Annotated in this window: 229 protein-coding genes, 7 tRNA genes and 6 pseudogenes (2 of these 242 only partly in view); 138 read left to right on the forward strand and 104 right to left on the reverse strand. The window is 49.0% G+C overall.

Annotation, left to right across the window (positions count from 1 at the left end; genetic code table 11):
- From lipA to rplI, 5 genes are all read left to right on the forward strand, one after another.
- Nucleotides 1-119, forward strand: partial view of a lipoyl synthase gene (lipA, locus tag EL143_RS08080; RefSeq protein ID WP_085415923.1) — the 3' end only. It extends 856 nt beyond the left edge of the window; 119 of the gene's 975 nt are visible here — the last part of the coding sequence; its start codon lies beyond the left edge, outside the window; it ends in the stop codon at nt 117-119.
- 180 nt (nt 120-299) lie between these two features.
- A complete protein-coding gene (rpsF, locus tag EL143_RS08085; RefSeq protein WP_085415922.1) occupies nt 300-686 on the forward strand; it encodes a 30S ribosomal protein S6 in 387 nt (128 codons plus the stop codon).
- A 2-nt stretch (nt 687-688) separates the two neighbouring features.
- Nucleotides 689-985, forward strand: a complete 297-nt coding sequence (gene priB, locus EL143_RS08090) for a primosomal replication protein N (protein WP_085415921.1) — start codon at nt 689-691, stop codon at nt 983-985.
- A 6-nt stretch (nt 986-991) separates the two neighbouring features.
- The gene (gene rpsR, locus EL143_RS08095) at nt 992-1,222 is read left to right on the forward strand and encodes a 30S ribosomal protein S18 (protein ID WP_009116841.1); all 231 of its coding nucleotides are present in this window, start codon (nt 992-994) and stop codon (nt 1,220-1,222) included.
- 17 nt (nt 1,223-1,239) lie between these two features.
- Nucleotides 1,240-1,692, forward strand: coding sequence for a 50S ribosomal protein L9 (gene rplI / locus EL143_RS08100; RefSeq protein WP_085415920.1), 453 nt, complete (start codon nt 1,240-1,242; stop codon nt 1,690-1,692).
- 502 nt (nt 1,693-2,194) lie between these two features.
- On the opposite strand, the gene EL143_RS08105 is transcribed toward rplI, so the two are convergent.
- From EL143_RS08105 to EL143_RS08120, 4 genes are all read right to left on the reverse strand, one after another.
- Nucleotides 2,195-3,073 carry a cupin-like domain-containing protein gene (locus EL143_RS08105; RefSeq protein WP_085415919.1) on the reverse strand — a complete coding sequence of 293 codons (879 nt, stop codon included), beginning with the start codon at nt 3,071-3,073 and terminating at the stop codon, nt 2,195-2,197.
- Nucleotides 3,074-3,218: 145 nt separating this feature from the next.
- Nucleotides 3,219-3,725 (reverse strand): RICIN domain-containing protein, encoded by a 507-nt coding sequence (locus EL143_RS08110; protein ID WP_085415918.1) that lies wholly within the window; start codon nt 3,723-3,725, stop codon nt 3,219-3,221.
- A 163-nt stretch (nt 3,726-3,888) separates the two neighbouring features.
- A complete protein-coding gene (locus EL143_RS08115; protein ID WP_085415917.1) occupies nt 3,889-5,343 on the reverse strand; it encodes a S41 family peptidase in 1,455 nt (484 codons plus the stop codon).
- A gap of 116 nt (nt 5,344-5,459) precedes the next feature.
- Nucleotides 5,460-6,716, reverse strand: a complete 1,257-nt coding sequence (locus EL143_RS08120; RefSeq protein WP_085415916.1) for a murein hydrolase activator EnvC family protein — start codon at nt 6,714-6,716, stop codon at nt 5,460-5,462.
- Between the two features lie 138 nt (nt 6,717-6,854).
- Here EL143_RS08120 and EL143_RS08125 point away from each other — a divergent pair, with 138 nt between their 5' ends.
- The 4 genes from EL143_RS08125 to argB all read left to right on the forward strand — a co-directional run bounded on the left by EL143_RS08125 (nt 6,855) and on the right by argB (nt 9,395).
- The gene (locus EL143_RS08125) at nt 6,855-7,403 is read left to right on the forward strand and encodes a YqgE/AlgH family protein (RefSeq protein ID WP_085416001.1); all 549 of its coding nucleotides are present in this window, start codon (nt 6,855-6,857) and stop codon (nt 7,401-7,403) included.
- A 1-nt stretch (nt 7,404) separates the two neighbouring features.
- Nucleotides 7,405-7,878 (forward strand): Holliday junction resolvase RuvX, encoded by a 474-nt coding sequence (gene ruvX / locus EL143_RS08130; protein ID WP_085416000.1) that lies wholly within the window; start codon nt 7,405-7,407, stop codon nt 7,876-7,878.
- Between the two features lie 89 nt (nt 7,879-7,967).
- Nucleotides 7,968-8,381: a YidB family protein gene (locus tag EL143_RS08135; RefSeq protein ID WP_085415915.1), complete on the forward strand. Its 414-nt coding sequence runs from the start codon at nt 7,968-7,970 to the stop codon at nt 8,379-8,381.
- Nucleotides 8,382-8,504: 123 nt separating this feature from the next.
- Nucleotides 8,505-9,395 carry an acetylglutamate kinase gene (gene argB, locus EL143_RS08140; protein WP_085415914.1) on the forward strand — a complete coding sequence of 297 codons (891 nt, stop codon included), beginning with the start codon at nt 8,505-8,507 and terminating at the stop codon, nt 9,393-9,395.
- Between the two features lie 84 nt (nt 9,396-9,479).
- Here the strand turns inward: argB and EL143_RS08145 are convergent, their stop codons facing one another.
- On the reverse strand, nt 9,480-10,619 hold the full coding sequence (locus tag EL143_RS08145) for a PilT/PilU family type 4a pilus ATPase (RefSeq protein WP_085415913.1): 1,140 nt from the start codon (nt 10,617-10,619) through the stop codon (nt 9,480-9,482).
- A 317-nt stretch (nt 10,620-10,936) separates the two neighbouring features.
- Here EL143_RS08145 and EL143_RS08150 point away from each other — a divergent pair, with 317 nt between their 5' ends.
- The 5 genes from EL143_RS08150 (at nt 10,937) to EL143_RS08170 (ending at nt 15,160) form a co-directional block, all read left to right on the forward strand.
- Nucleotides 10,937-11,638 carry a 5'-methylthioadenosine/adenosylhomocysteine nucleosidase gene (locus EL143_RS08150; RefSeq protein ID WP_085415912.1) on the forward strand — a complete coding sequence of 234 codons (702 nt, stop codon included), beginning with the start codon at nt 10,937-10,939 and terminating at the stop codon, nt 11,636-11,638.
- Between the two features lie 18 nt (nt 11,639-11,656).
- Complete coding sequence (locus EL143_RS08155) at nt 11,657-12,034, forward strand: hypothetical protein (RefSeq protein WP_085415911.1); 378 nt, start codon at nt 11,657-11,659, stop codon at nt 12,032-12,034.
- A gap of 296 nt (nt 12,035-12,330) precedes the next feature.
- Nucleotides 12,331-13,158 carry a sulfate ABC transporter permease subunit CysT gene (gene cysT / locus EL143_RS08160; protein WP_085415999.1) on the forward strand — a complete coding sequence of 276 codons (828 nt, stop codon included), beginning with the start codon at nt 12,331-12,333 and terminating at the stop codon, nt 13,156-13,158.
- A 22-nt stretch (nt 13,159-13,180) separates the two neighbouring features.
- A complete protein-coding gene (cysW, locus tag EL143_RS08165) occupies nt 13,181-14,032 on the forward strand; it encodes a sulfate ABC transporter permease subunit CysW (RefSeq protein WP_085415910.1) in 852 nt (283 codons plus the stop codon).
- Between the two features lie 45 nt (nt 14,033-14,077).
- Nucleotides 14,078-15,160: a sulfate/molybdate ABC transporter ATP-binding protein gene (locus EL143_RS08170; protein WP_085415909.1), complete on the forward strand. Its 1,083-nt coding sequence runs from the start codon at nt 14,078-14,080 to the stop codon at nt 15,158-15,160.
- Between the two features lie 92 nt (nt 15,161-15,252).
- Here EL143_RS08170 and EL143_RS08175 read toward each other — a convergent pair whose 3' ends face one another.
- A complete protein-coding gene (locus tag EL143_RS08175; RefSeq protein WP_085415908.1) occupies nt 15,253-16,290 on the reverse strand; it encodes a sulfate ABC transporter substrate-binding protein in 1,038 nt (345 codons plus the stop codon).
- Nucleotides 16,291-16,484: 194 nt separating this feature from the next.
- Here EL143_RS08175 and EL143_RS08180 point away from each other — a divergent pair, with 194 nt between their 5' ends.
- Nucleotides 16,485-18,098 carry a YdgA family protein gene (locus EL143_RS08180; protein WP_085415907.1) on the forward strand — a complete coding sequence of 538 codons (1,614 nt, stop codon included), beginning with the start codon at nt 16,485-16,487 and terminating at the stop codon, nt 18,096-18,098.
- Between the two features lie 206 nt (nt 18,099-18,304).
- Here EL143_RS08180 and EL143_RS08185 read toward each other — a convergent pair whose 3' ends face one another.
- Both EL143_RS08185 and EL143_RS08190 read right to left on the reverse strand, forming a co-directional pair.
- Nucleotides 18,305-19,864: a glycosyltransferase family 2 protein gene (locus EL143_RS08185; RefSeq protein WP_085415905.1), complete on the reverse strand. Its 1,560-nt coding sequence runs from the start codon at nt 19,862-19,864 to the stop codon at nt 18,305-18,307.
- 81 nt (nt 19,865-19,945) lie between these two features.
- On the reverse strand, nt 19,946-20,899 hold the full coding sequence (locus EL143_RS08190; protein ID WP_085415904.1) for a nucleoside hydrolase: 954 nt from the start codon (nt 20,897-20,899) through the stop codon (nt 19,946-19,948).
- Nucleotides 20,900-21,003: 104 nt separating this feature from the next.
- On the opposite strand from EL143_RS08190, the gene EL143_RS08195 reads away from it, so the two are divergent.
- Nucleotides 21,004-21,975 carry a tRNA dihydrouridine synthase gene (locus EL143_RS08195; protein ID WP_085415903.1) on the forward strand — a complete coding sequence of 324 codons (972 nt, stop codon included), beginning with the start codon at nt 21,004-21,006 and terminating at the stop codon, nt 21,973-21,975.
- A gap of 52 nt (nt 21,976-22,027) precedes the next feature.
- The gene (locus EL143_RS12500) at nt 22,028-24,442 is read left to right on the forward strand and encodes a family 20 glycosylhydrolase (RefSeq protein WP_197719587.1); all 2,415 of its coding nucleotides are present in this window, start codon (nt 22,028-22,030) and stop codon (nt 24,440-24,442) included.
- A 421-nt stretch (nt 24,443-24,863) separates the two neighbouring features.
- Here the strand turns inward: EL143_RS12500 and EL143_RS08205 are convergent.
- The 6 genes from EL143_RS08205 to EL143_RS08230 form a co-directional block, all read right to left on the reverse strand.
- Nucleotides 24,864-24,957: transfer RNA gene (locus EL143_RS08205), tRNA-Ser, on the reverse strand.
- Nucleotides 24,958-25,096: 139 nt separating this feature from the next.
- A complete protein-coding gene (gene icd / locus EL143_RS08210; RefSeq protein WP_085415902.1) occupies nt 25,097-26,335 on the reverse strand; it encodes an NADP-dependent isocitrate dehydrogenase in 1,239 nt (412 codons plus the stop codon).
- Between the two features lie 208 nt (nt 26,336-26,543).
- The gene (gene purE, locus EL143_RS08215) at nt 26,544-27,029 is read right to left on the reverse strand and encodes a 5-(carboxyamino)imidazole ribonucleotide mutase (RefSeq protein WP_085415900.1); all 486 of its coding nucleotides are present in this window, start codon (nt 27,027-27,029) and stop codon (nt 26,544-26,546) included.
- A gap of 66 nt (nt 27,030-27,095) precedes the next feature.
- Nucleotides 27,096-27,782, reverse strand: coding sequence for a tetratricopeptide repeat protein (locus EL143_RS08220; protein WP_232001263.1), 687 nt, complete (start codon nt 27,780-27,782; stop codon nt 27,096-27,098).
- Nucleotides 27,783-27,902: 120 nt separating this feature from the next.
- Nucleotides 27,903-28,571: a class I SAM-dependent methyltransferase gene (locus EL143_RS08225; protein WP_085415899.1), complete on the reverse strand. Its 669-nt coding sequence runs from the start codon at nt 28,569-28,571 to the stop codon at nt 27,903-27,905.
- A 6-nt stretch (nt 28,572-28,577) separates the two neighbouring features.
- Nucleotides 28,578-28,763 carry a DUF3460 family protein gene (locus EL143_RS08230; RefSeq protein ID WP_085415897.1) on the reverse strand — a complete coding sequence of 62 codons (186 nt, stop codon included), beginning with the start codon at nt 28,761-28,763 and terminating at the stop codon, nt 28,578-28,580.
- 285 nt (nt 28,764-29,048) lie between these two features.
- Here EL143_RS08230 and pcnB point away from each other — a divergent pair, with 285 nt between their 5' ends.
- The 3 genes from pcnB (at nt 29,049) to EL143_RS08245 (ending at nt 31,611) form a co-directional block, all read left to right on the forward strand.
- Nucleotides 29,049-30,401, forward strand: a complete 1,353-nt coding sequence (gene pcnB, locus EL143_RS08235) for a polynucleotide adenylyltransferase PcnB (protein ID WP_085415895.1) — start codon at nt 29,049-29,051, stop codon at nt 30,399-30,401.
- A 73-nt stretch (nt 30,402-30,474) separates the two neighbouring features.
- Nucleotides 30,475-30,963, forward strand: a complete 489-nt coding sequence (folK, locus tag EL143_RS08240; protein WP_085415894.1) for a 2-amino-4-hydroxy-6-hydroxymethyldihydropteridine diphosphokinase — start codon at nt 30,475-30,477, stop codon at nt 30,961-30,963.
- A gap of 3 nt (nt 30,964-30,966) precedes the next feature.
- Nucleotides 30,967-31,611: a deoxynucleoside kinase gene (locus EL143_RS08245; RefSeq protein ID WP_009116777.1), complete on the forward strand. Its 645-nt coding sequence runs from the start codon at nt 30,967-30,969 to the stop codon at nt 31,609-31,611.
- A gap of 47 nt (nt 31,612-31,658) precedes the next feature.
- Here EL143_RS08245 and dut read toward each other — a convergent pair whose 3' ends face one another.
- On the reverse strand, nt 31,659-32,111 hold the full coding sequence (gene dut, locus EL143_RS08250; protein ID WP_085415893.1) for a dUTP diphosphatase: 453 nt from the start codon (nt 32,109-32,111) through the stop codon (nt 31,659-31,661).
- 292 nt (nt 32,112-32,403) lie between these two features.
- On the opposite strand from dut, the gene rho reads away from it, so the two are divergent.
- From rho to EL143_RS08270, 4 genes are all read left to right on the forward strand, one after another.
- Nucleotides 32,404-33,663 carry a transcription termination factor Rho gene (gene rho, locus EL143_RS08255; RefSeq protein WP_085415892.1) on the forward strand — a complete coding sequence of 420 codons (1,260 nt, stop codon included), beginning with the start codon at nt 32,404-32,406 and terminating at the stop codon, nt 33,661-33,663.
- Nucleotides 33,664-33,807: 144 nt separating this feature from the next.
- Nucleotides 33,808-35,148: a deoxyguanosinetriphosphate triphosphohydrolase gene (locus EL143_RS08260; RefSeq protein WP_085415996.1), complete on the forward strand. Its 1,341-nt coding sequence runs from the start codon at nt 33,808-33,810 to the stop codon at nt 35,146-35,148.
- Nucleotides 35,149-35,318: 170 nt separating this feature from the next.
- Nucleotides 35,319-35,395 (forward strand) — tRNA-Arg (locus EL143_RS08265).
- A gap of 13 nt (nt 35,396-35,408) precedes the next feature.
- Nucleotides 35,409-35,483 (forward strand) — tRNA-Glu (locus tag EL143_RS08270).
- Between the two features lie 399 nt (nt 35,484-35,882).
- Here EL143_RS08270 and EL143_RS08275 read toward each other — a convergent pair.
- Genes EL143_RS08275 through EL143_RS08285 form a run of 3 tightly spaced genes read right to left on the reverse strand, consistent with a single transcriptional unit; the run spans nt 35,883 to nt 37,032 of the window.
- Nucleotides 35,883-36,353, reverse strand: a complete 471-nt coding sequence (locus EL143_RS08275) for an IS3 family transposase (protein WP_232001265.1) — start codon at nt 36,351-36,353, stop codon at nt 35,883-35,885.
- Complete coding sequence (locus EL143_RS08280) at nt 36,350-36,682, reverse strand: IS3 family transposase (protein ID WP_085417594.1); 333 nt, start codon at nt 36,680-36,682, stop codon at nt 36,350-36,352. Before EL143_RS08280 ends, EL143_RS08275 begins: the two co-directional genes overlap by 4 nt.
- Nucleotides 36,679-37,032: a helix-turn-helix domain-containing protein gene (locus EL143_RS08285; RefSeq protein WP_085417595.1), complete on the reverse strand. Its 354-nt coding sequence runs from the start codon at nt 37,030-37,032 to the stop codon at nt 36,679-36,681. The genes EL143_RS08280 and EL143_RS08285 overlap by 4 nt, the downstream gene beginning before the upstream one ends.
- Before the next feature lie 55 nt (nt 37,033-37,087).
- On the opposite strand from EL143_RS08285, the pseudogene EL143_RS08290 reads away from it, so the two are divergent.
- Nucleotides 37,088-37,366 (forward strand): annotated as a pseudogene (locus tag EL143_RS08290) (IS30 family transposase); the annotation flags it as partial.
- 63 nt (nt 37,367-37,429) lie between these two features.
- Here the strand turns inward: EL143_RS08290 and metF are convergent.
- Complete coding sequence (metF, locus tag EL143_RS08295) at nt 37,430-38,263, reverse strand: methylenetetrahydrofolate reductase [NAD(P)H] (protein WP_085417314.1); 834 nt, start codon at nt 38,261-38,263, stop codon at nt 37,430-37,432.
- Nucleotides 38,264-38,491: 228 nt separating this feature from the next.
- Nucleotides 38,492-39,751 carry a glutamyl-tRNA reductase gene (gene hemA / locus EL143_RS08300; RefSeq protein WP_085417313.1) on the reverse strand — a complete coding sequence of 420 codons (1,260 nt, stop codon included), beginning with the start codon at nt 39,749-39,751 and terminating at the stop codon, nt 38,492-38,494.
- 284 nt (nt 39,752-40,035) lie between these two features.
- Between hemA and EL143_RS08305 the strand changes: the two genes are divergently transcribed.
- From EL143_RS08305 to EL143_RS08360, 12 genes are all read left to right on the forward strand, one after another.
- Nucleotides 40,036-40,488: a hypothetical protein gene (locus tag EL143_RS08305; protein ID WP_085417312.1), complete on the forward strand. Its 453-nt coding sequence runs from the start codon at nt 40,036-40,038 to the stop codon at nt 40,486-40,488.
- A 26-nt stretch (nt 40,489-40,514) separates the two neighbouring features.
- Nucleotides 40,515-41,147 (forward strand): pyridoxamine 5'-phosphate oxidase, encoded by a 633-nt coding sequence (gene pdxH / locus EL143_RS08310; RefSeq protein ID WP_085417311.1) that lies wholly within the window; start codon nt 40,515-40,517, stop codon nt 41,145-41,147.
- Nucleotides 41,148-41,305: 158 nt separating this feature from the next.
- Nucleotides 41,306-42,055: a DNA repair protein RecO gene (recO, locus tag EL143_RS08315; protein WP_085417317.1), complete on the forward strand. Its 750-nt coding sequence runs from the start codon at nt 41,306-41,308 to the stop codon at nt 42,053-42,055.
- A 74-nt stretch (nt 42,056-42,129) separates the two neighbouring features.
- Nucleotides 42,130-42,861, forward strand: coding sequence for a pyridoxine 5'-phosphate synthase (gene pdxJ, locus EL143_RS08320; protein WP_085417310.1), 732 nt, complete (start codon nt 42,130-42,132; stop codon nt 42,859-42,861).
- A 39-nt stretch (nt 42,862-42,900) separates the two neighbouring features.
- Nucleotides 42,901-43,278: a holo-ACP synthase gene (acpS, locus tag EL143_RS08325; RefSeq protein ID WP_085417309.1), complete on the forward strand. Its 378-nt coding sequence runs from the start codon at nt 42,901-42,903 to the stop codon at nt 43,276-43,278.
- Between the two features lie 20 nt (nt 43,279-43,298).
- A complete protein-coding gene (locus EL143_RS08330; protein ID WP_269471228.1) occupies nt 43,299-44,120 on the forward strand; it encodes an NUDIX domain-containing protein in 822 nt (273 codons plus the stop codon).
- 8 nt (nt 44,121-44,128) lie between these two features.
- Nucleotides 44,129-44,560 (forward strand): hypothetical protein, encoded by a 432-nt coding sequence (locus EL143_RS08335; RefSeq protein ID WP_085417308.1) that lies wholly within the window; start codon nt 44,129-44,131, stop codon nt 44,558-44,560.
- Nucleotides 44,561-44,658: 98 nt separating this feature from the next.
- Nucleotides 44,659-44,949, forward strand: coding sequence for an accessory factor UbiK family protein (locus EL143_RS08340; protein WP_085417307.1), 291 nt, complete (start codon nt 44,659-44,661; stop codon nt 44,947-44,949).
- A gap of 7 nt (nt 44,950-44,956) precedes the next feature.
- A complete protein-coding gene (locus tag EL143_RS08345) occupies nt 44,957-46,453 on the forward strand; it encodes a YifB family Mg chelatase-like AAA ATPase (RefSeq protein WP_085417306.1) in 1,497 nt (498 codons plus the stop codon).
- Nucleotides 46,454-46,592: 139 nt separating this feature from the next.
- Nucleotides 46,593-47,570, forward strand: coding sequence for an SPOR domain-containing protein (locus EL143_RS08350; protein WP_085417305.1), 978 nt, complete (start codon nt 46,593-46,595; stop codon nt 47,568-47,570).
- Nucleotides 47,571-47,587: 17 nt separating this feature from the next.
- A complete protein-coding gene (locus EL143_RS08355) occupies nt 47,588-48,286 on the forward strand; it encodes a thiol:disulfide interchange protein DsbA/DsbL (RefSeq protein WP_085417304.1) in 699 nt (232 codons plus the stop codon).
- 261 nt (nt 48,287-48,547) lie between these two features.
- A complete protein-coding gene (locus EL143_RS08360; protein WP_085417303.1) occupies nt 48,548-49,375 on the forward strand; it encodes an undecaprenyl-diphosphate phosphatase in 828 nt (275 codons plus the stop codon).
- 80 nt (nt 49,376-49,455) lie between these two features.
- Here the strand turns inward: EL143_RS08360 and EL143_RS08365 are convergent, their stop codons facing one another.
- The 4 genes from EL143_RS08365 to lgt all read right to left on the reverse strand — a co-directional run bounded on the left by EL143_RS08365 (nt 49,456) and on the right by lgt (nt 55,126).
- Nucleotides 49,456-51,201, reverse strand: coding sequence for a potassium/proton antiporter (locus EL143_RS08365; protein ID WP_085417302.1), 1,746 nt, complete (start codon nt 51,199-51,201; stop codon nt 49,456-49,458).
- 60 nt (nt 51,202-51,261) lie between these two features.
- On the reverse strand, nt 51,262-53,310 hold the full coding sequence (locus EL143_RS08370; protein ID WP_085417301.1) for a site-specific recombinase: 2,049 nt from the start codon (nt 53,308-53,310) through the stop codon (nt 51,262-51,264).
- A 138-nt stretch (nt 53,311-53,448) separates the two neighbouring features.
- Complete coding sequence (rlmB, locus tag EL143_RS08375; protein ID WP_085417300.1) at nt 53,449-54,201, reverse strand: 23S rRNA (guanosine(2251)-2'-O)-methyltransferase RlmB; 753 nt, start codon at nt 54,199-54,201, stop codon at nt 53,449-53,451.
- A 70-nt stretch (nt 54,202-54,271) separates the two neighbouring features.
- The gene (lgt, locus tag EL143_RS08380; RefSeq protein ID WP_085417299.1) at nt 54,272-55,126 is read right to left on the reverse strand and encodes a prolipoprotein diacylglyceryl transferase; all 855 of its coding nucleotides are present in this window, start codon (nt 55,124-55,126) and stop codon (nt 54,272-54,274) included.
- A gap of 195 nt (nt 55,127-55,321) precedes the next feature.
- On the opposite strand from lgt, the gene ilvD reads away from it, so the two are divergent.
- A complete protein-coding gene (gene ilvD, locus EL143_RS08385) occupies nt 55,322-57,181 on the forward strand; it encodes a dihydroxy-acid dehydratase (protein ID WP_085417298.1) in 1,860 nt (619 codons plus the stop codon).
- Between the two features lie 61 nt (nt 57,182-57,242).
- Nucleotides 57,243-57,653, forward strand: coding sequence for a hypothetical protein (locus tag EL143_RS08390; RefSeq protein WP_085417297.1), 411 nt, complete (start codon nt 57,243-57,245; stop codon nt 57,651-57,653).
- A 137-nt stretch (nt 57,654-57,790) separates the two neighbouring features.
- On the opposite strand, the gene EL143_RS08395 is transcribed toward EL143_RS08390, so the two are convergent.
- From EL143_RS08395 to EL143_RS08410, 4 genes are all read right to left on the reverse strand, one after another.
- Nucleotides 57,791-60,232 (reverse strand): M10 family metallopeptidase C-terminal domain-containing protein, encoded by a 2,442-nt coding sequence (locus EL143_RS08395; protein ID WP_085417296.1) that lies wholly within the window; start codon nt 60,230-60,232, stop codon nt 57,791-57,793.
- A gap of 207 nt (nt 60,233-60,439) precedes the next feature.
- Nucleotides 60,440-60,676, reverse strand: coding sequence for a hypothetical protein (locus EL143_RS08400; protein WP_085417295.1), 237 nt, complete (start codon nt 60,674-60,676; stop codon nt 60,440-60,442).
- 84 nt (nt 60,677-60,760) lie between these two features.
- Nucleotides 60,761-61,795 (reverse strand): phosphoribosylformylglycinamidine cyclo-ligase, encoded by a 1,035-nt coding sequence (purM, locus tag EL143_RS08405; RefSeq protein ID WP_085417294.1) that lies wholly within the window; start codon nt 61,793-61,795, stop codon nt 60,761-60,763.
- 118 nt (nt 61,796-61,913) lie between these two features.
- On the reverse strand, nt 61,914-62,798 hold the full coding sequence (locus tag EL143_RS08410; RefSeq protein WP_085417293.1) for an NAD(P)H-hydrate dehydratase: 885 nt from the start codon (nt 62,796-62,798) through the stop codon (nt 61,914-61,916).
- A gap of 99 nt (nt 62,799-62,897) precedes the next feature.
- Between EL143_RS08410 and EL143_RS08415 the strand changes: the two genes are divergently transcribed.
- On the forward strand, nt 62,898-63,554 hold the full coding sequence (locus EL143_RS08415) for a cytochrome b/b6 domain-containing protein (RefSeq protein ID WP_085417292.1): 657 nt from the start codon (nt 62,898-62,900) through the stop codon (nt 63,552-63,554).
- Nucleotides 63,555-63,617: 63 nt separating this feature from the next.
- Here EL143_RS08415 and EL143_RS08420 read toward each other — a convergent pair whose 3' ends face one another.
- The 5 genes from EL143_RS08420 to nadE all read right to left on the reverse strand — a co-directional run bounded on the left by EL143_RS08420 (nt 63,618) and on the right by nadE (nt 67,925).
- Nucleotides 63,618-64,109 carry a GNAT family N-acetyltransferase gene (locus EL143_RS08420; RefSeq protein ID WP_085417291.1) on the reverse strand — a complete coding sequence of 164 codons (492 nt, stop codon included), beginning with the start codon at nt 64,107-64,109 and terminating at the stop codon, nt 63,618-63,620.
- Nucleotides 64,110-64,251: 142 nt separating this feature from the next.
- Nucleotides 64,252-65,409 (reverse strand): 5-(carboxyamino)imidazole ribonucleotide synthase, encoded by a 1,158-nt coding sequence (locus EL143_RS08425; protein WP_085417290.1) that lies wholly within the window; start codon nt 65,407-65,409, stop codon nt 64,252-64,254.
- An 81-nt stretch (nt 65,410-65,490) separates the two neighbouring features.
- Nucleotides 65,491-65,787 (reverse strand): class I ribonucleotide reductase maintenance protein YfaE, encoded by a 297-nt coding sequence (yfaE, locus tag EL143_RS08430; protein WP_085417289.1) that lies wholly within the window; start codon nt 65,785-65,787, stop codon nt 65,491-65,493.
- A gap of 78 nt (nt 65,788-65,865) precedes the next feature.
- Nucleotides 65,866-66,999, reverse strand: coding sequence for a class Ia ribonucleoside-diphosphate reductase subunit beta (nrdB, locus tag EL143_RS08435; RefSeq protein WP_085417315.1), 1,134 nt, complete (start codon nt 66,997-66,999; stop codon nt 65,866-65,868).
- A gap of 134 nt (nt 67,000-67,133) precedes the next feature.
- Entirely contained in the window at nt 67,134-67,925 is a 792-nt protein-coding gene (gene nadE / locus EL143_RS08440; protein ID WP_085417288.1) for an NAD(+) synthase, read from the reverse strand.
- Nucleotides 67,926-68,065: 140 nt separating this feature from the next.
- On the opposite strand from nadE, the gene EL143_RS08445 reads away from it, so the two are divergent.
- The 3 genes from EL143_RS08445 to EL143_RS08455 all read left to right on the forward strand — a co-directional run bounded on the left by EL143_RS08445 (nt 68,066) and on the right by EL143_RS08455 (nt 70,148).
- Entirely contained in the window at nt 68,066-68,485 is a 420-nt protein-coding gene (locus tag EL143_RS08445; RefSeq protein ID WP_085417287.1) for a gamma-butyrobetaine hydroxylase-like domain-containing protein, read from the forward strand.
- 24 nt (nt 68,486-68,509) lie between these two features.
- Complete coding sequence (gene ubiE / locus EL143_RS08450) at nt 68,510-69,247, forward strand: bifunctional demethylmenaquinone methyltransferase/2-methoxy-6-polyprenyl-1,4-benzoquinol methylase UbiE (protein ID WP_085417286.1); 738 nt, start codon at nt 68,510-68,512, stop codon at nt 69,245-69,247.
- 85 nt (nt 69,248-69,332) lie between these two features.
- Entirely contained in the window at nt 69,333-70,148 is an 816-nt protein-coding gene (locus EL143_RS08455; protein ID WP_085417285.1) for a basic amino acid ABC transporter substrate-binding protein, read from the forward strand.
- A 183-nt stretch (nt 70,149-70,331) separates the two neighbouring features.
- On the opposite strand, the gene EL143_RS08460 is transcribed toward EL143_RS08455, so the two are convergent.
- Nucleotides 70,332-70,835: an SgcJ/EcaC family oxidoreductase gene (locus EL143_RS08460; protein ID WP_085417284.1), complete on the reverse strand. Its 504-nt coding sequence runs from the start codon at nt 70,833-70,835 to the stop codon at nt 70,332-70,334.
- A gap of 337 nt (nt 70,836-71,172) precedes the next feature.
- On the opposite strand from EL143_RS08460, the gene ung reads away from it, so the two are divergent.
- Both ung and EL143_RS08470 read left to right on the forward strand, forming a co-directional pair.
- A complete protein-coding gene (gene ung / locus EL143_RS08465; RefSeq protein WP_085417031.1) occupies nt 71,173-71,832 on the forward strand; it encodes a uracil-DNA glycosylase in 660 nt (219 codons plus the stop codon).
- Between the two features lie 89 nt (nt 71,833-71,921).
- On the forward strand, nt 71,922-73,610 hold the full coding sequence (locus EL143_RS08470; protein WP_085417032.1) for a glutamine--tRNA ligase/YqeY domain fusion protein: 1,689 nt from the start codon (nt 71,922-71,924) through the stop codon (nt 73,608-73,610).
- Nucleotides 73,611-73,673: 63 nt separating this feature from the next.
- Here the strand turns inward: EL143_RS08470 and trmA are convergent, their stop codons facing one another.
- Nucleotides 73,674-74,762: a tRNA (uridine(54)-C5)-methyltransferase TrmA gene (gene trmA, locus EL143_RS08475; RefSeq protein WP_085417033.1), complete on the reverse strand. Its 1,089-nt coding sequence runs from the start codon at nt 74,760-74,762 to the stop codon at nt 73,674-73,676.
- A 190-nt stretch (nt 74,763-74,952) separates the two neighbouring features.
- On the opposite strand from trmA, the gene EL143_RS08480 reads away from it, so the two are divergent.
- From EL143_RS08480 to EL143_RS08495, 4 genes are all read left to right on the forward strand, one after another.
- Nucleotides 74,953-77,160, forward strand: coding sequence for a TonB-dependent hemoglobin/transferrin/lactoferrin family receptor (locus EL143_RS08480; protein ID WP_126326706.1), 2,208 nt, complete (start codon nt 74,953-74,955; stop codon nt 77,158-77,160).
- 78 nt (nt 77,161-77,238) lie between these two features.
- Nucleotides 77,239-77,895, forward strand: coding sequence for a class I SAM-dependent methyltransferase (locus tag EL143_RS08485; protein ID WP_085417035.1), 657 nt, complete (start codon nt 77,239-77,241; stop codon nt 77,893-77,895).
- Nucleotides 77,896-77,975: 80 nt separating this feature from the next.
- A complete protein-coding gene (locus tag EL143_RS08490; RefSeq protein WP_085417036.1) occupies nt 77,976-79,013 on the forward strand; it encodes a ChuX/HutX family heme-like substrate-binding protein in 1,038 nt (345 codons plus the stop codon).
- A 208-nt stretch (nt 79,014-79,221) separates the two neighbouring features.
- The gene (locus tag EL143_RS08495; RefSeq protein WP_085417037.1) at nt 79,222-80,013 is read left to right on the forward strand and encodes a heme/hemin ABC transporter substrate-binding protein; all 792 of its coding nucleotides are present in this window, start codon (nt 79,222-79,224) and stop codon (nt 80,011-80,013) included.
- Between the two features lie 72 nt (nt 80,014-80,085).
- Here EL143_RS08495 and EL143_RS08500 read toward each other — a convergent pair whose 3' ends face one another.
- Complete coding sequence (locus tag EL143_RS08500) at nt 80,086-80,748, reverse strand: RBBP9/YdeN family alpha/beta hydrolase (protein WP_085417038.1); 663 nt, start codon at nt 80,746-80,748, stop codon at nt 80,086-80,088.
- A gap of 79 nt (nt 80,749-80,827) precedes the next feature.
- Here EL143_RS08500 and EL143_RS08505 point away from each other — a divergent pair, with 79 nt between their 5' ends.
- The 3 genes from EL143_RS08505 to EL143_RS08515 are packed head-to-tail and all read left to right on the forward strand — an operon-like array spanning nt 80,828 to nt 82,908.
- Nucleotides 80,828-81,163, forward strand: a complete 336-nt coding sequence (locus tag EL143_RS08505) for a MerR family DNA-binding transcriptional regulator (RefSeq protein ID WP_085417039.1) — start codon at nt 80,828-80,830, stop codon at nt 81,161-81,163.
- Nucleotides 81,164-81,213: 50 nt separating this feature from the next.
- A complete protein-coding gene (locus EL143_RS08510) occupies nt 81,214-82,155 on the forward strand; it encodes a FecCD family ABC transporter permease (RefSeq protein WP_085417040.1) in 942 nt (313 codons plus the stop codon).
- 3 nt (nt 82,156-82,158) lie between these two features.
- Nucleotides 82,159-82,908, forward strand: coding sequence for an ABC transporter ATP-binding protein (locus EL143_RS08515; protein WP_085417041.1), 750 nt, complete (start codon nt 82,159-82,161; stop codon nt 82,906-82,908).
- Between the two features lie 77 nt (nt 82,909-82,985).
- Here EL143_RS08515 and leuB read toward each other — a convergent pair whose 3' ends face one another.
- From leuB to leuC, 4 genes are all read right to left on the reverse strand, one after another.
- Nucleotides 82,986-84,056 (reverse strand): 3-isopropylmalate dehydrogenase, encoded by a 1,071-nt coding sequence (gene leuB, locus EL143_RS08520; RefSeq protein WP_085417042.1) that lies wholly within the window; start codon nt 84,054-84,056, stop codon nt 82,986-82,988.
- Between the two features lie 249 nt (nt 84,057-84,305).
- Nucleotides 84,306-84,947 (reverse strand): 3-isopropylmalate dehydratase small subunit, encoded by a 642-nt coding sequence (leuD, locus tag EL143_RS08525; protein WP_085417044.1) that lies wholly within the window; start codon nt 84,945-84,947, stop codon nt 84,306-84,308.
- A gap of 59 nt (nt 84,948-85,006) precedes the next feature.
- Nucleotides 85,007-85,141, reverse strand: coding sequence for an entericidin A/B family lipoprotein (locus EL143_RS08530; protein WP_085417045.1), 135 nt, complete (start codon nt 85,139-85,141; stop codon nt 85,007-85,009).
- Nucleotides 85,142-85,292: 151 nt separating this feature from the next.
- Complete coding sequence (leuC, locus tag EL143_RS08535) at nt 85,293-86,699, reverse strand: 3-isopropylmalate dehydratase large subunit (protein ID WP_085417046.1); 1,407 nt, start codon at nt 86,697-86,699, stop codon at nt 85,293-85,295.
- 252 nt (nt 86,700-86,951) lie between these two features.
- On the opposite strand from leuC, the gene gshA reads away from it, so the two are divergent.
- The 4 genes from gshA to EL143_RS08555 all read left to right on the forward strand — a co-directional run bounded on the left by gshA (nt 86,952) and on the right by EL143_RS08555 (nt 90,708).
- A complete protein-coding gene (gene gshA / locus EL143_RS08540) occupies nt 86,952-88,298 on the forward strand; it encodes a glutamate--cysteine ligase (protein ID WP_085417068.1) in 1,347 nt (448 codons plus the stop codon).
- Nucleotides 88,299-88,389: 91 nt separating this feature from the next.
- Nucleotides 88,390-89,232 carry a bifunctional hydroxymethylpyrimidine kinase/phosphomethylpyrimidine kinase gene (gene thiD, locus EL143_RS08545; RefSeq protein WP_169709825.1) on the forward strand — a complete coding sequence of 281 codons (843 nt, stop codon included), beginning with the start codon at nt 88,390-88,392 and terminating at the stop codon, nt 89,230-89,232.
- A gap of 131 nt (nt 89,233-89,363) precedes the next feature.
- Entirely contained in the window at nt 89,364-90,140 is a 777-nt protein-coding gene (locus EL143_RS08550; protein ID WP_085417047.1) for a TrmH family RNA methyltransferase, read from the forward strand.
- Nucleotides 90,141-90,198: 58 nt separating this feature from the next.
- The gene (locus EL143_RS08555; RefSeq protein ID WP_085417048.1) at nt 90,199-90,708 is read left to right on the forward strand and encodes an O-acetyl-ADP-ribose deacetylase; all 510 of its coding nucleotides are present in this window, start codon (nt 90,199-90,201) and stop codon (nt 90,706-90,708) included.
- Between the two features lie 50 nt (nt 90,709-90,758).
- On the opposite strand, the gene EL143_RS08560 is transcribed toward EL143_RS08555, so the two are convergent.
- From EL143_RS08560 to EL143_RS08580, 5 genes are all read right to left on the reverse strand, one after another.
- Entirely contained in the window at nt 90,759-91,703 is a 945-nt protein-coding gene (locus EL143_RS08560; protein WP_085417049.1) for a peptidoglycan DD-metalloendopeptidase family protein, read from the reverse strand.
- A 284-nt stretch (nt 91,704-91,987) separates the two neighbouring features.
- Complete coding sequence (gene aroA / locus EL143_RS08565; RefSeq protein ID WP_085417050.1) at nt 91,988-93,277, reverse strand: 3-phosphoshikimate 1-carboxyvinyltransferase; 1,290 nt, start codon at nt 93,275-93,277, stop codon at nt 91,988-91,990.
- Between the two features lie 200 nt (nt 93,278-93,477).
- Nucleotides 93,478-94,041 (reverse strand): peptidylprolyl isomerase, encoded by a 564-nt coding sequence (locus EL143_RS08570; RefSeq protein ID WP_169709826.1) that lies wholly within the window; start codon nt 94,039-94,041, stop codon nt 93,478-93,480.
- A gap of 139 nt (nt 94,042-94,180) precedes the next feature.
- Complete coding sequence (locus EL143_RS08575; RefSeq protein ID WP_085417070.1) at nt 94,181-95,152, reverse strand: class 1 fructose-bisphosphatase; 972 nt, start codon at nt 95,150-95,152, stop codon at nt 94,181-94,183.
- 113 nt (nt 95,153-95,265) lie between these two features.
- Nucleotides 95,266-95,517 (reverse strand): NF038104 family lipoprotein, encoded by a 252-nt coding sequence (locus EL143_RS08580; RefSeq protein ID WP_085417052.1) that lies wholly within the window; start codon nt 95,515-95,517, stop codon nt 95,266-95,268.
- A gap of 123 nt (nt 95,518-95,640) precedes the next feature.
- On the opposite strand from EL143_RS08580, the gene uvrB reads away from it, so the two are divergent.
- Nucleotides 95,641-97,695: an excinuclease ABC subunit UvrB gene (uvrB, locus tag EL143_RS08585; RefSeq protein WP_126326828.1), complete on the forward strand. Its 2,055-nt coding sequence runs from the start codon at nt 95,641-95,643 to the stop codon at nt 97,693-97,695.
- 100 nt (nt 97,696-97,795) lie between these two features.
- On the opposite strand, the gene EL143_RS08590 is transcribed toward uvrB, so the two are convergent.
- A complete protein-coding gene (locus tag EL143_RS08590; protein ID WP_085417053.1) occupies nt 97,796-98,236 on the reverse strand; it encodes a hypothetical protein in 441 nt (146 codons plus the stop codon).
- Nucleotides 98,237-99,107: 871 nt separating this feature from the next.
- On the opposite strand from EL143_RS08590, the gene EL143_RS08595 reads away from it, so the two are divergent.
- The 10 genes from EL143_RS08595 to EL143_RS08640 all read left to right on the forward strand — a co-directional run bounded on the left by EL143_RS08595 (nt 99,108) and on the right by EL143_RS08640 (nt 107,243).
- On the forward strand, nt 99,108-99,599 hold the full coding sequence (locus tag EL143_RS08595; RefSeq protein ID WP_085417054.1) for an REP-associated tyrosine transposase: 492 nt from the start codon (nt 99,108-99,110) through the stop codon (nt 99,597-99,599).
- 365 nt (nt 99,600-99,964) lie between these two features.
- Nucleotides 99,965-100,222 carry a hypothetical protein gene (locus EL143_RS08600; RefSeq protein ID WP_126326708.1) on the forward strand — a complete coding sequence of 86 codons (258 nt, stop codon included), beginning with the start codon at nt 99,965-99,967 and terminating at the stop codon, nt 100,220-100,222.
- 147 nt (nt 100,223-100,369) lie between these two features.
- On the forward strand, nt 100,370-101,320 hold the full coding sequence (locus EL143_RS08605; protein ID WP_085417055.1) for a cation diffusion facilitator family transporter: 951 nt from the start codon (nt 100,370-100,372) through the stop codon (nt 101,318-101,320).
- Nucleotides 101,321-101,380: 60 nt separating this feature from the next.
- Nucleotides 101,381-102,031 carry an HAD family hydrolase gene (locus tag EL143_RS08610; RefSeq protein WP_085417056.1) on the forward strand — a complete coding sequence of 217 codons (651 nt, stop codon included), beginning with the start codon at nt 101,381-101,383 and terminating at the stop codon, nt 102,029-102,031.
- Between the two features lie 18 nt (nt 102,032-102,049).
- A complete protein-coding gene (gene recR, locus EL143_RS08615; RefSeq protein ID WP_085417057.1) occupies nt 102,050-102,655 on the forward strand; it encodes a recombination mediator RecR in 606 nt (201 codons plus the stop codon).
- Nucleotides 102,656-102,714: 59 nt separating this feature from the next.
- The gene (locus EL143_RS08620; protein WP_085417058.1) at nt 102,715-103,785 is read left to right on the forward strand and encodes an AI-2E family transporter; all 1,071 of its coding nucleotides are present in this window, start codon (nt 102,715-102,717) and stop codon (nt 103,783-103,785) included.
- A 145-nt stretch (nt 103,786-103,930) separates the two neighbouring features.
- A complete protein-coding gene (locus EL143_RS08625; RefSeq protein WP_085417059.1) occupies nt 103,931-104,437 on the forward strand; it encodes a hemerythrin domain-containing protein in 507 nt (168 codons plus the stop codon).
- A gap of 131 nt (nt 104,438-104,568) precedes the next feature.
- A complete protein-coding gene (locus EL143_RS08630; RefSeq protein ID WP_085417060.1) occupies nt 104,569-104,895 on the forward strand; it encodes a YegP family protein in 327 nt (108 codons plus the stop codon).
- Between the two features lie 80 nt (nt 104,896-104,975).
- Nucleotides 104,976-105,290, forward strand: a complete 315-nt coding sequence (locus EL143_RS08635) for a hypothetical protein (protein WP_085417061.1) — start codon at nt 104,976-104,978, stop codon at nt 105,288-105,290.
- 285 nt (nt 105,291-105,575) lie between these two features.
- Complete coding sequence (locus EL143_RS08640; RefSeq protein ID WP_085417062.1) at nt 105,576-107,243, forward strand: FMN-binding glutamate synthase family protein; 1,668 nt, start codon at nt 105,576-105,578, stop codon at nt 107,241-107,243.
- Between the two features lie 231 nt (nt 107,244-107,474).
- On the opposite strand, the gene EL143_RS08645 is transcribed toward EL143_RS08640, so the two are convergent.
- From EL143_RS08645 to mutL, 6 genes are all read right to left on the reverse strand, one after another.
- The gene (locus EL143_RS08645) at nt 107,475-107,984 is read right to left on the reverse strand and encodes an RDD family protein (protein ID WP_085417072.1); all 510 of its coding nucleotides are present in this window, start codon (nt 107,982-107,984) and stop codon (nt 107,475-107,477) included.
- Between the two features lie 8 nt (nt 107,985-107,992).
- Nucleotides 107,993-108,943 (reverse strand): tRNA (adenosine(37)-N6)-dimethylallyltransferase MiaA, encoded by a 951-nt coding sequence (gene miaA / locus EL143_RS08650; RefSeq protein WP_085417063.1) that lies wholly within the window; start codon nt 108,941-108,943, stop codon nt 107,993-107,995.
- 13 nt (nt 108,944-108,956) lie between these two features.
- A complete protein-coding gene (locus tag EL143_RS08655; protein ID WP_085417064.1) occupies nt 108,957-109,280 on the reverse strand; it encodes a hypothetical protein in 324 nt (107 codons plus the stop codon).
- A 37-nt stretch (nt 109,281-109,317) separates the two neighbouring features.
- Nucleotides 109,318-109,656 (reverse strand): hypothetical protein, encoded by a 339-nt coding sequence (locus EL143_RS08660; RefSeq protein WP_085417065.1) that lies wholly within the window; start codon nt 109,654-109,656, stop codon nt 109,318-109,320.
- A 19-nt stretch (nt 109,657-109,675) separates the two neighbouring features.
- Nucleotides 109,676-110,128 carry a hypothetical protein gene (locus tag EL143_RS08665; protein WP_085417066.1) on the reverse strand — a complete coding sequence of 151 codons (453 nt, stop codon included), beginning with the start codon at nt 110,126-110,128 and terminating at the stop codon, nt 109,676-109,678.
- Between the two features lie 79 nt (nt 110,129-110,207).
- Nucleotides 110,208-112,112 (reverse strand): DNA mismatch repair endonuclease MutL, encoded by a 1,905-nt coding sequence (mutL, locus tag EL143_RS08670; RefSeq protein ID WP_085417067.1) that lies wholly within the window; start codon nt 112,110-112,112, stop codon nt 110,208-110,210.
- 100 nt (nt 112,113-112,212) lie between these two features.
- Here mutL and EL143_RS08675 point away from each other — a divergent pair, with 100 nt between their 5' ends.
- Nucleotides 112,213-112,506, forward strand: coding sequence for a hypothetical protein (locus tag EL143_RS08675; protein ID WP_085417073.1), 294 nt, complete (start codon nt 112,213-112,215; stop codon nt 112,504-112,506).
- Nucleotides 112,507-112,559: 53 nt separating this feature from the next.
- On the opposite strand, the gene EL143_RS08680 is transcribed toward EL143_RS08675, so the two are convergent.
- The 3 genes from EL143_RS08680 to EL143_RS08690 form a co-directional block, all read right to left on the reverse strand.
- Complete coding sequence (locus tag EL143_RS08680) at nt 112,560-113,366, reverse strand: integrase core domain-containing protein (RefSeq protein WP_126326518.1); 807 nt, start codon at nt 113,364-113,366, stop codon at nt 112,560-112,562.
- 171 nt (nt 113,367-113,537) lie between these two features.
- Entirely contained in the window at nt 113,538-115,928 is a 2,391-nt protein-coding gene (gene mobH, locus EL143_RS08685; protein WP_085415779.1) for a MobH family relaxase, read from the reverse strand.
- The gene (locus EL143_RS08690) at nt 115,928-116,347 is read right to left on the reverse strand and encodes a hypothetical protein (RefSeq protein ID WP_085415780.1); all 420 of its coding nucleotides are present in this window, start codon (nt 116,345-116,347) and stop codon (nt 115,928-115,930) included. Before EL143_RS08690 ends, mobH begins: the two co-directional genes overlap by 1 nt.
- A gap of 662 nt (nt 116,348-117,009) precedes the next feature.
- On the opposite strand from EL143_RS08690, the pseudogene EL143_RS08695 reads away from it, so the two are divergent.
- From EL143_RS08695 to EL143_RS08755, 13 genes and pseudogenes are all read left to right on the forward strand, one after another.
- Nucleotides 117,010-118,288, forward strand: a pseudogene (locus tag EL143_RS08695) (GspE/PulE family protein).
- Nucleotides 118,289-118,301: 13 nt separating this feature from the next.
- The gene (locus EL143_RS08700) at nt 118,302-118,967 is read left to right on the forward strand and encodes a thioredoxin domain-containing protein (protein WP_158087813.1); all 666 of its coding nucleotides are present in this window, start codon (nt 118,302-118,304) and stop codon (nt 118,965-118,967) included.
- 363 nt (nt 118,968-119,330) lie between these two features.
- A complete protein-coding gene (locus tag EL143_RS08705; protein ID WP_085415784.1) occupies nt 119,331-119,852 on the forward strand; it encodes an OmpA family protein in 522 nt (173 codons plus the stop codon).
- 1 nt (nt 119,853) lies between these two features.
- Nucleotides 119,854-120,159, forward strand: coding sequence for a type IV conjugative transfer system protein TraL (locus EL143_RS08710; RefSeq protein ID WP_158087814.1), 306 nt, complete (start codon nt 119,854-119,856; stop codon nt 120,157-120,159).
- Entirely contained in the window at nt 120,159-121,034 is an 876-nt protein-coding gene (locus EL143_RS08715; protein WP_085415786.1) for a TraE/TraK family type IV conjugative transfer system protein, read from the forward strand. The genes EL143_RS08710 and EL143_RS08715 overlap by 1 nt, the downstream gene beginning before the upstream one ends.
- A 10-nt stretch (nt 121,035-121,044) precedes the next feature.
- Nucleotides 121,045-121,977 (forward strand): TraK domain-containing protein, encoded by a 933-nt coding sequence (locus EL143_RS08720; RefSeq protein ID WP_158087815.1) that lies wholly within the window; start codon nt 121,045-121,047, stop codon nt 121,975-121,977.
- Nucleotides 121,978-121,979: 2 nt separating this feature from the next.
- Nucleotides 121,980-123,203, forward strand: coding sequence for a TraB/VirB10 family protein (locus EL143_RS08725; protein WP_085415788.1), 1,224 nt, complete (start codon nt 121,980-121,982; stop codon nt 123,201-123,203).
- The gene (locus EL143_RS08730) at nt 123,200-123,835 is read left to right on the forward strand and encodes a TraV family lipoprotein (RefSeq protein ID WP_085415789.1); all 636 of its coding nucleotides are present in this window, start codon (nt 123,200-123,202) and stop codon (nt 123,833-123,835) included. The genes EL143_RS08725 and EL143_RS08730 overlap by 4 nt, the downstream gene beginning before the upstream one ends.
- A gap of 19 nt (nt 123,836-123,854) precedes the next feature.
- Nucleotides 123,855-124,211, forward strand: a complete 357-nt coding sequence (locus EL143_RS08735) for a hypothetical protein (protein ID WP_085415790.1) — start codon at nt 123,855-123,857, stop codon at nt 124,209-124,211.
- A gap of 8 nt (nt 124,212-124,219) precedes the next feature.
- Nucleotides 124,220-124,666: a toprim domain-containing protein gene (locus EL143_RS08740; RefSeq protein ID WP_126326712.1), complete on the forward strand. Its 447-nt coding sequence runs from the start codon at nt 124,220-124,222 to the stop codon at nt 124,664-124,666.
- Nucleotides 124,667-124,821: 155 nt separating this feature from the next.
- Nucleotides 124,822-125,235, forward strand: a complete 414-nt coding sequence (locus EL143_RS08745; protein WP_085415791.1) for a hypothetical protein — start codon at nt 124,822-124,824, stop codon at nt 125,233-125,235.
- A 9-nt stretch (nt 125,236-125,244) separates the two neighbouring features.
- Nucleotides 125,245-125,823 carry a DUF882 domain-containing protein gene (locus tag EL143_RS08750; RefSeq protein ID WP_232001267.1) on the forward strand — a complete coding sequence of 193 codons (579 nt, stop codon included), beginning with the start codon at nt 125,245-125,247 and terminating at the stop codon, nt 125,821-125,823.
- A 29-nt stretch (nt 125,824-125,852) separates the two neighbouring features.
- On the forward strand, nt 125,853-126,497 hold the full coding sequence (locus EL143_RS08755; RefSeq protein WP_085415792.1) for a DUF6012 family protein: 645 nt from the start codon (nt 125,853-125,855) through the stop codon (nt 126,495-126,497).
- A gap of 23 nt (nt 126,498-126,520) precedes the next feature.
- On the opposite strand, the gene EL143_RS08760 is transcribed toward EL143_RS08755, so the two are convergent.
- Both EL143_RS08760 and EL143_RS08765 read right to left on the reverse strand, forming a co-directional pair.
- Nucleotides 126,521-126,997, reverse strand: a complete 477-nt coding sequence (locus tag EL143_RS08760; protein ID WP_085415883.1) for a GNAT family N-acetyltransferase — start codon at nt 126,995-126,997, stop codon at nt 126,521-126,523.
- Between the two features lie 5 nt (nt 126,998-127,002).
- A complete protein-coding gene (locus EL143_RS08765; protein ID WP_197719588.1) occupies nt 127,003-127,269 on the reverse strand; it encodes a type II toxin-antitoxin system TacA family antitoxin in 267 nt (88 codons plus the stop codon).
- Between the two features lie 240 nt (nt 127,270-127,509).
- Between EL143_RS08765 and EL143_RS08770 the strand changes: the two genes are divergently transcribed.
- From EL143_RS08770 to EL143_RS08785, 4 genes are all read left to right on the forward strand, one after another.
- Nucleotides 127,510-128,220, forward strand: coding sequence for a recombinase family protein (locus EL143_RS08770; protein WP_085415793.1), 711 nt, complete (start codon nt 127,510-127,512; stop codon nt 128,218-128,220).
- 135 nt (nt 128,221-128,355) lie between these two features.
- Complete coding sequence (locus EL143_RS08775; protein ID WP_085415794.1) at nt 128,356-129,792, forward strand: ParB/Srx family N-terminal domain-containing protein; 1,437 nt, start codon at nt 128,356-128,358, stop codon at nt 129,790-129,792.
- A gap of 81 nt (nt 129,793-129,873) precedes the next feature.
- Complete coding sequence (locus tag EL143_RS08780) at nt 129,874-130,737, forward strand: DNA adenine methylase (protein ID WP_085415795.1); 864 nt, start codon at nt 129,874-129,876, stop codon at nt 130,735-130,737.
- A gap of 84 nt (nt 130,738-130,821) precedes the next feature.
- Entirely contained in the window at nt 130,822-131,283 is a 462-nt protein-coding gene (locus EL143_RS08785; protein WP_085415796.1) for a virulence factor, read from the forward strand.
- Between the two features lie 55 nt (nt 131,284-131,338).
- Here the strand turns inward: EL143_RS08785 and EL143_RS08790 are convergent, their stop codons facing one another.
- Nucleotides 131,339-132,370 (reverse strand): hypothetical protein, encoded by a 1,032-nt coding sequence (locus EL143_RS08790; RefSeq protein ID WP_085415797.1) that lies wholly within the window; start codon nt 132,368-132,370, stop codon nt 131,339-131,341.
- Between the two features lie 312 nt (nt 132,371-132,682).
- Between EL143_RS08790 and EL143_RS08795 the strand changes: the two genes are divergently transcribed.
- The 24 genes from EL143_RS08795 to EL143_RS08910 all read left to right on the forward strand — a co-directional run bounded on the left by EL143_RS08795 (nt 132,683) and on the right by EL143_RS08910 (nt 151,069).
- A complete protein-coding gene (locus EL143_RS08795) occupies nt 132,683-133,414 on the forward strand; it encodes a DUF3577 domain-containing protein (RefSeq protein WP_158087816.1) in 732 nt (243 codons plus the stop codon).
- A 1,017-nt stretch (nt 133,415-134,431) separates the two neighbouring features.
- Entirely contained in the window at nt 134,432-134,812 is a 381-nt protein-coding gene (locus EL143_RS08800) for a hypothetical protein (RefSeq protein ID WP_085415799.1), read from the forward strand.
- A 115-nt stretch (nt 134,813-134,927) separates the two neighbouring features.
- Nucleotides 134,928-135,449 (forward strand): DUF3275 family protein, encoded by a 522-nt coding sequence (locus EL143_RS08805; protein ID WP_085415800.1) that lies wholly within the window; start codon nt 134,928-134,930, stop codon nt 135,447-135,449.
- 13 nt (nt 135,450-135,462) lie between these two features.
- Nucleotides 135,463-136,059 (forward strand): hypothetical protein, encoded by a 597-nt coding sequence (locus EL143_RS08810; protein WP_085415801.1) that lies wholly within the window; start codon nt 135,463-135,465, stop codon nt 136,057-136,059.
- A 214-nt stretch (nt 136,060-136,273) separates the two neighbouring features.
- Nucleotides 136,274-136,582, forward strand: a complete 309-nt coding sequence (locus EL143_RS08815) for a hypothetical protein (RefSeq protein ID WP_085415802.1) — start codon at nt 136,274-136,276, stop codon at nt 136,580-136,582.
- A gap of 12 nt (nt 136,583-136,594) precedes the next feature.
- Nucleotides 136,595-136,909 carry a hypothetical protein gene (locus EL143_RS08820; protein WP_085415803.1) on the forward strand — a complete coding sequence of 105 codons (315 nt, stop codon included), beginning with the start codon at nt 136,595-136,597 and terminating at the stop codon, nt 136,907-136,909.
- Between the two features lie 236 nt (nt 136,910-137,145).
- Nucleotides 137,146-137,889 (forward strand): hypothetical protein, encoded by a 744-nt coding sequence (locus EL143_RS08825; RefSeq protein ID WP_085415804.1) that lies wholly within the window; start codon nt 137,146-137,148, stop codon nt 137,887-137,889.
- On the forward strand, nt 137,864-138,190 hold the full coding sequence (locus EL143_RS08830; RefSeq protein ID WP_085415805.1) for a hypothetical protein: 327 nt from the start codon (nt 137,864-137,866) through the stop codon (nt 138,188-138,190). Before EL143_RS08825 ends, EL143_RS08830 begins: the two co-directional genes overlap by 26 nt.
- A gap of 84 nt (nt 138,191-138,274) precedes the next feature.
- On the forward strand, nt 138,275-138,811 hold the full coding sequence (locus EL143_RS08835; RefSeq protein WP_126326714.1) for a hypothetical protein: 537 nt from the start codon (nt 138,275-138,277) through the stop codon (nt 138,809-138,811).
- A 103-nt stretch (nt 138,812-138,914) separates the two neighbouring features.
- Nucleotides 138,915-139,586, forward strand: coding sequence for a hypothetical protein (locus tag EL143_RS08840; RefSeq protein WP_085415807.1), 672 nt, complete (start codon nt 138,915-138,917; stop codon nt 139,584-139,586).
- A gap of 245 nt (nt 139,587-139,831) precedes the next feature.
- The gene (locus tag EL143_RS08845; RefSeq protein WP_085415808.1) at nt 139,832-140,083 is read left to right on the forward strand and encodes a hypothetical protein; all 252 of its coding nucleotides are present in this window, start codon (nt 139,832-139,834) and stop codon (nt 140,081-140,083) included.
- Nucleotides 140,084-140,336: 253 nt separating this feature from the next.
- Entirely contained in the window at nt 140,337-142,619 is a 2,283-nt protein-coding gene (locus EL143_RS08850; protein WP_126326832.1) for an SNF2-related protein, read from the forward strand.
- A 471-nt stretch (nt 142,620-143,090) separates the two neighbouring features.
- Complete coding sequence (locus EL143_RS08855) at nt 143,091-143,375, forward strand: hypothetical protein (protein WP_085415810.1); 285 nt, start codon at nt 143,091-143,093, stop codon at nt 143,373-143,375.
- A 198-nt stretch (nt 143,376-143,573) separates the two neighbouring features.
- Nucleotides 143,574-143,789: a hypothetical protein gene (locus EL143_RS08860; RefSeq protein ID WP_085415811.1), complete on the forward strand. Its 216-nt coding sequence runs from the start codon at nt 143,574-143,576 to the stop codon at nt 143,787-143,789.
- Between the two features lie 88 nt (nt 143,790-143,877).
- Nucleotides 143,878-144,984: a DUF6094 domain-containing protein gene (locus tag EL143_RS08865; RefSeq protein WP_232001268.1), complete on the forward strand. Its 1,107-nt coding sequence runs from the start codon at nt 143,878-143,880 to the stop codon at nt 144,982-144,984.
- A gap of 89 nt (nt 144,985-145,073) precedes the next feature.
- A complete protein-coding gene (locus tag EL143_RS08870) occupies nt 145,074-145,421 on the forward strand; it encodes a hypothetical protein (protein WP_085415813.1) in 348 nt (115 codons plus the stop codon).
- A 66-nt stretch (nt 145,422-145,487) separates the two neighbouring features.
- The gene (locus tag EL143_RS08875) at nt 145,488-145,697 is read left to right on the forward strand and encodes a hypothetical protein (RefSeq protein ID WP_085415814.1); all 210 of its coding nucleotides are present in this window, start codon (nt 145,488-145,490) and stop codon (nt 145,695-145,697) included.
- 310 nt (nt 145,698-146,007) lie between these two features.
- Complete coding sequence (locus EL143_RS08880) at nt 146,008-146,565, forward strand: hypothetical protein (protein WP_085415815.1); 558 nt, start codon at nt 146,008-146,010, stop codon at nt 146,563-146,565.
- Between the two features lie 233 nt (nt 146,566-146,798).
- The gene (locus EL143_RS08885; protein WP_085415816.1) at nt 146,799-147,164 is read left to right on the forward strand and encodes a hypothetical protein; all 366 of its coding nucleotides are present in this window, start codon (nt 146,799-146,801) and stop codon (nt 147,162-147,164) included.
- Nucleotides 147,165-147,231: 67 nt separating this feature from the next.
- Complete coding sequence (locus tag EL143_RS08890; protein WP_085415817.1) at nt 147,232-148,002, forward strand: hypothetical protein; 771 nt, start codon at nt 147,232-147,234, stop codon at nt 148,000-148,002.
- 75 nt (nt 148,003-148,077) lie between these two features.
- Nucleotides 148,078-148,818, forward strand: coding sequence for a hypothetical protein (locus tag EL143_RS08895; RefSeq protein ID WP_085415818.1), 741 nt, complete (start codon nt 148,078-148,080; stop codon nt 148,816-148,818).
- Between the two features lie 175 nt (nt 148,819-148,993).
- On the forward strand, nt 148,994-149,743 hold the full coding sequence (locus EL143_RS08900) for a DUF1281 family ferredoxin-like fold protein (protein ID WP_085415819.1): 750 nt from the start codon (nt 148,994-148,996) through the stop codon (nt 149,741-149,743).
- A gap of 86 nt (nt 149,744-149,829) precedes the next feature.
- On the forward strand, nt 149,830-150,576 hold the full coding sequence (locus EL143_RS08905) for a DUF1281 family ferredoxin-like fold protein (protein ID WP_085415820.1): 747 nt from the start codon (nt 149,830-149,832) through the stop codon (nt 150,574-150,576).
- A 67-nt stretch (nt 150,577-150,643) separates the two neighbouring features.
- On the forward strand, nt 150,644-151,069 hold the full coding sequence (locus EL143_RS08910) for a hypothetical protein (RefSeq protein WP_085415821.1): 426 nt from the start codon (nt 150,644-150,646) through the stop codon (nt 151,067-151,069).
- Nucleotides 151,070-151,119: 50 nt separating this feature from the next.
- Here EL143_RS08910 and EL143_RS08915 read toward each other — a convergent pair whose 3' ends face one another.
- Together EL143_RS08915 and EL143_RS08920 are read right to left on the reverse strand one after the other, a co-directional pair.
- Nucleotides 151,120-152,397: a three-Cys-motif partner protein TcmP gene (locus EL143_RS08915; RefSeq protein WP_085415822.1), complete on the reverse strand. Its 1,278-nt coding sequence runs from the start codon at nt 152,395-152,397 to the stop codon at nt 151,120-151,122.
- Nucleotides 152,398-152,427: 30 nt separating this feature from the next.
- Entirely contained in the window at nt 152,428-153,174 is a 747-nt protein-coding gene (locus EL143_RS08920) for a DUF5131 family protein (protein ID WP_085415823.1), read from the reverse strand.
- A gap of 162 nt (nt 153,175-153,336) precedes the next feature.
- Here EL143_RS08920 and EL143_RS08925 point away from each other — a divergent pair, with 162 nt between their 5' ends.
- Nucleotides 153,337-154,269: a SprT-like domain-containing protein gene (locus tag EL143_RS08925; RefSeq protein WP_085415824.1), complete on the forward strand. Its 933-nt coding sequence runs from the start codon at nt 153,337-153,339 to the stop codon at nt 154,267-154,269.
- A gap of 23 nt (nt 154,270-154,292) precedes the next feature.
- On the opposite strand, the gene EL143_RS08930 is transcribed toward EL143_RS08925, so the two are convergent.
- Complete coding sequence (locus EL143_RS08930) at nt 154,293-154,553, reverse strand: hypothetical protein (RefSeq protein WP_126326716.1); 261 nt, start codon at nt 154,551-154,553, stop codon at nt 154,293-154,295.
- A 243-nt stretch (nt 154,554-154,796) separates the two neighbouring features.
- Between EL143_RS08930 and EL143_RS08935 the strand changes: the two genes are divergently transcribed.
- The 4 genes from EL143_RS08935 to EL143_RS08950 are packed head-to-tail and all read left to right on the forward strand — an operon-like array spanning nt 154,797 to nt 159,207.
- Nucleotides 154,797-156,020: a CBASS cGAMP synthase gene (locus EL143_RS08935; protein WP_085415825.1), complete on the forward strand. Its 1,224-nt coding sequence runs from the start codon at nt 154,797-154,799 to the stop codon at nt 156,018-156,020.
- A complete protein-coding gene (locus tag EL143_RS08940) occupies nt 156,020-156,538 on the forward strand; it encodes a Mov34/MPN/PAD-1 family protein (protein WP_085415826.1) in 519 nt (172 codons plus the stop codon). The genes EL143_RS08935 and EL143_RS08940 overlap by 1 nt, the downstream gene beginning before the upstream one ends.
- Nucleotides 156,510-158,198: a ThiF family adenylyltransferase gene (locus EL143_RS08945; RefSeq protein ID WP_232001269.1), complete on the forward strand. Its 1,689-nt coding sequence runs from the start codon at nt 156,510-156,512 to the stop codon at nt 158,196-158,198. The genes EL143_RS08940 and EL143_RS08945 overlap by 29 nt, the downstream gene beginning before the upstream one ends.
- Nucleotides 158,191-159,207 (forward strand): CBASS cGAMP-activated phospholipase, encoded by a 1,017-nt coding sequence (locus EL143_RS08950; protein ID WP_085415827.1) that lies wholly within the window; start codon nt 158,191-158,193, stop codon nt 159,205-159,207. The genes EL143_RS08945 and EL143_RS08950 overlap by 8 nt, the downstream gene beginning before the upstream one ends.
- A 132-nt stretch (nt 159,208-159,339) precedes the next feature.
- On the opposite strand, the gene EL143_RS08955 is transcribed toward EL143_RS08950, so the two are convergent.
- Nucleotides 159,340-160,143, reverse strand: a complete 804-nt coding sequence (locus EL143_RS08955; protein WP_158087818.1) for a lytic transglycosylase domain-containing protein — start codon at nt 160,141-160,143, stop codon at nt 159,340-159,342.
- An 84-nt stretch (nt 160,144-160,227) separates the two neighbouring features.
- Between EL143_RS08955 and EL143_RS08960 the strand changes: the two genes are divergently transcribed.
- Genes EL143_RS08960 through EL143_RS08970 form a run of 3 tightly spaced genes read left to right on the forward strand, consistent with a single transcriptional unit; the run spans nt 160,228 to nt 161,583 of the window.
- Complete coding sequence (locus EL143_RS08960; protein WP_232001270.1) at nt 160,228-160,773, forward strand: hypothetical protein; 546 nt, start codon at nt 160,228-160,230, stop codon at nt 160,771-160,773.
- A 46-nt stretch (nt 160,774-160,819) separates the two neighbouring features.
- Nucleotides 160,820-161,338, forward strand: a complete 519-nt coding sequence (locus EL143_RS08965; protein ID WP_085415829.1) for a hypothetical protein — start codon at nt 160,820-160,822, stop codon at nt 161,336-161,338.
- A gap of 38 nt (nt 161,339-161,376) precedes the next feature.
- Entirely contained in the window at nt 161,377-161,583 is a 207-nt protein-coding gene (locus EL143_RS08970) for a hypothetical protein (protein ID WP_085415830.1), read from the forward strand.
- Between the two features lie 51 nt (nt 161,584-161,634).
- On the opposite strand, the gene EL143_RS08975 is transcribed toward EL143_RS08970, so the two are convergent.
- The 12 genes from EL143_RS08975 to EL143_RS09030 all read right to left on the reverse strand — a co-directional run bounded on the left by EL143_RS08975 (nt 161,635) and on the right by EL143_RS09030 (nt 177,218).
- On the reverse strand, nt 161,635-166,155 hold the full coding sequence (locus EL143_RS08975; RefSeq protein ID WP_085415831.1) for a conjugal transfer protein TraG N-terminal domain-containing protein: 4,521 nt from the start codon (nt 166,153-166,155) through the stop codon (nt 161,635-161,637).
- Nucleotides 166,156-166,173: 18 nt separating this feature from the next.
- Nucleotides 166,174-167,694 (reverse strand): conjugal transfer protein TraH, encoded by a 1,521-nt coding sequence (locus EL143_RS08980; protein ID WP_085415832.1) that lies wholly within the window; start codon nt 167,692-167,694, stop codon nt 166,174-166,176.
- Nucleotides 167,691-167,969, reverse strand: a complete 279-nt coding sequence (locus EL143_RS08985) for a hypothetical protein (protein ID WP_085415833.1) — start codon at nt 167,967-167,969, stop codon at nt 167,691-167,693. Before EL143_RS08985 ends, EL143_RS08980 begins: the two co-directional genes overlap by 4 nt.
- Before the next feature lies 1 nt (nt 167,970).
- Nucleotides 167,971-168,927 (reverse strand): conjugal transfer protein TraF, encoded by a 957-nt coding sequence (traF, locus tag EL143_RS08990; protein ID WP_158087819.1) that lies wholly within the window; start codon nt 168,925-168,927, stop codon nt 167,971-167,973.
- A gap of 9 nt (nt 168,928-168,936) precedes the next feature.
- Nucleotides 168,937-169,974, reverse strand: a complete 1,038-nt coding sequence (locus EL143_RS08995; protein WP_085415835.1) for an SEL1-like repeat protein — start codon at nt 169,972-169,974, stop codon at nt 168,937-168,939.
- An 8-nt stretch (nt 169,975-169,982) separates the two neighbouring features.
- Complete coding sequence (locus EL143_RS09000; protein ID WP_085415836.1) at nt 169,983-171,155, reverse strand: TraU family protein; 1,173 nt, start codon at nt 171,153-171,155, stop codon at nt 169,983-169,985.
- On the reverse strand, nt 171,152-172,075 hold the full coding sequence (locus tag EL143_RS09005) for a TrbC family F-type conjugative pilus assembly protein (RefSeq protein WP_232001271.1): 924 nt from the start codon (nt 172,073-172,075) through the stop codon (nt 171,152-171,154). Before EL143_RS09005 ends, EL143_RS09000 begins: the two co-directional genes overlap by 4 nt.
- A 112-nt stretch (nt 172,076-172,187) precedes the next feature.
- On the reverse strand, nt 172,188-172,703 hold the full coding sequence (gene lepB / locus EL143_RS09010; protein WP_085415838.1) for a signal peptidase I: 516 nt from the start codon (nt 172,701-172,703) through the stop codon (nt 172,188-172,190).
- A gap of 3 nt (nt 172,704-172,706) precedes the next feature.
- A complete protein-coding gene (locus tag EL143_RS09015; protein WP_085415839.1) occupies nt 172,707-173,249 on the reverse strand; it encodes a hypothetical protein in 543 nt (180 codons plus the stop codon).
- A gap of 19 nt (nt 173,250-173,268) precedes the next feature.
- Nucleotides 173,269-175,776, reverse strand: a complete 2,508-nt coding sequence (locus tag EL143_RS09020) for a TraC family protein (protein ID WP_158087820.1) — start codon at nt 175,774-175,776, stop codon at nt 173,269-173,271.
- A 68-nt stretch (nt 175,777-175,844) separates the two neighbouring features.
- A complete protein-coding gene (locus EL143_RS09025) occupies nt 175,845-176,282 on the reverse strand; it encodes a single-stranded DNA-binding protein (protein WP_085415841.1) in 438 nt (145 codons plus the stop codon).
- A 405-nt stretch (nt 176,283-176,687) separates the two neighbouring features.
- Complete coding sequence (locus EL143_RS09030) at nt 176,688-177,218, reverse strand: hypothetical protein (protein ID WP_085415842.1); 531 nt, start codon at nt 177,216-177,218, stop codon at nt 176,688-176,690.
- 162 nt (nt 177,219-177,380) lie between these two features.
- On the opposite strand from EL143_RS09030, the gene EL143_RS09035 reads away from it, so the two are divergent.
- Complete coding sequence (locus EL143_RS09035; RefSeq protein ID WP_085415843.1) at nt 177,381-177,608, forward strand: hypothetical protein; 228 nt, start codon at nt 177,381-177,383, stop codon at nt 177,606-177,608.
- On the opposite strand, the gene EL143_RS09040 is transcribed toward EL143_RS09035, so the two are convergent.
- The 8 genes from EL143_RS09040 to EL143_RS09075 form a co-directional block, all read right to left on the reverse strand.
- On the reverse strand, nt 177,601-177,990 hold the full coding sequence (locus EL143_RS09040; RefSeq protein WP_085415844.1) for a hypothetical protein: 390 nt from the start codon (nt 177,988-177,990) through the stop codon (nt 177,601-177,603). The genes EL143_RS09035 and EL143_RS09040 overlap by 8 nt on opposite strands.
- 285 nt (nt 177,991-178,275) lie before the next feature.
- Nucleotides 178,276-178,857, reverse strand: coding sequence for a hypothetical protein (locus EL143_RS09045; RefSeq protein WP_085415845.1), 582 nt, complete (start codon nt 178,855-178,857; stop codon nt 178,276-178,278).
- Between the two features lie 245 nt (nt 178,858-179,102).
- Nucleotides 179,103-180,332 (reverse strand): AcaB family transcriptional regulator, encoded by a 1,230-nt coding sequence (locus EL143_RS09050; protein WP_085415846.1) that lies wholly within the window; start codon nt 180,330-180,332, stop codon nt 179,103-179,105.
- A gap of 417 nt (nt 180,333-180,749) precedes the next feature.
- A complete protein-coding gene (locus EL143_RS09055; RefSeq protein ID WP_126326720.1) occupies nt 180,750-182,402 on the reverse strand; it encodes a hypothetical protein in 1,653 nt (550 codons plus the stop codon).
- Between the two features lie 51 nt (nt 182,403-182,453).
- Nucleotides 182,454-183,191, reverse strand: coding sequence for a hypothetical protein (locus tag EL143_RS09060; protein WP_085415848.1), 738 nt, complete (start codon nt 183,189-183,191; stop codon nt 182,454-182,456).
- A 2-nt stretch (nt 183,192-183,193) separates the two neighbouring features.
- Entirely contained in the window at nt 183,194-183,823 is a 630-nt protein-coding gene (locus tag EL143_RS09065; RefSeq protein ID WP_126326722.1) for a hypothetical protein, read from the reverse strand.
- A gap of 34 nt (nt 183,824-183,857) precedes the next feature.
- On the reverse strand, nt 183,858-185,549 hold the full coding sequence (locus tag EL143_RS09070) for a ParB family protein (protein ID WP_158087821.1): 1,692 nt from the start codon (nt 185,547-185,549) through the stop codon (nt 183,858-183,860).
- Nucleotides 185,542-186,444, reverse strand: coding sequence for a ParA family protein (locus tag EL143_RS09075; RefSeq protein ID WP_085415851.1), 903 nt, complete (start codon nt 186,442-186,444; stop codon nt 185,542-185,544). Before EL143_RS09075 ends, EL143_RS09070 begins: the two co-directional genes overlap by 8 nt.
- Nucleotides 186,445-186,755: 311 nt before the next feature.
- On the opposite strand from EL143_RS09075, the gene yaaA reads away from it, so the two are divergent.
- The 4 genes from yaaA to EL143_RS09095 all read left to right on the forward strand — a co-directional run bounded on the left by yaaA (nt 186,756) and on the right by EL143_RS09095 (nt 188,956).
- A complete protein-coding gene (gene yaaA / locus EL143_RS09080) occupies nt 186,756-187,535 on the forward strand; it encodes a peroxide stress protein YaaA (RefSeq protein ID WP_085415887.1) in 780 nt (259 codons plus the stop codon).
- A gap of 81 nt (nt 187,536-187,616) precedes the next feature.
- Nucleotides 187,617-187,707 (forward strand) — tRNA-Ser (locus EL143_RS09085).
- Nucleotides 187,708-187,730: 23 nt separating this feature from the next.
- Nucleotides 187,731-187,821, forward strand: a tRNA-Ser gene (locus tag EL143_RS09090).
- A gap of 238 nt (nt 187,822-188,059) precedes the next feature.
- A complete protein-coding gene (locus EL143_RS09095; RefSeq protein WP_085415852.1) occupies nt 188,060-188,956 on the forward strand; it encodes a cation diffusion facilitator family transporter in 897 nt (298 codons plus the stop codon).
- A gap of 77 nt (nt 188,957-189,033) precedes the next feature.
- Here EL143_RS09095 and EL143_RS09100 read toward each other — a convergent pair whose 3' ends face one another.
- From EL143_RS09100 to EL143_RS09120, 5 genes are all read right to left on the reverse strand, one after another.
- On the reverse strand, nt 189,034-189,783 hold the full coding sequence (locus EL143_RS09100) for an ABC transporter permease (RefSeq protein ID WP_085415853.1): 750 nt from the start codon (nt 189,781-189,783) through the stop codon (nt 189,034-189,036).
- Nucleotides 189,784-189,835: 52 nt separating this feature from the next.
- Nucleotides 189,836-191,002: an ABC transporter substrate-binding protein gene (locus EL143_RS09105; RefSeq protein WP_085415854.1), complete on the reverse strand. Its 1,167-nt coding sequence runs from the start codon at nt 191,000-191,002 to the stop codon at nt 189,836-189,838.
- Between the two features lie 67 nt (nt 191,003-191,069).
- Complete coding sequence (locus EL143_RS09110; protein ID WP_085415855.1) at nt 191,070-191,867, reverse strand: ABC transporter ATP-binding protein; 798 nt, start codon at nt 191,865-191,867, stop codon at nt 191,070-191,072.
- A 69-nt stretch (nt 191,868-191,936) separates the two neighbouring features.
- The gene (locus EL143_RS09115; RefSeq protein WP_085415856.1) at nt 191,937-193,040 is read right to left on the reverse strand and encodes an acyl-CoA dehydrogenase family protein; all 1,104 of its coding nucleotides are present in this window, start codon (nt 193,038-193,040) and stop codon (nt 191,937-191,939) included.
- 91 nt (nt 193,041-193,131) lie between these two features.
- Nucleotides 193,132-193,674 (reverse strand): carboxymuconolactone decarboxylase family protein, encoded by a 543-nt coding sequence (locus EL143_RS09120; protein WP_085415857.1) that lies wholly within the window; start codon nt 193,672-193,674, stop codon nt 193,132-193,134.
- 189 nt (nt 193,675-193,863) lie between these two features.
- On the opposite strand from EL143_RS09120, the gene aroC reads away from it, so the two are divergent.
- Nucleotides 193,864-194,961, forward strand: coding sequence for a chorismate synthase (gene aroC / locus EL143_RS09125; RefSeq protein ID WP_085415858.1), 1,098 nt, complete (start codon nt 193,864-193,866; stop codon nt 194,959-194,961).
- A gap of 84 nt (nt 194,962-195,045) precedes the next feature.
- On the opposite strand, the gene glyA is transcribed toward aroC, so the two are convergent.
- Both glyA and EL143_RS09135 read right to left on the reverse strand, forming a co-directional pair.
- Nucleotides 195,046-196,296: a serine hydroxymethyltransferase gene (glyA, locus tag EL143_RS09130; protein WP_085415859.1), complete on the reverse strand. Its 1,251-nt coding sequence runs from the start codon at nt 196,294-196,296 to the stop codon at nt 195,046-195,048.
- A 197-nt stretch (nt 196,297-196,493) separates the two neighbouring features.
- Nucleotides 196,494-197,636 carry a polyamine ABC transporter substrate-binding protein gene (locus EL143_RS09135; protein ID WP_085415860.1) on the reverse strand — a complete coding sequence of 381 codons (1,143 nt, stop codon included), beginning with the start codon at nt 197,634-197,636 and terminating at the stop codon, nt 196,494-196,496.
- A gap of 254 nt (nt 197,637-197,890) precedes the next feature.
- Between EL143_RS09135 and alaS the strand changes: the two genes are divergently transcribed.
- Nucleotides 197,891-200,515, forward strand: coding sequence for an alanine--tRNA ligase (gene alaS, locus EL143_RS09140; protein ID WP_085415861.1), 2,625 nt, complete (start codon nt 197,891-197,893; stop codon nt 200,513-200,515).
- A 34-nt stretch (nt 200,516-200,549) separates the two neighbouring features.
- Entirely contained in the window at nt 200,550-200,747 is a 198-nt protein-coding gene (locus tag EL143_RS12970) for an adenine-specific methyltransferase EcoRI family protein (RefSeq protein ID WP_408634070.1), read from the forward strand.
- 474 nt (nt 200,748-201,221) lie between these two features.
- Here EL143_RS12970 and EL143_RS09150 read toward each other — a convergent pair.
- Both EL143_RS09150 and EL143_RS09155 read right to left on the reverse strand, forming a co-directional pair.
- Nucleotides 201,222-201,306: transfer RNA gene (locus EL143_RS09150), tRNA-Leu, on the reverse strand.
- 50 nt (nt 201,307-201,356) lie between these two features.
- Nucleotides 201,357-201,441: transfer RNA gene (locus EL143_RS09155), tRNA-Leu, on the reverse strand.
- A gap of 180 nt (nt 201,442-201,621) precedes the next feature.
- Here EL143_RS09155 and EL143_RS09160 point away from each other — a divergent pair.
- Nucleotides 201,622-202,251 (forward strand): SCO family protein, encoded by a 630-nt coding sequence (locus tag EL143_RS09160; protein WP_232001272.1) that lies wholly within the window; start codon nt 201,622-201,624, stop codon nt 202,249-202,251.
- A gap of 122 nt (nt 202,252-202,373) precedes the next feature.
- Here the strand turns inward: EL143_RS09160 and ruvB are convergent, their stop codons facing one another.
- From ruvB to radC, 5 genes are all read right to left on the reverse strand, one after another.
- The gene (gene ruvB, locus EL143_RS09165; RefSeq protein WP_085415862.1) at nt 202,374-203,405 is read right to left on the reverse strand and encodes a Holliday junction branch migration DNA helicase RuvB; all 1,032 of its coding nucleotides are present in this window, start codon (nt 203,403-203,405) and stop codon (nt 202,374-202,376) included.
- Between the two features lie 94 nt (nt 203,406-203,499).
- Entirely contained in the window at nt 203,500-204,981 is a 1,482-nt protein-coding gene (cls, locus tag EL143_RS09170) for a cardiolipin synthase (RefSeq protein WP_085415863.1), read from the reverse strand.
- Between the two features lie 347 nt (nt 204,982-205,328).
- Nucleotides 205,329-206,075: a hydroxyacylglutathione hydrolase gene (gene gloB, locus EL143_RS09175; protein ID WP_085415864.1), complete on the reverse strand. Its 747-nt coding sequence runs from the start codon at nt 206,073-206,075 to the stop codon at nt 205,329-205,331.
- Nucleotides 206,076-206,078: 3 nt separating this feature from the next.
- Nucleotides 206,079-206,612: an NUDIX hydrolase gene (locus EL143_RS09180; protein WP_085415865.1), complete on the reverse strand. Its 534-nt coding sequence runs from the start codon at nt 206,610-206,612 to the stop codon at nt 206,079-206,081.
- 82 nt (nt 206,613-206,694) lie between these two features.
- On the reverse strand, nt 206,695-207,369 hold the full coding sequence (gene radC, locus EL143_RS09185; protein WP_085415866.1) for a RadC family protein: 675 nt from the start codon (nt 207,367-207,369) through the stop codon (nt 206,695-206,697).
- A gap of 173 nt (nt 207,370-207,542) precedes the next feature.
- Between radC and EL143_RS09190 the strand changes: the two genes are divergently transcribed.
- Entirely contained in the window at nt 207,543-207,815 is a 273-nt protein-coding gene (locus EL143_RS09190; protein WP_085415867.1) for a helix-turn-helix domain-containing protein, read from the forward strand.
- A 97-nt stretch (nt 207,816-207,912) separates the two neighbouring features.
- Here EL143_RS09190 and EL143_RS09195 read toward each other — a convergent pair whose 3' ends face one another.
- Nucleotides 207,913-208,605, reverse strand: a complete 693-nt coding sequence (locus tag EL143_RS09195; protein ID WP_232001273.1) for a class I SAM-dependent methyltransferase — start codon at nt 208,603-208,605, stop codon at nt 207,913-207,915.
- A 214-nt stretch (nt 208,606-208,819) separates the two neighbouring features.
- On the opposite strand from EL143_RS09195, the gene EL143_RS09200 reads away from it, so the two are divergent.
- The 4 genes and pseudogenes from EL143_RS09200 (at nt 208,820) to EL143_RS09210 (ending at nt 215,265) form a co-directional block, all read left to right on the forward strand.
- Nucleotides 208,820-210,937, forward strand: coding sequence for a lytic transglycosylase (locus EL143_RS09200; RefSeq protein WP_085415868.1), 2,118 nt, complete (start codon nt 208,820-208,822; stop codon nt 210,935-210,937).
- 62 nt (nt 210,938-210,999) lie between these two features.
- Nucleotides 211,000-211,181: pseudogene (locus EL143_RS12730) on the forward strand (transposase); the annotation flags it as partial.
- Between the two features lie 44 nt (nt 211,182-211,225).
- Complete coding sequence (gene glnD, locus EL143_RS09205; protein ID WP_085415869.1) at nt 211,226-213,784, forward strand: [protein-PII] uridylyltransferase; 2,559 nt, start codon at nt 211,226-211,228, stop codon at nt 213,782-213,784.
- A 293-nt stretch (nt 213,785-214,077) separates the two neighbouring features.
- Nucleotides 214,078-215,265, forward strand: coding sequence for an O-antigen polymerase (locus EL143_RS09210; RefSeq protein ID WP_085415870.1), 1,188 nt, complete (start codon nt 214,078-214,080; stop codon nt 215,263-215,265).
- Between the two features lie 103 nt (nt 215,266-215,368).
- Here the strand turns inward: EL143_RS09210 and EL143_RS09215 are convergent.
- Nucleotides 215,369-215,572: pseudogene (locus tag EL143_RS09215) on the reverse strand (IS1595 family transposase); the annotation flags it as partial.
- 89 nt (nt 215,573-215,661) lie between these two features.
- On the opposite strand from EL143_RS09215, the pseudogene EL143_RS09220 reads away from it, so the two are divergent.
- A pseudogene (locus EL143_RS09220) lies at nt 215,662-216,263 on the forward strand (IS1595 family transposase); the annotation flags it as partial.
- 21 nt (nt 216,264-216,284) lie between these two features.
- On the opposite strand, the pseudogene EL143_RS09225 reads toward EL143_RS09220, so the two are convergent.
- Nucleotides 216,285-216,734, reverse strand: a pseudogene (locus EL143_RS09225) (IS1595 family transposase); the annotation flags it as partial.
- Nucleotides 216,735-216,890: 156 nt separating this feature from the next.
- On the opposite strand from EL143_RS09225, the gene EL143_RS09230 reads away from it, so the two are divergent.
- The 5 genes from EL143_RS09230 to EL143_RS09250 all read left to right on the forward strand — a co-directional run bounded on the left by EL143_RS09230 (nt 216,891) and on the right by EL143_RS09250 (nt 220,625).
- The gene (locus tag EL143_RS09230) at nt 216,891-218,063 is read left to right on the forward strand and encodes a uracil-xanthine permease family protein (RefSeq protein ID WP_085415871.1); all 1,173 of its coding nucleotides are present in this window, start codon (nt 216,891-216,893) and stop codon (nt 218,061-218,063) included.
- Nucleotides 218,064-218,154: 91 nt separating this feature from the next.
- The gene (locus EL143_RS09235) at nt 218,155-218,403 is read left to right on the forward strand and encodes an NGO_0222 family membrane protein (protein WP_085415872.1); all 249 of its coding nucleotides are present in this window, start codon (nt 218,155-218,157) and stop codon (nt 218,401-218,403) included.
- Nucleotides 218,396-219,001, forward strand: a complete 606-nt coding sequence (gene rdgB, locus EL143_RS09240) for an RdgB/HAM1 family non-canonical purine NTP pyrophosphatase (RefSeq protein ID WP_085415873.1) — start codon at nt 218,396-218,398, stop codon at nt 218,999-219,001. The genes EL143_RS09235 and rdgB overlap by 8 nt, the downstream gene beginning before the upstream one ends.
- A gap of 4 nt (nt 219,002-219,005) precedes the next feature.
- Nucleotides 219,006-220,181 (forward strand): radical SAM family heme chaperone HemW, encoded by a 1,176-nt coding sequence (hemW, locus tag EL143_RS09245; protein WP_085415874.1) that lies wholly within the window; start codon nt 219,006-219,008, stop codon nt 220,179-220,181.
- A 270-nt stretch (nt 220,182-220,451) separates the two neighbouring features.
- Entirely contained in the window at nt 220,452-220,625 is a 174-nt protein-coding gene (locus EL143_RS09250; RefSeq protein ID WP_232001275.1) for a hypothetical protein, read from the forward strand.
- Between the two features lie 90 nt (nt 220,626-220,715).
- Here EL143_RS09250 and dapC read toward each other — a convergent pair whose 3' ends face one another.
- Nucleotides 220,716-221,903 (reverse strand): succinyldiaminopimelate transaminase, encoded by a 1,188-nt coding sequence (gene dapC / locus EL143_RS09255; RefSeq protein WP_085415875.1) that lies wholly within the window; start codon nt 221,901-221,903, stop codon nt 220,716-220,718.
- Nucleotides 221,904-222,057: 154 nt separating this feature from the next.
- Here dapC and EL143_RS09260 point away from each other — a divergent pair, with 154 nt between their 5' ends.
- On the forward strand, nt 222,058-223,083 hold the full coding sequence (locus EL143_RS09260) for a right-handed parallel beta-helix repeat-containing protein (RefSeq protein ID WP_085415876.1): 1,026 nt from the start codon (nt 222,058-222,060) through the stop codon (nt 223,081-223,083).
- 94 nt (nt 223,084-223,177) lie between these two features.
- On the opposite strand, the gene EL143_RS09265 is transcribed toward EL143_RS09260, so the two are convergent.
- The 4 genes from EL143_RS09265 to EL143_RS09280 all read right to left on the reverse strand — a co-directional run.
- Nucleotides 223,178-223,483 carry a GIY-YIG nuclease family protein gene (locus EL143_RS09265; protein ID WP_085415877.1) on the reverse strand — a complete coding sequence of 102 codons (306 nt, stop codon included), beginning with the start codon at nt 223,481-223,483 and terminating at the stop codon, nt 223,178-223,180.
- Nucleotides 223,484-223,554: 71 nt separating this feature from the next.
- Nucleotides 223,555-224,991 (reverse strand): efflux transporter outer membrane subunit, encoded by a 1,437-nt coding sequence (locus EL143_RS09270; RefSeq protein ID WP_085415878.1) that lies wholly within the window; start codon nt 224,989-224,991, stop codon nt 223,555-223,557.
- A 3-nt stretch (nt 224,992-224,994) separates the two neighbouring features.
- Entirely contained in the window at nt 224,995-228,198 is a 3,204-nt protein-coding gene (locus tag EL143_RS09275) for an efflux RND transporter permease subunit (RefSeq protein ID WP_085415879.1), read from the reverse strand.
- A gap of 12 nt (nt 228,199-228,210) precedes the next feature.
- A protein-coding gene (locus tag EL143_RS09280) for an efflux RND transporter periplasmic adaptor subunit (RefSeq protein ID WP_085415880.1) crosses the window boundary here: on the reverse strand, nt 228,211-228,271 show its end. 1,235 nt of this gene lie beyond the right edge of the window; 61 of the gene's 1,296 nt are visible here — the last part of the coding sequence; its start codon lies beyond the right edge, outside the window; the stop codon is at nt 228,211-228,213.

Here is a 228,271-nt window from a genome sequence, read left to right on the forward strand (position 1 = left end):
AAGAATTTGAAAAAGAGGCTTACGACATGGGATTTACCAATGCTGCAATCGGTGCAATGGTAAGGTCAAGCTATCACGCTGATGAACAAGCAGAGCATGCTTGGAAAAACGAAGCGTAAAATAGTATGATCTAGGCAAACTAAGAATAGGCCTGTCTGAAATTTTCAGACAGGCCTATTCTTTAAGTAATTAAACACATCGCTTGTGTAGGAAATATAAAGTATGTATAATCCACAGGTTTTTAACCTTGCCTTTCGCTTTCGCATGGCAAAAGGCTGTTTAAACCGTAAGGAGATAACATGCGTCATTATGAGATCGTGTTTATCGTTCATCCTGATCAAAGCGAGCAAGTTCCCGCTATGGTTGAGCGTTACAAAGCACTTGTTACTGAAAACGGCGGTACAATCCACCGTTTGGAAGATTGGGGTCGTCGCCAGTTGGCATACCCGATTAACAAAATTCACAAAGCACATTATGTTTTGATGAACATTGAAACTGCTCCTGAAGTAGTGGATGAATTGGAAACTGCATTCCGCTTTAACGATGCAGTATTGCGTCATCTGACCATCAAAACCAAAGCTGCGGTTACCGAAGCTTCTCCGATGATGAAAGACGAGAAGTCTAAAAGCTTGCTGGGCGCAGAAGCCGCACCTGCAGAAGTTACAGAAGAAGCCGCTGAAGCCTAAGTTTGGATAATTTATTCCAAATAACTGCCGAACTGACCCAAACCAAAGAGCTGCGTTACACACCTGCAGGTATTCCTGTTTTAGATGTGGTACTTAAGCATGAATCTTGGCAAACAGAAAACGGACAAAAGTGTTTGGTTAAGTTTGAATTACCTGCAAAAATTGTGGGCGAACAGGCTAAAAGCTGGCAGTATCGAGAAAATACCATGGTGGCAGTAAACGGTTTTTTAGCACAGCGCAGCCAGCAGATATTCAAGCCGATACTGCGGATTCAAAATATTCAAGAATATAAAGGTTAAACGACAATGGCTCGTCAATCATTTAAACGTAGAAAATTCTGCCGTTTCACGGCTGAAAAAATCCAAGAAGTGGATTACAAACAAGTTGATTTGCTGAAAGATTTTATTTCTGAAAACGGCAAAATCATTCCTGCCCGTATTACCGGCACCAAAGCCCGCTACCAACGCCAATTGACTACTGCAATCAAACGTGCACGTTTCTTGGCATTGCTGCCTTACACTGATCAACACAAATAATTTGGGAGAGTCAGACTATGCAAATTATCCTGTTAGAAAAAATCGGTGGATTGGGCAACTTAGGTGATGTGGTTACCGTTAAAAACGGTTATGCCCGTAACTATTTGATTCCTCAAGCCAAAGCAAAACGCGCAACTGCTGAAAACTTGAAAGAGTTTGAAGAGCGTCGTGCTGAATTGGAAGCAAAACAAGCTGCTATTTTGGCTGATGCAAAAGAGCGTCAGTCTAAATTGGATGGCCAAACAATTACTGTTGCTCAAAAAGCAGGTGTAGACGGTCGTTTGTTCGGTTCTGTTACCAATGCGGATATTGCAGAAGCCATTAAAGCCAGCGGTGTTGAAGTGGTTAAATCCAACGTACGTTTACCCGACGGCCCATTTAAAGCAATCGGTGAGTATGAAGTAGAAGTTGCTTTACACTCAGACGCTGTAGCCACAATTACTATAGCAGTTGTTGGCGCTACCGAATAACAGCTGAGTAACTAAATAAACTGGAACCCTTTAAAGTCAATTTGAGATTTTAAAGGGTTTTTTATTAGATTAATTATTAGGGGTAAAGTAGATTAGCACCAAGTATCACAACAAAAGTAGTAGTGAAAACCCCTACGGTCTTGGTATAATATTTAAAGCTAATTTGCTTAAGCCACAAATTTTATTCAAAAACTCTTCTATTAAATCGCCGTCTACTGATTTGGGCGCTCGCTTATGATTCGCTGAAATTGATGGTGTTTACTTAAGTTGTCGCCCAACTCAACCGCAATAATCACCACATCCGTATTTGCTACGGCGGCAATTTATGATAGTGCGGTAAGTAGTTCAACTGCATTTCTCCTACATCAGCTTAAACGACTGTGACAACATGTTTGTACGATTTCTCCTACTGAAGCACATTACGACTAAACACGGTTGATATCGTTTTATGCATGTGACAACCACGTCGTGAGATTGATAGTAAAGTGCTTATTTTAAGGTATCAGCGAGGTAAGCCCTTGGTAAGGGCTTTTTCCGCGCGTTTAACAGCCAGCTGCTCTTTCCAATCCATATAACGTCCGCGGTAGCGCGCTTTCATCAGGTTGTCGAATTTGCGCTGCACGGTCAGATTCCAGAGGCTGTGTGCTTTAACTGCCCAACTCTCATCCCAAGCACGCAATGAGATGGAAAAGGAGCCGTCGAGGTATTTCATCCAATGCCACCAGCCTGTGGGCATAAATAATGTGTCGCCGTGTTCTAAAAAGCATTCGATGCCTTCTACGCCTTCGAGAGCGGGGAAGCGTTGGGTATCAGGGTGTTCGACGCTGTAATCTTCCAGAGCGTAGGTAGCGTAGGGTATGCGGTAGAGCCGTTCTTTCCATTTGTAATCGAACAGGATAATGTGTTTGCGTCCGAAATGGGTGTGGAAGATATGAGCCATGTCGATATCGTAATGCAGAAAGGTTTCCGAGCCGGCTCCGCCGAAAAACATGGTGGGGTATTTGTCGAGAAAGCCACCCATCAAGTCTTTGGGAAAAATGTAATCGTTGAGCAGATTAGGGGCGTGTTTGATGGGGTCGAACAGGAAAATCCGCAAATCGGTAGGTTCGCGTTTGATCAGGTCGATGTAGTCGCCGAATTTCATCTCTGTGCTGGCTGCGTTAATCGGGGCTGCGGGATCGGCTTTGCTGCTGTCGTAAAGTGGAACGGTAATGTCGCCGATGGTCTCTTTCATGTAATCCAACGACCATTTGTTGTGTGCAGGCCAGCTTCGGGCCATGTTTTTAATTACCAGCGGACGGCGGGGTTTGAGATAGTATTGGCGGAAATCTTCGCAGCTGATGTTGTCGACCACGTCAATCGGGGTAAGTTTGAAGCCCATGTTGGTTCTGTAATTGAAAGTAAAGTTGTAATTTTAGTTAAATTTATTTGGCAGGCAAACTGTTTTTATATAAACGGGGTGCTTTGTTTATAAACGATGCCTGTCTGAAAGCTTTTCAGACAGGCATCGTTTGAGGGTTTAAAAATTAATAGGCGGATATGTCGAATCGTTGGCCGCGGCTGCCGTCGCAGCGGTATAGGCCGATTTGATTTTTAAGTTTGCCTGCATCCAAGCATTTGTTGTTGAGCTCGCTGCGGATGGTCCTGCCTTCGCGGTACCATTTTTGGTTGCTTTTGCCGTGGCATTGATAGGCAATAACAGGCGCACCGTCGTGGGTTTGGTTGCCGGCCACGTCTAAACATAATCCTTTTACATGGATGTTGTTATTGGAGAAAGTGAACTGTTGGTTGCTTTTACCGTGGCAAGTGTGGGCGATGATGTCTTTATTGTTTGCACCGCTTAAGTCAAGACATTTATCATCAGCAGTTTGGATAAGGTAAGTGCGTGATTGTTCATGCCTGCGTGGAAGCGGCTTGCGCTCGGAGCGTGGCGCTTCTATGCGGGTGTCAGTATTGATATCTTCGGGATGGACTATATAAATGCAGCCGCCTAATATTAAGGGGAAAAGATACAAACAGTGTTTCGATTTCATAAATTGTTTCCTTGTTATATTGTGTTTGATTAATTTTGTAGACCATCTTATACAAGCATTTTTGAAATACTCGGTTTCATGCTTCTTATGGTTTAACGGATGGTAAATGCCTGTCTGATATTTTCAGACAGGCATTGATGTTTAATAGCAATATCTTGAAAGTTTATTCTTTATCTTCTTTATTATCTTTTTTTGGTGCGGGCTTTTTTGCTGCCAAGCCTAAAGATTTTTGCCATTGGGTCGGAGATTTTACCAATTCTAAGGCTTTTCTCAATTGATCGTCTTTGGCAGGATTGGGCTCGCGGCGCGAAGAGAGGTCTTCCTTCTCTTCTTTTTCATCTTTTTTTGTCCCGGATGAGGATTCATCAGGTTCGAAGATGTTGCCGTTTACTTCCGTACCGCCGCTCGGGTTACCGATATGGCCGGCAAGATCGGCTTCGCGGCTTTCAAATAAGCGCTTTTTATCTTTCACTTCTACATCCGGCACGATGCCTTGAGCTTGAATCGAGCGGTCATGAGGGGTGTAGTAAAGAGCGGTGGTTAGTTTAACCGCACCGCCGTTTGAAAGCGGCAATACGGTTTGTACTGAGCCTTTACCGAAGCTTTGCGTACCTACGACAACGGCGCGTTTATGGTCTTGCAGCGCACCGGCTACGATTTCGGAAGCTGAAGCGGAGCCTGAGTTGATCAAGATGGTAATCGGAATATGTTTCATTTCAGCGGGTACGCCCGACAGCGGGTCTTGCCCCATACCGATCATATAATCTTTTTTAACGGAAGAAAGTTTCAAGCCTTCTTTGCCGTCACGTCCTTTGGTGCTGACTACCGGTTGGCCTTCTTTTAAGAAGGCGGCCGATACACCTACCGCACCGTTGAGCAAACCGCCCGGATCGTCGCGCAAGTCGATAATCAAGCCTTTGAGTGCGCCGCTGTTTTCTTTATGCAAGGCTTTGAGTGCGTCATTGAGGGCGGCAACCGTGCGCTCTTGGAATTGGCTGATACGCACATAACCGTAGCCCGGCTCAAGCAGCTTGTGTCGTACGCTTTTTACTTTAATGACGGCGCGGGTAATTTTTACGGTAATCGGTTTGTTAACATCTTTACGGGAAAGGGTTAAGGTAACGGATGTTCCGGGTTTGCCGCGCATTTTCTTCACGGCTTCGTGTACGGTCATACCTCGGGTGGATACGCCGTCGATTTTGGCAATAAAGTCGCCGCTTTTTACGCCGGCACGTTCGGCGGGTGTGTCTTCAATCGGGGCGATTACTTTTACGAAGCTGTCTTCCGCTCCGATTTCCATGCCCAAGCCGCCGAATTCGCCTGAAGTTGACTCTTTCAGGTCGGTATAGTCTTTTTTCGTCATAAACTCAGAGTGCGGATCCAATCCGGCAACCATGCCTTTCATGGCGCCTTCGAGCAACTCTTCGTCGGTTTTGTCTTGATAATAATTGGCTTTAATCTGCCCGTATACCTCTGCCATGGTGCGGATAGATTGCACGGGCAGTGGGTTTTGGCTGCTTTTTTCTGCCGCATAGCTTTGAACGCTCAAGCTCAGTGCTACGCCGCTGAATGCGCCGAGGGTATAAAGGGCGACTTTTTTCAAAGTGGAATTGGCCATTATTCTTGCTTTCTCTTTCTTTCCGTTCTGTCGGAGGACAGTTGTGAACTGTGGAACTTTATTGGATTTATTTTTCAGGAGCAACCAATGATGGGTAAAAATATGCTAATAAATCGTTACCTTATCCATGAAAGCGGGTTCATAGGCTGGTTGCGGTAGCGTATTTCGAAATACAAACCTTGCTCGCCGGCAGGTAAAGTGCCGCTTGTGCCGATGTAGCTGCCGGAGCCGACATTGGCACCGCCGCTCACGCCGATACTGTTGAGGCCTGTGTAAATGCTGACATAGCCGCCGCCGTGATCTATTACAACCGTATTGCCGTAGCCGCCAAGTGTACCGGCATAGGCGACGGTGCCCGATGCAACGCTGCTGACACCCGAAGGAGGTGTGGCGAAAAATACGCCGCGCCATGTACCGCCGGTGGAGCGCGCTTGGCCGAAGCGGCCTGCAACACTGCCGCCCACAGGTTTGTGTAATCTGCCTTGCATACGGCTGAAGCTCCCGCCCTGGCTTTGATCAGGGCCGGATAAAGCGCGGTCTTCTGCGGTAAGGTTGCCGCGGGGAATGGTGTTGTTTTTTTGTTTGGTTTGTTTTTGTGCTTGATTGGATTTTTTGATGCGCTCTTGTGCGGCTTGTTTGCGGCTTTGGGCCTGAGCTTTTCGGCTGGCGGTGTTGCGGCGTGAAATATCTGCGAGGATATTGTTCAGCCGGCGCTCGTCTTCGCGCAGTTTTGCGATTTTTTGTGTTTGGTTGCTGATTTGGGCATTGAGTTCGTTGCTTTGTTGCTGCGCCGTGCTGCGGGTTTTGCCCAGTTTTTTGAGGGCGGCCTGCTGGGCTGCTTTCAGTTTTTTCAAGCGGTTCAGCTCGGTATCGATGGCTTTTTCCTGTTGCTCCAGCTCTTTTTGCTGTTTGACCAGATTGTGTATGACTTGTTCGTTGGCTTGGTTGATGTGTTTGATATATTGCAGGTAGCGGGCTTTTTGGCCGGGCTCTGCATTTTTTAGAAACAGTGAAATGGAATTGGGCTGACGGTTTTTATAATGGCCGGCGAGCAGGCGGGTGATTTGCGCTTTGGTGCCGGTTACTTCGGTTTTGACTTGTTCCAGCTCGCTTTGCAGTTTCTGCAGCTGGTTCCACGCTGCATTCTGCTGGCGGGTAATGGCGGCCAGCTCTCTGCGGGCTTTTTCCAATGCGTTCAGACTGGCACTGAGGGCGGCTTGGGCGCGGCGCTGGGCGGCCTGTTTTTGTTTCAGGTCGGTTTGCGCGTTGCTGATGGCTTTTTGAATATTGTGGAGCTCTTTGGGGCCGGGCTGTGCAAATGACGGGGCGCTCAGGCACAAAAGGGCAGTGAGTAACAGGGGTTTCAGTTGCATGGTTGATTATGGTTAAGCAGACGAAATTTTACCGGATTATAACGGATTTGCGCTTACCGGGCAGCCCTATTGTATTTAGTGGATTGATACCCATATTGTGCATTATCTTTACACATCAATTGATATATGAAATCCAGCATGAATCTGACAGATCATTTTCTGATTGCTTCTCTTTCTATGAGCGATATGTTTTTTGAAAACAGCGTGGTGTATTTATGCGAACACAATGAAGACGGCGCATTGGGCGTGATTATCAACAAGCCTTCTCCCGTAACTATGGATTTGGTGTTTGAAGCGGCGGGGCATCATACGCCGGAACGGTTTAAGGGCGAGTGGGTGATGATGGGCGGGCCGGTGCAGATAGACCGCGGCTTTGTGGTGCATATGCCGATTGGTTCGTGGCAGAGCAGCCTTGCGGTAAACGACCATGTGGCGATGACGACTTCACGCGATATTATCGAGAAACTCAGCCAGCCGGATTTGGTTGAGAAAGCAATCATTACCATCGGCTATGCAAGCTGGTCGAAAGGGCAGCTGGAACAGGAGTTGATGGACAATTCTTGGCTGACCGTACCGGCTGATGAGCAGATTCTGTTTGATTTGCCGCATGAAGAGCGTTATGAGGCGGCATTGGCAAAATTGGGCGTGTCGCCGCAAACCTTAATGGGCGGAGCGGGGCATGCCTGAGTTGATTAAGGCGCCGCGCGGCACGGCTTTGGCTTTTGATTTCGGCGAAGTGCGCATCGGGGTGGCGCAAGGCGACGCGGAACTCGGTTTGGCGCATCCGCTTGCGACTGTAACGGGCGAAAGCAATGAGACGAAGTTTGCCGCCATCGATAAATTGGTTAAAGAGTGGCAGCCGAACTATTTTGCCGTGGGGCTGCCTACTTACACGGATGGCCAAGAGCATGAGTTAACCCGCTTGTCGCGCAAATTCGGCCGCCGTTTGCACGGGCGCTACCATCTTCCCGTGTATTGGGTGGACGAGCGTTTGTCATCGGTTTATGCCGAAGGCTTGCTGGCTGAAGCGCAGGTGTTCGGCCGCAAGCAGAAAAGCGTGCTTGACCAAGTGGCGGCGCAGGCGATTTTGCACAGTTTGTTTGAAGGCGGTGCGGTCGAGTGTTTTAGCGGAGAGCAGAATGGGGATGCCATGCCTGTCTGAAAACCTTTTCAGACAGGCATGGTCATATGAATTACAGGTAAAACGGCTTGTTAAACATACTTAAATAATTAAACCTAAGAGGATATGCAATGAACTTAATGGATACTTTAATCGGCGCCGCAAGCTCTGCGCTTAGCGGGTCGGGCAGCCAAAACACGGCGCTGCAACTGGTTATGCAGCTGATGCAGCAAAACGGCGGAGCGGGTAATCTGATTAACCAGCTTCAGCAAGGCGGTTTGGGCGACATATTGAATTCGTGGATTTCCAACCAAAGCAGCAATGAATCTGTGTCCGCTTCCCAGATTCAAGACGCTTTGGGCGGCGGCATGCTGGAAAAAGCTGCTTCCGCCGTGGGTGTGGACAGCGCGCAGGCAGGCAGCCTGCTGTCCCAATATCTGCCCCAGATTATCGACAGCCTCACGCCTAACGGCAGCGCGGCTGATGCCGACGGTTTCGGTTTGGACGATATTGCCCGCATCTTAATGCAGAATTTCTTGAAATAACTGCCGCAGTATACGAACCAATGCCTGTCTGAAAGATTTCTTCAGACAGGCATTGTTGTTTATTCGCTATAATGTCTGCGTTTTACATACTGAATACACTTTGAACCGAAGGAAACACAAGAAATGGATCGAGAACACATTCCTGCCGCCGTGAAAGCCAATATTTTGGGCGAGGCGCTGCCTTATATCCGCCATTTTTCCGGCAGCACTTTCGTGATTAAGTATGGCGGCAATGCCATGACGGAAGAGCATTTGAAAGAAGGCTTTGCCAAAGATGTAACCCTGCTCAAGCTGGTGGGTATTAATCCGGTGATTGTGCACGGCGGCGGGCCGCAGATTAACGAAATGCTGGAAAAAGTAGGCAAGGAAGGCGTGTTTGTACAGGGAATGCGCGTAACCGATCCTGAAACCATGGATATTGTGGAAATGGTTTTGGGGGGCCATGTCAACAAAGAAATCGTATCGCTGCTCAATCAAAACGGCGGTAAAGCGGTGGGCATTACCGGACGCGACAACCATTTTATCAAAGCGAAAAAGCTGTTTATCAACACGCCCGAGCGCAACGGGGTGGACATCGGCCAAGTCGGCGTGATCGAGAGCATAGACTGCACCTTAATCAACCAAATGATACGCGGCGGTTACATTCCTGTTGTGGCGCCGATAGGTGTGGGGCGGCAAGGAGAAGCGTTCAACATCAATGCCGATTTGGTTGCGGGCAAGTTGGCCGAAGAGTTGAATGCGGAAAAGCTGATTATGATGACCAACATCACGGGCGTGATGGATAAAGACGGCAATCTGCTTACCAACCTGACGCCGCGCAAAATCGATAACTTAATAGCAGACGGCACGCTTTACGGCGGCATGCTGCCGAAAATCAGCTCTGCCATCGAAGCGGCGACCAACGGCGTGAAGGCCGTGCACATTATCGACGGGCGCGTGCTGAATGCCTTGTTGCTGGAAATCTTTACCGATAAAGGCGTGGGCTCGATGATTTTGGGCAAAGAAACGGAATAAAGCCGGTTTGTGCTTAAATGAAACATGCCTGTCTGAAAACATTTTTCAGACAGGCATGGCTTTAATCAGGGTATAGAAGTTGCTTTAACCGATAATTTCCAAATCAACCCCCTGGCTGCGGCCGCGGCGGCTGCGCAACTGGATGTCGAGGCGCAGGTCGTTGGCCGAATCGGCGTTTTTGATGGCTTCCTGAAAACTGATAGAGCCTTGTTCGTACAGGTTGTATAAAGCCTGGTCGAAAGTTTGCATGCCGATATCGGTGGATTTTTTCATAATCTCTTTGATGTGGTGGATTTCGCCGCGGTGAATCAAATCGGAGATGAGCGGTGAATTCAGTAACACTTCCACAGCCGCAATCCGACCCCTGCCGTGTTCCAGCGGGATGAGGCGCTGCGAAATAAAGGCTTGCAGGTTCAACGACAAATCGGTCAAAAGCTGGTTGCGGCGCTCTTCGGGGAAGAAGTTGATAATGCGGTCGAGCGCTTGGTTGGAGCTGTTGGCGTGCAAAGTGGCCATACATAAGTGGCCTGTTTCGGCAAACGCCATGGCATATTCCATGGTTTCGCGGTCGCGAATCTCGCCGATCAAAATCACATCAGGCGCTTGGCGCAATGTGTTTTTCAGGGCGGCAAACCAGTTTTCGGTGTCCACGCCCACTTCGCGCTGCGTGATGATGCAGTTTTTATGCTGGTGTACGAATTCGATAGGATCTTCGATGGTAATGATGTGGTCGTTGCCGTGTTGGTTGCGGTAGTCGATCAGCGATGCCAGCGAAGTGGATTTGCCGGAGCCGGTTCCGCCCACGAAAATCACCAGGCCGCGTTTGCGCATTACCACTTGCTGCAAAACGGGCGGCAGGTTCAGCTGCTCGAAAGAGGGGATTTCGCTGCTGATTTGGCGGAACACCAAAGCCGTTGCCCCGCGTTGAACCATTGCGTTGACGCGGAAACGGGCGGTGCCGGGAAGCTGGATGGCGAAATTGCATTCGCTGGTGGTTGTAAATTCTTCAAGCTGTTTGGGATTCATTACCGAAGCAGCAATTTCGATACAGCGCTCCGGTGTGAGCGGCTGGTCGTTTAAGCGGGTAATTTTACCGTCGAGCTTGACTGCGGGGGGGAAGCCGGTGGTGATGAATAAATCGGACGCTTTGTATTGCACCATATATCGGAGCCATTGATAAAGCTCGTCTTTTGTGTCAATTGAATCGTGTAATGTGTTATCCATGGATAAGTTGGCCTTAAATTAGGATGGGATGGTTTAAATAATGAAACTTTTTGAAATCATTAATATTTTTCTAACTCGGCCGAAAGTTTCGCCAAAACTGACGCTGCGGCAAAAGGTAGAACCGTGCAATTATATCAGACCATATGTATAATCTAAGCTTAAGTTCCCTGCTTTATAAAGGTTTTACACCAAATGACCGAAATCAACATTAATAAGAAAACAAATAGACACAGTTTCAACCTTGCCCATACCGGAGCGGAGGAAGATTTTGTTTGTGGCGCTTTTGTCAACTTTACCAAACGGTCGAAGGGAATGCTATGAAAGCGGATACTGTTGCGATTATCGGGGCGATGGAGCAGGAAATCGAGCTTTTGAAGAGCCTGATGCACCATCCTGAAGAAGAGCGTTTCGGCAATTTTACCTTTTACCGCGGACGGCTGTTTAATAAGGAAGTGATTCTTTCCCTCAGCGGTATAGGCAAAGTGAATGCGGCCATTGCAACGACCATGGCCATCAACCGTTATCAGGCGGGTTGTGTGATTAACACCGGCAGCGCGGGGGGCTTGGGGGCTGCTTTGCAGGTAGGCGATGTGGTGGTGGGTACGTTGATTGCCCATCATGATGTGGATGTAACCGCGTTCGGCTATAAAATCGGCCAAGTGCCGAAGCTGCGCCCTGCTTTTGAAAGCGATAGTGATTTGGTTCGTGCTGCGGGCAAGGCGGCAAGGGAGTTTACCGGTGCGCGGATACATAAGGGTCTGATTGTGAGCGGCGATCAATTTATCCACAGCGCGGAGCAGGTGGCGCGTATCCGCCAGAATTTCTTCGGCGTGCAAGTGGTGGAAATGGAGGCTGCTGCGATTGCGCAAACCTGCGAGCAGTTCGGTGTGCCGTTTGTGGTTATCCGCGCCGTATCGGATTTGGCAGACGAAAAAGCCGATATCAGCTTTGAAGAATTTTTGGAAACGGCGGCGGTAAACTCTGCCAAAATGGTAAATTCGATTATCAGCAGCCTGTAATTTTGAGAGACCGGCGGAATGGGTTTCAGACAGGCATATTCTCAAACAAACGGCCAAACTGCCTGCGGGCGGATAAAGGTATGGCTTAAACCTGCGTGGATCGGCGTGTGGTTTGCCGCGGTTTATTTTGCCGGAAACGGTTTGGTTTTTTGTTTGCAAGGCAGTAGCCTGGCAGCGCCCGTCAGCTATGTAACCGCTTGGCCTTTTTCGCTGTTTTCTTCCGAATATACGGAAAGTTACGGCAGTTTTTTGATGCTCAATTCGCTGTGTTGGTATGCTGTGGGGCATGTGCTTTATAATATTTCCCGAATTACCGGCAAGGGCGTGCCGGCGGTTTCGGTGATGTTTATGTTTGTTTATGCCGTGGTGCTGGCGATCGTGTTTGTGTTGTTGTAAAGCCTGTTTGTGAGAATGAGCCGACTATGCCTGTCTGAAATGTTTCAGACAGGCATTTTGCTTGGGCGGATGCTTATAACCAAAGTGTATTTAGTTACAATTTTATGTTCTTTCCCAAAAGAAAGCTTAGTCTTTAGTATGTGGCTGGTTGCTATGGGATAGCCGGCCGGCTTGAAAAAGTAAGTCCCGTCATGCCTGGACGCGGCGGAAGCGTTACTGACATTAGGTGGTTTAACGATAAAAGCGCAATGCCTGTCTGAAAACGGTTCAGACAGGCATTCGGATAAGGTGGAATGATGCTGTTGCTGAAAACACAAACTGTTTTGCCCGGTTTCAAGCTGACGCTCGGGCTGAGTATGCTGACACTTTCGTTAATGGTGCTGATGCCCTTTGCGATGCTGGTTGCGACGGTAGCCGGAATGGGGTGGGCGGATTTTGTGCAGCAGATTGTTGCACCGCGGACTTTGGCTGCGGTGTGGCTCACGCTGAAAACTTCTTTTTTCGCCATGTTGGCCAATGTGGTGTTCGGTACGCTGGTGGCTTGGGTGTTGGTGCGCTACCGATTCTGGGGCAAGGGGCTGGTAAATGCTTTGGTTGATTTGCCTTTTGCGCTGCCGACTGCCGTAACCGGGGTGGCGCTGGCCACGCTTTATGCGCCTAACGGTTGGATCGGGCGTTGGCTGGAACCTTTCGGTATCAAGGTGGCGTTTACGCCGTTGGGTATCTGGGTGGCTCTGGTTGTGGTGAGCTTGCCGTTTATTGTGCGTGCCGTGCAGCCTGTTTTGGAAGAGTTGCCGGCCGAATATGAAGAGGCTGCGGTGTCTTTGGGGGCGGGCCGTTTTACGGTGTTCCGCCGCGTGCTGCTGCCGGAAATTCTGCCTGCTCTGATAACCGGTGCGGGCATGGCGTTTGCACGTGCAACGGGCGAGTACGGCTCTGTGATTTTTATTGCGGGAAATATTCCGATGGAGTCGGAAATTCTGCCTTTGATTATTGCCGGCAAGTTTGAGCTGTTTGATGTGAAGGGTGCGAGTGCCGTGGCTTTATTTATGCTGGGTATTTCGTTTGTGATTTTATTTATCTTAAATATTTTGCAATGGCGTTTGGCTAAACGCAAGCGTTGAGCGTGTTTGACGGAGTGAGACTATGAATACGGCTAAAACCAATCCTCTGCTTACCGAGTCGCGCATTGTGCGTTATGTGTTAATCGGAACGGCGCTATTGTTTCTCGGCCTGATGCTGGTGATGCCTCTGGTTGCTGTGTTTTGGAACGCGCTGGAAAAAGGGTGGCAGCTTTATCTTGCCGCGCTGACTGAAGCGGATGCTTTGCATGCGGTTAAGCTGACTTTGCTGATTGCGGCAATTGTGGTGCCGGTAAATATCGTGATAGGCGTTGCGCTGGCCTGGTTGCTCACGCGTTTTGATTTCCGCGGCAAGCAGTTGTTTACCACTTTGTTGGACTTGCCTTTTTCCGTATCGCCGGTAGTGGCCGGATTAATGTTTGTGCTTTTATTCGGTGCTAACAGTGTGATGGGCGGCTGGCTGGAAGCACGCGGTATTCAGATTGTGTTTGCTCTGCCCGGAATGATATTGGCTACTTTATTTGTTACTTTTCCGTTTATAGCGCGGGAGCTGATTCCTTTAATGCAGGCTCAGGGGGACAGTGAGGAGCAGGCTGCATTGATTTTGGGCGCGAGCGGCCGGCAGATGTTTTGGCGCATCACTCTGCCCAATATCAAATGGGCGCTGCTTTACGGGATTATTCTGACGAATGCACGGGCTATGGGCGAATTCGGCGCGGTAAGCATGGTGTCCGGCCACATTCGCGGGCAAACCAATACGCTGCCTTTGCAGGTGGAGATTCTTTATAACGAGTATAACTTTACTGCCGCATTCGCTTTATCCAGCCTACTGGCTTTATTAGCCTTGCTTACTTTGTTGTTGCAGAACGTGTTGGCCTGGAGGCGGCAAAGGCAGCTTGAATCGGCCGGTAATTAGGATGCCTGTCTGAAACAACCGTAAATAATTTGATGGAGCCTGAGCATGACCATACGCATTGAACAACTCAATAAATATTTCGGCAGTTTTCATGCCTTGAAAAACATTAATCTGACCATTCCGACAGGAAGCCTTACGGCGCTGCTCGGCCCTTCGGGCTGCGGCAAAACCACACTTTTGCGGATTATTGCAGGCTTGGAGCATGCGGACGGAGGCAGCATTTTCTTTGATGACGAAAATGTGACCCGCAAGCATGTGCGCGACCGTAAAGTCGGTTTTATGTTTCAGCATTATGCGCTGTTTAGGCATATGAATGTGTTTGATAACATTGCTTTTGGTTTGCAGGTGCTGCCGCGGAAAATCAGGCCGGCGGAAAGCCAAATTGCAGAGAAAGTTTACAGCCTGCTCAAGCTGGTGCAGCTTGAGCATCTTGCCAAAGCTTATCCCGGCCAACTTTCGGGCGGCCAGCGCCAACGCATCGCGCTCGCCCGCGCACTGGCTACCGAACCCAAACTGTTGCTGCTGGACGAGCCGTTTGGCGCGCTGGATGCTAAGGTGAGGAAAGAATTGCGTTATTGGCTGCGTCAAATCCATCATGAATTGGGAATTACCAGTGTGTTGGTTACGCATGATCAGGAGGAAGCTCTGGAAATGGCCGACAGCATCGTGGTAATGAACCACGGGGTAATTGAGCAAACGGGCAGCGGCGATGCTTTATATCATGAGCCGGAGAATGTGTTTGTTACAGAATTTCTCGGTGAGGTGAACGCGTTTGAAAATGCAAAAATAGAGCAGGGCAGCCTGTTTATCGGCGGTTATGAGGAAAAGCTGGAAGGCCGGGGGCATGAGCGGCAAAATGTAGTGGCTTATGTTCGCCCGCATGACTTGGCACTATCTGCAAAAGCGGGCGGCAACAGTATCGGAGATGCGGAAATAGCTTCCATACAAACTACCGGCCCTATGGTTCGGCTTATGTTGAAGCGCACGGGCAACAGCCGGATGTTGCAGGTGTTGGTTCCGCATAATGAATACCGCACTGAGTCGTTTGCATTGGGGCAAAGGGTGTGGCTGTATCCTAGAAAGCACATCGTATTCAAGCTGCCCGAGATGGTGGAATATGTGATTTAAGCGGCAGATAAAGCATCTGTTATGCCCGGGTTTAACGTAAATGCCTGTCTGAAAGTTTTCAGACAGGCATTGTTTATTGTTAACGGTAACTGTTATTTGGTGGTCAGTTGGTCAAATAAACCGCCGTCGGCGAAGTATTTTTTCATAATCTGATCCCAGGGGCCGAACACCTCCGTCGGGCGGAATGTTTCGACTTTCGGGAATGTAGCTGCGTTTGCTGCCAAAACATCTTTGTCTGTCGGTCTCAGGTAAAGCTTGGCGCCAAGCTCTTGTGCAGGTTTGCTCCATAAATAATTCAGATATTCGGTTGCGGCTGCAGTTGAGCCTTTTTTATCGGTAACGCTGTTGACTACTGCAACAGGGCTTTCCATTAAAATCGAATAACTGGGATAAATGATTTCAAAATTGCCATTGCCCAATTGTTTCCCGGCCAAATTGGCCTCGTTTTCAAATGTGATCAACACATCGCCGATGTTGCGCTGAACAAAAGTAGTGGTGGCCGCCCGCCCGCCGTTTTCAAATACCGGAACGTTTTTTAAGAGCTTTTTGGTAAATTCAATTGCTTTGGTTTCATCATTCTGATTGGTTTTTAACGCATAAGCATGGGCTGCCAGAAAAGAATAACGGCCGTTTCCTGAGGTTTTTGGGTTGGCAACCACCACTTTGATATTATCTCTGGCTAAATCCGACCAATCTTTAACTTGCAGAGGGTTGCCTTTTCGAACCAAGAAAACCGTCGTGCTGGTAAAGGGTACGGCGTTATTCGGAAACTGTTTTTGCCAATCGGAGGAGACCAAACCTTTTTGTACCAATAAATCAATATCCGAACTTTGATTCATCGTAACAACGTCTGCCTGCAAACCGTTTGCTACCGACAAAGCCTGCTTGCTGGAGCCGCCGTGTGATTGTTGGATATTAATGGTTACGTTAGGATGTTTGGTTGCGTAGTGTTTGGTGAAAATGGGATTGTAGTCTTTGTAATAATCGCGGGTTACGTCATATGAAACATTCAGCAGCGTTGCGGCGGCAACTTTATCGCTCGGAGCCGATGCCGATTTGTCGCCGGATTCGGGGGCGCAGCCGGGTAGGGCGAATACCGTTAATAAGGCAATCAAGTGTTTGGGTTTCATTTCATTTCCTTTTGCTTAATTTTAGAGATGACTTCTTCATTTTAAAGAAGGGTTTTTAATAAGAAAAAGAATGAATGATTGTTAGCTAATGCTTCTTGGTTATATAAAACCATCGCAATAGGGTGCTTTTCTGCGGTTGGGACAAAAACTTTAAAAAATGCTATCCTCTATTTTTTTACATTTCTAGCGATACAATGAAAAAGCTGATACCCATCGGAGTTACCGGTATTGTTTTGGCGCTGGCCGGCGTATTTGGCGGCGCGCCTTATTTTCTCGGGCAAAAAGCCGAGCAAGCATTAAACGAGCAGCACAAATTGCTTGCCCAAGCCAGCTTTCTCACAGTTGAATCACGTCAATACGAACGCGGTTGGTTCAGTGCTAAGGAAACGACCGTTATCAGATTGAAGCCCACATTGCTGAAAAACATGCAGCAATATCTGCCGGATAATCTGAAAACCATCTTGAACGAGCCGGTTACGGTAGTGAACCATATCAAACACGGTCCGTTTGCTTCCGGTTTGACACCGGTTAGTGCAAAAGTGGAAACCGAGTTCAAATATCATCCTGAAACGGAAAAAGCGCTCAAGCGGTTTTTCGGCGATCAGGCGCCATTGGCTTTAAGCAATGTGATTCACTTAAACGGTTCGGGCCAATTAACAGCCAGTATGCCTGCTTTTGACTACGAAGAGCTGTCGGGCATCAAGCTGAATTGGAAAGGCATGAACGGCACCACCGATTATCAGCCGGGCTGGTCGGATTACAGCCACAGCTACCGGGCGCCCGCATTGCTTGCCAAGCTGGCAGACAAAGGCGACGTGTCGCTGGAAAATCTGCAAATCAACACGCAAACCCAAGACGGCAAAACCCGGCTGTCGCTCGGCAACAGCAGCTTCAAGCTGGATAAATTTTCCGTGGTCTGGAAAGAAGGCGTTGATTACAATGTAAAAATCAACGAGCTGATTAATCTGGTAACCGATTTGCAGATTGGCGCTTTCATCAATCCTACCGGCCAGGTAGCCCCTTCTAAAATTGTGGTGGACAAGCTGCAATTTGACACCAAGATGGCGGAAAACGGCGATTGGATTAACAGCGAAGGCAAGTTTCAGTTTGCCAATCTGGTGTATGGCGAAGAACAATACGGCCCTTTGAATATTGATGTGGCCGCCGAGCATCTGGACGCTAAGAGCCTTTTGGTTTTGAAAAACAAAATGGCCGAAGCGGCATCCAAAGAAATGACCGGCCAGCAAATTCAGGATATGCTGATTCAGGCGGCGAAAAACGAAGCGGCCGGTTTGTTTATCAATAACCCGGTGATTAAAGTGCGCGCTTTCGATTTGAAGATGCCGCAAGGTAAAGTGTATTCCAGCGGCGAGTTGAAGTTTAACGGTCTCACACAACCTGATTTGAATAATTTCAACGCTTTAATCAAAAAAACGCATGCCGATTTCAAATTGCAGGTGCCGCAAAAGCTGCTGGAGAGTTTGGTAATCAATCAGGCGCGCAATGTGTTTACAGTTAATGCCGAGGATGAGGCGGAAGGCCGCGCCAGCTTAGATGATATTAACGAAACCTTGCGTTTGATGGTGGAAAATGTGGTGGCTTCGATGAACAGTGATGGTTATATCACGGTAAACAACGGCGATATAAGCACTCAAATGATGTTAAAAGACAGCCGGTTGCTGTTTAACGGCAAGCCGCTTAGAAGCGAACCTGATGATTTGGACATTGATGATGTAATTGAATTTCAAGAATCTCAGGCGGCAAGCGCTCCAAAAGCAGCTGCAAGCCAGCCTAAAGCAGGCGGTTGATTACTAAAAGCTTAATCTTAGTTCTGTTTGAAAATGCCTGTCTGAAAATCGTTTTCAGACAGGCATTGTTTATGGTTCGGCCGCTTGCATAGCAACAGTGTCGCCATATTCTAACTTGACCCGAATATCCGAAACTTTGTTGAAGCTCTCAAGATACTCGAGTCAAGCCCGAGTATAACGTGTGTGCTTTTTCTTAACTTGATTGACTATAGAAGTTGGTCTACACCGTTTTCGCAACGCGTCAGCTTATGCGTCAACGTTTTATTTAAAAGCGCATCGTTGTGGGGCAGTGCACCGCGTTCTGCTTCATGATGCCACAAATGATAGGCAATGCCGCCGAATTTCAGATTGCGGCGTTTTAAACCGTGATGATACAGACGGGCAACAAATTCGCTGTCTTCTTTGCCCCAACCGACAAATTCGTTGTTAAAACCGTTAACCGCCAGCGCATCCTCCCTAAAAAAGCCCATATTGCAGCTTTTAATGGATTTGTGGCTCTGGCTTTTTTTACGCCAAATGAATTTACTTAAATGACCGCAGCGCAAAGCGGATAAGCGTTTTTCTATTCCTTTGTCGAAGAAGGAAACGGATTCTGTTTGAGTCGGCCGGCTGAGTAACTCTGCGGTTTTCTCTTGGGTGAGCATAACGTGGGAGCCTTGGACGAGCGTGTTTTTTTGGGCGGCCAATATGTGGTCGCGGATGAACTCGGGATGCAGCACCATATCGCCGTCAATAGTCACCATGTATTCGCCGCTTGCGGCCGCTATGGCGCGATTGCGGGCTTGTGCGGCGCGGAAACCATCGTCTTCCTGCCACAGGTGTTTGACCGGAATGGCACAATTTTCAGCAAATGTTCGGATAACTTCTGCCGTATCTTCTCCGGAGCCGTCGTCTGCAATCAGGATTTCAACAGGCTTAATGCTTTGCCGCAGTATGGAATAAAGCACTTTTTGCAAGGCATCGGGGCGGTTGTAAGTGGTGATGAGCAGCGATACCTGCAAAGCTTGGTTGCGCTCATTCAGCTTGATGTATTTATAAAAAGAACCGCTGGCGTTGGAAAAAGAGATCACAAAACCGTCGCTGCCATATTTAAACCCCTGTCTGAAAAAATAGTTTTTAATAAATCCAGCTAATCCGTGCACAATGGCGGAGCCTGTTGAGGTGCGTTTGGTAAAGCGGAATTGATCGGCGTAGAGTGCGGTGTAGTATTGCATTTTTTGAATCAGGCCGTCGACCGAATCATAAGAATAGTGCAAAAGTTCGCCTGCTAAAGCAGTAATTTGAGTTCCTTCAGGCCGTTCTAATGATTCATGAACTTGCCGGTTGTTAAAGCGGGTATGCCGGCGGTTATAAAGGCGGCAGATGATATCGGGATGCCAGCCGCAGCCTTTGATTGCGCGGCCGCGGTAGTGGTTTAAGCGGGAGACGGTGTACATGCGGTTGATTTGCGATAAGTCTGCCTGGCGGATGCTTTGCATCAGCTCGGGTGTAACGATTTCATCGCTGTCTATGCTGAAAATCCAATCATGGCGCGCAAGCTTGGCTGCGAGGTTTTTCATCGGGCCGAAGCCGATGAATTCGTGTTTGTGTATGCTTACGTTGTTAAAACGGGCGGCGATATCGAGAGTGCGGTCGGTTGAACCGTTGTCTAACAACAATACTTCGTCGAAGCCGCTCAGGCGCTGCAATACTTCTGCCAGATATTTTTCGGAATTTTTAACCATCATGGCAGCGGTAACAGGTATTTTTTCGGTTGATTCGTTCATATTTGGGTACTTGATATTTAAGGAGAGAAGGCCGCCTGAACAGTGCAGACGACCTTTCTCGGTTTTTTTCAGACAGGCATTTTAAGGCAGTTGTTCGATGGATAAAGCCAATTCTTCAAACATTCTGTCGGCATCAACTTCGGTAACCCAATAAGCATTTGCCGGTTTGCCGGTTGAATTCCACCAATCCACCACACACGCCCCCATGGTTAATTCGCTGGAGGTTTCCACTTCTACATGGCATTCCCTGCCTTGGAACAGCTCCGGAAACACTGCGCAACTAATGGCGCAAGGGTCGTGCAAAGGGCCGCCTTCGGTGCCGAATTTTTGGATGTCGTAGCGTTCGTAACTTTGCAAAATGCCGGCCAAACGCGGGCCGTTTTCGTTATTCTGTTTACGCAACACGTCCATACGGGGCGTGGTGATGCAGGCTTTGTGGGTGACGTCAAGCGGCAAAATAGTGATGGGTGCGCCGCTTTGCAACACAATCTGAGCGGCGTGCGGGTCACAATAAAAATTGAATTCTGCTGCGGGTGTGATGTTGCCGGCTTCAAAATAATTACCACCCATTAAAACAATCCGTTTAATTGCGCGCGCGCAATCCGGTGCCAGCGTTAAAACTTGTGCGATGTTGGTAAGCGGGCCGATAGGGCAGATAACGATGCTGCCGTCTTCCGCTGCGCGCAAGGTGTCGATCAAATAGTTGACGGCGTGCTGCTCTTGCAGCGGGCAGCGTGGTGTGTGGCGCTCAACGCCGTCTAACCCGGTTTTCCCGTGCACTTCTTCGGCGGTAACCAAATTTCGCAGCAGCGGTTTGGCGGCACCCGAATATACGGCAAAATCTTCCTTCCCCGCCCAATCGCAAATAATCCTTGCATTTTCAGAGGTGTAACCGATGCCTACATTGCCGGCTACTACGGTGATCGATATAAAATCAATCAGCCCGCGCTTGACCAAACCGTGTGCCATTAAAATGGCGGCCGCATCGTCCTGGCCGGGATCGGTATCGATAATCAGGCGGATTTTTTCAGACATATTCAAGCACTTCCTGTAAGTGTTGGGATGAAGTTTGGAGTGTAACGCAGTCAAGATAACGATACAATATGCGCTTTTCTTAATTTCAGACAGGCATTGTAGATATGCGTTTGGTGCTGGCGCCTATGCAGGGGCTGACGGATGATGTGATGCGCGATTTGTTGACGCGCATTGGTGGGTTTGACGAGTGTGTGAGCGAGTTTGTACGCATTACGCACACGGTGCATTCACGCGCGACTTGGTTACGGTATGCGCCTGAAATTGCGAATGGCAATAAAACGTTTGCAGGCGTGCCCTGTACGGTGCAGCTTTTAGGAAGTGATGCGGAGAATATGGCAGTCAATGCGCTGGCTGCGGTACGTTTCGGTGTGGAAAAAATCGATCTCAACTTCGGTTGTCCGGCGCCTACGGTAAATAAGCATCAAGGCGGTGCGGTTTTATTAAAGGAGCCCGACAGGGTATTTCATATTGTCAAAACCCTACGTGATGCTTTGCCGGAGCACATACCGCTCACGGCAAAAATGCGTTTGGGTTTTGAGGATAAAACGCTGGCTTTGGAAAACGCCCGTGCAATTAATGAAGGTGGAGCCTGCGGACTGACTGTACATGCCCGTACCAAAGTAGAAGGCTACGAACCTCCTGCCCACTGGGAATGGGTGCGTAAAATTGCCGATGCTGTGGATATTCCGGTTACGGCAAACGGAGATGTGTTTACGCTGGCTGACTATATAGGCATTAAAGAAGCAAGCGGTTGCGACAGCATAATGTTGGGACGCGGCGCGGTTATGTTGCCGGATTTGGCACGACAGATTAAGCAGTATGAAAAAGGAGAACCGGTTCGGGCTATGCCATTTGAAGAAGTCATGGAATGGATAATGCTGTTTGTTAAATTATGTATCCAAAAAGAAGGAGAAAATAAATATCCTGTTGCGAGATTGAAACAATGGCTTGGGATGATGAGAAAAGCCAATCCCTATGCTGACGGGCTATTTGAATATATTCGGTCAATAAAAGAGATAAGCGGTATAAAAATTGCTTTACGGGAGTATGAATTTCAGATAAAAAAGCATCTTTAATTTTTTATATTTTGGCGAATATTGAAAATTTAAACTTTATCGGGGAACAAAAATGAAATTTAAACATCATATGCCAAGTTCAAAATTTCAACAACATGAGCTCACACATATGCAAGAAATAATAAACCAATCGAAAGAAATTCCTATGTCGGACATTGAGAATGGTCAATTAATCGCGCAGGAGTTGAAATCAGAAGGAGCTTTCGCTCTTCAGAACCAAGAAACCTACCAATTATTTACCGAGCAATGGATTGTTCCGGAGGAACGGATACAAACTGTTTACAATGAAATCGGTTATACGCACTTGGCAAATAACGCTTCCGCTGATGTAACGAATGATGCGAGTATTGCCGATCCGCAAGCTGAAGAAATTGCGCCTGTAAGCGATTCCGGCTCTGGAAAAATGCCGTGGATTGTCGGTGGTTCAGGTTTGTTATTGGCTGGTTTAGCTGCCGCTGCTGCCGGAGGTTCTTCGGGAGGCGGGGATTCAAGTGCAAAATCAGAAAATACAGCCAAGAAACGTATTGTTAGCGAAGAAAGCTCTGCGCAGCAGCCTGCCGAATCTTCTAAAATAAGAGAAAACGAAACAACAGCTGTCGCGCCTGCAACAGAATTACCGGCTGCTCCGGTAGAAGACAATCATTCCGACACCGAACCGGATAATACACAGCAAACGGAAGAAGAAAACAAAACAGCAGGTGCAGCCCAGGCTGCAACCGAATCGTCGGCTCCGGTGGAGGAAGTTCAGCCTGTTGAGGAAGTTAGTGAAACGCCAAAAACTGAAATTCAAGAAACTCCGGCGCCCACGCCCGAGCGTACGGAAGAACCCGCACCTATTGTAAAAGATGCTGAGCCTTCTCAAGAAGCAGCCGCAGATCCCGGTCAAAACATTAACCAACCGGCAGAAGCTTCTCCGGAACAAGATCATGCAGCCGACCAGCCGGCTACAACAGAGCCGAAACAGGAAACAGAAGCTGCACCGGAAATAAGTGAACCGGCTACTGAGCCAACTGCGCCGACTAAAGAGAATGTTGCTCCGGAAAACACGGAAACCAACAACGGCATCATAGACCGTAACCAACAAGAAAGCCACACTCAGGCAGAGCCTGCTCCTCAACCCGCAGTGAACGGCAAGCAAAGCGGTTTAACCTTGGATATCGCCAAGCATTTCTATTCTGCCGATGTCATCAAGAAATATATCGATACCATCAGCAAATCAGGCGGTACATTCCTGCAATTGCACTTATCCGATGATGATAACTATGCATTTGAGAGCACTGTGCTGAACCAGCGTGCAGCCGACGCAATCCATAATGAAGACGGTACTTACACCAATCCGAAAACGGGTAAACAGTTTTTAAGCTACGAGCAGATTGCAGATATTGTTTCTCATGCTAAAGCTAAAGGTGTAGAGCTGATTCCCGAAGTGGATACGCCCAACCATATGGATGCTATTTTTGATTTGTTGACCCTTCACAAAGGAGAGGCTTATGTGAAGAGCATTAAATCAGAAATGGTAAATGACGAAATCAAGATTACCGATCCTAAAGCGGTAGACTTCGTTAAAAGCCTTTATAGTGAAGTAATCGGGTTGATGCAGGGCAACAGCAAGCATTTCCATATCGGTGGGGACGAATTTGGTTACAGTGCTTTAAGTAACCATGAGTTCATCACTTATGCCAATAATTTATCGGAATTCTTGGAAGACAAAGGCTTGAAAACCCGTATGTGGAACGACGGCCTTTTGAAAACCAGCTTGAAAGATTTGAATCCTGCCATTGAAATCACTTATTGGAGTTATGACGGCAATCCGGGAGTTGATTCTGTGGCCGCCGATCGCCGGGCGGAACGTGCAAGCATGAAAGACTTGCTGGACGAAGGCTTTGATGTTTTGAATTACAACTGGTATTACTTGTATTTCGTGCCGGATGAAGGCGTAACCAATGCCGAAAGCGGTGCTCATATGGCCAGCGATATTCAAGCTACATGGAATTTGGATATCTGGGATGGCCAAGATCATTCCAACAAGCTTTCAGATACCGGTAAAGTAATCGGCTCGTCTCTAACGATTTGGGGCGAAAATGCTGATAATTTGACGGATGACGAGATTTACGAATGGAGTGCCAATGGTTTGGCTGCTTTGATCAGTAAAACCAATGCGGAATCAATCGACAAAGAAAGCTTGTCAAAAGTAAGCTTGGATATTACCAAAGAGATCCGCGATAACGGTGTGATTAACCTGAAGAGTTCAGCTTCCGAACTGGTGGACGTTTCTCTTGCCGACGATTTACTTTCCAGCTATTCGTTTGTATGGCTAAACGGCGATACCGACGACATGTTGACATTGTCTTCAGACTGGTCGTTCAGCGGAGCTAGCGAATATAAAGATAATGTTAGCTACAGTCTCTATAAGCAGGGTAATAACCACCTCTATGTAGATACCGATATGCCGGTGGAGATTCTCTAAAGTAAAGTGGTCGTAACCTAATAAATGCCTGTCTGAAAGCTGATACAGAGTTTTCAGACAGGCATTTTTATTGGGGCTGAAATAATTAGCCCTTAAAGTTATTTGCTATAGTTAATCAACACATTTTTAATACAAGGCAGCAAACCGCAGACAGTACAGATAGTACGGCAAGGGCAGCAACGCTGTAGTAAAAGTTAAGTTGATTAACGTATATAACATATTCTTGAGAGATAAAGAGACTTGCCTTGATATGACGGGTCTCTTTCGGGGAGCAGTGAAGTTTCAGAGTAGTTTTATATGGTAATAATATAGAGATTGTCGTGCGGCCCCTAACGATCTATTTAGCTTGGTTCGCAGCTATGTTCTGATAACCCAAAATCAAAGCAAAATCCCAAGCTGTTAAGGGCTTGGGATTTGTATTTGGCGGAGTAGGAGGGATTCGAACCCTCGATCCAGGTTTTAGCCCAGATGCACCCTTAGCAGGGGTGTGCCTTCAGCCTCTCAGCCACTACTCCGTTTCGAAGAAACATGAAATATAAAGGTTTAGAGCTATTGTGTCAAGCTTTTAGATTAGGCTAAATCTTAACTGATTGAAGTTAAATTAAATAAAAACCCATTGCAGTTGCAATGGGTTTTTACTTGGCTTACGAGACCTTACATGCGCTCAATCATGGCTTTGCCGAAGGCCGAGCAAGATACTTCGTTCGCACCGTCCATCAGGCGGGCAAAGTCGTAAGTAACTTGTTTGTCGCCGATGGCTTTTTCCATGGATTCGATTACCAAATCAGCCGCTTCTTTCCAGCCTAAATGGCGGAGCATCATTTCAGCAGACAAAATTAGAGAACCGGGGTTTACTTTGTCTTGGCCGGCGTATTTGGGCGCAGTACCGTGGGTAGCTTCAAATACGGCGTATTTGTCGGAAATATTTGCGCCGGGGGCGATACCGATACCGCCTACTTGAGCAGCCAAGGCATCGGAAATGTAGTCGCCGTTCAGGTTAAGTGTGGCGATTACATCGTATTCTGCAGGGCGCAATACGATTTGTTGGAGGAACGCATCGGCAATGGCATCTTTTACGATGATTTCTTTGCCGGTTTTCGGGTTTTTAAATTTGCACCATGGGCCGCCGTCGATCAATTCTGCACCGAATTCTTTTTGTGCCAATTCGTAGCCCCAATCACGGAAACCGCCTTCGGTAAATTTCATGATGTTGCCTTTGTGAACCAAAGTTACGCTGTCGCGGTCGTTGTCGATGGCGTATTGGATGGCGGCGCGCACCAAGCGGGTGGTACCTTCTTTGGAAACGGGCTTAATGCCGATGCCAGATGTTCCAGGGAAGCGGATTTTTTTCACGCCCATTTCGTTTTGCAGGAAGTTGATGATTTTTTTAGCGCTGTCGCTTTCGGCTTCCCATTCGATACCGGCGTAAATGTCTTCGGTGTTTTCACGGAAAATCACCATATCGGTTTTGCTGGGGTCTTTCAACGGAGAAGGTACGCCGTTGAAGTAGCGAACGGGGCGCACGCATTGGTATAAGTCTAATTCTTGGCGCAAAGCTACGTTTAACGAACGGATACCGCCGCCTACGGGAGTGGTCATCGGGCCTTTGATGGATACGGAGTATTCTTTCAGGGCTTCCAGAGTTTCTTCGGGCAGCCAAACGTTGTCGCCGTATACGCGGGTGGCTTTTTCACCTGCGTAAACTTCCATCCAATGGATTTTTTTCTCGCCACCATAAGCTTTCTCTACGGCAGCGTCGATTACCGCTTTCATTACGGGCGTAATGTCTACGCCGATCCCGTCGCCTTCGATGAAGGGGATAATCGGGTTGTTGGGAATAGCTTGACCGGGAATGATTTTTTGACCTTCTGCGGGTACTTGGATATGACTCATGGTGTCTCCTGATTGTTAGGTTCGTTTTTTTCTTCAGAGCAAGCACCGGCCTTCCGGTGCGCCTTCGTGTGATTATGCGGTATTTTTGTTGATTACGCTAGGGTTTGCGGGTAATAAACTTGATTAAACTACTTAATACTACAGTTACAGGGTGTTGCTAGAATGCCTGTCTGAAAACGGTTTCAGACAGGCATTTTGAAGGCGGGTATTATTCTTCGCCAAGTGTCATTTCCAAAACGGTTTGTTTTTGTTTTTCGCGGAAATCGGCTAATTTTTGAGCCAATCCGGCATCTTCGTTTGCCAATAGGGAAACGGCAAATAATGCGGCATTGGCGGCTCCGGCTTCACCTATGGCGAAAGTGGCAACGGGAATGCCTTTGGGCATCTGCACGATAGATAACAAGGAGTCTTTTCCGCGCAGATATTTGCTGGGTACGGGTACGCCCAATACCGGCACGGTGGTTTTGGCGGCTACCATGCCGGGCAGGTGGGCAGCGCCGCCAGCTCCGGCGATAATGGCTTTAAGTCCGCGCGCGTTTGCGGTTTCGGCATATTCAAACATTAAATCCGGTGTGCGGTGTGCAGAAACGACACGGGCTTCGTATTCTACGCCGAAGTCTTTTAGAAATTGCGCAGCGTGCTGCATAACGGGCCAGTCGCTGTTGCTGCCCATGATAATGCCGATTTTTGCCATATTGGGTTTCCTTGTTATGAAATGGGTTTTCAGACAGGCATGCCTGTCTGAAAACAAAGTAGGGGCTTACTTTTTATTCAACTGTTGGTGCGCGCGCTTGGCAGCGGGGCTGTCGGGATAGGTTTGTATCAGCTTGCGCCAAGTAACTTTGGCGATGTCTTGCTGCTGCATGCTGTATTGGCATTGGCCGATATTGAATAAAGCTTCAGGTGCTTCCTGGCTGTTGCGGAAGCGGCCGATAAAGCGGTTGCCGATATTGATGGCGGATTCGCAGTTATTCAGGTGCTTATGGCTTTGCATCAGCAGATACATGCTTTTTCTGGCTGTGTCGCTGCCGTCGCCGCCACTTTCCATATGTTTTAGGGTTTCCACTACTGCTTTGAATTTGCCGCTTCGGTATTGGTTTTGCGCATATTGGAGGGTTTGTGCTGCGCTTTGCTGCATTTGCTGCGCTTGGGCGGCTTCATCAGCGGAGATGCTGCTACCGGTAGAGGGGCGGGGCCGCGGGGTGCTTGCTGCGACACGGGGTTTGTTGCGGCGTTCGAGCTGTTGAACGCGGGTTTGCAGGGTTTGGACTTGTTGCTCCAGGCGGGCAAGCTGGATGCCCAGCTGGTTAATTTGGGTTTGCTCGTCGATAATGGGATATAGAATGTCTTCTTCTGTTTTGACAACGTGCTTGGATGGTTCGGGTTGCGTTGCCGCGGCAGAAGGCAGTTTGCCGACCGAACAGGCTGCCAACATAAGGGAAGACAATATACAGCAAACCAATTTGGTTTTTGCTTCTGCTCTGCTGGGTTTTGCTCTGTTGCTTATGTTTTTATAAGAAGCCGGTTTTGTTATCAGGAACGTTTTATTTATCATAATGCTGGTGGATTATTTTTTTAACAGGAGCGTTAAACCGTCGCCGATCGGTAGGGTAATCGGAATAATGCGCTCGTCAAGCGGAAGAGATGCGTTGAATGTTTGCAGAATGGATATGGCGGGTGTGTCGTGCTCGGATGCTTCCTGCATTACCCGCCCGCCGAGCAATATGTTGTCAATGGCGATAATGCCGCCGCTGCGCACCAAAGTGAGGCAGCGTTCGTAATATTGCGGTGTCGGCGGTTTGTCTGCATCGATAAAAGCGATGTCATAACTGCCTGCCCGGCCTTCGCTGATGAGTTCGTCTAAAGTAATCAGGGCAGGTTGCAGGTTGAGCGTGATTTTATCGGCTATGCCCGCCTGCTGCCAAAAGCGGCGGGCAATATTGGTGAAGCTGACATTAATATCGCAACAGGTCAGCCTGCCGTGTTCCGGCAGCGCCAATGCCATGGCTGTGCTGCTGTAACCGGTAAATACGCCGATTTCCAGATAGCGTTCGGCCCGAATCAGGCGGGCAAGCCAGCAGAGCAGCGCGGCTTGTTCGGGGGTTATTGCCATTTTCCCGAGCCTGTGGCCTGCGGTTTCGGCACGAAGCTGTGTTAAAACCGGATGCTCTGGCTCGCTGATGCTGCGCAGATAGTTTACCAGCTCGGAATCTACGGTTGAGGCGTGAACGCTCATGCCTGTTTAGTCGGGTTGGTAGGCGTAAGGTTTTTTGGGCAGTTTGGCCGCTTCGAAACCGGCTTGTTCTTCGGGATTTAACTCTACATCCCACAATAAACCGCGGTTTTTCAGGCGCTGCTCGGCTTCTTTCGGGTTTTTTTCGATGTAGTCGTTTAGAAACTGGGTGGCTTCGGATTGGTAGTTATACATGTTGACTCCTTAGTGATGTCGGCCTTGTTGTGTATGCCTTATTTTTTAGGGTGTTGCGGAGGATTCGGTTAACGCGGATATTATAGCGTGATTTTTTGATATAAGCAGCTTTACTTTCAACGGCATGTTGTTGCGGCGGTGATGGGGGTATAATGTAGCCCGTTTTGGAAAATGCCTGTCTGAAACCTTTGCAGAAGCATTTGTAGAAGATGTTTGTGCAAAGGTTTCATTGAAGAAGCCGCTGTGTTTCAGACAGGCATGCGATTGTTTTGAAACAGGAGATTTATGCTGAAAAAATTGTGGCGCAAGATGGTGCCGGCAAAAGGGAAAGTGCATAAGCGGATCATACCTTTTGCGGAACACCATATCAGCGCAGACAAATTAAATTTTGCCGCCGAGAAAGTGGTCAACCGCCTCCACCGAGCAGGTTATGAAGCTTATGTGGTGGGAGGCGCGGTACGCGACCTGCTTTTGGGTGTGGAACCGAAAGACTTTGACGTGGCAACCAATGCCACGCCGGAAGAAGTGCGCAAAGTGTTCCGCCGCAGCCGCATTATCGGCCGCCGCTTTCAGATTGTACATGTGATGGTGGGACCGGAAACGATTGAAGTAACCACGTTTAGGGGCGGCGATAATGCGTTGCAAAACGAACACGGCCGCATTATGAAAGACAACTCCTACGGCTCGATGGAAGAAGACGCCATGCGCCGCGATTTTACCTGTAATGCGCTGTATTTCGACCCGATCCGTCGTGAAATTATCGATTTCCATCACGGTGTGGAGGACGTGCGCAATAAAAAGCTGGTGATGATCGGCGAACCGGAAGCGCGCTATCAGGAAGATCCGGTGCGGATTCTGCGCGCCATCCGCTTGTCGGGCAAGCTCGGCTTCGATATTGAAGAAGCCACCGCTGCGCCGATTGCCGGGAACGCAGCCCGCTTGAAAAACGAGCCGGCTGCGCGCCTGTTTGACGAAATATTGAAAATCTTGTTTTCAGGTTATGCCCGCCGCTGTTTGGACGCACTGAAGAACTCCGATATTGATGTTTCGGTTCATCCGATTTTGGATGCTTTGAAACAGTCGGACCACCAAAACGGGCAGAACATTATCACGCTGGCTTTGAAAAATACCGACGAGCGTTTGCGGGCGGATAAATCCGTATCGGTGGGTTTTGTGCTGGCTGCGGTATTGTGGCCGGAGTTATACGGCTACTGGCAGCAGCATTTGTCGCAGGGAGAAAAGCCTGTTGCCGCACTCAACAGCGCGATTGGCGTGATGCGCGACAATATGGAGCAAGGTTGGGGTGTGCCGCAGCGCTTCTCCGCCACCATGCGCGAGATTTGGGCTTTGCAGCCCCAGTTTGATTTTGTACGCGGCAGCCGCCCGTTCCGCCTGTTGGCGCAGCCGAGATTCCGCGCGGCATATGATTTTTTGGTGCTGCGTGCGCAAACCGGTGAAGTGCCGCAGGAGCTGGCGGATTGGTGGACAGCGTTTCAGCATGCAGACGAAAACACCAGACAGGAAATGGTTTCGGCCAACAATACGCCTGTTACGCAAAGCGGTAACACCGAGCCGGCCAAGAAAAAACGCCGGCGCCCGCGCAAGCGCAAACCCAAGCCTGTGATTGTACAGATTTAACATACCGATTTTTAAACCGAATGCCTGTCTGAAAATGTTTTCAGGCAGGCATTCAGGATACGGAACGATTTATATGGAACAAACCGCCGTTATCGCGCTCGGCAGCAACTTGGCCAGGCCGGCAGAGCAAATCCGCAAAGCATTATCGGATTTGGATGCGCATCCGAATATTCGGGTTTTAAAAACCTCGTCATTTTATCAAACCGCACCTGTAGGCTACACCGGGCAACCGGATTTTGTGAATGCCGTGTGCATCGTGGAAACGGATTTGAATGCTGCCCGATTGCTGGCGGCGCTGCACACTATCGAAGCACAGGCAGGCCGCGAGCGCACTTTCCGCAACGCACCGCGTACTTTGGATTTGGATATTATCGATTACGCACATTGCCGATCAGACGATCCTGCGTTGACTTTGCCGCATCCCAGAGCAGCCGAACGCAGTTTTGTGATGGTGCCGCTGGCAGAAATTGCACCGGATTTTGAGTTGGGCGGTTTGGGGAAAGCTGCCGAAATCGCCTCCGGATTGGAGCAGGGCGGTATAGAGAGATTACCAAAGGAATGATGAATGGATTACCGGTATATTGTTGTAGAAGGCACGATAGGCAGCGGCAAATCTAAAGTCAGCCGCCGTTTGGCAGAATATTTTGATGCGCTTTACCTCACGGAAAATCCCGAACGCAATCCTTTTCTCGAGCAGTTTTACCTGAACCCGACCAACCACGGTTTGGCCACCGAGCTTTATTATTTGGTGCGCCGCGCCGAAGCGGTGGATACGATAAACGCCGAAGAAGAGGGCAACCGCAGGATTGTGGCGGATTTTCTGCTGGAAAAAGACCAGATTTTCGTACCGGTACTGCTTAAAGGCAAAGAACCGGGCAACGAGCAAACGCTTTTTTGGCAGGTAAAGCATAAAATCATGCCCGAATTTCCCGTGCCCGATTTGGTGATTTATCTGCAAACTTCAGCCGAAAATACCAAAAAACGCCTGCAAAAACGCGGCGATAATATATTGAATTTATTTCCTGCCGGCCATCTCAACCAAATCCACGAAGAATACCGCCACTTTTTCCATCTTTACCAAAACGCACCGCTGTTGATTGCCAACGCCGATGAAATGGATTTTGAAGATAACGACGAACATTTTGAAATGCTCATCCGCGCAATGGGCGATATGAAGGGCAGCCGCCACTATTTAAATCTGAGCGAGTAATCGAAATGCCTGTCTGAAAAAGTTTTCAGACAGGCATAGGTTTATGCTCAAGCCTTACCTGTGCTGCCGAAGCCGCCTTCGCCGCGCTCGCTGGCCGCAAATTCGTCCACCACTTTAAATGCCGCTTGAACCACCGGCACAATCACCATTTGTGCAATCCGCTCCATCGGCTCGATAGTGAACGCTTCTTTACCGCGGTTCCATACCGAAACTTTCAATTCGCCCTGATAATCCGAATCGATTAATCCCACCAAATTTCCCAGCACAATACCGTGTTTGTGTCCCAAGCCCGAGCGTGGCAGCAATACCGCAGCGTAGGCAGGGTTGTTTAAGTGTACGGCCAAGCCGGTGGGCACCAAAAACGTATCGCCGGGAGCCAGCTCTACCGCCTTATCCAAACAGGCGCGCAAGTCCAAACCGGCGGAACCCGGTGTGGCATAGGCAGGCAGCTGGTCTGCCATTTTAGGATTGAGGATTTTCAGTTCGACTTCCATTTGCATAAAGATTCCTAAATTCGGGTAAGACAAAAAGCAATTATACTTTTCTCTTCCTGTTTGCCCAATGCCTGTCTGAATGCAAACGGAACCAACTCTCCTGCATGCCTTAACTTTTCTGTGTATTTCGTTGACATGAATTGTCATTTTCCATAGAATACGCGGGCAATGGGTTTCTACCATGTGTCCGAATAATTTCCCGAAATCATTCTAAAACCATTTAAATCCTCCACATATCGATTCATGCCGGGCAATCTCAGCTCAGGCAGATTTATCTTTCATACTTGAATCAAACATCATGCACGTTTCCGAATTACAAACACAACATATTTCCAAACTTCTCGAACAAGCCGAACAATTAGGTATTGAAAACGCCAACCGCCTGCGCAAGCAAGACCTTGTTTTTGCCATAGTTCGCCAACTGATGAAACAGGGCGAAGATTTTTCCTGCTCGGGTACGCTCGAAATCCTGCCCGACGGTTTCGGTTTCCTGCGCAGTTCCGACACTTCTTATTTGGCAGGGCCGGATGATATTTATGTATCGCCCAGCCAAATCCGCCGCTTTAATCTGCATACGGGCGACACCATAGAAGGCACGGTGCGCGTGCCTAAAGACAACGAACGCTATTTCGCACTTGTGCGTCTCGACGCGATTAACGGCGACAAGCCGGAAGTGTGCAAACACAAAATTCTGTTTGAAAACCTCACACCGCTTTTTCCGACCAAACAATTCAAACTCGAACGCGATATCAAGGCGGAAGAAAACCTGACCAGCCGCGCCATTGATTTGGTGGCGCCCATCGGCTTCGGCCAGCGTGCATTGGTGGTGGCACCGCCCAAATCGGGTAAAACCGTGATGCTGCAAAACATTGCCCATGCCATCACGGTAAATTATCCTGATGCCGAACTGATAGTTTTGCTGATTGACGAGCGCCCCGAGGAGGTAACCGAAATGATCCGTTCCGTGCGCGGCGAAGTGGTGTCTTCTACATTCGACGAGCCCGCCAGCCGTCATGTTCAGGTGGCCGAGATGGTGATTGAAAAAGCCAAGCGCATGGTGGAGCATAAAAAAGACGTGGTGATTCTGCTGGATTCCATCACCCGCCTTGCCCGCGCCTACAACACTGTAGTGCCGGCATCAGGCAAAGTGCTTACCGGCGGTGTCGATGCCAATGCGCTGCACCGGCCCAAGCGCTTTTTTGGCGCGGCGCGTAATGTGGAAGAAGGCGGTTCGCTTACCATTATTGCTACGGCATTGGTGGAAACCGGCAGCCGCATGGACGATGTGATATACGAAGAATTCAAAGGCACGGGCAATATGGAGCTGCATCTCGACCGCCGCATGGCCGAGAAGCGTTTGTTCCCGGCCATCAATATCAACAAGTCCGGTACGCGCCGCGAAGAATTGCTGGTGCCGAACGACCAGCTTCAACGCATGTGGCTGTTGCGTAAATTCCTGCATCCGATGGACGAAATCGAAGCAACCGAATTTTTGGTGGGCAAGCTCAAAGATTCAAAAGACAACAACGATTTCTTTGAATTGATGCGCGGTAAATAAAATAAACAGCATGGCTGTCTGAAAAGTTTCAGACAGCCTTTTGCTCATAATGCCTGTCTGAACTCATTGCCCGAAAGGCTACAAACCCATCATTTTTCAGACAGGCATCAAACACGAAAGTAAAGGAATGGCGTTATGCCGCAAATGAATTGGCAACAACTGCTCAGTACACAACGTTTCCGCCCGAAAGACGGCGGAATCGAACCCACAATCACGCCGTCAACCCAAGAAGGCATCGATGCTTTACGCACCGATTTTCATATTGATTATGACCGCGTTGTATTCTCCAGCGCCTTTCGCAGGTTGGGGCGCAAAACACAGGTTCACCCCTTTGCAGAGCACGATCACACGCATAACCGCCTGACGCATAGCGTGGAAGTGGCCAGTGTGGGGCGTAGTTTGGGAAACCGCGTCGGCGTGATGTTAGCAGCCGGCGGTTTTTTGCCGCAAGGCAATATGCCCAGCGATATTGGTGCAATCGTTCAAGTGGCATGTTTGGCGCATGATTTGGGCAACCCCCCTTTTGGTCATGTGGGCGAAGACGCTTTGCGCGAATGGTTTCGCGCGCCGGAACATGAGCGCTATTTGGAGGGCTTAACCGAGGTTCAACGTAAAGACATCCAAACATATGAAGGCAATGCACACAGCCTGCGCCTGGTTGCCAACTTGGAAATGTATCGAAACCGCGGGGGAATGCGGCTCACTTCTGCCACAATCGGCGCATTGATTAAATATCCGTGGACGACATTGGATCCGCGAGGCGGTAAAAAATTTAATATTTACCAAACCGAATTGCCCTTTATCCGCAGAATCGCACAAGAATTAGGCCTGCCTGAAACAGGCAAAGATTGTTGGGCGCGCCATCCCTTGTCATATTTAATGGAGGCCGCGGACGATATTTGTTACGCTTTGCTTGATTTGGAAGACGCCGTGGAAATCGGTTTGCTTGACGACATGGAAATGGAAAGCATCCTTTCCGAATTAACCTTCTCAGAAAGCACTTGGCATGCACCATCAAGCAGGCAGCGTTGCGCCATGCTCAGAGGTATTGCTATCGGCAGAGCGGTAGAAGACGTGGCTCAAACATTTATGACCCATCAATCCGATTTGTTAAACGGAGAGTTTAAAGGCAAAGACCTGCTCGCTTTGTGCAGCCCCGCCGTACAAAACACTTTGCATAAAGCCAAAGATTTGGCCAAAGCCAAAATTTTTCGGCACGAATCCAAACTGCTCACTTCCATCGCCGCATTCCCATGTTTGGCTTCCGTATTGGATTTGTTGGTGCCGGCAGCACATCAATGGGTGCAGAATAAACAACTCAGCCCGCGCCACTCATTGGCATTAGAGCTTTTGACAGACGAACCTTTGGAACAAGATGACTCCCTATACACCGCTTATATGAAAATTCTGGATTTTGTCGGCGGTATGACAGACAATACCGCGGCAAAAATGGCCAGAGAATTATCAGGCATCGGTATGATATAGTTTTCAGACAGGCATGAATGCCTGTCTGAAAGAAAATAATATTGATGAAATTCATGCTATTAGTTTTAAATTTTAAAATTAATTACAAGACTACTAGACAGGCCAAGCAAAAAACTATATCATCTCGTTTCTTGATTGGTTGCACCATTAAGTTGTAGCTGAATCGAAATGCACCCGTAGCTCAGTTGGATAGAGTATCTGGCTACGAACCAGAGGGTCGGGCGTTCGAATCGCTCCGGGTGCGCCAAAAAAATCTATCCGCGCCCATCGTCTAGCGGTTAGGACATCGCCCTTTCACGGCGGTAACCGGGGTTCGATTCCCCGTGGGCGTGCCAGTCATCTAATTAAAGCCTTACTTATTTTTCAGTAAGGCTTTAATTTTTTTCTTTTGAAATTAATATAGTTGATCAACTTAACTTTTGCTACGGCGTTGCTGCACCTTTCTGTACTGTCTTCGGCTTGCTGCTTTGTATTAAAAATTAATTTGATTAACTATAACGTTTTATTTGCTTCATAGTGGTGTTGCTGTTTTTACAGCCAAACTTTGGAAACTTTATTCTGCATTCAAAGATTTTTTCAAACAGCGAAATGGTTTAACCGGTGTTCTTATTCCATCAAACGTAATATTAATACCTGGCGGATTCGGATTTGAAGTGCAACTGTCCATAACAGAAAAAGGCCGGTATGGGGGGTATGAACTGTCCCCCAATCCTTGGACAAGTTAAGAATATTTCTCAAACAGCCTCTTCAAGCTGAGTTCTGTAGGCCACAGGGCTCAGCTTTTTCAAGTTTAAACTAATGCGCTCATGATTGTAGTAATGTATGTAATCATTGATCACCGTTGTCAGTTCGGCCACCGATAACGCACCTTCTTCGTAGAAGCTTTCCGTTTTCAATGTGCCGAAGAAACTCTCCATCGGCGCATTGTCCCGGCAGTTGCCTTTGCGCGACATGCTTTGCACAATCCCGTTCTCAGCCAATTTCGCCCGATAAGCACCGGTTCGATACGGTACGCCTTGGTCGGAATGCAGCAGCGGCGTTGCCCCTTTCAGACGGCCGAATGCGTTATCCAACATTTGCGTTACCATGTCACCGTTCGCTCTGCGGCTTAAAGAATAGGCTACAATCTCGCGATTGAACACATCCAATATCGGCGATAAATACAGTTTGCCGTCTGTGCATTTAAACTCGGTCACATCGGTCAACCACTTATCTCGCGATTTGGCGGCACTAAATTCACGATTGAGAATGTTTGCCGAAGCTTCCCCTTAGCCTGCGGGCGATAGGTTCTTTTGCTGCGGACTTTGGCTTTTAACCCCAATAAACCCATAATGCGCCCGACTTTCTTTTTGTTCCACGACAATACGGCGGCAATCCGCCGTTGACCGTAGCGGCCTTTGTGTTGGCGGTATACTTCGCTCACTGCGGTTTTGGCCGCAGCATCGGGGTCGGGTTTGCCGATAGGGTAATGGAAACTGCTTTTGGGGATGCCGGCACTGTGCAGCAGATATTTCAGCGGGTGTTTCGCCCTCAACTTTTGAACGGTTTCGCAGCTTTGGCGGCGTTCCCTTCCTTTTCGTTGAGGGCGTTCATGTGCTTTAGGTAGTCGTTCTCCGCACGCATATAACGCAGCTCTTCAATCAGCTTTGCTTGGGTTTTTTCATGGTCGGGCTTATCGACGATAAACGGGTTTTTGCGTTTGGTTTTCATGGAGTGCGCCTGAGGGTGTTGCAGTGCGGCGATGCCGCCTTGCCGATAGGCGGCTACCCAACGGCGCAGGTGTGTGCGCGAGACGTTGAAGTGCTCTGCGGTGCGCTGTTGGCTGTGCACTTGGTGATAATGGAGTACGGCTCGGTATTTGAAGTCTAGTGTATATTTGTTCATAAGAAAACTGCACCTTTTTAGTCGGAGGGGGTGTCCAACTTTTGGGGTGCAGTTCAAATTCTACCAACACATGCGAATAGCCCAAGCATTGGAGGCGGAAACCTATTTTTGCCGCCCCTACCATTCTTGGGAGAAAGGGCTGAATGAAAATACCAACGGACTCATCCGCCAATATTTCCCCAAACAAACCGATTTCCGCAACATCAGCCATCGGGAGATACGCAGGGTTCAGGATGAGCTGAACCATAGGCCAAGAAAAACACTTGGCTATGAAACGCCAAGTGTTTTATTCTTGAATCTGTTCCAACCTCTACTGCCTGAGTGTTGCACTTGAAATTCGAATCTAAGCCTGTCTGAAATTTTTTCAGACAGGCATTGTGCGTGTAAGCATAAGGGTTTAGTAACCCAAGCGTTGGCAAATGGTGGATACCAGCCCTGCTTGGTTAAGCGTGTAAAAGTGCAGTCCGGGTGCACCCTCTCGCAGCAGGCGTTCGCACATTTCGGTAACCACATCCAATGCCAGCGATTTGATAGCGGCGGTGTCGTCGGCGTAGGATTGCAGCTTCAAACGCAGCCAGCGGGGGATTTCTGCGCCGCATGTATCGGAAAAGCGCGTTAGTTTGGAGAAGCTGGCAATCGGCATGATGCCGGGAATAATCGGAATATTCACGCCACGGCCCTGCACGTCGTCCACAAAGCGGAAATAGGCATCGGTGTTGTAAAAATATTGGGTAATGGCGGAATCGGCTCCGGCTTTGACTTTGCGTACGAAATTATTCAGGTCGTCTTCCGCGCTGCGTGCCTGCGGGTGAAATTCAGGATAAGCCGCCACTTCGATGTGGAAATGGTTGCCGAATTCGTTTTTAATCAGGGAAACCAGTTCGTTGGCATAAAACAAGCCGTCCATGCCTGCGCCCATGCCGGAAGGAATGTCTCCGCGCAAGGCAACAATATGGCGTATGCCCAAGGCTTTATATTCATTCAGTAAATCAACTACTTCCTGCGGCTGCATGCCGATGCAGGGCAAATGCGGCGCGGCAGCGATGCCTTCGCTTAAAATATCCTGAATGGTCTGCATGGTGCCTTCTTTGGTTGAGCCGCCGGCACCTGATGTGCAGCTGAAAAAATCCGGCGCGTATTGGCTGAGCTGTTTGCGCGTGATAACTTGTTTTGCCCTGCCTTCGGGGGTGCGTGTCGGGAAGAATTCGAAACTGAGTTTGGGTAGCGACATATAGGCGGCTCCGTAAATATTTTCAGATGCGCTTAGGTTATGTGCTGGATTGCCCGAGTGCAAGCGGTAAAGGCAGTTTTTCTTGTGAAAAATATTCGTTTGGATATGAATTTAATTGTTGTTGCGGGTTTTCTGCTGAAAAATTAAGAGTTTGGTTTGAATGAAGCAATGCCTGTCTGAAAACGTTTTACAGGTTTTCAGACAGGCATTGCAGTCGTAATCATTTTTTTATGGTTTATCGGGATGATGCAGGCGGTAAATCCGGGCAACCGCTTCCGACAATTCAGGATTATGGCTGCTGGCTTTGGAAAGCGTTTGGGTGGGCGAATGCAGCAGTTTGTTGGTAAGCTGTACAGACAAACGTTCGAGCACTTCTTCAGGCGATGTGCCTTTGGCAAGCTGTTTCATGGCGTTTTCCAGCACATAGCGGCGCGCCCGTTCGCCTTCGTCGCGCAGTGCGCGGATGAGCGGCACGTTTTGCCGGTTGCGCTGCCAGTCGATAAATTCCGCTACTTTTTGCGTTACCATAGCTTCGGCTTCCGCGGCTGCACGCTGGCGTGATTCTTTACCGGTTTCAACGATTCCGGTCATGTCGTCGACCGTGTACAGGTAAATATCGTCCAGCTCGTTTACTTGTTCTTCAATATCGCGCGGCACGGCCAAGTCGAGCATGAATACGGGCATGTGCTGCCGCTCTTTCAAGGCTTTTTCTACCATGCCTTTGCCGATAATGGGCAGTTGGCTGGCGGTGGATGACACTACTACATCATAATCAAACAAAATATCGGGCAACTCGCTGAGCAGGCGGGGTTCTGCATTGACGCTTAATTTGTCGCACAGTTCTTGCGCGCGTGGCAAGGTGCGGTTGGCAACGGTAATGAGGTTGGGCTGTTTGGCGGCGAAATAAGTCGCCACCAGTTCAATCATTTCGCCGGCGCCGACAAATAAAACATTCAATTCGCTTACAGAAGGAAAAATCTGCTCAGCCATTTTTACCGATGCGGCTGCCATTGAAACAGAATTGGCACCTACGGCGGTAGAAGAACGTATTTCTTTTGCTACGGAAAATGTTTTTTGAAACAGGGCATTCAACCAAGTGCTGACAGCAGACTCTTCCTGTGCAACCCGCACGGCATCTTTAAGCTGCCCTAAAATCTGCGGTTCGCCCAATACCATGCTGTCCAAACCGCAGGCTACTCGGAATGCATGCTGTATGGTTTCACTACATTCGTAGGTATAAAGATAAGGGCGGATTTCTTCAATGGCTAATCCTTGATAATCAGCCAGCCACTGCATAACCGCTTCTGTATCACCGACGCAATAAAGCTCTGTCCGGTTGCAGGTGGAGAGAATTACAGCCTCTTGTGCGGCATCGCTGTGAACCAAACTACCCACGGCTTCAGGTAATGTCGCAGCGGCAAACGCAAGTTTTTCACGTATGCTCAACGGGGCGGTTTGATGGTTCAGTCCTACGGCAGTGAGTTGCATGACGGTGTTCGCTGAGGAAATATAAAGACGGCTGGAAAACGCATTATTGTATCAAAAAATCACCAGATAAGTATAAAAGTAATGTCAGCGGCCGTTTGGATAGATTATGTAAATTGATAAGATTGCCGGGTAAACAATACTTAAAGTTAGTGCTTTTTTATTTTTTTATGATATAAGTATAAATTGAACGGCAGCCGTGCAATATCACTGCCAACGGTTGGCTTTTTTATTTGGTTTCTTCATAAACGAATGCCAAGTGTATTTCAAACAGGACACCGTTAAACATGGTTAAATATCCACACATTATTCTTGCATTATTGGTCGGCTGTGTGTTCGGCTTTATAGGCTCCCGATTGTTTTTTGCTCCTTCGGCTACATCCGAGCCGTTGTTCGACGCGCCGGATGCCCCTGTGGCCGAGTTCAAAACATGGAAAAACAATAATTGGACATTCAAGCTTTCGGGCGAAAATAAAGAAAGCTCGGCGGAAGTAGCGGTGTTGGAAAACCAGGTGCTTCCGTTTAGAATTATGGTTAACGGCGCCACTTCGCCCAAGTTTTTCCAAATGGACATATCAGGCGTGCCGCATGAGCCTTACGGCACGGTTACTTTGGTGGGCGACGAGCAAAAAGGGTTTGTGAAAGAAGTGGAGCTTTGGTCTGCGCAGAAAATTTACCGCCTCAAGCGCACGAAGGCGGGCGGCAATTGGACGATGCAGGAAGTGAACCTGAAAAAATAAATGCCTGTCTGAAAAAGGAACCGGTCGTGGATTTGCATGATATACGTGAAGAATACAGCAAAAGGGAATTGTCGGAACAAGATTGTGATGCCAGCCCGATTGTTCAGTTTGAACAGTGGCTCGGTGAGGCAATGAAAGCGGCGGTAAACGAACCGACTGCGGTGAATGTGGCCACGGTAAGGGAAGACGGCAGGCCTTCCAACAGAATGGTGCTGCTGAAAGAAGTGAACCCCAAAGGCTTTGTGTTTTTTACCAATTATCAAAGCCAAAAAGGGCGCGCGATTGCGGCCAATCCGTTTGCCGCGATGACCTTTTTCTGGCCTGAGCTGGAACGGCAGGTACGCATTGAAGGGCGCGTGGAAAAGCTTAGCGATAAGGATTCGGACGAGTATTTCGATTTGCGGCCTTATACCAGCCGCATCGGTGCGTGGGCCAGCGAGCAAAGCAGCGTATTGGAAAGCAAGGCGGTGCTGGTGGCAAAAGCGGCTGCCGTAGGCGTGAAGCATCCGTTTCATGTCCCGCGCCCGCCGCATTGGGGCGGCTATGTGGTGATTCCCGATGCCGTAGAATTCTGGCAAGGCAGACCGAGCCGCCTGCATGACCGCATACGCTACCGTTTGGAAAACAATGTATGGATTAAAGAGCGTTTGTCGCCTTGATATCGGTGTGTGTTCAAATTGTTGCGAAGCCGGAGGATTGCCATCTCCGGCTTTGCTGTTTTCGGGTTTAAAATATTTCTACTTCAAACCCGAGTGCGTCCGAATTTTAATACGGAGCTTGAGGTATAATTTGCGCAATTATGCCGACGACGCAAACCATGTCAGATAAATCACACCGTATCAACCACCAACCTGCTTTCCTGCTCACGGCCACTCCGTGGCGGGAAAGCAGTTTGTGGCTGGAAGTGTTCAGCCGCGATTATGGTCGTGTGGCGCTGCTGGCGCGCAGCGCGCGCAAACGGCAGAGCGAGCTGCGCGGTGTGTTGGTGCCGTTTGTGCCGATGGGTGCTTCATGGTATGGCAGCGGCGAATTGAAAACGCTGCACCGTGCCGAATGGTTGGGCGGCTGGGCTTTGCCGCAGGGCAGGGCGCTGTTTAGCGGGCTGTATGCCAATGAGTTGGTGTTGAAACTCACTGCGCGCGAAGATCCGCATCCCAAGCTTTACGACGCGCTGTTTGCATTGATGAAGGCGGTGGCGGTGCAGCCGAATCATGTGGCGGCTTTGCGCTGCTTTGAATGGTCGTTGCTGACCGAACTCGGTTTCGCACCGGATTTGCAGCGGGATGAGGCGGGTTGCGCCATTGATGCAAAACGCGATTACTGGCTGCGGCCGGAGCATGCGGCCTTGCCGGTTGGCGGCGCCGATAATCCGCGCCTGCAAATGAACGGAGCGCAGGGGGTGGTTATCAAAGGCAGCAGCCTGATTCAGCTGCGCAAAGGCGAGTTCGACAGCGGAGAGGGTTTGCAGCAGGCTTTGAAGCTTACCCGTATGCTGATTGATTTCCGTTTGCCGCAAGGTGTGAAATCGAGGCAGGTTTTGCAGCAGATGCAGGCTTTTGAAGTTTGAATGAAACCGAATGCCTGTCTGAAAACATAAAGCGGCATGTTTGGCTTGCTGCTTGAGTGAAGAAAGGAAGATCCATGCTTTTAGGTGTGAATATTGATCATGTGGCCACTTTGCGCAATGCGCGGGGCACAACTTATCCCAGCCCGCTGGAGGCCGCTTTGCTGGCAGAAACGCATGGCGCCGACCTGATTACCCTGCATTTGCGCGAAGACCGCCGCCATATTAAAGACGCCGATGTGTTTGCGATTAAAAACGCCATCCGCACCCGCATGAATCTGGAAATGGCGCTCACCGAAGAAATGCTGGAAAATGCTTTGAACGTGATGCCGCAAGACGTGTGCATCGTGCCGGAGCGGCGCGAGGAAGTAACCACCGAAGGCGGGCTGGACGTGTTGGCGCAGCAGAAAAAAATCGCCGATTACACCCGCACATTAACCTGCGCAGGCATTCGCGTTTCATTGTTTATCGACGCTGACGAAGCGCAGATTCAGGCAGCAAAAGATGTGGGTGCGCCGGTGGTGGAACTGCACACGGGCGCTTACGCTGAAGCGCGTACGCATGAAACGCAGCGCGAAGAATGCTCGCGTATTGAAGCCGGCGCCCATTTTGCCGGCGAGCTGGGTTTGGTGGTAAACGCAGGCCACGGGTTGACTATACATAATGTAACGCCCATCGCCCAAATTCTTGCCATCAGCGAGCTGAATATCGGCCATTCGCTGATTTCGCAAGCCGTATTTTTAGGCTTGCCGGAAGCCATCCGGCAAATGAAAAAAGTGATGTTTGAAGCGCGCGCTTTGCCATATTGATGTTTTCAGACAGGCCTGTCTGAAAAAAGGAGATGCACCATGATTTACGGAATCGGTACGGATATTGTCGCCCTCAACCGCATTGAGCGGCTCCATAAAAAATACGGCAAGGCTTTTGCAGAGCGCTTGTTGAGCCAAGTGGAGCTGCTTGAGTTTGAACAGGCCGGCAAACCCGTTAATTTTCTGGCTAAGCGTTTTGCCGCCAAAGAAGCTTTTTCCAAAGCGGTAGGCACCGGCATCCGCGGCATCGTTTCGTTTGCGCGTATCACCATCGGCCACAACCATTTAGGGCGGCCGGAAATTTTATGCGCACCGGATTTGCAGGCGTGGATGGATGAGCAGGGCATCAAGCATGTGCATTTAAGCATCAGCGATGAAAAAGATGTTGTGCAGGCCTTTGCCGTAGCGGAAAAATAATCGGGCGGAACAATCAGAACATGCTGAAAGAAAACGATATGCCGCAAGACGACCGCCCTTTGCTGCGCGTGGTTGCCGGCGTTGTGTTAAACGGGCAGGGCGATTACCTGCTCGCTTCGCGCCCCGAAGGCAAGCCTTATGCCGGATACTGGGAATTTGCCGGAGGCAAAGTCGAGCCGCAGGAAAGCGAACTGGATGCGCTGAAACGCGAGTTTGAAGAAGAGCTGGGCATTCATATCCACCATGCAACGCCGTGGTTAACCAAAATCCATATGTATGAACACGCGCATGTCCACCTGCGTTTTTTCCGCGTAAAAGCAGGCGATTGGTCGGGCACTTTGCAGGCCAAAGAAGGGCAGAGCTGGTCGTGGCAGAAAGCGGGCGATTTTACCGTGTCGCCTATGCTGCCGGCCAACGGGCCGGTGCTCGCTGCATTGGCCGTACCGACCGAGCTGGCGGGCAGCGCCGAAACAGGTTTTACAGGCGAAAACCGTATGGGCGATTATCGTGTGGTGCCGTTTGCCATGTGGGAGCCGGCGCACAAGCATTGTTTGATTGGTGCGGAAGCTTTGAAACACTACGGCAGGCGGCCGCAGGTGGAAAGTTTGTGGGTGTTGGTTGAGAATGCCGAACAGTTTGCCGGTGCGCCCGATGCCGATGTGGTGGTATGGCGCTCGGCATGTGAGGAGTCGGCCGAACGGGTTTTACAGGTATTGCGGGAAGGTGTCGGCGTGCCGTTGGTGGTGTTGGCAGAAGAATGCCTGTCTGAAAAATACCGTTCGGCCTGGTTGGAAGCAGGTGCACATGCCGTGGTAAACGAGCGGCAAACCGGATGGGCATAGGACGGCAAATGGATAAAAACAAAAAGTGGATGATGATAGGTGCGTTGCTGCTGGCGTTTGCCGCGGTAAAACTCGGTATGCTTTATATTTGGAACAAGCGGCAGCCGCAAGCGCAAGACGTGTCGGCGCAATGCGATGTGCGCAAAGGCTGCGTTTTGCCGGGCGGCGCAACCGTTAAATTCAGCGAGCCGCTCAGTGCCAAAGCCCCTTTCAATATCGAAATCAACCATGTACCGCAAGATGTTCAAAGCGTTTACCTCAGCTTCAGCATGAGCAATATGGATATGGGGTTTAACCGCTATGATCTGAAAAAACAGGCCGGCGGTGTGTGGCGTGCAGAAAATGTCCGGCTGCCGATATGCACGGATAACCGACACGACTATCTGGCGGATATCCACATCAACGGCCGGGTTTTTCAGACAGGCTTTACCGCCGAATAAGGATTATGCCTATGCCTGTCTGAAAAAACAGTGTGTTTTCAGACAGGCATTTATTCTATACAATTCCAAGTGAAACCATGCTATGAAAGGAAACCGCTATGATCGGTCAGAAACTGTTTGAAGAAGTGAGCGCAAAAGTGAGCGAAACCATTGCCAACAGCCCGGCAAAAGACGTTGAAAAAAACGTAAAAGCCATGCTCGGCAGCGCATTCAACCGCATGGATCTGATAACCCGTGAAGAATTTGATATCCAGCAGCAAGTGCTGATTAAAACCCGTACCAAGCTGGCCGAGTTGGAAGAGCGCGTAGCCAAGCTCGAAGCAAGCCTGTCTGCTTCGGCAGAACCGGCACAAGCCGCCCAACAAACCGATACATCCTCAGAAGGATAAGCCGTTCATGTCTTTGGCGGTGGTTTACAGCCGTGCATTAAGCGGTATGGATGCGCCTTTGGTCGAAGTGGAAGCCCATTTGGCCAACGGTTTGCCGCAATTCAATATCGTGGGGCTGCCGGATACGGAAGTGAAAGAAAGCCGCGACAGGGTGCGCGCCGCCATTTTGCAAAGCGGCTTTGACTTTCCCGCTGCAAAAATCACCGTCAATTTGGCACCTGCCGACTTGCCGAAAGAGTCCGGCCGTTTCGATTTGCCGATTGCGCTGGGTGTATTGGCGGCTTCCGGCCAAATTCTGCAAGACAAACTGGCGCAATACGAATTTGCGGGAGAATTGGCTTTATCCGGCGCACTGCGCCCGGTTCGCGGCGCGTTGGCAATGGCTTGGCAGGGGGCACAATCGGGCAGGTCTTTCGTATTGCCTGCGCAAAATGCCGTGCAGGCTGCCGTGATGGACAGCATTGCCGTGTTCGGAGCCGAAAATCTTGCACAAGTGGCCGCCCACTTAAACGGCGTCGAGCCGCTAAGCCAAACCGCAGCACCTGAGCGGCAATGCCTGTCTGAAAACACTGGCTTGCCCGATATGCGTGATGTCAAAGGCCAGCATACAGCCAGATTGGCTTTGGAAATAGCCGCAGCGGGCGGACACAGCATCCTGATGGTTGGTCCGCCCGGTACGGGTAAATCAATGCTGGCGCAAAGGCTGCCCGGCATTTTGCCGCCTTTAACCGACGACGAGTTGGTTTCTGTGTGGACATTACGTTCCCTATTGCCGCAACATCTGCAAAATCTCAGTACGCAACGCCCTTTCAGATCTCCACATCACAGCGCCAGCGCCGTTGCATTGGTTGGCGGCGGTTCGGACCCGCGCCCGGGTGAAATTTCTTTAGCGCATCAGGGCGTTTTATTTTTGGATGAATTGCCGGAATTCGACCGCAAAGTGCTGGAAGTGTTGCGCGAACCTTTGGAAAGCGGCGAAATCCATATTTCCCGCGCTGCCCGACAAGCAACTTATCCGGCCAAATTCCAGTTGGTCGCCGCTATGAATCCCTGTCCTTGCGGCTATTTCGGCCATCCTGTCAAACTCTGCCGCTGCACGCCCGACAGCATACAGCGTTACCGGGATAAAATTTCCGGCCCGCTGCTCGACCGGATTGATTTGACAATAGAAGTGCCGAGTATCCCGGCAGGAGAATTAACGCAAATTCAGGCAGGAGAAAGCAGCGAACATATTTTGCAGCGCGTTATGGCAGCGCGCAGCAGGCAGTTGGGTCGGCAAGGGAAAACCAATGCCCAATTAAGCGTTACTGAATTGGACGAAAAAGCGATGATCAGCGAAGAGGCAAAACAAGCTTTGGGTGATCTGATAGACAAGCTTTCTTTGTCTGCCCGCAGTTTTCACAGAATTATGCGCGTAGCCCGTACTTTAGCTGATTTGAATAATGATGAAACGGTTAACCGGCAGCATGTATTGCGCGCCGTCAGCTTCCGGAGAGCCTTATAGTAAAAATATTATGTAAGCTAAGGTAAAACGGGTTAGGCAGCTGCCCTGATATTTTGTTAGAATAAACGGCTAATTTATTGAAGGCTATCGGCCGGATTTCCGGCTTTTAGAGAACCAGAGAATCTTAAAGGTATCGTAAATGAATGCGAAAAAACAATATGGAAAAGGTTTGTCCGGCTTTTTTGTGGGGCTGTTACTGGCCACAGCAGTTATTGCCGGGGTGCTGTATTTCCTGAATAAAAACGGCCAGTCTTCCGTGAAGGAGTTGCCGAAAGTCGAAGAGAAAAAAGTACCCGAACCAGAGATTCTTGTGCCCGGTTCCACTTCAAGTTCAAGCGCTTCTGCAACAGGAGCCGGTTCTGCTTCACAAACGCAAGCCGACCGCACCTCACTTGAAACAACAGTTTCTGAAACGACCCAGCCTAAAGATACGCCTGCTACGGTAGAGCAGACTGAGAAAGATAAAACTGCGGAAGCGCCGCAAACCACGGCCAGCGAAACTGCAAAAGAGTCTGTAACGCATCCGCCTGTTATTGTTGCGCCACCTAAACCAAAGGTTTCCGTTGAGAAGGAAAAAGCAGCAAAAGAAGCTCAAAAGCAAGCTCAACTGAAAAAACAGGCTGAAATGAAAAAAGCGCAAGCCGAACGCGCGAAGAAAGAGGCCAAAACCAAAACCGAGCCTAAAGTGCAACCCACTCCCGAGCAAATTCTGAACAGCGGTAATTTGGAGAAAGCCCGTAAAGAAGCCCAAACCGAAGCGCGTAAGAAAGCGGAAGCCGATGCCGACAGAAAACGTGCGGAAGATGCTTTGAGCGGCCGATCCGGTTCGGATAAACAAAGCAGCAAAACATCTTCGCAACCGAAACAAGAAAGCGGCTCTGCCAAAGGCGGCAAAATGATTATTCAAGCCGGTTCATACAATAACCAACAGGCGGCCGAAGTTCAGCGCGGAAAGCTGGCAATGGCCGGAGTCTCTGCAAGTGTTGTGGAAGCAGAGGTAAACGGCAAAACGGTCTACCGTGTTCAGACAGGCGTTTTGAGCGGATCTGAAGCAGCTGCGGCGCGTAAGAAATTACAACAGCGCGGGATAAACCATTTTGCCCGCTCTGTGAAATAAACCAAGGAATATTACTTATGAAAATGAAAAAATTCGTGTTAGCGGCAGGTTTGGCGTTTGCCATGGTTACAAATGCTTCTGCTGCCTTAGTTGAAGGTCAGGATTACAAAGTTTTGGAAAAGCCTGTTCCGCAAACACAGGCTGACAAAATCGAAGTTTTGGAGTTTTTCGGCTACTTTTGCGTACATTGCTATCATTTGGATCCTGTTTTGCTGAAGCAGGCTAAAACTTGGCCAAGTGATACTTATCTGCGCTCCGAGCACGTAGTTTGGCAGCCTGAAATGCTGGGATTTGCCAAAGTGGCTGCCGCGGTGAATCAGTCCGGTTTGAAATACCAAGCCAATCCGGTTGTATTCAAAGCGATTTATGAGCAGAAAATCAATCTGGCAGATTCCGCAACTTTCAAAAAATGGGCAGCAGAGCAAAAATCTTTTGATGCTCAGCAACTGATTGCCGCTTATGACTCTCCGGCCAATCAGGTTGCTGCGGAAAAAATGGCGAAACTCACTGAGGAATTCAAAATCGAAGGTACGCCTATCGTTATTGTGGGCGGTAAATACGAGGTAAAATTCAACGGTGATTGGCAAGCCGGTATGAAAACAATCGAAGGGCTTGTTGAGAAAGTACGCAAAGAGCGCGGAATGGCAGCGCCGAAAAAAGCGGAAAGCAAACTGAAAAGCAAAGGTGCTTTTTTCGCCAAAGCGGCCAATCAATAAGCGGGTTTCTTGATGGGATTAAACATAAACCCATCCTTTCAGGCAGTCTTTAAGGCTGCCTGTCTTCATTATCAAGATTGTCGGGTTGATTTGTGATATAAATGCCCGTTTTTAGATTTAGCGAGCGATGTGGCCGGAAACTTAGTTATTTCAATGATATTGGTTTGAATTGCACCAAAATCAGGTTCCTGCTACGGCTAAATATTTCAATAATCGAAATTGAATCATTAAAAGGAAACAGGCGGACTGCCTTTGCTGGATATGGATATTGTATTGTTACTTAAGGCCCTGATTTTAGGGATTATTGAAGGTTTAACCGAATTTCTGCCGATTTCGAGCACAGGGCACTTGATTGTGTTCGGTAATCTGATGGATTTCAACAGCAACGGCAAAGTGTTTGAGATTGCAATCCAGCTGGGTGCCGTGTTGGCGGTAATTTTCGAATACCGCACGCGTTTCAAACATGTGGTGACTTACGCCGGTAAAGACAGGGCGGTTAACCGCTTTGTGGTTAATCTGATTATTGCTTTCATTCCTGCCGCAGTTATGGGCTTTTTATTCAGTAAACAGATTAAAACCGTATTATTCAATCCGATCAGCGTAGCCACCATGCTGGTTTTGGGCGGATTCTTTATTTTATGGGTTGAAAAGCGGGCTAAAACCCATCAGCCGAAAGTAACCAGTGTGGACGACATGTCGCCCAAAGATGCTTTGGTGGTAGGGTTGGCGCAAATTTGTGCGTTGATACCGGGCACTTCGCGCTCGGGCAGTACGATTATGGGCGGTATGCTTTGGGGGCTGGATAGAAAAGTGGCCACGGAATTTTCATTTTTCCTGGCGGTGCCGGTTATGATTATGGCCACTACTTATGATGTTTTGAAAAATTATAAATTGTTCAGTTTGCAGGATATAGGCTTGATTGCCGTGGGTTTTGTGGCCGCATTTGTTGCCGGCTTACTGGCCGTGAAAGCCCTGCTTAAATTTGTGAGCGCAAAAAACTATGTGCCTTTTGCGTATTACCGCATTATCTTCGGCGGATTGATTTTGTTAACCTGGAAAATGGGTTGGGTGCATTGGACATTGGATTAATATCTTCGCATTGAATGTTGAAATGCCTGTCTGAAAATGAATATGTAACATTTTCAGACAGGCATTTTTATATTGGGAACTCAATTTGCTGTTTCAGTGTGCTGTTTGGGCATTTTCAAACCGAAAGTCTTAATATAGCTTTGTTCGTCCAATTCTTTTACGGTGATACAGAAATTATCAATGATGATGCGGTCGCCCGACACCGGAATATCGCCGAAGCGGGCGCGGAATAAATCCACGAGGCTTAAGCCGGCTTCCTCTTCTTTGACGGTGATGCCGTAAACCTGTGCCAAATCGCCGACTTTGACTTCGGGGTTCAGAATAAATTCACCATAGAATTGCTGCTCGGTTGCATGGTCTTTAAGGTCGGCAAACTGTTCGGCAAAGTCATCGCCTTTTTCTTCGGGCAGGATATACCATGCAATATCGCCTTCCTGCATTTGGGTGTTCATGCCTACCTGCACCGGTTTCCCGTTGCGGATAAGTGCAAACAGGCGGCTGTCGGCGAATTCTTCCGGGCGGGTCATCACATAGGGGTGGCTGTTTTCCGCTTCCGAGCCGGAGGACACTTTAAACGACTGCAAGCCGACCGAAAGGTTACGGGCAAGCCAGATTTCGCGATAGGAAAGCGGTTCCGGTTTGGGTGGCAGCACCACTTCCAGCTTATTGGCCAAATAAGGAATGGTTGTGCCTTGTATCAGCAGGGAAAGAATTACCACGGCAAAGGCAACGTCAAATAACAACTGGGAATTGGGTACGCCCATCATTAAGGGCATGATGGCAAGCGTAATCGGCACGGCGCCGCGCAGGCCTACCCAGCTGATGTAGGCGAGTTCCCGTTTGCTGTAATGAAACCATTTGATGGATGAATATACGGCCAACGGGCGGGCTATCAGCATCAGAAAGCCTGCGATAACCAAAGCATCCATGCCGTGTTCCAGCAAGCGGGAAGGGGTAACCAGCAAACCGAGCACCAAGAACATCGCGGCTTGTGCGAGCCAAGCCAGGCCGTCCATCACATTCAAAACGTGTTCGACCGAGCTGTTGCGTGAGTTGCCGATTAGCACGCCTGCCAAGTAAACGGCCAGAAAGCCGCTGCCGCCGCTGAGGTTGGTTACCGAAAACACCAGCAAACCGCCCGAGGCAATCAAAATGGCATATAAGCCTTCGGCCAGCCGGATTTGGCCCAACATGAAAGCCAAAGCTTTGCCGGCCAGCCAGCCGAACAGCAGCCCCAAACCGAGCTGCAAAACAAACATTTGTATAATGGAGAAGAAACCGGTGGTTTCGGGCTGCATAATCAGATTAATCAGCACGCTGACCAGCAAAATCGCCATAGGATCGTTGATACCGCTTTCCAATTCCAGCGTGGCCTGAATACGGGCGTTCAGGCGCACGCCGCTGTTGCGCAACAGGGAAAATACGGCGGCGGCATCGGTTGAGCCGACAATGGCGGCCATAAGCAGGCCGAGCTTCCAGTCGATGCCCATATAAAAAGTGGCGAAGATACCGAGCAGCGCCACGCCTGCCAACACGCCCCAGGTTGCCAAAATGGAAGCCGGTTTGAGCGCGATTCGGAAGGTTTCGAATTTGGTGCGCAGTCCGCCGTCAAGCAGAATAATTGCCAAGGCCATCTGGCCGACAAAAGTGGCGCCGGTAAAACTGTCGAATTTGATGCCGCCGATGCCGTCTTCCCCGGCCAGCATGCCCACGCCGAGAAAAGCAAGCAATAAGGGCATGCCCACCCGTGCGGAAATGCGGCTGGCGATAACGCTGACAAACAGCAAAAGTGCGATAACAAGGAAGAAAATATTAAGCGAGTCCATGAATTATTCTTGTATCAAACGGTTGCAGATGCCTGTCTGAAAAAATTCAGACAGGCATTGTTATTGTGTGTGGTCTTTATCTTTAGGCTGCCCCGAAGGCTGCCGCGTTTCTTTGATGACTTGTCCGGCGGCCTGAACTGGGAACAAAAGGCTGAGCGGATTTGCGCGGATTTGCGCGATGACGCTGTTTAACAGGTTGCGGAAGCTGTCGATACGCGCATCACGCGAACGCAGCGCCACCCAAAGCGTTAAGGTAAAGCTCACCCACAGGTTGACGATGCCGATCAGGAAAATACAGACCAGATAAAAGCAGAACATGATCGGATTGGTCAGATCGCTTGCTGCGGCATAGGCGATGTTGGCCGATGAAAACGCCACATGGCGGATATCCAGCGGCAGCCCGAGCAAATAGCCGATATAGCCTGTGCTGCCAAGCATCACGCCGAAAATAAAGTTACCCATAATCGCGCCGTAATTGTGGTGCACATAGTTGGCTAAATAGGCGCGCCATTTTGCGGGCAGTATTTTCACCAGAAGGGGGTGTTGGTTGAGGCGGTGGCGCAGATGCAGATAGTCGGCCCGGTTGTCGAAGAAGCCGGAAATAATGCCGGAGCAAAACAGCCACACACCGGCAATCCCGGCGTAAATCAGAGAGGGCTGGCTCAAAGGCAGAACGGATTTAAACTGCTTCTGCACGCTTTCGGCATCAAGAATCGGCATGCCTGTCTGAAAATAATAAACGGCGGCAATCAGCATAGACAAAAGCATAGCCACGCTCACATTGCCGAACACGGCCACACCTTGTGAGCGGATAACATCTATCGACAATTTGGCCAGCTTTTGGTCAACGGCTTTACCCGAGTCGTTGCGCTCCACCTGTTCGGCAATGCTGGAAGCGGTCATCGCGGGCTGCTTGGTGGCTACCGTGCAGTGAATCATGTGGATAAACACAAAGCCCAAGCCGTAGTCGAGGCTGGAGAAAACAGCATATTGCAGCTTGCTCAGCCCCATCATGCCGAGTTTGAGTTTCAAAAGCGCCATGAATGCGATAACCGCGCCGCCGCCGGCAGCCGCACGCAGCATGCTGAAATATTCGCTGCGCGAGCTGGTGATGTATTTTTCGCCGCGGTAACTGGTGTTTTGACTGATGCTTTTGGCCAGCATTTTTACGCTGCGCCGCCACAGCAGGGAGGTGCTTTTTTGTTCGGCGGCGGAGTAGGCCATCGCCTGTAAAAGCTCTATCAAATGCCGCTGGCGCGAAGGATTGTCGGTAGCGGTTTGGATGGTCAGCAGCATGGTTAGCCGGTTGAGCGACTGCTCGAGCCGCTCCAGCAGGTGCGATACGGCGATGGAAGAGCCTGTGCCGGCGCATACGCCTTTTTTACGCAGCCTTTCAATATGGGAACGGGATTGTTCGAGCATCACTTGCAGGTGTGCGTCATCAAACATTTCCGGCTTTTCTTGCTGGTAATGGTCGATTAACAGGGTTACTTCGCGCTTGAGGGCGATAAAAGAAGAATCCACTTCCAAAAGCTTGGGGTCAAGCCGCATCAAATCGGGGTCGAGCTCTTCGGCGGCAATCCAAATCGACAGCATTTCAAGCGCATGCAGGTTGGCATGTTGGAAATTGCGGCGTGTTGCCTGCAGAATGTTTTCGGGTGTGTGCTCCGCCAGCAAATCGTAGAGCCGCAGCCATTGGCGCGGCGGAATGGCTTCAAGCCATTCGATGTCGCTGCTGCGGTAGAAAAGCTTTTCAAACATGTTTTTAATGCTGCGCGGATCGTGGGGCGGCGGGCTGAAGCGGTCGTAAACGCGTTTGCCCAATTCTTTGCCGAAGCCTTTGCGCGAGAAAATCCCGAGTGAAACGAGTGCGGGATAGATATGGGTGTTGTTGAGCCAGCGGTAGAATTGGATGCCTATTTCTCTTGCCGTTTCAGGGTGGTCGGAGAGGGTTTGCAGCAATAGGTCCATGCGGGCGGCTGCGCCTTTGCTTCCGCCTTTGCGCAGCCATTGGGTAACGCTGGTAAGGACGCTGCCGATGTTGTTGAGCCGGGCAAGCTCTTGCAGCCAATCGGAGATATTCTTTTTAGGTAATATGGTTTTGTACATTAATTGTTTAGATAAATGTGTTGTGTCGGGTGTAAGGATAACAAAAAAACGGCGCGCGGTCTCAGCGTGTTGATATTTTAAGGAATGCCTGTCTGAAAAAGCGGTTCAGACAGGCATTGTTCGGGCGGGCGAACCTTCTTAAGCCTGTTCCGACTGTAAAGTGCGGCGGCGGCGGGTTTCGCTCAGCACCATGCCCGTGCTGACCGATACGTTCATGCTTTCAACCGTGCCGAACATGGGAATCGACACCAACATATCGCAATGTTCGCGCGTGAGGCGGCGCATGCCTTCGCCTTCGTTGCCCATCACCCAGGCTACGCTGTCGGGCAGGCCGCAACGGTATAAATCCGAATCGCCGCCTGTATCGGTACCGATAATCCAGATGCCGTATTCTTTCAGCTCCCGCAGGGTGCGGGCGAGGTTGGTAACGGTGATGTAGGGCACGGTTTCGGCGGCTCCGCAGGCCACTTTGCTTACCGTGGCATTCAGGCCGGCGCTGCGGTCTTTCGGCGCAATCACGGCGTGCACGCCCATCGCGTCTGCCGTACGCAGGCAGGCGCCGAGGTTGTGCGGGTCGGTAATGCCGTCGAGAACCAGCAAAAGCGGCGGCTCGCTCAGGTTTTCCAACACATCTTCCAGATGCACATGGTTTTTCGAAGCATCGATAAATCCGACCACGCCTTGATGGCGCATGCCTTTGCTGAGCTTGTTCAACCGGTCGGCATCGGCAAAATGCACGCGCACTTTTTCATCGGCGGCTTTTTGCAGCACATCGCGGGTGCGCGCATCGCTTTTGCCTTCCTGCACATAAATTTCCGTGATGCTTTTCGGGTTTTGCCACAAGCGTGCGTTAATGGCATGGAAGCCGTAAATCAATCTTTGATTAGACATGAATATTTCCTGATGTTTTCAGACAGGCATTGATACACCAAATGCCTGTCTGAAAAAATAAAAGGTGAAATCAGCGGCTGTGTTTTTTGCTGCCGAACCAGATAAAGCCCGCTACGCCCAGCACAATCATCGGAACGCTCAACCATTGGCCCATAGACAAGCCCAAAGTCAGCAAGCCCAAATGGTCGTCCGGTTGGCGCGCATACTCGGCAATAAAACGGAAGATGCCGTAGCCCGCCAAAAACACCATGGAAACTTGGCCGGTAGGGCGCGGTTTGCGCGAAAACAACCACACAACCACAAATAAAGTCACACCTTCCAGCGCAAACTGATAAAGCTGGGAAGGATGGCGCGGCAACATGCCGAATTGTTGGAGCCAGGCCATATACTGCAGATTATTGGCCGCCAGTTGCGCATCTTCATAAGCGGCTTGCGGAAAACCCATCGCCCAAAATGCCGAAGGGTCGGTAACGCGGCCCCACAATTCGCCGTTGATAAAATTACCGATGCGGCCCGATGCCAAGCCCAGCGGCACGAGCGGCGCGATAAAATCGGTAACCTGCCAAAAGCCTAAATTTCTGCGTTTGGCAAACAACCACATCGCCACCAATACACCCAAAAATCCGCCGTGGAAAGACATGCCGCCTTCCCAAATTTTAAAAACCGAAACCGGATCGTTGATGTATTCGGAAAATTTGTAAAACAGCACATAGCCCAAGCGCCCGCCCAAAATCACGCCAAACACGCCGTAAGTCAGCAAATCGTCGAGCATTTCTTTCGTGAAAACCGTATGCCCCTGCTTGATGCGCAGTCGGCCGAGCAACATAAACAGAATAAATGCCAAAACATAGCTCAGCGCATACCAGCGGATAGCTATAAATCCGAAATCTATCGCGGCGGCATTGAATTGCGGGTGGATCATCATAATAAAAACAAGCCTTGCTTATAATATTTTTCAGGCAGGCATTATACTGGAAATGTGCAATGCCTGCCTGAAAGCTTGCAACGCACATTTCTTAACGCCCGCCTGCGTTTGGTATAAAATAAGCGGTATTTTTTACCGGTTTATACAAACAGCCCCCCGCGGCACATACTAAAACTTTTTACGAAGGACACCACCATGCCAGCTTACCGCTCCAAAACCTCCACCCATGGCCGCAATATGGCGGGCGCACGCGCTTTATGGCGTGCCACCGGCGTAGCCGAAGAAGATTTCGGCAAACCGATTATCGCCATTGCCAACTCGTTCACCCAGTTCGTGCCCGGCCATGTGCATCTGCACAATATGGGGCAGCTCGTGGCGCGCGAAATCGAAAAAGCGGGCGGTTTGGCCAAGGAATTCAACACCATCGCTGTGGACGACGGCATTGCCATGGGCCACAGCGGTATGCTCTACAGCCTGCCCAGCCGCGATTTGATTGCCGATTCGGTGGAATACATGGTCAACGCGCATTGTGCCGACGCGCTGGTGTGCATTTCCAACTGCGACAAAATCACCCCCGGCATGCTGATGGCCGCCATGCGCCTGAACATTCCCACCGTGTTCGTTTCAGGCGGCCCGATGGAAGCGGGCAAGGTAATCGGCGTGGCCAACATCACCGACACCCGCAAGCTCGATTTGGTCGATGCGATGGTGGATGCCGCCAACGATGCCGTATCCGACGAAGAAGTGGCGGCAGTAGAACGCTCCGCCTGCCCGACCTGCGGCTCCTGCTCCGGCATGTTTACCGCCAACTCGATGAACTGCCTCACTGAAGCCTTGGGCTTGTCGTTGCCGGGCAACGGCTCGCTGCTGGCCACTCATGCAGGCCGTAAAGAACTGTTTTTGGAAGCAGGCCGTCTGATTGTGGAAATTACCAAACGCTATTACGAGCAAGACGACGAGAGCGTATTGCCGCGCAGCATCGCTACCAAAGCCGCGTTTGAAAACGCCATGAGTTTGGACGTGGCGATGGGCGGTTCCACCAACACCGTGCTGCATCTGCTGGCCGCCGCTAGCGAAGCGCAAGTGGATTTCAAAATGGCCGACATCGACCGCATCAGCCGCCAAGTGCCGTGTTTGTGTAAGGTCGCACCGGCCACGCAGAAATACCACATGGAAGACGTGCACCGCGCAGGCGGCGTGATGGGCATTCTGGCCGAACTCGACCGCGCCGGCTGCCTGAAAACCGACGTTTCCACCGTTCACGAAAAAACCTTGAAAGACGCGTTGGCGAAATGGGACATCACCAACCCCGCCAACGAAACCGCACATCAGCGCTACAAAGCCGCACCGGGCGGCGTGCGCACCACCGAAGCCTTTTCGCAAAACAGACAATGGCCTTCGCTCGACCTCGACCGCAAAAACGGCTGTATCCGCAGCAAAGCACATGCTTATTCGCAAGACGGCGGTTTAGCCGTGCTGTTCGGCAACATCGCCGAGCGCGGCTGCGTGGTAAAAACCGCCGGCGTGGACGACAGCATTCTCAAATTCACCGGCCGCGCGCGCGTGTTTGAAAGCCAAGATGCCGCCGTGGCAGGCATTTTGGATAACCAAATCGTTGCCGGAGATATTGTGATTATCCGCTACGAAGGCCCGAAAGGCGGCCCGGGCATGCAGGAAATGCTCTATCCCACCAGTTATCTGAAATCCAAAGGCTTGGGCAAAGCCTGCGCCTTGCTCACCGACGGTCGTTTTTCAGGCGGCACTTCCGGCTTGAGCATCGGCCACGTTTCGCCCGAAGCGGCGGAAGGCGGTGCCATCGGTTTGGTGAAAGAGGGCGACACCATCGAAATCGACATTCCTAACCGCAGCATCCGCTTGGCCGTTACCGATGAAGAATTGGCCAACCGTCGCGAAGAAATGGAAAGCCGCGGTGCCAAAGCATGGAAGCCCGAAAGCCGCGACCGCCACGTTTCCGCCGCCTTGCGTGCCTACGCCGCCATGACCACTTCCGCCGACACCGGCGCGGTGCGCGATGTGAGCCAAGTCGAGCGCTGACTAACATTCAGGGCAATTAGAAACAGTTTCTAGTTGCCCTGAGTTTCGTATAAATAGTGATATGGCCAAATATAAAATCCTGTCCCGATATACTGATTCAAAAACCAAACCTTTAAAAACCAAACCGAGATGGAAGCGGAAATGGCAAGTTTGGTTGTTTTTTATTGCGCTGAACAGTTGGAATGGGCTTATGGCTTGGATTGTCTCGAAACAATACCGTTTTATTTACGGTGATGGGCCGGTTGGTTTTATTGAGATGATGATTAAGGTTTCGATTTTTTCTCTCTCTGAAGTAATTTTTATGCTGGCGATTATTTTTGTCGGATTGTCATTAACTGCTTATCCGGAAAAACGGTATATCAAAACAGCATTGCTCATGACGGCATGTTTGTCTGCTTTTGGTTTCTTGATGATAGACGAAGCTTGTAGCAATACCGTTGGCTACTGTCAGGCATGGCGGCTGATTTGGTAGCTGTCTCATCATTAAGATGTCGAATTTACCCTGCATGGTGGCTACATATAGCATAAATGCCTGTCTGAACGATATTTTCAGACAGGCATTTATATCGGTTTAATTAATTCAAGCAGGTATTAAGCTGGTTGATTATATCAACCTATTAAATGTTCAGAACCGATATTGACATGATGTTCCGCGTCAAATTGCGCAAATACAATTCCTTCTTTTGCGCCTGCTTTTCGGTAAGACAAAGTTTGCTCTTGGCTATTGAAATGTAAAGATGACAATGCCTCATTGAAAATTTCTTTATCGTTTACCAGCACATCAGACCACTTGAAGCCTTGGCTTCTGTCTTCAAATAAAGAGCGCAGGCCGCTTAAATCCAGATAATCTTCTTGCGGATGGAAATCTTTAATTATATCCGCTTCGCCTTGCCGGATATCGCTTGCTTTAAAAGCAAATGTGTCGTTCCCTTCGCCGCCGATAAGCGTGTCTTTACCCAAATTGCCCCATAAATAATCATTTCCCTTGCTGCCTTGCAAAGTATCGTTGCCGGAGGTGCCGTTCAGGAACGCAAGGCCTTTTGCAGCGCTTTGGGATTCGAAAGCAGACCAATCAAACCCGCTGTCGGCCAAATCAAACTCTTTGCCGGACGGTGTGTACACGATTTCACCATCTAATTGCCCGGCCTGCATTTCAATACCTTTTATCCCGATGATTCTGCCTTTGTCGTCTTCTGTTTGAACAATGGCAATAAACGGACGGTCATCCGTTTCAATTAAGGGGCTGTCGGTAGTATAAGGCGTGATTTCCGAATCGGAGGCATTGGATGCCAGTTTGATTTCGATGCCGTCGGAAAAACCGTCGCCGTCAGAGTCGGCAAGATTCGGGTTGGTGTCTATCTTGTATTCTTGTATATCGGTTAAACCGTCTTTGTCCGTATCTATATTTTGATAATGTGTATCGGTACGATATCCTTGGGTAAAATATTGTTGCATTTTTCTGTTTTTATTATAAAAACTAACCATGTTGTGTTTTCCCGAGTCTTCGAAGAAAACAGTATTTTTGTAAGTTCCAAGTATATCACCCACCCATTCTCCTTTAATAACAAAAGAAGTGGTTTTTTTATGCTGCTCACCGTTATCCCATATATATTCTTCTAAGAACTTTTCAGTATTTTTTTCTGCATTTTTTAATCCTTTGTTTGCTTCGGAGCCAAACCAGGAAAATAGGTCTGATATGACACCGGATTTTAATTTTGCAGGATTAAATAATGTGTTACGCACAAAATATTCCTTCAAACCGGGTGTGGATTGGATGTTGTGAGCAACAAAATACTGCGATAAATAGCCACCTAAAGAGTGGCCGGTAGAATAAATTTTTTCAGCATTAAATGACTGAATATCTTTAATGGCATATTGTAAATCTTTAACTTGACCGGGGGCTATCTTTAATAGACCAAGTTTCCCATTAGCTGTCCAGTCGCCCACATTGCTTGATCCGCGAAAAGCAACCACTATATTTTCATAGCCTTTTTCTGTTTTTCCATTACCGAAAATCGCATAGTCCAAACCGCTTTCTACAATGTCATTGGAATTATGTACTTTCAATAAATGCCAATGCTGAATAAGTTCGGCAACATCTGCTTGACCATTAAATTTTTTGGGATTTCTGTTAATTTGTTCAATTACCTCTATGGATTGATCGTTGAAAATAGCCTTTAATGATGATTCATCTTCATAGGCTAAGGTGGCAAATATTCTCAAATCACGGTCTGATACATTCCAGCTGTTTGGGTAAGGGTCTTTTAAATCAATCAAACCATCACCGTCAGTATCTTTACCATAAGAAGAAATGATATTTTTGTTTGAAAAATCCGAGTTGTTGGCAATATAAGTTTCTAAGGAAGCTATTTTCTCTTTTGAAGGCGATGCAGTTTTGTTATGTGATTGCAGAATCGGATTACCTTCGGAATATTTCAACATGCCTGTCTGAAAAGGATTATCGACGCTCCCCTTGTGTGTTAGCACGCTGCCGTCTTTATATAGGATGCGGGTGGTTAAAACCGCAGGCTGGATGGGCGAGGTTTCCGGTGGTGATTCGGGTTTCCGGTGGGTATCGGGTTGTTCTTTAGCGGAAGCCGGCGGTTGGGTGTTTTGTTCGGGCATCTGCGGATTATCGGGCTGCCCGGTTTTTTTATCGTCTTTTTCAGCCGGATTTTCGGTTTTGTTGTTTTTCTTCGGTGCATCATCTCCGCCCCCGCCTCCGCCTCCGCCGCTTGCTAAAGCGGTGATTGCACCCAATGCCCCCAAACCGCCGAGAATTTTTGCGGCGCCGAAACCGGAGGCTGCGGCAGGTTCAACCGACTCTACTTCCGAAGCCAGTAATGCTTGGTCAGTGGTAGAGGATTGTTCCGAGTTTGCAGATGTCGGGGCATTAGAGGCTGCCGGGCTTTGGGGTTGGAATGGTTGTTCTTGTGTTGTATTGGTAGGAAGAAGAGGCGTTTCTTCTGCTGCTGATAAGATGATTTCCGTTTCTTTTACGGTATTTTCAGAAATAGTTTGGTTGATTGGATGCAGTATCGTTTCGTTCATTTAAAAATCCCCTAAGTAAATATTTAAAGTGTTTGAATTGATATTTTATTATATTTATTATTTTAAATAAAATTATTACTAAATTTATTAAATAAAAATACTGAACTTTTATTTAAAAAACAACAATTTCGTTTAGCATAAATGCCTATCTGAACGATATTTTCAGACAGGCATTTATGCTATTTCGGGAAGTTTCATGATTTAAGCTTATTTGAAATTCAACCTCTTCGACCATTTTTTCACAAACTCGGTCAGCTCGGCCACGCTTTCGGGCTTCAGCATCGGGCGGGCTTGTTTGGCCAACGTTTTGGCTTCCTGCAGATTGATTTCACCTGCGCGGTAGCGTGCCCAATGGGTTTGAACGTAGTCGGACATTTCCTGCTGATGCGTTTCCTGCGTGTGTTTGAGGATAAATTTTAAGGCTTGTTTTTCGATAATGTTCATGGGGTTTAATGGCTTTGATTTGAAGGCAAGGCCGTCTGAAAATGTGTTTTCAGACGGCCTCCGTTTAGTGAAGTAAGCCTGATATTAGGCCACTTGGGTTTGGTGCTCGTCGCCGCTGCGTGCACGGATTTCACCCAAGCGGTAAACGGTTTCGCCTTGTTCGGCCAAGAATTTCTGCACCGCGTCGGCATCTTCTTTGGCGATGATGACCACCATGCCGATGCCGCAGTTGAAGGTGCGGTACATTTCCTGTTGTGCCACGTTGCCCGCTTGTTGCAGCCATTGGAACAGCTTGGGCATTTCCCATGCTTTGGCGTCGATTTGGGCAACGGTGTTTTCGGGCAGCACGCGCGGCACGTTTTCGGTGATGCCGCCGCCGGTGATGTGCGCCATACCTTTGATGGTGAACTGTTTCAGCGCGGCGAGAATCGGTTTCACATACAGGCGGGTAGGGGCGATGATGGCTTGGCGCAGGGTTTTGCCGCCGTCAAACGGTGCGTCCAAATCAGGCTGGTCGCGCTCGATGATTTTGCGTACCAATGAATAGCCGTTGGAATGTGCGCCGTTTGAAGCCAAGCCCAGCACGATGTCGCCGGGCACGATGCTGCGGCCGTTGATGACTTGGTCTTTTTCCACCACGCCCACGGCGAAGCCGGCCAAGTCGTATTCGCCTTCGGGATACATGCCGGGCATTTCGGCGGTTTCGCCGCCGATGAGGGAGCAGCCGGATTCTTCACAGCCTTGGGCGATACCTTTAATCACGTCGGTGGCGCGGGCGACATCGAGTTTGCCGCAGGCGAAGTAGTCGAGGAAAAACAGCGGCTCTGCGCCTTGCACCAGAATGTCGTTCACGCTCATGGCCACGAGGTCGATGCCGACGGTGTCGTGTTTGTCCCAGTCGAAAGCCAGTTTCAGTTTGGTGCCTACACCGTCGGTGCCGGAAACGAGCACGGGGTTTTGGTATTTTTTGCCGATTTCCACCAGTGCGCCGAAGCCGCCCAAATCGCCCAACACTTCGGGGCGCATGGTGCGTTTGGCAAAAGGTTTGATGTTTTCAACGAGTTGGTCGCCTGCGTCGATATCTACGCCTGCGTCGCGGTAGCTCAATGAATTGCTCATGTCGGGTTCTTTCAGTTGGTGATGAGGGTAAAAAAAATCGGACTTATTTTACCTGATTTTAACTGTGGCTTGGTTAACAATCGCTTTGGCCGAAGGGTATTTTTCAGACAGGCATCTTTCAAGCAAGTGCGGCAACCAAACGGTTGCGTAGCCAGCGTGCCGCCGGTGCAAGCTCGCCCGACAGCATGCCGATTTCGCCGATTTGCGAATCGCGCAGTACATCGGCCGCCGCGCCGTGGAGCCACACGCCGCCGCGGACGGCTTCTCCGATTGGAATGCCTTGTGCGAGCAGGGCACCGATGATGCCGCTGAGCACGTCGCCGCTGCCTGCGGTGGCCAGCCCTGCGTTGCCGCTGGTATTGGTGTAGAGCGCTGCGCCGGGTTCGGCAACCAAGCTGTGGCGGCCTTTTAATACAACGGTTGCGTTGAATGTTTCAGACAGGCATTGTACGGCGGCTACGCGGTCTGCCTGTACGGAGGCAGTGCTGCTGCCGAGCAGGCGTGCGGCTTCGGCGGGATGGGGCGTGAGCACGAGTGCGGGGTGTTCGCGGCAGGTGGCGGCCAAATTTTCATCGTGGGCGACCAGAGTGAGCGCGTCGGCGTCGAGCAGCAGGGGGATGTCGTGTGAAAGGGTGAATTGGGTGTGCAGCAGCAGGGTGCCGGATGCTTCCAAATCCAGCCCGCAGCCGACAACCCACGCTGTGATGTCGTTGCGTTTTTGCAGGGTGGCTGCGATGGCAAGCATGATTTCCGGGCGTTCCGGAATCAGCGGCATGGGCAGCGCGCTTTGGTTGAAGCCCGCCCAAACCTTGCCGCAGCCGCTGTAAATCGCGGCTTCGGCGGCCAGCACTACGGCGCCGCTCATGCCTGCCGCGCCGCCGACGATGCCCAGTGTGCCGTGGGTGCCTTTGTGGCTGTCTACCGCGCGGGCTTTGAAAATATTGGGGAATTGTTTGGCCGATTCGGTAAAGCGGGTGAGGTCGGTATGGTAAAGTTCCGGCATGGCAGCTCCTCGGAAAAATGAGTACAATCGGGCTTGCACATTTTCAGACAGGCATTGAATGCCTGTCTGAAAAACACAAACCAATACGGATATTTTATTATGAAACAGAAATTAAAAGTATGGGATTTGCCTACGCGGCTGTTCCATTGGTTGTTGGCGGCCTCGGTTGCCTTTATGTGGTACAGCGGCGAGCAGGGCGGCGATATTATGGCTTGGCACTTGCGCTGCGGTGTGTTTATTTTGGGGTTGTTGGTGTTCCGTATCTGCTGGGGCATTTGGGGCAGCGACACGGCGCGTTTTGCCCAATTCTTCAAGCCGTGGCAGATCGGCCGCTATTTGAAAGGCAGTTTGAGCGAGAATGAACAGCCCGGCCATAATCCTCTGGGTGCGCTGATGGTGGTGGCGCTGATTGGCGCAGTATTGTTTCAGGTGGTAACGGGTTTGCTTTCCAGCGACGAAAACGCGTTTGTCTACAATGGTTATTTAAGCGGCCTTGCCGGCAGCGCAAGCGCGGATTTCCGCAAGCTGCATGTGCAGTTTTTTGACTTTTTGCTGATTTTAATCGGTGTGCATGTGTTGACGGTGTTGCTGTATAAGTTTGTGAAAAAACACAATCTCATTACGCCGATGCTGACCGGCTATAAATATCTGGAAGGTAAGTTGCCCGATTTGAAATTTGCGGGAGCGGGCAAATTGGCGGCGGCACTGGTGATTACGGCTGCCGCGGTATGCGCGGTGGTGTTTGCGGGGGTGTGATTTAAAGTGATTTAAAGATGCAGAAATGCCTGTCTGAATGTGTTTCAGACAGGCATTGGTTATTTAATAGTCGTTTAAGTATTTGCGCATCAATTCGCATTCCACCGACACTTCCAAGTTTAAAGGCAAAATGGCGGAACCGAGGGAGCGGTAGCCGTTGATGCGGTAAAAGCCGACCGAGTTGAGCGAGGCATAAAGCTTCAGGAAGGCGAGTCCGGATTGGGCTGCCAGCGATTCGGCGCGGTTGAGCAGGGCGGTGCCGAGGCCGCGGTTGTGCAGGAAAGGGTGGACATAAAGTGCGTCAAGCTGCGATTGCGCCAAATCCACTTGGAAAAAGCCGCGTATCCGGCGCTGGTATTCGATAACCCAAAGGGCTTTGTTGTCGCTATTCAGCGCTTCTTGGTAGCTTTCGGGATGCAGCAGTTTGCTCCATGCTTCGAGCACGCGCCGGTCATAGCAGCGCTCGCAAGTGTATTGCACGGAAAAGCGGTGGGTGGTGTAGATGGCTTCGCAGTCATCGGGAAGAGCAGGGCGGAGTACGGTTAACAGGCTCATGGTTGGTCTGGATAGAGGCGTAATGTAATGGTGTTTGGTAAACCGCGCTTGGCTTTGCAGCGGGCGCGGGTGGTTTTATTGTAATGTAAATAAAGGTTTAGGCAAAGAATGCCTGTCTGAAACTTTCAGGCAGGCATGTGTTTTACCGGCTGCGCTTATCGGTTAAAGAAGCATGCAGTTGTTTGGCTGCTTCAAATGCGGCGTCGGCGTCAGCGCCCAGTACGGTAAAGTGGCCCATTTTGCGGCCCGTGCGGGCGTTTTTTTTGCCGTAAAGGTGCAAATGGACGTGGGTATTGTTCATCAAGGGCAGCCAGTTGGGTTCGCTGCCGTTTTCGCCCCAAACGTCGCCTAAAATATTGGCCATGCAGCATGAGGTAAGCAGGCGGGTATCTGCGGGCGGAAGCTTACACATGATGCGCACTTGCTGCTGGAATTGGTTTGCCGCACAGGCGTTTATGGTGTGGTGGCCGGAGTTGTGCGGGCGCGGTGCGATTTCGTTGACGATGAGCTCGTGTGTGTCGCCGACCACGAAAATTTCTACCGCCAATACGCCGACATAATCCAATTCGTCTGCCAGCCGCCGCGCCATTTCTTGCGCTTGTTGCTGCACGTCGGCGCTCAAACGGGCGGGTACGATGGAATAGGCGAGAATGCCGTTTTCATGAATATTTTCGGCGGGGTCGAACGTACACACGTTTTCATGGTTCAAACGGCAAACAACCACGGAAATTTCGCCGCGCAAATCCACCATTTTTTCCAGTACGCAATCTACGCGGCCGTGTTCGGCAAATGCTGCGCGCAATTCTTCCGGTGTTTTTACGCGGATTTGGCCTTTGCCGTCGTAGCCCAATGTGGCTGTTTTCAAAATGCCGGGCAGGTATTGCGCACTGGCTTCCGTGATGTCTTCTTCCCGGCAGACGGCTTGATAAGGCGCGGTTTGCAGGCCGGCTTTGCGTATCCGGCTTTTTTCTTGGATGCGGTTTTGGGCGATGGCAACGCAGTCGCCGCCGGGCGAAACGTTTGTGTGTTTTGCCAGAAAGCGCATGGAGTCGGCGTTGACATTTTCAAATTCGGTGGTTACGGCGGCGCATTTTGCCAGCTCTTCCAAAGCGGCCTGGTCATCGAAAGCGGCGCATAAATGCCTGTCTGAAAATTCGGCGGCAGGCGCGTTCGGATCAGGGTCAAGCACAGTAACGCGGTAGCCCATGGCTTTGGCGGCGAGGGTAAACATGCGGCCGAGCTGGCCGCCGCCGAGTATGCCGAGCATGGCTGGGGGGAGAATGGGTTGGTCGGTGTTCATTTCGTAGTGTGTTTAATCAGGTATGGCGGTTAAGGTATCGGCTTGTGCAATGCCTGCCTGAAATGTTTCAGACAGGCATGTTTATTCGCCGAACAAATCCGGTTCAAACAAATCCGGCTCTTCCATTTTGCTGTTGCAATCGAGGCGTATGGGTTCGTTGACGCGGCAGCAGCAGGGTAGGATTTCGCCCGGTGCGATAAAAGCCAGCGGAAAGTCAGGATAGCTTACTTTGCCCGAAAGGATTTTGACGCGGCATGAGCCGCAATAGCCGCTGCGGCATTGGTATTCGACTTCGTGGCCTGTGCGTTCCAAACCTTCGAGCAGGGTTTCGTGTTCCTGCAATTCAAAAGCTTTGTCGTTGGTGGTAATCAGTGGCATGAAGCAATAACCTGAAAAATCAAAGCCGTTTCAAGCCAACGGAGAAACGGCGTTGTGTATAAGGCTCAAAAGGGGCGTTTATAATTCAAAGTCGCCCAAATCTTCGGCTTTCACTTCTGCATCAATCTGACCGATCAGGTAGGAGCTGATTTCCACTTCCTGCGGTGCAACCTGCACATTATCGGATGAAAGCCAGGCGTTAATCCACGGAATCGGGTTTTGGTTGGAACCGACAAAAGCGGGGCGGAGGCCTACGGCAGTCATGCGCAGATTGGTGATGTATTCGATGTATTGGCCGAGGATGTCTTTGTTCAAGCCAATCATGGAGCCGTCTTTAAACAGATATTCGGCCCACTCTTTTTCCTGCATAGCAGCTTTTTTAAACAATTCGAAGCAGTCTTCTTCCAATTCGGCGGCGATTTGAGCCATTTCGGGATCGTCCGCACCGCTGCGCATCAGGTTGAGCATATGCTGCGTGCTGGTTAAGTGCAGCGCTTCATCACGGGCAATCAGTTTGATGATTTTCGCGTTGCCTTCCATTAATTCGCGTTCGGCAAAGGCAAACGAACAGGCAAACGACACATAAAACCGGATGGCCTCCAATACGTTGACGCACATCAGGCACAAATAGAGCTTTTTCTTCAGTTCGCGTTTGCTGACCGTAACGGTTTTGCCGTTCACCTGATGCGAACCTTCTCCCAAAAGGTTGTAATATTGGGTGTATTCGATCAAATCATCGTAGTAGCAGGCGATGTCTTCCGCGCGTGCGATGATGTATTTGTTTTGCACAATATCGTCAAAAATGATTGACGGGTTGTTGACGATATTGCGGATGATATGTGTGTAGCTGCGGGAATGGATGGTTTCGGAAAAAGACCAAGTTTCGATCCAAGTTTCCAATTCAGGTAGGGAAACCAGCGGCAGCAAGGCCACATTCGGGCTGCGGCCCTGAATGGAATCCAGCAGGGTTTGGTATTTTAAATTGCTGATAAAGATATGCTTTTCGTGGTCGGGCAGATTTTGGTAGTCGATGCGGTCGCGCGATACGTCGATTTCTTCCGGCCGCCAAAAAAAAGAGAGCTGTTTTTCAATCAGCTTTTCAAACACTTCGTATTTTTGTTGGTCGTAGCGAGCCACATTTACAGGCTGGCCGAAAAACATCGGCTCTTTCAAGGCGTTGTTTTGCTCTTTGCTGAAGGTGCTGTAAGACATTACCAGGTGCTCGCAAGACATGTCGGATCCTACAAAAATGAATAACGAAATAAGGAGGCTATTCTACCTTAAATCTAACCTTTTTTCTAATGAGCCTGTCTGAAAAATAATGTTTCAGACAGGCATTTTGTGTATTAACCCAATAATTCTTCAGGTATTTTACATACAGGAATAGGCTGGACTTTATGCTGCATCGCCTTATGCAAACGCGTGTAAATTTCCAACACATCCCGTTTACGTCCTTGAAAATCCTCGGGTTTGTGCGAATCATACACACTCATAGCCCACTCCAACTCGGGATAGCTCGCCCCCATTTGCTGCTCGTCGGTGCGCTCTTCGTCCCACAGGCCGTCGGTGGGTATGGCTTGTTGGATGGAATCGACAATGTTTAATGCTTTTGCCAAGCCGTAAACTTGGGTTTTCAGCAAATCGCCGATGGGGCTGATGTCGACCCCGCCGTCACCGTATTTGGTGAAAAAGCCCACGCCGAAATCTTCCACTTTATTGCCTGTGCCGGCAACCAAAAGCCGGTTGATTTGGCCGTAGTAATAAAGTGTGAGCATGCGCAGGCGGGCGCGGCTGTTGGCAAAAGCAAGGTTGCGGGCGGGATAATCTTCGGCGCTCACGTCTACCGTTTTTTCAAATGCTTCGAAAGCCGGCGTTAAGTCCACCCGCATGGCGCGCACGTTGTTAAATTTGCTTTGCAAATCGGCAATGTGTTCTTGAGCGCGGTCGATTTGGTCGGCTTTCTGCCTGATCGGCATTTCCAAAAGCAAAACGTCCAACCCTGTTCTTGCCGCCAGCGCGGATACCACTGCGGAATCAATGCCGCCGGAAATGCCGACCACAAAACCTTTTGCGCCGGCTTTGGCGGCATAATCGGAAAGCCAGTCGGTAATATGTTGGATAACAGATTGATATTTCATGATGTTCCTTTGAGTCGGCAAGATTGTGCGGTTCATTTTTATCTTCAATATAAACCTTTCGCGCCCATATGAAAATAAAATTCTTTCAGACAGACATAGTTAAACTTATAATGCCTGCCTGAATCCGGAAAATATGAATCATGAAACATCAGCCGCCCGAAGAAATACGCCTGCAAAAAGACAAAAGCACACTCGTTTTGATGTATGGCAGCGAAGAAAAAAAGCTGCCGGCGGAATATTTGCGCGTTTACTCGCCCAGCGCGGAAGTGCGCGGTCATGCGCCGGGGCAGGAAACCTTGCAAACCGGCAAAATCAGCGTGCATATCGCCGGCTTGGAACCGGTAGGCCGATATGCTTTAAAAATCATATTCAGCGACGGCCACGACAGCGGTTTGTATGACTGGGATTATCTGTATCAACTGGCCCACGAATACGATACAATGTGGGCCGGTTATCTGCGCCGGCTTGAAGCGGCGGGCGCTATGCGGGAAGCGGCAATGGAAAGCCTGTCTGAAAAAACCGCACGCGGTTGCGCTTCGGGCGGCTGCGGCAAACATTAACCCAATCAAACGGAAACTTAAAGCATGAGCGACAACAAAACCCATTTCGGCTACAAAACGGTTGATGAAAGCGAAAAAGCGGGCAAAGTGGCCGAAGTGTTCCATTCGGTGGCAAAAAACTACGATATTATGAACGATGTGATGTCCGGCGGCCTGCACCGCGTGTGGAAGCATTTCACCATCAACACCGCGCGTTTGAAAAAAGGCGATAAAGTGCTGGATATTGCGGGCGGAACGGGAGATTTGTCGCGCGGTTGGGCGAAGCGTGTAGGCAAAGAAGGCGAAGTGTGGCTGACCGATATCAATTCGTCCATGCTCGGCGTCGGCCGCGACCGCTTGTTGAACGAAGGTTTGATTCTGCCTGTTTCGCTGGCCGATGCTGAGAAGCTGCCTTTCCCCGATAATTATTTCAATTTGGTTTCTGTGGCTTTCGGCCTGCGCAATATGACGCATAAAGATGCCGCATTGAAAGAGATGTATCGCGTACTCAAACCGGGCGGCTCGCTTTTGGTGCTGGAATTTTCCAAAGTATTCAAACCGCTGGCGCCTGCTTATGATCTGTATTCTTTCAAACTTTTGCCGCTGATGGGCAAGGTGATTGCTAAGGATGCAGACAGCTACCAATATTTGGCCGAATCCATCCGCATGCATCCCGATCAGGAAACCCTGAAACAGATGATGTATGACGCGGGATTCGACAGCGTGGATTACCACAATATGAGCGCAGGCATCGTTGCCTTGCACAAAGGTGTGAAATTTTGATTTTCTCAATATAAATGCCTGTCTGAAAAAATGTTTTCAGGCAGGCATCATGATAAATACTGAATCTTGATAACGAAAGAGAACCATGATTAAAAAAGCTACCCTTCTGGCATCTTTAACTGCAGCCCTGATGCTCGGCGCCTGCTCTAAAGACAACGGGCAAAACGGTGCCGATGCCGGCCAAAAAACGTATATCGTTGCGACCGATGCGTCTTACGCACCTTTTGAATATATGGAAAACAATCAGGTTATCGGCTTTTCGCATGATATTTTGAAAGCGGCAGGCGAAAAAGAAGGCATTAAGTTTGAATTTGTCAACACGCCGTTTGAAGGTATCTTTGCCAACGTAGGCAAGGGAGACAGCGATGTGGCGCTGGCCAGCATCACCATTACCGATGAGCGCAAGCAGCAAGTGGACTTTACCGATCCTTATTTTGAAGCCACCCAAATGATTGTTACCGCAGAAAAAGGCAGCGATATCAAATCGTTTAAAGATTTGAAGAAACGCAGCGTATCCGTTCAAACCGGCACCACCGCCGATTTGATTCTGCAAGATTTGCAAGGTAAAGACAGTGCGAATATCAAACGCTTTGAAACCATGCCTTTGGCGTTTAAAGAACTGGAAGCGGGCGGGGTGGATGCAACTGTAGGCGATAACGGTGTGGTTCAAAACTTTGTTGCTAATAATCCGGGTAAAAAATACCGCCTGTTTGTTGATCCCGAGTTTCCGAAAGAGCAATACGGTTTTGCACTTAAAAAAGGCCGCGATGACGGCTTGCGCGAAAAAATCAATAAAGGTTTGGCCGCTATTAAAGCCGACGGTACCTATGCCGATATCCAAGCCAAATGGTTTAAGCAGGATGAGGCATCGGCTGCATCGGCAGCTTCTGCAAGCAAATAAGCGCGGGATTATATAGTTAATCAATTTAAAATAGTACGCTCGTTATGCCCCGGTTTTACCGGGGCATGTTCTTGTTTAAGTGTAATGTAAGGTTTTGCAGTTGGTTGGTAATAAATAATGCCTGTCTGAAACAATTCAGACAGGCATTATTTATTACTTCTCTAATTTCCAAATCAGCCGACTTTAGTGTTTCTTACTTTTGCCCTTGGCGCCAGTCGTTTTTTCAGGCATCAGAGATGAGTGGTGAGATGAAATCAACCATTTGTTGCCGTCCCATTTGTAAGTGAACGTATAACGGCCGGGGGCTGATGAACCGTCGGCAAATGTGAATGTATACAAGCCGTTGTCCTTGGCTATGTTACAGCCGATTCGGATATGGTTCATATCGATTTTACCAACCGGCTTTTTCTCTAAAAAGTGTTTGAAATAATCTTCTTTTTCAGCTTGTGTCAGGCGTGGTTTGTTGGAAAGGGTTGGTAGTAAAATACCGTCTTCGGCATAATTCTCTACCACTTTTTTAGGATCTCCTGTTTTTAACGAATTATTCCAACGGTCAAACAACGCTGCAATTTCTTCTTTGGTGGTTTGTTTGCAAGCATGCTCCGCTGCAGGGGCTTTTTTTTCAAAAACGGAGCAGGCCGACAATGCAGTAGATGCTATTAAAGTAGCTAACAGATATAATTTCATAATTATTCTCCTTTTGTAAAATGTTTTAATATTTTATTATATGAATTATATTAATTTAATAATTAAGAAGTATAAATTATGATTTTTTCCCTTGTTAATACTAAATGATTAGTGGAATAGAAAAGTAATTAAATATTTAGATGTATATTTGCTGAAGTAATCAACAGGCTTGATTTTTGTTATATTATTATGCTTTCAGACAGATAGAAAATAATTTTGCAGCTTGAGTTTTAATTCATTTTCTTCTATTTCTATATGAATCTGAGTAATTCAATACTGTAAAGATTTAAGTTCATCGGTCATGGTATGAGCTGTTTTAAAAATTAATAGGATATTTATGCAGACTTGGAAAGAAGCGATCGGCACAGAAAAAGAAGCGCCTTATTTCCGGCATATTTTGAATACGGTAAAGGCAGAAAGGCAGGCCGGGCAGATTATCTATCCGCCGGCAGGCGATGTGTTCAATGCGTTTAAAGCCACCGAATTCGACCGGGTAAAAGTGGTGATTTTGGGGCAAGACCCGTATCACGGCGCGGGGCAGGCGCACGGGCTGGCTTTTTCCGTGCGGCCTGAAGTGCATATTCCGCCTTCTTTGCAAAATATTTATAAAGAGCTGGCGGCCGATATCGAAGGCTTTCAGATGCCACGGCACGGTTATCTGCAAGGATGGGCGGAGCAGGGCGTGTTGCTGCTCAATACCGTGTTAACCGTGCGTGCAGGGCAGGCGCATTCTCATGCTTCGTTGGGTTGGGAGCAGTTTACCGATTGTGTGATTCACCGTTTGAACGATCAGCGCGAGCACCTTGTGTTTATGCTTTGGGGCAGTCATGCACAGAAAAAAGGCGCATTTATCGACCGCAACCGCCATTTGGTTTTGACAGCGCCCCATCCCTCACCCCTTTCCGCTCACCGCGGATTTTTGGGCTGCCGCCACTTTTCCCAAGCCAATGCCTATCTGAAAGCGCACGGCCAAACGCCCATAGAATGGCAGATTTAAGGTACAATTAAGCCCTTTCCATATCTTGTTTTCAGACAGGCATTATGTGAAGCAAATGCCTGTCTGAAAAAATAAAAGGCCACCGCAAAATGATGAACAAAGAACAATTTGCCGATAATCATTTTATCCGCACCATTATTGAAGACGATCTCAAAAGCGGCAAGCACACCGCCATCCAAACCCGTTTCCCGCCCGAGCCGAACGGCTATCTGCACATCGGCCACGCCAAATCCATCTGCCTGAACTTCGGTTTGGCCTATATTTACGACGGCCTGTGCAACCTGCGTTTCGACGACACCAACCCCGAAAAAGAAAATCAGGAATACGTTGATTCGATTAAAGAAGACGTGCAATGGTTAGGTTTCAAATGGGCGGGCGAACCGCGTTATGCTTCCGATTATTTCGACCAACTGTTTGATTACGCCGTCGGCCTGATTAAAGACGGCAAAGCCTATGTGGACGACTTAAGCGCCGAAGAAATGCGCGAATACCGCGGCACGCTCACCGAACCGGGCAAAAACAGCCCTTATCGAGACCGCAGCGTCGAAGAAAACCTCGATTTGTTCATGCGCATGAAAAACGGCGAATTCCCCGACGGCAGCAAAACCCTGCGTCTGAAAATCGACATGGCCGCGGGCAACGTAAACCTGCGCGATCCGGTGATTTACCGCATCCGCCGCGCGCATCACCACAACACCGGCGACAAGTGGTGCATCTACCCCATGTATGACTACACCCACGCCATTTCCGATGCCATCGAAAAAATCACCCATTCGCTGTGTACGCTCGAATTTGAAGCCCACCGCCCGCTGTATGATTGGGTGCTCGACAATATTCCGATCGACAACCACCCGCGCCAATACGAATTTTCCCGTTTGGAATTGCTGTATTCCATCACTTCCAAACGCAAACTGAACCAGTTGGTTTCAGACGGCCACGTTACAGGCTGGAACGACCCGCGTATGCCTACCATCTCCGGCATGCGCCGCCGCGGTTACACACCTGAAGGTTTGCGCCTGTTTGCCAAGCGCGTCGGCATTTCCAAATCTGAAAACGTAGTCGACATGAGCGTGCTCGAAGGTGCGGTTCGCGAAGAGCTGGAAAATTCCGCACCGCGTTTGATGGCTGTGTTAAACCCGATTAAGGTAACGCTCACCAATTTTGAAGCCGGCAAAACCCAAAGCCGCAGCGCGCCTTACCATCCGCACCACGAAGAAATGGGCGAGCGCGAAGTGCCCATCAGCCAAACCCTGTATATCGAAGCCGACGATTTTAGTGAGAATCCGCCAAAAGGCTGGCAGCGTTTGACTTTAGGCGGCGAAGTGCGCCTGCGTTACAGCTATGTGATTAAGTGCGACGAAGTGGTAAAAGACGAAAACGGCAACGTCATCGAACTCAAATGCAGCATCGACCATGATACGCTGGGTAAAAAACCCGAAGGCCGCAAAGTAAAAGGCGTGATACACTGGCTCTCCGCCGAGCATGCCGTGCCCGCGACAGTGCGCCTGTATGACCGCCTGTTTACCGAACCGCGCCCCGATGCCGTTCGCGGCGAAGACGGCGAATATCTGCCGTTTACTGATTTTCTCAACCCCGAATCCGTGAAGGAAATCACTGCTTACACCGAACCGGTGGTCAATATGCTGGAGCCGGAAAGCCGCTGGCAGTTTGAGCGTTTGGGTTATTTCGTGACCGACCGCTACGACCATACACAAGAAAAACCGGTATTTAACCGAACCGTGGCGTTGAAAGATACTTGGCAAGCCAAAGAAGCTTAAGCAGTTTGCCGTAAACAGATGCCTGTCTGAAAGCTTTTCAGACAGGCATTGCTGTTTATCGTTTTAACGCTTTTTCAACAATACTCCGCTTTCTATGTGGTGGGTAAACGGAAATTGGTCGAACAAGGCAAAGCGCACAGGTATATGGGTTTTGCATAGTTCGTTCAGGTTGTTGCGTAAAGTTTCGGGATTGCATGAGATATAAATCACATTATCAAATCGGGCAACCAGCTTCAGCGTTTCTTCATCCACTCCGGCGCGGGGCGGATCGATGAAAATCGTTGAGAAATCATAACGCTGCAAATGAATATTCTGCTCTTGCAGGCGCCGGAACGGGCGCGAACCGGTATAGGCTTCGGTAAACTCTTCCGCCGAGAGGCGGGCAATCGCAATATTGGCGGCTTTGTTGGCTCCGATATTCCATTGCGCCGCCTGCACGGATGTTTTAGATACCTCGGTGGCCAATACACGGCGGAACTGGTCGGCCAGAGGTAGGGTGAAATTGCCGTTACCGCAATAAAGTTCCAACAAATCGCCGCCCAGGTCGTTGGCAGCACTACATGCCCATTCCAACATGTGTTCACACACAAAAGCATTGGGCTGGGTAAAGCTGCCTTCGGTTTGGCGGTAAATAAAGGTTTTTCCGCCCACATTCAATTTTTCGGTAACAAAATCCTGCGATAACACGATTTTCTGGCCGCGGCTGCGCCCGATAATGAAAATGCCCAGTTTGTTTTGCAATACTTCTGCTGCGGCCTGCCACTGTTCGTCCAGCTTTTTGTGGTAAATCAGGCTGACCAGCATCTCGCCGCTTAATGTGGATAAAAATTCGCATTGGTACAAGCGGGTTTGCAATACGGCAGATTGTTTGATTTCCGTCAAGAGTACAGGCATTAATTCGTTGATGGTCGTGTATGCAGGCGGAAATTGTTCCAGTCGGATTAAAGATGCGGAAGAAGCTTTTTGTCCGCGTTCAAACATGGCATAGCAAATGTCATCGCCTTCATGCCAAATGCGGAATTCCGAACGCATACGGTAATGCCGCTCGGGCGAAGCATAGATTTCCAGCTCGGACATGGCCAGATTTTTAAACAAATCGCGCAAATAGGCGGATTTTTCAGCTAATTGCTGCTGGTAATCCTGATCGGGCATGATGGGTACTTCCTTAATAAAAAACTTTGATATTTTACCCGAATCTTAATTTTCCCGTTGTTCTATTATTCATTAAAACAAAGCTTTGCTTTTCAGACAGGCATTTATATTTTCTAAGACTTGCATTTTCTTACTAAAAATTATATAAATAATAATTGTTCTTAATAATATTAAAAATAAGGATTACAAAATGCATTTGAAAAAAACCGTGCAGTTGATTGCATTGGCTTTTGCTGCGCCAGTAGTGTATGCAAACGGACAAGCCGGGCAAAGCGTTGAAGTCAAAACCGTTACCGTAACCGCCGACCGCCACGCGCAGGCTTTGGATAAGGCTGCGCCGAATGTGGCGGTGGTTTCGCGCAAAGAGCTGGATAGTGCAGCGGCGGCCAATTTGGATGATGTGGTGCTGTACGAGCCGGGTGTGGACGTGCCTACCGACAACAGCCGCCGCGGTAATGCGGGGGTAAATATCCGCGGTATCGGCGGCAACCGCATTCTGATGATGGTGGACGGTATCCGCGTTCCCGAAGCCTATGCGGGCGGCGGCAGCAATGCGGCGGTTTCCGGCCGCGATTTGGTGGAAGCCGATACTTTGAAGCAGGTGGATATCGTGAAAGGCCCGTATTCCGCGCTGTACGGCAGTGATGCTTTGGGCGGCGTGGTCAATTTTTCCACTTATTCGCCCGCTGATTTTGTCGATGCCGAAAAACCGTTCCATTTCGGTTTGAAACACGGCTACCGCAGCCGCGACCGCAGCCACGGCGTAACGGCAACGGCGGCGGGCTACACGGAAAATGCGCAAGGTTTGCTGATGCTCACCCACCGCCAAGGTCATGAAAGCAAAAACCGCGGCGGTGTGGATACGCGCAACGGCCGCCGTACCAAGCCGAACCCGCAGGATTTCCGCAGCTACAACATTTTGGCCAAAGGCGATGCGGGCAATGAAACCCACCGTGTGGAAGCCTTGTTCGAGCATTTTTACCGCAAAAAAGAGACTGATTTGCTGAACACTTTGGGCACGGGTGCGCCGCGCGGCCCGCGGGTAACCACAACGACATCCAGTTCGTCGGACGACCGCGCCCGCCGCCAGCGTATCGAATTGGGCTACCGCTACCGCGGCGACTCCGCCTTGAAAGAAGCCAATATTTATGTTTACCGGCAAAGGCTGAAATCGGAAGACGATGCGGTTACTGATGAAACCGCCCGCATGGCTGGGCGCATCACTGAAGACGGCATCCGCTATTCCGATTACGGTTTCAACCAAACCACCCAAGGCATCAATACCCGCGGCGTGTTTGAAGCCGACACAGGCCGTCTGAAACACACTATTGTGGCAGGTGCGGAATTCAAGAAAACCGACACCGAACGCCCGCGCGAAAGCACCACAATAGGCCGCGACGGCCGCATCAGCCACATGTATGCCGGTGCGCTGTATCCCAACAAAACCTTCCCCGATTCGCGCCGCCGCACGGTCAGCGTTTATGCACAAGACAGCTTGGCGTTTCCCAACGGCATCGTGTTGACTCCGGCCTTGCGCTTCGAGCATGAAAAGCTCAAACCCAAAATCGATCAGGCTTATCTGAACAGCAAGCCCGACAGCCTGCCTAAAGACTTTAGCGACAGTTCGTTCACGCCCAGCCTGCGTTTGAGCGTGCCGTTCGGCGAAGCATTTACCGGCTTTGCCACTTATTCGCGCGGCTTCCGCACGCCGCCGTTCGATACCGCCACGATGTCGTTCAATAACAGCCAGCACGGCTATAAAGTGATTCCGAACAACAACTTGAAATCGGAACATTCCGACAGCGTCGAACTGGGTTTGAAATATAAAGACGAACGCACCAAAGCGCAGATCACCACGTTCTACAACCGTTACCGCGATTTCATCAACCGCACGCAGATCGGGGTTGAGTCGGGCGCAGGCGGCCGCCCGATTCAGGTACACAGATACGACAATCTGGACAAAGTAAAAACCTACGGCATCGAAGCCGCCGCTTCCGTGAAACTTAACGACAACTGGCAGGTCGGCACCGCCATCGCTTGGATGCGCGGCAAAGACGGTGAAGGCAAACCGCTGGACACCGCCTACCCACTCAACGGCGTGCTGGGAGTGGACTACGCGCAAGAAAAATGGGGTGCAGGCACCAAATTGCGCTGGGCAACGGCGCAGAAACGCACCAGCAACCCCGCCTTTTTCAAAGCACCCGGCTACGGCGTGTGGGATGCGGGCGTTTGGTACAAACCGCTTAAAAATCTGGAGCTTGGCCTGAATGTGTACAACATCTCCAACAAGAAATACTGGCAGCACGCCGACGTAGCGGGCGTGGAAGACCTCGGCACGATGGATACCTACACCCAGCCCGGCCGCAATGTTGCCGCTTCGTTGCAGTTGAAGTTTTAAGCACAATTTCAGACGGCCTCGGCTTGGGTTTCAGAAAGGCCGTCTGAAAAATACGGCCTTAGTGTTTAAGGAATAAGCATGGAACCTACTCTCGAACAAACCGCCGCCCAACTCCGTTGTCCGCATGGCGAGACGGGCAGGGCGTTCGGCCAAGCCATGAATTTGCGCAATCTTTCGCTGATTGTGAACGCGTTTTCCACGTTGGGTTTGAACGACGGCGACCGCGTTCTCGAATTGGGTTACGGCAACGGCGGCTTGCTCGGTTATGTGTTGTCACTGGCGGCACGGCTGCACTATACGGGTGTGGAAACTTCGGCTTTAATGCACGAAGAAGCGTTGGCATTCAACCAAGCCTTTATTAGCGCAGGGCTTGCCGATTACCGTCTTTATGACGGCTTAAAGCTGCCGTTTGCCGACCTTACGTTCGACAAAATCATCAGTATCAATACGCTTTATTTTTGGGAACGCCCGGCCGAGTTGATGCGGGAAATCTGCCGCGTGCTCAAAACCGGCGGGCGTTTGTGCCTGAGTTTTTGCGAGAAAAACTTTATGCAGACGCTGCCGTTTTGCGCTTACGGGTTCAGGCTTTACGAACCGCATGATGTCGTGGCGTTGACCCGCAGCCTGCCTTTACGCCTGTGCTTTCAGACGGCCAGACAAGATAAGGCGGTGGATAAAAGCGGCAATCTGACCGAGCGCATTTATATCGAAATGCTGTTTGAAAAAACGGCATAATGTCATCTTTTTCAGACAGGCGTTTTTGACGTGTGAGAGGCCGTCTGAAAAGCAGAAAGTCATAAAAGGAGCAGAACCGAATGAATCTTTGGGAGCAATACCAAGCTAACAAAGCTCGAAAACAGGGCATGTATTTCCCGCGCGAAGCCGCCGCCGATTTGGGCGTGAGCGAAGGCGCGCTGATGGCCGACGCGCCGGAAACGGTTTACCTCGGCGGCAAAAACCATGTGCGCGGTATCGTGCTGAAACTGCACACGCTGGGTTTGGTGCAGTGCATCGTGCGCAACAGCGTGTGCGTACACGAAAAGCAGGGCATTTATGAAAACGTGAGCATGTCGGAAACATCAGGCATCACCGTGAATGTAGGCGGCATCGACCTGCGGATTTTTCCGGCGCGCTGGCATCATGTGCTGGCCGTTACCAACCGCGACGGCGAAAAAGTGTCCCGTTCGATTCAGTTTTACGACGAATTCGGCGTATCCGTGCAAAAAGTCTTTATGCGTGAAGAAGGCAAAGAAGCCGAATGGCAGGCATTGCTTGATACCTTCCGCACCGAAGGCAAGCCGGCATTCCAAACCGGCGAACTGCCGCCCGCAACCGCCACGCCCGCGCTGCCGTCTGAAAAAGAAGCCGCGTTTCAAGAGCGTTGGAACGAGTTGAAAGACGTGCACCACTTCGGCGGCCTGTTGGAAACATTTGAAGTCGACCGCCAAACCGCCTACCGCCACGCCCCCGAAGGCGCAACCAAACTGCTGAACCACAGCGCATGGCAGCAAGTGCTCGAAGCCGCCCGCGACCGCGGCATCGACATCATGATTTTCGCCGGCAACCGCGGCCTCGTGCAGATTCAAACGGGCAAAGTGCACAACGTCGTGCGCGCACGCGGCTACCTTAACGTGCTCGACGGCAAAGAAGAAGGCTTCAGCATGCACTTGAAAGACGACGAAATCGTAGAAACTTGGGTGGTGCGCCGCCCGATTCGCGACGGCTTCGTTACCTGCGTGGAAGGTTTCGACAGCCGCCGCAAAACCGTGCTTCAGATTTTCGGCAAGCGCAAAGAAGGCGAACCCGAACTCGAAGCGTGGCGCGAAATTACCGATAAGCTGCTGGCAGGTTGATGCTCGGTAAAGTGTTCAGACAGGCATCGAGGCCGTCTGAACGAAAGTAGGGCGGGCATTCTTGCCTGCCGCCGCAAACCGTCGATAGAAAAAGCCATTGAAGCCGTTAAAAAAGAAAGCATGAAATCGTAACCAAATATTTCAGACGGCCTCTTTCAATACAGTCCGAGGCCGTCTGAAAAGTTTGATATTCCAAAAGGAAAAACACATGAAAAAAACCATTTTCGCCGCCGCCATATTGTGCGCCGCCCTGCAAACCGCTTACGCCCAACGCATCGTGGTGATGTCGCCCGACGTGGCCGATATCGTTGTGGCGTTGGGTGCGACCAACGAAATCGTCGGCCGCGACCAAACCGTTCAAAACCCCGCCTTGAAAAGCAAGCCCAGCATCGGCATCCACCGCCAATTAACCGTAGAGCCGATTATCGCCGCCAAACCCGACGTGGCCATCGGTTCGTGGATGGTGCAGCCGGCCACCATTTTCGCCAACCTGAAAAAAGCCGGTGTCAATGCCGTGAACGTTGCCCCCGACGACAGCATCGCCGCCTACCCGCAAAGCATCCGCGCCGTGGGCAAACTGATTAACAAAACCGTCCAAGCCGACGCATTGGCAGGCAAATGGCAGGCCGAGATGAAACAGCAGCCGCAAAACGGCAAACGCTACCTGTTCAGCTACGACGGCCGCATCGTCGCCGGTAAAAACACCGCCGCCGACGAAATCATCAAACGCGCAGGCGGCATCAACGCGGCAGGCAACCTCGACGGCATGAAACCGCTTAACCGCGAAGCATGGATTGCTGCCAAGCCCGACGTGATCATCATCGCCGACCATCACGAAAAACTGATCGGCGGAGTCAAACAATTCGCCGCCCGCCCTGAAGTCGCCGGCAGCAACGCCGCCAAAAACGGCAAGATTTATTTGTGGCAGGCCAACGATATGTTCCGCTACGGTTTGGATACGCCGGAGATTGTGAAGAAGTTGAACGGGTTGGCGAAATAGAATGGCCGGCTTTCAGACAGGAGTAATCAATTATAGAGCGTCTGTAATGATATGCCTGTCTGAAAGTATTGGTTATGGCTCCAAGAAATGTTTTAGCGGAGGCAGAATTTGAGGCAACTGCCTGAATCCGTCTTGTGCTAGAAAATGTCCGCCTTTGGGTACGCTGATGACTTTGCTGTGCAGTTGTTCTGCCAATTTCAAGCTTTCTTCAGGATCGACTATAAAATCGTTTTTGCTGATGATGCTGTAAATTTGGGGAGACATGGCGCGTATGGCAGCCGAATCAAGATTGGCTGAGTCTATATAAGCGTCTACATTAAAACCATTTATAGTAGAAAGCTTAGTTAAGCGGCGACAGAAACCCGACACTAAAATCAGTCCGCCTATGGACATGGGTTTATGTTTGGAAAGGTAATGCAATAGGCTGATAGTGCCTAAACTGTGTGCAATAAAAATATCATTTTTTTGTGGTTTGCCTATATGTTCGGCCAGCGTAGTTTGCCAGAGGTCGAAATCGGGCTGATGACTTTTGGGCAGTTTGACGGCATCGACGGCAATATTTTGATTTTCCAATATGGCTTTCAGCCAGGGAAACCAATGATCGTCCGGTGTCGCGCCATAGCCATGAATAATATAAACTTTTTTAACATTATCTGATGCTTTGAAGAAAAGCGAACCGGTGCAAGCGGTTAATAAAACAGTAGCGCTGCTTAAGCAAAAATTTCGTCGATTCATAATCCCTTCCTTATGATTTAGGTGTATTTAGTCTAGAACGTGACATAATGTCAGGGTCAACTGTTTTTTAGGAAGAAATATGAAAATCGGTGAATTGGCTCGGGCCTGCAAAACCAGTATCCGCATGATACGTTTCTATGAAAAACTAAACTTGGTTTCTCCTCAAAGAAATAGTAGTGGGTATCGCATTTATAAAGCACAAGATATTGACTTTATAAAAAAAGTAATGATTCTAAACCGTGCCGGTTTACCTTTGAAAGATATTGCGCTGCTGCGGGATTGTTTGAATGACGAACCTCAGGATTTCTGTACCGTTTTGCGTGGAAAATTGGAAGATAAACGTGCGGATATCGACCGGCAGATTGATTCCTTGAATGAATCAAAAGCTTTGCTTGATAAATTATTGGTACGTTAATTTGTTGGGTTTATCTACGAAGATATGCCTGTCTGAAATGAATATCATAAATGAAACCTATTCCATTAATTCTCTGCCTCATCTTTACCGCCGCGCTTGTTTGGTTCTGCGCCGGTATCGGTTTCGGCGAGTGGCAGCCGCCGCATCATATGGACGAAACCGTGCAAAGCATACGTCTGCCGCGTGTTGCCACCGCTCTGTTGGTCGGTGCGGCTTTGGCGGCGGCAGGAGCGGCGTTGCAGGCTTTGTTTGAAAACCCGCTGGCCGATCCGAGCCTGATCGGCACTTCCAGCGGCGCGGCATTGGGGGTGATTATCGTGCTGGCGTTCGGCGTGGGGGCAATCGGCGTGCCGCTGGCCGCTTTTGCCGGAGCGTTGGCGGTGTGTCTGCTGATTCTCGCCATACACCGTTTGTTTGGCGGCGGTACGCTGGGGCTATTGGTGCTGGGCTTCGTGTTGAGCGCCTTCTCGGCGGCCATCGTGAGTCTGATTCTGTTTTTATCCGACGACATGGTATTGCGCAGCGCGACCATTTGGTTATCGGGCAGTTTGGCTGAAGCAGGATTTACTTCACCGTTGTATGCTGCGCTGGTGATGGCAGTCGGGTTGGTGCTGCTGTTTTGGGCGGGCAAGCGGCTGGATTGCCTGATGCTGGGCGAAGACACGGCGGTCAGCATGGGGATTTCGGTTAATGCGACGCGGGTACAAACCGTAGTCGGCGCGGCTTTGCTCACCGGCGCGGCGGTTTCGTTGTCGGGCGTTATCGGCTTTCTCGGCATGATGGTGCCGAACGTGCTGGCGCAAGCCGTCGGAGGGCGGCGCAGCAAATTGATTCTGCTTTCGGCATGGCTGGGGGCGGTGTTTTTGCTGGCGGTGGACAGCGCGGCACGCTGGATAACCTATCCGGTCGACGTGCCGGTCGGTATCATCATCGCTTTGCTGGGCGGGCCGTTTTTTATGTGGTTGTTTGTCAAACCGATGCGGAAAGGATAAATTATGGAAAACATTTCTTTCCGAATCAGTTGTTTAAATGTGGAAGCTAAAGGAAAAACCATTCTTTCGGTGGAAGAATTATCGCTGCCGAACGATTGCTGCACCGCCATCATCGGCCCCAACGGGGCGGGCAAATCTACCTTGCTGAAAGCCTTGATACGGCAAGCGGGAAAAGGCAATGTAAGCCTGTTCGGTGCCGATGTCGCTCCGCAGCTCAAGCAGGGCAAAGTGGCTTGGGTCGGCCAGCACGGGCAATACCAGATGCCGCTTACCGTGCGCGAATACATCGAGCTGGGTCGTTATCCGCATACTTTCCGCACTAATAAAGACCGCGAGCAAACCCAACGGCAAGCCGATGAATTATTGGATTATTTCGACCTTTCCGGCTTGGCGGAGAAACGCATCGGCACGCTTTCCGGCGGCGAACAGCAACGCGCCAACATCATCCGCGCACTGCTGCAAAACGCCCCGATACTGCTGCTCGACGAACCGTGCAACCATCTCGATATCCGCCACCAGCACCGTTTGATGCAATACTTAACCACACACGGCAAACATTTCAGCACGGTGATGGTGCTGCACGATTTGAACCTTGCCGCCCGTTACGCCCGCCACATTATTTTAATGAACAAAGGCAAAATCGTTTCCACCGGCAGCGTGAACGAGGTGATGCAGTCCGAACGGCTGCAAGCCGTTTACGGTTGGGAAATCCACCGGATTCAAGACGGGCAGGGCGTGTATTTCAGAATTTGAAACCATAGCTTTACCGGTAAACACAATGCCTGTCTGAAAAATATTCAGACAGGCATTTTATTTGTATAGTGAATCCGTTATAGAGCGTCCAAAACCGCATTGCCCATTTCCGTACAAGAAACGAGTTTGCAGCCTTCTTCAAAAATATCGCCGGTGCGGAAGCCTTGCTCCAGCACTTTTTGTACAGCAGCTTCCACTTGCGTCGCACGAGCCTCATCGTTCAGGCTGTAACGCAACAGCATGGCTAAAGAAAGAATGGTTGCGAGCGGATTGGCTTTATCTTGACCTGCAATATCGGGGGCGGAACCGTGCGAAGGTTCGTACAAACCTTTGCCGGTTTCGTTTAAAGATGCAGACGGCAGCATACCGATAGAGCCGGTCAGCATTGATGCCTGATCGCTCAGAATGTCGCCGAAAATATTGCCGGTGGCGATCACGTCAAACTGCTTCGGCGCGCGCACAAGCTGCATGGCGGCGTTGTCGACATACATATGCGAAAGCGCGACATCGGGATAATCTTTTGCCGTTTCGGTGAAGATTTCTTTCCACAATTCAGTGGTTTCCAGCACGTTGGCTTTATCGACCGAGCACAATTTTTTATTGCGTTTTTGTGCGGCTTCAAACGACACTTTGGCGATGCGGCGGATTTCGCTTTCGCTGTATTTCATAGTGTTGAAGCCTTCGCGCTCGCCGTTTTCCAGCGTGCGGATGCCGCGCGGTTCGCCGAAATAAATATCGCCGGTAAGTTCGCGCACAATCAGAATATCCAAGCCGGAAACCACTTCGGGTTTGAGTGTGGAAGCGTTGGCCAATTCTTTATACAGGATGGCCGGGCGCAAGTTGGCAAACAGGTTTAAATCTTTGCGGATGGCCAGCAAACCGCGTTCGGGGCGGAGCGGTCGGTCGAGGTTGTCGTATTGCGGGCAGCCGACGGCACCGAGCAGTACGGCATCGGCTTCGCGGCAGAGTTTTTGAGTGAATTCGGGATAAGGATGGCCGTATTCGTCGTAAGCGGCGCCACCAAGCGGGGCGTATTGATATTGGACATCGAGGCCGTCTGAAATCAACTTGTCTAACACGCGCACGGCCTGCGCGGTAATTTCGGGGCCGATACCGTCACCGGGAAGGATGGCAATTTGTTTGGTCATGATTATTTTTCCTTTGTTAATGAAATGTAATGATATTATAGTCAATCAACACATTTTTCATATAAGGCAGCAAGCCGAAGACAGTACAGATAGTAAGGCAAGGCACAGCAACGCCGTAGTAAAAGTTAAGTTGATTGACTATGGAGCAGATTTGAGTCCTTGTATGATGAGCGTATGATTTTTGGGAGTTTATTTGTTATATAAGGCCTGTCTGAAAGCTTTTCAGACAGGCCTTTGAACAGCATCGGATCAAGCATTAAACAACCACGGTTGTGCTTGTTTGCGCTGCGCTTCAAATGCTTTAATCTCATCTGCGTGTTGCAGGGTAAGGCCGATTTCGTCCAAGCCGTTGAGCAGGCAGTGTTTGCGGTGTTCGGTAATGTCGAAGCCGAAAGATTCTCCGCTTGGTGTGGTAACGGTTTGTTTTTCCAAATCGATTGAAAGCCGGTAGCCTTCTGTGGCTTCGGTTTCCTGAAACAGTTTATCCACAATTTCTTCGCTCAATACAATCGGCAGCAGGCCGTTTTTGTAGCAGTTGTTGAAGAAAATATCGGCAAAAGAGGGGGCGATAACGGCTCGGAAACCGTAATCGTCCAAAGCCCACGGGGCGTGTTCGCGTGATGAACCGCAGCCGAAGTTTTTGCGGGTAAGCAGGATTTGCGCGCCTTGGTAACGCGGCCGGTTGAGTGAAAATTCGGGATTTAGCGGGCGCTTGCTGTTGTCCATGCCCGGTTCGCCGTGGTCGAGATAGCGCCACTCATCGAAACAGTTGGGCCCGAAGCCTGAGCGTTTGATGGATTTTAGAAATTGTTTGGGAATGATGGCATCGGTATCGACATTGGCGCGGTCAAGCGGTGCGACCAGAGCGGTGATTTGTGTAAATGCTTTCATTGTATGTACTTTCGTTGGGAAATACCCCCGCCGCTATGATAGGGCGGGGGCAAGGCTGTTTAATGAGTATGTTGGTCGGCAGACTGCTCAAGTTTGTCGCCTGCTTTCGATACGTCTTTACCGAAGCCGGATACGGTGTTGCAGGCAGAGAGCATGGTCATTGTAGTTAAAGCGATCAATACTAATTTTTTCATGGTGTAATCTCCTAATTTTTGAAAGTACAGACAATATCTATTGCTGTATTTACTATAATGCCAAAGATTGCCGGAAAATACAAATTGTCATAAGTAAACTGCATATCCGGCCGATGCCTGTCTGAAAACTTTTTTCAGACAGGCATTCCGTTTACAAGTTGCGCACATCGGTAAAGTGTCCGGCCACAGCCGCCGCTGCCGCCATAGCAGGGCTTACCAAATGAGTGCGCCCGCCGTTACCTTGACGGCCTTCGAAATTACGGTTGGAAGTGGAGGCACAACGTTCCTGAGGCTCGAGGCGGTCGGCATTCATGGCCAAACACATTGAGCAGCCGGGTTCGCGCCATTCGAAGCCTGCTTCGGTGAAAATTTTGTCCAAACCTTCTCTTTCGGCTTGCTCTTTAACCAAACCCGAGCCGGGCACCACCAAAACGCGCTTCACGTTATCGGCTTTCAAGCGGCCTTTGGCTACGGCGGCGGCTTCGCGCAAATCTTCGATGCGGCTGTTGGTGCAGGAGCCGATAAATACCACGTCCACAGGAATCTGGTTCAGCGGCGTGTCGGCGGTTAAGCCCATGTATTCGAGGGCGCGTTCCATGCCGCTACGTTTTACGGGGTCGGATTCCTGCGCCGGATTCGGCACTTTGCCGTTGATGTCCAATACCATTTCGGGGGATGTGCCCCACGTTACCTGCGGTTCGATATCGGCGGCATCAAACTCGAATACGCTGTCGAATGGCGCGCCTTCGTCGGAAACCAATGTTTTCCAGTAAGCAACGGCTTGTTCCCATGCTTCGCCTTTGGGAGCGAAAGGTTTGTTTTTTACATATTCGATGGTGGTATCGTCCACCGCTACGATGCCCGAACGCGCGCCGGCTTCAATCGCCATATTGCACAAGGTCATGCGGCCTTCCATGCTGAGCGAGCGGATGGCTTCGCCGCCGAATTCGATCGCATAGCCGGTGCCGCCTGCAGTGCCGATTTGGCCGATGATATACAAAGCTACGTCTTTGGCGGTTACGCCCGGTTTCAGACGGCCGTTCACCTTAATCAGCATGGATTTGGACTTTTTGGCCGTAATACATTGGGTGGCCATCACATGTTCGACTTCGGAAGTGCCGATACCGTGTGCCAATGCGCCGAACGCGCCGTGGGTGGAAGTGTGCGAATCGCCGCAAACCACGGTCATGCCGGGCAGGGTAGCGCCTTGCTCCGGCCCCATTACATGCACGATGCCTTGGCCTTTGTCTTTGAACGGAAAATAAGCCAGCGCGCCGAATTCTTTGATATTGCCGTCTAAAGTGTCGACTTGCAGCTTGGAAATCGGGTCTTGGATGCCTTTGTCCCAATTGTCGGTAGGCGTATTGTGGTCAGCGGTGGAAACCACGCTGTCGACGCGCCACAGTTTGCGTCCGGCCATTTTCAAGCCTTCAAAGGCTTGCGGGCTGGTTACTTCGTGAACCAGATGGCGGTCGATATAGAGTAGAACCGTGCCGTCTTCTTCTTGGCGGACGATATGGCTGTTCCAGAGTTTGTCGTAGAGGGTTTGTGGATTCATGATTTGTGTTTTTCTAACGTTAGAGGGGTTGGCAGATGATTGGTATATTAGGCTGTTAATGATTAAATGGCAAGCAAAAATGTCTAAAAATTTTATTTTTTATAAAATCGTTTGGAATTTTATTTAAATTTTAGACTTTTTGTCTATTTTTAATGTTGGTTTTTGTTAATTTATCCCTGTGCGCCCACTTGTTTTTTTAATAAAAAACCCCGTATTATGCTGCTTATCGGAATTTTTCTGGAAGCATACATCATGAATTTAGCTGAGATGGCACCTGATTACTTGCCGCAACTTCAGGAATTTGAAAAGAAAATCTTATCAAACCAAACCAAAATCGAAGCCTGGTTCCGTTCGCAATGGGGCAAAAACAAACCGCCTTTTTACGGCTCGGTAGATATCCGCAATGCCGGTTATAAAATGGCCTCTATTGATATGAATCTGTTTCCGGGAGGTTTCAATAACCTAAATACGAATTTCATCCCTTTGGCCGCTATGGCGGCGCAGGATGCGGTTGAGCGTGCTTGTGAAACGGCGCGCTCGGTGTTGATTGTTCCTGAAAACCACACGCGTAATACTTTTTATCTGCAAAATGTCTATGCGTTGAGCAATATTTTGCGCAGTGCGGGTTATGAAGTGCGTTTGGGCAGCCTGAACCCTGAAATCACAGAGGCAACTGAATTGGAAACGGCTTTGGGCGACAAGGTATTGCTTGAGCCTTTAATGCGTACGCGCGGACGAGTACATTTGGCAGACGGTTTTTCCCCGTGCCTGATTTTGTTGAATAATGACTTGTCGGCGGGCGTTCCCGATATTTTGCAGGATATCAGCCAAACCGTATTGCCGCCTTTGCACGGTGGTTGGACCAACCGTCGGAAAACCACGCATTTTGAGGCTTACAACCGTGTTGCGGCAGAATTTGCCGAGCTGATCGGCATTGATGAATGGCAGATTAATCCTTACTTCGAGCAAGTGAGCGGTTTGGATTTTCAGGAGCGCGAGGGCGAAGATATGCTGGCAGATGCGGTGGAACGCATGTTGGCTAAAATTCAGGCGAAGTATGATGAAAAAGGCATTAAAGACACGCCTTTTGTGATTGTAAAAGCTGATGCAGGCACTTACGGCATGGGGGTGATGAGTGTGAAATCGGCAGAAGAAGTGCGCAGCCTCAACCGCAAAAACCGCAATAAGATGGCCACGGTAAAAGAAGGCTTGGCAGTTAGCGAAGTGATTGTGCAAGAAGGGATTTATACTTATGAAACCCTGAACGGTGCGGTATCGGAGCCGGTGGTGTATATGATGGACCGATTTGTGATCGGCGGTTTTTACCGTGTGCACGAAGGGCGCAGCGCCGATGAAAACCTGAATGCAAGCGGTATGCTGTTTGTGCCGCTGGAGCAGAGTATTCCGGTGGCAGAATCGGAAGAAGGCGGCCCGGCATCGCGCTGCAAACGGGTGTTCGAGCAATGGAGCTCTTTGGGGGTGCCGCAAACCAACCATGCCAACCCTGATTGCGAGTGCAACCGCCTGTATGTATATGGCGTGATGGCACGCCTGTCGCTGCTGGCTGCTTCGTTGGAATTGGCAGCAACGGCAAAATAAGCCTGCATGATGCCTGTCTGAACATTTTCAGACAGGCATCAGATTGATTAAATAAAACACGATAAATATGGTTAAAACAGAGAGATGAACTATGGAGATTAACGAGTTGCAATATGCCAAACCTTTTCCCTGCTTGCTGACGATTGCCGGTTCGGATTCCGGCGGGGGTGCGGGCATACAGGCCGACATCAAAACATTCGATGCGCTCGGTGCGTACGGAACCAGCGCGATTACTGCGATTACCGCGCAAAATACGCAAGGCGTGCAAGGCGTTCATGCGGTACCGCCCGAGATGGTGCGCCGACAATGTGAATCCGTGTTGACCGATATCCGCATCGATGCGGTAAAAATCGGTATGCTGCCGGATGTGGCAACCATACGCACAGTGGCCGATGTGCTCGGCCGCCACAAACCGCCGTTTGTGGTGCTCGATCCCGTGTTAGTGGCGACTTCGGGCGACAGCCTCGCACTGGAAAATACCGTTGAAGCGATGCTGGGCGAGCTTGTGCCTCTGGCCGATATTGTAACGCCGAATCTGAGCGAACTGGCGCAGCTTACCGGCAACCGGTTGGCGCAAACGGAAGAAGAAATGCTGGAGCAAGGCAAACAGTTGATGAATAGAGGCACGAAAGCCGTATTGCTCAAGGGCGGCCATTGGGAAAACAGCAGCGATGCGCGCGACTGGCTGATCCAGCAAGGCATGGAGCAGCCGCAATGCTTCATCACGCCGCGCGTGCCCACGCAAAATACGCACGGCACGGGTTGCACCCTTTCCAGCGCGATTGCGGCCTATTATCCGTATAAACAGGATCTGCGTTCCGCCGTATCTTCCGCTAAAAGTTATGTGCAAGGCGCAATTGAGGCGGGAACGAACTGGAAAGTAGGCAAAGGACACGGCCCGCTGGCGCATTTTTGGCGGATTGAGCGGGATTAAAGCCGGTATCTACAAGCAGCGGGTACAAAGGCAATTTAACCTGTAAAGTATCCGGCTATAATAACAATGCCTGTCTGAAAAAGCCGCTTTATCTTTCAGACAGGCATTGTTACTACCGATTGATTGCTAAAATGAAATACATTACTTCAGCCCAAAACGAGCAGCTCAAGCATCTGGCCAAGCTGCTTTCTTCGGCCAAAGAGCGCCGGTTGTGCCGCCAAACCGTGTTGGAAGGCACGCATCTTCTTGATGCCTGTCTGAAAGCCGGTTGGGCGCCGCAGGGTTTCTATATTCCTGAAAGCAAAGCCGGCAAACCGGAAATCCAGGCTTTGCTGCAACAGTTTGATGAACAGAAAACCGTTATCGTCGGCAGCGCCGCTTTGTCGAAAATTACCAGTTTGACAGAAGGCGAAGAAGTCATGACGCTGGTATCTCTGCCGGATGAACCATCCTTGCCCGACAGCGGCGATTGTGTCGTGCTGGAGCACGTGCAGGATCCGGGTAATGTCGGTACCATTCTGAGAAGCGCAGCCGCCGCCGGTGTGCAGCAGGTGGTGTTGAGCAAAGAATGCGCCGAGGTTTGGTCGCCTAAAGTGTTGAGGGCGGGAATGGGTGCGCATTTCTTATTGAAGTTGCATACTCGCGCGGATTTAAATGTTTGGCGCGAACGCTATCAAGGCCGGGTTTGGGCAACTGCTTTAGGCTGCAATAACCGTAGTCTGTATGATTTGAATCTGCAACATGCCTGTGCGTGGATATTCGGCAATGAAGGCAGCGGTGTCAGCGAAACCATGCAGCAAGCAGCCGATGCTACCGTGCGCATACCGATGCTCGGCGCAACCGAATCTTTGAATGTGGCAATGGCGGCTACGGTATGCTTGTTTGAACAAATGCGCCAGCGCCTGTAGCAAAATTTAAGCTAATTTGCCATATCGTGATGCCTGTCTGAAAAATAAGGAGCTAATCATGCGCAACAAAATTGAAGTGATGGAAGCAGACATTACCACTTTGCAGGTGGACGCTATTGTGAATGCCGCCAATAATTCGCTGTTAGGCGGAGGCGGGGTGGACGGCGCAATTCACAAGGCGGCGGGCAAAGGGCTGCTGGCCGAGTGCCGCACTTTAAACGGCTGCGAAACAGGAGAAGCCAAAATCACCGCCGGCTACCTTTTGCCTGCGCGGTTTGTGATTCACACTGTCGGGCCTGTTTGGCACGGCGGCGGGCAGGGAGAGGAAAAACTGTTGGCAGATGCCTACGCCAATTCATTAAAACTGGCCGAAGCCAAAGGCATCCGCAGCATCGCTTTTCCCAGTATCAGCACGGGAGTTTACGGCTATCCTTTTGTACAGGCGGCAAAAATAGCATTGAACACGATTTTGGCAACCTTACCGCAATGTCCGTCTATGGAACGGGTTATTCTGTGCTGCTTCTCAGCCCACGATGAGGGTGTTTACAGAGAATTATTGGCGGAATAAAAAACACCTGCTTAAACAAATAAGCAGGTGTTTTGATTTCAATGCGAGATTTAAAACGCAACATAGTTAACAGGGTTAACCGGCTTGCCGTCTTTGCGCACTTCAAAGTGCAGCTTGGTGCGGTCGGCATCGCTGTTGCCCATTTTGGCAATGGTTTGGCCGCGTTTCACGGTTTGACCTTCTTTTACAGACAGGCTTTGATTATGGCCGTAGGCTGTCAGGAATGTTTTGGTGTGCTGGATAATCACAAGATTGCCGTAGCCGCGCAAGCCCGAGCCTGCATATACGACTCTACCGTCTGCCGCAGCCACTATGGGTTGGCCGGCGGTGCCGCCGATATCCACGCCTTTATTGGAAGCGGTAAATTGGGTGATCACGCTGCCTGATGTCGGGCGCTGCCAAGTGATGCCTTCAACGGTACGCGTGCCACCGGTTGCCACGGTAGGCGTGGTGGCGGGACCGCTGGCTGCCGGAGCGGGCGTAGGTGTTGTTGCGGCAGGCGTTTTTGTGGTTTGTGTGGCAACGGTAGAACCGCCTGCAGGAGCAGTGTAACCGGCGGGCTTAACGCGCAGGGTTTGGCCTACGCTAATGGTGTTGTCTGATAGGCCGTTCCAAGCGCGCAGATTGTCTTGGGTGATGTTGTAGCGTTTGGAGATGTTATAAACGGTATCGCCGCGCACCACGGTATGGGTGGCTGCATTGATGTCTACGGGTGCATTAGAAGGTGTATAGCTGCCGCCGCTGCTGACCGGCTGAGAAGGGGGCGTGTAAGGCGCGGGCGTGTTGTTGACTACGCTTGTGCCGCCGGCATTGGGATCATAAGGTGTAGCGCCGTAAGGATTAGAAGATGGTGCACTTCCTGCCTCGCTGCCGTAACTGCCTGCCGAACCAGTGTTACCCTGTACCACCGGAGCCGGGGGTTGTGTCCAAGAACATGCGCCCAGCATCAGAACGATGGCAACCGAGCCGGTACGGATTGCGGTTTTCTTTAACATCTTTGCTTACCTTCTTTAGTTTGGATTTGATGGAATTTGGCGCATATCATAATCAAATTGTGCGTTATCCTCAAGTTTTTTACGGATTTTAAGAATCTTTTATTTCGGATTTTTTCCTGATTTTATTCTGACTGAATAATTAAGAGGCTGCTTGGGGCAGGCTGCCCGAATTTTCTTTTATCAGTTGTTTTAAAAAGAAAATCCCGGTGTTTATCCTGCCGCTGGCAAAGCCTTGTAAATTGAATACGGCTTGCTGCAAAGCAGACTTTTCAGACAGGCATTCTTTATTTCTGCAATGAAGCGAACACATCAAAGTAATCAGGGAACGTTTTGTGTGTGCATTTCGGATCATTAATCACCACCGGCACGCCCAACAGCGAGACCAGTGAAAAACACATGGCCATGCGGTGGTCGTCGTAAGTGTCGATTTTGGCATCGGGTATCAAGGCGGCGGGTGGCGTGATGTGGATGGCTTCAGGTTCTTCTTCCACAACAGCGCCGACTTTGCGCAACTCCGCAGCCATAGCGGCGATGCGGTCGGTTTCTTTCACACGCCACGAGCCGATATTGCGCAGGCTGCACGGCGCGCCGGTAGCGAGCGCCACCACGGCCAAGGTCATGGCGGCATCCGGGATGTGGTTGGCATCCAAGTCGAAAGCCGACACGCTTTTGCCTTCCGACCGGCTCACTTCGATAAAATCTTCGCCCCAAGATACCGAAGCACCGATTTTTTCCAATTCGCCGGCAAATGCCACATCGCCTTGAATGGCATGTTTGCCCAATCCGGTTACACGGATGGGCACGCCCGATAACAAACCCGCAGCGAGAAAATAAGATGCGCTGGAAGCATCGCCTTCTACATGAACCGTTTCCGGTGCGTGATAGCGCGCATTGGCAGGGATTTTGAATATTTCGTGATTGTGGTTTTCCACGTTCACGCCGAATTTGGCCATCAGGTTTAAGGTGATGTCGATATAAGGTTTGGAAATCAATTCGCCTTGCACATGGATTTCAAACGCCTCTCCGGTAAGCGGCAGGGCCATCAAGAGCGCGGTCAGGTATTGGCTCGACACATTGCCGCGAATCGGAATAATCCGCGTGCCGTTGTCTTGGAATGCGCCGATGTGCAAGGGCGGAAAGCCTTCGTTGCCCAAATAATCGATTTGCGCGCCGGCAATTCTCAAGGCATCGACCAAATCGCCGATCGGGCGTTCGTGCATCCGCGGCACGCCGTGCAGATGATAGTTGCCGCCGAGTATGGCCAACACGGCGGTAAGAGGACGGAATGCGGTGCCTGCGTTGCCTAAAAACAAATCGGCTTCGCGTTTGGGAAACGCGCCCTTACAGCCGTAAACGGTCAAACCCGATTCGTGCCGCTCCAGTTTTACACCGAGCGTTTCCAGCGCTTCCAGCATGCGGTCAGTATCGTCTGATTTTAATAAGGATTTGATTTCGCAGCTGTTATCGGAAAGCGCGGCCAAAAGCAGGGTGCGGTTGCTGATGCTTTTTGAACCGGGCAGGGCTACGGTGGAGGGCTTCAGCTTGGAAGCGGGCAGGCGGATGGAGTCGGTCATGGCTGTAAGCAATCTTTTGGGAAAAAGGATGCTTATTATGCCAAGAATCGGCTGTTTCTTAAAGATGGCTTAATGTATGAGTTCTTGCATGAGATGCCTGTCTGAAAGCTTTCTGCAAACGGCAAATATGAAGCTCGGGTCAAGCTCCTGAGCTGAATGATTTGGGACGGTAAAAAAGCTGCCTCAAAGGCAGCTTGGGTTTATTTCAGAATGCTTATTTTTTTGATGACAATCGGTTGAATCGGTACGTTTTGATGATGATGGTGATCGGTTGTTTGCACTTTGGCAATCTGCTCCACCACATCCATGCCTGCGGTTACTTTGCCGAACACTGCATAGCCTGCGTCGCGGGCGCTGTTGCCTTTGCGGTTGAGGAAATCATTGTCGGCCAAATTGATGAAAAACTGGCTGGTAGCCGAATTGGGGGAGGCGGTGCGCGCCATGGCGATGGTGCCTTTGGTGTTTTTCAAACCGTTGGACGCTTCGTTGGTAATGGCTTTTTCGGTGGATTTTTGCGCCATATCGGGTGTGAAGCCGCCGCCCTGAATCATAAAGCCGTCAATCACGCGGTGGAAAATGGTGCCGTTGTAAAAGCCTTTGTTGGCGTAATTCACAAAATTGGCCACGGTTTTCGGCGCTTTTTTTTCATCCAGAGAAAGCTTGATGGTGCCTACATTGGTGTCGATTTGCGCCAAAGTTTCGGCTTTAGCCGCAAATGTGCTCAAGCCGATGGCGAGCGCTGCAACCAGATGCAGAGGTTTCATGTGTTTTCCTTTCATATAAGTAATTGATGCGGCGTTATTCTAATGGCGGCGGCGTTGCTTTGCGTTTTTATTGTGTAAAAGCAAACAAATGCCTGTCTGAAAATGTTGGTATTTTCAGACAGGCATTGCGCGGTCGGGCTTATTGGTGAAGCCGGTTTACATATTCCACTTCTTCCTTACTGCCGATTACCACGGCCACCCGCTGGTGCAGGCCTTCCGGCCGGATATCCAGCATATTTTCTACCGCATTGCTGCTCTTGCCGCCGGCCTGCTCGATAATCAGGCTTAAGGGATTGGCTTCATACATCAAGCGCAGCTTGCCCGGCTTGGCGGGATCGCGCTTGTCGGCAGGATAAAGAAACACGCCGCCGCGCATCAGGATGCGGTGGATTTCGGCCACCATGCTGGCCACCCAGCGCATATTGTAGTTTTTGCCGCGTGCGCCGGTATCGCCGGCCATCAGCAATTTGATGTATTGCTGAACGGGCGCAAACCAATGACGCTGATTGGAGGCATTGATGGCGTATTCTTTGGTTTGTTCGGGCACGCTCGGGTTTTCGTTGGTGAGTATAAATTCGTTTTGATTATTCAGCGTAAACACAAACACGCCGTGCTTGAGCGTGAACACCAGCTGGGTTTGCGGGCCGTAAAGCACATAGCCGCTGCCCACTTGCTCGCTGCCTTTTTGCAGGAACGACTGTGTTTCCAAAGCGCCAGCGGGTTTGGCGAGAATGGAAAAAATGGTGCCCACCGAAATGTTCACATCGATATTGGAAGAGCCGTCGAGCGGGTCGAACAGCACCAGATAGCCGCCGTTTTCGTTGCAGGCGACAAAAGTGTCTTCTTCTTCGCTGGCCAAGCCGGCTACGGCGGGGTTGGCTTTGAGGTTTTCAATCAGGATGGTGTTGGCAATCACGTCGAGCTTTTTCTGGTCTTCGCCCTGCACGTTGCCCGAACCGGCTTCGCCCAACACGCCTGCCAGCGCGCCCTGGCGCACTTTGCCGCTGATTTCGACGCAGGCGGCAACGGTGCTTTCCAGCACGCTGCCCAATTCGGCGGGCAATTGGTGGGTTTGCAGATGTTGTTTTAGAAAAGATGGAAAAGTTTGCATGGTATTCTCGTTGTTTATAAGGTGGGTGTAATCGGCTGTAAGTTTAATATAAACGGGTGTTTTAAACAATTTCAGACAGGCATGCTTGATGCAATGCCTGTCTGAAACCTGTTTTATTGGGCAGGCTCGTAATCGGCCGCTTGGATTGCCTCTTCGTGCTTTTCTTTTTTACGCTTTTTCTTTTGCTCCTTATCTTCATCCTTGTCGGGTATCGCCGCATCAATCACCGCGCCCGTACCTTTTACCACCACTTTGCCCGCGGTAAACACCGTGGTTGCGGCCAAATCCACCGCGCTGGCCACTAAGCAGCCTTGCAGGCCGAAGCAGCATAGAAAAAGCGCACCCAAGCGCAAACAATGTTTCATATTTCAAAGCCTAAAAACAAGATGGGCGATATTATAGCCCAAACCCAATGCCTGTCTGAAAACCTTTTTCAGACAGGCATTTGCTATAATCTTCACTTTTCCCCATTTCAAGCAGGCCGCATCATGCAAGTGATCCAATTTGAAAATTCCCCCTTCAAACTCCACCAGCCTTTCCCGCCCGCAGGCGACCAGCCCTCCGCCATTGCCGGCCTGCTCGAAGGGCTTTCAGACGGCCTCGCTTACCAAACCCTGCTCGGCGTAACCGGCTCGGGCAAAACTTATACGATGGCCAACGTGATTGCCCAAAGCGGCCGCCCCGCCATCATCATGGCACACAACAAAACGCTGGCGGCGCAGCTTTATGCCGAGATGCGCGAGTTTTTCCCCGAAAACGCGGTGGAATACTTCGTTTCCTACTACGACTATTACCAGCCCGAAGCCTATGTACCGTCGCGCGATTTATTTATCGAAAAAGATTCCGCCATTAACGAACACATCGAGCAGATGCGCCTTTCCGCCACCAAAAACCTGATGACGCGCAACGACGTGATTATCGTCGCCACCGTGTCCGCCATCTACGGTATCGGCGACCCCACCGAGTATCAACAAATGGTGCTTTCCGTGAAAGAGGGAGACACCATCGAGCAGCGCAACATCATCTCCACTCTCGTTTCCATGCAATACGAGCGCGGCGAAATGGATTTCAAACGCGGCTCCTTCCGCGTGCGCGGCGACGTGATCGACGTGTATCCCGCCGAAAGCTCCGACAACGCCTTGCGCATCAGCCTGTTTGACGACGAAATCGACCGCCTCGACCTCTTCGACCCGCTTACCGGCGGCAACATCCAGCGCGTCGGTCGCTACACCGTGTTTCCCTCCAGCCACTACGTTACCCCGCGCGACACCGTGCTGCGCGCCTGCGAAAGCATTAAAGAAGAATTACGCGAACGCATTGATTTCTTTACCAAAGAAAACCGCCCCGTCGAAACCCAACGCATCGAACAGCGCACCCGCTTCGATCTCGAAATGCTCTACGAAATGGGCTTCTGCAAAGGCATCGAAAACTACTCGCGCCACTTTTCCGGCAAAAAAGAAGGCGAACCGCCGCCCACGCTGATGGATTATCTGCCCGACAACGCCATCATGTTTATCGACGAAAGCCACGTTACCGTTACCCAAATCGGCGGCATGTACAAAGGCGACGCCAGCCGCAAGCAAAACCTCGTCGACTACGGCTTCCGCCTGCCTTCCGCCCGCGACAACCGCCCGCTCAAATTCCACGAATTTGAAAAAATCATGCCGCAAACCATCTTCGTTTCCGCCACACCCGCCAAATACGAAGAAGAACACGCCGGCCAAGTGGTCGAACAAGTCGTGCGCCCCACCGGCCTGGTTGACCCGCAAATCGAAATCCGCCCCGTCGCCACCCAAGTGGACGACTTACTCAGCGAAATCAACGACCGCATTGCAAAAGGCGAGCGCGTGCTCGTGACCACGCTCACCAAACGCATGGCCGAACAGCTCACCGACTATTACAGCGAACTAGGCATCAAGGTGCGCTACCTGCACAGCGACATCGATACCGTAGAGCGCGTTGAAATCATTAGAGATTTACGCCTCGGCCTGTTTGACGTGCTCGTCGGGATCAACCTCTTGCGCGAAGGCTTGGACATCCCCGAAGTCTCACTCGTCGCCATCCTCGATGCCGACAAAGAAGGCTTCCTGCGCAGCCACCGCAGCCTCATCCAAACCATAGGCCGCGCCGCCCGCAATGTAAACGGCGTCGCGATTTTGTATGCAGACAAAATCACCGATTCCATGAAAGCCGCCATCGACGAAACCGAACGCCGCCGCGAAAAACAGATTAAATTCAATGAAGAACACGGCATCGTGCCGAAGCAGATTACCAAACAGGTAAAAGACATCATCGACGGCGTGTACCACGACGATTCAGGCAGCACCAAAGGCAAAGGCCGTCTGAAAAGCTCTGCTTTCAGCGCAGCTAAAACTAAAGTGAAAGTGGGCGAAATCCACACCGAAGAAGACGCGATTAAAGAAATCGCCAAACTCGAAAAAGCCATGCAGCAGGCGGCAAGGGATTTGCAGTTTGAAGAGGCAGCGGTGTTGAGGGATAAGATTCGGGGGATTAAGGAAGGGTTGTTGTTTGGGGCGGAGTAAGGGAACTCTCCTCTGCTTAAATCAAGAGCCACCTGAAGCAGCTTTCAGGTGGCTCTTGATTCCTTATAGTATTAATAATAGTGCTTTTTAATCTAGGGGTTTAAAAAGGAAAATTTGTAGGGTTATCAGCTTCAAAGTCTTCCTGAGTTTCATATTCATCACGACTTGAATTATATTCGCTCATTCTTCTTGTGTTTGCATCTCTTAAAGAACGGAAATTTGTAAACTCTGTTACTCCCTTTTCCCTTATTTCAGGCACTTTTATAATCAGTTCGGTTTCTGTTCTTGTTACTTCAAAACCTTTTTCTTCGAACATATCGTGAAATTTATTTAGAACTGTCCCTCGTATTGCCCGTCTTTTAGTTTCTTGTCTAATATCCTCATGCGTAATTTGTACTTGAGGAAAAATTTCTTGCCTATCATTTGTAGTCATGTACATTACTCCTCGGGTGTCGTTAATATTCATATATGTGCGATCCCATAACTGTTGACATACGTTTTTAACAAACTCTTCATCAATAGAATCATATTTAGAAACCATAATTGATTTTCCTTTCGAAGTGTTTTGAATGATTTAAAAGTTACTGACTTAGTTTTGGATAAAAGCCCAATCTAATCAGACCGGTTTGAATTATATCGAATTTCAAGATTTTTTCAAGTTTTTTTCAAGATTTTTTGAATAAACATATGAGAATTTTTAAATATTAAATTGATTTTTAAATAATTTTTATATGGATAAGCAAGCGTAGGTTACATACTCGTATCTAACATAACTATCACTGCAATTTTTAATCATTGTGATAATGTATAAACGTCGGATACGGAAATCCAACCTACATCACTAAATTGTTGGGGGTAGGTTCATAGCAAGTTGTTGGAATCTTTTAAAAAAAAACCGCGCGAATGGCTTGCTCCACACACCTTGCCTGCAAATAACAACGAGCAAGCGTAGCCTGCGTGCGTAGGGTGTGTGCCACCGGCACGCACGTGTTGTCGGAATCTTTGAAACTGTGTGCGTGGCTTACGCCACACACACTACCTGCAAATAAACAACGAGGCCGTCTGAAAATTCAGACGGCCTTAATGATGAAAGCGTTTTAAGCAAGCGTAGGTCGGATACTTGTATCCGACAAAATAGTTGTTATCACGGAAATGTTCAATCATTGTGATAATGTATAAATGTCGGATTCAAGCAAGCGTAGGTCGGATACTTGTATCCGACAAAATGGTTGGTATAACGGAAATGTTTAATCTTTGTGATAATGCGTAAATGTCGGATACTTGTATCCGACATAACGGTTGGTATGACGTAAATGTTTAATCATTGTGATGATACATAAATGTCGGATTCGAGTATCCGACCTACATCTTGTATCATCTGCATGGGTTAATTCGTATAACAAGGGGAAAATATGCGGTATCGTCGATATTACCGTGCGGGCGGAACGTATTTCTTTACGGTGGTGGCGAATAAGCGCCAACGGATTCTAACCGGCGATGCTGTGCGCTTGGCTTTGCGTGAGGCTGTTTGGGCGGTGCAGAAAAAATATCCGTTTGAAATTGCGGCATGGGTGTTGATGCCTGATCATCTGCATAGAATTTGGCATCTGCCTGAAAACGATGCGGATTTTTCGGAACGTTGGCGGCAAATCAAAAGGCACAGCCAATATTTAATCGGTGCCGACACGCGTTTATGGCAGAAGCGGTTTTGGGAGCATGCTATTTGTGATGAAGCGGATTTTGCCCGTCATTTCAATTATGTGCATTTCAATCCGGTGAAACACGGTTATGTATCACAGGTATCGGATTGGCCGTTTTCTACCTTTCATCGCTATGTAAAGCAAGGCATTTATCCGCTAAATTGGGGCGGGAATGAATCGGATTTTGTGGTGGCGTATGATTAATGAAGGTGTTGGATTCGAGAATCCAACCTACATCACTAAATTGTTGGGGTTAGGTTCATAGCAAGTTGTTGGAATCTTTAAAAAAACCACGCGTATAGCTTGCGCCACACACCCTACCTGCAAAGAAACAACGAGTAAATATCGGATTCGAGAATTCGACCTGTATCTTGTATATCTCATTGGTTAATTTGTATTACAAGCGGAAACCATGCGGTATCGTCGATATCGCCGTGCAAACGGAGCGTATTTTGCATAACCGTCAATCGATTCTAACGGCGATGTCGTGCGCTTGGCTTTGCGTGAACAAGCATGGCTGTTCTATGTAGACTATAAATATTGGCCTTTGTTAAGCCGTTGGGTTTTATATGAATATATTTTCTGCGATATTGTTGTCAACGCTATTTATGGTTTTTCTTGCTATAAAAAATATTTTCCGTAATAAGGCAATGAAATACTCTTTCGGAATTTTGGCAGGTGTATGTTTTTTCTTGCATGCTTATAATATGCCTGATATCGCGGAGGCTTATACTTTAGGTCAAATTATTTGTTATGTATTATTGTTGCTTGTTCAGGTTGTTATTTTAATTTTTGTTATAAAAAAATTTAAGAAAAAGCAAGCGTAGTCTGCAAATAAACAACAAGGCCGTTTGAACGTTCAAACGGCCTGTTTTGTTTTCTGCTTTGGGCATAGTCAGATTGAATGCTGTTTGATAACGGTTGTTTGGCTGTATGATATGCCTGTCTGAAAAACATTAAGCGAGGAGGCGCGTATGTCTGCATCTCATGACCATCACCATAGCCACACGACGAATAAGCGGGTTTTGCGTACTTCGCTGGTTGTGATCGGTGTGTTTATGCTGATTGAGGTGGCCGGCGGCCTGTTAACCAACAGCCTGGCGCTGTTGTCGGATGCGGGGCATATGTTTTCGGATGCGCTTTCTTTGGGCATTTCGCTGCTGGCGATGAAGTTGGGCGAGCGTTCGGTAAACCGTTATAAAACGTTTGGCTATAAGCGTTTCGAGATTTTGGCTGCGGCGTTTAATGGGCTGACTTTGCTGGTGATTTCGCTGATGATTGCTTGGGAGGCCGTCGGCCGCTTTATCCAGCCGCCTCCTGTGGCGACAACGGGCATGTTGGCGGTGAGTGTGCTGGGCTTGCTGGTTAATGTTTGGGTGGCTTGGTATATGCTGAAAAACAGTGATACTGAGGAAAATCTTAATATGAAAAGCGCTTATCTGCATGTGTTGAGCGATTTGTTCGGTTCGCTGGGGGCGATTACGGCGGCTGTGCTGATGATGGTGTTTGGCTGGCAGTGGGCGGATCCGCTGGCGAGTGTGCTGGTGGCGGCTTTGATTGCGCGTAGCGGCTGGGGTGTGATGCAGCGGGCTTCCCATATTTTGATGGAAGGCACACCTTCGGATGTGGATTTAGACCATATCACCGGCATCATTCGCGAAACCGACGGTGTAGAAGCGGTGCATGATTTGCATGTGTGGAGCATCAGCAGCGGCATTCATGCTTTGTCTTGCCATATTGTGGTGGAGGGCAGTATGAGCGTTGCCGAGGCGGAGCAGATTGTTTACGGCTTGGAACACCGGCTGGCGCATGAAAATATCCGGCATGTTACGGTGCAGACCGAGAGCAGGGGGCATCCGCACGGTGATGATTTGCTGTGTAAAATGCCTGTTCATGAGCATCATGAACATCATCACCCTCATTAATGTTAAAATGCCTGTCTGAAAAAGATTCAGACAGGCATTTTACAGAAAGAATAATTCATAATGACTATCCAAGCCGTATTATTTGACCTCGACGGCACTTTGGCCGACACCGCTCTGGATTTGGGCGGCGCTCTGAACGCTCTGCTTCGCAAACACGGTTTGCCGGAAAAACCTATGGAAGAAATCCGCCCTGTTGCCAGTCACGGTGCGAGCGGGCTGATTATGCTGGGCGCGGGCATCTCTACTTTCCATCCACATCACGACCGCTGGCGAAAAAATTATTTGGCCGAATACGAACAATGCTTTGATAAAGACACGGTTTTGTTCGACGGTATCAACGAATTAATCGGTAAACTGGTCGACCGCGGTTTGAAGTGGGGCATCATTACCAACAAACCGCAAACCTTTACCGACCGCTTGGTGCCTAAACTGGCATTTGTGGAAGAGCCTGCGGTGGTGGTGAGCGGCGATACCTGCGAAGAGCCGAAACCCAGCATCAAACCCATGCGCCACGCCTGCGCCGAACTCGGTATTCCGCCGGAAGCCTGCCTTTATGTGGGCGATGCGGAACGCGATATGATTGCCGCCAGAAAATCAGGTATGACGTCCGTGTTGGCCGCGTGGGGCTATATCTCGGAAGACGATGCCGTGGAAAACTGGCCGGTGGATTTTTCGATTGAAAAACCGCTGGATTTATTGAAACATTTGTAAAACCGTAAAACTAACGAGATGACCCGCCATACCGATGCGTTCGGCCGCTTGATTGATGCTTTGAAGGTGTTGCCCAATGTCGGCCCCAAATCCGCCCAGCGCATGGCCTACCGGCTTTTGCAGCATAACAGGGAGGGCGCGGCCGAACTGATGGCGGCTTTGCAGCACGCGCTCAAGCAGGTTCGGCATTGCCGCTTGTGCAACACTTTTTGCGAAGATGAAATCTGCGCCATCTGCGCCGATACCGAGCGCGATCCGCGCCGCCTGATGATTGTGCATATGCCTGCCGATGTGGCGGGGATGGAGGCCGCGCGCTGCCATGACGGGCTTTATTTTGTGTTGATGGGGCAGGTTGATCCTGCGCAGGGCATGGATTTGACGCATATTGCGCTCAACCCTTTAATCGAGCGGCTGAAAAACAGCGAGGTTGAAGAAATTATTATTGCCACCAATTTCACCGCCGAAGGCGATGCCACGGCTTATGTGCTGTCTGAATTGTTTAAGAGTCTGCCGTATAAAGTGAGCCGCCTTTCCCGAGGCATCCCGCTGGGCGCCGAGCTGGAATATGTGGATGCCGGTACATTGGCACAAGCCGTATACGAGCGGCGGCAGCTGAAAGATTAAACATACCATGCCTGTCTGAAACGGCTTTTCAGACAGGCATTTCAAACGAAGGAAAGCTTATGTATCAAAAGAGAGCGCGCCCGATAAGGCCGTGGATTATCATGTGCGTGGTGTTGGTGTCGTTTGTGTGGCTGCTTTATGCTTTGGGCAATATCCTGACGCCTTTTATCGTGGCAGCCGTGATGGCTTATATTTTGAACCCGCTGGTGGAAAAGCTGCGCAACCACGGCATGAAACGCGGCCTGGCTTCCATGCTGGTGATGGTGTCGGCTTTGGTGCTGCTGCTGGCTTTGGTGCTGGTGATCGTGCCGATGTTGATCGGCCAGTTCAATAATATGCTCGAGCGGCTGCCGCAGATTGTGCATTTTATCCAATATAAAATTCTGCCTTGGCTGAACAATATGGTAGGCGACCGCATGACCATCAATACCCATACCGTATTGGTGTGGCTGCAATCGCAAACCGGCGAACTGAGCAAAACGCTGAAACAGTTTGCGCCTACGCTGATGCGGCAAAGCAGCAATGTGGTAATGGGATTGAGCAATCTGCTGCTGCTGCCTTTTTTGCTGTATTACTTCCTGCTAGATTGGCAACGCTGGTCGCACGGCATCCGCGCTTTGATACCGCGCCGCTTTATTGATACCTATATCCGCGTTGCCGGCAATATGGATAAGGTATTGGGTGAATTTTTACGCGGGCAGCTGATGGTGATGCTGATTATGGGCTTGATTTACGGCTTGGGCTTGATGCTGGTGGGTTTGGATTCGGGCTTTGCCATCGGCATGATTGCCGGTATCTTGGTGTTTGTGCCTTATTTGGGTGCGTTTACCGGATTGCTGCTGGCCACGGTGGCCGCTTTGCTCCAATTCGGATCATGGTACGGTTTGCTGCTGGTATGGGGTGTGTTTGCCGTGGGGCAGTTTTTGGAGAGCTTTATCATCACGCCCAAAATCGTGGGCGACCGCATCGGCTTATCGCCTTTCTGGGTGATTTTCTCGTTGATGGCATTTGGCCAGTTGATGGGGTTTGTGGGCATGCTGGTCGGCCTGCCGCTGGCGGCGGTTACGCTGGTGCTGCTGCGTGAAGGGGCGGATGCTTATTTCAACAGCCGCTTTTACAAACACAAATAAGCCGCATGGCGGAACGTTTCAGACAGGCATATGCCTGTCTGAATTTCTATCAAACACCGGCAAGCCGAGCCACTATGTATTTTGGAGGATTAACACGCAGCCCTTGCGCGTATAAAGTAAGCAGCGTCAGCAAAAGGATTCCACCATGAATTTATTCGACACCCGCAGCGTAACCTTTGCCGAGCCGATCGACATGCTTTATGCCTGCCATGAAAAAGTGCGCCGCTTTTGCAGCCAGATAGACATGCTGCCGGCTTATCTTGCCGAAAACGGCTTTAACACCATCGCGGAACAAGCCGTTAAACAAATTGTCCAATATTTTAATGTGGCGGCGCCGCTGCACCATCAAGACGAAGAGCAGGATTTTTTCCCGCTGCTGCTTCAATACGCACCCGAAGCACAAAGCAGCATCGAAAAGCTCGAAGAGCAGCACGAAAGCCTGCATGAAAGCTGGCAGGCGCTGTATGAAGAGTTTACCCGGCTGAAAACCGATCCGCAGCATGTTCCAAACGGGCAGCTGATGAAACGCTTTACCGAAAGTTATGCCGCCCATTTATCGCTGGAAGAACCCTTGTTTGAGCTGGGCAAAAAACACATTCCTGCCGGAAAATTGGCCGAAGCGGGTAAAAAAATGGCGGCGAGAAGAGTGTAAAACAGCCGCAGAATATTCATTTTGCAAGGAATATGCTTTTTGGGTTTATTGACAAGCAGTATTGCAGTTGATTATAGTTTGCCGCAAAAGCTAGTTGGATAGTGCACATATTTTTCACAAAGGAGTAAACTATGGCAACATTTGAATTGAAAAAAAGCGATACCGGAGGGTTCCATTTCAACTTTTTAGGCGCCGACGGCAAAACCATTCTGCGCAGCGAGCAATACAGCAGCAAAGCGGCAGCACAAAACGGCATAGAATCCGTGCGTAAAAATGCCGATAACGAAGCGCGCTATGAGCTGAAAGAAAGCACATCGGGCAAATTTTATTTCAACCTGAAAGCATCAAACGGCCAAATTATCGGCACCAGCATGATGTATGCCGATAACGCCGAGCGCGAAAAGAAAATCGGAGAAGTGAAGCAGGGCGCGGCAAAAGCCAGTGTGATGGAAGTTTGATGAACAGTGATTTTGAACCAAAGCCTGTCTGAAAATCGGTTCAGACAGGCTTTGGTTATTCTCAAGAGGAAGGAAACACAATGAAACACAACAAAAAATTATGGCTGCTCTGTTTGACGGCCATTTTGGGTTTGAGCGCCTGCGGCGGCGACAGAGATTCGGATCGGGAAGACAGAGGCTCAAAATACGAGCGCGAATCCGAAGACAGAGACCGCCATGACGACCGCCGCGGCGATGACGACGACCGGGATCGCGACGACCGCCGCCGTGATTATGATGATGACCGGGATCGCGACAGAGACAGGGAATATGACCGCGACCGGGATGACGATCGCGATAGAGACGAAGACAGAAGGGGCGACAGAGACGACCGCAGCCGCGATAGAGACGATTAAATCGGGTTTAAGTATCTCGACCAATATCAATGCCTGTCTGAAAAGCCCAAGCTTTTCAGACAGGCATTATATAGTTAAAACACTTAATTTTAGTAGCATTTCCGTCATACTCGGGTCAAGCCCGAGTATGAAGAACGTACTATTTTTAAGTTGATTAACTATACTTCGCCGCAGAAGCGCGCCGCTCATACCTGCCGGTTATCCATTTGCAGCGCCGTAGCGTATAATCTTCAAAGTAAAGCAGACCAATAAATATCTCATTATCTCCCATATTTAGGAATAACCATGTCACAAGGCGAACCCAAACCCACCAACACCCATTCCGCAAACTACGGCTTCCTGATTATGCCGCGCTACGGTTTGTTTTGGCTGTTTATCGCATTAACCGTCATCAGCCTTCTGTGGCAGATTTGGTGGCTCTTTATCATATCGCTTGCATTTACCGCGCTCGGCATCCATGACCTTACCCAAAAACGCCGCGCCATTTTGCGCAACTACCCGATCGGCGGCCACATCCGATTTTTATTGGAAAACTTCCGCCCCGAAATCCGCCAATACTTTTTGGAAGACGACCAAGAACAAGTACCGTTTTCGCGTCAACAGCGCTCGCTCGTGTATCAGCGCGCCAAAAATTTAGACAGCACCACCGCATTCGGCAGCATCAACGACCTCAACAAAACCGGCAGCGAATGGTTTCTCCATTCCGGTAACAGCCATAAAATCAGCAACAGCAATTTCCGCGTACACATCGGCAACGAGCGCTGCCTGCAACCTTACGATTTATCTGTGTTCAACATTTCCGCCATGAGCTTCGGTGCACTTTCTGCAGCCGCCATCGAAGCGCTCAACAAAGGGGCTAAAATGGGCGGCTTTGCCCACGACACGGGCGAAGGCAGTATCAGCCCCTATCACCAAAAACACGGCGGCGACCTGATTTGGGAGCTGGGAACAGGCTATTTCGGCTGCCGTGACGAGCAAGGCAATTTCAATCCCGAAACCTTTGCCAAACGAGCCTCGCTCGAGCAGGTGAAAATGATTGAAATCAAGCTTTCTCAAGGCGCCAAACCCGGCAAAGGCGGCGTGTTGCCCGCGTCCAAAATCACCGAAGAAATTTCCAAAACCCGCGATGTGCCGATGGGCATAGACTGTATTTCACCGCCCAGCCATCCTGCATTTTCCACGCCGCGCGAACTGGTTAAATTCTGGCAGCAGCTGCGCGAACTTTCCGGCGGCAAACCCGTAGGCTTCAAACTCTGTATCGGCATGCCGTGGGAATTTATGGCCATCGTCAAAGCCATGATAGAAGAAAACAACTACCCAGACTTCATCGTGGTGGACGGTGCTGAAGGCGGCACCGGCGCTGCGCCGGTAGAATTTATGGATTCTCTCGGCATGCCGCTGGTTGATGCCCTGATTTTCGTGCAAAACACTTTAGTCGGCGCAGGCATCCGCGACAAAATCAAAGTGGGCGTGAGCGGTAAAATCGTGAGCGGCTTTGACATCGCCAAAATGATGAGCCTCGGCGCAGACTGGTGCAACAGCGCGCGCGGCTTTATGTTTGCCGTGGGCTGCATCCAATCCCGCTCATGCCACACCAATAAATGCCCCACCGGCGTAGCCACCCAAGACCCGGCACGCCAAAAAGCCCTTGATGTGCCCGATAAATCCGAGCGCGTGAAAAACTTCCACGCCAACACCCTCAAGGCATTGGCCGAAATCGTGGGCAGCACGGGGCTTACCCATCCTTCGCAGCTTAAGCCGCACCATATCGTGCGCCGCCAGCCGGACGGTTGGATCAAACTCCTGTCTGAACACTATCAGTTTATCGAACCCGGCTCCCTGATTAGCGGCCACTGCGGCCGCCCCATCCTTGACCGCATGTGGAAGCTTGCCGATCCCGACAGCTTTCAAGCCATGGGCATTGCCGATGAAATCATCAAAGGCGAAGACTGATTAAACCGGCAGCGTTTTATAGTGCATCCGCTTAAAAACAGCACACCCGTCATACTCGGGCCTGACCTGAGTATCTCTTTAAAGTTACCGCAACTCAAGATACCCAGGTCAGGTCTGAGTATGACAGTATCGTTATTATGTAAGTAGATTGACTATAAGTTCAAAATGCCTGTCTGAAAACCTTAAACCTTTTTCAGACAGGCATCACTTTATCTTTATTAAATCCAAGCGTTATTTCTTACGCAAATCCACCAAACGGGTGCCGGCAAGAAAGTCGTATAAAAACTGGCGGTCGGCATTAAACCATGCAAAACCCCAGGGCAGAATCCACCAAAAAAGGGCGGCGCCGAATGCGGGTTTGGGCGGAGTGCCCCAACCGTGCAGCGCGGAATAGGCGAGCAGCGGGATAAATACGATGAATACGCAAGCCCACATAAAGCGCAGGCGCAGACGTGTGGGATGGGGCCGACTGCCGGTTTGGTCGGCAAGGCCGATATGCCAGGTGCGCATGGGCAGGGTTTGGCCTTGTTTCAGCCAGTTGAGTTTGAAATAAAACCACCAGCCGGTCAGCATGATAAGGCTGACGGCAATTTGCGAAAGCAGCGGCGAAACCGGGTTGAGCAGCATAGACGCCAGCCCGGCAGGCAGCCCGAGCGCCACGGTAATGGCGGCAGCCAATAAACCTTCGTAGAGCAGGGAGGCCAGGCGGCGTTTGAGGGAAACAGTGGGTAAATGGGGCATGGTCTTGCTCATTTGATGGAAGATGAAAAATGTGATTGCGCGGTTTGCAGCACAACAGCTAAGGCATCATCAGATTGATAGGGGTCGATTAATGTGTCGGCCGGCAATTTGCGCAGCCAAGTCATTTGGCGTTTGGCAAGCTGGCGGGTGGCGGCTATGCCTTTTTCAACAAATGTTTCGTAATCGGTTTCTCCGGCCAGATAATCCCATGCCTGTCTGTAACCCACGCAACGCATGGAAGGCATATCGGCCGTGAGGCCGGGGTAGGCGGCTTGCAGCGCTTTCATTTCATCTGTGAAGCCTTGCTCCAGCATTGTGTGAAAGCGCAAAGCGATATTTTCATGCAGCCGCTTTCGGTTTTCGGGAAACAGCGCAACCGCATGCAGATTGAGCGGTGCAGTATAAGCAGCCTGTTCGGCAAAGTGTTCGCTTAAAGGTTTGCCGGTCAGCATCCATACTTCCAAAGCGCGTTCGATACGCTGGCTGTCGCCGGGTTCCAAACGTTGCGCGGTAGCCGGGTCAACTTCCTGCAAGCGCCGATAAAGGTGTTCCAGCCCGTGGCTTTGTTTGTCTTGCTGCAATTGCGCGCGCACCGCATCGTCGGCTTCCGGCAAATCATTCAGGCCGTTTACCAGCGCGTGGTAATACATCATGGTGCCGCCCACAATCAGCGGCAAATTTCCCCGCTCGTGAATTTCGCCGCACAGGCGCAGGCAGTCGGACACAAACTCTGCCGCGCTGTAACTTTCGAGCGGCGAAACAATATCGATTAAATGATGCGGCACTCGGGCCAATTCTTCCGCGGAAGGCTTGGCTGTGCCGATATTCATATCCCGATAAACCAGCGCCGAATCCAGGCTGATGATTTCCACCGGCAAATGCTCCGCCAGCTTTAAAGCAAGGTTGGTTTTGCCGCTGGCTGTGGGGCCTAAGATAGCAAGTGTTTTGGGGAAATTCATAGGTTCGGATCTTTTAGCGGAAAGGACATAAATCTACAAAGCTTTCTGCAAAGCTGTCGTTTTTGTTAAAGCAGGTCAGCGGAGAAGCAACCACGAAAACCGGCATCAGAGCCGCCGCGCCCAAACTTTTACCAATATGTACTTTCTCACGCGAGTGACTACTTGAAACCGTTGCTTTGATCGGCGTTTTTAAAGCATGCTGCGCCAAAAGCCCGTTTCTGTTATTCAGGTTGATTAATTGCCCGCGGCTTCGAAAGCGGACTTCAATGATTTCGTTTCCTTCACGCCAATCGGGATGGCTCTGTTTGATTTGCGTTAATAAAACTGGCTTGGGCATTTTGGGTTGGTACACATTAACGTCGCTATCCAGATTTTCAAATCGTTTTAAATCGGAATAACCACTTTATTTGCGCATCTAAATAAACATTGTAGTCAATGAGTGCGCTGTTAGACGCGCTATAGCTGATGTCCGCATTGGTAAACACAGTATGGTTGAGGTGGTTTGATTTTAAAAATGCGGAAAATGCTTTGTTTTCATAAAACAGGTATTCATTGCGCTCTCCGATAACGTAAATATGATTCAACCCGTTTTTACTGTTTATATAAAAGCCGATTAAGTTTTCATCCGGCTCTTTTTGTGTAACGGTTTCCATCGAGGTGATGCAGCCCGACAGCAAAACCGACGTGATAATAGCCGAAAATAAAGCTTTCATTTTCAATCCCCTGCATCAATCAAAGCTCAACCAGAGGCTCATTGAGCGCTTTTTCCACCGATTTGATCAAATCTTTAATCGGTATGGTAAACACGCCTGCGTCGTCCACTTCCCAATCCTGTTTCCACAATTCATAGCCCTCGGAAATATCCGGCAGCTCGGCTTTCTCCTCTTCTTCCAACTTGGTTACGCTTGATTTAAGCGCACCCTCGGAAACAGGCGCATGGGGCAGGGTGGTTTGGATGCCGTTGGCGGTATGGGGATTTTTCAACGCCAGATTGTCGATGTAGATATGGAAGATTTTTTTTTGTTTTTCGCCACGGTTATCGGCACCCACTTTAACGATATAAATGCGGGAATTTTCCTCGTTTGGGCGGTGGCGGTATTGCCAAACTTGGCCGACGGCAAATTCTTGCGCAACGGCGCTGAGCGGCAGCAGGCAGCAGAATAGGGCGGAAATTTTTTTAATCATATGTATATTCCTAATAAATGAGTAAGCAAATAGGCGGCAATGCCCGTCTGAACGGATTGGTTTTATTTTCAGACAGGCATTACTGCCCCCTTAAAAACAAAGCATCTAATTCCTTTAATGTGAGCTTGACCCAAGTAGGGCGGCCGTGGTTGCATTGGTTGCTGCGCGGCGTGTTTTCCATATCGCGCAGCAGGGCGTTCATTTCGGGCAAAGTAAGCTGGCGGCCGGCGCGGATAGAGCCGTGGCAGGCCATTGTGGAAAGAATTTGGTTTTCCCTCGCTTCAACCGCTTGGGAAGCGCCTACTTGGGTAAACTCGCGCAGCATGTCGCGCGCAAGCTCCGCCACGTCGGATTTACCCAGCATTTGCGGTACGGCGCGCACGGCTATGGTGTTGCTGCCCATTGCCGATAAATCCAAGCCGAATTCGCGCAAGGCATCGCCGTGGTCGGAGAGCGCCGCCATTTCTTCATGGCCGGCGGCAAAAGTTACCGGAATCAGCAAAGATTGGCTGGGCAGGCTGCCGTTTTGCTCGCGTGCGGCTTTCATTTTTTCATAATTCACACGCTCGGCGGCAGCGTGCATATCTATCAGCAGCAAACTGTCTTCCGCTTGAGCAAGGATATAAATGCCCAATAATTGTGCAATGGCAAAACCCAAAGGTGGCAGTTCACTCTGCATGCCTGCTGCCTGATGCCTGTCTGAAATGTTTTCAGACAGGCATTCTGTTGCCGGCTCAGCAAAACGGCTTTGTTCGAATGCTGCCAGTTCGGTATCGTGTTCGGGCGTTTTGCGGTAAAGCTCGGCATAAGTATCCATAGCCGCTCGGCTTTCCCGCAGGCTGAGGCTGCGCTGCTGCGGTGCGCGGGATGCAGGCGTGTAAGATACGGGAGTTGATTTAGCGGAAGATTCGCCTGTTTCAGAATGTTTTTCGGGAGCAACGCCGAGCATGTCGTGCAGAATCGTGCCGGCGTTACCCACGCTTTCGGTTTGGTCGGCCCGGGTGGCCGCCAAGGTTTTGTTAAGAGTATGAAACACAAGCTGGTGAACGGCTTGGCTGTCGCGGAAACGGATTTCGGTTTTGGTAGGGTGCACGTTTACGTCCACCATCTCCGGCGGCAGCTCGAGAAACAGCACAAAAGCAGGCGTGAGCGCATTGTGCAGCACATCGCGGTAAGCTTGCTTCACCGCATGCAGCATCACTTTATCGCGCACAAAGCGGCGGTTGACAAAGCAATACTGCCGGTCGGTTTTGCCTTTGGCAAAAGTAGGCTTGGAAATCAAACCATGCAGCCGTACCAAGCCGTTTCCGCTGTCGACAGGCAAAGAAGCTGCTTGAAATTCTTCGCCCAAAATCGCGCCAACACGCTCTTCAAGGCTTTGCGGCGGCAGCTTGAAAATGCTTTTGCCGTTGTGCTTCAACGAAAAACCGATTTCGGGATGCGCCAAAGCCAAGCGCTCAACAGTGTTGGCGCAATGTGCGTATTCCGTGTTTTCTGATTTGAGAAACTTACGCCGTGCAGGCGTGTTGAAAAACAAATCCGCCACTTCCACAGTGGTGCCGGTAGGGTGGGCAGCCGCACGGCCGCTTTCCAATTTTCCGTCGACAGCACGGATTTCAGAAGCGTGTGCCGCATCTTCCCTGCGGCTGGTCAGCGTAAGCCGCGACACGGAAGCGATACTGGCCAAACCTTCCCCGCGAAAGCCCATGCTGGCCACATGTTCCAAATCGTTTAAAGAGGCGATTTTGCTGGTGGCATGGCGGTGAAGCGCAAGCGTGATGTCGTCAGAATGAATGCCCGAGCCGTTGTCGGTTACACGAATCAGCTTGATGCCGCCTGCAGCCAACTCGATTTGAATCTCGCCTGCTCCTGCGTCAATGCTGTTTTCTATGATTTCTTTCAAAGCGTTTGCAGGGCGCTCCACCACTTCGCCGGCAGCGATTTGATTAATCAGATGGTCGGGCAGGGCGGCAATGCGTTTCATCGGGCAAATCCACAATTTTTCAGACAGGCATTATTATATAGCAATCATGGCAAAGCCGGTTTCGCTATATAATTTGTTTATTTTCAAAACGGAGCCAACCATGAATCAGCAGTTGCTCGGACTCTATTTCCTGCCCCTCGGCGTGTTACTGATGGGCGCCGCCGCCTTGTGGCAAATGTATGTGGTGATGTCGGAAAGCTACAGCTTAAACCGATTTAAAGAAGACAAACACCGCTTGGCCGCCGCCATAGCCATGTTTTTCAGCTTTTCATTTGCAATCTATATTTTATGCCCCAATGCCCGCAAAAAAGGTTTGATTTTTTTCATATTAGGGGCAGCAGGAGCAACGCTGTATATTTTAGGAAAACTATGGCTGCCGTGGAAAAGTGTTTGAGTTTTTTTACTTGATTTGTAACAAAGAGCTGATGTAAGAAATCCTCGCGTTGTTTACACAACAGATTGAGAAAAATAAGCCTGTAAAACCTCAAAAGGCGTATCGCCCTTCAAGCCCTTATGCGGCTTAACCGTATTATAAAAATTCACAAAACGGCACAATTCCTTCTGCCTGTGTTCCGAATCCATAAACGGAACTTTGTCATGCCACATTTCCATCAGGGTGCGGATTACCCGTTCTGCCTTACCGTTGGTCTGCGGTCGGGCAATACGGGTAAACTTCTGGTTGATGTTGTTCTGCACACAGGCAACCGCAAACGGATGCGACGCATTGCCACGGTATTCCATGCCGTTGTCCGAATAGGCGCATTCGATGGTATAAGGACAACAGTCAATCACATCACGCAAAAGGAACTTGGCCGCACTAGCCGCTGTACGGTCGGGCAAAATGGCCGCATACAGTTCGCGGGAATAGTCGTCAATGGCGACAAACAGGTAATCTCTTGAGGCGGTTGCTTTTTGGTTTTGCAACAAAGGCAGTCGTTTGGTGTCGAAATGCACCATTTCGCCGGGATAGGATTTGTTGTAGCGTTTGGCCTGTTTCTTGAGCTTTTCTTCGATGTGTTTTTCCACTTTTGCCAAACGCTTCATTCCGTATTTGGCCTGTTTGAAACGGTTGTTGGTGCTGTTTTGTGGTGCGAGCAGCTGCAGCCGTGCGGCCTTTAGGATGCGGTAAATGGTAACCCTGCTGACTTGGTATTGCCGGGCCAGTGAGGTAACGGTGATTTTATCCTGCGTATAGGCGCGCCAAACGGCTTGGCGTTGGTGCGGGGTAAGGCGGGTGTTTTTATGGATGTTCATGGCAGTATTGTCTTTCAAATACTGTAAACAACGCTAGAGTTTCTTACAGGCATTTTCAGGAACTGGCATCATCGCTATGGCAAATGCGGATGCTGAATAGGCCAGTGCACTACGGAATTCATACGGCTTTCGGTAAACATTTTCCGTAGCTTCATAAACTATGCTCATACTCTATCTCCGCTTGAAATTACTTTCGGTGATTTGAAGGTCAATATTATTGGCTGGGCGGCGACTGACATTTATAAAGTAGTGGAGCCTGGCTTCAGGTATCAAAAAGCAGGTAAACAAGTGTTTGTCGTCTATTCGCGCAGAATAAATACCGGTGCGACGGGTTCGTTCATTGATTCCCAACGCTAAAAAAGCGTCTTGAGCTTTTTTACCGGGGCATTCAGGATTGTTTTTATCGAAAAATCCATGAGCATACATTTTGAAAATTTCAGGCGTGACAAGTAACATTCCTCTTTCAACAAAATGTACTGGAGAGTTGTTTTCATTCACGGAAATGGTGCCGTCGGCAAGACCGCTAGCCAACCAGTTCAGAAACCGATTGCCATCGGCTTTTTTCAACAAAGTTTGCTCTTTCAGCCCATCAATAGCGTCTTCAGCGGTTTTTACAGCCTGATGAACTGTAACTGCTCGCGGTGCTTTATCGGGCAAATCCTGTTGCTCTGCTAAGATTTCATCAAGGCCGGCCTGGGCAGATTGGGAGTAATCCAGTTGGTCATTATTCTCAACTGTTTCTTCGGCCGCATTGTCTGTGTCTTTCTGAGCACCCGAAACGCTCGATAATTCGGTTTGTTCAGGTGAATTCGATTCAGTTTTGTTTTCCAGTAATTTTTCCAGCAGTTTAGAGCTTGATTGGGATGAGGTAGCTCGGACAACTGGCGATTGTGTTTTGGCGGCGGGCTTGGCTTTGGGCTTAGGTTTGGATTTTGGAACAGATTTCGCATGTATTGTTGGCTGCCCCATCTCTGTATGTTTGATATCTGTTCCATCTATTTCAGCGGTTTCTCCTGCGTCAAGATCAGACAATAGGTTGTGACTATTAAGGAAGTGGTCAATATTGTCACAACTCGCCTGTTCCTGTGCCGGAGAAATAGTTGTCACAGAAGATGACCTTGCCTTAGGAGGTGCGGGGATGGAATAGTCTTCAGGAATATAGCTTGGAATATCGGATTGGATATCTTTATCTTCTGTGTCAGTTATTTGTTTTGCCGGTTCGGTGTCAGTATCATCCCGTGCAGTTTCTGAGGTCATAAATTGACGTTTGGTCGGAGCATCTACTTCTTGTAATACACCTGAAAACTCTGTCGGCAGTACACCTTTTGGAAAGAGAGTTTCGGGGCGGAATTTAAGTACGGTAAACGGGTAAGTTTTGATTTCTCCGTCATTTTTCGCAAATGTAACGATAATGTTGCTAACGGCCCGCCCTGCATCAAAAATGTTTGATTCCACATGGCCGTACTCAAGCAGAGTGTCAAAAATCCGCTGGTTATCACTTGGGAAAGATTTGGCTAATTCAGGATGGTGAGCATTCAGAAAATTGCGCACCATGTCGGGAACGTTTTTGGCCATCATGTACACCACGCCATCCTTAAAAAACAAATCCCCGCCAGCGGTTGTAGCAATGCTGAAATATGCACCGCGCTCTTCCAACATCTCTATCAATGAGTCCATGATGATTTCGTTGAACAGTCGGCGTTTTGCTGTTGCAAAGCGCTGGCGGGATCCGGCTTTCAAATCCAAAGCCACCGACTGCATATCTGCTTTACGAATAACATCGGCCAAGGCCGAGGTTTCATCATTGCCACTAAGGTACGCACGCAATGTGTTAATCAAATTCGGATCACTGTCTGATATCCAGCTGCGGGCATGTTTGGGCACGATGCGCTGAAAGAACATCCATCCCAGCCCTTTGTGAACGGAATAAGCCGTTTTTGTATCGGGAAACAGAACTTTGTAAAACTTTCTGTCTCCATCTGCCATGTGGCCGGTATCGGGCTGCCAAATAATTGGATATTCGTCATCTGCTGTTTTATAAAGCGGGATCTCGAAGGTAGTGATGACTTTACCAATATCATGCAGCATAGCTGCGGTCAGGATACCGTATCGCCATACTGCACTCAGCCGGGCAATATCCTCTGTTTTGGCTCCGGGCGGCCAACTGCGGGCAGTAGAAGCAATGAGTGCATAAGCAGCAACGTTGAGCGAATGTTTGACCAATCCCCCGTCTCCGGCATGGTGGTGGGATTCCGATGCAGGAAGGCGCTGCACCAAAGTAATAAAATTATGAATTAGAGGCAGGCCGTCTTTGAGCCAATTCTCATCGGTAATGCCCAATTGCCGTTTAATTTCGTTGATGGACGGATTTAGGCCAAGCTCGTAAATCAATGTCTCTGCATCAAGAATGCGAAACTTGTCATGTACAACAGACGGCTCTGTCGGGGTTTCCGTGATAACTTGATTGGGTAAATTTTGATTTGAGAAAAGCTTGCGGCCAAACAACCATAAAGCGACGGCACCTGCTGATCCGCATAAAAGCATCCAATCTAAATTGGTCATTAGCTGTACTCCTGACCTAACAAGCAATTAAGGTAGGAACGTGCCTGAATAAAAGGAATATGCGGTTGCGAAGAAATCAAGGCCTCGGAAATATGGTTTGATTTGGTCCAGTTTTGATAAGATTGCTTCGTGAGATCCCAACTGTCATCGTGACCAAGTGCGGTCATGTACCAACCATCAAATTCTCCGGCGATCAAGTCGGTAATAACGGAATCTGTTGCATCTTCAGGCAATGAATTCAGTAGCTCCAAGGTTTTTTCCATCAAGTATTCGTTGGTTTTTTCACCGTCTAAGGTCATGGTTTCCACAAAACCATCGCAACGGCCAATCAGAAATACCAAAATACTCCCCCAACGGGGATGGATATTTTTAAATCGGCGAAGGGCGTCATGTAGTTTTTCAAATTCGATCTCATTCATTGCACTACCCGTAGTTGTTATGGATATTCCATATTAGGATAGAGCGCAACTTCCTAGAGAGGCAAAGGGAAATCGCCAAAGGATATTTTCAGATTGTTTCTTGACTTTAAGGTGTCAGCCGTGGTAGTTCTTGCGACAGCCTTTTAAAAATGACAAGAACGCTCGCGTTCTTGTCATTTTTTCCCTTTAAATCTTTTCCTTTCCCATTAAAGCCTTATTGCCATTAGATTTAAGCCTTATGCCTTAACCTTTACACCTTTTAAAAGGGTAATACGCGGTTTTTAGCGTATTACCCTTTTGCCTTTTTGGGTAAGCCCATTACCTTAAAAATCTTTTGGGTGTCAAGAAACAATCTGAAAATATCCTTTGGCGATTTAGACTTATCTTTAGAAACACAAAATAAATTATTTGTCAATAAACAATGTAAAAACAGTTAATTTTGATTGTTTGTTGAGGTTTATTTGCAAAAAACAAAAAATAAGGCCGTCAACCGACACAACACCCGACCGGGAATCTGTAGATTTGGAAATAAAGATGGGGGCATCGTAATTTCCAACTGTATTTTTAAGGCAGGGTGCTTGCGTAATAACGTGTTGCAACGGTTACCCATATTGCCGACCGCTTCAAAAGCACCCTGCCTTAAAAATACAGGCGACTGAATCATGAATACACAACTCGAACTTCCTAAGCAGTTTCATAAACTGCGCCAAAAAGAAAATGTGAAGTATGACTTAGGAAAAATCGCAATCAGCTTCGGAGGAGGGCACAGCAAACCGGATTCGACTGAAAGCTTCCTTAACTGGCTTTTCTTTTATGCAAAAAAACTTTCAGTATCGGACATACACTTCCAAGACAAAGAAAACGGCTGTTTGATCAGATTCCGACAGCAAGATATGACAGTGACCAATTTCGAACTGATTTCCAGACAGCATGGCAACGAAATCGATAATTTACTGAGGGCATATGGAAAATTAAGCGATACAGATAAGCGCAGAGGAGTCACGACATCTCTCTATCTGCTTAACCAGGAAACTGAAGAGCTTTTGAATATCCGCTTAAATTTCATTCCCACACAATTCGGACAGAATATTGTTTGCCGCTTATTGGGGCAAGCAGAAGACTTGTCTTTGGATCAAATAGATTTACCGGAATATTTAAGAGAACCCTACGTAAAGGCGATTACATCTGAATCGGGATTCATTGCAACCAGCGGGCCGACTGGAAGCGGCAAAACACGAACAATTGCGACATCGATAAACCACATTAACGATGGGACAAGAATTATTCATACCGTTGAAGATCCCCCTGAAATCAATATACCGGGGACAAACCAAATAGCTGTCAGCCCGCAATTGGGCTTTAGGGATGCGCAAAAAAACTTTTTGCGCCAAGACCCCGACGTAATCTTGGTAGGTGAGTTGCGTGATGATGACTTCGAATCAGCACAAACAGCACTGCACTTGGCGAATACAGGACATTTGGTCTTTACAACGCTACACGCACCTGACGCGGCAAGAACCATTATGAGATTCATCCAGCTCGGATGCGAACCTTATGTACTAGCTAATACTTTAACTTGCTTCTTTCTCACAGCGATTGATGAGAAGGTTATGCCCGCATTGTGCATTAGTCGTACCTGTAACCGAAGGTTCCGAGCTGCCAACAAGAGAATCTTATCCTTTCTACCACCGGCACAATCCGGAAGGTTGCAGCAACTGTAATCACACGGGTTTAAACGGTCGTATTCCGATCTTTGAAATGGGTTTCAATACCTCAGAAGTAAGACAAGGCATTTTAAAAATGGATTTGGAAAAGATAACCGAAGCTCTTTTTAAGCAAAGTTCCTATCGGACGTTGGTTGAGGCTGCTTTAGAAAAATCTGCCCAAGGCCTGATCGATTTTGATGAAGCATTATCGATGGTCAGCGTTCACACCGATTAATTTGGACACGTCGATGAACAGAAGAAAATTTTTAATTGGTTCGGGTGCTGTGATTTTTTCATTAAAACTTTCGGCAGCATCAGGCTTATCTGGAACGAATCCGAAAAATGACAATAAAGGACAACCTGAATCAGATTTGAAAAACCATTACATCGCAATAGGAAACTATAAAGACGATGCCAACAGGGTTTTTATGTTCATATCTTTCGACTGTCCCTATTGCGCCCAAAGTTGGCAAGGGGTGGGGGAGTGGGCTTTGAAATTACCTCCACCGTTCAAATTCGTTTATGTGCCTGTTTTTGGTACACCTAGAAAAAATGTTGCAGGTACGGCTTTTTATATTGTGCGCGAACTGGCACCACACCGACTACCGGAGTTTATGTCTCAAGCATTCAGTTTGGCTTCAAGCCGTATCAACAATGAATCGTACATCGAGATCCTTTACAAAATGGGATTTACCAAAGCTCAGGTTGAAGGGGCTTACGCCTCTCAAATTACTAAAAGGAGGGTGGAGCGGGCCATAAAGCTTACCAACAACTACAGAATTGATGTCACGCCATCTTTTGGCATTGCCGGCCGCTACATGACCCATATCGATTTGGCTAATGGCGATACCAGGTTCCTTACCAACATCGTAAATAGGCTAATAACCATTGAAATTGAAAGAACTTTTAATTAAACACGCGATAAAAATCCAAATTGTATTGTTGTGCTATTTCACAATCGGCATGTTCTACCAGCCGCATAAGTGCGAAATACAACCTACACAAACAAAAATTACCTCGTCGCAGGTATATCAGCCCATCGGAACAGCGGTAAAGACCGTTTTCACCGGCTATGCTTACCCCCGATGTTTTGGCGACATGAAACATGTAAGGAACCCAATCGCAGGATGGTATGTACCAGCGGCCAAAGAAGTTCAGAACAGAAGCCATGAGATTTACACATTGGCAATCCAACTGATCTCAGGTTTTGCAGCAGCCAATATTCTTTGGATTATTTGCGGTAATTTTATCTTGAACCGACTTAACAGGATTCGGAAATGAAAAGAATCATTTTAATCAAATTGTTGGCTATATCGACAATAACAGCCTGCACAACCAATAACACGGATCATGCCGTGCCGGCAGAGCCTGTTCCATATCCTGAAATTGTTTCACTTCGTCAACTCAACGGTTATTCTGATGTTGCGAATCTCAGTATTGAAGATGGGTCTTACATCGGCCAAAAAACGAATCCATCTGATTTTGGGATAAAACTGTCATTTAATGAATCGGGTATTTCTTTAGAAAATATACAGAATATTTATTTTGCCACCGGTTCAGACCGCCTGAGTGAGACGCAGAAACAAAAATTAGTCGCCATTATTCCCCAGCTCAGAGATAAAACGGTTTCACTTCAGGGATTTGCCGATCCCCGAGCATCAGAAGACTACAACTTAGCATTGTCACAAAGACGTGTGCGGACTGTTACAGAGTTTCTTGAATCCAACGGTATTTCTGTTACCGACAAATGTGCGTATGGCGAGAACAAATTACCGGGCATTACTGTTTGCGGGAACTGATATGAATGAAGAAATGATTTATTTTCCACAGTACATCAACAATTTCAACCAAATCGCTTTTTGGGAAGCTGATGATACTTTTCCTTTTTTGGCTGGTTGTGCGAGCGGTATTTTCGTGAGCTTCTATATTGAGCATGTTCTGGTTTACATAGCAGGCGGATTATTCGGAATTGTAGGCTCCATGATCTATATACGCAGTAAACGCAATCACTTGCAGGGAGTCTTTTTTCACCGTCTGTATCGGTGGGGATTTTTCCGATTGAATGAAATATTCAAATACGGGTTACTGAGAAAGGTAGTTAACTGATGGAACTACGGGCAGCACGAACAGTTTTCAGAAAAAAATGGGCTGAATTCAAAAAAAATTTAAACCTGAACACAATTTTAGCTTTAATCATTTTAGGTTTGGTCGTGGACAAGATATTTACCAGTACACAAACCATACTTGTCCCGCCCAATATGACAAAAGAAGCAAAAGTTGCATATAACAGTGCCGATGCGATTTATTTTGAATCTTGGACACTATTTCTAACCGGCATTATCTCAGCGGTTACGCCATCAAATGCCGACGAAATTTATGAGTATCTTGAACCGTTTTTTACACCTGATCTATGGAAAGAAATCGGGCCTCAAATTCTCAACATCAAGAAGAACCCTAAATTTACAGGCGTAAATATTTTCTCAAGATTTGTAGTTGAAAAAGTTACATATGAACCCAGCACTAAGAAATTTTTCATTACCGGCAAACTAACTTCTTCTCAATACAAAAAAGGCCATATGGAAGACATCCGTTCTGTCGTTGCTACATACGAAGTCAAGATGAGGATGCACGGATACCACCCGCAAGCTACACACTGGGTTACTTATGTGGGCAATCCGATGACAGAAGAATGGATAGAAAAGTATCCGGAGCAGTATAAAAAACGTATTGAGTCAATGAAAGTAGATGATACGCAACTGTATCCTCAGGCACAGGAGAGCGACATTATCCAAGAGAAAGAATCAGGAATCATTGTTGCCCCGCCGCCCGCAGCATCTGCCGAGCAAGCCAACCCTGCTTCTGCGTCTGCGGCAGCAGAAGCAGTACAAAATCAGACACAGCCTGCAACCGTACCGGGTCAAGAACAGAACCCAGGTATTCAAATGCCTGAAACGTCTTCTGCCGACAATGATTTGCTTTAGGAAAAAACATATGAAAAAAATGCTTTTAACCGCTTGCGCAGTAGTTGCTCTGTCTGCCTGTTCAACAGGCAAACAAAAATCTGTCGAAGTGATCAATACGGACGTAACACAACAGCCGGTAGCATTGCCTGCACCCAAAGCAGTCAAAGTGTCTAAACAGGCCAGAAAAAACAAAAGAAAAACACCTGATTATGCAGCACGTCGGGTAGTGCAGATTGGTACGGAAAAATTAAACCGCTCTTACCCCATGAATATTGATGTTCAAGAGGGTCCTGCACGCGGTGTATACAACATTGTATCCATGTACGGCGAGAACCATACAGTCAATATTTCCCGTAAATATCCATCAATAATCATGACCCCGTTTGCGGATCCTGATATTCAGGGAAACATAGATCAACGAACGATTAATGACATCATATCTATCAGGGGGTCAAATATCGTGGTTTGGCCTAAAAATAATCAAGGACTGTGGTTCATGATTAACGATAAAGCCAATCCGCGCGGGATACCGGTTTCATTAACCCTGATTCCCAAGCAGTCCGTCATGAGCCGCACCATCTCCGTTACCGTTGGCCGCCAATCTCCATCCGAGCAGGCAAACGGACTTACTCCCGATGGAAACGGCTTTGCTCAAAAGCTTTCCCAAGTGTTGCAGGATATTGTGACTTTGAAAGTTCCTGCCGGTTATACCGTGAGGCCACTCAAAGAAAAACTCATGCTGGAAAACGGTATGGCTACCTTACCTGTCGAGCGCTATACAAACAGGGAATTCGATGTTTTGCGCTACCGCATTACCAATAACCGCAATACTCCGCAGGAATTGGAAGAGGCAATGTTCGGCCAAAATCCAAAAATCAGAGCGGTGGCTTTCTATCCGCGTACCGTACTTTATCCGGGTGAATCTACCGATGTATTGATGCTGGTCAGCAAAAGGAACTAACCATGTGGAATGCAATAAAAAACAAATGGAATAATTCCAATGGAGCAGGAAAAACCCTTATTGTAGTGGGGGGATTTGTAGCAATTTTTATTCTTGGTGTGATTGTTCAGGTGTACCGAGACATCAGTAACGGTACAGCAATGAAGAAGAAACCAGTTGAAACCAAGGTGATGGCTGGAACGCAAGAAGATATAGCGAATAAAAATCTGGAGCAAACGCTGAATAACTTTATTCAGCAATACAATCAAGATAAGTTGAGAGCAGAACAGAAACAGAAAAATAACGGCTTAGATCCCGAAGAAACCAAAAGGATGATTGCAGAAGAAGTTGCAAAGCAACAGGCCGTCTGGAATGAAAAAGCGACTTCCCAGAAGCAAAATGAATTTAACACCCCCGGTTCGGCATCGGGTGAGGAGCAAAATGCTTTCAATCAGGCTTCGGGACAGGAAAGCCAATTTTCCGATGCTTCAACTGATACTGTTGATGGCCAAGTTTCATCACGAATGGGTACGATCAGCGGAAGCGGCCAAAAAAAACAAAGCAGCACCGACGATAATAAAAATTATCTCCCCCCAGGTACGATTTTATCGTATGTGCTGTTAACCGGTGTCAATGCACCGACGAATGTAGATACGAGCAGCGAGGGCGAAAACGAACATTCTCCTATGGTGTTAATGGCCGTAAAGGGAAAATCAATATTACCAAATGGGTTCAGAATGGATTTATCAGACTGCTTCGCAACAGCTTCTGTTTACGGTCAATACTCCGATTCAAGAGTTGTCGGCAGACCTAAAACACTTTCATGTGTCCGAGAAGACGGCAAAGCGGTGGAAGCAAAGATTAAAGGCCAAATTACCGGAGAAGACGGCAAGCTTGGCTGGCAGGGAAAGACCGTTTCTCGGCTGGGTAAGGATATGCACAATCTGTTTAAAGTCGGTGTAATGGAGACCATCAGTTCTACATTGTCCGGCGCGGCCAATGGTGTGTCATTCAATGTCGGCAGCAGCAACGGTTCAAGCGGCAATACTCGAACTCAAATTAATCTTGGCAGTTCAGCCGCACAAAGTGCAGCCAAGGCAACCAGTAAGGCGTTCGAGCACATGGCGGATCGCTATGCAAAACAGGCAGATCAGGTATTTCCGGTAATTGTAGTCAATCCTTTGCGCACTGGCGAAATTATACTACAAGAAGGGGTTTCCCTTGAATTTTCGAAGGATGTTAGATGATGGACAGATTTAAAAAACTCCCTTTGCTGGTGGTGGTAATGTTGACGGGTGGTTGTTCTTCGTTTTGGAACATTGGTGATGAAATTGAAGAATGCTCCATGAATGGTAGAGGAACACCTTGTATCAGTGCCAGAGCTGCCTATTATGCCTCAGAGGGTTATGACCCGGATGACAACCCCGTATTTGCCGGAATGGAAGAGAAGCGCTCAATTTTCGGAAAACGGAAGCGCAACCGAGTAAGCCCTTTCTTCCCTGAACCGGTCCCGTCAATGACAGCTGCCGATGAACCCAAACCTTTATTGATGCCTGCTAAGGTATTGAGAGTATGGGTTAACAGCTACGAAGACGAAAAAGGAAACTTGGTTTATCCCACTAAGGTTTTCAGCCAGGTTGAATCCCGCAAATGGAATACCGGTTACTCTTTAAAGCGTTCAAATTCGGGTAAAGAGCGACGCATTACTCCGCTGGTTTCCTCATCCGATAACTCAGCAGATAAACAGGCGACGGCCGTCATTGATGAGGGCAACAAGCAAATTAATTCTTCTACACAACAAAATCCAACAGCCATTGGAGGTGGCACGGGCATTCCGGATTCGCTTCCTAAAGGCGTTTTAACCCCACCTTTGCAATAAACATGATCGGAGTCATTAAATGAATAACACAACTGAAATCAACTTTGAAATCAACAAGCAACATATTCTGTTTGCCTCTTTGGTTTTACTTTGCAGCCTATCGGCAATGGCCGGTACGGATCTATCTTTGGACGGTGCTGTTGATTGGCTGTTAAACCTGATGCAGGGCGGCTTGGGTAAAATTATTGCCCTCGGCACAATTTTGTTGACAGCAATTGCTTGGGCTGCGGCCAACTGGAAATACGGCTTAGGTGTATTAGGTGTGATTTTCTGTTTGGTTGTCTTGCCGCCGTTTGTTATTGCCATTTTCCCCGCAACAATCGAATCTCAAACCATGATCCTTAATGATGGGTTCTCTGCCTTTTATCTGAAATAGGTTAAATCATGAGGCTCTTCCTGTGCGAAAAACCCAGCCAGGCCAAGGATATCGGTAAAGTGCTGGGTGTACTCTCCGGCAGACACGACGGTTATTACTGCAATGGAGATACCGTCGTGACATGGGCATTCGGCCATATTCTGAAACAGGCATTTCCGAGTGCTTATGGTCAGGAATATGCCGATTTCGCGAAGATTGATGCTCTACCGCTGCTGCCGCAGGAATGGCTCATGGAGGTTTCAGAAACTGCAAATAAGCAGTTTAGAGTGATTAAAGGGCTGTTGGCCAAAGCAGATGAAGTAATCATTGCCACTGATGCCGACAGAGAGGGCGATATTTGTCCTGACTGCGGTACCGGCCTTCTGCGACAAAAGCATATCAAAGACGAGCCGGAGAAAAAGTATCTGGGATGTTCAAACTTCCCTGAATGCAAGCATTTTGAATGGTGTCAATAAAAGTTTGAACACAAGGAGTGAAAAAACAATCAGACCAAACAAACAAATCTGTTTGCAAGGTGTCATGGATATACAGCCACAGTATGTAGTGGCTAGTTTGGATTCATCCCCCCAAGCAAGGTATCTCTAAATAACTGTTTAAAAGGAGTAATTTTATGAAAGCACTCTGTATGTTGGCTGCACTATTCGTACTGACAGCATGTTCTACTAATCCGGACGGCAGTATCAATTGGGCAGACAATCCGCTCAACAATGCCGCCGGGAAAATCGATGACGGTATTCAGCGAGCTAATCGAGCAATGGGGCCTCTTGCGGGCGAGCGTAGATCTGCGTCCATGCCTACTGCTGAAAATGAGCGTGCTTCAGGAGGAGGGCATGGTCGTAATGGTTTAGCTCCAGGTATTCATGAAAGTGGGTTGTCTTATAAACAGATGCTTGAGACTGGGTATATTCGGAAAAATCCAGACTATCCGAAGCTTTCCAAGCAGCGGTACGTTTTTACATCGATAAATTGTTCCAGTGGCCGTCGCTGTCTGACCCCTAATAACCACATTGCCCCACGTCCGTGAGAATTTACCATGCAAATGGATCGTCGTTCATTTTTGAAAACTTCGGCTGCCGCCGTGGCGTACACGGCGGTAGGCTCCGCAGGAATCTTGTTTCCTGATGAAGCCTATGCTTTGGGTGGCCATCAGTTTTGGCAACGAGACAGGGTAATTGAGTACCGCCGGGCAGATAACAAAGAAACCGGCCGTATCAAAATTTTTGACCGTAATCAGGGCTACTTGAAATCCGGCTACCAACAAGCGTGTTGGGCGCTCCGTGATGTCAAAGACGGCAACTCGATGGCCCGAATGGATGTGCAGTTATTTAACTTGATGTACGCCATCCAAGAATGGGCACGTATGGCGGGTAAATCGAATCCGCTTATCACTATTAACAGTGGTTATAGGACGCGCAGACATAACAGTAAAGTTGAGGGAGCTGCCCTGAATTCTTTACACATCTATGGCAAAGCCGCCGATATAGTTGTACGAGGCATTGAGCCATGGCAGGTAGCAGAAATGGCAAAACACTTTAACGGTGGCGGGGTTGGTATGTATAACAGCTTTACCCATATTGATACAGGTCGTCTCAGAGAATGGAAAGGACGCTAAAAAAACCTACCCGTAGGAGATTTCAGGTTATGTACTACCATTTTATTCCTAAATATTTTGCTGACAATCCAGAAAGAGAATGCCGACTTAAGTCACTGGAAATACCAGAACTGGGTATTCATTTCACCGACAAAGAGTTGAAGACAATCAAGCCGTACCCCAATAAGCGCTATCATGTGGGTTGCTTAAGACATGGTTTCAAGGGCAGAAACTTCATTGGCTTGGTTGTGGAATCAGAAACACCAGTAACGAACTTCACTAAGGTTTGCAAATGGGCAGTTTATCCAATGGGTAGATATGAGTCAGATGAACCGGATATCGGCTTAATTGTTGAGCATACGACACGTTATCATCTATTAGATACAGATTTTCCTTTATTTAGTGATGATCCCATAATGTTGGATGGTTGGAGGATAAAGGATAAATCCCATCCACAGAGGAGACCATTAAACTGGCCTTCTCGCATAATTGCATCCACAATGGAATTAAGCTCTCCCGTGATCTTAGGTAAAATTTCTGACACGTTGGGTGATGAATTTTGTGAAGACTTTTTAGAAACAAAAGGAGTGATTGTGGCAAGAGAACAAGAAATCGATTTTCATACTGCTCCAATTGACTTATATCGTCATTTAAGTGCGAGCGGCAATAAAAACCTTCCTCCATTGAATATTTGATGCTGCTTTTTTATATTAGCCGATTATAATTTTCTCATAAGTGTATAAGGTGATAGCTCGGAGGATTTGAATCCGTATTTCAGATAAAACCGTTTAGCTTCTTCACTGATGGCGTGTACTAATAATGCCCGCGCCCCTAATTGCTGACTGATATTTTGGGATCTTAATACGGCATCGCGCAGTAGACTTTTACCCAGCTCTTTACCCTGTGCACGAAAATCGACGGCCAATCTACCTAAAACAATAATGGGAATAGGAGAGGGCATATTTCGACGAATCGCTCCGATTGCTTCTTCATGGGTTAGAGAGCCTGCTGCCAAGCAGTAATAACCTAAAACAGTTTGTTCTTGATCACAGACAACAAAAGTACGGCTTGCATTGCTGTATTGATTTTTAAGGGCATTTTTTACCAACCACTCGTTGAGCGATGCGATACCACAATCAAAGCCATCTATCACATGCATTTCACTCAGAAGTTGGGGAGCTGTCAATTTTTCCATTTGAATCAACGCTCCCAAACCGGGGTTGTCTGCATAAGTCTCTCGAAGCCTTCATTGTTGTCAGTCGGCTGTTCTAATAGATTAATGAATTGCTTGTATTTATCTATTGGCAGAATGAAAAAGGTTTTTTCCAATAGGGTGTTTTCTGCGGCAGAACAAGAAGCTTCTAAGATAAATTCTGAACGTGTTTTCCCCGATAGGGCGGCAGCTTGATCAATCAGTTTTTTTTGACTTTCCAGTGCCCTCAAATTAATTGGTGCTGTTTTCAACATAAACCACTCCATGTATTACATTTTATGTACAAGGAACTATACGTTCAAAAAATCAGCTTGTCAAATTTGACAGCACCTTAAATATTTTTAAAGTAATTATTTTTCTTTTAAATTTATATCGTACGATATAAAAAAATACTGTATTTTGACCATAGGTTATTTGCAAATACAGAAGGTCATCTGTAAAATAAATTGCAATGGACTTAAAATCCACTAGCTTAATTACAGGAGTTAAAATACATGAGCGCGCCAAAAGTTGCCCGTATCTATCTTAGAGTCAGCACTCTACAACAGAATTTGGAGCGCCAGCGCGAAATTATCGAACAGGCTAAGGAAAACGGTTTTTACATAGCCGGTGTCTATGAGGAGAAGGCCAGCGGTGTCAATGCCAGCAGACCGGAATTAAACCGGTTAATCAGCGACCTCCAAGAGGGAGACTGGGTCATTGCCGAAAGACTGGATCGCATTACCCGTCTTCCGCCGCGCGAAGCGGAGCAGCTGATTGCGCGCATTACGGAAAAGGGGGCTAAATTGCATGTTCCCGACGTATTTTCCTTCGGCAATATCGATGAATTAATGGGGCAGGGTGATTCATTACCCAAATACCTTTCCGAACCTTTGATGGAGGCGTTGCAGAAAATGTTTTTGCGCATGGCTTTGAGCATTGCGCATGAGGATTGGAAAACCCGACGCGAACGTGCCCGGCAGGGAATTGAACGTGCAAAAAAAGAAGGAAAAATGAAAGGCCGGCCAGCCGACAAGCAACTACACAAGAGTATCATCCAGCTGACCATGCAGGGTATCAGCATTACAGGTATCTCATCGGCACTGAATTGCAGCCCCTCTACTGTCAGCAAGGTGCGGCGGGAGTATAAGAAAAACCATAAATCAGGCGACAAAGATCAATTTGATATTTTTTCAAAGGGTTGCCATGAAAATGTTATTTCTTGACCAGAGTGATGTGTAGATGACAATTAATATTAATTAATATTTAATGTTAACAAAGCTTCCGTATGGCAAGACCCAACTCACTGCTCCAATAGAACAATAGAAAATGATGCGATTATAAAATAGGGATAAACTGTGATGAATGAATCAAAATATTTTCATATAGATCAACTATTACTCGATTCTGAAAACCCGCGCCATGTATTTATGGGCAGTCAATCAGAAATTATTGCTTATCTGATAGAGAATGAAAATATTAAAGAACTGGCAAAAGATATAGCCCAAAAAGGAGCTTTAAGTCCTTTCAATGCCGGCGGTTTGCTTAGTGTAGAGGGTGAACCTGGAAAATACTGGGTATTGGAGGGCAATAGGCGAGTTTGTGCTTTGAAGTTGTTAAATAATCCTGACTTGGCTCCGGCATCGTCAAAAAAATACTTTGAACGCCTGGTTGCGAATGCTGTACAGATACCGACTAATTTTTTTTGTCATGTATTCGCTAATCGTGAAGAGGCGAAAGAATGGCTTGCGTCCAGACACGGGGACTTCAAAGGCGGAGCCGGACTCAAACCGTGGAGTGCTGTTCAGTCAGCTCGTTTTTTTGAGAAAAAAGAGCATTCAATGGCAGTAACTATTCTGCAATTCGCTTTGAGAGAGGGAATTATTGATGAAGATCGGGCGCATAGAATTGTTACTACAGTAAGCAGAATGTTCAGTACGCCTCAAGCCAGAGACACCTTTGGGATTGTTACAGGAAGAAGTAACGGTACGGTTCTGATTAATGTTGAATTAACCGAGTTTGCAGTTGTGCTGGCAGAGTATTTGGCAGATATTGAAAATCCTGAACTAAATGTAGGTTCACGTTCCACAAAAGAAGACAGAATTGGTTACCGTGAAATACTGGCACAAAAAGGAAAGTTACCCAAAACCAAACTCGATCATACCATTGATATTCTGACAGGGACAGTTTCTAAAATTGAAACTGGCAACGTATCTGTAGCCAAGCCAGGCTCAAGAGTGACTGGAAATTCTCCAGTTTCAGGGGCAAGTGTTGATGCAGGGGGCAAAGCTCAACCTGAATCGAAACCTATCCGTACTCCGCCAGCACGAGACAAGGCCAGAAAACTAATCGATTATTCGTTACAAATAAGGCCCGAGAAAATCAGAGCAGTGTTTTTAGAACTCAAAAACAAGCTTGATGTTCAAGAAACCCCTTACTCTGCTGCTGCATTATTGAGGATTCTGATAGAGTTGAGCTGTGATCACTATATACTCAACCATGCAGAAACTATTGTATTTAACGATGGCGGTAAAAGCTTTGGAGTAAATGAAAAATCTCCCCTTCGAATAAAAATTCTAGGTATAGCACATCATATTCATCAATCCAATTCCAATCTCATTGACGCCAAGCAATTTGCGGCATTACAAAATGAATGTCCTGAAGCCAAAACTAATGCGGGCGGGCTGAATCTGTTGCACAACATCATGCATAATTATTCTCACAGCATAACAGCGGTACATGTTATTGCCGCACATGACAACTTTAAACCTTTTATTCAGGCACTTTGGCATAACTGATTGCTTTAGATAAAAAAATACTATTGGCCAAAACCTATTTTTTACGCCAATATTCAACATCACGTACAAAATGGAATCGTTATGGCTGGTAATAACAACCCGCTAACACCCCTTCGTTATCCTGGGGGAAAGACAGCATTTGCACCATACATCAAAGCTTTGCTGGAAGCTAATGATTTGGTTGGTGGTGATTATATGGAGCCGTATGCCGGTGGGGCAGGAGTGGCATTGGATTTATTATTCAACGACTATTGTCAAAATATCCATATTAATGACGTCGATCCAGCTGTATACCGTTTTTGGCAATCTGCAGTATTCCACTCTGAAGAATTTATCCGGCTGATTTTGAAAACGGAAATCAGCATGAAAGAGTGGGAAAGGCAAAAGTACATTTTAAATAACGGTATGAATTTTACTGAAATGGAGCATGGTTTTGCTGCCTTTTATTTAAACCGAACTAATCGTTCTGGTATTTTAAAAGGCGGGGTTATTGGCGGCAAACAACAAAATGGCAACTACAAGATGGATGCCCGTTTTAAAAAAGACAAGTTAATTAAACGCATTGAACGGATAGCTGAATACCGTGATTGGATTCATATCTATAATTTTGATGCGGTCGACCTATTGCGTAGGTGTGAGTTTATCCTTCCTAAAAAATCGTTGATTTACCTTGATCCTCCTTACTACATGAAAGGACAAGGTTTGTATCGTAATTTCTATGAACATCAAGATCATGAAAATATTCAAATGGTTTTAGATGTCGTTGAGCGTCCATGGATTGTTTCATATGACAATTGTACGCAAATCAAGGCTATTTATCGAGAATACAGAAAAGACGAATACCTGCTGAATTACTGTGCCTACAGCAAGACCAAGGGGAGCGAGGTAATGATTTTTGGTCCGAATGTTGTTGTACCGGAGTTTGCCCTTTCTAAGGCAGGATAGCTGAAATAGTAAAAAGCTAACCATAAATTTCGCGACAAAGATTAGTTTGATATTTCCGCCTAACCGAAACAGAAAGCCTAAAAAATGGACAGAACCCTTATCGTATTTGATATGGATACAAATTGCTTAAAGCAACACTATCATAACCCAAGTTGGAATAATGCTTACGCCGATATATGGCGTATATTGAACAGGCATGGTTTCGACAATATTCAAGGTACAGTTTATTTAAGTAAGGAAGGTATTCGCCAGGCTCATGGAACACTGGCTTTGCAAGAAGTTGCTGCAAGGTTCGAGTGGTTTCACGCTTGCGCATCAAATATTCAATTTTATGAATTAAAGGATGACTTTAATGCCCAATTTATTGTTGATTCAGTCCAGGCCGCAAGAGAGTCCTTTAAACGTAGCCTTGAAGAACTGAAGAGGGATTTAAAAAATGCAGGTTTAGATGATAAAACCATTGAATCGATTCTTTCCAAGCGTGAATTTACACTGCAATACGCACAGGACAATCAATTACTGCCAAACAAAATACCAGAGAAATAGTTGTCGGAAACCCGACAGAATGGGTACGTTAGTAGGATAGGTTGTATAACTCTGGTTATTTACCGAATAACCGGATAAGCTTGGACAGCCAACTTTTTTCAATTTCCGCACGCAGCTGGGTATTTTCATTTGTTATTTTTTCAATCTGGTCTTTCAAACGGTTGTTTTCGTCGGATACGTTTGCCATTTTGAGAGTTAATTCATTGTATGCTTCTCCGATTTTAGCGTGGTCTTGTTTTTCTATTATCAGTTCCTTACCCAGCTTGAGCAATTGTTCAACTTTGGGCATTTCTGTTTCCCGCCAAGTTTCAACCTCCCGTTGCGCCGCATCCAGTTTGGCAGACAATTTTTCTGCCTCAGAAAAAACGGCCGATTTAGGATTGTTGTATATCACGCCCCCAATCGATTTGCGGAAGATGTGCCGAAGTTTATTCAGATGGGCAGTAATCGCGTAATCCGCATCGCGCTCATCCATTTGAGCAATGGCTGCCTCATCAAGATATAGGGCACTTAGGGGATCTCCTGTTGCAATCTGAATGATGGGAATACCCGCCGCCTCCAAGTCTCGACATTTGGGTGAGCCTGCTGTTAGTTTAGATGTATGGTAAATTTCAAAAGCAATTTGACCTCCCCATTGCTGTTCCAGCGAAAATAGGGAAGTTTCTGCTGAAGGCTGAGAAAAACGGCAGAGAGCATCTATTATATAAGTATGTCCGTTGACATTGATACGCTGTTCTATATCTCCACCATTAAAAACAATTTCTTCGTCCGCTCTGCCCAAATAAGGGCCAAATTTATTAAAAAATTTCAACTTGGTTTGAATGTTTTGGTTGGCGAGTTCCGCAATTATCTGTTTGCACAAGGTGTGTGTCAGCGTTTCGGGAGCTGTTTTGCCTTCATGCGTGGTGGTGCTTTTGTAGGCAAAATAATGCGTTTGCTTGCGACGGGTCTTGTACATTTCAAGGCGCTCCCCCGGTTTATGGCAGCTGTAAACTACATTAAAGCCGAGCTTCTGCGCCTGCAATGCTGTCACAATCTCATTACTGTGTTGTCCGGTGTAGGCGATTACCTTCATGGGTTCTTTCATACTTTGTTTCTATACAAAATTGGATGACAAAATAAATCTTAGCATGATTAAAGAGCGATTAATGATTGGGGAAATATTTTAAGAAGAAAAATTGCTTGACAATTTCAATGGTTGTTTGCAAAATGAAGTCGCATTAGATGTTTGTTGCTTCATCAAAAAGCAAAAGCCGTAACTGTAGCTCGCATACGGGTCTTTTAGAGATAGCTACCCTTTTCTTTTCTATCGGTTGTAAAGCCGACTTCTAATTAAACCCCTTGGGGATGCACTTCCCCGCAGGGGCAGATGTATCCCCGTTTTATTTGGAGATACATCATGACTAATCAAACTCAAAACCAAAATCCGGCCCAAAACAATTATGTTGATTTGGTAACTACTGGCATAGGTTATCTTAACCGCCCTCGTTGGGTGACACCTGATAAAGGCAAACCTTACCTGACTTGTTCTATTAACGCTTGGTATGGTCAAGACGGCAAAGAGTCTCTACTATTTGAGACTAACGTCTTCGGACAGGCACGAGAAGCTCTTAATATGCTGTTTCAAGCCTATCCCCAACTTCTTGATTCCCAAGCGGGACCAAAGGTAACTGTAACCTGTGGTTTTACCATAGGTGACGGAGTACCTGATGGTTTTAAGAACAAAAAAGGTGAGCATGTGTCGTGTATTCGGGGAAGGCTGTTTAAGCTTAGCTGGATAAATGTAAATAAACAACGGTTTTTTACTCTTCAAACTAACGAAGAACAGCAGCCTGAAGCTCAGGTTCCGCATTCGCAGCCCCAGGTTCAAAATAACCCTCCTGTACAGCAACAGCATTATGCTCCGCAGCAGCAAGAAGGTTATCAGAACCCACAGCCGCAGCAGCCTGTAACACAGACTCAGCATTCGCAGCCCCAGGTTCAAAATAACCCTCCTGCACAGCAACAGCATTATGCTCCGCAGCAGCAAGAAGGTTATCAGAATCCCCAGGAAAACTATTATCAGGCAACGCAGCAGCACCGCCCGCAACACATGCATCATCAAGGTCAATCACATGTGCATCATGGTTGAGTGGCTCATTTAAAATCCTATTTATACTGTTTGTGCTCAGGTTCATTTGGCACAGCATGACAAAATAATCGGATTGTTCAATACCGGACGGCCTTCCGTCTTTATGAAGAGAAAACCTTTAAGGTTTTCTCTTCTCATTTCCTTTTTGGGGATACTACTACGTTCACATCGGAGGTAGTTGTCCCAAGCGGACTTTAATATAGTGTGTTTGGGACAACTACCATCTACCGCCGACAGGTGGTCTACTATAGAATAAGTTTTATTTTTTTGCAGTACAGGTAAGGTCTGCCTTTTAAGACCTGGCTTACCACTCACTTTTTTTGTCGATGCCTGTTTCCCTGTGGTGAAGCAGGTATCCGCAAAAAAAAGTTGCCTAAAAAACAGGCAAGAAAAAATGTTCTTTAACAATTGGGACTAATACTATTTTATTTTCAGTTATCCACAATTTTGGTGGATAACCTATATATCATGACTGTCAAAAGTACGGTCAAACCAAACCTGCTTCATAAGCAGGTTTGCCCTGATGTTTGTTCTAGCGATCATCAGGGCAAACCTGTTTCACGCATCGGCTTGCCGATGTTTGATAAGCTGGCATCTTCAACTGCCTAGATAACTGTCGCTGTAATTTATCGACAATACCGTTTGTGCGACTCTTTTAAAACCCATTCTTCCTAAATCCTTTCTTCCCATATCGAGAGGAGTAGGGAATTATTTTATTTACCCAATCTAAGAATCGGAGGCCATGGCTTTTACCGTGCGGCGTCCTACAAGGGATAACCTTCCGCATTGTAAAACCGACCCGATTTGTTAGAAGATGAGCTGCCATACCCGGGTATGGCGGTGTTACGAAATGACTGCTTGTACAGTCTCTTTTGCCCGCTCTCCGGCTTGCCTAAGAGCAAGTCGGATCGGGCTTCTCCCCCCGTGTGATTACGGTATTCAGCTTTCTTTTCAACCCATCGGGGTACGCTCCCCGATCGGGCAAGGTGTACCCCCTTTCTTTTACAGGAGTACATCATGTTTCATTATCTTAATTCCCTACTGCACCGACATGGTTCTGTCTTATATGCCAATCTCGGCATTAACTCCATATTGCCGGGTGATATTCTCACCCACCGCTACAACCACCAAAAATCCATTGTTGCCCACATCGGCCGCAATCATTTGCTGCTCGTCTGCTCGAAGGGGCGTATAAGCCGTATCCGTAAAACCAAAGCGGTACGGACATACTGCCGCAGCACTACCGATGTGCACGGCAGACATAATGTCCGTAAAGCATTGAGACTGGCCACTGACGCATTAGTCAGCGACAAGCGGCTGTTTACTCTGCTGGGTCTACGTACGGTAGATGAAGACTATCTTCAACAAATCAAACACAATGTCGATTTGGCAGTTTAAATCCTACCCCGTCCGGAAACCTTGACGGTTTCAGACGGCCTCTTCCAACCCATCGGGGTACACTCCCCCCCCCCGACAGGGCAAGGTGTACCCCATTTTTTTATAGGAGTACATCATGTCTATAACGCTTCCCGGTATGTTAACCGTACAGACCATCCAAGGCCGGCGTGGCCCGTTCAACGTGGCCAAACTCGCTACATCAATCGGGATCTTTGAAGTAAAGAACCCCGTTTTGATGCAGTTCGCGCCTGGCGACTACCAAGGCAATTTCATCCTGGAGCAAATTAAGGTAAAAGCCTACGAATGGGCCGGCGGAGCCACGTCCTATATTGATGCGGCTTTGGATTGGGCAGCTTTGGAACAGTTTGCCCGTGAATGCGGTTTCGGTTTGGAAGAGGAAACCTATCCTGACAACTCCGTTTCGTCATTCGAAACCTATCCCGAAGACGGGATAGAGATTCCCAAGTTTGCCCAAACGGTCCAGCAGGTCGAAGCCATGATAGGTAATGGCCAGCAAGAAATCTGCCTTGGCGAATACATGCTTTCGGACAGAGATGCCTTAACAACAGCCCGAAACCTTATGATGGAGGCAGGATACAGGTTCCAGCCCCACGCCCATGCTTGGCGTTTGCAATAAGGGGAGCTAGTGCATGTTATACCTGACCTCGCGCAACAACCTGATGGCTGATGCGTTCTTTATTTTGGAAAACCGGCTGATGTTCGCATCGCTGCACGGCCGCGATGCCGATATGTTGGCATTTCAGGCGCAACTTCAGGTGGCCCGGGATTACTCTGCGGATAGATTGGGATTCAGACAACCTGAAGACCAACGGATCTGGCCGATGTATACCACTGCCGACATTCTGAGCGGTCTCAGCAAGCATGTAACCCGGTATCAAACACACAACTACGGCGCTGTTACGCATATGTTTCTGTATGCGACGGAGTTGACAGAATTCAATCGCGAAGTAAAAAGCGGTTGGGTTTTGCTGGATGACCTGTCCGCCGACATGGACAAGGCTGTGTGGCAATGCCTGCAAGAGCTTTCCGATGTTCCGTTACTGAATCATTGGCAAAACTGTTTACTGGCCGAGCTGGGGGCAGACCGGTTTATACAGCGGTTTAATCCTGCCGTCTGCGAGCGTTATGCCATGGTCGGTATCAAAGCTGCCAAGGTGGAAGTGCCCGCAGATTTCGGTGATCGTATTACTGACCTGTTGCGCAACAAAAGCCTAACTTCTCAATAATACTTAAGCCCCAAGCGGGCTTTTTCAGACGGTTTGGCCAAACAGGCCGTCTGAAAAAGCACGTTTCCACAGCCAACAGTCTGCTTTACTGTTTCCGTACTACCGTTAACCAGTACGGCTCCCGCTCGGGAGACGGTTCTTTTTCAATCTCAACCCACCGGGGATACCAGCCCCGGTGGGGCATGGTATTCCTTCACCAAAGAAAGGAAATATCATGAACATTTTAGAGAAACTCCGCAGCAATGCAACTTCGGCAAAATATCAAGTATTCAACCCTAACGGCGCCGACTACCTTTTCGAAGGCACGCTTCTGTATCAGCATAAATCTGATGACGGTAAGCATGTTCTTGTTAAGGTTTATGAAAGTCGGAAAGGCAAGTTTGTTGTCGAAGATAAAACTTGCAAACCGGTAAAAGTCCATGTTACCAGTGATTGGCTAAGTATATTTGGTACCATCGGCTATGATGAATGGGCCAAAAACATATACCGAGAACTCGGTATTGAGGAATTTCAAAGAATTTGAAAGGAAACCAAAATGAGTGATCCTATTTTTTTCAAAGACATCATCAAAGAATTTGAAAGCCTTTATGAATCTGCCATTCCAAATGTCAATGGCCTGGACCAACAAAAGTTTAAAGAAAAGAACAGTTATTTTCAAAAATACTGGTTGATGACACGTCGCGTTTTCCTATGGGGTTTGTTTACATGGATGGCCAAACCCATGTGGATTTTCGGAATTGGTTACAGAAACACCACCCCGAACAGGAATATCTTGTGCCATCTTGTTAATTATACCTGTGCCATGCGCAAGTTTAACCTGCTTAAGCAGGTTTTTTCAGACAGTTTTTAAGTAAGGCCGTCTGAAAAAACCTGTTTTATGCGCCGTCAGCCGCTCAGCTGACCGAATGCTGCCGTTAACCATCATTCAGCCGTTTCAATACGGCCACGGCTATTTATCAGTCTATAAAGCCTTTTGGAAGAAGCTACCACTAAATAGTAGTTTCTGCCCGATCAATTTTATTAACCCTTTGGGGATATCACTCCCCAAAGGGCACGGTATCCCCTTTCTTAAGGAAAGGAACCATTATGGGTACTGCAAATTTTTTATTTAACCACCGTTTAAATGTTGTGTCCGGACTGTCTGCCTGCGAGTTTGACTTTGAGTTATACAATGAAGGCATGGACGAAAACGACAAGCTGCATGAAGACGACTATGAAAGCCTTCGGAATATTTTAAACTTTCGTACGAAAAACTTCATAGCAGACTTGAGATACAGAGCGGACGAACTGGGATCTGACAGAGGTGTTCCTCCGAAAAGCCACCGAGTTAACCGTTTATTAATCCGCTCTGACATGATGTCGGCTCACGATAACGGGAAATATTCAGACCGTAATTTCGGCGGTATCAAACTGGCTGAAATTTGGACGGAAACCATGTTTTTTGGTGAAGTCATCCGGTTGGAAATGGCGGTGGTTTTGCGCCACGGCTACTACGACGGCTGTAATCTTGATCAGTACATGGAACTGTCCATACCTGACATGGCATACGCTACCTTCGCAAACTACGGTGATGGTGATCCGGGAGAAGCTGTGGATTACATCATTGAAGAGTACGCTGATTACAGCATGGCAACCAAAGCCCAAACCTCCCGATACAGGCGCGGCATTGAAAACCGCTTACGAGCACTGGAACAGGTGCTTTGGCAGCGTTATGAACAACTTATTGAGCCATATTGCGAAGAGTATCGTGTATCGGCGCGTTTCAACAACGGTGAAACTTGGTATTCATACGGAGAGAAATATCATGCTTTCAGACTATCTGTATCTTGACACAAGCGATAACTTGGGAGAGTGGCAGGAAATACTTGATTATTTAGAGCCAGGATCGACAGAAGATTTAATGGAGGATGTTTGGGCATTCGCCAAGGAGAATGAGGCAATGCCTCATTTCGGTAACATCTGCCAATTTATCGTTCTAGACCGCATAAAAGACGCTGTTGAGAAACGATGGCCTGAGTGTAAGGTTAATTACTTCGTTAATGCGATCGATACCCATATCGCTCTTAATAATACAATTATCTGTGATTACAAGCAGTTTGAGGCAGCAATCGCTCAATACACTATTGCCTGATTCTTCCCTGCAACTTTGTAATGTTAACCCCGTCGGGGCATCAGTCCCCGGACATGATGCTCCGTTTATTTTTTAAGGAGCATCATGATGATTTATACCGATGAAAAAACATTGAAAATCCATATCAGCAAAGAACCGAATCAAGGTCTGTTCGGCTGTGATTTAGTCAATCTCGGCGGAGAACTCGTTTTGGGTTTAACTCCGGAATTTGCCACTAAAGAAGCGGCTTTGTTTTACGCACTCACCGATAAAGCAGCTGGATTGTGTAATCCCGAAGAAAATACTGACCACTCTGTATTTGATGGTTTTTCATCCATGATTTTCGGTGATTACAGTTCTGCCGCATTTATCAGGGAAACCATATTAAGCCTGACTTTCGGCTACCGTTGCTCAGGAGTGTATTTGCACTGTGTAGCCAGTTTGGATAAGCAGCATTGGTATCTGTTTAATCTGATATTGGCACACTACCGAATCAAGGGTGAAAGTGAAGCCTTGAGGCGGATGGCTGAGCAGATACTGGAGCGATATCCGCGCTACCGTGAGTTTCCGATGTCAATTAACGGACAGGGTGGCGGCAAAACTGTTTTATCTATCGATCCAACCGCATATCTGCAATCTTGATATAACGGTTTCTTCAAACCGGGTGCCCAGCACTTTTTCCTGCAACCTTCGGGGACGACACGCCCCGAAGGGGGTGTCTCCATACCGACCACAAGGAGACACCATGACAATCTGTAAAAATCGTCTTCAAATATCTTGCCCAACTAAAAAAATGGCAAAAGATATTCTTTGCCGACATTTTGAAAAGGGATACTTAGTCTATGCAACACTTATTCCTGAGCCACAAGTGATGTGGACAAATTTAAATACATCTTTTTATCCAGAAATTTTAAAAATACTCAATGAAGATAGATCAATAATTGTAGAGCAATTATTTGAAAATCAGGACTTATTGAAGTATTTGAGTGAAAATGGATTTGACACTACATTAACTTTGGATACTCTCATAGATGCAGTTGAGTTGCCTTATCCGCCTTATTGTATTGGCCAAGACGAGATTGAGCTTCAAAACGTACTTAATCGAGTTGGACTGAGCAGAAGTAACGCTATTTGTATTAGGATGAATCTTAAGGATACAGGTTTTCCTACGCGATCAGAATGGCGTAAATCTAATTGGAACAGCTGTTTGAAGCCATATAAAAACACCGTGTGGCAACGGGGACAATCCATAGCTTGCACATTTTCATCTGAAACTCCACCAATACCGGTGATCATTAAGCTAATGACCCTCTATCCGGCAACCGAAATAGTATATACATATACGATGGACGGTAGTTCTGAAGAACAACGTATATACAAGCCTTCATTCGGTCAATATACGGAAAGTCATTCGTAAAGACGGTAATAGCTATTTTGGCTGATCGAACCTGCTCTTAAGCAGGTTTTTTCAGAGTGCTTGCTTTCAGGCCGTCTGAAAAAACCTGTTTTACGGCCGACAGACCGTTATCTGTCTTTCGCGCTGCCGTTAAACACCGCGAGTCCCGCAAGGGATACGGCTTTTTTTCAATCCTGTCGGGAACATGCTTCCCGTAAGGGGCATGATTTCCTCTTGTTTTCAATCTTTTATAAAGGAGTAATGTCATGCCCCATGTTAATCCCGGTTATCCGTTTATAGTCCATAGCGAACCTTTCCCCGGAATTAAAATACCGGCTCAGAACTGCGCCATTACTTACCAATCTCCGGTGGAGGATACCGTTGCAAACGGTATCTGTTTCCCGGATTCGGTAGATGGTAAATACGGTGTACTTAACATTTTGTTGGAGCTTGCCCTTGAAGGTTGTACGGATATCCGTATGACAGACAGAGAAGGGCGCGAGTTGACTGTCTTGTAACCAATCTTTTCATTTAACCCTGCGGGGCAAGCCCCGCCCGGGGTTTGCCCCGTTTTTCTTTAAGGAGAAATTCATGCAAACCCCAAATCTACCTAACGATTTCGATGAAAACCACTTAATCAGTAACGAAGAGCTTTATAAAGAACTGAGTGGTGTGATCTCTCATAGCCAACACCAAAACATCATCCGTGAGTTCAACAAGCTGATCGAAGAAGCCGTTGATACGGACGCTACCGCCGATTCGGATTCCGATATGCCGCTGACGCAGTTTCTCAGCGACTTCGGCGACAGCTTGTTTCAAACAGTCACAGAACAGAACCGACCTATCTATTACGGTCAGACCTATCAACAAACCGAAGCCGTTCTCGATACTTTGGAGCGGCCGCTTTTTGCCGCTCAGCGCGAAGTGGTGCGGGCGGTGTTCCAGCAGCTTGCCGTCCAAGACAAGCCGGCTGCCATCATCAACGCTGAAATGGGTACGGGTAAGACCATGATGTCGATTGCGGCGGCGGCCGCGCTGCATCATGCCGGCCGGCACCGCACACTGGTGCTGAGTCCCCCGCACCTTGTGTACAAATGGCGGCGGGAAATCCTCAAAACTATCCCGGATGCACGGGTATGGATACTCAACGGAACAGACACCTTGGCCAAGCTGTTGGAGATCCGCGCACTTGACCGCAAACCGGAAGTCCCCGAGTTTTTCATTATGGGGCGTGTACGGATGCGCATGGGCTACCATTGGCGGCCATCCTATGCGACGCGCCGCAGATGGATTCCTGGCGAGGGCGCTTCGGAAGGTTATGCTGTTACCGAGTTTTATTGTCCCAAATGCGGTGGTGAAATAAGGGATGAAGACGGCCAAACATATGCGTCGGAGCAAAAGCTGAAAAATGATTTGGCCAAAAACCGCCGCTTCTGCAAGCGGGAACCCGTTAAGGGGCGGTTATGTGGTGAGCCGTTATGGACACTTTGCCGCAAAGATGTTTCCGAAGGTATCGCGCCTTCGGTATACGAACGCGTGCTCAGAACCGTCACATCGTTACCGGGCATCGGTCCTAAAACAGCGGAAAAACTCATCGGCCTGTATGGAGAGGAGTATCTGGCTTCCATTCTCGAAAACAACATTCAGGCGTTTTCGAATCTGATGGATGAAAGCGGAGACTTTCTGTTCAACGAACGACAGGCAGCCCGCATCGACCGTGCTTTGGGCAATGCCGAATTCAGCCTCGGACGTGGCGGCTACCAGCCGACCGAATTCATCAAACGCTATCTGCCCAAGCATTTCTTCGGGTTAATGATTGTGGATGAGGGGCATGAGTACAAAAACTATGGTACTGCACAAGGGCAGGCCCTGGGTGTATTGGCCCGCTGCGCCGAAAAGGTGCTCTGTCTGACCGGCACCCTGATGGGTGGCTACGCAGAAGACCTTTTTTATCTGTTATGGCGTTTATGGCCGCAGATGATGATTGAAGACGGTTACGTCTACAACAAAGCCAATACACTAGGCACGGCCGGCATGGCGTTTATGAAGCAGCACGGCGTATTGAAGGAAATCGTCCGTCATATTGGTAGGGAGTACAGTGAAGGGGCGTTCAGCAGTTCCAAAGCGGAGCGCAACCAAGTGCGCACGGCCAAAGCCCCCGGATTTTCGCCGTTGGGCATCATGCGCTATGTGCTGCCGATAACGGTGTTTCTGAAACTCCGTGATTTGGGCGAGGGTGTTCTGCCGGAATACCGGGAAGTTTTCCGGCCGGTGGAAATGACCGAAACCCAAAAGATGGAGTACGAACAGATGGAGAGAGAACTGCAAAAGCATCTCAAAGAAGCGCTTACTCATCATGACAACACCCTTACCGGCGTTGTAATGAGTGCTTTGCTGTCCTGGCCAGACTGCTGCTACAAAGAACAGGAGGTATATTGGCGCAGCAGCGGAAAAACACTGTACCGTACCGATGCGCAGTTTGAAGCAGACGAGTTGTCGCCTAAGGAAGCCGATATGCTCGATGTGGTGCAAAACAGTTTGGCCAAAGGCAGAAAATGCCTGGTCTATACGGTTTACACAGACACCCGCGACACCACAGGCCGTCTGAAACAGATACTCGAGCGGCACGGCATCAAAGCCGCCGTGATGAAGGCATCCGTTAAAGCAGACGAACGCGAAGACTGGGTGGAAAACCAGTTGGAGAACGGTGTACAAGTGGTTATCTGCAATCCTGAGCTGGTGAAAACCGGCCTCGACTTGCTGGCATTCCCGACCATCTATTTCCTGCAAACCGGATACAACGTCTATACCCTGATGCAGGCTGCCCGCCGCTCATGGCGTATCGGCCAAAAGCTGGGGGTAGAGGTGTACTTCGCAGGTTACAACGGAACCGCGCAGCAAATCTGTTTGGAACTCATGGGCAAGAAAATCGCCGTCAGCCAATCTACATCCGGCGATATGCCTGATTCAGGTTTGGACATCCTCAATCAGTCCGAAGATTCGATCGAGGTTGAGTTGGCCAAACGCCTTATCGAGAAAGCCCAGGCTAATTAGTAAGAAAGGTAAAACATGTACTTCAACATGAAAGCAGTAAAAGAATGTAAGCCTCATTTGTTCAAACACAACCGTTTATGGGTTTTTATTCCGGCAGAATCAAAACCCAATCCTGCAGCTGTTGCAGCCGCTTCTCAGTTTTGCAAACTGAAAAACGATGAACTGTTCAACGTGTGGATACATTCTTAATCAAGAAAATCCACCTTGGTTTACCAGCCTGCATCAGCAGGCTTTTTCAGACGGCCTACACTTTAGGCCGTCTGAAAAAGCATGTTGTACCGGTTTTTACAGCCGACAGTCTGTTTTTACTGTCAGGGCACTGCTGCTGAAATTGTCCGACCACTTCCTGTGGTTGCAGCTCTTTTCTTACCGTACGGTCTAACCGTACTTTTTACCAACCCTTGTGGGGAGCACGTACCCCCGCAAAGGGAGGCGTATCTCCACCGCGTTTTAAACGAAAGGAGATATTTTGTGTCAAAACCGAGACTGCCCCCGGCTGAAAAGCGAAAGCGGGCAGCAAGATCTGAAAATCCTATTTTCCGGTTTTCAGTTTTGTCCGAAACTCTTGATTCATGGGCAAAAATACTAGATGATGTCGTAAAAGCGGCCATCATCGGTTTGCCTGCGGTGATTCTATTCGGCACCTATTCCGTCGGTTTGAGATGGTTTATGGTGTGCAGTATGATAACCGCGATTATGGCTGGAGCTTGGGGCGCGAATGCGTTACGGCACCTGGCCAAAAAGAGAAAGGATTAAACATGGGTCTTCCATTTGCAGTTGGTTTTTTTGCAGTCTTCATGTTGTGTATTTGTGCATTGATTGCATGGTACGGAAATAAAGTCATGAATGAAGACGACGAAAAAACCGTCCGATAACCGTACCGCAAGGTACTTTTAAAACCATCCCGCCCGAACGCCTGTGCGTCCGGTGCGGGATTTTCATTGGAGGATTGCTATGTTGTACAGTAGCAATAAAGACTATGACCAATACATTAAGAAATTGGTCGCATCAGGCAACTGGTTTTACATTCCAAAGGGCCGCCGCAAACATGCGGCATTGAGGCATATCAACGGCGGAATCTGCGCAATTCCATGCAGTCCCGGCAGCCGTTTCGTAGGACTGCATAACTTCCGCCGCCAAATCCGCAATACGGAGCGTAAATTCAGTTAAACCTTTTCAGACGGCCTTGAGCCGCTTCATCCAACCCTGCGGGGATCTTCCCGTTAGGGCAGGTCTCCGCTTTTTTATGGAGACCATTATGGAAAAAAACCATCTCATGCACCCCCGGGTGGCAAACAACCACCGGGACAACGGGTACTTCCCCACCGACTACGGCACTTTGCAGGCCATTGCCTCCAGGCTTACCGCCGACGGCGGACAGATAAGGATTTTCGATCCCTGCTGCGGAGAAGGGCACGCCCTTGAAACGTTGGCCGGCTATTTGGAAGCAGGTGGTACGCAATGCCACAGTTTCGGAATCGAGCTGGATGCAGAGCGGGCAGAGGCCGCCAAAGGCCGTCTGAACCACGTTATCTGCGCCGACGTTGAAAACTGCACCATGCAGGCTGGCGGGGTAGGGCTGCTGTTTCTAAACCCACCCTATGGCTTCACGGCCACCGATCAACTTTCCAACCTGCGGACCAAACGCCTCGAAGAAATATTCTTCGCCAAGACGTTCGGTACGTTGCAGGTAGGCGGCGTATTGCTGCTGATTGTGCCGGAGGCCGCGCTGACAGAGCACCTCACTTACGAAATCGCCACCCATTGCATCGACGTGCGGATGTTCAGGGCAGCTGTGGATACTTACCGCCAGTACGTCATCACCGCCGTGCGTCCGAAGAACAGGGCTACAATCGGCAAAAAGCTGGCTGAAGCCCAACAACGCCTGCTGATGGATTTTGCATCGGCACCCGGCTGCGAGACACCCGGTGATATTTTGTACCGCATCCCCGCCGTTACCGGCAAAACATTCCGCCCCATGAGTTTCAAACTTGAACAGAATATTTTGGCCGGCGAACTGAAGCAGCAGCGCAGTCGTACTTTATGGCCGCATTTCGGCCAATATTTCGGTGCGGCCGCAGCGGCGGAAAAAAGACGGCCGTTATGCGCGCTCGGACAATGGCACGCAGCGCTCGCACTGGCTGCCGGTCAGGTAAACGGAATCGTTACCGCCGCCGACGGCCGCAGGTTGCTGGTCAAAGGCTCCACCCATAAAACCCGGGTGGAAACCAAGTCGGAAGAGTACGATGCCAAAGACCGGTTGATTGTTACCCTGACAGCTACCGATCGCTTTGTACCGAGTATCCGTGCGGTCAACCTGACTGAAGGATCCCCGGATTACGGCCGTGTACTGACCATCAAATAACGGCGGATTTACCGTCCGCATTGCTTTTAACCACCCTGCCTGGCCTATCCCGCAGGGGTATATCCGGTGCTTTTTTGAAAGGATACATCATGCAGGAACTGCTGAACCTGGCCGCCATGCAGCGGCTCAAACCCGCCCTGTTCGAGACCGGACAGACTGTAATCACCACCCATCTTGACAACTGGGCAAATGAAAACCTTCCCAAGGCATTGCTTGACCGCGATCTTTGGGCGGTTATTTTGGTCAATGCCCATACCCGGGGTGTGGGCTGGGACGAAGAGCTGCCAGACGATGATGCCGAACTGAACCGTCTGGCCCTCCAGCCCGGAAAGCGGGGCCGCATCATGTCGGTTTATACCGTTGCCGGCGAAAAAATATGGGTAATTACCGAATGGGACAGAAGCGCCACCACGCTCCTGTTCCCCGACGACTATTAAACCCTTTTCCTTTCCACCCATGGGGTCTGCCCCATGGGGCAGACCCTCTCTTTGAGAGGCCCTATCATGGAAAAACACCGTAAATGCACCATTTGCGGCGAACCCGTCGTACTGGTACCGAGTGCTGCCGAACGTGCCCGGCAATCCGGACTTCCCGCCGCCTATTATCTGAATCTGTTCACCAGCCACAGCGATTGTTTTATTGCCAAACGCGAAAGTGAAACAAACGACTTGATCAGACGCAGCGGCAACCGGTCCCGCCCAATGCCAATTTAGTCCGATACCTTTGGGAAGTCGTTTACCGTTGCGAGCTGCAAATTGTCAGACGTTCCCCGTAACCCCGGGGTGTCTGTCTCCAACCTGCTCTCGAGCAGGTTTTTTCAGACGGCCTGAAAGCGCAGGCCGTCTGAAAAAACCTGTTCCACAGCCGGCAGACTGTCTTCTGTCCGAATGCTGCCGTTAGCCATCATTCAGCCGCCCCGGCGGCACGGCTCTTTTACCAACCGTGCTTCGGCACTTTTTACCACCCCCAAGGGGATATACGCCCCATGGGGCGGTGTATCCCGCTTCAATGAAAGGATTCACCATGAAACACTACATCATTTGGTTTAGCGATGAATATGAACGTGCAGAGGAAGCTGCTGATCTGGCACGGAAGTTATTTCTTCCATGGCAGGCTCATGAGAGCGCGCTGGAGGCATTGGTACGGTTTATGCAGAAAAACGGCCATCCGTCGGATTGTATCAACCGTATCGAACCGATAAGCGAATTTATACACAACATCAACCATTTGGAAGTAGGGCCGAGCCGTTGCTATAACAGCTATGTCGGATTTTTCGCCCACTGCGAACCCCTCGATTCACAGCTTCACGGGGTCTTGCAAGATATTGCTTATTTGTTACGCAACGTACCGATAGGCAACAGCGAGGACTTTGTCAACATGATTTCGGACGTGCTCTCCGATGCCGATATTTTGTGGCTTTTCAGTCGTTACCGGTGTCTGATCATCGATTGGCAGTCTAATAACGGATTGACAATTAACGATTTCGGATATTGCGTTGAAGATGTGATGGAAGGCTCAGTAGCGGCCGCCGGTCTCCGCCGTGAGGTGGTCTGCCGGTGGGTACGGGCCGTATATTTCTAATTTTTATATCAACTCCCTCGGGGAAGCCGTCCCCCAAGCCCGTAACAGCGGTTTTTCAGACGGCCTGGACTTTCAGGCCGTCTGAAAATCCTGTTTCACAGCCGACAGACTGTCTTCTGTCCCGGATGCTGCCGTTAACCATCATTCAGCCGTTCAATACGGCCACGGCTATTTTTATCAACCCCACGGGGCACCGCCCCGATGGGAGTGCTCCGTTTTCATGGAGAAAAACAATGTTTACCGACCCTTTAGGTTTTCATTTTCGCTTAGAACTGAGCGAAACAGAGCGCAACTGTATCCTAGCCGTGTTAGACGGTTTTATGGAAGGCGGCCCCGCCAAGCATAATGCCGTCGCACGGTTTCACGATGAAATGTATATTTCAACCCGCTATCAATTGTCGGATTCTTCCGTCCAGTTGGCACCGACCGAACAAGTCAAACCCGTTGAGGTTGGCCAAGCTCTTTATGAGCTGCTGTATGCCGTTTTATCCATACTGAAAACCGATATTGTGTTTTGGAATGGAAAGCCGTACACCATCGTTGCTTCGGCCGAAAATAACAGCTATGGATTGCTGGAAGTATTCGGCGATTTTCAATAACCATTTTTTCAACCCGTAGGGGATTACCCCTACGGGTAACCCCCTGCATTTATTACAGGAGGTTATTATGAAAAAAACACCTTATATCATTTGGTTTAACTCTGACTATGATTACGACAAATTATTGTCCGCCTTTGAACTCGTGAACGGTAAAGTTTATGAAGGTAACGGCGATGATACATGGCTGCTAGACATGGTCAACACCGACTTAAAGCAAAAAGGTTTTGAACCGGATACTGTTTCATCCGTTTTGACTTTAGAACAGTACCTTGTCAATGAAAACCTGCACGACATTACGCCTACCAAACATGCCAATAAGCATTCGGCTGTTGTCTATACCCATACGCCCATGGACTGCATGGATTGGATCGATTTTTTCCGCCGGGAGGATTTCCATCACCGTGTTAAGCCTGATTATTGCAACGAGGTCTTTAGCGGCGTATTGCACGGAAGTGCTGATGTCACTTACGAGATGTTTAATGACATCTGTGCAAGGTACGGAGTTTCCGATGACGATCCGCCATTGGTGCTCCGCGACAGCTCCGTTCCGGGCTATACCGATATTGCCTATCTATTGAAAGACCGACCTTGCCAATCCGACCGTTCTGAGCAAATGTTTATCTATATGCAACAGTTGGATAGGGAAGATCTCCGATGGCTTTATCGTCGGAATGTCGAAGCCATCAATCGCTGGATGGCTCAAACCAAGCTCGACCTTTGGGGTTATGCTGATGAAGGCAGAGAGGAAAGCAATTCATTAATTGATAAACTGGCCGACGTGGTTTGCAATTGGGCGGCCGAAATCGTTTGCCAAGTTGAGCAAGAACCGACCGACTGATTGCTATTGATATTAACCCTCGGGGAACCGGCCCCGAGTGGGCACGGTTCTCCTTTGTTTATGAAAGGAAGTTCCGTGAAAACATTTATCATCACTATGAGCGTTGAAGAAGAATTGGCCGAGGCAGCAGCATTAGCATTGAATGGCCAAACATTTCCCGTGTCACAAAAGTGGCCGGCACTTTTGGATCAAATCAGCGATTTTTTATCTGATAAAGGCTATCCGCCGGGCATTGCAGCCGATGCAACAGAGGTTAGCGAGTATATCCATCACAACACCATGTCAGACAATTGGCCGTACCGCGACAGCAACATTTTCACAGCGGTCGTGTTTGCCGACGAGCCTATTTCGGTTGAGAAATGGATGGATTACTTTCAAGAAAGTTTTTTCTCCGACAAGCTCAGCCGCGAGCAAGCTGAGACCGTGTTTCTGTCTGTGCTGCCAGCTGAATCCATCCGTTATGAACTGCTGAAAGCACTATTGGATGATTACGAGGTGTATCAGCCGGAAGATTTGATGCTATTGCCCGACAATACCGATGTACCCGGTTTCGACGATCTCAGTTACTTGCTGAAAAACTGTGATTGGAATGAAGGCAACGTCCGGCAGATTATTGGCGGCTGGTCGGAAACCGATTTGCGTTGGCTATATGAGCGTAACAGGGATACGGTCAACCGTTGGTTGTCCGATCAACAGCTGCATCTCTTTGAGCTGTCTGACAGCCTTATTGAGAGTGGTAATTTGTGTCAAATCATTACCCGGAGATGGGCTGAAGCTACGGCAGATACGTTCTTTCAGCTCGCTAAAGCCCTGTGATATCCGCCACAACGTTTCAGGTTGTTTTTCACGGCTGACAGACCGTTATCTGTCCGAATGCTGCCGTTAACCATCATTCAGCCGTTCAAAACGGCCACGGCTCTTTTTTTGACCCCTAGAGGGCGTATTGCCCCCTAGGGGTAATACGTCCCTGTTTTTTACAGGAGTAAAAACTATGCCTAATCATGTTACCAACATCATGACCGTCAAAGGTCCGGAAGAATCCGTTGCCAAGCTGAAAGCAGTATGGTTCCGGCACCAAGCACCTGACGGCAAAACCAATCCGGATTTGCCTGATATGTGCGTTGATTTCAACGGTATATTACCGATGCCTGACAGCCTGAACATTGAATGCGGTTCAACGTCCTCTTGGGCTGAAGACTGGCTGAAGTTGAAAGATGACTGGCTGCTTTCCGGTGCAGAAATGGAAAAACTGCTGATCACGCGGCGGTTGAAAGAACATTTTTCCGAGCACCTTAATTGGGAAACAGATACGGTAGGCCGTCTGAAAGAAATGGTTGCCGGAGAACCCGGCCTGCTGTCCAAAATCGGCCTCAGCCAGCAGTATCTCGAGAAAATTCAGCATAATCTTGCTATATACGGCTGCCCGACTTGGTATGAATGGTGCTACTGCAATTGGGGAACCAAGTGGAATGCTTACCATCAGTATCTGTCGGAATGGTCGGATACTTCATTCTGTATCACTTTTGATACGGCATGGTCACCGCCGGCTCCGGTATTTTGTGCTCTGACCGAAGCCTTTCCTGATGTGGAAATGGAGATACTCTACATCGATGAAGGTGGAGGGTTTGCCGGAACCTACACCGCTTCAGAAGGCTTCCTGGAAGACTTTCCCTGTGATGACAAAGATTTCAGAAGTTTTGCGGAAGAACACTTCGGCTGGTCGTTTGATTATGACGAGTAAACGTAAAGCACTTTTCTAATCTGTAACCCCTAGGGGCGGCTTGCCCCGAAAGGGCATACCGCCCCTGTTTTTTTAAGGAGACCGTTATGCCCAATTGGTGTAGCAATTTTATCGAAATTGAAGGCCCTGCCGCACAAATCGCAGATTTGGCCGGAAAAATCATTGTATACGACCCCGAAACCGGTGATCCTAAGTTTGACTTTAACGGTATATCCCCTATGCCGGAAGAGTTGCTGTTTGAAGGACTGGATCATGTCAGCGAAAGTCTGCGTTTTTTCGGACTGGGTAACGACATGGTGGTGTCCGAATGTGAGAAATCACTATACGGCTACCATTACAAACTGCTTCAGGAGCAGCTCTCCCCTTGGCTGGATTGGCAATCGGCCACCGTGGCTGATGTCAAGTTACTGCTCGAACACGAACTGCATTTGCAGGATCTGTGCAAAATTAATACGGCTGTATTGAGACAGGCCCGAAGCAATATTGAGCGCTACGGTGATTTGAGCTGGTATTCTTGGCGTATCCGTCACTGGGGCACCAAATGGAACGCCGGTGAATGCCAATCGGCCACCGTAACTGAAACATCCATCTTTATCGACTTTGAAACAGCTTGGTCGCCGCCGGAAGGCATTTACCGTGCCATCTGTGCGGCCTATCCGGAACTGTCGCTGAATGCGTGCTATATGGAGCTGGGCATGTATTTCGCCGGCCGTTACCACAACGTCGGAAGCGAACTGATCGATGCCATGTGTGAAGAAAGTGAAGTGCAGGCATTCTGTATCGAGCACTTCGGCATGACCGAAGATTGTTTCTCCGATGGGGACGAAGACTAAGCTATCTATTTTTCAACCCGACAGGGACAACCCTGGTGGGTTGTTCCTTTTTAAAAGGAAAAAACTTATGAAAATCCCACCCGTTTTCACACCGGTTTTGTTAGGCAGCCTAGCATATCTGGAATTGGATTTGCTGAATGATTCGGATGCGTCAGGTTGGTGGTATTGCGACATTCCCGGCTGGTTTATCAAAGTACCGGCAGCAATGATCCGAATCCCTTTAGAGAAACTGCGTCATGCAGTTTCGGTGGCAACGGCCAATGAAGGTCTGTTTACCACCGTATCGATTCAAGCCAGTATAGACTGCCCGGGTTTCGACGGCAAAGTCACCCGCGCACAAATCAAAATTGATTGCAGCAAAGGAGACTATCGCGACATGACGGCTGTTTTCAGAGATGATGAAAGCGGTGCCGAAATGTCATTTGATCTTATCGGTTTTTGGCCTGACAGCATTGATGCCAATGGCTTCATTTATTATCTGAAATCCATTTAAGCAGTTGAAAGCCGCCCAGTTTTAAACGGGCGGTTTTTTTATCGGAAAATTTAAAGGCTGAACAAGTTTCTCTGAATCGGTGGCAGGATTTGGTCACTATTCTTGATATTTTGACCGTTTCTTCTAATGGCTCCGTCCGCACCTACTACCACGATTTCTTTCTCGTCTATAAGCTTTCCTAAAGCATCGCGATAAATATTTGAAGAGGCGGGCGAGCCATTGCAAGTTAGAGAAAAGAGTGCTTCAAAACTCAAGCCTTCTTCGTGGGCGTAAACCAACCCGGGAAGTTGTTCTGAAAGTTGGACAATACTTTCCACTCTAGCTACATTGTCGAACTCAAATCCTAATGAAGACTGGCCACTAAAATTATCATCCCTATTAGGATCATACCCAACCAAATTAAACATATTTAAACCGGCCGCACCGTAATGGATAAAATGATTTTGATGTTGCCAATGGACACCGGCCATAACATCGCGTGCTCTAAAATGCTGGGACATATGAATCAACCAATAATCACCGTGCCCGCCGGAATTGCGTATAAAAAACGGAGTAAAAAATTTGGCATCACAGGCAGTAATTAATTTCTTATACAGTGAACTTTGTATAAAAAAACGCCAATTCTTATCGGATTGTTTGAGTTCGTTCAGCTTGATGGGATTAAAGACCTCCGGTGCATGAATGCCGATCTTTTTCAGTAAGTCAGCGGTCGTTTCCGACCCACTTGCAAAGTTAATAAACGAATCTATGCTAAAGGTAAGAATTATTTCCGCACTGGGCAGTTTGTTCAGAATACTTCTGATTAAATCCGTAGGGACGTCGGAATAGCCATACTGATCTAAAATAAAAATCGAACGGCCATTACGGGGATTTTTCTTCTTGATAAATTCAATAATGGAGTTAACACGGTCAAGAAAGTTTGCATGCTGTACATGTATTTTATCGTTTGTATCGGGATTGTGACCTTTGAACTTGAGCGTCTGAAGCAGATGATTGTAGGTGTTTTTGTTCTCTTCGACAAAGAAATAGTCCACATCCAGCACCAATGGTTTGGTGCGCCCTTGATTGAGCAGATATTCAGAGGTTTGGACGGCATGAAGGCATACCAATGGTGAACCGTGAATCTCCGCCTGAGTATCTTTGTGATAATAAAGACCACCTCCGGCAAAACCGTCCACCAAAGTGAGTTTAAATACATCTTGCTGGGGAAGGCTGGCCAAGGTTTTAAGATATTGAATGAGATACGCTTCCAAGACGTTTAATTTAGCCACACTGTGTTGCTGGATTTCGGCGGGGCCGTTCTTCCAGTCATAGTAATGATACGACATGGTGTTCCTTCGTAAATATTTTGTTTATTCTTATGATGGTATTTGCACAAGAGGCATTTCATCCCAAGTACGACCGTTCAATTCTCTACCGTTGGCCTTTTTGGCACGTTTTTTTCCATCGGCTCCCCATCCACCCCATTGCTTGAAGAAAAAGGCAACATCGGCGGCTTCGCATTGTAAACGCACATTCTCCACCCATTCAATACTCATCGGTCTTGCTCGGCTACCGGATTCACCGCCAACAATTACCCAGTGAATATCGGTCAAGTCAATCTTGCCTATATCCTCCAAGAGAGGTTCAACTGATAAAAAACGGATCGCTGCTTTGATGCGACGCAGGTTATCGATTCGAGGCACTCCATATTTTTTATCCTCTACAGTTACTCCCAACCACGCATTTTTCGGAACCGCACGGTTTATAAAAAACTGCTCCATCCGGTCGGCACGCTTGGTCAGTATCTGGAATGTATGCCAATCAGCCTGCTCAATGGTTGAAATCACCTGCTCTATAAACTCAAATGGAATCTCCTCATGGAACAGATCCGACATGGAGTTGACGAAATAGGTGGTCGGTGTTTTACGCTTTAACGGCTCATCCAAGCGGGCCGGCAAAATCTTGAGCTTGAAACCGTCTTCGTAGCCCGGTGTACCCATTGCTTTCAAACGGCAAGCCATGGTTTCCGCATAACAGTTTTTGCACCCCGGTGAAACCTTCGTGCAGCCAACCGCCGGATTCCACGTTCTTTCGGTCCACTCGATTTTACTTGTATTCGCCATGATTCAATACTCCGACCTGCGGCCTCATACAGGCAATGTCCCTGTTTGACCGGCTATATTTTAACATTGCATTTGGGTAATCAAAAAAGTAATTGATTGTACTGGTTTTTCTAAAAATTTTGTTTTAAAATTATATCGTACGATATAAAAAAAGGCAATGTAATGACCGCCAAGCCCACCATGCAGATGTACACATTCGTGCAGGATGCTTACGACTTTTTCAATGACCGTTTATTCAACGGCCAACTTCCGGCTTGCTTGCTCACGTTGCAGCGTGACAGCAATGTGATGGGTTATTTTTCAAGCAACCGATGGCAGCAGGGCAGCGGTAAAACCCAGGTTCATGAAATCGCGCTTAATCCGTCTTTTTTCATTACCCATCGCCCGTTGGAATTGATGCAAACGCTAGTGCATGAAATGGTACACCTATGGCAGCACGAGTTCGGCAAACCCAGCCAACGCACTTACCACAACAAAGAATGGGCGGACAAGATGGAATCAATCGGCTTGATGCCCAGCAGCACAGGGGAACCCGGTGGTAAGCGAACCGGGCAAAAGATGAGCGACTACCCTATTAAAAACGGAGCGTTCTATCTTCAATGCGTTGTCTTCTCCCAAATGGGCTATAAACTGCCATTCTATGACCGTTATGCCAAAACAGAGTCTTGTCAAATAAGGAACAACAGCACGCAGGTGGAAGAAGCGATTACAGAGCTTGCTGGGGCAATTTATAGTGCTATACAGCATCAGGAGACAGAGCAGGGCATTTCAACATCGATAGCCGATAATGTTGTAACCGATGATGACGAAACAGAAAACCCGGCGGCCGACGTAGATGCTGATACCGATGCCTATGTTGCAGCAGAGATTTCGCTGATGCAGCCTTTTTCGGACCAATTTGACATTGATGTTGCAGAACTCACAGAGAGCCGCGAAAAAGAAGCATCGGCCAAACGTAAAACCGCTTATGTTTGCCAATGCTGTGGTGACAGGGCGTGGGGTAAACCTACATTGGATCTGTGGTGTGGTAAATGCAAGATTGCTTTTGTCAAAGTGAATGATGCAATTCCAGATTTTTCCGATGTAGAAAATTGAGAAGCGGCGATAAATTCGCCGCCTCATTGCTTTCCATCTGTGGCATTCGGTTGCAAGTAATTTTCCAAAAGAAAAACGAAAGCCTTTTTTTTACTGCCATGTTCAGCTATCAAAACTTCAAATAATTCCGCATACTCTTTTTCAAGCAACATAGACACACGCATCCCGCCCTCACGGAGGACTTTATCGCCGTATTTTTTGGAAGCGGCTTTTCGCTGTTCATTTAGTTTATCTGCTGCTTCGAGTAGTTCTTGATGTGTACGTTCTTTAAATGGCCTTGGCATGGCAGTGAAAATATAATAGTAATATATATTAATATATCACAAAATTTCTACTTTCATTCCCGCTTTTATGCCTGTTCCAAAATTATATTGCACATTTTCATCAAAGGAGAAAATGAAAAACTTACATGTAAATTATTAAATATATGATTTTTATATATTTAAATTTAATATAATCCCTCTTTTAAATTCTTTTGACTACCCATATATAGTATCCGTTTGAACTATTTCAAAAAGGATACTGTCATGCCGGAAAACTACAACAACCTTCACCGTATCTTCACAGCTAGACATATTGGCTTTAAGTTCCGCATTCATCCGACTGACGCTGATTTTAAAGTATTAAATGAAGCAAAAACAAAAGTCAGAGCTTGTCTGAAATCTAAAATGAAAGAATATTTGGAAAGCCAGGGGATACAGAACATCGTCCCCAAATTCCGAGTGCAAGGGTCTTGGGCTTATGGCACATGCAACCTGCCTGCAAGACCCGATCAAGAGATGGATGTTGATTATGGTATCTATCTTCCCGTTAGTGCATTTACCAGCTTTAATTCGAAAAGTGAAAGCACTCAGGCAAAAGATTATTTTGCTCAAGCGGAAAAATTCTTGGAAGAATTGTGCCAAAGTGAAGAATGGGAATTAGACACAAGCAAATCAACCTGTATTCGGATAAAAATTAAACCGAATGCCCATATGGATGTACCTCTGTATGCAGTTCCCGATAATATGTTTGATTCTTTGGTCGAGAGAAATACTCTAATGTTGGCTGCCGAGGCTGCTAAATACGACTCTGCTTCAAACAGAGTTATGTTGAACGAGTGGTACACACAAGATTATCAACTAAGCTCGATTGATTTTGCTGAAGATTCTTTCGAGTCACTCGAAAATAAAAATATCACAACTATCCATATGGCCAAGCGGGATGGAAGCTGGCAGTCCAGTGATTGTGAAATTATCCGGGAGTGGTTTTCCAATAAATTGGAAATGCAACCTGATAATGGAAAACAGTTACGTAGTATTTGTCGATATCTGAAAGCGTGGCGGGATTGGATTTTTGAATCGGGTGCACCAAGTTCCATTTTGTTGATGATTATTGCTTGTAAGCATTATTCATATAATGAAAGTCGTGATGACTTAGCTTTAGCCGATGTTTTAGAGAAGTTGCCGGAAACTTTGGCCAAAGATGTATACGAAAGCATAAAGGAACATGAACTCGAAGATTTCAATCGCATGAATCCGGAAGAACGAGAGTATGCTAGGAAGCGAGCAGATGACCTATACAACAATTTTTTAAGCAGTTTGTTGAGTACTGACAAAGAAGAAATCATTAATTATATGGAAGGGCAATGGGGCGACAGAATACCAAGAGACACCGGTTTAATTGAAATATCCCGAAAAGAAGACGTTTTCGATACCACCCCATTGGTTCAAAGTATCATAACTTCACAAACACCACTACGGCAAGGATAATGGAATTTCTCGAATGGGTAGCGGTTGACTGTGATTTTAAAGTACGGATTGATATATCTGTTTTGAACCAGTTGGCGGCCTTCCGCCAAACCCTATCCGGTAATGAGCCGGAATCCTTGGGGTTGTTGGTAGGACTGGTTTGGCCGACTGCTTTTTGGGTAAAAGCTGCTACTATCCCTACACCTTTTGACGAACTCAATCGCTTCTGGTGCATAAGAACGGAGAAGTCGGCAGAATTTAATTTCCATACTCTGAAACGGTTGAACCTACAATCAAACCATCAACTTCATTATTTGGGGGAGTGGCACACACACCCCCAAATACAGCCAACACCATCTTTAACCGATCATATTAATTGGAGAATGCTTCCCGAAAACAGATATTTCGAGCAAGATACCCGTTTGTTTGTAATATTGGGAACGGAGAGCTGTTCAAGAGATTGGTTGAGTATCCAAATAAACGGTACTTTCTTTGATCTGATATTGAAAAATGGCCAACATTCGAAGCAAAATTATTAAAACCCTCATACCACTTGGCTACAAGCTAGTCTCGATAACTGAAATATCCTGTAACGCTTATAATACAAATCGAGACTATCCATTATTTTTCAAAAAGAAAATTGATGTTGGGAATACTTCAATAGAGTTCTTACTTAATTTTAGCGATTTCTCGTTATTAAGTTTCCCATCAGTCTATCTTTCGTCTGGACAACTGGACAGATTACAGATGCAGTTTTCTCATATAAAGCAACCAATACCTCATTTAACCCTTAGCTCTATACTTTATATCAATGAAAAACTCTTTTCCATTTGTTACCAATTGGATAATGAGTCAGTTGTTCCACGAACTGATTTAAAAAAACTTGTTGCTCTCGTGGAGCAATATTTGTACACATTTTTCTCTAAATTGGTTGATAAAGAAAAATATGTTGAGGAATATACAGTCGACTTCGGCGGTGTAATTATTGGGCTTGTTAATGCAACCAATCCTGAAGTGAAACAATGGCCACTTATGAAACGCAAGCCAAAATTCCTATTCGACGGTGAAAAAGAAATTTTTATTTTAGAAATCAGCGAAGATAAAAAGCCCGACTTCACCAGTCTTCTTAATAGCTCCAACAAAGTAACTATCGAGAAATTAATTAATTGCATCCAAAAATGGGATAACAATGCCTACGGGATATTGATGCATCATTTGAAAAAGAAACAACCATTGAATAAGCTGGTTATTTCATGGAAAAATTTCCTTGCCGGAATTGCTTTTGAGTGGCCGAGAGAAGAAGGCAAGAGTTTAAAATCTCAAGATAATATTATACTTTTACAAAATCCAGTCACATTCCACAATATTCTGCTGGTGGATTTCAAATCCAGTGTTTTACGCAATCTGCCAACTAAATTTAATCAAGGATTGTTGGATAAAAAGGTTTTTCAAGTCGGACTGGGAGCAGTAGGCGGCTATGTGGCCGATGCCCTAGTTAAAATCGGGGCTGGATTGGAAAAAAAATTTACCATAGTAGATAATGATACTTTGAAAATTGAAAATATCGGAAGGCACCTATTGGGCTTTGAATATTTAGACTATCACTATAAAGCTGCGGCTTTTAAAGCATATATTCAAAAACAAACTTTTTATAAAGCAAAGCATATTGAAACAGACAATCGTAATATTAATAACTATTCGTCAGACGATTTTCAAAGAAATAAGTTCGACCTAATTATCGATGCCACAGGCAGTATCGAAGTTCAAGAGTATATCAATGAAGTAGTTCAAAGCATTCCTATATCCGAGCGGCCAATCATTCTTCATTTGTGGGTATTCGGTAACGGAGAATGTGTTCAAGGCTTATGGGTACAACCGAGCCAGCAACATCCGTTTAAAGCTTGTATTGCCTGCCTTGGCTCATCTGGTTCAGGTCTTCATCCCGACTATATCCCTGTAGCCGATCTCTCCCCAGAACAAGGCGTAGGTGTGTGTTCTGCTTACACTCCTTATGCGGTTTCGTGCGGGATGATGGCGGCTTCATTGGGTGTCAATATGATTTTAGAATGGTGTGAAACGGGAAAAGTCGTTAACAACTATCAAACTAGATACAGTTCGCATTATCATGGAAAACAAATTCCTGATTCTTCTGTCCCAGTCAATCCCCTATGTCCTTTTTATGGAGTAGAACATGAATAATAAACAAGAATTTAAAATATTATCTCTATCAGGTGGAGGCTATAGAGGATTATATACAGCAACGGTTTTACATCACCTTGAAAAAAAAATAAAAGAACAGAATCCTAATGATTGTTTGGCAAATTATTTTGACCTGATAACCGGCACATCAATCGGCGGCATTATTGCACTGGCTCTTGCATACGAAATTTCCACAGATAAAATCGTTGGAGTATTTGATAAGCAGGGTGAGTATATTTTTAAAAAACAGTCGTGGGGTTACTTTTCAAAAGCAAAATATAGTTCTGCCGCTTTGCGGGAAATATTACAAAGTTGGTTCAAAGATGATCTGATAGGCAGTTTGAAACACCCAGTCGCCATTCCTGCTATCAACTATACAGCCGGAAAGCCCGTTGTTTTCAAAACACCCCACCATCCCACATTTAGAATGGACTGGGAACAAAAAATTATTGATGTAGCTTTGGCTACTTCGGCAGCTCCGACTTATTTTCAGAGACATAACATAGGGAAGAGCGAATTTATCGATGGTGGATTATTTGCGAACAGCCCTAGTCTGATTGGCTTGCATGAGGCCGAAATATTTTTTAAACAACCGATAGAGCACATTAAAATTTTATCCATAGGCACCATGTCAGCAAAAAAAACTGTCAATCCAAAAAGAAATCAGGGAGGCCTTTTCGACTGGGGGGAGGGAAACCCAACAAAAGCGCCTCAAAATATTATGGATATTACCTTAAGTTCCCAGCAATTGTTCATGCAACAAATGGTTAAACATCGTATTGGGGATAATTTGGTTATTATCGATGAGACTTTAACTCACAGTTCTGTTCCTTTTGTCGGATTGGATCAGACAACTGAAGAAGCTAAAAAAATACTTGTCGGCAATGCAGATCAATCGGCAAAAGAGGCTTTAGGTAAAGACAGCATTACAGCTTTTCTGAAAGAAAAGGTTTCAAGGGCAAAGTTTTTCTACGGACAATGGAACAACATTGAAGATCAGAATATCTAAATACATCCATATTCTTTATTTAAAATAGCTTGACTAAGGGATTATACCTTCCTCCAACCCTGATATGTTTGGCCGTCTGAAATTTCAGACGGCTTTTTTATGTTACGGTTTGGCCAAAAATGAACTCAGTATTCAATTACTGTAAATCCCATTTCCAGATACAGATCCCATGCGGCTGTTTTCCCTACCAAACTGCATCCCACCGTGCTGAGAAAACCGCACACCGCCGTTATTACGGGTAACGGATCTAGCCGTATGTACAGCCGCTTGTTTCTGCTTTGTGGCGCCATAGCTGCCGAATGTCGGTTTAGAGGGCAGGGCAACACGGCCACCGGTTGAGGCCGTCTGAACAGGCGTTGTAGCTGCCGCTTTGACTGTTTGGCCAACACACTGTTGGTCGGGAAACTTTTGTTTGAATGCTGTGTACAAAGCCGTTACATTGCTTACATAGGCTTTTGTTTCCCCGATATTGGGGATCCGGTTCCCGGCTTGTTTGACCTTTCCCGGGCCTGCGTTGTAAGCCGCCAAGGCCAAATCCAGGCGGCCGAATTGTCTGTGCATTTTGTTCAGATAGCGTGCCCCGGCGCGTACCGACGTTTCAGGGTGGTACAGGCGGCTTCGGTTTAGGCCGAACTCGCTCATGGCGGTTGCCGGCATCACCTGGGTCAGTCCTGTGGCACTGACGGGTGAGACGGCCTTGTTGTCGTACATGCTTTCATAAGCAATCAATGACTTCATCAGTCTCGGATCCACACCTTCCAAACAGGCTACGCGCTCGATTACCGATTCGTGCTTCCAATAGTTCGCGAGCATGTTGCGACAGGATGGGGGCTGCTTACGGCCTTTCAGACAACTTTCGACACGCTCGCGTTGGCCTGCCTCCGCCAAAGTCGGCAGGAATAGGGCGGCAGTTAATGCCCAAATCAGTTTGTTCATTTGGATACACCCTTCAAAAATCAATACATAACATATCATATTATGATATATTGGCAACAATATAAAAACAAGGAGCTTACCGATATGCAACCCAAAGTCATTTTTGTCACGTTAATAGCGGCAGCCGCATTACCGGCATCTGCCGGGCCTGAGCTAAACATGACCGCAGCCCAATTTGAGGCCGCTCAAGAAAAGCGGGAATACCGGTTTGACGGTTATCCCACCAAAAACCGGTTTAACGGTAAAAGCGCACCGCTAAACCTCAAAAACCGCTACGCACGGACTTTTAAAACCCGCCTGACGAACGTATTGGCGGAAAACAAACCCAATGCGGCGGGCAAATACTCTACTTTCGGTTTCGGTTGCGGCTCTTCCGGCTGTGTCGGAATTGGTGCCATCGACAACAACACCGGAACGCCGATATACTTGGGCAATATACTTATGGGCTGCGGCACGTCGGAAGAGTACGGTGATTTCCGCTCCGACCCGCGCAGCAATTTGGTAATCGTCTCCGGTTGTATGGATGACCGTTTGAACGACAACACGGGCAGCAGCCGGTTCGGTTATCATTATTTTTTACTGAAAAACGGCAAATTCCACCATTTACGCTCGGTCAGGGTCATCCGCTAAAAGACACGGGGCAGGCGATAAGTTATACGGGAGACTACAAAACATCATGAGTAATACTCCAAAAAATAGGCAATACGGCAGAATAGAAGTGATGGAAAATGGCCGTAAAATAATCCGCATTGCTCCCGGCTACAATAATTATTGCTTTTTCCATCCCAACGATATACTTTTGCCCGAAAACATTCTCGTCCGTAAAGCAGACAACGGGAACCGACCGGCCGGATTTTCAGTCAAAGATTGGGACTACGTTTACCTACACCATGGCGACGAGGTCGAATTAACTCTGTCGAAACGGACGAATCCTTGGCGGGCATACGATGTCCTGATGGTTAAAAAAGCCGAACGGCCTAAAGCCGATGCGGTACCACCCCAGTTCCAGGAAACTGCACCACCGGGACAAATCATCCAACAGAACGTAACCGTGAATAATCACCGGGGAGAAAAAGCCTACTATGTCAAAAACAACCGGCATAAAAGCGGTTATAGGCTGCACCAAGTTCTGATATTTTTGATTCTGTGTGCCGTTCTAGCCATAGTACTGTTTACTGCCTATCCGAACTCCTGATTTCAGATGGCCTGAATTAAAATATAAGGAGAATAAAAATGTCTTTATACGATGATGACTATGATGACCACATCCGCACCAGCATAATACATGCTGATAATCCCAGAAACATTTACTACGGAAAAACGGACATCTTCGGCGACCCAAATACACCGTGGACAACCGTCAAAATCATTGCCACCGTCTTCAAGTTGTTGTGTATGACCGCTATAGCATCCTATGTCTTTTTTTCCATGACAAAATAATTCCGCCATTGGTTTCAGACGGCCTGCCTGTGTGCAGGCCGTCTGTTTTAATCATTTCCGGGCATCCATCAGAGCCGCTCGAGCCTGGTTAATGCTCAATCGTGCCTTATTGCCGTTGTGGCCGTGGTAATACGACTGACCGGCCTGAACTTGTCCGACATGGCCTTTCATGGCAGCCGGCACCGGAAATGCCGCCCATTCTTTCGCCAATGCCACCAACGCCTTGTTGATATCATTGTGTTTGCCGTGGATATAGTCCCAAGCGGCACCGCCGCCGGCTTTTTTCAGCAGGTAATCGTTAAAAATACGTTCCTGCAATGCAGGGGTAAATTTCTCGTTACCTTTCAGATCCAATGCTTTTACGGCTTCGCGGAACGTGGTTTCAACCATTTGATATTTGCCTACCGCATTAAACTCATTGCGCCTTTGGGCAGCCATAATCTCATTGACCGTCATATTCGACAAATCGCGGCTGGAGGAACGGTTACCGTGAGCCTGACCGAGATTGACGGAATGGTAGTTGCCTTCGGCTTTGGCAATCAGCGACTTGATCGATGAGGCAAACCCATCAGTTGCCTTCTGCGTGTTTTCGGCTATTTCCGGGGCTTTGGCTTCCAGCTTGGCAAAATGCTCTTTCATCTGCGGACTTTCCAAAATGGTAATCTTGGAACCGCCGTTTATATAGTGACCGTTGGGTACCATGCGGTCTCCCTGATAATAATCGGATACCCAGGCTCCTTTGCCGCCGTCGGCAGCCTGTACCCAAACCGCGATATGGCCGTGTTCGTCGCCGCCTTTGCCGTCTTTGGATCCGACACCGTGCGGCGAAATCAATGCCACCTGGCCGTCTCGCGGGGTATAGCCCTCGATCGTACCTTTGCGGTCGGTCACATCACCGCTGGCCACCACCGACCATCCGTAGCGGCTTTGTAGTTCCCTGCCCATTTCTTGGGCGTTGCCGTGCTTGCGGTCGTCAATCAGGTCAGCCTTGCCGAGAATCAGCGCCGTGCCATTGGCACACAGCCCGATTCCACGCCCGGCAGCAATATGGTCGGAAGTGTGGATCAGTTTGTCCGGGTCAGTTGAAAACTTCTCGCCGGTAATCTTTTTAACCATTTCCGCCGCTTTCTGCATCCCGACGTGCGAAGCATCATTAGTGCCGGCGGGGGCAGTCGGAGACTGATTTTGAACGGGCGTGTCATCGCGCAGATCCATTCTGCCCACACCGCCGAAACGCTCCGCCGGATTGAAGCCTAATACTTCGGATACCGCTTTGCCATCGAAGGTTCGCACCATATTACCGGGATCGAAGCTGTTGATTTTTTGAATCAGCTCTTCTTTTCTTTCTTTCAGCCGCTGAATGTCTTCCTGATTTTTTGTCTGCTCCTGCTGTGCTTCGGTTTCATCCGTTTTTGCCCGTATGGCGTTAAGTGTGGGAGCGGCAGCCACACCGGCAGCCACCAAAGCCGCTTTGGTGTTGTCCGAACCAAGAACTTCCTCTACTCCCCTGCCAACCTGCTTGGCAGGATTTTCCAATTCGTTAATCTGTTTCTGTATGCTGTTGACTTCCTGTGCCGCCTCACGGATTTTTTGGTTGTTGTATTCCCAAATCTGCTGACGGGCAGTCATTTCGCTTTCAGCACCGTTAACACGCCCTTGCACCCCCGCCACATTCTGACCGGCTCCGTTCAGACGGCCTTTGTCTATCGGGTCGGCATAGGAACCCAGTCTGTCCGCTGCGGCCGCATCCATCCGGCCGTCAATTTTAGACTGCACGTCCGCGCTGTGACGGGTGCCGTATTCCAGTGCATTGAGTTTGCTCTCGAACTGGTCGGCAATCGGCTTGCCGCCGGCCAGGCCGTGCTCGGAGGCCGTCTGAAACAGGCTTTGGAAGGCGGCGGTGGCGGCCAGTTTTTCGGCATCGCTGCCGTTGACGCTGTAACCGTACAGCTCTTTGTACAGGTTGGCGCCGACATTGCCCGGCGCATCGGCAGCACGCATGACTGCATCGGCTACCGTTTGGTTGTATGTGCCGGCTGCTTTGGCCGCAGCAAAAATCTGATCAGACGCACCGTAAACATACCGGCCGTCCGGGCCGATTTGGCCCCCGGCATGATCTAACAATCCCACTTTGCGGAAGGTATCCAAATCGATGCTGGCAGAAGCACCGTTGGACAAGGTTGAGCTGGTAGCGGTTTGTAGCGAATCCCGTTCGCTGCGCATATCGGTAACGGCCTGCTGGCGGGCTTGCTGCAAGGTGCTTGCGTCCATCGTGCCGGATGAGGTTTCGAATTTGCGGATATCGTCCAGTTTGGTCGAGGCCGACAGGCTGTGGCTGTTGCCGTTACTGTCTACGTATTTAAGTTCCTCAGCCTGTCCTGCTTCTGCACGACCTTCCACACCTGCGCCCACAAAACCGAACGCTTGGAAGCCCGCATTGGCGGTTGCCGTAATTTTTTGCGAATTGCCGTCCGACATAACCTGTTCACCCTTTTGAGCGTAATCAAAAGTCCATTTGCCGTCATGACCTTTAGAGAGCACAAAGCCGTCTGCCAGCACCCTGCCGCTGCTGTCGGTGGTGGCCAGCATTTCAGACAGGGTTTGGCTTTCCGCCTTGCTCAGGGCAGCATCGATAGTGGAAACCGCCTGCTGTTGCACCGCACTGCTGACACTCAAATCCAGCTTACCGGGGAAGGCGGCTTCGGCCTGGCTCATCAGCTGACTACCGCGCTCCAAAGCCTGGCTCGCGCCGGAACGGGAAATGATGCCGGCCGCGTCGATAACGGGCGATTCGTCCAGTTTCGGCGATTCTGTTTTTTCATCGATGTTGCCTTGTCCCACCATAGTGGAACGGTCGGCAAAGCGGCTCATCACATACGGGGAACCTATCAGCACCAACAGGGCGAGGGTGGAGACACCGGACATAATCGTCGAGCCGGTCAGAATGGTTTTCTGCAACTCTTCGAAAACCCTGTCGGTAAACTGCGGCGATAAAGCCACCAAGGGTTTCTGGCTCAATACCGCTTCACTCAGCATGTTATACAGCTCGTCGGACAGGGCGTATTGCAGGAAATGGCCGGCGATGGTCTGCACCGGTAACAGCAGGTTCATCCACGCCGCCAACACGACATAAGTTCCGAGAATGACAAAACTCTTCACACCGCGCACCAAAACGACGAAGATCATCAGCGGGGTAATCATGACGTAGAAAGAGAGCATGAAATTCATAAATTTTTGGAACATACTCTGCCAGCCGCTGGCTTCGCCGGCCGCATCCACGGCCGCTGCCGACAAGGCCTCTCCCATAATCTGTTCGGCACGTTCGCAGGATGGGTCGGAATTACCGATACAGCGTTGGGCGACACGGTTTAATATCAACGCCGACTGAATACTGGCGGCATCTACCGCCACGCCCGCGCTGTAAAAACGTGCCAATTCATTAGGGTTGAGATGACCGCCGTTGGCCATTACCCGGTCATAGGCGAATTTCAAGATGTTGTGGGGGTTTTCCGCGCTGCCTGCCGAGGCACCAGAAATCGATGCCACCGCAGAGGGGAGGGCGTTAAGTTCTTTCTGTATCCCTGCTGCCTGGGAACCGCTTTGCATGGTTTTGCCGCTGCTGATATTGCGTTGTCCCACCTGTAATTGCTCAGCTGCGGGAGAATAGGTTTTACCCGGTTTGGGTGTGGATAATGCCAGCGATTGCGCAGCAATCACTTTACCCGCGTCGGCACAGTTCATGGCAGCCTGCACCACCTTGCCGTCACCGGCTCCCGAATCCAGCCAAACCTTGGTTTCACCGCTCTGCAAGCCTTTGGTTAGTACATTTAGATAACCGCCGTTTGTGGTTTCCCCCCAGCGTTTGTTCCAGGTTTTGCAGTCTTGGGCGGCAGTGGCCATATTGGTGGTCAGCATCGGGTTGCCGCCTTGCGCAAAGGTTCGGCGCAGTCCCATCAGCGTTTTCAGGGGACTGAATACGCCTTGCGAACCGTATAGCGGCAAACCGCCTGCCTCCGTACCGGTATCGAAACCCGCAGCACCCGTCCAATTGACATCGGCAACACTCTGGGCGGCCGTATCGACCGCGACGGTTGTGTAATAGCTGAGCGTGCTGAAAAAACCCAGCAGGGCGGCCACACCGAAGGGAACACCGTCCACCTGTTTGAAACGGACGGCACCGGCATTGGCCATACCGTTTTCATCCATATAATTGGCAATATATACGGTAGTTTTGGGTACCATCAGCACGGCAAACAGAAAGACCATGAACAGGTTCTGCAACGGTGTCAGTTTGCCTGCGGTCATGATATAGACGGCCGCCATCAAACAGGCTATCAGTAACCCGACCTTGATAACGCCGAAAATAAACGGGCCGTCGCCGCCGAAGAGCAGGGCAGCCATCTTGAATGCCCGCCAGGCAGGTTCGAGGTCGCCGGAAACCCAAATCGTAAAGATTCCGGGGTCTCCTTCAACCGTATCCTGCGGAAGCTCCGCCCAAACCGCCGGAGCGTAGAGCAAAGGTAGCAGGAATAGAATATAAATTCGGGTAAGGTACTGTTTGATTGCTGACATGACGCGGCCTCTATGGTGTTAATTCAAGCCGTTGAGCTTCATGGTAATGTTTGTCTGATTCAGAATGCTGCGCTGCATCCGGCTACGGCTTTCCGGGTCGAGGTAAATTTCAGCCCTTCTCTCCAATTTGTCCGATTGCGCTTTCTGAACTTCGGACATCGGAGCGATGTCTTTGCCGTTCGATACATTGGCCGAATACGAAACAGACAGGGTTTTGTTCATTGCCTGAACCAGCTCCGCTGCCATATTGCGGCCGAGCGATTCTGCGACGTAATCCACCATCATGGCCATCAGTGCGGTATTGCCGGTGGCGGCTACCGACGATAAGGCGGTACGGGTTTCGATCGGCAAGGCGTTCAGGAAGCGGTGTTGTCTTTCGTCCAAGGTTACGGAGTTGTCGGAGAGGTAAGCCATGATGCTGTCGGGTGCGATGGCAGATGTGCGGGAATCGCCCATAACATTACTGTCACCCATATTCGTCTGTTTGCCCGCCAGCAGGCCGATGATGTAGCGCTTGGTGCCCGGATATTCTGTCTGTTTGACCGCAACGTTCTGACAGCTGTCGGCTTTGCTGACATTGAAATCCGCGCAGCTGTAACCGTTCAGGTTGCCGCCGGTCGGCGCTCCGTTTACCAAATCGTCAAAACTCCACAGTGGTGCCAGCTGCTTGTCTTTACGGTTGGTCGAACCTTTGGCGAAATCGCCGCCGGAAGAAGAGGAGGCGGCATTGCTGCCGGTCAGGTTGATGTCGGTGCCGTAGAGGTTCATGGCCAGCTCGAGAAAACCCTGGTCGCCGCCGTAAGGGGCGGTATCGATGCTTGCGGCGGCGCTGCTGCCGTTTCCGAAAACACCGGTGCTGGCCAAGGTGTTCATCAGATTGTTGCCGTAAATGGTGCTTTCGTCGGCCGCATTGCCTTCACGGTTGGCATTTTGACCGTTTTTGAAGCGGTTTTCGTTTGCTTCGTAGAAATCCGAAAATGCACCCTTCGCAGCGGCCGTTACTGCTTCACGGGAAGATAAACCGTCGTTTTTCCACAAACTGCCCAGCTGGGTGGCGCCCCGGGCTGCATCGACCAAATGGCTGCCGATTTGACAGGTATTTTTGGATGCGCTGTTAATTTTGGATGTCAGATCGTGCAGGCCGGTCATGATGCCCTGGCAGCGTGTGCAAAGGTTGTCCAATACCACTTTGGCGGTGTAGCCGCCGGCATTGGACATGATGCCGCGCATGATATTGCGCATATTGTCGAGCGAGATCATTGAGAACGAGCCGAACGACGCATCAATGCCGCCGCACCCGGCGGCAAAGCGGGGCGGGTCGTAGGCGACAATATTGAACGAACGCACGGGGGAGCGCATACTGAAGCCGCCGAGCTGGCCGCCGTAGTTGCCGTTGACCGCACCGAAAGACGGATTGGTCTGCGTCCACATCATATCCATGCCCTTGCCGATATCGGCACGGACATTCGAGCTGACGGCCAGCAGAACGACTGTCAGCAGAATGCCGATAACATTCGAAAGCCTTTTGATAAGATTCATACTGGGGGTACTCCGAGAAACTTTTCAATTTTTTCCAACAGCGCATCCAAATCCGATCCGCAAACTGCATCGCGTCGAATCAAGTAGCTGTCCATACGTTCGTAAAACACGCTGCTCATATGCTCGCCGATTTCGCCGATCATTTTTTCTCTCTCTTCGATAAGCTCGCAGCGGCGTTGCAAATCATGGGCGCAGATTTCGCCGATAATCGGATATGCCTGCCTGTAATCGCGCCCGTATGCTTCCTGAACATGGGTGAGTTTGAAAGCATTCATGCTACTGCTCCATTTTTTTGGTAATGATGCGGTAGATTTTTTCGGACAACTCTTCCGGGGTTTCCGTGCCGGTAAAGCCGGCCGCTTCCCAGTCGCTCTGCTCAATCATGCCGCGCTCGTTCATTTTGGCGGTACGGGTCAGCTTCGGATCGGCAATCTTCATGTCGATGGCTGCCGTGACTATCTTTTCCTCCAAATCCGAAAGACTCATGGCGCCGTGGGCAATGATGGCTGCGGTTTCCGGGGGCACCACCATCACTACGGCAGGAGTTACCTTGATGCCGAACTGGCGTGCACGGGAACCGCCGTTGTCGAAACGGACCTGTTTTTGGTTCATGCCTTTGATAACGCCGCCGTCGATACTGATATAACGCACCTGCATTCGGTATTTTTGCTCCAGCATTTTTACCGTTTCATACTGGGCGTGGCAGAAATTGCAGTTGCTGTCAAAAAACATCCACAGGCCGGCCTTATTGCGGAGGTCGCCGATGATGCCTTCCTTGGCTTGGTCTATCTGCCAAAGCGCCTGCTGGCGGGCATGGGCGGCAATCGGTACGCGGACGGCCTCCGACAAATAGGGATATTTGTTGAGAATCTTTTCGGTGGTACGTGCTACTTCGTCCACGCGGTCGTTACGCAAACGCTCGAACGCTTTATAGGCCAAAGCATTTTTCTCCGAAGGGTCACTGCTCAAATTGTCCAACAGCTTCTGCTCGGTTTGACGGAACCATTCGGCGCTGCCGGGCTTTAATACGGGACTTTGGCTTGGCGCAACCGGTTGGAGTTGCGGTGTTTTTTCTTCCGGTTTCGGCTCTTCTTTCTTTACTTGTTTGGGTTTGTCCTTGTACCAAAAGTAACCTTCGGGTTGAGCCGCATCAAATGCGTTTCGCTGTGACCAGGCGACGGCAGCCGACAACATCGCTACGGTCATCAAAGACAGTTTCAATTTTCGGTTCATCATTCACTCCTAGCGGGCGGCAGGGTCTTCGTTAAGGGGGGCGGAATAATCATGTACGGGCGGTTTCATCCCACGGGATTTAAACCATTGTGCGGCTTTGCTTGAGGCCGTCTGTTGCTGTTTGGCATTTAGACGGCGGCTGTAACCTGCTGCCTGTGCCGAATATCTGCGGTCAACCATGGCTGCCGTTTGCAACCATGCAGCGGCTTGAACGGGATCGGCCTGATGCAGCCTGTCGTTGGTCGAGTACCACTTGGCCAAAGCCAGCATGGAAGGCACATGCCAACGGTCAGCCGCTTTTTTGAATGAGGCAATGGCGACAAAAGGGTTTTCGGGGGCAACCGAGTGGGCTAAGCCGTAAAGAGCGGCCGGGTCGTTGGCACGGGCGGCTGCCTGCCAGTGAACCCTGGCTGCGGCTTTGTCGGCTTTGACGCCGCCATAACCGTTTTCGAGTATTTGTGCGCTGTACAGCGCCGCCGGCCAAAACGTTGCACCTTGTGATTTTTTGAATTCACGGTAGGACTGGTTGGCGAGGCCGAACCATTTCAATGCTTCGCGTCCGTCTTTGGCAAAGCCGTTGCCGCCGTAGTAATAAATCAATCCCAAGTTGTATGCGGCCAAATGGTTTCCGGTCAGCGTTCCGCCCTGTCTGACGGCTTTCATATATGCTTTGTGAGCCAAGGCAAGGTTAACCCCTTTCTGCCCGGGTAAACGCCCCCTATGCGCCAAAAAACCGTATTGCAATGCCGCCCACGGGTTTCCGGCATTGGCTGCATCCTTAAGCTTTGAGGCATAGAGCAGATCACCGGCGTTAAAACGGTCATACATCTGCTTTGCCTGAGCCTGGGGCGGCAATTTGTTGGCCGTTTTCGCGGTTTTTACTGCCGGAGTCACGGTTTTCGATGCGGCCTGCGGCTGCGGTGTTTTGGCTGCCGCCGTTCCGGTGGCAGCCCCCGGCGTTCCGAATACCTTTTGCTCCGCAGAAGGCTGGGCTGCCGCCGTAGCGGCGCAAAATATCAAGGCAAAAGCAATCGTGTTCGGTTTCATGTTTTTCCTCAGTCGAATTCACAGCAATCTACCCACCGCCAAAGCAGGTACACCGCATCGGTATCGTTACTGTTGGTAGATTGGTCATTACGCCCTTTAGCCCACGAGAAGTCCGAGGCACCCAGACGGTGTGCGCCTTTACTGCCGATATTGAAGAAATCGGCTACCGCTCCGGAAAGTTGGGCGGATACTGCGCCTTCCACCGAATCACCGCTGTCCGCACCGCTGCCGTTTTCAGGGTAGGGGAACAACATGGCGGCCTTGAATTCGGATTTGGCCGGAAAAGGTGCGGGAATCGGCGAACATAAAGCATCGTCACCGACGGTTTTCATGGAAGCAAAGCCTCCGGTACGGTTTGATACCATGATGGAACGGTTGAGAATGGTGGACGTGCCGATGATATTACCTCGCTCTGAAGACATGACACCGACAGCCGGCAGGTTCATGCCCATGCAGCCCCCCAGCCAATAGCCCGCATCATCCACCATGCCCCAGCCCACACCGGTGGTATTGGCAGCACAGGAGGCCGTGTGGGCGGCAAGATCAAACAGCGGCGTTGCCGTCAAAACGCCCAGAGCCATCCACTCGGGGTAGAGCAAATTGGAAAACACCTGATCGCTGCCCGACCAAGCCGGTTGGGTTATCGAAGTCTCCAGCTCATCGCCTTTATGGAAACATCGGGGTGTCCAACCATACATATCCGAATAAGGGAAAGACCAGCTGTGATAGTGGCGGAATCCTGTTTCATACGCATTCATGCCTTCGCCGCCACCGGTGAGGTTGGTGCCTGCCTTTACGGACTTGGCGGCCACACCGTTCACTTTGGCCAACTGCTGGAGCATGGTTTTTACCGATGAGCCGTACACCGGTGAGCAGGTTGCTTCGCGCACCACCTCGACAAAGCGGGTAGGGAGCCACATACCACGGGTGTAGCCGTAAATGACATAGGGTTCCTCCCCGCATTTGCAGATGGATTTGGAAGTTGCTCCCGGCGGATTAGGCACATCGCCGCCTTCAACAACTGTCTGTCCCATAATGCGCAGCGGAAATGCGGAATCGAAATCGAACTGCATCAGTGTTTCCATACCGGCGTTGGAACAGGTATTGGCAGTTGCCGCTAACGGCCATGCCGTCAGACCGGCCGCTACGAGGGCGATTAAAGAAAAACGTTTTACTTTCATCTTTTTCCTTCCCGCACCGCTACCACGTTGAATACCATTCCGTTCTGCCGGTAATAGGTCGGCACACCGGTAACTTTCAGACGGCCTTTCATCGCGGCATCCAACGGTGAAGCGGGTATGCCTGCGTTGGCCAAATACCCTAGCTTGGTGTACAGCACTAATGTATCCGGTTTCTTTGCCACCAGATGACGGGCAAATTCAACCTGCCAGCGGCTGCGGCCGTCGATGACGGCCATAGCCCGTTTCCCCTGAGGATCCAAAGCCAAAACGTTGAAGCGGGTGCCTTTTGGGTAGAGCACCTTACCGTCTCGGGGGTTGACGATATCGGAGGTAGAAGCCACGAAAGGTGCATAGTTGTAGCGCCGGTATTCGGTGTTGACGGGTAAGGTTACGGTTCCCTCCAACAGTTTGCGGGCGCTTTGTTGTGCCGCTTGGATATGCGGCCGTATATCCTGCCGCTTCATTTTCTGCTCCATCACCACGGCTTGGTCGGGTTCGGAAACCCGGTATTGCCGGCTGACACGTTCGTTAAAGCGACGGGCGCGGATGGTGCCGACGGCAGCATCCAGGGACTGCGTCCCTTGCAGTAAATACCATTTATTGTCGTTGTCTCGGTGCAGTACAGCTGGGACGTAATGGATACGGTATTCACGGAAGGCGACCGGCATCACGATAATTTGGGGTGGTTTTTTGCGCGCTTGGGCGGGCAGTTTGCCAAGCAGATTTTTGCTGTACTTGAACATATCCGTTACCGGACCGTCGCCCCAACCTCGAAAAGCAAAAACCACATCTTTGCGGCCAGCGCCTTGCTTCAACAGGTTAATCAGTGTGGTTTCAGGCATACTGCGGGAGAGAAAAACCACGGTGCGTGTCGGAGACAGCTCGCGCATGGTCGGGTGTTGGCCGTTGGGCAGCAGCATGGTGCCTTGGCCAGATTGGCCGGCATAGCCGGCAATTTCGGCCTGTAATGCCTGCGTATTATGGTTATTTGGCGCTTTAATCAGTTGGGCAAAGTCGATTTGCGCGTATGCGCTAGAAAAGCACAGAAACGTGGCCGTCGACCAAATCCATCGGATAAGCCCCCCAGTAGCGCGAATCGTAGGAGTTGTACTCTGTTCCGAATACGAAAATTTCGTTTGGCTGTAACACATATTCCTTGTCCCAGTAATTCATCGGTTGGCGAAAGCTCTTTGCTCCGTATGCCATATCACCGATGATCGAACCGTTGATGGAAACGATTCCGTCACGGATAGTGACTTTGTCTCCCGGCAGGCCGGCGGCCATCTTGACGATTTTTTCTCCGTCCTTGATGACGGGCTGCATTTTTCTTGCCGGAAATATCAAAAGGTCGTAACGCTTGATTTCGCCGACAGGCCGGTCGCTGTCCCAGTAGTAAAAATCCCAGGGCAGGCAGCTCATGACCTGTTTGCCCACCAGTAACTTTCTATTCGGATACGCATGGTCGTACCCAGTTTTAACCGCAATCAAGACCAAGCCTAAAATGAAGCCTGTCAGCAACCGTTTACGGCTGAAGTCGAAGTGTTTCATGCGTTAATCCAATCCCGAGCCGGTTCTGTCATCGCTATCGTCTTGGGGTAATGCGCCAGGTATCGCATCAGCCGATCCTATTTTTTGTCCCAACAGCTCCGTTTGGCGTTTTTCCGGTAACAGAGTGATGCCTAAATCTTCTGCAATCTGTGTGGTAATATCCGATTCGCCGGGATAGGCAAGCGTATTCCGGCTTTGGATGACCACCTTGCCGTCTGCTGCCAGTTTTTCGATGGCAGCCTGAACCGCCTGCTCGGTAGCCAATGTCTCACGCTCGATCTGCTCGGGTGTCTTGTAACCGGCTGCCTGTTCCTTACGGGCTTTTTCCAAATAGGATGCGGTTAGCCTGACACCGTCCACCACATAGATACCGGATGCAGAATTATTGCCATATACGATTTTGTAAAAACTGTAACCGCCGAGAAGCAAAGCCAGCAGGCTGATCATCAAAACGATGAAAAACATCCCTGAAGCACTTGTAGGGGTTTTATCTTGGCCTTGAGCCGGGATGGGTTGTTGGGGGAAGGGAGTTTGATTTTCATTCATTTGGCTGTACTCTTTCCGTTTAGTCGTAAGTTCCGTCGCCGTAGAGCGCCCGGGCTTCGGCGGCAATCAAATCGGTAACATCCTCCCCGTTGCGCACCCTGTTTTGCAGCTCCTTGAACATTGGGCCTTTGGTGTTGTACATAACGCGGTTATAGGGGGTTTCTATCAGGCGTACGATTGTGGCCAGATTGTCACCGGCAATGATGCAGATTTCGGAATACTGACCGGCGACCGTGTGCAGGCTCTTGAGCAGGCCGTCGATATAAGGGGAAGGTTCGAACCATCCTTGTTTTCTGGCATTTTCCAGTGAATCCGCGGGTGTTTTGAGGAACATTTTGGTATAGCAGTTACCCTGAATCAGCGCACCGTACTCGGTAGCGTGAACCTGTCCCAAATGTTGGGCCTCTACCACCACGCCGCCGTCTTCTTTACGGTTTTTGGAGGTCAGACGGGCGGTAAACTCGGCAAAAGGCCGGTTGCCCAACAGTTCACCACACTCGCCCAACACCAAAATTCTTCTGCGGTTGTCGCGGCTGAGATAGACTTCCTGTTTGATGGTTGATGCCACAACCATCAAAATTACGTCGCGCAGATGCTCGTTATTGCTCATGCCGGACAGCTCGATTAAGGTCCAATCCGCTTCGGTCCGGAAATTATTGGTGCCGTTGAACCACCGCCCCATCGGCATATCGCTTCCGAAAGGGCTGAGAAGGCGTGCCAGCCGGTGCTGGATTTCCGCATCTCTTCCGGATTGCGAGTAGAGATAGTCGATAATGTCGTCGATATCGGTATGATTCTGATTGCGGGTAAACATCTGCTTCATGGCATCGAGCATGAGCACGTTTTCGTAATCGTTCAGACCCTCTATCGGCTTGGCCATCTTGCCGAGTATCGGCAAGATCATTTCTGCCTCTTTGTTGAAATCGCTGACTTTGGTAAACGGATTGAGACAGAGGTCGGACTTTTCGTGTATGTCGAGAATTTCTGCACCCCGGACGCTGGCTGAAGCCACGTTGCTGCTGCCCGTATCCACCGTCCACACCTTGGCTCCCAAGGAAAGCTCGGCTTCGATGATATTTTGGGTCGCGGTGGTTTTACCCGCCCCTGGTTCGCCCAAAATCATTGTGTTGTAGTTGCTGTTGTTGTCGTGGAAAATGCTGTATGAAACGAGTTTGCCGCGTCGTGTAGTAAACATCATTTCGTTTCCGTATCCGCCCCAGTCGTCAAATACGGGCAGCAAATGCGCTGCCAGCCGGCTGGTCATAGTGCGGAAACGGAATGTCTTTTTGATACTCTCTGCCGAAATATTCATCGGCAAATTATTGAGGAACGACACTTCCGGCAGAAAAGTTTCCGGCTTCATGACCATGCCCATGGATGACAGATAGGACTGCATTCTTGTCATGGCATCGCGGACTTTTTCCTGGTTTTCATGGAAAAACTGGATGGTGGTATTGACGTTGACCACTTGGCCGCCTTCACCCAAACTTTTATTCATCAATTTGAAGCCGGCCTGGCGGGCACTGATACGGTTATTGTATTTTCTGGTGGATTCCTGTTTGGCTGATTTTTCCGTTGTCGTTGTAGCCGCAACGAATTTCGCGCGTTCTTTGTTTTGCTCCGGATAATGGATGGTCGTTGTAATGGCGAACGGCACCCCGGGCTGCGGGTTGCGGCCGGCAGGATTGCCGAGCAATTCGTTCATTTTCGACATATGCCATTTTGTTGTTTGGTCGGGGTAGCGGTCGATAGTCAGGGCACCTACATATTGTTCCTGTCCCATTTCACCAAAGTTGGAAAAGTGCATAAACGGCGTATTGACGGCTTCCCAGTCACCCGCACTCCCCGGGGGGAACAGCTGCTCATTGAGCGGTTCGTTATCAGACAGGCCGCTGTCCCAAGGCCCTTTGATATTGAAATAACGGCGCAGGACGGCCATAGAGCCGTGTCGGTCTAACAAAGAAACCGGAAGGCCGGCCGCATCCAAATGGGAACGGCAGACTGCGACCAATTTAAGGAATTGATCGCACTCGTCGTAAAAACGATCCAGTTCGGCGTCGTTGGCCTTAATCGGGTTTTTGGCTTTTTTAAGCGGAATTTTGAGGGTCCAAAGCCCCAAGGATGAAAAGGTTCTGATATCGGAAGAAGGAATCAGAGCATGTTCGCAGCCCTTACTCAGGAAAGCTGCCCGCTCTCTGACCGCTTGCTGAGCCATGCGGACGGATATATCGCCGTCATAGCCGGCACGCTCTTTCAGATATTGTTCCAATCGTGTATCGACATACGGATAGTTGAGCTGGATGAATTGGGTGAAGGTGTCAGCCGGGAAATCCATATTAAGCATTTCCACGACGGCATTACCCAATGTTCTCGACCACCCGGAGACCGGCGCGAACTCGCCGATCACGCCGATTGCATTTTCCTTTTCAAAATAATGGATTTTGGTGTCATCAAGCGCAGTTTTAAGGCTGATGAACTGGACACCGCGATCCCGATTCTGATTCATTTTGAAAAAATCTAAGGCCATGGCCATCTACCGAAAAATAAATATAGGAAATACGGATAGCCGGAATACCGAAATATTCCGGCACCGGCTTAAAACGGGTCGCCCTCATCATCGACATCGGGATCGGTCTCATTGGGACCGCGTGCGGGTTTGAGCTTGATCTCTTCTACACGTTTACTGTTAAGATTTAAGTAAACGTTTTCGATGCGTACATCGATTGCAGGCAAAATCTCGCCTGTTTGTTTAGACGTATAAGTGGCGGTGCGGACGACATGGCCGGTAACGGTGACGGGCAACCCTTTTTGCAGGTTTGCGTGTAAAACATCAACGTCCTTGTTCCAATATGAGCAGTTATACCAAGTGGTACCGTCTGCCACATATTCCTCTTTACCGTTTACAATTTGTTTTTTGAGTTTGGTTGAGGCAACGGAAAAACTCAAAACCTTGTATTGCTCGCCGTTACGTTCGCCTTCTTGGATTTTGATTCCGTCGCCGATATTGCCACGGATTTCAATTTTCACAGACATCACAAAATCTCCTGAATGATTGACCCAGGAGATCTGCGAATTTGAAATTTGGAATAAACTATCCCAAATTAAAGAAATAAAGATGGGGTATGATTATATTATCTCATTCAATAGCAGATGTCAAACATTTTTTTGGTTTCAGCTGTGTCCAGTGGACACACCCCGCTGTTGGTTTCAAACTGTGTCCGGGGGACACACCCAGTTTATTGGTTTTAACTGTGTAGGGGCTACACACCCGGCTGTTGGTTTCAACTGTGTCCAGGGGACACACCCAAAACCGATGATGTAAACATTCCCGACGACCATGTCTGCTCCGATGTTTTGAGTGTATCCAGTGGATACACAGAGGCCGTCTGAAAATCTCAGACGGCCTCAAAAGCGGAATAAAGTCCCCTTTACTATGTTCTAGTGTTTACAAGCTTCCGGCATATCCGGTAGCAACCACCCTTTAAATTGCTGTTCATAACGTACACGTTCTTGACACCAAAACGCTAACTGTTCGCTATCATCGTTAGCCGCAGCTCGTGATGCCAAACTGTTTATCCCGTGCATAATTAAAACCCTGTCGTTATCTCCCAGCCGGTTCTCATCACCGACCAACTGTATGCCGCTATATACACCGAAAACCATCATCCAGGCCATCAGTATCAAAGTATTGTCCAGCTTTAAGTGACCGTATTGCCACTGATTCCCCACGGCATTGATTATCGTCGAAGTAAAACCTAGTACGAAGAATCCGCCACCCAGTAAATAGATTATCCATGTAGGAACATCGGCAATGCCGGTTGAGGTCATTAGAAGGTATGCCACAAAAAAAGTCATGCCTACGAACCATAGTACGGCCAATACTGCCATTGCCAACTTGAGATAAGCGATAAAACGCGGCAGAGGCTGCTCTGTTTTCAGTTCCTGCGACAGGTATTTTTCGTTGGTCATGATTTTATCCAGCAATACGGGTGTGTAGGGGTTATACACTCACAGTGAAAGAAATGCCGGTCTTTCCCGGCGGTCACGGCTTTAATGCTGCCGCGAGCACCGTGGTATAGTTATGGTTCCTCGTCCTATAACCAACCACGATAGGAACTAAAATGTCTGAATATGAAAGATTTTGATCACAAAGACCTTCAAAAGCGTTTCGATGCGCTAGCAGAAATCGTGACGGAACTTGTCGAACTTATGCCAATAATCAATGTAGATTGCGGAAATCCGGCCGAACCCGCACCAACTAAACAATTGGCTGTCATCAGGGAAAAACAGCAATTTCTTTTAAACAGCATCGGAAAAAAACTTAACACTGTTCGACATGGGATAACTCTTTTTAAGTAACCAATCCCAGATATTGCATAAAGTTCTGTTCTAAACTCAAATATGATTTCAATCGGTCTAAACCATCTTCACATTTGCCATCCAATGCCGTTTGGCACTTTTGATAAACCGACTGTTGAAGTTGGAATTCGGTTAAACCCTCCAAGCTGCCGGCTACATCCGGCAGCTTTTTATTTAAGTATTGGTTTGCCAAAATATAAAACTGTTTTGCCGTCATTAGCACATTTTCACGAGTTGGCGTAATGTTCAATTCTCCCATCATCCGCGAAACAACCTGTGAAAATTCAAAAATGCAGCCGGCCACTGAGGCAGGTAATATTTCAGACGGCCTTTCGGCTGAAATCCATTCAAAAATTTGTTTTGTTTTATTTTGATTTTGCATAGTACCTCCTTTCAAATCTAATTGGCTAAGGTGTTCATTCCTAGCACTGTTGCTCAAAGTGTGTAGGGGCTACACACCCGGCTGGTGGTTCTCAACTGTGTCCACTGGGCAAACCCGATTGTTGGTTCTTGTTTCTAACTGTATCCAGTGGATACACCTGTTCGATGGTTTCAAACTGTATCCGGGGGATACACCCGGTTATTGGTTCAAACTGTCCCCAGTGGGCATATTGACTTCGATCAACCGTCTATCTGTTGTGCCGGCTTTCGCCAAAGTGTGTAGCCCCTACACACCCCAATAACCCGAGCCGGGCAGTTTATTCTCATCCGGTACCATTAACATGGCTTTTGGCAACATAGATTTTTCCAGGCTGGTAGATTGGAGCAAGTGGGAGTTTAGATTGTGGTATTCAGTCAAGTTATCGATTTGCGATGAAAGCATTCTCGCGCGTAAGTAAAAATCTTTGCAGCCCTTAAACACCCACATATGCAATATTGTCTCTTCCACCGTAGCCTGCATCTGCTGGAGCAGAGGTTGCACGTCTTTCCACTGCGTCAGACTTTTATTGCGATAACAGAAACTCAGGTAAGGCAGATAGAATTTTTTACGATCGTAGTGTTTCATGTTTTCGGACTTGTTATATTGGTACACGATCTTTAACGATAGGAAGAGGTATTTTCGCTGGAAAAGGTTTTTACACTCTTTCATGAAGGTATCGGCTTCTTTAATGAGTTGGAGCCACTCGTTTTCCAAACGGTTAATTTGTTGGGGCAGCTCTTCTCCCCCCCTTACCCTTAAAAGGCTTTTATAGCTATCGGAAATATAGTGGACACTGAGATCCTGAAAAGTATCGAATTGTCTAGGCATTTTTCCCCTTTTTTATGTTACTGACTGTGTCCGGGGGACACACCTGTTTGCGGTTTCAAACTGTGCCCTGGAGGCACACCCGGCTGGTGGTTTTCAACTGTGTCCAGTGGACACACTCGGCTGCTGTTTAAAGTGTATAGGGGCTACACACTTGTCTGTCGGTTCTCAACCGTATATGGGTGACACACTCAGTGTTAGTTGTAGGTGTATCCCCCGGATACAGTCTCAACGAGAACCAGAGTTTGTTATTCTCCGGCATCTGATTTCTGAATACTGTTCTCTTCCACTATCAACCCATGTTTACGGGCGTATTCTATAAGTTGTTGAGTAGCTTCCTGTGAAAATGGATTTTTCAGGTTTCCGCTTTTCAGTTTGACCTCATAACTGAGAATTTCCGGTGTTAATGGCTCTACCATTTTTGCTTTGACGGCCTGGCTGAGTTTTTCGCCGATTTCACCGTCAACGTCGTTCAACAAATCCGGGCATCGACATTTTATTTCTTTTAATGAACGGATTTTCATTGCTCGGTGATACACATTTTGGTTGAATATACGACAGGAACTTGAAACGTGTTTTTTCAGTTCGAAAACGGAATCGAACCCGGTTGCTTCTACACTTTCCTCGTTGAGTTCGATTTTCTTGTTCAAGTAAGTGTAGCAGTAACGCATGAGTTCATCGTACATAGTCAGCAGTTCAAGTAATTGAAAACCCAAGTTAGCTACGCGTACAGGAATTTTTATCGTATCTTTGTTGACACGCAGACTGACGTGAATACCTGTCTGATTGATTTTATTCAGTTGGGTTTGCAATATCTGTATTTGTGCTTTCAGGTATTTAATAAGCGTGTCGAGTTCTGTCTCAATTGCGAGCAAAGCAGCATAGGCGAAGGGATTGTTATTTCGGGCTTCATTCCATATTTGAATGCTGAGCGGAATAACATATTGAATGCCCGCGTATCGCTTATGGCCTAATTTTTTATCATTCTTACCCGTCCAAAGACGCACAGCATCTTTGGTATGCAACTCGATGAAATCCTGTTCTTGGTCTGTAAGATTGCCAACGGCACCGAAGCTCTCGTCTTCGGAAGTGTAAATTTCATAGTTATCGAGATTGATTTGCTCGGGTTTGATTCGAGAGCGTAGGCGGCCATTCGAGTGGTTGCGGTGAATATGCCTACGAAGCAGCATAGAGTGGTATTTAAAGTTTTGAACACTGGCGTAATTTTCGTCGTCTTCGGAGACATACACGGCACCAGTTGCCAAAATGCCCAGTCTTTCTTTCTCTCCCTGCCAATCATAGCGGTCACTAAAATAAGATTTATCAGTTGTCGGGAACTCGGTAGTTGTTCCGCGAATGCCGGCATTCATGCCGGTATCGGCTCCGGCTTTAATAGAACGAGCTTGAATAATGATTTGTTGTTTTACCAAACGGCGGTCCCATTTGGAAACTGGCTGCTCTACATTTGCTCCGGTCATAGTAGTTCTCCTATAAGTAATTGGGGTTATCAAGTGTGTAGGGGCTACACACTTGGCTGGTTGGTTTCAACTGTGTCCGGGGGACACACTTGGCTGGTTGGTTTCAACTGTGTCCGGGGGACACACTTGGCTGGTTGGTTTCAACTGTGTCCGGGGGACACACTTGGCTGGTTGGTTCCAGCTGTGTCCGGGGGACACACTTGGCTGGTTGGTTTCAACTGTGTCCGGGGGACACACTTGGCTGGTTGGTTTCAACTGTGTCCGGGGGACACACTTGGCTGGTTGGTTCCAGCTGTGTCCGGGGGACACACTTGGCTGGTTGGTTTCAACTGTGTCCGGGGGACACACCCGGCTGTTGGTTCCGACTGTATCCAGTGGATACACCTACAACTGTGTCTGCGGAGCACACCGTTCCAATTACTTTTTGTGTTGTTGCGATGATGTATTTCTTTTTAAATATTCACGTAATGCAGCTCTGCTTTCTTCAGCGGTTTGTAGGCAGTTTTCTTCTTCGCTAAATTTTTGTCTAAGACTGTTTTCGTAGTTAGCCCTGTTGCGCTCTGCGGTTTCACGTTGCCGACGATATTGCTTGGCTCTAGTGGGTTCAAACTCACCCTTTGCCGCATTTTTAGTAATTCCGACAATGTACGATAAAGGGTTTTTGATGTTTTTTCCCCCAGCTCCGGTTTCATCCAAAATCTGCTGATAAGTTTCCAAATCAGCGTTAGGCAAATACTGGTTGAATATTTTGATCACCGAAGATTTGTCTTCGGGGTGGATATTTGGTGGAAACACTAAACCTGAAAATCTACCGACAGCCACAAATGGTCGTGCTTGGTGTTCTTGGTTTAAACATTCGTCAACAACTACTACAACATCATTGCGACCGTTCTCGGAATGTTCGGATTGTTCATGGCTGTTTGTAGTTGTTGTAATAGAAAAAACCGTAGGTTTTTTATATATAAGGGAGTTGCAGGATTCAGCACTTGCCAAACCCGAAGATGCAGGATTCAGCATTTGTGAGTTGCAGGATTCAGCACTTGCCAAACCCGAAGATGCAGGATTCAGCATTTGTGAGTTGCAGGATTCAGCACTTGCCAAACCCGAAGATGCAGGATTCAGCATTTGTGAGTTGCAGGATTCAGCACTTGCCAAACCCGAAGATGCAGGATTCAGCACTTGCGGAGTTGCAGGTTTAGCAATGTTGCCGCAGTTTTCAGAAAAGGCTGATTGCGGCAGTAAGGACTGTTGCTGCATTTCCGGATGAGCAGCATGTGGTTTAACCGATTGGTTCAGTTTCGGAAGGCGCACACGTTGTTTCAACAACTGCATCAGCAGCAGCCCGTCCGGGTGCGTAAAGATGCGTGCATTGCGAAGATAGTGTGCTTCAACAATCAAACCATGATGCTTCAAAAATTTACGGGCGCGATTTTGAGTGGTGCGAGTGATAAAGGTGCGGTTTTCCCACTCGAGCATAGTAGCGGTACTGAACAACCGTTGCCGTTTAAACAGCTTTGATGTTTCGGAACCGTTCTTGGCACAGTTGTATAAGATATCGCTGAGCATGATGGCTATATAAATATCGCCGGTCATCTGAACGAGAGACATGTGGTAAACCACGGAATCGCTGAAATAGATGCGGAAAAAATCCAATTCCTGTTTGCGCCAGTCTTCCAAGGTAATTTGGGACATATTCTGAACACCAAAGTGGGCGCAGACGGCCTTGCAAATTGCGTCAATATTGATCTTGAATGCAAGATTGCGGCCTTGGCCAAAAAAACCGGTTTGAATAAATCCTAGCTTTTTGAGATCATCCTTGCATTTACGCTGCTCTGTTTTAGTCAGGCCTGTTTCATATTCCGTCTGTTGGATGCTTTTAAAAATCCAGCCATCCCATTGTTCCACTTCGGTTCCGACGCGCAGCCAATAAAGCAACTGCGACAGGAAGGCAGCGGTTTTAATGTCATTACCGGTAATTTGGATCAAACTGCGGTGAATGGATACGCGCCGTCCTGCCTGCAACATTTTCCAGCATTGCATGAGCGTTTTGTTGTATTCTTCCGGAGACATTACCGCAGTCGGACTGAATGTATTCTTGGTGGGAAACATCCTGTATAACCCTTATACATACTCATGGACGTAGGCGTAAGTCAGTTCACCGTAGGCTTTGTAATTAATACGATAACGAAGCATATTGAGTTCTTTTATTAAAACAACCTGCAATAATTCAAGGCTTGAAAGCTTTTTTATAGAGTTATATTGCTCAATTTCTGAATAACCTGATAGATTATTCTTCTGCTCGCTATCATGATCCTGCCAAGTGCTAAAATTCCCGGAAGCATCAAGGCTGTTCTGCTCCTGTAAATCACGGATACTCATATGAAACTTGATCGTTGAAAAAATCAACACATCAGTCATATTCATTCCCTTATCCAACATGGCAGCCGCCGTAATACGGTCTACCGGGATTAGTGGAGCATTGTTTGAAATCTCGCCATGGGCGTCGGAAAAAGCTTTTTCATCCAAGGAGTAGGAGACCACACCGGATTTTCTGCTGCTTTTCAAATATCCGAGCTTTTTTAGCAACCTGCGGATAGTGTGCCAACGTGCCATACTGAAGCCGAATTGATGCGACATATCATCATCATTCAATTCGATGCTTTCGCCGTAACGGCAATGGCTGACAAACCATGACAGCCAATAAGCGGCATAGGTGTCACCAACCAATTGTGCATAGGATGGCTGGTACAGGATTTCTTTTTCAAAAAGCAAACCGAGTAGGGCATTGGCGTGAATACCCTGATCCTCTGCGCTCAGCTGGGGATATTGAAAAAGTGACAAATTCATTTCTTCTTCCATATTTATTTCTCAAGCGTCGCGGGATACAGCATACTCAGATCGTAATTGGGGAATGCTTCCTGTAACTGTCTCAATCGGTTATATTGATTGAGTTCGACTTTAACGACGGCCTTCCAAAAATTGATGACATCCAGCTTCACTTCCTCCGGCAAAGCCCTATTTCTGCCTACTTTTACAGGACAGCCAGTGTCATAACGGATTTTTTTAATCTCCAGTTCGCTGACTCTTGTACAAGTTTCGCGGATACAGGCATTTGATGCGCCGTTGCGGACAAGCCAGCGTGCCTCATCAAGTTGCTTTTGATGTTTTTTCTTCAGCAACTCGTCTTCTTCGAGGATCTGCTGAATAGTTTGCATATGGTATAAAACGCTTATGGCCTTTGATTTAGCGATTTGCGGATACAGTTTTGCCTTTTCATCGGCGCTCATTTCGCCAAGCTTGGTGAAAACATCCCTATATTTCTTAGGCGTAAGCGGATTCAGGCTCTCTATGTCTTTTGTTGTTGGTTTGGCCAATATATCCAAAAGCATACGGGTCAATTCAGCCTCATTTTGGATTTGAATTTGATGTTGGTTCCCGGCTTGATTTTGCTTGCTGTGTATGGCAACTACAATGTTGTTATTTTCCATCATGATTTTTCTCCCAATTACTCGTTTTTATAATGGCTCAATTGGCATCGGCTTCCATGTAATCGATATTGTCTCCGCCATTTGCTTCTAGCTCTGCGCAAAAACGAAGAAAATCCGTATAGGCCGACAACGCAGCTTGCTCTGTGGTCACGAACTCAAAAAACAGCCATTGAGAACGTTCTTTATACATTGCAAAATTGAGAATACCGTTGAACGTTTGTTCTTTAGTAATTTCGGAGGCTCGGTTTTCTTTGAATAATTGTCCTTGAATTCCGGGTTTATCAAATGGATTGTGATTATTGGGTAACGTTTGAAAACCATCCCATAATGCCTCTTCGGAGCTGATTACCCACAGATAGTGGTAAACTGCTCCCGCAGCAGGATGTAGGCAATTGATATACCCATTTAAAATTTCGGGATTGAAGTTGCTGGCCAAAGGTTCTTGATTGCAGTTGGGCAACCCGAGTAAAAAGCCATAAGGCATATTCGGGTCTATAATCAGGTACTTCTCCAAGTTGACACATTCGAGCAGACGTCTGACCGAAGTAATCAGGTCTTCCTGAATAGCATCACGTGTGCGCTCTAATCTGATATCGGAATGAATATCCGGCGTGGTGTCGTTTTCTCTAGGAGAAGTGGGATTGCCAGGGATGATTGTGCCGCCAGCCGGATCGACCGGCTGCCGACCCACGCTGTCGCTCTGAAGCTCGTCTGTTCCTGAATAGATGTTGCGTTTATCATCATCCAGGCCGTCTGAATTTGCAGCATTTTCGGATTTTGAAGTTGCAGCAGGTCTAAGCTTTGGTTCAGTTTTTTTTGGCTCAGTTTTTTCTTGTGACAACTGTTGGGGCGGAGGGGTAGAGGGAGGTGTTTTTGATTCACTGCCCATATCTTTGATGTCAAATTCTGCTGCAAAGCGTTCATTAATGAATTGCTGCAAAGCAGGAACATCCAAATCTGTTACATCTGTTTGATCCATCGCCCACTGGGACAAAGCTTCATCCCAAAACACCTCAAACAGTGCTTCACTATCGATATCTGAAACTTGAGAGATTTTTTTCAGACTGTTGTATTGTTTGCGTAAATCAAGTGTTTTTTGGATAGAGAGATAAAAGCATATGTCATTCAGCGCACTGAGTTTTTCGTATGCGAATATATATGAACCGAGTTTCGAAAAAGATACCTTGATACCTTTTTCAGCTAGTTTTTCTTCCAACAGACGCAGTCCGAGGGTTTCTCCATGCTCCTGCTCTAAGACTTCTTTGCCTTTGGCGTACATACATGCCTTATCCCAAAAATACATATCTGCACGCAGTTCGTTCTCAACGACGTGCGCAAACAGGATATGGCTTTCTGAGAGGTATTCGACATAGATACATGGTATTTGAGCAAACCGGGAATCACCTGTTTCTTCGTACAATTCTTTAACGATTTTCAACCGTGTATTACCACCATGGGCCAACACATAGCATTCTGCATCCGGCCGCTTAGTGATATGGACGGGCTGCTGCACCCCTGTTGCACGGATAGACTCCTTGATTTGGTGGTATATTTCCGGGTCATGGATGTGCCGGGGATTATCTTCAAAAAAATCAATCTCGGACACAGGCACAGTCATAGAAAAGCCAGAGGGCAGGGTAGGGGTTTTACCTATATCCATTTTTGACTGAGACGGGTTTGTAGCCAATATACTGGCTGCAACAACACCCGTATTGAGCTTGTTAGTCATGAGTGTCCTCCTTATCCGCATTCTCGGGATTGACATACTCAGGCAACAAGTTGCTCAATTCATTGAAAAACTTAGGTTTATTATCGATGCCAAACAACTCATGAACCAAATCAAGCATGATTTGTAACGCCGGTTCACTTTTACCCGGGTGTTCGCGCTCGATGCAATGAACAGGTGTTTGCAGTGTGGCAGCTTCCTTAAAAGCTTTTTGGGCTGGTATAATAGTGTTCAATAATTTTTGATTTCCATCCAAGAAGTTGACTTTAAAATAATTTTTAACTTCCTCGGAAATCATACGAGAATCGCGGGTACGATCTTGTGCGTATATGAGTGCCTTCATTGGAGGCACTTTTAAATTCATCACGGCACTATGACGGATACGGTTTAAAGACTCTTGGGTGCCGCTAATAAATTCGCGGACACTCAGAACATCCGGCTTAATGGGGGTCAGTAAAACCGTTGATGCCAATGCGACAGCGTCCTGAACGGGGCCAACTGCACCTTGCGTGTCAAATAAAATGAAATCATAAGACTTATCAAAAAACGGCATGACGAGCTTAGACATCACCAAAAAAGCACGGTCGATACGTTCATCAACGCGGCGACGTACGTCATCTTTAAAGTCGTTGGATAAGATAATGTCTAAATTTGGAAATACCGTCTTGGAAATAACGGACCGCATCAACTCGGTAGAATTTTCACCCAAAAGAAACTCTACAATGCCATTAGGCGCTTTGTGATGCAGTTTGAAATATTTTGAAACTGATGCCTGTGGATCAGCATCAATAATCAGGACACGGAAACCCATGTCTGCAAGAATGGCACCGAGGTTAGACACAATAGTAGTTTTTCCGATACCGCCTTTGGTACCGATTACACCGATTGAAACGGACATAATGAAACCTTTCGCAAAATAAAAATCCCATATCTGACTATTTCTCTCGGTACAACACTACTCAATTTCGCATAATCATAATTATGTTAAATTTTATTTTAAAGACTCTTTCCGCAATATTCTCAACAAGCTTTGTACAAGTCATGTCTGTGATTGAATCAGAACTCGCTTTCTTTTAAATACACAGGTAAAACGTATGTTTTAGCATACCATTAAATTGTACCAAGCATTGACCAATCCCTAATAATCGCGTGATCCATCAGTATTGATGACGCTCTTATAAGCCTATATTTTATTTGAAAAATACTGCCATGCTTTTTGTATTATCTCCCGCTAAAAATCTGAATGAGAAAGATCCTGCACCTACGCAGCATTTTACACAACCAGAGTTATTGAATCAGGCTGAAGAGCTGATGAAAGAAGTGCGCTCGCTCGCTCCGCAAGAGATTGCTGAATTGATGCATGTTTCCGACAAAATTGCCCTACTCAATGCTGAGCGCAATGCCTCGTGGCATACACCTTTTACACCAGAGAACGCTAAGCAGGCTGTTTTTATGTTTAATGGCGATGTGTATGAAGGTGTTGATGCGCAAACCCTTGCTGTGAAAGCGTTGGGTTATCTGCAAAACCATGTGCGCTTGCTTTCCGGTCTTTACGGTTTACTCCGCCCGCTTGATTTGATTCAGCCTTATCGTTTAGAAATGGGCACGCCATTTGTTAATTCGCGAGGTAAAAACCTTTATGAGTTTTGGGGTGACCGCATTACTGATTTATTGAATAAAACCCTTAAACAAGCAGAAGCCGGTATTTTGATTAATTTGGCTTCGCAAGAGTATTTCAAAGCAGTAAACACCCGAAAACTCAATGCTCGTGTTATTACGCCCGTATTTAAAGATGAGAAAAACGGGCAATATAAAGTAATCAGCTTTTATGCAAAGCGTGCACGTGGATTGATGGTGCGTTATGCCGCCGAACACGGCATTACTGAACCGGAAAATTTAAAAAATTTCGATTATGAAGGCTATGCATTTAATCTGGCAGCTTCAAATGAAAACGAATGGGTATTCTTACGCAGTGAACAATCCAAATAAAAACAAAAAACTACTTTTTCGTTCGTTAAAAAAGCTTGGCAAAGCGGCTGTTTTCCGATAATATCCACGCTTTCAGGAAACGGAAGCGTGGCAGAGCGGTTTAATGCAACGGTCTTGAAAACCGTCGAGGGTTGATAGCCCTCCGTGAGTTCGAATCTCACCGCTTCCGCCAATCTTGAAAACAGTTTACAAACCGGAGGTGTGGCAGAGCGGTTTAATGCAACGGTCTTGAAAACCGTCGAGGGTTGATAGCCCTCCGTGAGTTCGAATCTCACCGCCTCCGCCAATTTTAAACAAAGCCCTTGAGTGTTCAAGGGCTTTGTTTTTTGTTGCCTGTTTAATTGGTTGCTATATACTGTTAGCATAATAATCAGGATTGCTCCGACCGCACTACCCTAATATCGTTAAAAATCAAGATACCCGTGTCGAGATTTAAATATGACGGTAAATATTACTTATCTATATTAAGTAACTTAACTATAAATCCCAATATCTTAAACTCTAATATTTTTCAGACAGGCATCATGAACACAAGCTCTCCCAACCGTGAATTATTGCTTAAACGCGTTACTGCGGCTTCCGTATGTACCGCCCTTTTCCTTGTGGTAATCAAGGCGGCGGCATGGATTGCTGATGGTTCGGTAAGTGTATTGGCCAGCATGGTCGATTCGCTAACCGATTCGGCGGCCAGCATTATCAATCTGACTGCCGTGCGTTTTTCGCTTCAGCCTGCCGATGACAACCATCAGTTTGGTCATGGCAAAGCCGAGGGGTTGTCTGCTATGGTTCAGGCAGCTTTTATTGGTGGCTCTTCGGTGTTTTTAATTTTGAATGCCATCGACCGTGCGATTACACCGCAGCCTTTGGAGCATACGGGCTGGGGAATTGCTGCGATGGCAGTATCTATTATTTGTACATTGGCTTTGGTAAATTTTCAGAAAAAGGTGCTGAAGCAGGTGCAGTCAAGTGCGGTGGAAGCGGATCACCTGCATTATGTTACCGACTTGCTGACTAACGGCGCAGCGATTTTGGCTTTGGTTTTAGCGGCCTTTGGCTGGCTTTGGGTGGACGTGGCGGTGGGTTTAATCATTGCGGCTTGGGTGATGAAAAGTGCATGGAGCATTGCGGCAGATGCTTTTAATATGTTAATGGATAAAGCTTTGCCGGCTGCAACGGTGGAACAAATCCGCGCTGCGGCATTGTCGGTGGAAGGTGTGATGGGCGTACATGATTTGCGTACACGGGAAGCCGGCGGCAGAAAATTTGTAGATATGCATTTGGATTTAGACGGCAACATCACCTTAAATTCAGCTCATGCTATCGGCTTGCAAGCTGCGGATAAGATAAAAGCGTTGTTTGACGGTGCGGCGGATGTGGTGGTGCACCATGATCCGGTAGATGACGAGGAATGTGCCTCTTAGTATCAAGGAATCTGCCGAATAGAATGCCTGTCTGAAACCCAGTTTTCAGACAGGCATTTGTCAATAATCATCATATGTTAACCGTGTTTCCACCAGTTTCCCAACTTGCGTGCGCCGCCGTCGAGTGCCCAGCCGATTAGGCCGATCAATACAATAGCTGCCATCAGTTCCGAATAAGCCAATCTGTCGCGTGTGTCCAAAATAAAATAGCCCAAACCTTCGTTCACGCCCAACATTTCGCAAGGCACCAGCACCACCCACACGATGCCGATTGCCAAGCGCAGGCCGTTGAGTATATCGCCCGTTACCGCGGGCAGCATGATTTTAAACAGCATTTCGCCTTTGGTGGCCGAGAGCGAACGCCCCAGCTCCAGCCATTGCTTGTTGATATTTTTCACACCGGCAGCCGTGTTCAGAATAATCGGCCACACCGCGGCAAATGCAAGCAGAAAATAAATCGGTGCATCGCCGATGCCGAACAGCATCACCACCACAGGCATCCACGAAAGCGGTGAAATCATACGCAGAAACTGAAAAGCCGGGCTGCTGGTCTGCTCCGCTTTAGGCGACAAACCGAGCATAAACCCAACCGGCACACCAATCAGCAAAGCAAAAAACAAGCCCACAAACACCCGTTGCAAACTCGCCCAGATATGCGGCCACAGCTGCCCTTCCGACAGCAATGTGCCCAGATTGCCTAAAGCAGGCCCGGGTGCAAGCAGATTGGCCAGCGACATATTCTGCGCCAGCAGCACCGCCCCCGCCTGCCATACGGCAACCAGAATCAGCAAACCCAGCCCGCCGAGCAGATAGTTGTTCAGTTTCATGATCTTCCTTTAATGTGCTTTTCCTGCGTATCCGTGGTTTTCAGACAGGCATTCAAATCTCAAATATTTCTTTTCTGCTCAAATCCTGCAAACCGAAGGCCTGCATCATTTGAGACTGTTTTAAAGCCTGCTCCACGAAGCGCGTGTCAAACAATTCTTTTGCCGCTTCGGCAGGATTCAATTCCTGCAAAAACCGGTTTACGCCCGCCAAATGGGTTTCCTGCAAAAGCTTCACCAGCATTTCACTGTATGATTGGAACGGATACGGCTGGAAATCAATGCGTTGCTGCTGCCAGCCGGCATGGCGTATGGCGCCGTCGCGCTCGTATTTGCCCCAAACCACCGGCTCGGGCTGCAACACATTGCGCAACACTTTCACGTCATGCGGCGTGTATTTCTGAATGCCCTGCTTTGCCAGCAAGCCGGCGGTTTCTGCGCGGTGCGTTTTCGCCCACGCTGCCGCCTGCACCAGCGCGTTCACCACTTTTTGCACCCATTCGGGGCGGTTTTCGATATCGTGGTCGTGCATCATGCTCAGGCAGCAGGCATGGTCTTTCCAAATGTCGCCGGAAAAGCGCAAAACTTTGCCCACGCCTTTGGCTTCGGCCAAAGCGTTAAACGGTTCGGCCACGATAAAGCCCGCAATCTGTTTGGAAGCCAAGCCGGGCACCATATCGGAAGGCGGCATCACCGTCAGCCTCACCTGCCCTGCCCGCGGATTTTTTTCCACCACCTGCAAACCCGCTTTGCGTATCATCTGCTGCACGATTACATTGTGTATCGAATACCAAAACGGAATCGCCACCGTTTGCCCCTGCAAATCCTGCACGCTCTGGATATCGGGCCGCACGGTCAGCGCGGAGCCGCAGGTGTGGTTCCACATCAGCGCGCGCACGGGCGCTTGGCTCCCATAGCGCATCCACACGCTCATGGGCGAAAGCACATGAATCAGGTTGACCTGCCCGCTCAAAAACGCTTCCACCAAGCTGGCCCAAGAGCGGAACAACACCGGCTTGACCGCCGCCACGCCGTTTTGCTCAAACATGCCTTTGCCGTGCGCCACCAACAGCGGCGTGGCATCGAGAATCGGCAGATAGCCTATGGTTAAAGGTGCATCGGAGTTGGCGGCGGCACGGTTGGAACAGGCCTGCAGCAGCGGCAAGGCCGTAGCGGCGGCAAATAAGGCAGAAAGTTTGAGAAAGTCGCGGCGTGAATTCATGGTCTCGGTCTTTATATCTATTGTTGTCAGATGGTTTTCAGACAGGCATGATGCCTGTCTGAATGATTCAAATCACAAAATCCACGGTTTTGGTTTGCGCCGTATGCTGTTGCGCCTGATGCAGGCTTTGCAGGATTTCCACTCTTAAGTCGTTCATCTCCAAAAGTTTGTCGTGGCGCGGAAAATGCTGCTGCGGCTGCCAGGTGCCGATGATGCGGCCGGGCATTTGGCCGATTAGCACGATGCGGTCGGAAATCAGCATGGCTTCGTCGATATCGTGGGTAACCATCACAGCGGCGGTTTGGTGTTTTTGCACGATTTCGCGCAACAAATCCTGCATTTGCGCGCGTATCACTTCATCCAGCGCGGAAAAAGGTTCGTCAAGCAGCAGCACTTGCGGCTTACGCGCCAATGCACGCGCCAGCGCCACACGCTGCGCCATGCCGCCGGAAAGCTCCGACGGGAATTTGTCGGCCGCATGGCTTAAGCCCACTTCTGCCAACGCGGCTTCAACGCGGTTATTCAACTCGGCTTTGTCGATATGCGGCTGTTTTTTAAAGTCCAAGCCAAACGCCACGTTGTCACGCACGTTCAGCCACGGCAGCAAAGAAGCGGTTTGGAACACAAAGCCCACACGCGGGTGCGGCTTTTCCACCGTTTCACCCAACAGCGATACTTCGCCTTTAAGCGGGCGGTTCAGCCCGGCCAGAATACGCAGGAGCGAAGATTTGCCTACGCCGCTCGGCCCCAGCAGGCTTACCAGCTCGCCCTGCCCTGCCGTTAAAGAAAAATCCTGCAAAATGGTTTTCAAGCGGCCTTGTTCCTGATAGCCGAGGGAAAGGTTTTGAACGGAAAGTGCGGTCATGATGATGTGTCCGGTAAACAATGCCTGTCTGAAAAAAAGCAGGCTTGCGCCTGCTGGTTGTGAAGCGCGTCAAATCGAAAATTCTTCTCCGCCCATAAATTCCAAATCACTGATTTCTTTACGCAAATGTTTCAGCGCGGGGGTAACGATGGCCACAAACAAGGCTTCGCGCGACCGGCGCTGAACGGGGCTGCTCATCAAATACCCTTTGGCACCGGCGTGCAGCGCGGCGGATTGCGCGGCATCAAGGCAAAGCTGGGAAGCATCCGCGCGCGCTTGCAGAGTTTCCAGCAGGTTGGCCTGATTTTGATAGGATTCGTGCGCCAGTTTTTCGGTTTTTACCAAAAGCATGTTGTGGCGTTTGGTTAGTTCGTCGAAACCGTGGTCGAGAAAATAATTGGTTTCGCTGCCCACATTAGCCAGCTCGATTTCTTTCAGACAGGCATCAATAATGCCCGCACCGATACCGATTTGCAGCAGGATAAAGCCGGTTTTGATGCTTTTGATGAAGTCGGCAAACTGATCCGGCTCGGCCAAAACGTCTTCATGCGGCACGAATACATTGTCAAACTTCACCGCAAACGTACGCGTGCCTTCCAATGCGCAAAACTCCGGGCAGGCAATCAGCGACACGCCTTCGCGCTGTGCGCCCGTGATAAACATCACATAACTGCCGCCGATTTGGGCGGTGTTTGCCCAGATATGGTTTTCACCCAGATTGGATACCCACGGCAAAATGCCGTTTACCGTGTAGCCGCCTTCCGTTGCTACCGCTTGCAGCAAATGGTCTTCAATACCTGCCAGATGTTTTACTGTGTTCGACATGCCTGTGCCCGCCAGCACTTTCGCGCTTAACACATCAGGCAGATAGCGCTTTACCGCCTGATTGGGCGTTTGGTGCAAATACCACGCACACGCCGCCTGACACCATGCGGAAAACGCCGTGGCGCCGCATTCTTTGCCGATTTCGCGCAACACGGCAATCTGTGCCGACAAACCTAAGCCGCTGCCGCCCTCTTCCGCACTGCCCACGCAGGCAAACCCGCCGATTTCACCCAGCTTGCGCATAAACGCTTCGGGATACAGGCCTTTGCGGTCGATGTCTTCCGCCAAAGGTTTTAATGTGTGTTGCACAAGTTCTGCAACCTGATTAAGCAAAGTTTCGCGTGACATGGTTTCTCCGAAAGTCCGTGCCGTTGGCGCGGCTAAAATATTATTGGCTTGGAAATATGGTTTTCAGACAGGCATCAAGTGTTTGTATTGTTTAAGCAAACTGTTGCAGCTCGGGGTTGATGGCCGTTCGGGCAAGGTTGTTGGTGTAGTTGCACAAAGTTGCCAAAGCCACGCCGAGCACCACTTCCACCGCCTGCTGCTCGTTATAGCCCGCGTCAAAAAACGCTTTCAAAGCTTCGTCGGACACATTGCCTTTTTGAGCAATCACTGCTTGGGTAAAGTCGGATAAAGCGTTAAGCTTGGCATCGGCAATCGGTGCCACTGCGCGCACGGCTTGAATTTCTTCCTCTTTCAACAACTTTTTCAAGGTTGCCAGCTTGGTGTGGCCGGCCACGCAAAACGCGCATTCGTTAATCCGCGCAGCCAAAATCTGCACCACTTCGCGCTCGCCCGGAGTGAGCGTGGTGTTGCCGTTGAGCTTGCCCACTTCCTGATAAAACGCCAATGCTTCCGGCGAATTGGCCAAAACACCGATTAAGTTCGGCAAAAAGCCATTGTTTTTCAAAGCGGCTTCCACACGCGGTTTGGCGGCTTCAGGAGCGGTTTCAACGGTATGTACGGTTAAGCGTGCCATAATTCATATCCTCGGTAACAGAATGGTTTTCAAAATTGGGTCAATCATATAGATGCCTGTCTGAAAAAGGAAAGAATCAGTTTTTATGAATGATAGAACCAAAAGTTATATGAGGAATGCCGCCGTTTCGCAACCAAACCCCACGCCTATGCTAAAATCCTTTCTATTTAACATTTCGCAGAGACCAACATGGCAGGCAACACTTTCGGACAAATCTTCACCGTTACCACATTCGGAGAAAGCCACGGCGCAGGCCTCGGCTGTATTATCGACGGCTGCCCGCCCGGCTTGGAATTAACCGAGGCCGACATCCAAACCGACCTCGACCGCCGCAAACCCGGCACCAGTCGTCATGTAACCCAACGCCGCGAAGCGGACGAAGTGGAAATCCTCTCCGGCGTGTTTGAAGGCAAAACCACCGGCACTCCTATCGCCCTGCTCATCCGCAACACCGACCAGCGCAGCAAAGACTACGGCAAAATCGCCGAACAATTCCGCCCCGGCCACGCGGATTACACCTACCGCCACAAATACGGCATCCGCGACTACCGCGGCGGCGGCAGAAGTTCCGCCCGCGAAACCGCCGCCCGCGTAGCTGCCGGTGCAGTGGCGAAAAAATGGCTGAAAGAAAAATTCGGCATAGAAATCGTGTCTTACGTTACCCAAGTCGGCGAACATGCCATTGCGTTTGAAGGCTACGAACACATTGCCAATAATCCGTTTTTTGCCGCCAACCAATCGCAAATCGCCGAATTGGAAGCCTATATGGACAGCATCCGCAAATCGCTCGATTCGGTGGGCGCCAAACTGCGTATCGAAGCGAAAAACGTCCCCGTGGGTTTGGGCGAACCTGTGTTCGACCGTCTGGATGCCGACCTTGCCTATGCCCTAATGGGCATCAACGCCGTGAAAGGCGTAGAAATCGGCGACGGTTTTGAAGTGGTGGCGCAACGCGGCAGCTTCCACGGCGACGAGCTTACCCCGCAAGGTTTTAAATCCAATCACGCCGGCGGCATTCTCGGCGGCATCAGCACCGGCCAAACCATCACCGCCAACATCGCCATCAAACCCACCAGCAGCATCGCCACACCGCGCGAATCTATTGATATCTACGGCAATCCGGTGGAAATCGCCACTCACGGCCGCCACGACCCATGCGTCGGCCTGCGCGCCGCACCAATCGCCGAAGCCATGACCGCACTCGTGCTGATTGACCACGCTTTGCGCCACCGCGCACAAAATGCCGATGTGAAAGTGGACACACCGGATATCGAGCGCACAGGTTAAGCATTGAATTAGAAAAAAAATTAAAAATGCCTGTCTGAAAACAAGTTCTAGTTTTCAGACAGGCATTTTGCTTTTCTCAAAAAATTAAGCACCGTAAACCGGATATTTGTCGCACAAAGCCTTGGCAGCTGAGGCAACACGCTCCAATGTGGCGGTATTTTCAGGGTTTTCCAACACGTCAGCTACCAAATTGGCCAATTCGCGCGCATCTTCTTCTTTGAATCCGCGGGTGGTGATGGCTGCGGTGCCGACACGGATGCCGGAAGTAACAAAAGGTTTTTCCGGGTCGTTTGGAATTGCATTTTTATTGATGGTGATGTGCGCTTTGCCTAAAGCTTCTTCGGCTGCTTTGCCGGTAATGTTTTTGGCGCGCAAATCAACCAGGAACACATGGCTCTCGGTGCGGCCGGAAATAATGCGCAAGCCGCGTTTAACTAGCTCTTCCGCCATTGCAGCGGCATTCACTTTTACCTGCTTGGCATACTCTTTAAATTCAGGCTCCAGAGCTTCTTTAAATGCTACGGCTTTTGCTGCAATCACGTGCATCAGCGGGCCACCTTGCAGGCTCGGGAAAATGGCTGAATTCAGCGCTTTTTCGTGCGTGTTGTCGCGGCATAAAATCACGCCGCCGCGCGGGCCGCGCAGGGTTTTGTGGGTTGTGGTGGTAACAAAATCAGCGAATGGCACGGGGTTCGGATATTCGCCACCAGCTACCAAGCCTGCATAGTGTGCCATATCAACAAACAGGTAAGCGCCTACTTTATCGGCAATCTCACGGAATTTTGCCCAATCGATTTGCAAGGCATAAGCAGATGCGCCTGCCACAATCATTTTCGGCTTATGCTCTAAAGCCAAACGTTCTACCTCGGCATAATCCAACACTTCGTTTTCGTCCAAGCCGTATGTAACCGCGTTATAAAGCTTGCCTGAAATGTTTACAGAAGCGCCATGGGTAAGGTGGCCACCGTGCGCCAGGCTCATGCCTAAAATGGTGTCGCCCGGTTTCAATACCGAAGCATAAACGGCTTGGTTTGCCTGAGAGCCCGAATGCGGCTGCACATTGGCATATTCCGCGCCAAACAGCTTTTTCACGCGGTCGATAGCCAATTGCTCGGCTACGTCTACAAACTCGCAGCCGCCGTAATAGCGCTTGCCCGGGTAGCCTTCTGCATATTTATTGGTCAACTGGCTGCCTTGCGCTTCCATCACGGCGCAGCTTACATAGTTTTCCGAAGCAATCAATTCGATATGGTCTTGCTGGCGTTGCACTTCATCAGCCATTGCAGCTGCCAGTTCGGGGTCATATTTTTCAATGGTGGTACTTTTCGAGAACATTTTTGTTCCTTTTCTTAAAAAATTACAAAAGAAATTCGATGCAGAAATGCACGCTCAGGCTTCACAGCTCAAGACGCAGCAATGCGCTGGATTCTGAATCTTTCCATAGAGATTGTCAACAATGCAACCGGGCAAATCCTGTTTAACCGCAACAATCAAAATGCCTGTCTGAAATCCTTTCAGACAGGCATTGCCGGCTACTGCTTCGCTTTAATCTTCTGCCATTCGCTTACAATGGCTTTCAAGGTTTCCGGCTCCATCGGCAGCATCACAAAGCTGCTCTTCATGTCGTCATCATTGGGAAACACCACCCTGTCTTCCGTGAACTCTTTGCTCATTAAATCTTTAGCGGCCGGCACGGAAGTGGCAAACGAAACGAAATTACCGTTTTTCGCGGCCACGGCAGGCTCGAGAAAATCATTGATATAGCGGTGGGCATTCAACACATTTCCCGCGTCTTTCGGGATGGTAAACGAATCAATCCAGATGCCCACACCTTCTTTCGGCATCAACACAGAGATTTTTTCACCCGCTTTTTCCGCCTGTTTTTTGGAAATATTCAAATTGCCGCCGAAACCCATCGCAATACAAACATCGCCGCGCGCCAGTTCGTCTACATAGCTTGCGGAAGTGAAGCGCTTGACGTTTGGCCGGTTTTTCTTCAGAAGCTCGGTGGCAGCCTGAATATCTTCAGGATTGCTGCTGTTGGGCTTTTTGCCCAAATAATGCAGCGCAAGCGGATACACTTCCGCGGCGCTGTCGAAATAGCTGATGCCGCATTTTTTTAGCTTGGCCGTGTATGCAGGGTCAAACAGCAAATCCCATTGGTTATCCGGCAATTGGTCGGTGCCCAGTGCTTTTTTCACACGCTCGGTGTTGATGGCAAACGTGTTGCTGCCCCAGAAAAAAGGCACGGCGTATTCATTGCCCGGATCCACTTCCGCCATCATTTCCAAAAGTTTGGGATTTAAATTGCGGTAATTGGGAATCAGGGATTTATCGATTTTCTGATAAGCACCGGATTTAATCTGCCGCCCCACAAACGCATTGGAAGGCGCCACCAAATCATAGCCCGATTTGCCCGACAACACTTTGCCTTCCAAAGCCTCATCGCTCTCATACACATCATAAGTTACCTTCACATCAAATTGCTTGCCGAAATCGGCCACCGTTTGCGGGTCTACATAATCGGTCCAATTATAAATTTTCAAATCCTTGGTCGACGGTAGACTCTGCTTCTCCTGCGTAACCTTCGCAGCGGGCTTCGTTTCCTCCTTAGCGCCGCCGCAAGCACCCAAAACCAGTAATGCCGCACCCAACAAATATAATTTGATGTTCATTTCTCGCTACAACCCCCGGTAATTAATTATTTATAAAATATGCCATGAATACCAAGCGCCGGCCGCACGGGCAGCCGACCGCACATCAAATCATGGCTGAAAGGCCGTTTAGTATAAAGCAGCCCTCCCCGTTTGGGTAGGCGCAATATCAAATCTGCGGTAATATTATGAAACATTTTTCAAGCTTTCAGACAGGCATTCCATACCGCTTGAATGCCTGTCTGAAACCGTTTAAACCTAATACAGAAAACACCATGAAAACTTCCGAATTACGCCAAAAATTCCTCAAATTCTTCGAAAGCAAAGGCCACCAAATCGTACGCTCCTCATCACTCGTGCCGCACGACGACCCCACCCTGCTCTTCACCAACGCAGGCATGAACCAATTTAAAGACGTATTCTTAGGCTTCGACAAACGCCCCTACAACCGCGCCACCACTGCACAAAAATGCGTACGCGCAGGCGGCAAACACAACGACCTCGAAAACGTAGGCTACACCGCCCGCCACCACACCTTTTTTGAAATGATGGGCAACTTCTCGTTCGGCGACTACTTCAAACGCGATGCCATCCATTTCGCTTGGGAATTTCTCACCTCTCCCGAATGGCTGAACCTGCCCAAAGAAAAACTCTTGGCCACCGTTTACGCCGAAGACGACGAAGCCTACAACATCTGGCTCAACGAAATCGGCATGCCGTCTGAAAAAATCATCCGCATCGGCGACAACAAAGGAAGCCGCTACGCCAGCGACAACTTCTGGCAAATGGGCGACACTGGCCCCTGCGGCCCCTGCTCCGAAATCTTCTACGACCACGGCGACCACATCTGGGGCGGCCCTCCGGGAAGCCCCGAAGAAGACGGCGACCGCTTTATCGAAATCTGGAACTGCGTATTCATGCAGTTCAACCGCGACGAACAAGGCAATATGAACCCGCTGCCCAAGCCTTCGGTAGATACCGGCATGGGCTTGGAGCGCATGGCCGCCGTGATGCAGCATGTTAACAGCAACTACGAAATCGACCTGTTCGGCAACCTGCTCAAAGCCGCTGCCCGCGAAACCGGCACCGAATTCAGCATGGAAGTGCCCAGCCTGAAAGTGATTGCCGACCACATCCGCGCCTGCTCATTTTTGATTGCCGACGGCGTGCTGCCGAGCAACGAAGGCCGCGGCTATGTGCTGCGCCGCATCATCCGCCGTGCCGTGCGCCATGGCTACAAACTCGGCCAAAAAGGCGCGTTCTTCCACAAACTCGTGCCCGATTTGGTGGTCGAGATGGGTTCAGCCTATCCCGAACTGAAAGAACGCCAAAGCCAAATCGAAGAAGCCTTGAAAAACGAAGAAACCCGCTTCGCCCAAACCCTCGAAACCGGCATGGCTTTGCTGGAGAACGCCCTTTCAGACGGCCGCAAAATGCTGGACGGCGAAATCATCTTCAAACTTTACGACACCTACGGTTTCCCCTACGACCTTACCGCCGACATCTGCCGCGAGCGCGGAATCGATATGGACGAAGACGGCTTCAACCGCGAAATGGAAGCCCAGCGCACCCGCGCCCGCGCCGCACAAAGCTTCAAAGCCGACACCCAAATCACCTACGACGGCCAAGACACCGAGTTCAAAGGCTATACCCAACGCCAAACCGAAGCCAAAGTATTGGTCTTATATAAAGGCAGCGAAGCCGTAACCGAACTGAACGAAGGCGAAAGCGGCATCGTTGTGCTCGACCAAACCCCTTTCTATGCCGAATCGGGCGGACAAGTGGGTGATGTCGGCCATATCGTTTCAGACGGCCTCAACTTCCGCGTGGAAGACACACAAAAAATCAAAGCCGCCGTTAACGGCCACTTCGGCAGCGTCGTAACAGGCCGTCTGAAAGTCGGCGATAGCGTCAGCGCACAAGTCGATAACGCCATCCGCGACGCCATCACCAAAAACCACAGCGTTACCCACCTGATGCACCAAGCCCTGCGCGACGTGCTCGGCACCCATGTCGAACAAAAAGGCTCGCTGCAAAACGCCGACATCACCCGCTTCGACATTTCCCATCCGCAAGGCATCACTGCCGAAGAAATCGCCGAAGTCGAACGCCGCGTCAACCATGCCATCATGCAAAACGTGCCCGTAGAAGTCAAAACCATGAGCATGGAAGAAGCCCAAAAAACCGGAGCCATGATGCTGTTCGGCGAAAAATACGGCGACTTCGTGCGCGTTGTTGTTATGGACGAATACTCCACCGAACTGTGCGGCGGCACCCACGTTACCCGCACCGGCGAAATCGGCTTCTTTAAAATCATTTCCGAAGGCGGTATCGCAGCAGGCATCCGCCGCGTCGAAGCCATCACCGGCCAAAACGCCCTGCAATGGGCGCAAAACCAAGAGCGGTTGATCAAAAACATCATCGCCGAAGTCAAAGCCCAAACCGAGCGCGACGTATTGACTAAAATCCAAGCCAACGCCGCCCAAACCAAAGCGCTGGAAAAAGATTTGGCCAAAACCAAAGCCGAGCTTGCCGTACACGCCGGCGCCAAACTTTTAGATAACGCCAAAGACGTAGGCGAAGCCAAGCTCGTGGTTGCCCAAATCGAAGCCGACGCAGCCGCCTTGCGCGAAATCGTTACCGATCTTACCGGCAAATCCGATAAAGCCATCGTACTGCTCGCCGCCGTAAACGACAGCAAAGTTTCCCTGTGCGCAGGCGTTTCCAAACCCTTAACCGCCAAAGTGAAAGCAGGCGACTTGGTTAAATTTGTCGCCGAGCAAGTAGGCGGCAAAGGCGGCGGCCGGCCGGATTTAGCGCAGGCCGGCGGTACGGATGCTGCTAAATTGCCTGATGCTTTGAATAGTGTGGATGATTGGGTTGGCGGAAAGCTGGCTTAATTTTGGTTTGATTGAGGCCGTCTGAATGTTTCAGATGGCCTCATGTGTTAGAAATCATCGTGTTGTTGATGGCGAAGTGAAAGCACGTGCCCAAGCGAGTTGGTTTACTAATCTCAACCACGATAAACGCCATGAAGAACTGATGTTATACAAACGCCACACGCCCGAGGAATATCCGTATTACGACAATGAACGATGCGATAGAAGCCGTAAAGTAGCGAAAATCCTGTGATTTTGACGGAGTATAGGGCGTACCGATTACGTTTTTGGACAAGCATAACTCTGAACAGTTTGAAATTATCGGTTGGCAATTACTCTTACGGAGAGCTAATTGGGCATTTAAAAGGAGGTAATGACTATAAGTAAATCTACTTAATTTACATTACAATCTTTTCACGACCTATTCAATAGACTTCTAAAAACTTGCCTTAGCCAAACTTGAACAAGGCATCTCCATCCGCAAAGTTAGCCAGGGAATTCGGTATCAGTTCCGATACGGCGTATAGATGGAAAAAGAACCTCGTCCCTAAGTGTTGGTAACTATGCGAAAATTTTACCAACTAAAAACGGCCGATTCAATCGGATTAAATTGGATTGAATTAGATAGCAAGACACGTTAAAACGGCAGGAAGGCTTTTAAATATAATGGCTTGGTTGGTGCGCTTGGATAGTATCAGACAAAAAATAACCGCTTGAAAGCGGTTTGTGGTGCCCAGGGTCGGACTCGAACCGACACACCTTTCGGCGGGGGATTTTGAGTCCCCTGCGTCTACCAATTTCGCCACCTGGGCGGCAGCATATTAACTATATTAATTAAATAAACAGTTAAAAATCTATTTTGTGGTGCCCGAGGTCGGACTCGAACCGACACACCTTTCGGCGGGGGATTTTGAGTCCCCTGCGTCTACCAATTTCGCCACCCGGGCCAGCGAAGATGGTATTATAGCAGCTAAATGAAACTTGTAAACTGTTTATAAAGGCTTAAAATAAAATAGACAGCAATGCTTTGATTTATTGAAAATATTTAATGAAATAAAGAATCCCCCGAAAGCGGCATAGCGATGCGGTTAGGCTGTATAATGCCGCCAAAACTTGCTATTTAGGGAATGGATTTGATTATGCGTGCGTTGTGTTTGATGTTGATGATGGTTTTTAGCGCTTCAGCCTGCACCCAAGAAGACAAACCGATGCCGGTTGCTGAAAAGGCTCAAGAAAATTTACCGGCATTCAATGGAAGCGACATTTCAAACGAAAGCTTGGGCGGTAACTTTACTCTGCTTGGCCGCGGTAATCACGCTTTTAATCTGAATGATTTGCGCGGTAAAGTTGTAATTTTGGCTTTTGGTTTCACACATTGCCCGGATGTGTGCCCGACGGGCTTGGCTACTTATGCTGATGTGTTAAAACAGCTTGGAAAACAGGCGCAGGACGTGGTGGTAGTGTTTGTAAGCGTTGATCCCGAAAGAGACACGCCTGAATTAACCGATCAATATGTACGCCTTTTTCACGAGAGTTTTATCGGATTGTCGGCAAAATCTGAAAAAGACATCGAAACGGTGAAGCAGCTTTACCGTATCCATGCAAAAAAAGTTCCGCTTAAAAATGGCGATTATACGGTTGACCACACCGCAGGCACTTACCTTTTGAACCGCGACGGGAAAGCCGTTGCCTTCGAACCTTACGGCAAAACCGCTACGGAAATCGCAGATGATGTAAGAATCCTGCTAAGCCGTTAAAAAAACGGCTTTGTTTTACATTAGAACAATGCCTGTCTGAACACTTTTTCAGACAGGCATTGTTACTGTGTGCGCCGATAACCGATACGCTTCTTCAACAATGTGGATTTTTCAGCTCAGGCTTATTTTTCAAACCTCAAACCGAAATGCAGGTAGCTGCGCTCGGTGGCCATGCGGCCGCGGGGTGTGCGCTGTAAAAAACCTTGCTGGATTAAATAGGGTTCGATTACGTCTTCAATCGTATCCGTGCTTTCTCCGATGGCGGCTGCCACATTATCCAGCCCGACCGGGCCGCCGCTGAATTTATGGAGAATGGCATCTAAAAATTTTCTGTCCATCACATCCAAACCTTCGGCATCCACATCCAGCATGCTTAACGCGGCATCGGCTGTGGCCGAAGTAATTTTTCCGCCGCTTTTCACTTCGGCATAATCGCGTACGCGGCGGAGCAGCCGGTTGGCAATGCGCGGTGTACCCCGGCTGCGGCGGGCGATTTCCATTGCGCCGGTATCGTCGATATCCAATTGCAATAAAGCGGCGGAGCGCCCCACAATCACGGCCAAATCTTCATTGCCGTAAAACTCCAGCCGCGAAACAATGCCGAAACGGTCGCGCAGAGGGTTGGTGAGCATACCGGCACGGGTGGTGGCGCCTACCAATGTAAACGGCGGCAGGTCGATTTTTACGGAGCGTGCGGCTGGGCCTTCGCCAATCATAATGTCGAGCTGGTAATCTTCCAGCGCCGGGTAAAGAATTTCTTCCACAACCGGGCTTAGGCGGTGGATTTCGTCGATAAACAATACATCATGCGGCTCGAGATTGGTAAGCAGAGCGGCCAAATCCCCTGCCCGCTCGAGCACCGGCCCGCTGGTTTGGCGCAGGTTCACGCCCAGTTCGCGCGCAATGATGTGCGCCAAAGTGGTTTTACCCAAGCCCGGCGGGCCGAACAGCAAGGTATGGTCGAGCGCCTCGCCGCGCTTTTTGGCCGCTTGGATAAAGATTTCGAGTTGCTCTTTGGCTTTTGCCTGACCGATATAGTCGGCCAAAGCTTTGGGGCGCAATGCGCGCTCGAGTTGCTCTTCTTGGGCGGATAGGGTTTTCGGCGTAATCACGCGCTCGCTTCGCGAGGCGGTGAGGTTGTCGGTTTGCAGCATAATGTAGGTTTCTGTTTAAAATGCAGGGTGTTATGATACCCGAAATTAAGAATGCCTGTCTGAAAGCTTTTTCAGACAGGCATTGATGGTATGTTCAAAGCAAAGGTGCAAGCAGACGCACGCTGTTTTCCACCAATCCCCACCATCTGCTGCGCTGCTGCCAGGCTTTTACCGTAACGTAGCGGCTTTGGCTGAGATACTGCTGCTGCAAGGCGGCTACTTCCTGAGTGGTTTTTTCGTCATAAACCGCCAAGCTGATTTCCAAATTGAGGAAGAAGCTGCGCATATCCATATTGACTGTGCCGAACAAGGTATAGTCTTCGTCGATAGTCAGCGTTTTTGCGTGCAGCAAGCCGCCTTCAAACAAAGCGATCTTCACGCCTGCATCAAGCAGCATCGGATAATAGGCGCGCGAAGCATAACGCACCATCATGGAATCTACTTTGGCCGGCAGCACCAAAGTTACATCCACACCGCGCTTGGCCGCCACCACCAAAGCGGTAAGCAGCGGGTCGTCCGGCACGAAATACGGCGTGGTAATCACGATTTTGCGGGTTGCTGCATAGATCACGCTGATAATTGTGTCGTAAATCACGCGCTGGGCTTGGTCGGGTGCAGAAGGAATCACCTGCACCACAACTTGACCCGCCTGTATTTTCTGCGGCAGCAGCTCGGCCACAATGCTGCCGTGTTCCGTGATGTATTGCTGCACTTCAGACAGGCTTTCGTCACATTCCACCGCCACATCGGCATAAAACACCGCCAGCATTTCCAGCACCATAGGCCCGCTGCAACGCATCATTACGTCCACCCACTCGCCCACACCCGCGTCTTTTTTGAAAAAACGCGGATCAACCAAGTTGAAGCTGCCGGTATAGCCGATTTTCTTATCAACAATCAATAGCTTGCGGTGGTTCCGCAAATCGCTTCGGGTAAACAGCGTGCGCCAGATGCCTACCGGTAAAGCGGTATGCACCTGAACCCCTGCGTTTTTCAGCTTGTCGGGCCAAGCGCTGCCGAAAAAATCGGCGCTGCCCACCGCGTCGGCAAGAATCACGCAATTAACGCCGCGTCCGGCGGCATTAACCAACTCGTTGAGCATGCTCTCGATTTTGCCTTGCGGCTGGATAATGTAAAAAGCCAGCAAACACGATTGCCGCGCCGAACGGATGTCTGCCAGCATGGCATCCACAATATCGTCGGTTGTGGCGAGCAGCGTGAGGGAATTGTTTCTGGTTGCGCCCATTCCCGTGGTATCTGCGGCCACCCTTGCAATTCCGCGGTAGCGCGAGCCGATTTCATTGGTAATGTCCAAATCGGTATCGGCAAGATGCTGCTCGATAAATTCGCCGTAAAAGCGGTTCATTTCAGCCGAACGCTTGGCACGCGCCATACCCAAACGCGGCTCGCCCACCAGCATATAGGCCACCACGCCGAACAGCGGAAACACAAACAAAATAATCAGCCATGCAAACGCCGTGCCCGTGTTGCGCTGGGTGTAAAGCACGCGCACCATACAGACAAGCGCCGCCGCCGTATGCAGAAAAACCAAAACCTGACCCCAAGATATTGACATTGCAACCCTTTTTATCATTAATATCGAATGCTCAAAGTTTAGCATAGAAAGCGGCAACACATGCCTTGGTGGGCAGCCTGCTGCAACAAATGGCTTTATCGCTGCCAAGCCGTTATTGCGCCTTAGCTCTGGGAATATAGTTACTCAACTTAAAAGTACATTCTCCATACTCTGGATTGATCTGAGTATCTTTGAGTTTCTTCAATTTTCGAGATACTCGGGTCAAGCCCGAGTATGACGGGGGTTGTTATTAAGAATTGGCCAAACTGTTTGCACGTTGCTCGAAACAACAATGCCTGTCTGAAACATGTTTTCAGACAGGCATCCGCAAGAATCAGCCGGCCGCATCAAAAAGAATTCTTCAATTCCCTCAACGCTGCAAATACGGCTTCGTCGCCATCCAAAGTTTGACCCGACAACTTTTCCACCTGCCTGATTAAAACCGTTTGGCCGGTGCGCAGAAAAGGATTCACCGCCCGTTCGTGCGCCAGCGTTACCGGCAAGGTCGGAATCTTGCCGGCCGCCCGCAAGGCCTCTGCCACCGCCGTATTGCCCGGCTCCACATATTCGGCGAAGCGCAGATTGGATGCTGTGTATTCGTGCGCAGGATAAAACAGCGTGTTTTCCGGCAGGCCGTTGAAACGCTGGATGCTGTTGAACAATTGACCGATTGTGCCGGTAAACACGCGCCCGCAGCCCGCGCTGAACAAAGTGTCGCCGCAAAACACATGAAGCCTGTCTGAAAGCAGAAGATAGGCGAAATGGGTAGCCGTATGCCCGGGCACATGCCATATCTGGGCTTCCCTTCCGCAAAACGCAACTTTGCCGCCTTCTTCGATTTTGTGCGTGATACCTTCAATATCGGTGTTACCGTATACTTCGCAATCGGGAAACGTCCGCAGCAAACTTTTTATGCCGCCTGTGTGGTCGTTATGATGGTGGGTAAGCCAAATCTGACGCAACGTCAGACCGTGTTCTGCCAGATAGTCCAGCACCGGCGCCGCATCTCCGGGGTCGACACACACGGCATCCTTGCCGCATCGCAGCAGCCAGATATAGTTATCTTGAAAAGCGGGAATCGGAACTATCTGCACGGCTTATCCTTCCAAAAGCCATTCCTGCAAACCGATAAGCGTTTTCGCATCTTCAATTTCACCGTTTTTCAAGGCTTGCAGCACCTCTTGGCGGCTCAACACCACCGTTTCGACAAACTCGTCTTGATCCGGCTCCAAACCGCTGGTCTCGCTCACGTTAACCGCACGGTAAAGATACATTTTTTCGTCACAAAAACCGGGCGCAGTGTAAAAAATGCGCATCAATTCGACACGCTCCGCCTCAAACGGGGTTTCTTCGGCCAACTCGCGCAAAGCGCACACCGCCGGATCTTCCCCCTCTTCCAGCTTACCGGCCGGGAACTCCAACATGGCTTTATCGCAGGCATAGCGCCATTGGCGCACAAACACCACCCTGTCGTCCGGCGTAACCGCCAAAACACAAGCCGCACCCGGGTGGCGGATAACCACTCGGAAGCTTTCGTTGCCGTTGGGCAGACGCACTTTGTCTTTGGCAATCGACACAAAAGTGCCGTTGAAAATCTGTTCGGAACTGATTTGGGTTTCAGTTAAATCCATCGGCGTATCCTTTCATTTTCATCATAAGCATGTTTTCAGACAGGCATTGTATCTTAATTTTCAAACGCACCGGCAATCCTGCTCACAACAAACCGCGTTCGGCAAACGATACCGCCTGCGTTGCGGTAACCACAAAATGATCCAGCAAAGCCACATCCACCAAATCCAAAGCCGCTTTCAAGCGGCGGGTAAACGCAATGTCTTCATCCGAAGGCTCCGCCGAGCCGCCGGGATGATTGTGGGCGATAATGATGGAGCTGGCATGATTCTCCAACGCCAGCTTCACCACTTCGCGCACATATACCGTGTTTTCAGCCACCGTACCGCGCGCCAGCTCCACCGGGCTGATCAATTGGTTTTGCCGGTTCAGCAGCAACGCCAACGTTACTTCCACCTGCTCCTGTCCGAGTTGCAGGCGCAGATAATCGGCTACCGCCTGAGGGCTGCCGAACACAGGCGCCTGCTGCAATTCCTCTCCCAACACCCTGCGCCCAACTTCGCGCACCACCGCAAATTGCGTATAACTCGCCGGCCCCATACCTTTGTGTTTCGACAATTCCTGCACCGGTGCGCTCAAAAGCCGCCCGAGGCTGCCGAATTCCCGCAGCAGATCGCGCGCCAAATCCACCGCACTCATCCCGCGCGTACCCACACGTAATAAAATCGCCAGCAATTCCGCATCGCTCAGCGCCGCCGCGCCACGCTCCAGCAGTTTTTCACGCGGCCGTTCCCCTTCCGGCCAATGTTTGATGCTCATAAATCAATTCCGTAATGTTTAAAAATAGTTTCTAAAGTTATTTTAACTTAAAAGCCAATCTGCCGCTAAAGCGCGATGCCTGTCTGAAAACTTAAAATTTTCTTTCAGACAGGCATTGAGCCTAATCAAAACGTGAAGTAAAATCCGTTGAAACAAACACTAAAGGAAAAATAATGTCCAACAAACTCCATGCCCCCACCGAACTGCCCGACGCTGACGATTTACGCGCCGTGCTTGCCTACAACATGCGCCTGTTTAGAGTCAACAGAGGCTGGTCGCAAGAAGAGCTTGCACGCCAATGCGGCCTGGATCGAACCTACGTTTCCGCCGTAGAACGCAAACGCTGGAACATCGCCCTATCCAATATCGAAAAAATGGCAGCCGCACTCGGCGTTCCCGCCTACCAGCTCCTGCTGCCGCCGGAAGAGCGTTTAAAAATGATCTAAACCAAAATGCCTGTCTGAAAACGGGCAACGCAAGTTTCTGCGAAGAAAAACATTTTCAGACAGGCATCTACCTCTGTTACACAGCACGCCGCATTCTCTACACCCTGGCAGGCGTCAGCACCATTTTACCTTCAGCCTCCAAAACTTCATCCTCTTCCTGCTCAAGAGAGTGCATACCTGCCTCCCTCTTTACCAGCACCAAACCGTAAACAGCAGCAGCATGCGGCCACCAGCGATCCCCCGCCGCCTCCATAAATTCCAAAATATGCAGCGCTTTGGCATTCTGAATCAGTGGCCGGTAAACCATAAACTGCCCGCTTTCAACCATAAAGCCCAAATCCGACAGTATGTTTTTCAATTCAGGCAAAGGCAGACATCTGCTTTTTTCAGGCAGGCGTTGCCCGTCAAAACAGCCGCTGAAACGCCAAAGCGAATGCGGATTCAATCCCGTCAAAACCATGCGCCCTTCCGGTTTCAAAGCCCGATAAGCCTCCGCCAGCGCCACAGTATAAGCATCACAACATTCCAACACATGCGGCATCAGTAACAAATCAAGCGAACCTGCCATCCAGGCAGAATATTCCGCCTCCATCTCAAAATCACAGCCGCAACGGATAACACGACGGCCTTCCAGCAAATTCCAGGCAGGCATACCCATCTGCACCGTTGTACCGAAAGCATAACGGTTTGCAGAATGCAAAAAAAACGCCTCTTCCTCACTGCGCACATAACTGCCTAAAAGTGTTTCATCAAACCAACAGCTTATATTGCGGTTTCTCAAATTTGCCAATCCGTATCTCTCCGGTTTCCAACATAACCGTATCATACCAACGAAGCAGCAAAGGCTGTAAAAAAGCTGGGAAAAAACCAATCAAATCTGCAACATCAAACGTAGTTTCATCCTAATACATTGAAAAAATAAATTAAATTCCCGCTAGAACTTGACGCATCCAAACAAGGCCAGTAGTATTAGTAAGATTCTAATTACGACATTTGCAGAAACTATGGCATCACTGAAAACGATTTCTCTTGCCGTTGCAGGCTTATCTATTTCCACGGCTTCCCATGCCCAAACATCATCTGCTTACTCGCCCAGCCAAGTAGGTATGGCAATGATGCGTTTAAGCGCATCTCCGCTCGATCATCACAAAAAAGCACCTCAAAAATCAGGCAGCATCTGGGCAAAAATGCGGAAAGATTTCCGCATGAACGAAGTCAACCCCGAATTAGTACGCCGTCATGAAAGCAAATTCAGTACGAGTTCCGCCTATTTCACCCGCACCATCGACCGCAGCAAACCCTATATGTCTTACATTGCAAGCGAGGTGGAAAAGCGTAACATGCCTGCCGAAATCGCCTTGCTGCCGTTTATCGAAAGCGCCTATGTAACCAAAGCCAAATCGCATGTCGGAGCCTCCGGCTTATGGCAGTTTATGCCGGCTACCGGCCGCCATTACGGCCTGGAGCAGACTTCTCTGTATGACGGCCGCCACGACGTAAAAGCCGCCACAGACGCCGCACTCAACTATCTGCAATATCTTCACAGCCTTTTCGGTGACTGGTCATTGGCATTGGCCGCCTATAACTGGGGTGAAGGCAACGTCAGCCGTGCCGTTAACCGCGCACGCGCACAAGGCTTGGAGCCGGTATATGAAAACCTGCGCATGCCGAACGAAACCCGTAACTACGTGCCTAAATTGATGGCCGTCCGCAACATTGTCCGCGATCCCCAATATTACGGAATCAATTTGGCCGACATTGACAGCAAGCCCTATTTCAAAGCCGTTACACTCGACCAACCCATCGATACTTCTGCTGCCGCCCGCTTGGCGGGCATCACAGAAAGCGAATTTTTGGCTTTAAACCCCGCATTCAAAGCCCCCGTATTCGTACCCAACGGCAAGCGCGAGATGCTGCTTCCCGTCAGCTCGGTTTCCACATTCGAGAAAAATTACAGCAAAGCAGACAAATCAAGCTTGCTTTCTTGGAATGTCTACCAAACACAAGGCATGACCAGCTTAGCCAGCATTGCTGCAGAAACCGGGACCAGCCTCAGCGAACTGAAACGTCTTAACGGAATCAAAGGTTCCACCGTAAACGGCGGATACAGCCTCTTGGTAGCCAAAAACAGTACCGGTACAAATCAAGCTTCGGGCTATATTGATTTTGCCCGTATGGATAAAGACCTTAATCCGAACGATAACAAGCTACAAACCGTAGAGCCCATGCAAGGTCTGCCGGCAATCAATTCATTGGCTGCCGCACAACCTGTAATACCCAAACCGGTTGCCGCGGCACAACAAATAGAAGCGATTACAGTTGCGAAAGTCGAGCCGGTATCATTACCGGTTAAAGCATTATCGGCAAAATCCGATAACGCTTCTTCTGAATACATTGCAGTAAAATCATCCGCTCAGCCAACTGTTGAAGAGCAAACCATATCTGCAAATATTGCTATTAACCAGCCCTTATCTTCACCGCTTACACCTGAAGCACGCCCAACAGCCTCAGAAAATTTAGCGGCAAATAAAGTTTCCGCCGAACCTCAGGTTCAAGTAGCCAAAACAGGAACTTCCGTTGCGCCAACAGCAGATAATATTGAAGTGGCATCACTTGAAAACAACCAGCCTGCAGACGAATTGCAAGTGCTAGCTGAGCAAAGCAACGCTGCCGAAGTTATCCGCAGCACACTTGCACGGTTAGAAGAAGATGAGGCTCGCGCCGCTAAAGCACGTTTGGCAAAAGCCAAACAGCAAGAACGGACACAAGCCCGTTTGGCTCGCGCCCAACAACAGCAGCAAACTTTGGTCGCAGGAACACACAGGGTAACCGATGGCGACACTATGTATAACATTTCCCAACGCTATAACATCAGCGTTGCGGATTTAGCTATCATTAACAATATTCGCGGCAACCATATTCAAAAAGGCCAAGTGTTGAAAGTCGCTGCAAATACAAACAGCACTTCCAATATCCGCTCTGTATCTTATACCGTGCGCAAAGGTGATACTTTAAATACCATAGCGAGCCGTTTTAATCTTGACATCAATGATATCCGCCGCTGGAATAAGAATACGCGAACAGTTACACCAGGACAGCGTATTAATTTGATCGGAATTTAAGCTTAAACGTAAAAAGCCAGACATATGTCTGGCTTTCTTTTTTAGGGAACTGTGATGTAAAGTTGAATGAAAATACCAACGGACTCATCCGCTAATATTTCCCCAAACAAACCGATTTCCACAACATCAGCCATCAGGAGATACACAGGGTTCAAGATAAACTGAATCACCGGCCAAGAAAAACACTTGGCTATGAAACACCAAGTATTTTATTCTTCCTCTACTACCTGAGTGTTGCATTTGAAATTCGAATCTAAGCCTGTCTGAAAACAACTAAACGAAACCGCCATGTCTAACTTTGCCCCAAATCTTACGCAAGAATTAAACCTAAAAAAAGAACAAGCCGTTGCCGCTTATTTGGTTAAGCGGCAGCCTAATGTTTTTTTCGAACAATACACCCAAGCCTTAGACGATATGCTTTCCTCATTGTGGCAGACATTATTTGCCGACAGCAGCTTATGCCTGCTGGCAACGGGCGGCTTCGGCAGGAGGGAAATGTATCCTTATTCCGATTTGGATTTGGCGCTGGTGTCGGATACCGCGCTGACCGAAACACAGCAGCAAACCGCCGCCGCCTTTATCCAAACCCTGTGGGATATGCAGCTTACACCCTCTGTCAAAGTCGGCAGCATAGATGAATTGTGCCGCAGCATTGAAGACGACCTTACCGGCGAAACCGCATTTCTTGAAGCACGCTTCATCTGCGGCGATCCACCCACTGCCGACGCCATGCTGCAAAAGCTCAATCTGCAACGCAATGCCGCTCTGTTTATCGAAGGCAAATTGGTGGAAATGCAGCAGCGCCACGATAAGCAAAAAGGCTCCGGCGCCCTGCTTGAACCCAACATCAAAACCTGCCCCGGCGGCCTGCGCGACATCCACACCATGATGTGGCTGGCCAAAGCGCAGGGTCTGTCTACATCCGCGCATTCATTAGTGCACAACCGCGTACTTACGCGCATGGAAGCTGGGCTGCTTTCCAACAGCCACAAGCAACTGGCACGCATCCGTATCGAGCTGCATCTGGGCGCAGGCCGTGAAGAAGACCGGCTGATTTTCGATCTGCAAAACAAAATCGCTGCCGATATGGGTTTCCAAAACGACGGCAGCCGCATCAAAAGTGAAAAGCTGATGCATCGGCTCTACCGCGCCACCAAAACAGTCAAACAGCTCAACGGCATCATCATTCCCATGTTACGCGGGCGCGTGTATTCCGTGTTGCCCCGCCATACTCACCATATCAACGACGAATATTACCAAGTCGACAACCAAATCGCGGTGAAAGACAAAAACCTGTTCCGCAACGATCCCGCGCATATTTTCAAAATCATTGAAATCATCCAAACCCGCAACGACCTCAAAACCATCGCACCGAAAACTTTGCGCCAATGGTGGGCGGCCACCCGCAACATCAATGAAAGTTTTTACCGCAACCCGGTTAACCGCGAGCGTTTTATCGGCTTTTTCAAAACCGGCAACGGCCTCACCCGTACCATGCGCTTCCTCAACCTCTACGGCGTGCTCGGCCAATACCTGCCCGCTTGGGAAAAAATCACCGGCCTGCTGCAACACGATTTATTTCATATTTATCCTGTTGACGACCACATCCTGATGGTGCTGCGCAACATGCGCCGCCTGGCCATAGACGCCCATGCCCATGAATTGCCTTTTGCTTCCGGCCTGATGTATTCGTTTGAGAAAAAACATGTGCTTTATTTGGCTGCCATGTTTCACGACATTGCCAAAGGCCGCGGTGGCGACCATGCGGTGGAAGGCACAAAAGATGCGGCAAAATTTGCCCGAGACCATTTCCTCACCCAAGAAGAAAGCGACCTGCTGACTTGGTTGGTTGAAGACCATCTGTTGATGTCGACCGTGGCACAAAAAGAAGATATTTACGACATTGATGTGATTACTCGTTTCTGCGACCGGGTAAAAACGCAAGAACGGCTGACCGCCCTTTATCTGCTCACCGTAGCCGATATCCGCGGCACCAACCCGAAAATCTGGAATTCATGGAAAGCAAGCCTGCTGGAAAACCTGTTCCGCTCAAGCGCCCAGCGCCTGGCCGGCGTGGAAAAAAACCGCAAAGCCATTACCAGCATCCGCCAAAACAGCGCCACAGAAGCGCTCACCCAAGTCGGCTACGATACCAAACAACAGCGCCGTTTGTGGCAGGCACTCGGCTCTGCTTATTTCGTGCGGCACGAAGAGCAGGAAATCCTTTGGCATCTGCCGCTGCTGATCGAACGTTTGGAAGAATCACAAATCGCCATACGCAGCCTGCACGATGCCGACACTTTGCAAGTGATGGTGTACATGCCCAATGCCGACCGCCTGTTTACCCGCCTGTGCCGCATTTTCAGCCGAGCCGGTTTGGACATTGTCGCCGCACGGGCTTTCGTGACCGAGCATAATTATATTTTGGACACCTTTGTCGTTCAGTTTCCCACCCATTACAGCCCGCACGACTACCCGCGCATCCGCTCATTGCTGGAAAAAGAGCTTAACGATTTCATAGAGGGCAAATTCCGCGCCGGCAATTCATCGGGCGGCATCAAAAGCCGACGCGCCCGACACCAGCCGATCGCACCCAATTTATTCCTCTCCGAAGAAGAAGACTATCCGGGCTGGTTCACGCTGGAAATCATTGCCGTTAACCGCCCGTTTTTGCTCGCCGACATTACCGAGGTATTTGCCGAACTGAACATCAGCTTGCGTTACGCGAAAATCAATACCTTAGACGAGCGTGTTGAAGACAGCTTCCTGCTATACAGCCCGCAGCTTGCCAATCCGAAACAGCAGTTATTGTTAAAGCAGCGGCTGTTTGAGCAACTGAGTGTTTGAATTTTTCAAACTTATTCTAACAACAGCTTTTCACCGACTGTCTTATCCGAATGCCTGTCTGAAAGTTTCAGACAGGCATTTTGCTTACCGTTTCGGATAAGCATGACCCAACCAAGATTCCGCAACAAAAACCAAAATAAATATCAACTGAAAAACTATACCCATCAAAGTAAATTTATATAAAATAATTTCATTATAATCCGCAATTTACCTTACAAATTAATAACAAATGCATTATACTGAATACATATTTTTTACCTGCCTTCATTCAACCAAACACATTTAATAATTTTATGTTGGTTTTTTTAACCCTCATTTCCCTCTGCGGATTTTTCCTGTCCAAATACTTTAAACTCGGGCCGTTTAATCCGTTTACCCTTTACTTCGGCGTTTGGTCCGCTATTTTTGTGGCCTACGCATTCTTTCAAGATACCTACCGCCCAATCTCCGACGATTATTTATTCATCCAAATCTGTGTGCAGCTCGTAGCTTTTTTTATGATGATCTGCGCCCGGCCGTTTAAACCCGGTTTTATGCCCATTCCCCCGCGGTACCAATTAAACAAAAAAATTTTTACTTTAATCCAGCTGGCTCTAATCGCCGCGTTGCCAACGTTTTACCAAATGGTTGTCGATTATGCAGGAGAAAGCATTTTTACCAGCTCGGGCTACACCCGCTTACGCTATGTGTTTAATAATGAAGGCAAAGACATGGGTAAACTGGGCTACCTCTATACACTGGCATTTTTAAGCGCATCGGTGGGCGTGTATTACGCCGCGAAAAAAGAGCTGAACAAATGGCAGACAATATTGGCCGTGTTGCTCGCCCTGATTTATGCCTACCTCACCACAGGGCGGACATTCTTTCTGATGATCTTTATTTTCACGGTTACCCCGTTGGCCGTGATGGGCAAAATCCGCTTGAAAACTTTGGCCGTTTTAGGTTCGGCACTTTTGGGCACATTCTTCTTAGTGGCCTCGCTAACTTCAAAAGGCGCATCTCCCGACGCGTCTTTAAGCGACAACATTGCCAGCTTTATCGAAAGCGCGCACAGCTACTTTATCGCCCCTTTCGTGGCGCTTTCCATGATTACGGAAGAATTGAAAACGCTCGCTTTCGGCGACTATTCGCTGCGCTTTATACTGAGCATACTCGCAGCATTCGGCCTAACCGATCCGCCGGGCCCGATTGTGAAAGGCTACCAATTCACACCCGCCCCAACCAACCTTTATACGGTTTACGAAGTGTATGTGCGGGACTTTGATGTGTTCGGATTTTTCATACCCCTGATTTTTTTACCGATACATTGGATACTCTACAAACAGGCGCGTAAAGCCAATGATTTTTGCATGATTATTTATGCCATCTCGCTTTATCCCCTGCTAACCCAAATGCTGCAAGACCAATACATGACCCTGATTTCCACTTGGATTCAAATATTCTTAGGGTGCCTGCTGCTGATTAGCAGAAAAAGAGCTTAGCAGGCATCCATATGTTGGATCATTTGGCAAGCCGTAGGAAGACTCAGAAAAACTTCCTTTTCAGTCCCATTTGTAAATGCTTTTGGGGCTTAGGAAGCAAAATTCATTTTAAAGGATCTTTCCGCAACATTCCCAACAGCACTTTGTACAAATCATCATGTCTGTGATTGAAGCGGAACTCGGTTTCTTTTAAATGCAGGTAAAACGTATGCTTCGGCACACCGTTAAACTGTACCAAGCGATGCTTCGCGTAGCTCCAAAAGGATTCAATACCGTTGATATGCTGAGTACCACGGGCAAATTCATTAGGGGCTGTCCTAGATAATTAGGGTTATTCAAAAGCATTTAAAATAACCCTTATGAAGCCGTTTAAGTCAGTATAAACAACACAAGCTAATCGAGCTGTTCGTTGCCGGCGTAACAGCTAGAACAGCAGCGGAATTAACAGGTGTTCATAGAAATACTGCCGCTTACTACTTTCATCGTCTACGTTTGCTGATTTATCAAAACAGCCCGCATTTGGAAATGCTCGACGGTGAAATCGAAGCCGACGAAAGCTATTTTGGTGGCCGTAGAAAAGGCAAACGTGGTCGCGGTGCAGCCGGAAAAGTGCCGGTGTTCGGGCTGTTAAAGCGAAACGGTAGGGTTTATACCGTCGCCGTTCCGAATACCGAAACGATCACCTTACTGCCTATTATCCGAGAGCAGGTTAAGCCTGACAGTATTGTTTATACGGACTGTTACAAAGCTATGATGTATTGGATGTCAGCGAATTTAACCATTTTCGTATCAATCACAGCGCACATTTTGCGGACAAGCAAAACCACATAAACGGCATTGAGAATTTTTGGAGTCAGGCAAAACGTCATTTACGTAAGTTCAATGGCATTCCCAAAGCTCATTTTGAGCTGTATTTGAAGGAGTGCGAATGGCGTTTTAACCACAGTGAAATAAAGTCTCAATTATCCATTTTAAAACAATTAGTAAGAGAGAATTTGACCTGGTTATCTAGGACAGCCCCATTCATTATCACCATGACGTACTCTGAAATGCTTCGCGAAGCCCATATCGACCAATCCCTGATAACCGCGCCATCCATCAGTATTGATGACGCTCTCAACAGAGATATGTCCTCTGATAACCTTTTGTAACGTTGCTTTTGAAGCATCGGAAACGATTTCGGTATAAACCTTGTCACCTCGTTTGAGTATGCCGAAAACAATCGTTTTACCTCCTGCACCTCGCCCGCGTTTGCCTCGGATACGTTTTGCGCCGAAATAGGATTCGTCCAATTCCACTATGCCGCAGAAAGGTGTCTGCCACTCACATTCGTCAGCCAATCGTCGCCGTAGTTTCAGGTACAGGCTGTTGATGCTTCTGACGCTGATTCCTGTAAGTTTGGCGGTGTCGGAAGCAGTCAGATCCAAGGAGAAAAGCCGCAGGATTTGCCGGAATTTGGGCTCGGTAATTTTGCTGAACTTTTGGTACTTATTTTTTTAATTACATTTCAGAAGCTTACCACTGAATTTGGTGATTTTGCTTCCTAAGACCCTTGCAAAATAATCATGCATAAAAAACAACAAAAAGTTATAATTTGCGCGTTTATGTAAAGAAAGCGCAATTTTATGCAGCAACTTAAATTGGCTATTTCCGGCGCACAAATTCTTTTTGTCGCCTTTGGCGCTATGGTTTTGGTGCCGATTCTCACAGGGCTTAATCCTGCTATGGCACTTTTGGGCGCAGGCATCGGCACGCTGTTGTTTCAAGCTTTTGCCAAGCGCAAGGTACCTATTTTCTTAGGTTCCTCTTTTGCCTTTATCGCACCGATTATTTACTCGATGCAGGAATGGGGAATGGGCGGAACCATGTTCGGCCTGTTTGCCGCGGGTTTTATGTATTTCCTGTTTGCCGCTCTCATCAAATGGCGGGGTTTGGACGCAGTAAACCGCCTGCTCCCGCCCGTAGTTATCGGCCCTGTGATTATGGTGATCGGTTTATCGGTTGCGGTAGTGGCCAGCCAAATGGCGATGGGTCAGGCAGGCGGAGAACAAAAATTCGATTATGTTCAATCTCTGCTGCTTTCCGGTTTCACTTTCTCCGTAACCGTTATTATCGCTGTGTTCGGCAGCCGCATGATGAAGCTGATACCGATTCTAATCGGCGTGGGCAGCGGTTATCTGGCTGCCCTGGCAACAGGCTTTGTGGATACGGCCGGTATTACCAACGCGCCATGGTTTGCCGTTCCCGAATTTCATACGCCGGAAATCAACTGGCAGGCTGCGCTCTTCATGCTGCCGGTCGCCATCGCTCCGGCCATAGAACATATAGGCGGCGTAATGGCGGTGGGCAAAGTAACCGGCGAAAACTACGCTCAACACCCCGGCCTGCACCGCACTCTTGCCGGCGACGGTGTGGGCGTGTGTGTGGCGGGTTTGATCGGCGGCCCGCCGGTAACGACTTACGGCGAAGTAACCGGCGCTGTAATGCTGACCAAAAACGCCAATCCCGTCATCATGACTTGGGCGGCGATTTTTGCAATTTTTATGGCGTTCTTCGGCAAATTCAACGCCTTTTTGGCCTCTATTCCGCTGCCTGTAATGGGCGGTGTGATGATTTTGCTGTTCGGTACCATTGCCTCGTTGGGTCTGAAAACCTTGATTGACGCACAAGTTGATTTAATGCGTCCGAAAAATCTGGTGATCGTCAGCACCGTGCTCACAACCGGCGTAGCCGGTGTGGGTTTGTGTGCCATTTTGGCAATTATTCTGAACCTGATTCTGCCGGATAAAAAAGCCTGATTAATTTGCCAATCATGCCTGTCTGAAAGTTTTCAGACAGGCATATGCGGTACAATCCCTTCATCATTCACCTACCTTCCCACCCGTGCATATGTCCAAACGCAAAACCTATCTGCTGCTGACCGCGCTTTTTACTTTGTTATTCATTGCTTTGGTAACATTAGGCAGCTATCTTCTGTCAATTCAGAGCAAGCAGTTCGGCATTGCGGCTTTCCTATTCGCATTCGGCGCCGTATCCGGCCAAGTCGGCAGCCTCGCTCTATTTCTGCGCGAACATGCCCGCCATAAAATCATGCAGGCCGCTGCCTCACAAACAAAACAGGATTCCGACCATGTTTGAAAAAATCGTACTTGCCAGCGGCAATGCAGGCAAACTGCGTGAATTTTCCCGCCTGTTTGCCGAAAAAAACATCCAAATTCTGCCCCAATCGGATTTCAACGTGCCCGAGTGCCCCGAGCCTTATCTGACTTTCGTTGAAAACGCCCTGGCCAAAGCCCGACATGCCAGCAAACATGCCGGCCTGCCTGCGCTGGCTGACGATTCCGGCATTTGCGCCAACGCCCTCGGCGGTGCGCCCGGCATATTCTCCGCCCGCTTTGCCGGCGACAATCCGAAATCCGATGCGGCCAACAATGCAAAATTATCCGCGGTGCTTGCCAATCAAGCCGACCGAAGCTGCTACTATGTTTGCGTATTGGTTTTGGTGCGCCATGAACACGACCCGCAGCCCATCATTGCAGAAGGCATCTGGCGCGGCACATGGCAGCCGGAAGCCGCCGGAACCAACGGTTTCGGCTACGATCCGCATTTTTATGTGGCCGAACACCATAAAACCGCAGCAGAGCTTGCGCCGGAAGTTAAAAACGCCATCAGCCACCGCGCCCAAGCGCTCAACGAATTAATGGGCAAAATCAGCGCCGCACAATCCCAAACCTAACACCATGCTTCCTATTTCTTTTTCCCAGCCCGGCCGGCTCACCGCCCTGCCGCCCTTGTCGCTATATATCCATATTCCGTGGTGCATCCAAAAATGCCCTTATTGCGATTTCAATTCGCACACCATCAAATCCGCACTTGACGAAAACCGCTACATCCAAGCCCTGCTTACCGATTTGCAAACCGAGCTGCCGAATATCTGGGGTCGCACGGTGGAAACCGTGTTTATCGGAGGCGGCACACCCAGCGTGTTTTCCCCCGAAGCCGTCAACACCCTGCTCTCCGGCGTGCGCTCGCTCCTCAAGCTGCAGCCGCAAGCCGAAATCACTTTGGAGGCCAATCCGGGCACATTCGAACGTGAAAAATTCCAAGGCTTTAAAGACGCGGGCATTACCCGGCTTTCCATCGGCGTGCAAAGTTTTGATGATGCCTGTCTGAAAGCTTTGGGCCGCATTCACAACAGCACAGAAGCGTGCAAAGCCATCGAATCCGCACGAAACATTTTCGAGCGGGTCAACATTGATTTAATGTATGCCCTGCCGAATCAAACCCTCGAAATGGCCCGTCATGATATTCAGACAGGCATTGCCACCGGCGTCGGCCACATCAGCGCCTACCATCTCACCATGGAGCCCAACACCCCTTTCGGCCACACCCCGCCGCCCGGTCTGCCCCAAGACGAAACCGCGCTCGATATTGAAGACACCGTGCATCAATCTTTAGCGGAAGCAGGCTTCGAACATTATGAAACTTCCGCTTTCGCACGCCCCGGCCAACAGTGCCGCCACAACCTGAACTACTGGCAATTTGGCGACTACATCGGCATCGGCGCAGGCGCGCACGGCAAAATTTCCTATCCGACCCATATCGAACGCACCACCCGCCGCCGCCATCCGCAAGATTACCTGGCCGCCATGCAGAGCGATCCTTTTAGCGCCATCGAACGCAAGCCCGTTGCCGCCGAAGATTTGGCATTTGAGTTTATGATGAACGCTTTAAGGCTGAGCGCAGGCGTACCCTCCGCTTATTTGGAAGAGCGCACGGGCGTCAGCGCCGCTCAAATCGCCCCCCAAATCAGCCGTGCCCAAAAGCTGGGGCTATTGGAATGCAACCCGCAGCGCTTTGCCCCCACCGAACATGGCAAACGCTTTTTGAACGATTTACTGCAATGTTTTCTATAAACTTTCCGCCGCGAGCCGCCTACATGATTTAACGCTTTGCACACACTCGGCAACTTTCAATCCGCTCAAGTAAAAACTATTTTTACTGTTTCAAAAGTAATGATGTATAAATGAAACAATCCAATCGAAAAGCTTAGCATCTTGTCATCTTGCGTTGGACAAACTTATGAATAATAGGCAGAATTGCCAAGTCGTTCAGACAAGCTTTAGATTAATCAATATAACAATGAGGTGATGAATATGCCCCAAACAAAATTACAGGTAAACGGAATGTCTAGCCGCGATGACGCGAAAAAAATCATTGCAAAAGGCGAAACCGTAGAAAACGTCCGCATGGTTAATGCCAACTACGAAACCGGCGTGGTCGTGGTAACACACTTCGAAGGCTTCGACTCAGCAACATTCAAAACGGCCATTAACGAGCTTGGTTTCAACGCAGCCTAAACAACCTGCCCGAAACAATAACCGGTAATAAACAAAATGCCTGTCTGAATATTTCAGACAGGCATTATTTATCCACTTCTCACAAATCTACTATCTGCGATACAAATCCACCATCTTGCGCGCAGCCGCCACGCATTCTTCCACACCGGCCACCAAAGCAATCCGCACATAACCCAAGCCCGGATTGCCGTGCGCCGTGTCGCGCGCCAAGAAACGGCCCGGCAGCACCTGAATGCCTGCCTCGCCCAACAGCTTTTTCGCAAAAGCCAAGTCATCGCCGTCAGGCACTTTCAGCCACAAATAAAACGAAGCTTCCGGCATGTTTACCTCAAACGCCTCACGCAATATCGGCAGCACTTTGTCAAACTTCTCCTGATACAAGCGGCGGTTTTCGGCCACATGCGCTTCATCGTCCCAAGCGGCAATGCTTGCTTTCTGCACCGGTACGCTCATCGCGCTGCCGTGATAAGTGCGGTACAGCAAAAACGCTTTGAGCAAATCCGCATCGCCGGCCACGAAACCCGAACGCAACCCCGGCACGTTGGAGCGTTTCGACAAGCTGGTAAACATCACGATATTTCTGTTGCCCCGCCCCGCCGCTTGCGCCGCCTGCAAACAGCCGATGAGTTTTGCACCGTCGAAGTAAATTTCGGAATAGCATTCGTCCGAAGCAATCACAAAATCATATTTATCCTGCAAAGCAAAAAGCGTGTTCCAATCTTCCTGCTGCATCACGCTGCCGCTCGGATTGTTCGGCGAGCACACAAATACCAGCTTCACACGCGGCCAAATATCTTCGGCAATTTCTTCCCAAGCAGGAATAAAATCCGGTGCATAGCAGTTGGCAAAACAAATTTCACCGCCGCCAAGCAAGGCCGCGCCTTCGTAAATCTGATAAAACGGGTTCGGGCTGACCACCACGTCTTTACCGTCGGCAGTCGGATTCAGCACCACTTGCGCAAACGAAAACAAAGCTTCCCGGCTGCCCAGCACCGGTAAAATCTCGGTTTCAGGGTTCAGAACCAAGCCGTCGTAGCGCCGCGCTGCCCAGCGGGCACACGCTTCTCGCAGTTGCGGCAAACCGGCGGAAAGCGGATAAACCGACAATTCAGACAGGGTTTCGGTTAGCGCATCGGTAATCACTTTCGGCGTGGCATGTTTCGGCTCGCCGATATGCAGCGGCACCAAATCCACACCTTCCGGCGGGCAAACGCCCTGTAAAGCTTCGCGCAAACGGGCAAACGGGTAAGGTTTCAGGCTGTTTAACAAAGGGTTCATGATATTTGGTCAGGGGTTGTGTTCGGGAAAGAAAGTTTAACACAGCTTTGCACAGCACTTAATGCCTGTCTGAAAACTGCCTACGGCAGAACAGGCTTTCAGACAGGCATTACCATGTTATGATGCCTCATTGATAACGCTCATAGGAAGCATCATGCGCCATTGGCTGATTCCTGTTTTGGCCGGCTTTGCACCGTTTGCCTCTGCACAAACCGCCGAAAAAACCTGCTCCGCTGAGAAAACAGCTGAAATCGTGGCGCAGGCACACGGCGGCGCCACACAAGTAGCAATTGATTGCTCCGTCATCCTGCCTTCAGGCAGCCGCATCAGCAAAGAATTGGTGTTTCAAGGCGAAGCCGCTTCCAACATCACATTTGATTGCAACGGAGCACACATCGTGCGCCAAAGCGGCAGCGGCGACAACGTGAAAATCCGTTCCATCCTGCACAACGGCCAATGGCAGCGTCCGCAAAACCTTACCCTGCGCAACTGCAATATTCAGGGCGCACTGCGCATCAGCGGCATGGACGACGATACTTTGCGCACCGTTTCCCGCCGCCCCGACGCCACCCAAAGCATTCAGGCCGCCGCGCCTGCACACATCACCCTGGATAAAGTCAATATCACGGGCAGCCGCCGCATTCCGCTCTACCTGCGCCCCGGCGCCACCTACATCACAATCAAAAACAGCCATATCGGCGGCCAATCCGACGGCCCTGCGGTGTATTTCGATATGGAAAGCGCCCGCAATGTTTTTGAACACAACACCGTGGAAGTCCGCACCAAGCGCGAGCAGCTTGCGCTCGACGGATCCGCACACAACACCATCCGTCACAACCGCTTTTTGTCTCCTTACAAAGGCGGCATTTTCCTCTACCGCAACTGCGGCGAACGCGGCGTGATCCGTCATCAAACGCCCTCGTCCAATATCATCAGCGGCAATTATTTCGCCAACAAACAGGCGGGAGCCTACCGCCCGATTATCTGGGTTGCTTCGCGCAACGGCGGCAAATCCTATTGCGGCGACGATGCAGGCTACGCTCTGGGCAGCAGCGCCGACGACCGCGATTTTGCCGAAAACAACCGGATTACCGGCAACCGCTTCGACACATTCTGGCCGCGGTTTACCGTCAAACAAAGTTGGCAGCCCAACCACATCTCCGATAACCGCGGAAAATAAACCACGCCTGTCTGAAACCTTGCAAAGGTGTTTTCAGACAGGCATATGTTGTTCAATTTATAAACACACCTAAAAAACAGTACGTCGGTTATCGTTAAACCACTTCCGCCAGAGCCGCCCACAAATCCCGCTTCTGCGCCGCTTTCAACTGCTTAACTTTCGCCTCCAGCCTGGATGCCGACGATTTGGAAAGCGCTTGGCTGACCAAACGCATTTCAAGCGGCTTCCTGATACGCGTGTACTTCGCACCCTTACCCGCCAAATGGGCGGCAAATCGGGCTTCTGGGCGGTTGCTGATGCCGCAATAAAGCGCACCGCCTTCACACAAAATCAGATACACACACCAATCGCCACACTCGGTATCGGGCTTTTGTAAACGGTATTCGGCAGTATCGGGCATATTTCGGCTTCACTTTTAAGAATGCCTGTCTGAAACATTTTCAGACAGGCATTTGCGGTTGGTTACAACATCTACTGCCCTGCGGCATCCTGCGTATGGCGTTTCAAGCCGCCGCCCAATGCTTTATACACATCGGCCAGATTTTCCAAACGGGTCAGCTGCATGCTCAGCAATCCGGTATCGGCGCTGTAACTGCTGCGTTCCGCATCCAATAAATCCAAAGCGCTGGATACACCGTGTTTATAACGCAAACGCACCAGCCGCAAAGCATCGGCTTGAGATTTGCTCTGCTTTTGCGCCGAAGTATAGCGTTTGTCGAGCTGCTCCCGCGCCACCAACGCATCCGACACATCTCTAAACGCATTTTGCACCGCCCCTTCATAAGCGGCCACTTGAATCTGCTTGCGGATTTTGGCGGCATCCAAATTCGCTTTGTTGCTGCCCCAATTGAAAATCGGCAGATTAATGGCCGGTGCAAAAGCCCAAGTTCTGTTACCGCCTTGAAACAGCCCGCTCAACTCGGTCGAACCCGTGCCGATGGTGCTGGTTAAGCTGATACTGGGGAAGAATGCCGCCCGCGCCGCGCCGATATCTGCGTTGGCCTGTTTTAAAGCAAACTCAGCAGCCCGGATATCCGGCCGGTTCAACAACACATCGGAGCTTAAACCGGCAGGCAGCTTGCTGATTTTATACTGTTTGTCCAGCGGCAAACCGGCGGGCAGGTCTTGCGGTATCGGCTGGTTGAGCAACACGGCCAAAGCATTGCGCGCTTGTTCTCTAGCCTGCACGGCCGCTTCATAATCGGCTTTGGCCGACTCAATCAAAGCTTCCTGCTGGCGCAAATCCACCGCAGAAATCACACCGGCTTGATGTTTCAAGCGGGTCAACTTATAAGTCTGCTCCCGCGATTGCAACACATTTTGCGCCAGCTTCATGGTTTCTTCGGCGTAACGCTCGTTGAAATAGGCTTTTGCCACGGAAGCAATCAGGCTCAGATGCGCGGAATCACGCGCAGCCAAACTATTGAAATAGCCTTGTTTGGCCGCTTCCGCATTGCTGCGCACTTTGCCGAACAAATCGATTTCGTATGCAGTAATGCCCAAGCCTACCGTGTATGCCGAAGTAACCATCGATCTGCCGGTTGCGCTCAAATCCTCCGCCACCCGCGCGCGCTGGCCTGTAGCGCTGGCATTGATGCCGGGCAGCAAGTCCGCACGCTTAATCAGATACTGCTTACGCACGGCTTCTGCGTTTAATGCGGCAGTGCGCAAATCCGTATTGCGTTCGAGTGCAATCTCAATCAGCCGGTGCAGGCGCGGATCGGCGAAATAATCCTGCCAACCCAAATAAGCAGCTTGAATGCCGGTTTCCGGCTGCCTGTCGTATTTAAACGTTTCGGGTATATTGACCTGCGGTTCCTCATATTTGGGAATCATGGTACAGGCCGACAAGGCCGCGCTCAAAGCCACTGCGCTGAAAACAGGTTTAAATTTGATTGTTTTCTTCATAACTTAATCCCTCTGCGTACCACGTTCGTCAACCAACACGGCAGATGTGCCGGAAGAAGCCGCCAATTCAGGCTTTTGCCCTCCGCCTTTAAACAGCTTGCGCACCACCACATAGAAAACCGGCACCAGGAAAACCGCCAATACCGTACCGATAAGCATGCCCCACAATACGGTCGTACCGATCGCACGCTGACTCGCCGAGCTGGCACCGGATGCAATATAAAGCGGCACCACGCCCAAAATAAAGGCAAAAGAAGTCATGATAATCGGGCGGAAACGCAAGTGTGCGGCTTCCAATGCGGCTGCAATCACGCCCTTGCCTTCCGCTTGCAGATCTTTGGCGAATTCGATAATCAGAATCGCGTTTTTCGCGCTCAAACCGATTACCGTAATCAGGCCGACCTGGAAATAAATATCGTTGAGATAAGCAGGCGGCACACCAAAAGCCATACCGAGCAGATTTCGGCCGGATACGCCCAATACCACGCCCAAAAAGCCCAAAGGCACTACCAAAATTACGGCCAAAGGAATCGACCAGCTTTCATACAAAGCAGCCAGCGCCAAAAACACAGCCAAAATCGCAAACGTGTACAACAAAACAGTTTGCGCGCTGCCTTTGGCTTCTTCGCGGGATTGGCCGCTCCATTCCAAACTGTAACCTTCCATTTCGTCAACCATGCGCTGCACCTCGGCCATCACCTCACCCGAAGAGTAGCCGGATGATGCCGCGCCACTGATTTTCATAGCGGGATATCCGTTGAAACGAACACTTTGCTCCATACCGTTTTGCCATGCTGCCGTGGCAATGGTGGAAAGCGGCACAGCAATGCCTTGCTTGTTGGTTACCGTTAAAGCCAGAATATCGTCGGGCTGCATGCGGGCGGAAGCATCAGCCTGCACAATCACCCGCTGCAAACGGCCTTGGTTGGGAAAATCGTTTACATAAGAAGAACCGATCGCTGCAGACAACACCGAGCGGATGTTGGAAAAATCAATACCCTGGGCGGCGGCGGCTTGACGGTCGATATTGATCTTCAGCTGCGGCGCGTCTTCCAAGCCCGAAGCACGCACATTTTGCGCATCAAACATGGGGTTTTGCCGCATTTTGGCAATCAGCTCGTTGCGTTTGGCCAATAATGCGTCGTGGCCACTGTTGTTACGGTCTTGCAAATACATTTCAAAACCCGAGCTGGTGCCCAGCTCCATAATTGCCGGAGGGTTAAGCACCATGGCAAAACCGTCCCGCACGCTGCCCATCAATGCACCGGTAATCTTGCCGGCCACCGAAGCCGCATCACTGCCCGCAGCCTTGCGCTCACTCCAATCTTTGAGCGTTATAAAACCGAAACCCATGTTTTGCCCTGAACCTGCAAAGCTGAAACCGGAAACGCCAATGAAATTTTCCACTTCCGGCATCGACATAATCACATTATTCGCAACGGCCAAAGTCGCGTCGGTACGCTCTTTCGTCGCTCCAGAAGGAAGTTGCACCATCATCATCAAACTACCCTGATCTTCTTCCGGTAAGAATGATGTAGGAATACGGAGAAACACGACACCGGCCACTACCACCAAAGCCGCGTAAACAATCATCATACGGCCGGCTTTGTTTAAGAATCTGCCAACCCAGCCTTCATAACTGTGTGTGCCGCTGCTGAATTTTCGGTTGAACCAACCGAAAAAGCCTTTTTTCTCTTCATGATGGCCTTTCGGTATCGGCTTGAGCATAGCCGCACACAAAGCCGGTGTGAGAGAAAGAGCAAAGAAAGCCGAGAATGCAATGGCAATCGCCATGGTTAATGCAAATTGTTTGTAGATATTGCCGGTAGCTCCGCTGAACATTGCCAAAGGCACAAACACGGAAATCAACACAGCCGTGATACCGATAACGGCGCCCGAAATCTGCCCCATAGCCTTTTTAGTAGCTTCTCTCGGAGGCAGGCCTTCTTCTGCCATAATCCGCTCTACGTTTTCCACCACAACAATGGCATCATCCACCACGATGCCGATAACCAGCACCATCGCAAACATCGTTAACACGTTTATCGACATGCCCAAATACCAAATCGAAGCAAACGCACCCAATAAAGAAATCGGCACAACAATGGTCGGAATCAACGTATAGCGGATGTTTTGCAGGAAGAGGTACATCACAATAAACACCAGCACAATGGCTTCCAGAAGCGTGTGCACCACTTTTTCAATTGAGATGCTGACAAACTTGGAAGTATCGTAAGGTGCCGACCATTTCATATCGTTTGGGAAATAGCGTTGCAGCTGATCCATTTTTTCACGAACCGCCGCCGCCGTAGCCATAGCGTTGCCGCTGGTTGAAAGCATAACCGCCATACCCACCGCAGGTTTGCCGTTCAGTCTGGTGGCTGTTGAATAATCCTGACTTCCCAATTCGATTTTGGCCACATCCCTCAAATATACATTCGCACCGCCTGTTGTCGAGCGGAGAATAATATTGCCGAATTCTTCGGGTGTGCTCAATTGTCCTTGCGCCGTGATAGTAGCCGCAATCGTTTGGCCTTGCCGGGAAGGCAGTGCACCCATTGTGCCCACTGAAAGCTGTGCATTCTGCGAATTGATGGCAGAAGATACATCTGCAAACGACAAGTTGTAGTTTTGCAGCTTTTTGGGATCAACCCACACCCGCATCGCACGCTGCGAACCAAACAGTCGGGCTTCGCCCACGCCTTCGACACGTTGGATTTCGGGTTTGATATTGCGTTCCACATAATCCGCGATGTCTTCCGTGGTCATGGTTTCGGAAGACATCATTAATACCATCAAAAAGTTGGAACGGGATTTGGAGATAGTTACACCGTTTTGCTGTACGGTTGCCGGCAATAAGGCTGTAACTTCCGCCAATTTATTCTGCACATTCACCTGTGCCAAATCTTCATTGGTTTCCGGCGTGAAAGTCAGGCTTACCGACCCGCTGCCGTTCGACGTGGCGTTGGTAGATATATAATCCAAGCCTTCCACGCCGTTCATGCTGCGCTCGATAATCGACAATACGCTGTCTTCCATTACTTGTGCCGATGCGCCGGGATAAGTGGCGTTCAGTGTAATGGTCGGCGCGCCTACCGAAGGATATTGGGAAACCGGTAATTTGGTTATGGATAAAACACCTGCAATAATCACGAAAATCGCAATTACCCAAGCAAAAATGGGACGGTCGATAAAAAACTTAGCCATAAAAAGCCATCCTTATTGTTTTGCAGCAGATGCCGCTTTCGGTTCAGAAGCTTTTTGAGCTGCTGCCGGAGCG

Origin of the sequence: Neisseria canis, assembly GCF_900636765.1 — a bacterium.
Lineage (GTDB): Bacteria > Pseudomonadota > Gammaproteobacteria > Burkholderiales > Neisseriaceae > Neisseria > Neisseria canis.

Coding starts and splice junctions, on each gene's coding strand:
- rpsF (WP_085415922.1), top strand. CDS start 300: ATGCGTCATTATGAGATCGTGTTTATCGTTCATCCTGATCAAAGCGAG.
- rpsR (WP_009116841.1), top strand. CDS start 992: ATGGCTCGTCAATCATTTAAACGTAGAAAATTCTGCCGTTTCACGGCT.
- rplI (WP_085415920.1), top strand. CDS start 1,240: ATGCAAATTATCCTGTTAGAAAAAATCGGTGGATTGGGCAACTTAGGT.
- EL143_RS08105 (WP_085415919.1), bottom strand. CDS start 3,073: ATGGGCTTCAAACTTACCCCGATTGACGTGGTCGACAACATCAGCTGC.
- EL143_RS08110 (WP_085415918.1), bottom strand. CDS start 3,725: ATGAAATCGAAACACTGTTTGTATCTTTTCCCCTTAATATTAGGCGGC.
- EL143_RS08115 (WP_085415917.1), bottom strand. CDS start 5,343: ATGGCCAATTCCACTTTGAAAAAAGTCGCCCTTTATACCCTCGGCGCA.
- EL143_RS08120 (WP_085415916.1), bottom strand. CDS start 6,716: ATGCAACTGAAACCCCTGTTACTCACTGCCCTTTTGTGCCTGAGCGCC.
- EL143_RS08125 (WP_085416001.1), top strand. CDS start 6,855: ATGAATCTGACAGATCATTTTCTGATTGCTTCTCTTTCTATGAGCGAT.
- EL143_RS08135 (WP_085415915.1), top strand. CDS start 7,968: ATGAACTTAATGGATACTTTAATCGGCGCCGCAAGCTCTGCGCTTAGC.
- argB (WP_085415914.1), top strand. CDS start 8,505: ATGGATCGAGAACACATTCCTGCCGCCGTGAAAGCCAATATTTTGGGC.
- EL143_RS08145 (WP_085415913.1), bottom strand. CDS start 10,619: ATGGATAACACATTACACGATTCAATTGACACAAAAGACGAGCTTTAT.
- EL143_RS08150 (WP_085415912.1), top strand. CDS start 10,937: ATGAAAGCGGATACTGTTGCGATTATCGGGGCGATGGAGCAGGAAATC.
- EL143_RS08155 (WP_085415911.1), top strand. CDS start 11,657: ATGGGTTTCAGACAGGCATATTCTCAAACAAACGGCCAAACTGCCTGC.
- cysT (WP_085415999.1), top strand. CDS start 12,331: ATGCTGTTGCTGAAAACACAAACTGTTTTGCCCGGTTTCAAGCTGACG.
- cysW (WP_085415910.1), top strand. CDS start 13,181: ATGAATACGGCTAAAACCAATCCTCTGCTTACCGAGTCGCGCATTGTG.
- EL143_RS08170 (WP_085415909.1), top strand. CDS start 14,078: ATGACCATACGCATTGAACAACTCAATAAATATTTCGGCAGTTTTCAT.
- EL143_RS08175 (WP_085415908.1), bottom strand. CDS start 16,290: ATGAAACCCAAACACTTGATTGCCTTATTAACGGTATTCGCCCTACCC.
- EL143_RS08180 (WP_085415907.1), top strand. CDS start 16,485: ATGAAAAAGCTGATACCCATCGGAGTTACCGGTATTGTTTTGGCGCTG.
- EL143_RS08185 (WP_085415905.1), bottom strand. CDS start 19,864: ATGAACGAATCAACCGAAAAAATACCTGTTACCGCTGCCATGATGGTT.
- EL143_RS08190 (WP_085415904.1), bottom strand. CDS start 20,899: ATGTCTGAAAAAATCCGCCTGATTATCGATACCGATCCCGGCCAGGAC.
- EL143_RS08195 (WP_085415903.1), top strand. CDS start 21,004: ATGCGTTTGGTGCTGGCGCCTATGCAGGGGCTGACGGATGATGTGATG.
- EL143_RS12500 (WP_197719587.1), top strand. CDS start 22,028: ATGAAATTTAAACATCATATGCCAAGTTCAAAATTTCAACAACATGAG.
- icd (WP_085415902.1), bottom strand. CDS start 26,335: ATGAGTCATATCCAAGTACCCGCAGAAGGTCAAAAAATCATTCCCGGT.
- purE (WP_085415900.1), bottom strand. CDS start 27,029: ATGGCAAAAATCGGCATTATCATGGGCAGCAACAGCGACTGGCCCGTT.
- EL143_RS08225 (WP_085415899.1), bottom strand. CDS start 28,571: ATGAGCGTTCACGCCTCAACCGTAGATTCCGAGCTGGTAAACTATCTG.
- EL143_RS08230 (WP_085415897.1), bottom strand. CDS start 28,763: ATGTATAACTACCAATCCGAAGCCACCCAGTTTCTAAACGACTACATC.
- pcnB (WP_085415895.1), top strand. CDS start 29,049: ATGCTGAAAAAATTGTGGCGCAAGATGGTGCCGGCAAAAGGGAAAGTG.
- folK (WP_085415894.1), top strand. CDS start 30,475: ATGGAACAAACCGCCGTTATCGCGCTCGGCAGCAACTTGGCCAGGCCG.
- EL143_RS08245 (WP_009116777.1), top strand. CDS start 30,967: ATGGATTACCGGTATATTGTTGTAGAAGGCACGATAGGCAGCGGCAAA.
- dut (WP_085415893.1), bottom strand. CDS start 32,111: ATGCAAATGGAAGTCGAACTGAAAATCCTCAATCCTAAAATGGCAGAC.
- rho (WP_085415892.1), top strand. CDS start 32,404: ATGCACGTTTCCGAATTACAAACACAACATATTTCCAAACTTCTCGAA.
- EL143_RS08260 (WP_085415996.1), top strand. CDS start 33,808: ATGAATTGGCAACAACTGCTCAGTACACAACGTTTCCGCCCGAAAGAC.
- EL143_RS08285 (WP_085417595.1), bottom strand. CDS start 37,032: ATGAACAAATATACACTAGACTTCAAATACCGAGCCGTACTCCATTAT.
- metF (WP_085417314.1), bottom strand. CDS start 38,263: ATGTCGCTACCCAAACTCAGTTTCGAATTCTTCCCGACACGCACCCCC.
- hemA (WP_085417313.1), bottom strand. CDS start 39,751: ATGCAACTCACTGCCGTAGGACTGAACCATCAAACCGCCCCGTTGAGC.
- EL143_RS08305 (WP_085417312.1), top strand. CDS start 40,036: ATGGTTAAATATCCACACATTATTCTTGCATTATTGGTCGGCTGTGTG.
- recO (WP_085417317.1), top strand. CDS start 41,306: ATGTCAGATAAATCACACCGTATCAACCACCAACCTGCTTTCCTGCTC.
- pdxJ (WP_085417310.1), top strand. CDS start 42,130: ATGCTTTTAGGTGTGAATATTGATCATGTGGCCACTTTGCGCAATGCG.
- acpS (WP_085417309.1), top strand. CDS start 42,901: ATGATTTACGGAATCGGTACGGATATTGTCGCCCTCAACCGCATTGAG.
- EL143_RS08330 (WP_269471228.1), top strand. CDS start 43,299: ATGCTGAAAGAAAACGATATGCCGCAAGACGACCGCCCTTTGCTGCGC.
- EL143_RS08335 (WP_085417308.1), top strand. CDS start 44,129: ATGGATAAAAACAAAAAGTGGATGATGATAGGTGCGTTGCTGCTGGCG.
- EL143_RS08340 (WP_085417307.1), top strand. CDS start 44,659: ATGATCGGTCAGAAACTGTTTGAAGAAGTGAGCGCAAAAGTGAGCGAA.
- EL143_RS08345 (WP_085417306.1), top strand. CDS start 44,957: ATGTCTTTGGCGGTGGTTTACAGCCGTGCATTAAGCGGTATGGATGCG.
- EL143_RS08350 (WP_085417305.1), top strand. CDS start 46,593: ATGAATGCGAAAAAACAATATGGAAAAGGTTTGTCCGGCTTTTTTGTG.
- EL143_RS08355 (WP_085417304.1), top strand. CDS start 47,588: ATGAAAATGAAAAAATTCGTGTTAGCGGCAGGTTTGGCGTTTGCCATG.
- EL143_RS08360 (WP_085417303.1), top strand. CDS start 48,548: ATGGATATTGTATTGTTACTTAAGGCCCTGATTTTAGGGATTATTGAA.
- EL143_RS08365 (WP_085417302.1), bottom strand. CDS start 51,201: ATGGACTCGCTTAATATTTTCTTCCTTGTTATCGCACTTTTGCTGTTT.
- EL143_RS08370 (WP_085417301.1), bottom strand. CDS start 53,310: ATGTACAAAACCATATTACCTAAAAAGAATATCTCCGATTGGCTGCAA.
- rlmB (WP_085417300.1), bottom strand. CDS start 54,201: ATGTCTAATCAAAGATTGATTTACGGCTTCCATGCCATTAACGCACGC.
- lgt (WP_085417299.1), bottom strand. CDS start 55,126: ATGATGATCCACCCGCAATTCAATGCCGCCGCGATAGATTTCGGATTT.
- ilvD (WP_085417298.1), top strand. CDS start 55,322: ATGCCAGCTTACCGCTCCAAAACCTCCACCCATGGCCGCAATATGGCG.
- EL143_RS08390 (WP_085417297.1), top strand. CDS start 57,243: ATGGCCAAATATAAAATCCTGTCCCGATATACTGATTCAAAAACCAAA.
- EL143_RS08395 (WP_085417296.1), bottom strand. CDS start 60,232: ATGAACGAAACGATACTGCATCCAATCAACCAAACTATTTCTGAAAAT.
- EL143_RS08400 (WP_085417295.1), bottom strand. CDS start 60,676: ATGAACATTATCGAAAAACAAGCCTTAAAATTTATCCTCAAACACACG.
- purM (WP_085417294.1), bottom strand. CDS start 61,795: ATGAGCAATTCATTGAGCTACCGCGACGCAGGCGTAGATATCGACGCA.
- EL143_RS08410 (WP_085417293.1), bottom strand. CDS start 62,798: ATGCCGGAACTTTACCATACCGACCTCACCCGCTTTACCGAATCGGCC.
- EL143_RS08415 (WP_085417292.1), top strand. CDS start 62,898: ATGAAACAGAAATTAAAAGTATGGGATTTGCCTACGCGGCTGTTCCAT.
- EL143_RS08420 (WP_085417291.1), bottom strand. CDS start 64,109: ATGAGCCTGTTAACCGTACTCCGCCCTGCTCTTCCCGATGACTGCGAA.
- EL143_RS08425 (WP_085417290.1), bottom strand. CDS start 65,409: ATGAACACCGACCAACCCATTCTCCCCCCAGCCATGCTCGGCATACTC.
- yfaE (WP_085417289.1), bottom strand. CDS start 65,787: ATGCCACTGATTACCACCAACGACAAAGCTTTTGAATTGCAGGAACAC.
- nrdB (WP_085417315.1), bottom strand. CDS start 66,999: ATGTCTTACAGCACCTTCAGCAAAGAGCAAAACAACGCCTTGAAAGAG.
- nadE (WP_085417288.1), bottom strand. CDS start 67,925: ATGAAATATCAATCTGTTATCCAACATATTACCGACTGGCTTTCCGAT.
- EL143_RS08445 (WP_085417287.1), top strand. CDS start 68,066: ATGAAACATCAGCCGCCCGAAGAAATACGCCTGCAAAAAGACAAAAGC.
- ubiE (WP_085417286.1), top strand. CDS start 68,510: ATGAGCGACAACAAAACCCATTTCGGCTACAAAACGGTTGATGAAAGC.
- EL143_RS08455 (WP_085417285.1), top strand. CDS start 69,333: ATGATTAAAAAAGCTACCCTTCTGGCATCTTTAACTGCAGCCCTGATG.
- EL143_RS08460 (WP_085417284.1), bottom strand. CDS start 70,835: ATGAAATTATATCTGTTAGCTACTTTAATAGCATCTACTGCATTGTCG.
- ung (WP_085417031.1), top strand. CDS start 71,173: ATGCAGACTTGGAAAGAAGCGATCGGCACAGAAAAAGAAGCGCCTTAT.
- EL143_RS08470 (WP_085417032.1), top strand. CDS start 71,922: ATGATGAACAAAGAACAATTTGCCGATAATCATTTTATCCGCACCATT.
- trmA (WP_085417033.1), bottom strand. CDS start 74,762: ATGCCCGATCAGGATTACCAGCAGCAATTAGCTGAAAAATCCGCCTAT.
- EL143_RS08480 (WP_126326706.1), top strand. CDS start 74,953: ATGCATTTGAAAAAAACCGTGCAGTTGATTGCATTGGCTTTTGCTGCG.
- EL143_RS08485 (WP_085417035.1), top strand. CDS start 77,239: ATGGAACCTACTCTCGAACAAACCGCCGCCCAACTCCGTTGTCCGCAT.
- EL143_RS08490 (WP_085417036.1), top strand. CDS start 77,976: ATGAATCTTTGGGAGCAATACCAAGCTAACAAAGCTCGAAAACAGGGC.
- EL143_RS08495 (WP_085417037.1), top strand. CDS start 79,222: ATGAAAAAAACCATTTTCGCCGCCGCCATATTGTGCGCCGCCCTGCAA.
- EL143_RS08500 (WP_085417038.1), bottom strand. CDS start 80,748: ATGAATCGACGAAATTTTTGCTTAAGCAGCGCTACTGTTTTATTAACC.
- EL143_RS08505 (WP_085417039.1), top strand. CDS start 80,828: ATGAAAATCGGTGAATTGGCTCGGGCCTGCAAAACCAGTATCCGCATG.
- EL143_RS08510 (WP_085417040.1), top strand. CDS start 81,214: ATGAAACCTATTCCATTAATTCTCTGCCTCATCTTTACCGCCGCGCTT.
- EL143_RS08515 (WP_085417041.1), top strand. CDS start 82,159: ATGGAAAACATTTCTTTCCGAATCAGTTGTTTAAATGTGGAAGCTAAA.
- leuB (WP_085417042.1), bottom strand. CDS start 84,056: ATGACCAAACAAATTGCCATCCTTCCCGGTGACGGTATCGGCCCCGAA.
- leuD (WP_085417044.1), bottom strand. CDS start 84,947: ATGAAAGCATTTACACAAATCACCGCTCTGGTCGCACCGCTTGACCGC.
- EL143_RS08530 (WP_085417045.1), bottom strand. CDS start 85,141: ATGAAAAAATTAGTATTGATCGCTTTAACTACAATGACCATGCTCTCT.
- leuC (WP_085417046.1), bottom strand. CDS start 86,699: ATGAATCCACAAACCCTCTACGACAAACTCTGGAACAGCCATATCGTC.
- gshA (WP_085417068.1), top strand. CDS start 86,952: ATGAATTTAGCTGAGATGGCACCTGATTACTTGCCGCAACTTCAGGAA.
- thiD (WP_169709825.1), top strand. CDS start 88,390: ATGGAGATTAACGAGTTGCAATATGCCAAACCTTTTCCCTGCTTGCTG.
- EL143_RS08550 (WP_085417047.1), top strand. CDS start 89,364: ATGAAATACATTACTTCAGCCCAAAACGAGCAGCTCAAGCATCTGGCC.
- EL143_RS08555 (WP_085417048.1), top strand. CDS start 90,199: ATGCGCAACAAAATTGAAGTGATGGAAGCAGACATTACCACTTTGCAG.
- EL143_RS08560 (WP_085417049.1), bottom strand. CDS start 91,703: ATGTTAAAGAAAACCGCAATCCGTACCGGCTCGGTTGCCATCGTTCTG.
- aroA (WP_085417050.1), bottom strand. CDS start 93,277: ATGACCGACTCCATCCGCCTGCCCGCTTCCAAGCTGAAGCCCTCCACC.
- EL143_RS08570 (WP_169709826.1), bottom strand. CDS start 94,041: ATGAAACCTCTGCATCTGGTTGCAGCGCTCGCCATCGGCTTGAGCACA.
- EL143_RS08575 (WP_085417070.1), bottom strand. CDS start 95,152: ATGCAAACTTTTCCATCTTTTCTAAAACAACATCTGCAAACCCACCAA.
- EL143_RS08580 (WP_085417052.1), bottom strand. CDS start 95,517: ATGAAACATTGTTTGCGCTTGGGTGCGCTTTTTCTATGCTGCTTCGGC.
- uvrB (WP_126326828.1), top strand. CDS start 95,641: ATGCAAGTGATCCAATTTGAAAATTCCCCCTTCAAACTCCACCAGCCT.
- EL143_RS08590 (WP_085417053.1), bottom strand. CDS start 98,236: ATGGTTTCTAAATATGATTCTATTGATGAAGAGTTTGTTAAAAACGTA.
- EL143_RS08595 (WP_085417054.1), top strand. CDS start 99,108: ATGCGGTATCGTCGATATTACCGTGCGGGCGGAACGTATTTCTTTACG.
- EL143_RS08600 (WP_126326708.1), top strand. CDS start 99,965: ATGAATATATTTTCTGCGATATTGTTGTCAACGCTATTTATGGTTTTT.
- EL143_RS08605 (WP_085417055.1), top strand. CDS start 100,370: ATGTCTGCATCTCATGACCATCACCATAGCCACACGACGAATAAGCGG.
- EL143_RS08610 (WP_085417056.1), top strand. CDS start 101,381: ATGACTATCCAAGCCGTATTATTTGACCTCGACGGCACTTTGGCCGAC.
- recR (WP_085417057.1), top strand. CDS start 102,050: ATGACCCGCCATACCGATGCGTTCGGCCGCTTGATTGATGCTTTGAAG.
- EL143_RS08620 (WP_085417058.1), top strand. CDS start 102,715: ATGTATCAAAAGAGAGCGCGCCCGATAAGGCCGTGGATTATCATGTGC.
- EL143_RS08625 (WP_085417059.1), top strand. CDS start 103,931: ATGAATTTATTCGACACCCGCAGCGTAACCTTTGCCGAGCCGATCGAC.
- EL143_RS08630 (WP_085417060.1), top strand. CDS start 104,569: ATGGCAACATTTGAATTGAAAAAAAGCGATACCGGAGGGTTCCATTTC.
- EL143_RS08635 (WP_085417061.1), top strand. CDS start 104,976: ATGAAACACAACAAAAAATTATGGCTGCTCTGTTTGACGGCCATTTTG.
- EL143_RS08640 (WP_085417062.1), top strand. CDS start 105,576: ATGTCACAAGGCGAACCCAAACCCACCAACACCCATTCCGCAAACTAC.
- EL143_RS08645 (WP_085417072.1), bottom strand. CDS start 107,984: ATGCCCCATTTACCCACTGTTTCCCTCAAACGCCGCCTGGCCTCCCTG.
- miaA (WP_085417063.1), bottom strand. CDS start 108,943: ATGAATTTCCCCAAAACACTTGCTATCTTAGGCCCCACAGCCAGCGGC.
- EL143_RS08655 (WP_085417064.1), bottom strand. CDS start 109,280: ATGCCCAAGCCAGTTTTATTAACGCAAATCAAACAGAGCCATCCCGAT.
- EL143_RS08660 (WP_085417065.1), bottom strand. CDS start 109,656: ATGAAAGCTTTATTTTCGGCTATTATCACGTCGGTTTTGCTGTCGGGC.
- EL143_RS08665 (WP_085417066.1), bottom strand. CDS start 110,128: ATGATTAAAAAAATTTCCGCCCTATTCTGCTGCCTGCTGCCGCTCAGC.
- mutL (WP_085417067.1), bottom strand. CDS start 112,112: ATGAAACGCATTGCCGCCCTGCCCGACCATCTGATTAATCAAATCGCT.
- EL143_RS08675 (WP_085417073.1), top strand. CDS start 112,213: ATGAATCAGCAGTTGCTCGGACTCTATTTCCTGCCCCTCGGCGTGTTA.
- EL143_RS08680 (WP_126326518.1), bottom strand. CDS start 113,366: ATGAACATCCATAAAAACACCCGCCTTACCCCGCACCAACGCCAAGCC.
- mobH (WP_085415779.1), bottom strand. CDS start 115,928: ATGACCAATTTAGATTGGATGCTTTTATGCGGATCAGCAGGTGCCGTC.
- EL143_RS08690 (WP_085415780.1), bottom strand. CDS start 116,347: ATGAATGAGATCGAATTTGAAAAACTACATGACGCCCTTCGCCGATTT.
- EL143_RS08700 (WP_158087813.1), top strand. CDS start 118,302: ATGAACAGAAGAAAATTTTTAATTGGTTCGGGTGCTGTGATTTTTTCA.
- EL143_RS08705 (WP_085415784.1), top strand. CDS start 119,331: ATGAAAAGAATCATTTTAATCAAATTGTTGGCTATATCGACAATAACA.
- EL143_RS08710 (WP_158087814.1), top strand. CDS start 119,854: ATGAATGAAGAAATGATTTATTTTCCACAGTACATCAACAATTTCAAC.
- EL143_RS08715 (WP_085415786.1), top strand. CDS start 120,159: ATGGAACTACGGGCAGCACGAACAGTTTTCAGAAAAAAATGGGCTGAA.
- EL143_RS08720 (WP_158087815.1), top strand. CDS start 121,045: ATGAAAAAAATGCTTTTAACCGCTTGCGCAGTAGTTGCTCTGTCTGCC.
- EL143_RS08725 (WP_085415788.1), top strand. CDS start 121,980: ATGTGGAATGCAATAAAAAACAAATGGAATAATTCCAATGGAGCAGGA.
- EL143_RS08730 (WP_085415789.1), top strand. CDS start 123,200: ATGATGGACAGATTTAAAAAACTCCCTTTGCTGGTGGTGGTAATGTTG.
- EL143_RS08735 (WP_085415790.1), top strand. CDS start 123,855: ATGAATAACACAACTGAAATCAACTTTGAAATCAACAAGCAACATATT.
- EL143_RS08740 (WP_126326712.1), top strand. CDS start 124,220: ATGAGGCTCTTCCTGTGCGAAAAACCCAGCCAGGCCAAGGATATCGGT.
- EL143_RS08745 (WP_085415791.1), top strand. CDS start 124,822: ATGAAAGCACTCTGTATGTTGGCTGCACTATTCGTACTGACAGCATGT.
- EL143_RS08750 (WP_232001267.1), top strand. CDS start 125,245: ATGCAAATGGATCGTCGTTCATTTTTGAAAACTTCGGCTGCCGCCGTG.
- EL143_RS08755 (WP_085415792.1), top strand. CDS start 125,853: ATGTACTACCATTTTATTCCTAAATATTTTGCTGACAATCCAGAAAGA.
- EL143_RS08760 (WP_085415883.1), bottom strand. CDS start 126,997: ATGGAAAAATTGACAGCTCCCCAACTTCTGAGTGAAATGCATGTGATA.
- EL143_RS08765 (WP_197719588.1), bottom strand. CDS start 127,269: ATGTTGAAAACAGCACCAATTAATTTGAGGGCACTGGAAAGTCAAAAA.
- EL143_RS08770 (WP_085415793.1), top strand. CDS start 127,510: ATGAGCGCGCCAAAAGTTGCCCGTATCTATCTTAGAGTCAGCACTCTA.
- EL143_RS08775 (WP_085415794.1), top strand. CDS start 128,356: ATGAATGAATCAAAATATTTTCATATAGATCAACTATTACTCGATTCT.
- EL143_RS08780 (WP_085415795.1), top strand. CDS start 129,874: ATGGCTGGTAATAACAACCCGCTAACACCCCTTCGTTATCCTGGGGGA.
- EL143_RS08785 (WP_085415796.1), top strand. CDS start 130,822: ATGGACAGAACCCTTATCGTATTTGATATGGATACAAATTGCTTAAAG.
- EL143_RS08790 (WP_085415797.1), bottom strand. CDS start 132,370: ATGAAAGAACCCATGAAGGTAATCGCCTACACCGGACAACACAGTAAT.
- EL143_RS08795 (WP_158087816.1), top strand. CDS start 132,683: ATGACTAATCAAACTCAAAACCAAAATCCGGCCCAAAACAATTATGTT.
- EL143_RS08800 (WP_085415799.1), top strand. CDS start 134,432: ATGTTTCATTATCTTAATTCCCTACTGCACCGACATGGTTCTGTCTTA.
- EL143_RS08805 (WP_085415800.1), top strand. CDS start 134,928: ATGTCTATAACGCTTCCCGGTATGTTAACCGTACAGACCATCCAAGGC.
- EL143_RS08810 (WP_085415801.1), top strand. CDS start 135,463: ATGTTATACCTGACCTCGCGCAACAACCTGATGGCTGATGCGTTCTTT.
- EL143_RS08815 (WP_085415802.1), top strand. CDS start 136,274: ATGAACATTTTAGAGAAACTCCGCAGCAATGCAACTTCGGCAAAATAT.
- EL143_RS08820 (WP_085415803.1), top strand. CDS start 136,595: ATGAGTGATCCTATTTTTTTCAAAGACATCATCAAAGAATTTGAAAGC.
- EL143_RS08825 (WP_085415804.1), top strand. CDS start 137,146: ATGGGTACTGCAAATTTTTTATTTAACCACCGTTTAAATGTTGTGTCC.
- EL143_RS08830 (WP_085415805.1), top strand. CDS start 137,864: ATGCTTTCAGACTATCTGTATCTTGACACAAGCGATAACTTGGGAGAG.
- EL143_RS08835 (WP_126326714.1), top strand. CDS start 138,275: ATGATGATTTATACCGATGAAAAAACATTGAAAATCCATATCAGCAAA.
- EL143_RS08840 (WP_085415807.1), top strand. CDS start 138,915: ATGACAATCTGTAAAAATCGTCTTCAAATATCTTGCCCAACTAAAAAA.
- EL143_RS08845 (WP_085415808.1), top strand. CDS start 139,832: ATGCCCCATGTTAATCCCGGTTATCCGTTTATAGTCCATAGCGAACCT.
- EL143_RS08850 (WP_126326832.1), top strand. CDS start 140,337: ATGCCGCTGACGCAGTTTCTCAGCGACTTCGGCGACAGCTTGTTTCAA.
- EL143_RS08860 (WP_085415811.1), top strand. CDS start 143,574: ATGTTGTACAGTAGCAATAAAGACTATGACCAATACATTAAGAAATTG.
- EL143_RS08865 (WP_232001268.1), top strand. CDS start 143,878: ATGGAAAAAAACCATCTCATGCACCCCCGGGTGGCAAACAACCACCGG.
- EL143_RS08870 (WP_085415813.1), top strand. CDS start 145,074: ATGCAGGAACTGCTGAACCTGGCCGCCATGCAGCGGCTCAAACCCGCC.
- EL143_RS08875 (WP_085415814.1), top strand. CDS start 145,488: ATGGAAAAACACCGTAAATGCACCATTTGCGGCGAACCCGTCGTACTG.
- EL143_RS08880 (WP_085415815.1), top strand. CDS start 146,008: ATGAAACACTACATCATTTGGTTTAGCGATGAATATGAACGTGCAGAG.
- EL143_RS08885 (WP_085415816.1), top strand. CDS start 146,799: ATGTTTACCGACCCTTTAGGTTTTCATTTTCGCTTAGAACTGAGCGAA.
- EL143_RS08890 (WP_085415817.1), top strand. CDS start 147,232: ATGAAAAAAACACCTTATATCATTTGGTTTAACTCTGACTATGATTAC.
- EL143_RS08900 (WP_085415819.1), top strand. CDS start 148,994: ATGCCTAATCATGTTACCAACATCATGACCGTCAAAGGTCCGGAAGAA.
- EL143_RS08905 (WP_085415820.1), top strand. CDS start 149,830: ATGCCCAATTGGTGTAGCAATTTTATCGAAATTGAAGGCCCTGCCGCA.
- EL143_RS08910 (WP_085415821.1), top strand. CDS start 150,644: ATGAAAATCCCACCCGTTTTCACACCGGTTTTGTTAGGCAGCCTAGCA.
- EL143_RS08915 (WP_085415822.1), bottom strand. CDS start 152,397: ATGTCGTATCATTACTATGACTGGAAGAACGGCCCCGCCGAAATCCAG.
- EL143_RS08920 (WP_085415823.1), bottom strand. CDS start 153,174: ATGGCGAATACAAGTAAAATCGAGTGGACCGAAAGAACGTGGAATCCG.
- EL143_RS08925 (WP_085415824.1), top strand. CDS start 153,337: ATGACCGCCAAGCCCACCATGCAGATGTACACATTCGTGCAGGATGCT.
- EL143_RS08930 (WP_126326716.1), bottom strand. CDS start 154,553: ATGCCAAGGCCATTTAAAGAACGTACACATCAAGAACTACTCGAAGCA.
- EL143_RS08935 (WP_085415825.1), top strand. CDS start 154,797: ATGCCGGAAAACTACAACAACCTTCACCGTATCTTCACAGCTAGACAT.
- EL143_RS08940 (WP_085415826.1), top strand. CDS start 156,020: ATGGAATTTCTCGAATGGGTAGCGGTTGACTGTGATTTTAAAGTACGG.
- EL143_RS08945 (WP_232001269.1), top strand. CDS start 156,510: ATGGCCAACATTCGAAGCAAAATTATTAAAACCCTCATACCACTTGGC.
- EL143_RS08950 (WP_085415827.1), top strand. CDS start 158,191: ATGAATAATAAACAAGAATTTAAAATATTATCTCTATCAGGTGGAGGC.
- EL143_RS08955 (WP_158087818.1), bottom strand. CDS start 160,143: ATGAACAAACTGATTTGGGCATTAACTGCCGCCCTATTCCTGCCGACT.
- EL143_RS08960 (WP_232001270.1), top strand. CDS start 160,228: ATGCAACCCAAAGTCATTTTTGTCACGTTAATAGCGGCAGCCGCATTA.
- EL143_RS08965 (WP_085415829.1), top strand. CDS start 160,820: ATGAGTAATACTCCAAAAAATAGGCAATACGGCAGAATAGAAGTGATG.
- EL143_RS08970 (WP_085415830.1), top strand. CDS start 161,377: ATGTCTTTATACGATGATGACTATGATGACCACATCCGCACCAGCATA.
- EL143_RS08975 (WP_085415831.1), bottom strand. CDS start 166,155: ATGTCAGCAATCAAACAGTACCTTACCCGAATTTATATTCTATTCCTG.
- EL143_RS08980 (WP_085415832.1), bottom strand. CDS start 167,694: ATGAATCTTATCAAAAGGCTTTCGAATGTTATCGGCATTCTGCTGACA.
- EL143_RS08985 (WP_085415833.1), bottom strand. CDS start 167,969: ATGAATGCTTTCAAACTCACCCATGTTCAGGAAGCATACGGGCGCGAT.
- traF (WP_158087819.1), bottom strand. CDS start 168,927: ATGAACCGAAAATTGAAACTGTCTTTGATGACCGTAGCGATGTTGTCG.
- EL143_RS08995 (WP_085415835.1), bottom strand. CDS start 169,974: ATGAAACCGAACACGATTGCTTTTGCCTTGATATTTTGCGCCGCTACG.
- EL143_RS09000 (WP_085415836.1), bottom strand. CDS start 171,155: ATGAAAGTAAAACGTTTTTCTTTAATCGCCCTCGTAGCGGCCGGTCTG.
- EL143_RS09005 (WP_232001271.1), bottom strand. CDS start 172,075: ATGCTGCTGCCCAACGGCCAACACCCGACCATGCGCGAGCTGTCTCCG.
- lepB (WP_085415838.1), bottom strand. CDS start 172,703: ATGAAACACTTCGACTTCAGCCGTAAACGGTTGCTGACAGGCTTCATT.
- EL143_RS09015 (WP_085415839.1), bottom strand. CDS start 173,249: ATGAATGAAAATCAAACTCCCTTCCCCCAACAACCCATCCCGGCTCAA.
- EL143_RS09020 (WP_158087820.1), bottom strand. CDS start 175,776: ATGGCCTTAGATTTTTTCAAAATGAATCAGAATCGGGATCGCGGTGTC.
- EL143_RS09025 (WP_085415841.1), bottom strand. CDS start 176,282: ATGTCTGTGAAAATTGAAATCCGTGGCAATATCGGCGACGGAATCAAA.
- EL143_RS09030 (WP_085415842.1), bottom strand. CDS start 177,218: ATGACCAACGAAAAATACCTGTCGCAGGAACTGAAAACAGAGCAGCCT.
- EL143_RS09035 (WP_085415843.1), top strand. CDS start 177,381: ATGAAAGATTTTGATCACAAAGACCTTCAAAAGCGTTTCGATGCGCTA.
- EL143_RS09040 (WP_085415844.1), bottom strand. CDS start 177,990: ATGCAAAATCAAAATAAAACAAAACAAATTTTTGAATGGATTTCAGCC.
- EL143_RS09045 (WP_085415845.1), bottom strand. CDS start 178,857: ATGCCTAGACAATTCGATACTTTTCAGGATCTCAGTGTCCACTATATT.
- EL143_RS09050 (WP_085415846.1), bottom strand. CDS start 180,332: ATGACCGGAGCAAATGTAGAGCAGCCAGTTTCCAAATGGGACCGCCGT.
- EL143_RS09055 (WP_126326720.1), bottom strand. CDS start 182,402: ATGTCTCCGGAAGAATACAACAAAACGCTCATGCAATGCTGGAAAATG.
- EL143_RS09060 (WP_085415848.1), bottom strand. CDS start 183,191: ATGGAAGAAGAAATGAATTTGTCACTTTTTCAATATCCCCAGCTGAGC.
- EL143_RS09065 (WP_126326722.1), bottom strand. CDS start 183,823: ATGATGGAAAATAACAACATTGTAGTTGCCATACACAGCAAGCAAAAT.
- EL143_RS09070 (WP_158087821.1), bottom strand. CDS start 185,549: ATGACTAACAAGCTCAATACGGGTGTTGTTGCAGCCAGTATATTGGCT.
- EL143_RS09075 (WP_085415851.1), bottom strand. CDS start 186,444: ATGTCCGTTTCAATCGGTGTAATCGGTACCAAAGGCGGTATCGGAAAA.
- yaaA (WP_085415887.1), top strand. CDS start 186,756: ATGCTTTTTGTATTATCTCCCGCTAAAAATCTGAATGAGAAAGATCCT.
- EL143_RS09095 (WP_085415852.1), top strand. CDS start 188,060: ATGAACACAAGCTCTCCCAACCGTGAATTATTGCTTAAACGCGTTACT.
- EL143_RS09100 (WP_085415853.1), bottom strand. CDS start 189,783: ATGAAACTGAACAACTATCTGCTCGGCGGGCTGGGTTTGCTGATTCTG.
- EL143_RS09105 (WP_085415854.1), bottom strand. CDS start 191,002: ATGAATTCACGCCGCGACTTTCTCAAACTTTCTGCCTTATTTGCCGCC.
- EL143_RS09110 (WP_085415855.1), bottom strand. CDS start 191,867: ATGACCGCACTTTCCGTTCAAAACCTTTCCCTCGGCTATCAGGAACAA.
- EL143_RS09115 (WP_085415856.1), bottom strand. CDS start 193,040: ATGTCACGCGAAACTTTGCTTAATCAGGTTGCAGAACTTGTGCAACAC.
- EL143_RS09120 (WP_085415857.1), bottom strand. CDS start 193,674: ATGGCACGCTTAACCGTACATACCGTTGAAACCGCTCCTGAAGCCGCC.
- aroC (WP_085415858.1), top strand. CDS start 193,864: ATGGCAGGCAACACTTTCGGACAAATCTTCACCGTTACCACATTCGGA.
- glyA (WP_085415859.1), bottom strand. CDS start 196,296: ATGTTCTCGAAAAGTACCACCATTGAAAAATATGACCCCGAACTGGCA.
- EL143_RS09135 (WP_085415860.1), bottom strand. CDS start 197,636: ATGAACATCAAATTATATTTGTTGGGTGCGGCATTACTGGTTTTGGGT.
- alaS (WP_085415861.1), top strand. CDS start 197,891: ATGAAAACTTCCGAATTACGCCAAAAATTCCTCAAATTCTTCGAAAGC.
- EL143_RS12970 (WP_408634070.1), top strand. CDS start 200,550: ATGGCCTCATGTGTTAGAAATCATCGTGTTGTTGATGGCGAAGTGAAA.
- EL143_RS09160 (WP_232001272.1), top strand. CDS start 201,622: ATGGATTTGATTATGCGTGCGTTGTGTTTGATGTTGATGATGGTTTTT.
- ruvB (WP_085415862.1), bottom strand. CDS start 203,405: ATGCTGCAAACCGACAACCTCACCGCCTCGCGAAGCGAGCGCGTGATT.
- cls (WP_085415863.1), bottom strand. CDS start 204,981: ATGTCAATATCTTGGGGTCAGGTTTTGGTTTTTCTGCATACGGCGGCG.
- EL143_RS09180 (WP_085415865.1), bottom strand. CDS start 206,612: ATGGATTTAACTGAAACCCAAATCAGTTCCGAACAGATTTTCAACGGC.
- radC (WP_085415866.1), bottom strand. CDS start 207,369: ATGAGCATCAAACATTGGCCGGAAGGGGAACGGCCGCGTGAAAAACTG.
- EL143_RS09190 (WP_085415867.1), top strand. CDS start 207,543: ATGTCCAACAAACTCCATGCCCCCACCGAACTGCCCGACGCTGACGAT.
- EL143_RS09200 (WP_085415868.1), top strand. CDS start 208,820: ATGGCATCACTGAAAACGATTTCTCTTGCCGTTGCAGGCTTATCTATT.
- glnD (WP_085415869.1), top strand. CDS start 211,226: ATGTCTAACTTTGCCCCAAATCTTACGCAAGAATTAAACCTAAAAAAA.
- EL143_RS09210 (WP_085415870.1), top strand. CDS start 214,078: ATGTTGGTTTTTTTAACCCTCATTTCCCTCTGCGGATTTTTCCTGTCC.
- EL143_RS09230 (WP_085415871.1), top strand. CDS start 216,891: ATGCAGCAACTTAAATTGGCTATTTCCGGCGCACAAATTCTTTTTGTC.
- EL143_RS09235 (WP_085415872.1), top strand. CDS start 218,155: ATGTCCAAACGCAAAACCTATCTGCTGCTGACCGCGCTTTTTACTTTG.
- rdgB (WP_085415873.1), top strand. CDS start 218,396: ATGTTTGAAAAAATCGTACTTGCCAGCGGCAATGCAGGCAAACTGCGT.
- hemW (WP_085415874.1), top strand. CDS start 219,006: ATGCTTCCTATTTCTTTTTCCCAGCCCGGCCGGCTCACCGCCCTGCCG.
- EL143_RS09250 (WP_232001275.1), top strand. CDS start 220,452: ATGTCTAGCCGCGATGACGCGAAAAAAATCATTGCAAAAGGCGAAACC.
- dapC (WP_085415875.1), bottom strand. CDS start 221,903: ATGAACCCTTTGTTAAACAGCCTGAAACCTTACCCGTTTGCCCGTTTG.
- EL143_RS09260 (WP_085415876.1), top strand. CDS start 222,058: ATGCGCCATTGGCTGATTCCTGTTTTGGCCGGCTTTGCACCGTTTGCC.
- EL143_RS09265 (WP_085415877.1), bottom strand. CDS start 223,483: ATGCCCGATACTGCCGAATACCGTTTACAAAAGCCCGATACCGAGTGT.
- EL143_RS09270 (WP_085415878.1), bottom strand. CDS start 224,991: ATGAAGAAAACAATCAAATTTAAACCTGTTTTCAGCGCAGTGGCTTTG.
- EL143_RS09275 (WP_085415879.1), bottom strand. CDS start 228,198: ATGGCTAAGTTTTTTATCGACCGTCCCATTTTTGCTTGGGTAATTGCG.